This is a genomic window from Saccharicrinis carchari (assembly GCF_900182605.1).
Classification (GTDB): Bacteria; Bacteroidota; Bacteroidia; order Bacteroidales; family Marinilabiliaceae; genus Saccharicrinis; species Saccharicrinis carchari.
Window position 1 is genome coordinate 230686 of the sequence record NZ_FXTB01000003.1, and the last position, 230686, is coordinate 461371.

Consider the following 230686-nt stretch of genomic DNA (forward strand, 5'->3'; position numbering starts at 1 on the left):
TGTATCTGTTTGCAGTGATACCTATACCGGGTATTGTGTTTGGTGTGGCGTATTTGATTTATACCAAAATAATGGCTAAAAAAAATATCGACAACATTGGCCACGATGCCCACTTTTGGGGCGCTGTTTTTGGATTTGTTTTTCCCCTCATCTATAAGCCCTCTTTGTTTATGCATTTTATTAGCGAATTGCTTCCCTTTATTTAAATATACAATTACATGAACAAGGCGGTTTTTATTGATAGGGATGGTGTGGTTAATAGTGATGAAGGCCATTATTATGTGTATAGGGTAGAGGATTTTGTTTTTAATCCGGATATCGAAATGGCTTTGTCGCTATTAAAAAAGGCAGGTTTTAAAACCATACTTGTTACCAATCAGGGCGGGGTGGCCAAGGGCGAGTATGATATGGAGGAGGTGCAGTTGTTGCACAATTATATGCAGGCACAGCTTGAAAAATACGGCGCTCAATTCAATGCCATCTATGTTTGCCCACATCATCATTCGGTATCGGTTTGTGATTGCCGAAAACCAAAACCTGGCATGATATATCAGGGTATACGTGATTTGAACATTGACCCACGGAAATCGTTTTTAATAGGGGACGCGGACAGGGACATACAAGCCGGACAAGCCGCCGGGCTCAGGGCCTGTTTTAAGGTGAAAAAAAACAGCTCGATACTTGCACAGGTAGAACACATTATATCCATAAGCGATAAGGCATGATTGACTTTGTAATATATAACGGACAAACGTTTAACGCCAGGCAGGTGCCCTTAGATTATAACAACCGGGCGTTTAGGTATGGCGATGCTTTTTTTGAAAGCATAAAATGTAACGGCCATTACCCTTTACATTTCCATTTGCATTACAAGCGTATGGTAAAGGCCATGCTAAGCCTTAAAATGGATATCGCTTCATTTCCTGACGAGGAAGAATGGAAGGGGCTCATTGCTAAGTTACTGCAAAAAAACAAATCCTTTGGGGCATCGCGTGTACGCATCCAGGTGTTCAGAAGGGGCGAAGGTTTGTACACGGCACAAACCAACAAAGTAAGTTATCTTATTGAGTCCTTACCCTTAAATTCTGTTGCCTATCAGTTAAACAGCAAAGGTTTGTTGGTGGATGTGTATGACGACATGAAAAAGCAATACAGCCCCTTGTCGTTTTTTAAAAATTCAAATGCGCTTCATTACGTGCTTGCCGCAGGTTATAAAAACGAAAAAGCTATTGACGATTGCTTGCTTGTTAACGACCAAAACAAAATTATAGAAGCTGGCAGTTCTAATTTATTTTGGCTTAAAGACGGCGTTATTTTTACTCCATCTGTTTTTACAAGCTGTATCGATGGTGTTATGCGCGCCGTGATATTGGGTATATTAGAGAAGCACAATGTGTTTCAATTGATAGAAACCCGGGGAGCCACTTCGCAGGAGCTACTACAAGCCGATGAGGTTTTTATTACCAATGCCATCCAGGGTATCCAATGGGTAGTAGGCTTTAAAGAAAAACGTTATTATTGTCAGATGTCTAAGAAACTGGTGGAGCTGTTGAATACGGAAACATTTGGAGCATAAAAAAAAGGCAAGCCACAGGCTGCCTTTTTTATATTCACAAATCTTTTTCCTTTTATCGAATGCTAAACCAGTGATTTAAGCAAATTCTTCATACTTACCTTCTCCTCCAAAATATTATTCAGGTCGGCTATGTTTACACGTTCCTGTTCCATGGTATCGCGGTAACGGATAGTAACGGTATTGTCCTCCAGGGTTTGATGATCAACCGTTATGCAGAAGGGCGTTCCAATGGCGTCCTGACGACGGTAGCGCTTGCCTATGGAATCTTTTTCGTCGTACTGAAGGTTGAAATCGAATTTCAGGCTGTCTACAATTTCCCGTGCTTTTTCGGGCAAGCCGGCTTTCTTTAGCAAGGGCAATACGGCCATCTTTATAGGTGCCAGGATGGCAGGCAACTTCAACAACACACGCGTCTCCTTTTTACCTTTGGTATCTACCACCTCGTCTTCGGTATAAGCACCGGCCAAAATACTCAGGAACATGCGGTCTACACCAATGGAGGTTTCTACCACATAAGGCACGTAACTTTTGTTAAGTTCCGGATCGAAATATTGTAGCTTTTTACCCGAATATTCCTGATGCTGCGCCAGGTCGTAATCGGTGCGTGAGTGAATCCCCTCTACCTCTTTAAAGCCAAAAGGCATGCGATATTCAATATCAGTGGCGGCATTGGCATAGTGTGCCAGCTTTTCGTGGTCGTGAAAACGGTAGTTCTCGTCGCCCATCCCCAGCGATTTATGCCATTTCATGCGAAAGTCCTTCCAATACTCAAACCACTGCATCTCATCGCCGGGACGCACAAAAAACTGCAGCTCCATTTGCTCAAACTCTCGCATGCGAAAAATAAACTGACGGGCTACTATCTCGTTCCTGAAAGCCTTACCTATCTGTGCAATGCCAAAAGGAATCTTCATGCGTCCGGTTTTCTGAACGTTCAGGTAATTAACAAATATGCCCTGCGCTGTTTCGGGGCGCAGATAAATTTTACTGGCACCCTCGGCGGTAGAACCAATCTCGGTAGAGAACATCAGGTTAAACTGACGCACATCAGTCCAGTTTTTAGTGCCCGAAATAGGACAGGCAATTTCATAATCGATAATAATCTGTTTTAAATCCTCCAGATCGTTATTGTTTAATGCTGCCGAAAAACGAGTGTGTATCTCGTTTATCTTCTCCTGGTTGGCCAGCACACGCGGGTTGGTGCTTTTAAACTGGTCCTCGTCGAAGGACTCCCCAAAACGCTTTTGGGCTTTACTCACCTCTTTTTCTATTTTTACCTCAAACTTCTGTATTAAATCCTCGATAAGCACATCGGCACGATAGCGTTTTTTACTTTCTTTGTTGTCAATCAGCGGGTCGTTAAAGGCATCTACATGCCCCGAGGCTTTCCAGGTGGTAGGGTGCATAAATATGGCAGAATCGAGTCCCACCACGTTTTCGTTGAGTTTAACCATGGAATCGTACCAATACTTTTTTATGTTGTTTTTTAATTCAACACCCATTTGCCCATAGTCGTACACGGCACTTAATCCGTCGTAAATCTCGCTACTCTGAAACACGAAGCCATACTCTTTACAGTGGGCTACCAATTTTTTAAATACATCCTCCTGCGCCATAATATTTTATATAAGATATGAATAGATTAAATTTAATTAGCTCATCCTTTCCGGGAGCCGTCATTGAATATAAGTTGTTTGCGGATGCAAAAATAGTCCAAATTTCGTTTTTTCCGAATTATTCCCGATTCGGAATAGCTAAATAGCTATATTTGTTGCATATAATGCGATAAAATAAGGGGAAATACAATTTTGGTATGAGAAAAAAAGTTGATTTTCTGGTCATTGGTTCCGGAATAGCCGGTTTGAGCTTCGCACTTAAAGTGGCACCATACGGAAAGGTGTTGGTGATCAGTAAAACCAAGCTGGCCGAGACCAATACAGCCTATGCACAAGGAGGTATTGCCGCTGTAACCTATAAACCGGATGATTTTAAGAAGCATATGGAGGACACGATGGTTGCAGGTGATCATCTCTCGAATCCGGATGCCGTAAAAATGGTAATCGAAAACGCACCACAACAAATAAAACAGCTGGTGGAGTGGGGCACCGGTTTCGATAAAACCGAAGATGGAAAATACGATTTGCATAAAGAGGGCGGACATTCCGAATACCGTATCCTGCATCATCTCGATAATACCGGTCATGAAATACAACGTGCTTTGCTTGAAAAAGCCAGGCAACATCACAATATTGAGTTTGCCGAAAATTTTTATGCCGTAGATATTATCACACAGCACCATTTGGGCGAGATTACCTTTCGCTGGCGCACCGATGTAAAGTGTTTTGGTGCTTATGTGTTGAATGAAAAAACAGGTAAGGTAGATACCATACTGTCTAAAATAACGATGATGGCCACCGGGGGTATTGGGAATATTTACCAAACCACCACCAACCCTACCATTGCTACGGGCGATGGCATTGCAATGGTATATCGTGCCAAGGGGATAATTGAAAATATGGAGTTTGTGCAGTTCCATCCTACCTCCTTGTATAATCCCAAAGAACGTCCTTCGTTTTTAATTACTGAGGCCATGCGCGGTTATGGTGCCATATTAAAAAAAGGTAATGGCCAGGCCTTTATGGAAAAATATGATCCGCGCGGAAGTCTGGCTCCCCGCGATATTGTGGCTCGGGCTATCGACAGCGAAATGAAAAATACGGGCGAAGATTTCGTTTATTTGGATGTAACACATAAAAATGCCGAAGAAACAAAGATGCATTTTCCTACCATCTACCATAAATGCCTGGAGCTGGGTATCGATATTACTAAGGATATGATTCCGGTGGTACCCGCGGCGCATTACCTGTGTGGGGGTATCAAAGTGGATTTAAAGGGACGTACCTCGATACTTAATATGTATGCTGCAGGCGAGTGTTCTTCAACGGGTTTGCACGGTGCCAACCGCCTGGCCAGCAATTCGTTGCTTGAAGCCATTGTGTATGCCGATGTGGCAGCTGAAGATGCCGCGCGGCAGGTACGTACCATTAGGCATAAAACACAGATACCCAGTTGGAACGATGAGGGAACTACGCACAACGAGGAAATGGTGCTGATAACGCAAACCAACAAGGAAGTAGAGCAGATTATGAGCAACTATGTGGGTATAGTGCGATCCAACCTTCGCTTAAAAAGAGCCTTAGACAGATTGGAGCTGATTTATCGTGAAACGGAAACGCTTTTCGACGATTCCATCGTAACCAGGGAGCTGTGCCAGTTGCGTAACAAGATAAATGTGGGCTACCTTGTTATCCGTATGGCCATGATGCGCAAGGAGAGTCGCGGCTTACATTATACTGTAGACCAGAACAAGCTGCGTACTAAACGATAAACGCTATACATCATTTGCCATGAAAGTACTGATTATTAATAAATCCTTACACAAAGGAGGCGCTGCCATTGCTGCCAAAAGGCTGTTCGATGCCCTAAAAGGCAATGGAGTTGATGTGAAGATGCTGGTAGAGGAGGGAGCAGTAGATATTTCTGGCGAAGCGGAATATATAAAATGTATCGCCAACAGCAAGTCCAGGAGATGGAAAGCATTTTTTCGCTTTGCATTGGAGCGATTGTATTTTTTGCCCCACGAAAAAAACAAGTCCGTCCGTTATCAGTTTTCGCCGGCCAAGGTTGGGGTGGATATCAGCCGGCATCCCTGGGTGCAGGAAGCTGACATCATCCATCTGCATTGGATCAATCATGGTTTTTTGTCGTTGAGCGGATTGCAAAAGCTTTTTGCACTGAACAAACCCATTGTGTGGACCATGCACGATATGTGGCCTTTTACGGGTGGTTGCCACTACGCCGGTAATTGTAACAGGTTTACCAAGGCCTGTGGTAATTGTCCGCTGCTCGGCTCACCCCAACAGGACGATCTATCGGCAGGTAATTATCAGGATAAAAAAAATATATGGAACCAAGCGCACATACATGCAGTTGGTTGCAGTCAGTGGATGGCCAAGCTGGCACAAAAAAGCGGATTGATGCAGCAACAGCAGGTGAGCGCTATTCCCAATCCCATCGACACGGATGTTTTTAAACCCCTGAATAAAAAGGAGTGCCGCGAGGCATACGGCTTTCCGGCGGATAAAAAATTGCTGTTGTTTGGTGCAGCCAATATTAACGATCCCCGTAAAGGAGTGAAGCATCTGATACAGGCGTTGTCTGTTTTAAACCATAATCATCCGCATTTACGCAAAGAAATGGAGTTGGTGGTTTTTGGAAAGTGTAACGAACAGCTATTGAACAACTTGCCCTACAAGTGGCACAATATTGCATTTTTGAATGATGTGCATAAAATTGTGCGGCTTTATAATTGTGCCGATGCTTTTGTGCTTCCTTCGTTAGAAGATAACCTGCCCAATACCGTGATGGAATCGCTGGCGTGTGGAGTTCCGGTAGTCGCTTTTAACATTGGCGGGGTGCCCCAAATGGTACAATCCGGCACCACCGGATACCTGGCCAAGTCAAAAAACAATGATGATCTGGCACAGGGTATCTATCATATTTTGTATGAAAATGAATCCGAAAAACTACTGCGTTCGGCGCGGGAGTTTGTTATCCAAAATTACTCGAACAAAGTTATTGCACAACGCTACAACGCTTTATACACCTCGCTTTTTAATAAATAAAATGCCCACTCCTCCTAAAATATCCATCATCACCGTAGTGTATAACGGAGCCGCCACATTGGAAGCCACCATAAAAAGCATCGCTTGTCAAACGTACAAAAACGTGGAGTATATTGTGGTGGATGGAAATTCTACCGATACCACCCTCGACATAATTAAAACCTACGCTGAGGTTATTGATAAATGGATAAGCGAAGACGACAAAGGTATTTACGATGCCATGAACAAAGGTATGGACCTGGCTACCGGCGATTACTTGTGGTTTATGAATTCGGGCGACCGGATAGCTCAACCCACCACCCTGAAGCAAGCCATAGATAGTATGCCCGATGCGGATATTTATTATGGCGAAACCGTGATGATAGGCAGTGACGGAAAAGAAATAGGCGATAGACGATTAAAAATACCGGATTCATTGACTTTTGAGAGTTTTAAGCGCGGTATGCTGGTCAGCCATCAATCGTTTATCGTAAAAAGCAGTCTGGTACAACACTACGATGTAAAATACAATTACTCGGCCGATTTTCAGTGGTGCCTGCAAGCCATAAAAAAAGCTCAAACCATTTGTAACACCCGGTTGGTGCTCTCTGAATTTTTAGATGGCGGTTTTACCAAACAAAACATTGTACCCGGTTTAAAAGAACGTTTCCGCATCATGGTTCAACATTACGGACTGGCCTCAACTCTCTACCATCATGTTTTTATCGCCCTTAAATTTTTTGGTTTCGTAATACGCCATAAACGGTTTTAAAGCCTATTATTTATTCATTGTAGCTTTTATTACAACCTTTGTAATTTAATTAAGTACCAGTGCTGTATTTTTGTGCTTATTTAACGGAGTTGTCGAACGTAATTCCGTTATTATACACCCTAATTTACCTCTTCTTATTTAATTTGAACACTAAATTACTAATTATTTTTACGGTAATATGTTATTATTAATTGCTATACAATGCAGGTAATGAGTGCTTTGAAGTTTGTCACGCTTTTGTCACGTAAAAAAATTGCTTTTTAGTATTTATTTTTAGAGTTTTGCCTATGTATATATATGATAAATGCATAAAAATACGTTAAACGCTGTGATCATTAACATATATATGATGACCTTAAACGACAAAAGCGAACAAATTGACTTTCTGGCTACTTTGATCGTGAGAAAAAGAAACGGAAAGGCCTGCCAATTGGCCAAAAGAATTAACGTTTTGAGGAGCAAACTGTATGATATGTTTAATGACCTAAAACTATTGGGCGTTGATATTAAATACGACAGGAGGTTGAACACTTTTTATTATGGCAACAACCTACGGGTAAAGGTAAATATACCTATTGAGATTATTAGCGAAAAAGAAATAGGGACGATAAATGGCGGTAAGTTTTACCGATCTCCCTCTAAGGATTTACTTTTTTTAAACTGAGCTTAATTCTATTTACAGCATAAAACCTCTACGATGTACAAGCAAATTTTCCCTGCCGAAATAGTTCAGCATACCGCAGAGTATCAGTATGCAAAGAACGATAAGCCATTTATTTACATCTATCTTTCATTGATGCTTTTGTTACTGGGGTTTATTATTGTACTTCCTCTAATCCATATCGACATCACTACACAAGGTAGAGGAATTATTAAAACTCGCCTTGAAAGTAGTTCGATACAAACCGGTACATACGGATTGGTTGAGCACTGTTGGCTACGTGAAGGACAAAAAGTTTTTAAAGGCGATACGCTTTTAATATTGAACACGGATAATATTAAAGAGCAGATTAATCATATTACAAAATCAATTGCGGACAATAAAATTTTTATAAACGATCTAAGCAAGCTCATTCTCAATAAGCAAAAGTTACAATCGCCCAAGTATCGCCAGGAATTCATTCAATTTCAGGCAAAAGTGCAAGAGTACGACATAAAGCTAAAGTTATTAAAAAAGGATTTTGCTATGTCGGAACACCTCTTTAACGAAGAGGTAATTGCAGAAATGGAGTTTTTGCAAAAAAAGAGTGCTTATGAGACCTTGCTGGCCGAGAAAAAATTGTTTGAACGGCAAAAAATAAACCAATGGCAAGCAGAAAAAACAAACCTTGAATTTGAAAATAAAGAGTTGGCATCGAATTTAACGAAACAGGTTAAAAATGAAAAACAATATGTGGTAACAGCCCCCACCACCGGCACAATTTTTCAAACCAAGGGTATTCAATCAGGTAGTTTCTTATCACCGGGACAAGTTATAGCACAAATTTCGCCCGATGAAGAAATAATTGCAGAATGTTACATTTCCCCCTCCGATATAGGTTTTATTAATATGGACCAAGGGGTCAGTTTTCAAATTGACGCCTTCAATTATAATCAATGGGGACTTATTGAGGGTAAGGTGATCGGTATTTCTGAAGATATAATAAGTATCGATAATTCGCCGGTTTTTAAAATTCAATGCCAACTCGCTGCTAAAAATCTCCAATTAAAATCAGGGCATAAAGGATACCTTAAAAAAGGAATGACTTTAACGGGTCGTTTCTTTTTGAACGAAAGAACTTTATACCAATTACTGTACGACAAAATGGATGATTGGCTGAACCCCAACTTGGCCAAGCTAAAACCAATAAAGGGTTTAGCTTGACCAAGTTGCTCGGCAAAATTTAAAAACGCATATTATAAAATTATGAGGTTTAATATTAATGTTTTTTTCACGTCAACAACGATGCGTTTTAAATTTTGCTTACGTGCCTTTTCTCTAATATTCTGCCATTTTTTGGCAGAATATTAGAGAAAAGGAAACAACCCAATTAACCGAACTTAAAAAAAACAGCCATGTCGATAAAAATAAAACAAAGAGATATAACCGATTGTGGAGCAGCCTGCTTGGCTTCCATTTCCGAACATTACAAATTAAAATTACCGGTTTCTAAAATCAGACAAATGGCCGGGACGGATAAAAAGGGGACGAATGTTTTGGGCTTAATCAAAGCCGCTGAAAAATTAGGTTTTACTGCCAAAGGAGTTAAAGGAGGAAATGATGCGCTACCCAAGATTCCCTTACCTGCCATAGCGCATGTTATTGTAAAAGAAGTGCTGCATCATTATATTGTTATTTACAAAGTAAGTAAAGATGTTGTTGAATATATGGATCCCGCCGATGGACAGATTCATAAATTGTCTGTTGAAGAGTTTGCGAAAATATGGACGGGGGTGTTGGTACTGATGGTACCCAACGAAGATTTTACAACGGGGAATAATAAAGTTTCAAATATAAAACGATTTGTCTTTTTGCTGAAACCTCATAAAGGTATTTTATCGCAAGCGCTGGTCGGTGCTATCCTTTACACCGTTCTTGGACTTTCCACATCCATATACATCCAAAAGATAACAGATTTTGTATTGATTGATAAAAATAGCAATCTGCTAAATCTCCTAAGTGTTGCGATGATAATAATTTTGCTCTTCCAAATTTTTATTGGCGCTGCAAAATCTATTTTAATGCTGCGAACCGGACAAAAAATTGATGCCCAGCTTATTTTGGGCTACTACAAACACTTGCTAAAACTCCCTCAGCGCTTTTTTGATACCATGCGTGTGGGCGAAATAATTTCGCGGGTAAACGATGCGGTAAAAATAAGGGCATTTATAAACGACACGGCCATTTCGTTAATCGTAAACATTTTTATTATTGTATTCTCGTACAGCCTGATGTTTGCTTACAGTTGGAAACTGGCATTGATTATGACCCTTATCCTCCCGCTATACGCCATCACCTATGCCATCACCAACAAGCTGAACAAAAAACGGGAGCGTAAGCTAATGGAAAACGCCGCCGAACTCGAAAGCCAATTGGTTGAATCGCTGAACTCCGTTAAAACCATTAAGCAATTTGGTTTAGAAGGTTTTGCCAATATTAAAACCGAAACACGATTTATCACTTTACTGCAGTCCATCTATAAATCGGGCATCAATTCCATCTTTTCCGGCAATTCGTCCGAGTTTATCAGCCGCTTGTTTACCATCATACTGCTATGGAGCGGTTCCTATTTTGTTATACGACAAGACATAACGCCGGGAGAGCTTTTATCCTTTTATGCCTTGATAGGATACCTTACCGGGCCCGCAAGTTCTTTGGTAACGATGAACAAAACCATACAAAATGCTTTGATAGCTGCCGACCGCTTGTTCGAAATAATGGATTTGGAAAGAGAGGATGACGAGAATAAAATTGATCTGCGCGAAGATTTGATTGGCGACATTCAATTCGAAGACCTTGATTTTACCTACGGAACACGAACCGAGGTGTTTAAGGGTTTTAATTTGACCATACCCAAAGGCCGGCTAACCGCCATTATTGGAGAGAGCGGTTCCGGTAAAACCACTCTGGCTTCGTTACTGCAGAATTTATATCCAATTAACAAAGGTAAAATAAGCATTGGGGATTGCAGCATCAATTACTACACCAACAGTAGTCTGCGTAAGCTTATTGCTTGTGTGCCCCAAAAATTGGATTTGTTTGCCGGTAATGTAATCGAAAATATTGCCGTGGGGGAGTTCAACCCCGATATGGAAAAGGTGCTCGATATATGTAAATGCATCGGTATCCTACCATTTATCGAAAGCCTGCCCCAAGGTTTTGGTACCTACCTGGGCGAAAACGGCGCCAGCCTGTCCGGCGGACAAAAGCAGCGCCTGGCCATTGCACGTGCCTTGTACAAAGACCCGAAAATTTTAATTATAGATGAGGCCACTTCTTCGTTAGACTCTGAATCGGAGGCCTTTGTACAAAATGCCATTGATAAGCTAAAAGCAGATGGAAAAACCATTATTCTTATTGCGCACAGACTAAGCACGGTAATGAACGCCGATAAGATAGTGGTGCTTCAAAACGGAAAATTAATAGAAGAAGGCACACACCATAAACTGTTCGATAGCAAAGGAAACTATTACCAGATGTGGCAAAAACAATTTCCAAAAGCAAAAGAATTGGTCATGCGGTAAGGTCTATAAAGATGGGGAATTTATAAGTTAGGTTTAAACTATCCCAATAAACAAAACTCGCGTACTTTTCCTAAAACAATTTAAAATAACAGAACACTTAAAAAACATAACCATGGCAAAACTAACCAAAACCATTGAATTAATGGAACGTATTGATAAGATGATAGCAAGAAAGGCAACCGGCTCACCACAAGAACTGGCCGAACGCTTGAATATATCACGAGCCTCGCTTCATAGGGTAATCGATGTAATGAAGTTTTTTGGAGCACCTATTGAATACCGCATTTCAAGTCAAAGTTATGTTTATACATGTGACGTTGCTTTTTATTGTGGCTTTTATGCAAAAAAGCTATCCGGAGAGGAGTTGCAAGCGGTTAATGGCGGCTTTGCGAAATTCAAAACCTTAACAAATATTAACACAATGCAGGGGCTCAGTCTCAAAAAATGAGACTGGTATGTTTTAATATTGTATCTGTAACGTTACGGTACCGGAGTATTGTTTTTCAAATGCCGGTATAAATACCCCGATGGACGTCCTTGCAAAACAGTTCCACCGGGGCGCAGGATTATCTCCTGCACAAAATTAACTTTTTTATTAACAATTTTAAATTTTGTGATTATGAAGAATTTAAATGATTTGGGCGTTCAGGAAATGGACGTTAGAGAAATGAAAGAAGAAAATGGAGGAACTTTTACGTTTCTTAACTGGATTAAAATCAGTAGAAGTTGGAGAACCGACTATGATTACTATAATGCCTAACATAGTCCATTGAAAGTTAGTATGGCAATTGTTCATTAAGTTGAACAATTGCCATCTATCATGGATAAGTATTAGTTTATTAGTGCAATAGTTAAATGGTTTAATATGAAAGAAAAAGCTCGCTTGGTTTATACAACAGAATTGGAAAAAACAAAGAAAGAGATTACTTGTAGGGAGATAAAAGATAAAAACAATGGGTATTTTAGACTCGTATTGTTTTTATTAATAATAAGTTGTAGTTTTTTTCTTTCAAAATATTTTTACATATGTGTTACAATTCTATGTGTAATATTCACCTGTATTGTTGTTTCCAATCTTATAAACAAAAATAAGCTGAATTACCATAAAGCCCTATACAAATTATACAATTTTGAGCTGAATCATAATTCAACAAAAATAAATTTGTTCGACAATGGCTTAACTTATATTGACCCTAAGCATCTTTATTCTAACGATCTGGATTTATTTGGCAAGAACTCCATTTTTGAATTTATAAACCGATGCCATAGTGAAATTGGTTCCAAGACTTTGGCCAATTGGCTTCTATATCCGGGAACATCGAAAGTTATCAAAGACAGGCAGTTGGCAGTAGAAGAGCTTTCCCAAAAATTAGAATTCAGAAAAAAAGTTGGTGTATCAGGAATTCTAAACACAGAAAATAAGCATATCCAAAAATGGAGAGGGGATCCTGAGTCGGTTAGAAAATTGCGTATAATAAAATTTAAAGGATTAGCACTTTCAATTATTAATGTTAGCCTTCTGTTTATTTCAGTAATTTATGGTGTTGTACTTCCCTTTTTTGTGATAAGCATTACCTTTTCATATTTCTATATGTATAGTTTTCAATGGAAAAAAATTGAAACTTTATATAAAGAGATTTCTAAGTTAGATGGTGACTTAAAATATTTTAGAAAATATATCGCTGCTATAGAAAATGAAAGTTTCTCAAGTGTATTGTTAAATAACCTAAAAAATGAGATAAGCCTAAACAATATATCAGGAATTAAAACAACTAAAAAATTACAAAAATACATACAGATTACTGATTTAAGACTCAATTATGTATTCTTATTGTTCGTGAACACATTTTTTTATGTCGACATATTGATGCTTTATAAAATTGAAAAATGGAAATTAGAAAATGGGAAACAGCTTACAATGTGGCAAAAAATCATTGGTAAGTATGAAGCATTAATGAGCTTATCCATTCTTCATTTTAATAACAACTGGTGCTTTCCTACAATTGCTGACGAATTTAATATTGAAATTGTAAATGCAGGTCACCCTTTAATTCCTGTTGAAAAATGCGTAACAAATAGTTATAAAATGGACGCATTAGGACGTGTTGACATATTAACGGGGTCAAACATGTCCGGTAAAAGTACCTTTTTGCGCAGCGTTGGGGTTAATATTGTACTTGCACTTGCAGGGGCTCCAGTATTTGCGGTAGAAATGACAATATCTCCATTGCAGTTAATGACGTATATGCGCATTGAAGACAATTTACAGGAGAATACATCAACATTCTATGCTGAGATCATAAGATTAAGGACTATTTTAGAAAATATTAGAAATAATAGCTATTCATTCTTATTACTTGATGAACTATTAAGAGGAACAAACAGCAGCGATAAAAAGCAAGGAAGTATTGCTATTATTGAACATATATTAAAAAACAATTCATCTTCAATAATTGCCACCCACGATTTATCAATAGCTAAACTGTATGAGGGCACAAGTAATGCAATCAGAAATTACCATTTTGACATCAAGGTTAACAATAAAACAATGAGTTTCGATTATAAGTTATGCACAGGAATTTGTAATTCAAGCAATGCAACTCTCTTGTTAAAAGAAATAGGGCTTAATGTGCCTAAAAAACCTGCTATATAATTTTATTTTCTTTGCTTGAGCTTCGCTTCATAGGGTAATCGATGTAATGAAGTTTTTTGGGGCACCTATTGAATACCGCATTTCAAGTCAAAGTTATATTTATACCTCCGTAGTCGCTTTTTACTGTGGTTTTTATGCAAAAAAGCTATCCGGAGAGGAGTTGCAAGCGCTTAATGGCGGCTTTGCGAAATTCAATACTTTAACAAATATTAACACGGCGCAGGGGTTCAGTCTCAAAAAATGAGACTGGTATGTTTTAATATTGTATCTGTAGCGTTACGGTACCGGAGTATTATTTTTCAAATGCCGATATAAATACCCCGATGGACGTCCTTGCAAAACAGTTCCACCGGGGCGCAGGTTAAGAACCTGCACAAAATTAACTTTTTTATTAAATTTTAGATTTTGTGATTATGAAGAATTTGAATGATTTGGGCGTTCAGGAAATGGACGCTATGGAAATGAAGAAAACAGATGGTGGATTCAATTATTTGGTATTGCAAGTTGCAATCTGGGCCGTTGGGGAATACCATGATATGAAACGAGGATGTGAAGATGCGTTAAGGGAATGGGCAGAACAATAACTTTAAAAAAAACATTAAAATGAAAGATTTAAACGAAAAGGAACTTAAAACAATTAATGGAGGTAGTCAATTCGGTTATTACCTTGGTTATTATTGGACTAAAGGAATGACTAAAATTATGGATGGTATCGACTGGGTTAATGAACAGGTAGGTCTGTAGTTAAAATAAAATAATAGGGTAATTTTTTTTACCCTATTATTTTATAGCGTAACAAGTTAGGTTATGTTAAATTTTTGAGCGTAGTAGGTGTATAATTAATACATTATAAATGGTAAAAGAAAAACAAAACGTATTGTCGATTGCTGGATTGGTGGCTTCGATTACTTTAGTGACATTGTTTTTTAAAAACAACATTAGTGACGTGCTCTATGGGAAGAATGAAAGTTACAGCACTATATTTTTATATGCGGCCTTGTTACTTTATGCTGCCATTACGTATTATTATAGAAGAAAATCAGCCAGTTTAGAGTTTACAGAAAATAATGAGCGTAAGTCAAAAAAGCAGGTACAGTATAACTTGCAAAAAACAGTTTTGCTTATAGTGGTTTATTGGATCTTGCTTATCCGCTATGCTATTACAGCGGAGTACATTGATTTGGCGGCGGTATTTATAGCGCTTGCTGCAATTGCATACGGTATGTGGCAACACGTCTCATCAAGAAGTTAGCGCTATTAAAAAAAATCGATTGTTTTAAAAACTACGATTTGTTTCGCCATCATAATAAGATGAAAAGTTGCAATGCTAAAGAAAATACTGTTAGGAATTGGCGTGTTGTTACTATTGGTTGTTATTCTAATTGCCGGGGTAATTTACAATACGATATCTCAATTCAAAAAACTCGATCAGGGCGAATTGGTTACACAATTTGTTACTGATACCATACCCTTTACCTATTCCGCATCCGGTCATATTATAATACCTGTTAAAATTAATGGCAGTAAAAAAGCGTATTCTTTCATTTTAGATAGTGGTGCTTCAAATTTTGTTTTCAGTAACACCCAGGCCGGATGTAAATTGGAAAGCAGTGGGTTTGCCATATCAATGGGCTCAAAAGAAAATGGGTTCCTAACCAAAATTAGGAAGATTAACGCGCTGCAAATTGGAGGTTTGGAGTTTGTGAATCTAAACGCAAAAGAAACTGAGATGAATTTCGATTGCATGGAGGAGGTTTATGGTTTGATGGGGACAGGCCTCATGCGCCATTTGGTATGGCAATTAGATTTTGATAAACAGGTTATTATTGTTGCAAAACGTTTGGATGAACTCAAGTTTCAAGATGATAAAATTGAAATTCCGCTTTACGAAAACAAATATGGGCATCATTTAAGCACACACGTAAAATTTGGTAAACAGGAAAAAGCAAAAGAGCTTATGATAGACTTAGGAAGTAATAGTACTTTATCTCTTAAAGAAAGTTCTTTACTTATGGACTCTTTAAATCTCAAAAGCAAGAGAATCAATGGGATGGCAAGTCGGGGTTTAGGAGAGCATGTTAAGGAAATAACATCTGTTTACAGGTACTATTTACTGGATAGCCTACTATTTAACAATTCACCGTACTTGGCCAAAAATATACCCATTGGCACAAGTACGAATAGCCTAAACCTACTTGGCCTTGGCTTTTTTGAAAAATTTAAAACTACCATTAGCTGGAAAGATAAGATATTGATATTGGAACCATACGGCAGTATTCCAGATTTTATATGGAAGACCTCGGGGTTTTCAACCAAGTACGATAAGGAAATGAATAAAGTTCTGATTGGAACTGTTACTGAAAATACGCCTGCTTCACGAATGAAAATTCCGTTACATGCAGAAGTGGTTTCTATTGATAAGTTCTCATTTTCCGATGCCGCATCATACTGTAATTATAGAAATAGTACATTGGTAAATGATACTACCCATTTAAAAATTAGAGTGGATGGTTTGATAAAGGAATATCAATTAATTAAAGAGTCCATTTTTAACTAACTACTTAGGATGAAAATCAGCAAGACATGAATATATTAAAAAAAAAGACTTTTATCGAAGGCTTAATTATTGGTTTAGCACATGGTATTATTGTCGGAATAATACATTTCTTTATTAACTAAGGAGTATTCGTTATAAGAAGTAAAAAATTATAATCATAACTAAGATGGACAGAAGCTAAGATGGACAAAAACAAAAAACTCAAATTAAGAATTGTACTTATTGTAGCAACTGTGTTTATCAGTTACTATTTCTTTTCCAATTGGGATTATTTCAAGTCATTGATTTTCTCATTTTAATGTGATTAGAATTATAAAGAAAATAATTTTACCTTCCGATAGGATTGAGGTGTTTTTAGAAAGAGATATTAAAGAACTTCCAGAGATAAAAGTATCTGGAAGTTATGGTTTTAAAATGTTTTCATAATACTCCCAAAATACCTACAACAAGCTAAGGGAAAAATATTTATCAAGGTCGTATTGGAGTGGTTTCGATATTGTCAACAATGACACAATTTGCCAAGTTGACATAGATTTTGATGTTAAACAAAAAAGCCTAAATAAATTAGGCAAAGAGGCGTATATGCAGCTTAGAAAAATTCAGGAGCGCATAGTATATAAGGTTGATAAGTACACAGAGGATTGGGGATTAAACTATCGGGTTAGAGTTCAGCCTCCTGAAAATAACTTTTTAATATATAAAGATTTCGTGAATGAATATGTATGTTTGATACAAGAGGATTCTATACGAATCAAGTCGTATTTTTACCCTAAGAGTTCTGTAGAGAAAGGTTATAACAATATTGAGGTAGCTATTTGGAAAAACAATTTATGTATTGATTATATTGCTTCGTGCACAGCCGGGTCGAAACAACAATATACAGGCAAGGGAACTGTTTCGGGCAATGATATTTTCATTACTTGGATTTATCATTGTTCTTCCTCTAATTCATATCGACATCACTACACAAGGTAGAGGAATTATTAAAACTCGCCTTGAAAGTAGTTCGATACAAACCGATACATACGGATTGGTTGAGCACTATTGGCTATGCTATAGGTTTATTTAGGTAAAATGTAAGTCCTTTGATAACAAGGAGCGAATAAGATTTAATTTTCGCTCCCCTTTAAATAATTAAAATGCTAAAATATCTATCATTTATGTTGAGTTTTGTAGGATTACTGGTTATCCTGCTTTCAATCTTTGTTTTTGAAATAGTACCGCTTATGTTTGCCGGGGTCGTGTTGATATCAGTTTCACTTTTCATGGGACTTAGGTATTCAAAAAAATAGCCTTTAGTAATCCACCCCCGATGCAAAGATTAAGTCTGGTTTTGCTGTTGGTTGTGCCATTGCTGCTTTTGCTTATAGAATAGGTCAAGCTTTGGCCATTATGTACGATTTGGGTTTGGACGGAACTGCATATTTAGATACCACTGGAGGTATTAATGCGGTATGCGATTGGTTTTATTGATTTAAAAATTGTGGCTATCTTATCTCGGGATTACATGTACTTTTAACCTATAAAAACGTATTGAGATAGCCACTTTAAATTTTATTTATGAATACAAAATTAAAAGACAAAAAGGCAGTTGTAATTATTGGCATCAGTTTTATTTTGTTCTACTATTTGTTCTCAAATTGGAATGACCTCGAACAATTTTTAAAAGAACTGCTAAAATAGGGCGGGATTATGCTTTACAGCTTATGCAGCAGGTTATATGACAGACAAAGCACTTTTTTAAACGAACAACCATTGGGGGTAATTACCTCCAATGGTCTTTATTTTTTATAAGATATGAGATATATTAAAAGAATATTATTAGCTATTTTAATTATTTTAAATGTAATAATGATAGCAGCAACATTTATAGTATATAAGCAGGATAGAGAAATGATTTATATTGTTTTCTGTATAACCATTTGTATTACCTCAATAGTTTCAATGCTTCCTCTTTTCCTAAAAAAGGATTCTTAATTAGGGCAATTACTTTATACCTTCCAAAACCGAGGACATTATCATTTTGCAGGAACGCTCCGGATTTTTCATCGGTCGGAAAAAAGCAAACGAAAAAATATCAAATGCAGATATCCAGTACAGCATCAATGGCCAGCCAAGTTTAAAAAGTGGACTGAAAAATAAAAAATGGAGCGTGATGGTGGGGATTACGATGAAAATGTAAAGTTTTTTGATGTAAGTTGATGGTTTTTCTTATTGTGACTATATTGAGTTGTTGATTTTATTAAAATTTTCACCAAAAACTAAATCAGACGGTATTGATAGACCTGGAAGTGGTTTAACAAAAAATAAAAATGGGAAGCAAATTATCCTATTATATGAAAATATTGTTGGGCATAATAATGAGTATACTGCTTTATGGCGTAGTAGTTTATGCACAAAGTGACGCTTTAGGACACGAGAAGTGGGAATATGTATTGGAAGACTCAGGTGATATTTTACAAATTGCCATTCCTGTTTCTGCGGGGCTGATAACACTTTTAAAAGAGGATTATAAAGGAACAAAAAGTCTGGCCTTGTCGTATGGAACAACTTTAGCGCTATCCTATACTTTTAAACATATCACTAAATTAAAAAGACCCGAAGGAAGAAATAGGTTCGATTCTTTTCCATCGGCACACACCTCTTCTGCATTTTCCGGTGCTTCTTTCCTGCAACGAAGATATGGATGGAACTATGGATGGCCTGCCTACTTATTAGCCACCATTGTAGCGGTTAGCAGAACCGAAGGGCCGGATGGGTACCACACAGTATGGGATGTTTTGGGAGGGGCTGCAATGGGAATCGGGAGTACCTATTTATTTACCAAGCCGTATGAAAACCCAAAACTGGAATTTGGATTATCTGTAAATAGAAGTTCCCGGATTCTTACTATAAGGTATATCCTATAAAAGCTTAATGCTTTCGAAAAACAGAAGATGGATGAATCGAACATGTAAATCTAATTACAAGCATCATCTCACAATAAAAAATAATCCAGTGTTTTAATGAAGAAATCGGGACGAGCGGCATGGAGTCAGTGGTCGGCATCGGGTATATTGGCCAATTGAGCCGAGGGGAAATACTTGCGTACCCCTTGCATGTCCTCGTCCTGTACGTAAGGTGAATTGGCACCTCTTATCACCACTACTGTTTTTGTGGTGGAAATTTCTCCAGGGCGTCCAACTCGGGCACCCCATTCATTATTTTATCGAAATTATCCTATATGACTTTATATTTTTTTAATTCAAACTAAAGGATTGCCATAAACTAAGGTTTGCCACAATGATACGCTACGGGTGTGTTAGCATAATTGCAAATACCCTGCTAATTAATAAGCATATCAAAAGCACTTTGCCTTATTTCCTACTCCTGCCCCACAACCTGTACCCACCGACCTGCCTTACGGGCAGCTATCTGGTTGTTGTACATGGCCTGGCACGATACCGAGGGCAGGTAATATCGTCCTTGGTAAGTGGCGTTGAGCAATACCACAAAAGTAAGGCTTTGATTACGGCCCAGATCGAAATAGGTATAAACACGGTCGTCGCGAATATCACGGTAATCGGGCGTGCTGACCTCAAAAACGGATGGCGTATCTTCCATGCGGGTGTTTCTTATCTCCCAGCCCGAGGGGAAAATCTGTGTCAGAGCCATATCGGTATACCGCGACAGTTGGCCGGGGTGCGTAAGGGTGACCGCCGCCATAAAATCGGTTCCCTGGGGCAGGTTACTTACATCGATGGGCTCGCCGGCCAGCGTGGTGTATTTTACACTCATTTTAAGGTTGGCACTTTCGCTTACGGAATCGCTCTTAAAAGGGGTACCCTCTAATATCAGGCGGGCAAACATCACGCCGTCTGCGTGGTTCTCGAATGTTACTTCACCTTTGGTCGGGATGGTAGCCGCTAACTCAATTTGGTTTACGGGTTTGTCCGATGATATTTTTTCCTTGCTGATGCCCGTTCCATGATAGGAGTAAGCAACCCGGGAGCTACCGGCATTGCCTGCCAGCTTACTAATGGCCATGAGTGAGTAGGCGGTGGTCTGCGTACTCATCCAACGTTGTGAGCTCAGCTGTTCGGCTATCTCCTTCATCAGCGGAGCGGCCGTATTCATTCGGTTCAACAGGACGAGCGTTTCTAATATCATGGCCTGGTCGCGTGTTGCAGAGCCGTAGGAGTAATAAAAGTAATCAGATCGGTCCGCCACCTCTACGCTTTGATTTTCTATCAATTCGGCAGCCACCTCCTTTTGTCCAATAAGAGCGTAGGCCGCTGCCAATCGCCATCGGGCATTGGAGGTAAGTGAGGCAATGTTTCGCATCCGGTTCATGGCGCTCTTGTTGGGCTTTTCGGCCAGGGCCAGGGTATATAAACGATAAGCCTGGTTCAGTTGCTTGTATTTTTCTTTGTCCGAATAAGTCCACTTGTTGGCTTGCCTTGTTTGGTAATTAACCCATTTGTTTTTAAAGTTGATGGGCAGGCTAAATCCTTTTTTTTCAGCCTCCAACAAAAAATGGCCGGCATAGGATGTTCCCCAATCGTTGGCCTTGGTATGGCCCGGCCAATAGGCAAAGCCACCATCGGTATTTATAAATGTGGCTAGACGGCTAATGGCTGCTTTAATGTTCTTTTCGGTATACGCCCGGGTGTTGTCGTCGAGCTCCATCACGTTTTCGAGGAACAGCTGCGGAAAGGCGATGCTGCTTATTTGCTCGGAGCAACCGTGTGGGTAGCGTAGCAGGTATTTTAGCCTCCGCCCAAAATCCACCGGAGGGATAGATGACACCTCGATGGTAGCCTTGTTAGTACCTTCCATGCCAATCAGCGCGTAGGGGATGCTGCCGCTCTCGTTTCTTTTAAGCATTTTACTGATGGACGTAACACGCGGCGGATTGGGGTTACGCACCTGTATCTCTATCTCGTCTGTTGCCGTTTCCGAACCCGACCGGGCTATTATTTTAACCCTGCCCACACCCAGCATTTCTGGTATTTGCAAGGTAAAAGGTACAACCTTATCTCCTTCCTTATTAAAAGTAACGGTTCGTTTATTACTTTCTATTACGCTGAGCAAATTATTGGTTTCAACGCTCAGTTCTACTTTTTTAATATCCTTACGCATAGCAAATACTGTGATGGGCAGCTTAACTGTTTCGCCCGGACCCAATACCCGAGGCAGGGTGGCCAGTACCATCAAAGGCTTTTTGACGGGTGTGGTTTTTGCTGCGTTGCCGTACGTCCGCTCGTTGCGGGCTACCACCATGGTGCGCACAGAGCCGATGTATTGGGGCATCATAAATTCATGGGTCTTGCTTCCGCCTTTTTTCAGTTCAAAGGGGCCAAACACTTTTACCACGGGCTTAAAACGGTTGGCATTGGGGTCGTTTTGCTGTTGTAGTATATCCTCGTCGCCACCTATGCTGAACACTTTTTCTACCTGACCGCCATAGGCGCCTATCACCTGGTTGTATATATCCCAGGTGCGCACGCCCAATGCCTCGCGTGCATAAAAATGATTCCAGGGCGCAGGAGTTTTAAAGCGTGTCAAATCCAACAGGCCATCTTCCACCATGGCAATGGTATAGGTCATGGGCATACCATTTAGTTCGCTCACTTTAATTTTCACCTTCTGCTCGGGCTCAAGCGTTTCGGGCATATCAATGATGGGTTTCAGATGGGTTTGGGCATCCTCAACCAGCAATGGCGTTACGCCATACATGCGTATGGGCAGGTTATTGGCCGTTTGGGCGTGGGGCTGCAACAGTGTAACATGCACATAAATATTGGGTGTCATTTCCTTGGTCACCTCAAAATTAAAAGCCGTAAACTCCTTCTGCGTGCTTACCCAATATTCTCGGATGATGCTTGTGCCATTCTCAATGCTCACCAAAGCCCTTCCGCCTTCGGCTGAGGCAAAATTAACTTCTGCTTTTTGGCCTACACTGTATTTTTCTTCGGAAGCAGAGAGCGTGAGCATGGATGCCGCTTCGGGGTTGTCGCCCAAGGGTTTCGTGGCATATCCCGGCCAATCTATATAAACGGTTTTGCCGCATACGTGTCCGCTGGCCCTATCGAATACCCGGATGAGGTAACGCCCCCAGGCGGGATGCTCTATTTTAAAGTCGAAACTGCCCTTGCCATCCCGGGTGCTCAGGGTGCCTGTGTGCACCACATCCTGGGAAGAAGAAGAAACATAACGCGCCAGATTGTCGGAGCCCGACTCCCACCACCAGCGCCAGTTGACTTTATAGACAACATACTTTAATCCGCTTTTGGATATGGGGTTCCCCTCACTATCCACGGTGGCCACTTCCACCGTATGCCTTTTATCTGTGAGCAGCATGCCGCGCTTATCGCCCTCGGGTGTTTTAATACCCACGTACGATGTGTAAGGGCTGTACGGGATGGAGAACCTGTCAATACTAAAATCGCCGCTCTGCTCAAAAACACGAGTTCGGAACGAAGCCCTTAACATGCCCGGTGCCTGGTCGCTCGCCTCCAGGTTGCCCAGTATGTTGGCCCGTCCCTCGGCATCTGTTTTCCCTTCAAAAAAGGTAATTTCTTCACTGCTGAATGAACGGCTTGGATCGTCGAAGGAGAAGTTTTTATATCCTTTGAAATGTGTTGGCATGGATGTTAAAGTGGCGGTAACGATGGTTTTTAAATTTTTCGCCACGGCGCCGTGCAGCCATTTCACTTCCATATCGGCTTGGATAGTGGGTTTGGCCACTGAAATCATGTCCGTACCAAAGTCCATATCAATTTTTAGACGATTAGGCTTCACCGTTTCCACCTTCAACGTTTTATTAAAGGCCGTTCCGCCCACCAGAAAGCGGGCTTGCCAATTCCCGGTGGGGGCATCATCCTGCGTATCTACCTTAAACAGGTACATATTGTTTACGCCATCGCTGCTTACCAGGCGTTTAACCAACTGGCCGTTGGGATTGGAGAGCTCAAAGACTACGGGGTGGTTCCCGGGCAGTTTGTTGTCCCTGTCTTCTAAAATTAAAGAAACGAACAAGGTATCACCGGGTCGCCATACGCCACGTTCGCCGTAGATGTAGCCCTTCAACCCTTTATCGATGGTCTGCCCGGATACATCGAAACGGCTTAGCGAGAGGGAAGAGCCTTCATCTAAACGTAGGTATCCCCTTTGGTTTTGGTATTTGGCTATTAGCAAGAAAGGTTGCCTGGTTACATCTAATCTGATAAACCCCTCATTGTTGCTTTTTGCCGATGTTATCAACTGATTCTGGTAATTGTAAATTTCCACCTCCGCATTGGCCAATGGCTCTGTAGTTCTTAGATCGGTAAGAGCCACTACCATCGCCTTGTCAGTACCTTTTTTGGCAATGATGCCGATGTTGGAGGCCAGGATGTTTCGCGAGGCAAAGCGCCTGTTATGGTAATAGGCTTTTTTGCAGGGGTCGTCCCTTTCGTTCCAACTGCCATAATAATAGTAATCCTGGTCGTAGTAGCTATATCCATAAGGGCCATCGTAATAGGCCATTTCCAAATCGGTAATTTCGTCGGGATTGGTCAGGGGTGCTGTATCATCTTCCGTATCTTCATCGGCACAGGGGTAGATGGCATTGCGGCGGGCAAAGTGAAGTTCCACTCTATAAATAGCACCTCTATCCACCATTATCAATCTATCCAGATCGATGGAAAAAGTGTTCCATTTATTCAGATCCAGGGTTCGGTCGGTATTGAGAGGAATGGTTTTTTTAAGCACCAACCGGCCGGCTCGTTTTAACTGGCTATTTCCGTCGAGGGAATTTTGTTGCAGAAAGGAAGCAATATTGTTCTCATATATCTTTATAATCTGAACCTGCACTTCTTTTAAACTAACCGCTTTAAAAGGGATTGTTAAACCCGATGATTCCGGAAGAATGGTGCCTTTGCCCAAAAATTCTACCTGGGGTTTGTTGCTTGTAAAAGTGAGCAGAGCCGTTTCTTTTGCCTTGTTTTTGATACCCAATATGTTTTCGATACCGGGATGTATAGTCACCTTCACATCGCCGGTCATAGAGGTATTGGGATACAGATTAAGGATGTTGTTATCTATTTCGGAAGTAAAAAAAGTGTTGTTGTCCAACTCTACCAATCCGGATAGGTCCTGCGTAGGGTTCAAGGGGTCAGTAAAAGAAATTTCGATGGCTTGCCGGGGCTCGAAAACCGTTTTGCAGGCAAGCAACTCAAAGTCATTGATAGAGGGGATTCTAATTTTTTTAGATTCATTTAAATCTACACTAATGGGTTCACCGCTCACCCTTATTTGCACAGTGCTGGGTGAGCTGCTGCGCTTAATGTGATGCAGTAAAAAGGGATAATTATTAGCTGTGGCCGGTGCCAGCCATTCCACCTCTAATTCTTCGCCTTTTTGCCTGGCCGTAATCACTTTATGTACTTGATTGATATCGGCATCATCGGCTAAAACAAGTGTGCCACCCAGCTTATTGTCGGATAGGTCTGTGTTTTGGTACGGCGATACCTGCCCCATATCTAACCTAATGTTTTGGCTTAGGGTTTGGAAAGTAAACTCAAAATCCTCGGCGCTGTCCTTAAATACCTGCTTCAATTTTACTTGTACCTTATAAACGGTACCCCCTTTCATTCTCTCCTTTGCTTTAAATGCAAGTGTTTGATTATCATTCCAATAAAAATCTCCTTTTACCGATGGTGTTAGCTTCATTATGCTCGTTGAGGCGGGTTTACCCGCTTGGGCCTCCGCTATATGCTCCGAAAAGCGAACTATAATCTCGGCCCGGTTGGATACCATACCTGAGGTAAAAGCAGCAACTTTAGGGTTGTACTTTACTTTGTGAAGCTGCTGCACTTCTTTGGTTTTTTGTCCGCATCCGAATAGTAACAGGCAAGCAAATAAAAAGAGGGGACGCATAATGTTTTTGAGTAGCATAAGGTGGTATTTGAGTGAAGATAAAAGTTGGATTTTTGAATATCGAAAATTAGCAAAAGATATTTGAAACAAGAATAGGTTTACCGCTATATTTTAGCGGAGAAGCAAAAGACTTATTAAAAGCATAGTTCATGAACGAAAAAGTTTTTCAGCATAATTTAAATCGTTTAAATGAAGGTTAATTTGTAACCGACTTTTTACCTGTCTTATTCAGAATGTTTTTAAATTAAGGGGTAAAATGAAGGGTGAATAGATTTTATAGTAAGGAAATATTTATATTCGGCAACTTGTTACTTAAATAGTGATTTCTAAGCTATAATAAAGGTAACTTGTAAATAGTATTCGCGTACACGGATGAAGTAAATTAAGACATTAAAGTTTTTGAAATACTACAAAAGGATAATATAAAATAAGAGCATGGGTTTGGACAGTATGAAAAAGAATGAGCCGGATAATTCAAAGGGGAAGAATTCCCGGCGGGATTTTATGCGAAAGCTTGGATTGATAGGGGCAGCGGCCTCAACGGGAGCAGTTGTAACAGGTTTTTCACCTGCACCCGGTGACGATGAGGAATATGTGAAAGTACTTACAGCCGATAATAAGCTGGTAGAGATTCCCAAATCACAGGTGAAGCAGGTAAAGTTAGATACCGAGGTTTTACAGTCGCGCGGACGCGTGGGTATTGCTGGCAAGCGTTGGGTCATGGTTATTGATTTGGCCAAATGCCGGAATGCACGCGAATGCATTAAAGGCTGCCAGGAACACCATCATTTGCACCCTTACCAATATCATATTAATACCCTTGTGATGCAGGATAACCCGCAATCGGCACCGTACAACATGCCCAAGCCCTGCATGCATTGCGATAATCCACCCTGTGTATCCGTATGTCCGGTAGATGCTACCTTTAAACGGCAGGACGGTCTGGTGCTTATTGACAACGAGCGTTGTATTGGATGTAGGTTCTGTATGGCGGCCTGTCCGTATTCTGTGCGTGTGTTCAATTGGGAAAAACCTTTTCACGATCAGTTGTACAAAGAGGAGCCCATGGAATATGACGTGGAAGCCAATGTTCCGCAGCGCAAAGGTACCATTACCAAATGCTTGTTCAGTGCGGATTGTTTACGCGGTGGTGAGCTGCCTACCTGTGTTAGAGCCTGCCCCAACGGTGTTTTTTACTTTGGCGACGAAAATGAAGATGCCGTAACCAACGGAACGACCCGGGAAACGGTGATATTGAGTGAATTGTTAGAGAAAAATGCAGGGTACAGACTAATGGAGGAGTTGGGAACCAAGCCACGTGTGTATTATCTGCCGCCTAAAGACAGGGTATTCGAAACACCTGAGAAACCGGATAATCATCATAGCTAAGCTATATAATTTTTTGTTAATAGGTGTATAAACTAGCGATTGTAAATGCGTCTAATGTCTATTATCTAAAATCTAACAATCTGTTTTTATTATAAAATGCACCTCTATAAATTTTATACGAATGTCGGATCATAATACTAAAATTAATAAGGAAAAGCTCGACAAAATAGCCACGGATGTGCTTAAACCGGTAGGGTTTAACAATGCCTTTGTAAATTGGATGCTGTTTTTAACCATGGCACTGCTGGCCTGTATTTATGCCTATATTATCCAGTATAACAAAGGATTGGTAGTTACCGGAATGCGCGATATGGTGAGCTGGGGCATGTACATTGCGAATTTTGTGTTTTTTGTTGCCACCGCACTGGTGGGTATGCTCATAAGTGGCGTTATTGGCTTGTTGGGTTATCAATGGATAAAACCCATTACCCGAATTGCAGAGATTATTGCCGTGGCCTTTGCTGCTGTTGCAGGATTAGTCATTGTTTCGGACATGGGACGACCCGAACGTTTGCATCATGTATTTTTATATGGTCGGGTGCAGTCGCCTATATTATGGGATGTAACGGTGGTGAGTACCTACCTGGTTATCAGCTTCCTGCTGTACTTACTGCCCTTGATACCTGATTTGGCTATAGCACGGGGCAGGATGTCGAAAGCGCCTAAATGGCAAATGAAGCTCTACGAAATCCTGTCTTTTAACTGGACGCACCATCCCAAGCAATATAAAATGCTGTTTAATGCCACGCGCGTGCTAATCATTTTAATTATCCCAACAGCCTTTGCCATTCATACGGTTACTTCATGGTTGCTGGCGGTAAACTCGCGCAGCGGCTGGGACAGCACCATTTTTGGTCCCTACTTTTTAACGGGAGCTTTTGTTACCGGTATGGCTGCAGTTATTATTGCCGTATTCTTTTTCCGAAACAACTATAAATTGCGCGAATATCTTCACGAGCCTTTGTTTGATAAGATGGGCAAATTGTTGGAGTTTGTTTGTGTAATATATTTTTATTTTAACCTGAACGAGTTTGTGGTACCTGCCTATAAAATGAAGGAGTTTGATGCCATACACATACATGAGCTCTTTGCGGGCAGACATGCCGTTATGTTCTGGTTTTCGCAAATATTTGGTTTGGTGATACCTATGATTGTATTGTTATGGAAGCCTTTCCGTAAACCATTACCCTTATTTATCATCGCCTTGTTTGTAATGGTAGGTGCCTGGTTAAAACGCTATATCATCGTTATCCCCACCATGGAACATCCCTTTTTGCCTGTACAGTTCTTACCTAACGAGTGGGTGGTGTATCAACCTACTGTTATTGAGGGGGCAGTTACCGCCGGCTCCATTATATTGGGTATAATGATTATATCGGTGCTGGCCAAGCTGTTCCCGGTAATACCCATCTGGGAAATGGCAGAAGAAGAGGAAGAAACTAAAACCAAAATTATTTAACACAGCAGCAATGAACAAGTTTTTTTTAACCTTAATTATTTGTACTTGTGCTGTACTTAAATTATCAGCGCAAGCAGACTGGGTAGTGCCCGCCGAGCATCAGGGCAAGTTGAGCCCGGTGCAGTTTACTGAATCCATGCAACAGTCGGGAGCTGATATTTTTGCGGCACAATGCCAGGTTTGTCATGGCATGCCGGGACAGGGCAATTTTAACGCCATGCTCGTTCCATCACCCGGCGACCCTGCTTCGCAACAGTTTCAGCGCAATACCGATGGTGCCATGTTTTATAAAATCAGCGAGGGACGGGCCACGATGCCATCTTTTAAAAGTGCTTTAAGCAAAGCGGATATATGGAGTGTTATATCGTATGTGCGTAGTTTTAACCCCACCTACGTTCAGGAAACAGCCGAGAAAATAGAAACCAATATACCTGAAGGAACACTTTTATCCTTGGGGCTGAGATACGATGAAAATAAAAAGGCAGTGGAAGTTAAGTTGACCGGAACTTTAAACCAAAGCACGAATCCCGTGGGTGGGGTGGCTATTCAATTAGAAGCCAAAAGGTATTTCGGTAATTTGACCTTGGGGGATGCAAAAAATACCAACAAAGAGGGCTTGGCTTATTTTCCCTGGGATGGCACTTTGCCCGGCGATAGCTTGGGTAATGTGCACCTGATTGCACAAATAGAACAATCCGAAGCTTATGGCGAAGTAAAAGCAGAAAAAACGCTGGCCATAGGTAAGGTGAACGACAAGCCCGCCTTAAACAAGGAAAGAGCCATGTGGAATACCGTGGACAAAGCGCCGCTTTGGATTATAATCGGCTTTAGCGGTGCGGTTGTAACAGCTTGGTTCTTTATATTCTATGTGCTTTTTATGGTGCGAAAAGTATATGTGTTGGGTAAAGAACCGATAGCTGACGACCAAAAGGTAATATAAAAAACACTTGCCATGAATATACTTTATTTATTGGTAGGGGTAAGTTTATTGGCGGCACTGGTTTTTTTGGGCGTGTTTATCTGGGCCGTAAAATCAGGCCAGTACGAAGATACTTATTCATCATCGGTGCGCATATTATTTGATGATGAAGATTTATCGGATGATGACAACGAAACGCAAGCCGAAGAAGATAAAAACGAAGTTGACAAGTAAAAAAATAAATACGATCGTCAATCCCGGCAGGGATTTAAACGATAGAGATTCAAACATTAGAGATTGAGCAATGGAGATTCAAAAATTTAAATACGACAATACAATTGTACGTAACTTTACCGTGGCAACCTTAGTGTGGGGAGCAGTAGCTTTGGTAGTTGGTTTGTTAGCTGCCTTACAGCTCGCCTATCCGGTTTTTAACCTTGGACTCGAGTATACCTCCTTTGGCAGGGTTCGTCCGGTGCATACCAATGCCGTTATTTTTGCATTTATTGGCAATGCCATGTTTGCCGGTATTTATTACTCCCTGCAACGCTTGCTCAAGGCCAGGCTTTTTAACGACTTAATCAGTAAAATCCATTTTTGGAGCTGGCAGCTGGTCATTGTCCTGGCAGCTGTTACCTTGCTGCTGGGTTTTACCACCGCCAAAGAGTACGCCGAGCTCGAATGGCCCATCGACATATTGATAGCCATATCGTGGGTACTCTTCGGTTGGAATATGATAGGTACCATCATTAAACGGCGGGTAAAGCATATATATGCCGCTGCATGGTGGTATCTCGCCACTTTTTTGGCGGTGGCCATATTGCATATCGTCAATTCCATTGAAATACCTGTATCTCTTTTTAAAAGCTACCCTGTTTATGCCGGAGCACAAGATGCACTGGTGCAATGGTGGTACGGACACAATGCCGTAGCCTTTTTTCTGACAACTCCCTGGTTGGGTATAATGTATTATTATCTGCCTAAGGCATCCAACAGGCCCATTTATTCCTATCAACTGTCTATTATCCATTTCTGGACCCTCATATTTTTATATATGTGGACAGGGCCGCACCACTTGTTGTATAATGCCCTGCCCGATTGGCTACAAGCGCTTGGTGTAACTTTTTCAATTATGCTGATAGCACCCTCGTGGGGCGGTATGATTAATGGATTGCTCACCCTGCGTGGCGCATGGGACGAAGTAAGTGAAAGAGCCGACCTCAAATTTATTGTGGTGGCTTTGATTGCCTATGGTATGGCCACCTTCGAGGGGCCCATGATGTCATTGAAAACAGTAAATGCCATCAGCCACTTTACCGACTGGACCATCGCCCATACACATATAGCCGGCATGGGCTGGAACGGCGGACTTATTTTTGGTATGTTTTATTGGCTGGTGCCGCGTATGTTTAAAACAAAACTGTACTCGAGCAAACTGGCCAATGCCCATTTTTGGATTGCTACACTTGGTATCCTGTTGTTTGCCATTCCCCTTTATTGGGCTGCTATTACGCAATGGCTCATGCTAAAAGAGTATACCCCAACAGGTTCGTTGGCTTATCCTAACTTCCTGGAAACAACTATACAAATACTTCCACTTTATACCTTTAGGATTGTAGGTGGCGTATTGTTCCTTACCGGTTTTATCATGTTTTTATATAATATGATGAAGACCATGAAAATGGGACATATGGTGCCGGACGAGCCGGCGGAAGCCCCGGCACTGGTCAATCCTGCCAAAAGAAATCCCGACCGTGAAACAACCCACAGGTGGTTAGAACGCAGAGGGGTACGATTTAGTGTTTTTGTTTTTATTGCGGTAGCCATCGGTGGGGCAGTGGAAATTATACCACTGTTAAGCGTGGAATCAAACATACCTAAAATTGAAGCTGTAAAACCCTATACGCCGCTCGAACTAACCGGTCGCGACCTTTATATATCTAACGGATGCTACAATTGCCATTCGCAACAGATACGCCCCTTGCGATGGGAGACCGACCGATACGGGGAATATTCCAAGATTGGGGAGTTTGTGTACGATTATCCGTTCCAATGGGGATCGCGGCGCACAGGTCCCGATTTGGCGCGGGCCGGATACCTCGGCGATATGTCCATAGGTGGTTCAACCACCTACAAAACGGCAGTGTGGCATTACAATCACTTTATGGAGCCCCTGGAGATGAACCCACAAACCATCATGCCTGCCTATCCTTGGCTGGCCGAAAATGAAGTGGATCTTGATATAGTACCCAAGAAAATTAAGGTGATGCAAACGCTGGGTGTTCCGTATCGTGCAGGTTATGCAGAGGAAGCCATCGAGGATTATATGAAGCAGGCTAATAAAATTGTGGAGGATTTAAAAGCATCCGGTATCGAGATTGAGCCTGACAAGGAGATGATTGCCCTGATTGCCTATTTACATAAATTGGGCAGGGATATTTCTGGAGTAGAAGACGAAACCGGTATTGATGTCCTGCCTGCCGATATGTCGGGAGTAAATAATTAAATACTATTGTAAAAGGCTGCAATTCGCTATAAAAAACCTCTGATTTCCCTATAACGGATAGAGGTAATTACTAAAGAGAATTAATAGAATAGAGAGTTGACTTAAAAGTACAAATTAGGTAAAAAAGGAGCATCTTTCAAATCTGGGTATATGGGATATGTAAGCGAAGTATTAAAAGGAGTAAACGGTATCCAATGGTATTACATTATTGGTATAGCTATATTTATTATCCTGTTTGTTATCATAGTTTATAAAACCATACGTACGCCAAAATCGGAGTTAAACAAATACAAGAACTCCATTTTGGATGAGGATACCGAAGATGCGGACAATCAGATAAATGAAAAAAATAAGTAAGTATGAGCCACGATAAAGAAATTGAAGATAAGCACGACGACATTGAGTCGCACGAGTACGACGGAATCCGGGAGAGGAACAATCCGGCTCCCTTGTGGATTACCCTGTTATTTTTAGTTACTATCGGTTTTTCACTGTTTTACCTGGTGCACTACTTTGGCTACCCGGGTAATGAGCGCGATCAGGCCAGTGAGTATGCCAAATCGGTAGCCGAGTGGGACGCCAAAATGGCGGAGATAAAAGCGGCCAACCAAGCCGATATGCCCGAGCTAAGCATGGCCCAGATGATTGAAAAAGGGAAAGGCCTGTACGAAAAAAATGCCTGTATGGCCTGCCATGGCACAGGTGGCGAGGGTAACTCCATAGGCCCCAACCTTACCGACAACTACTGGATAAACGGATGCAGTCTCGAAGAGGTGATAGACGTAATAGCCAACGGAAGGCCCACAAAAGGTATGACGCCCTACAAAAATATGATGCAGGAGGAAGAAATAAAATACCTGGCCAACTATATCTTAAATGCTATGGTAGGTTCATCGCCGGCCAATCCAAAAGAACCGCAGGGAGAGGAATGTGAATAGGGGGATTGAGATTTTACATCGTTTTTAAATTAATTCAACATTGCGGATTAATAAGATTCTGTAATATCATCTACTAGTTGTACATTGGCATCAAAAGAACCCGGGATGCATACCATACGAACTGTACTCGGATCATTTTTTTTATAGCAAGGCAACCAAACCGTCAGATCAATAATACTTTCTCTACACATGCATTCCCCCATAGAAAAAACATTTCGCGAACGACCCGATAACATTGACGAAAAAGGTAAGCGTAAATGGATAAAAGCACGGCAGCCCAAAGGCAAGTGGTACACCCGGCGAACCGTGGTGGCTATTTTTCTGTTGGTGTTTTTCATCGTAGCACCCATTATTAAAATTGGCGGTAAGCCTTTTATGCTTATTGATGTGATAAACCGTAAGTTCCATCTGTTTGGCGCCACCGTGTATTCGCAGGACAGTGAGATAATGGCCTTACTAATGGCAACGGTGGTTATCTTTATCGTACTCTTTACTTCGGTGTTTGGCAGGTTTTGGTGTGGATGGGCTTGTCCGCATACGGTTTTTATGGAGATGGTATATCGCCGGATAGAGTATATGTTCCACGGGAATTATCAACGTGGGAAACGTAAAAAAACGCCTACAAAATTAAGCATCGCATTAAAGTATGTCTTGTTTTTCCTGGTCACGCTGTTTTTCACCAATGTATTTATCATGTGGTTTACCGGTCCCGCACAATTATGGGTGATATGGCAAAGTCCGCTAGGCGAATATTGGGAGGTGTATGCTGCCATGGCAGCGGTAAGCGGTTTTTACTTTTGGATATATTCCTACCTGCGCGAAGGCGTTTGCACCATGTTTTGCCCCTATGGCCGTATGCAGGGCGTTTTGCTGGATAGCAAATCTATAACGGTGGCTTACGATTACAAACGGGGCGAACCGCGTAAGGTTAAGGGCGATTGCATCGATTGTGGTGCTTGCATTGCGGTGTGCCCCACGGGTATCGACATAAAAAACGGCACCCAGTTAGAGTGCGTTAACTGCACCGCCTGTATCGACGAGTGCAATATCGTGATGAAAAGAATTGGCCGTCCGAAAAACCTGATTCGCTTTACCTCTAAATACAGTATCGAAACCGGTAAAAGCAGTATCAAAAGCGTGCGTACCTTTGCCTATGCTGGGGTTTTGCTGGTGTTGCTTACTGCCTTGGTGGCCGCTGTATCCATACGTACCGAAATAGATGCTTCGCTATTGCGAATGCCGGGTACGATGTTTCAGGAAGCGGCCAATGATACCATATCGAACATTTATAGGCTAAAGATTGTGAACAAAACCGATGGATTTAAAAAGTTAAAGCTAAAGGTGTTAAAACCTATCAACAGTACATTTTATTTGTCCGAACATCCTATTCATCTAAATGAAAATGGTAGTTTTGACGGCGTAATTATCCTAAAGCGGGGCAAAGCCGATATCAGCGCCAAAAATGCAGCGGTTGAGCTGGGCTTATATTACAATAACAGGTTGTTGGAAACAACTACGGCTACCTTTAAGGCGCCATTGGGAGAAAAGTAAAATAATAAACTAAAAATATTGATTGTATTATCTTAATATTGGATACGCATATTTTAATACGAATTACAACATGAAATTAAATTGGGGACATGGCATATTAGTTTTCTTCGTTATATTTTTTACCTGGATTATTTCCTTTGTGGTTTTTTCGCTGGGCGAGAACAACGACCTGGTAACCAAGGATTATTACCGGCAGGGAGCTGAATATTCATTGAAGATGGAGACGGATAAGAGGTCGGCGGTGTATAAGGATAGCATATCTATACAAAACGAAAATACGGGAGTAAAAGTCCTTTTTGCCGCTTCTTTGGCTACAGATGGGGTTGAAAAACAAATTTATTTTTACAGGGCTTCGGATAAAAAACACGATGTCACCTTACTTGTACCGTCAGGCCAGGATGGAATTTTTATTGATGGTGATAGACTGGTAAAAGGAAGGTACAATGTATCTGTTTCGTGGGGAAAAGATGAGGGTAAATATATGGTTTCAAAAGATTTTGTTGTGCGATAAGATGTGTTTAGCACAACAACGTTTGTTGGACGACGATAAGATAATATTCTGCATTGGATGATATTTTTATGGCAATGCAATTACCCTGATAAAGCAAATTATAGGGGGAACCCTTTCAGGGTTCTTTTCATTTTGTTATTATATCACGGGTTTCACCCGGGGCTATGCGTAAATTGTAATAGGAACCCTAACGGGGTTCAACTCTTGTTTGGCATTAATACTTTGTATTTATATTCCGCTTTGGCGGGACAGGTTTTGATACTTTTAATAACAATGGAAATAATTCTAACGGGTTTCGTATTGGGCATTATGGGCAGCTTGCACTGTGCCGGCATGTGTGGCCCCATTGCCTTGAGCTTACCGCTGCACGGTAAGGCTATCGGTGCAAAAGTGGTCAGTGGGGTAATGTATAATTTGGGGCGCACGGTCACTTATGGCATTATGGGGGCTATCTTCGGATTAATAGGTCAGGGCCTTTCATTGGTGGGTTTTCAGCAATGGGTATCGGTGGCCATGGGTGCATTAATGATTCTGTCGGTATTGCTGCCGTCTATATTTAAAAGTGCACAACCCCAAAAAATGCCCATTGTAGGTTTGGTGCGCAAAGGAATCCAGCGTCTGTTTGTGAAAAGATCCTTCGGAGGATTGTTTTTAATAGGTCTGCTCAATGGTTTGCTACCCTGTGGTTTGGTGTATCTGGCCATTGCCGGTGCCATAGGAACAGGTGATGTAACAAGCGGTACGCTGTTTATGATTTTATTTGGCCTGGGAACTATTCCCATGATGCTGGGCATATCGCTGGTGGGTAATATGGCTAACGTGGCTATCCGCGAAAAAGTGAACAAAGTGATACCGGTTCTGGTAGTTGTTATTGGTATTATATTTATTCTTCGTGGCCTTAGTTTGGGCATCCCCTTTTTAAGTCCCCCCGAAAAAAAATTACACCCGCAAATGCATGTGGAGCAAACTGTGGGGGAGACCAAAGGCAATACAAAGGAAGCCATAAGTAGTTCATGTTGCCAGCGCGGTGAAGATTAAGCTGCAAATTTTCTTGAACCAATCTCTAACTTCTATTCTCTAACATCTAATTTAAAGGTCTCTTATCTAAAACAATGTCAAACAAATGCGTCCATTGTGGAGCCGATTGCGGCAAGTATCCCGTAATACAAAACGAGCAAAAGTTTTGTTGTAACGGTTGCGCTACCGTTTATCTATTGCTCAACGACAGCAATATGCAGCGGTACTATGAGTTTCAGAAGCAACCCGGAATAAGGCTCGAGGAGGCACCGCATTTGAGTAAATATGCATATCTGGACAAGGAGGAGGTGAGAGATAAGCTGTACGAGTTTTTTGAAGATGGCATAGCCAAAGTTACCTTTTATATCCCCAGCATACATTGTGCATCCTGCATTTGGTTGTTGGAACACCTGAGTAAACTGAACAAAGGTGTAAAACATGCAGCGGTGAACTTTGTGCAGAAAAAATATACCGTATCTTTCGATACCCGGATTATTTCCTTGCGCCAGTTGGTGGAGCTGTTGGTCTCTATCCATTATGTGCCCGACATATCGCTGCAAAACCTGGATGGCAGGCAAGATAAAAAAGGGCAGAATAAAGGCTTGCTCTACAAAATTGGTGTGGCTGGTTTTGTGTTTGGCAATGTAATGTTGTACAGCCTGCCCGAGTATTTTAACGGTGAAACCATCGAAGGCTCCTTTGGTACTTTTTTGTATTATCTAATGTACGTGCTCACCATACCCCTGGTGTTTTACAGTGGCAGCGATTACTTGCTTTCGGCGGGCAAAAACATCGTTAAGGGCATTGTTAATATCGATCTGCCCATCGCCATTGGTATATTGGCACTATTTTTTGTGACCAGCTACGAGGTGCTTATGGGCATCGGGCCGGGCTATTCCGACAGTCTTTCGGGCTTCTTGTTTTTTTTACTGCTGGGCCGTTGGTACCAGAGCAAAACCTATCAGGCCCTGGCTTTCGACAGGGATTATAAATCCTATTTTCCGGTAGCTGTGACCCGTTTGAACGGACAGGAGGAAAGTGTATTGCTGGAAGAGGTAAAAGAGGGTGATTATCTGTTGATACGCAACAAAGAACTTATACCTGCCGACTCAAGCCTGGTGGACGGTACTGCCCTGGTGGATTACAGTTTTGTTACCGGCGAATCGGCTCCGGTGCGAAAAAGCAAGGACGACTTTTTGTATGCTGGCGGGGTGCAAACAGGTGGGGCGATAACGGTAAAGGTAGTTAAAGAGGTAGCACAAAGTCATCTAACCCAATTGTGGAACCAAAGCGAAAAAAATACGCTGAATGCCAAATCACTTACCTCGGCGGTGGATAAAATTAGTGGCAAATTTACCCTTGCCGTTATCATCATTGCCCTGGCAGCTTTTGGTACCTGGCTTTATTTCGACACATTTAAAACGGCGCTGCTTGTGCTCACTTCGGTACTTATTGTGGCCTGCCCCTGTGCCTTGGCGCTATCTATCCCCTTTACCTTAGGCAGTGCCATGCGTATTTTTGGCCATAAGGGCTTGTACGTTAAAAATACCAATGTAATTGAGCGCATGACTAAGATAGATACTCTTGTTTTTGATAAAACGGGTACCCTTACCAAGCCCGAAGAAAGCAGTGTGTCCTTTGTGGGCTTACCCTTGCAGGCGGCAGATTTAGCTAAGGCAGTTTCGTTGGCTCAGCAATCTACCCACCCTTTGAGTGCCGCTATCACTAAGTTTTATAAAGATATTAAAACATACAAAACCGTTGGTTTCACCGAAGTGCCTGGTCGGGGTGTGTTTGCCATGGTGGACAATGTGCCGGTTAAGTTGGGCGCATTGGAGTACCTTAACGATGAAGGAACCAAGCCATTTAAACCAGTAGCCTCAGCGGTTTATCTTTCTATTGATAATAAGATTTTGGGCTATTTTAAAATTAGTAACCAATACAGGCAGGGGGTTGAAGATGTGTTAGCTAAGCTCAAAGATAAGTACGCACTTTATCTTTTATCGGGCGACAACGATGCAGAGCGGGAAAACCTGATTAAGCTGTTCGGTAGCGAGCAAATGCTTTTTAACCAAAAGCCACAGGACAAGATGAATTTTATTGCAGACCTGCAAGGCCAGGGTAAATCGGTACTTATGACCGGCGACGGACTCAACGACTCCGGAGCCTTTATGAGTAGTGATGTGGCGCTTTCGCTGGCCGATGATATCTATCATTTTTCACCCGCCGGCGATGCCATACTGGAGGCCTCTAAATTCAAGCGATTTCATCAATACATACACTTTGCCAAAAAAAGTATGACCATAGTAAAGCAAAGTTTTATCATTTCGTTTTTTTACAATACCATAGGCCTGGGATTCGCCATAACCGGCAACCTGTCGCCTGTTGTGGCCGCCATATTAATGCCGGTAAGCTCCATAACGGTGGTTGCTTTTACTACCTTTGCAACAAGGCTGGCAGGCAGTAGGATATTGAAGTAGGAATAGAGGCTTAAGCGTAATGTTGTATGAATATTTTAAACGTGCTTGTATTAGGAGGCGATTCTAACATTTATCCTAAATACCACATTAAATATGAAATAGATATGCCGAATCGTTTGGTTGGTATCGCTCAATGACACCCGTCACCGTAAAAATAAATTATCTTTATGCCGGAATAAGTAAAAACAACACCATGGAATTAACAATTAATCTGTTGGCACGGAAAAAGTCCAACCTAAGGATCGGGTTCGGAATGTTGGCCATTCTTTTCTCCATTTTGTGGATTTGGATTGCCCTTGCCGAGAAAGAATCCCTTAAAATATTTGATATGTTGTATTTCCTTGTTTTTTTAACACTTGGAATTGGGCATTTAATTGAAGGTACAGGCGTTTCCTTAGTTGGGTTCTTTGGCGGAAAAGCCCTTATACATATCAATGATAAGGAAATACGCATTAAACAGGAACCCTTTACAAAAGGGGAAACTATACAATGGGATGAATTAAAATCGATTAAATACAAATCGGCCCAATACAGAATAACAAAAACGGACGATAGCACCTTAATGCTGAAAATACCAACGGACGATTACAATCGAGTTCAAAGCATAAAAGAAACCATCAAAACGTTCGCAGGGGAAAAAGGAATTCAAATCGAATAAATCCCCAAAAGGACAAACTCTCACCCGCAACGTTGAACTTTTAAACCTAAACTTTTAAACATAAAACCCATGAAACAACATATCCCCAACTTCATCACGAGTCTCAACCTATTGAGCGGAACATTGAGTGTTTTCGCCGCCTTTCACGGTCTGTTGGCCGAAGCCGCCATATTACTTTTTTTAAGTTCGCTGTTCGATTTTGGAGATGGCTTTGCCGCACGGATGCTAAAAGCCTATTCGCCCATGGGCAAAGAGCTGGACTCCCTGGCCGATATGGTAAGCTTTGGACTGGCGCCCATGGTGATGCTGCATATGATGATAAAACAGGTGATACTGGGTAGTTTCGATGCCGATATTTTTCAGCAATCCTTTGGGGTGCAAGCTTTAATGCTTTCGCCATTTGTAGCCACCGTTTTTTCGGGTTTGCGGCTGGCCAAATTTAATGTAGATACCCGGCAATCGGATAGTTTTATAGGGCTTACCACTACGGCAACCGGCATGTTTTTGGCCTCCCTGGCTTTTGTGTTTAATCAAGGCAGCGGATGGCTATTCGATATGTTACAAAACCAATGGATATTGTTGTCTTTTGTGCCCGTCTTCTCTTTTTTATTGATGTCGGAGATACCCATGTTCTCGCTCAAGTTTAAGAGCTTTGGTTTAAAGGGTAATGCCGACAAGTATGTTTTGCTGTTGGCCAGTTTGTTTTTCCTGATATGGATGGGCATGGGCGGCATAGCTATTACTATTGCTTTGTATGTCTTGTTTTCACTGGCAAAGTATTTAAAAAAGTAACAGCACAGTAAACAACGGCGTATAAAGACGATGCCGATGGAGTTGCGGTACCTTGCAAGTTATTGCGGCGTTGCTCCATATGACCATTGGATACAGCACCGTACTACTTGTTTTTACCGGGCAAGATAAAATTTAACACTACATCTGCGGAAGGGATGTGTACTCGCACTACATATTTCTCATCATTATAGTCGCACAATACAATGCTTTTTTCAGAAGCGTTACTTACATAATATCAGTGACATCCTTCATTGTTTTTAATACTAATTTATCTTATATTGTTTTTTGACAATAAAAACAATAATCCTTAAAAACAAAACAATGAAAAAGTTAATTTTTGTGGCGGTTCTTGCCCTGGTTTCAATGACAACATTTTCGCAAGCTCAATTTGGCCTTAAAGCGGGTTTAAACGTGGCTAATTTAACAGGTGACGATATGGACGGAGCCGATCCCAGGTCTGGCGGTGTTTTTGGTGTATTTGCCAAAATAAACCTAACGGAGACCATTGCTTTTCAACCCGAAGCACTCTATTCAATGCAAGGCGCCACAGGTTCCGAAACAGAGCAAGGATATGATATTGATGTTACAATGAAGTTGGACTACATCAACATTCCACTAATGATGAAGTTTTACCCTGCGGATGGATTCAGCATCAATGCAGGTCCGCAAGTTGGTTTTTTAGCCTCGGCAAAGGCCAAAGCCGAAACACAGGGTATAAGCGCAGAGGAGGATATTAAGGAGGCCTTTAAAAGTATAGACTTCGGCCTGAATGTTGGGTTGGGTTACGATCTGCCAATGGGTCTGGGTTTGGATTTTAGATATAACATTGGTTTAAGCAACGTTTTGGATACCGACGAAGGTGAAGGAAAAAACGGTGTGTTACAATTTACCGCCAGCTATGCATTTTAGTTAGCCTTTATAATAGATTGAAAAAAACCGGCCATTGTGCCGGTTTTATGGTATTACAAAATGGCTAATGGCATTTTGCCACTTTCCGTCCGCCAACAGTTTTCCATTAATGCATCTATTATCTCCATAAGTTAATTCTTTAAATTGATTATCATCCAATTAATGAGGAGTACGGCATACTATTTATTGCTCCATGTTTTTATAATTTCATATCTTAAGGTGTTTTAATATTATTATTAACCTTAACATTACTAAAAATGAAAAAATTATTTTTAACGGTAGCTGTATTGTTTGCAATATCAACTACAACGTTTGCACAAGGTTGGAAAGTGGGTGGTGGTTTAACATTGGGTACTGCCGTTGGCGTGGATGATGACGGTAGCGATAAATTAGGCTTTGGCCTTAATGCCCGAGGCGATTATGCCTTTAGTGAGAAGTTCTCGGTAGCACCTGGATTTACCTTATTTTTCCCGGGTTCTCCTGATGGGGCAGATGTTAGTAAGTGGCAATTAAACGCAGATGCCCATTATTCGTTCTTAGAAGAAGAAGCTTTCGGATTGTACGGAATTGGTGGTCTCAACTATAGCCACATAAAAATAGAAGCTGATGCCGGACCTTGGGGTAAATATTCTGCAAGTGATGGTGAAATAGGCATCAATCTGGGGGCGGGCATCACTTTTGGCAGCATGTTTTATGGCGAGCTAAAATATGATACGGCTTTTGAACAATTGGGAATTTCCGTAGGCGTATTGTTTAGTTTGTAAAGTTAATCGATTTTTTACCATATTGTACAACCGGCCTTGTGCCGGTTTTTTTATACCTTATATTTTCTTGTATTTTTACAAAAAAAACGATGCGTGTTTTATTAATCCTGTCTTTCTTTTGTATTTCAATAGGCGTGCACGCGCAAAAGAGTGCGCTTATATTTCTTAATCAAGCAGAACGCAAGGCGGTACAGATACCCAAAGGTGGTATGATGGTTGTTCAATACCGCGGTTATTTGAAACAAATGGAGCTAAAATCAAATAGCCTTATTCAGGTCAACGACAGTATGATAGTGATGGGCAAGCCGCGCTTGTTTGCCGACGCAGTAGACCTGACGCATATACGCATCAGCGATATCACGGGCTTTAGAAAAGTATCCGTAGGCTCACAATTGCTTAAAACTGTGCTTACCGTGGGTGCTACGCTGGGAAGCTATTACGCCTTGCGCAATAATGGCGATAAGCTTTCGAGCACCCAACAATTGTTGCTCTCTTCCGGAGCTGGCCTGTTGACGAATATTTCACTCAAATTTATCTTTCCGCAAAATAGAATAAAGCACAAAACAAAAGATGGCTGGGTGCTTTTGGTGAGATAGTAGTATTGGTAAAAAAGACCTATTTAATAATTAGTGCATCTAAGAAAACTCGGATGTTTTTGTGAGGCTCTAATTAGGGGAGTGAATTGCCAACAAGCATACCCGGAGGGTAAAATAGGAATAGCCATGGTTGCAATCCCGGAAGCGCTTCATGGCTATTTATGGCTAGTAGTAATTTCAATATTACATAATCTTCCGTTTATCACCAGTGCGTCAAGCTGCATGTTTTTTGCAGAACAGATGGCATCCTGAGGGGTATGCACAATAGGTTCGCCACGTTTGTTGAAGGAAGTATTGATAAGTGCTTTTATTTGGTACCTGGTATCCAACACGGTGAGTAGTTGGTGCATAAAAGGATTTTGCTCTTTGTTTCGAATAGCTTGTATGCGTGCACTACCGTCCACATGCACGCAACCTTCCATCTCACTCTGTTTATCAGGCAGGATATCAAAATCGAGTAGCATAAAATTAGCCAGATGATGAATAGGGGATAAACCGGTATAATATTGAACGTTTTTTTGTAACAGGATGGGGGCTACCGGACGATACCACTCACGTCCTTTATGTTGCATGCTTACTTTTTGTGCCAGCTCACGGTTATTGGCTGCGGCAATAATGCTTCTATTGCCCAACGCCCTGGGCCCTATCTCGGCCGGGCCATTACAAATCCCTATCACTTTATTTTGCGAAATAAGCTTTGCGATACGGTCAATTTCAGACGCATCTATCGCGGTACTGTCCGTAATTCCCCAATTGTTAAGATATGGTGGGTGGATAGCTATATTGCCGTGTTTTTGCCATTCAACAAAGGCCGCCGCTCCCAGCGTTAATCCGCTATCATCGGGGCAGGGAGGTATAAACACATCGCGGAATAAGCCCGATTGCAATAGGGCTTTATTGGCCACGATGTTAAGAGCCGAGCCTCCGGAATAATACAGATATTGTGCTTGTGTTTTGTGTTGTAGCTTGGTTATTTCCTTTAACAGGTCGCGTATAAAAATATGCTGAAGCGTAGCAACTATGTTTTGCAAAAACGGATCATCCGTGTTAAATTGCCTGTGGCTCCAATTGAACTGTTCTTTCGCTTTTTTATAGAAATCCGTTTTTTTGCCCCAGCAAGCGGAAAAATAATCATTTTCCACCAGCCATTTTTCCATTTCTACCGAATATGAACCATAGGAGGCCAGTCCCATCATTTTACCGGGCACGGAGTTCTGTTGCTCGTAATTAGCGCCTATAATGGCAAACACCAAAGCATTGGCATTAAAAAACGACGAAAGATATTTCAGCCTCCAATGAAAATCAATATTTCGTAGGGTAGTCCCATCATAATACCAGGCCGAAAAATTAGAGTGGCTGGCACCACCATCAAAATGTATGAGCAAACTATTTTTTTTGAATGTGCCATAAAAGGGTAGGCAACTTCCCAAATGTGCCAGCTCATGGTTTAAGGCATAAGCTTTACGCTCCTTATCTAACCACCAGCACCTGCCCGCTTCGGGGTGCGGCAATAGGGTGCTGTTAAGGGGAGCTTCAAACCGTATTTTACCGCATGCGGAAATCATGGCGCGCCCTACCACGTTATCCACAAAAACCACATCCACGTCAGCGCTCAATAACTGCGCGTCCTTTAGTACCTGAAAAAGTGATCGATGTAACTTATTGCAGTGCTTTGACCGGCTATGCCGTTCATAAGTAAGGTGTTTTATCACCTTGCCCCTGTGCATTAATGTGATGCCATGATCGTGCACAAAATAAGGGGTATCAGAATCAAGCCTGTCCTGAATAGCATAAATGGCCAGGGTTGGTTTGGATGGGTTCATTACATCATTATTTGTCCGGCAATAGCCAATAGAAAAAGGTAGGCCACCAATATATTTTGCCACCAAATGGAGCGTATTTTATTAATTAGATGCGCGATAACAATGGATGATGGAACCGCCAGCAGGATGAATATCTCCAGATGAATGCCGGTAAAAAGAAGAACACCGGAAAGGTACAAGGTTGAATATATAAAAACCAGGTATTGCTTGCGCGTAAATATTTTTTTTGTGCCGTAGGCACTTATCACCGAAAGAATAGAAATGATAAATATAAATGCGATGGCTACAAGATATATCAAATTAAAGGTAGTGTGTTGGTATGTTTCGGTTATTTTACCCCATGAGAAGCTAATATGGCTAAAAAAATCCGGCAGTCCACCCCAAATCAATTCTGTACCCAACAAAAACAACCAGGGTAGCACTAAGCCAATTAGCATGGCCAAAAATGATTTAAAATTAAGCAGTCTCATTATGATAATCCATATAAGCAACAAGGGAAACAATAACACTACTTTGTAACTGAACAGGCTCGCAACTGAAACCCAAAGTGCAGCCAAAAAGCAGGTTCTCATCACCTTACGATGATTGTGGGCTGTAAACAGGTAATCCAAGGATACTACAAAAAATACCGTGATGAGCCAAAAAGGGTTAAATTGCAGCGTAAATGAGATGCCGCCAATAAGCAAAACAAATACAATACCGGGTAAAGCCGACTGTTTGCCGAGAAGACCATATTTTGAATTGAAGCGAGTGATGCTTAAAGTAACCACTATAGCCGATAAAAAACTAAACAAAAAACCCAACCAGGGTGCAGTTAACACAAATGAGAATAGCTTCCACAACGGCATGGCATCGTCAAATGAAGCAATATTGAGGTCATATCCTAGCAGCAAAGGCTTTAGCCAAAATAACAGCATAAGAAGGAGCATAAAAGCATATGCCCCTATCTTATTGTTATGTATTATTTTTAGTAACATGTTATCTGATAGTTATAAAAACGGATCTCCAAGCGGTTGATTATCAACTGTCAAGGGGAGCTGTTTAGCTTTGTCACGCGCTACAAATCGAAGCCGATATCTTTGCGGTAATATATGCCCTCGTAGTTGATGGCTGCCGCGTTTTTATAGGATTGTGCCAGTGCCTCTTTTCTGTTTTTACCATAAGCACTTAGGGCCATCACCCTACCACCGTTAGTGAGTACCTTGCCGTTTTGCAGTTTAGTACCTGCATGAAAGGCCATCCCGTCGGTTAATTTATCCAGTCCTGTTATTTCCTTACCCTTCTCATATTTGTCCGGATAACCACCCGATACTGTCACCACCGTTGTAACCGTGTCTGGTTCGAATTCGATGGAACATTTGCGTAATTCTTTTGCGGCGGTAGCTTCAAGCAATTCCAATAAATCACCTTTCACACGCGGCAGTATTACCTCGGTTTCCGGATCACCTAATCGCACGTTATATTCAATCACATAGGGTTTGTTGTCTACTTTTATTATCCCTATAAATATAAATCCTTTGTAAGGTATTTCGTCGGCGTAAAGGCCGGTTATCGTAGGCCGAATAATTTTACGGTGCACTTTTTTCATAAATGCTTCGTCGGCAAAAGATACAGGGCTCACAGCGCCCATGCCACCGGTGTTAAGTCCTTTATCGCCTTCGCCAATGCGCTTATAGTCCTTAGCTTCAGGAAATACCACATAGGCGGAGCCATCGGTGAGCACAAAAACAGAAAGTTCAATACCGTCTAAAAACTCCTCGATAACCACTTTCTGGCTGGCCTGTCCAAATTTTCCTTCCAGCATGGTTTTCAGCTCCGTTTTGGCTTGTTCCAGGTCATCGATAATGAGTACCCCTTTGCCGGCCGCCAATCCATCGGCTTTGAGTACATAAGGCGATTTCATTTTTTCAAGAAAGGCAATACCCTTATCCATGGTTTGGAGCGTTACCGAGGTGTATTTGGCGGTAGGTATGCCGTAGCGGAGCATAAAGTCTTTCGAAAACTCCTTGCTGCCTTCTAATCTGGCACCCCGCTTCCCCGGGCCAATTACCGAAATGTGAGCCAATTTTGGGTCGTTCAGGAAAAAATCCTTTACACCCCTCACCAACGGCTCTTCGGGTCCTACCACCAACATATCAATATTATGGCTTAGTGCTATTTCTTTAACCGCATCAAAGTTGTTGGGATCCACATCGATATTGGTTCCCAGTTGAGCTGTTCCTGCATTGCCGGGTGCAATAATCAGTTCTTTAAGTTTTGGGCTTTGCTTGAGTTTCCAGGCCAAGGCATGCTCTCTGCCTCCCGAACCTAATAAAAGTACGTTCATTTTTAAACTATATTTATATAATATTAGTAGTGCCAAATGCAGGGATACTTTAAGCTCATACCAATATGTTTTATTGTAAAAAACACTAGTTACCCCACAAGCAGGCCGGTTTATCCTTACCTCTTGATACTTATATGTTGATCCCTACACCTCATTATTCAACACTTAATTATGATGCCACAAAAAAGGTAGAATGCACGGTATCTTTCTTTGCGTTTGTTGTGTACCCTTTTGTGCTACGTCGTTTATTTTTCAAGGGCTTATCGTAGCGGTCTATTTAATCACTCTTGTTGTCCACTTTTTCTGTGCAATCATTTCCAGAGTTTTCGGAAATGCATACTTCATGTTTTTTTCGGCCTTTAGGGAGTCGTGAAAAACAACTATGGAACCCGGCCGTATGTAATTTTTTACATTATCAAAAACCCGGCTTCCCGTTAATCTACTGTCATAGTCCTTGCTTAGTACATCCCACATCACAATTTTATCGAAGCTTTGTTTTAATTTAGCCACATACCAGGGATACAACTGGCCATGTGGCGGACGAAAAAGCGTAGATTCGATCAAACTTGAAGCCTTTCTTACGTTATCAAAATATTTTACCCTATCTGTGCGCCATGCCGATAGATGGTTGTATGTGTGGTTGCCCACCTTATGTCCGCGTTTTATTATCTCATCAAAAATATCGGGGTATCGATGCACATTTTCGCCTACACAAAAAAATGTGAGTTTAGCTCCCCATCTGTCGGCCTCGTTCAGTACCCAAGGTGTTATTTCGGGTATGGGGCCATCGTCAAAGCTTACAAACACCTCGTTACCTGTATGTTGGTAGCGCCAGGTAAGTTGTGACAATAAGTATTTGGCAAACAGGGGAGGCCTTACCATTTTTATTCGATGCTTAGTTCCTTTATGTCGTTTAACTGATTTAACTCTTCGCCCCTGAGCTTTTTCATCAATTCGTTCCTGTTATATTTGGCCATGAGCTTATCTATTTCGTGATTGAATAGCATGCTTTGACGATACTGATACTCAAAACGATTTTTTTCCTCTAATGGCAGCGTCATGTAGTAATTAATGGTTTGGCTGCTTATCAGGGCAAGATTTTCTAATAGCTGGTCGGCTACAAGAGGTTTGCCCTCCAGGTAAAATCCTTCGGCTGCAAAAACCGAAAGCAGATTATCGGGCAAAACGTCCGGAGCAAGCTTACTTAAGTCCTTACTCAAATCCTCGCGTAACTTGTGGCGATTATACCTTACCGTCATGTTGGCAATTTCGGTATATATAGCCAGGCTGCGCTGAAAATCGTCGCCTACATTGTTTTGTTTACTGGTGGGCAGCGAGGAGAAAAAGTTTATTTCCTGGTAGGATTGATGACCAAATAATCGCAAAATGTCGTCTCCTTTTTCATGTTCATCGGCCTTGTAATATCCCTCGGCCAGAAAGATGGAGAAGTAATTGTGCGGTACTTTTTCTACCGGCATCTTTGTTAAAGCCATATCTAATATCTCAATGGCTTTATCTTTTTTACCTTCATCCAGCAAGGTATTGGCCAAGCGCGACATGTTATTGCGTATGTTCATGGCCATGCGCTGATGGTTTTCGTCGAGGTACACACGTGGATCATCGAAGCCCCCCCAGCGAAAGGTGTTTTTAAATTTATCGTACATTTTATCCGAGGCTACACGTCCAAACTGGCCATCGGCCGAATTGGTTTTGATGGGCACCACTTTGTAGGCAAAGCCTTCTAGCTGGAAATAATCTTCCAGATTGGCATAGTTGTCCTGGCCTACTGTAACGGCAAAATAAATTGGACGATTCCAATCGTTGTTGGATAGCATGTCCAATATCATGAGTTCATTTTTTAAGATGTACTCTTTGTTAAAGTCGATGTTCACTTGAGGTACAATCAGGTGTGCAGCATCTTCACTAACCACCCCGGTTTGCACCGCTTTTAAACTATCAACAGGAATGCTGAACGATCTGGATGGCATGTGGTCGATCCGTCCCGGGTAACCCGGAATTTCTTTGGTTTTAGGATTGTTGCTGGCCACAAACCTGATTGCTTCTTTTAAATCTACTCTACCTTGTATTCGCGGTAACAGGTGCACCACATCCCTTGTTCCGGTAACGTACTGATCGTGTGTGAGCGAAAATGGCAACGGATCCGATTCGTAGGCTTTACGACCCATCTGATCGATGTACCAATCGGTTTGCAGATAACTAAGGTTACACACTCTAACATCGGTACGATATCCTTCTACCTCCTGGGCATACCAAAGCGGAAAGGTATCGTTGTCGCCATTGGTAAAAATAATGGCGTTTTCGTCGCAGGTATCCAGATAGTTAAATGCCAGATCACGCGCTACAAAACGGTGAGAACGGTTGTGGTCGTCCCAGTTTTCCGATAGCATGATTCCGGGTACCAGAACCAGTGTTATTGCAGTAGCTCCTATGGCTGCTGCCTTAGCGGGCATTATCTTTCTTAATCCTTCGGCCACAGCCAATACACCCAGGCCAATCCATATGGCAAAGGCATAAAACGATCCGGCGTAGGCATAGTCGCGCTCACGCGGTTGCAAGGGCGTTTGGTTTAAGTAGAGTACAATGGCCAGCCCGGTGAGCAGGAATAGTAACATTACAATCCAGAAGCCTTGTTTGCCCCGCTTGCCTTGCTGGTATTGAAACAATAGACCTGCCAGACCCAATAGTAATGGCAACAGGTAGTATTTGTTATGGGCGCGGTTCTCGTTATATAAATCCGGTAGTTTAGATTGATCGCCCAATCGCATGTTGTCGAGAAAAGAAATGCCGGATAGCCAATTTCCTTTATGTATTTCGCCGTTGCCCTGCATATCGTTTTGGCGTCCGGCAAAGTTCCACATAAAGTACCTAAAGTACATGTGTTTTATCTGATAATTGAAAAAGAAGCTCAGGTTTTGGCCGAAGCTCGGCAGAGTGATGGTTCTCATCTCACCGGTTTCCTGATCTTCTATTTGTACTCTGCGTCCCTTGGGTTCGCCTCCTCCCCAATATTTATATTGCGAAATATGGCGCCCTTCGCGACTGTACATCCTGGGGAAAATTGTAGTTGTATTACTATCGAACACGTAATGTGGTTTGTAATCCACCGTTTTATATTCACCATCTTTTTTAATGCGTATGGGAGCGCCTTTTTTAGAACTGGACTTTTTGCGGTCGATAGGCGAATTATAATATTGACCCGTGAAGAGTGGCCTGTCGCCGTATTGCTCCCGGTTCAGATATCCCATCATAGAAAAAACGTCTTCAGGCGAGTTTTGGTCCATGGTGGGGTTGGCGTACGAACGGATAACAATCATGGCAAATGAGGAGTAGCCAATTAATATTACGGTACTGCCCAGTAAAAGAGTATTCAGGATTATTTTTTGATGTTTGTGGGTGTACCATATTCCAAATACCAGTGCGCTCACCAATAAAATCAGATAAATGGCGATGCCGGTGTTGAAAGGTGCGCCAAATGAATTGACAAAAAGCAACTCGAACCAACTGGCTATTTTAACGGTGTAAGGGATGATACCGTAAAGTATGCCCGCCAATAAAGCAGCCGATATTCCCAGAGCGCTGGCAATTCCTTTTTGGGTAACATCGAATTTTTTGTAATAATACACCATTACGATAGCCGGTATGGCCAATAGATTTAACAGGTGCACACCAATAGAAAGCCCCATAAGGTAGGCAATCAATATTAACCAGCGGTTGGCGTATTTATCGTCGGCCACATCCTCCCATTTTAAGATAGCCCAAAACACTACTGCCGTAAACAACGACGACATAGCATAAACTTCGCCCTCCACAGCCGAAAACCAAAATGTATCGGAGAAAGTGTAGGCCAGTGCACCAACTAATCCTGCACCTAGTACTGCCCAGGATCGCCAGGTTTTGTTCTCCTGGTTCATAAAAAACCTACGCCCCAGGTGGGTGATGGTCCAAAATAAAAACAGAATGGTAAAAGCACTTGCAAGACCACTCATCAGGTTAACCATGTAGGCCACCGAATCGGTATCGGGGGCAAAAAGGGTGAAAAATCGACCTATAATCATAAATACCGGTGCCCCAGGAGGATGCCCCACCAATAGCTTGTAGGAGGTAGATATAAATTCGCCACAGTCCCAAAAACTGGCTGTGGGTTCTATTGTCATGGTGTAAGTAACTGCTGCAATGGTAAAAGTAAGCCATCCAAGCAGATTATTGAGTAGTTTGTGGTTCTTCATTTTAACTTAGTTATTCTCTGAATATCAACTTGATACGTAAAACATTGCCACTTAAGCGTGCAAAGTTGAGGTCAAAAATAACTAATTTTTATCAATCCTATTTTTAAAGGGCAACTTTGTTGCCAAATAAATCCATATTATTCAGCATGTAGGTGTAAAAAATAGGCTTAAGTATAAAGCCAATTTGAAAAAGAATGTATTATTAGCGATGGTAAGTTTTTTAAGGCGGGTTATTATTAATAAAAAAAGCACCCAATGATTAGATGCTATTTTTTTCGGTTCGCTTGGTGGGAATAGCTCAAATGGTCATTAAAACAATAATGGCGAGGAGTACCATAATTTGAAGTAGCAAAAACCGGACAGGGATGTCGATTTTTTTAAAACTAAAGTACTTGTGGTCGAATAGATTTTTCATATCGGTTTGATTTATGATTGTTTCTGATGCTTTGACTGAATTTTTCTTAAAAGGTTGCGTCAATGGCAAAAAAATGTTAATCCATAATCAATCTAAATCACATTTGCTCAAAATCCTATAATATTGGGATGAAAATACTTGCATAATAAAAGACAAAAGAGGCTAAACTCTTTTATTTATCTTTTTTATTGTCTTTATTTGTACTAAACGTAATTTTATCGTGTTTATTATTCAATCTATATCTTCTTCTCATAACGCAGGGGTTTCCTCAAGCGCTCCCTTTGAAAATCATTTTTACATGGTAATGGATATGATGTGTCGAATGATGATGACCATTTAGTGTCGCGACGCATTGTATGTGAATAAAACGAAAAAGTAACTTCTCATTATAATGCGTCAGTCATACGCGGCAGAGAAGAGTTACAACTGTTATTTTTATTTACTAAATATTTATATATCATGGCTGAATTAAAATTTGAAACACTTCAGGTGCATGCCGGACAGCAAGTAGATGCTGAAACCAACTCACGTGCCGTACCGCTTTATCAAACAACATCGTTTGTATTTAACGACTCTAAGCATGCCGCTAACCTTTTTGGATTAAAGGAGTTTGGGAATATTTATACACGTATTATGAACCCCACAACGGATGTGTTTGAAAAACGAATTGCCGCTTTAGAGGGTGGGGCTGCGGCGTTGGCCGTAGGCTCGGGACTGGCCGCACAATTTATTGCGCTCAATAATATATTGCAGGCGGGCGATAACTTTGTGTCAACGTCCAATCTATATGGGGGTACGTATAATCAGTTTAAAGTGCAATTTAAACGATTGGGGATAGAGGTGCATCTTGTTGAAAGTGACAAGCCCGAAGATTACGAAGCGCGCATTGACGAAAATACAAAAGCACTGTATGTAGAAACTATCGGAAACCCCCGTTTTAATATCCCCGAATTTGAAAAATTAGGCGAGGTTGCCAAGCGAAATGGGATACCCTTAATTGTGGATAACACCTTTGGTGCGGGCGGCTATCTTTTCCGTCCCTTAGAACATGGTGCCAACATCGTGGTAGAATCTGCTACAAAGTGGATTGGTGGTCATGGTACTTCTATAGGTGGTGTTATCATTGATGGAGGTAACTTTGACTGGGGAAATGGAAAATTCCCTTCGATGACGGAACCCAGCGAAGGATACCACGGACTCAAGTTTTGGGAGGTGTTTGGCGAAGGTAGTCCTTTTGGGAACATCGCTTTTGCCATCCGTTGTCGTGTTGAAGGACTGCGCGATTTTGGCCCGGCCTTAAGCCCGTTTAATTCCTTTTTATTATTGCAGGGCCTGGAAACTTTATCCTTAAGGCTCGACCGCACAGTTGATAATGCACTAAAAGTGGCTACCTGGCTCGAGGAACACGACGAAGTGGAGTATGTCAACTATCCCGGTTTAAAAAGTTCGCCTTATCACCAATTGGCAAAAAAATATTTAAAGCGTGGTTTTGGCGGCGTATTGTCTTTTAAAGTAAAGGGAGGCAACGAAAGGGCCGACAAGTTCATAGAATCCCTGGAGCTAATCAGTCATCTGGCCAACGTAGGCGATGCCAAAACATTGATTATTAATCCTTCTACTACTACTCATGAGCAATTATCGGCCGAGGCTCAAAAGGCAGCGGGTGTAGAACCCGGTTTGCTAAGGCTTTCGTTGGGTATTGAGCATGTCGATGATATTATCGGTGATTTAAGTGCAGGATTTAAAAACTCTTAGATAATTGTTGGAGCAAGATTCAGCGCAGCATTTTTTTTGACTTATATTTGCCCATTGGAGTGATATTCGCTCCAATGGTTTATTTTTTTATATTAGCTACATGACAAAGAAATTGAAAATTGGTCTGGCTGGTTTTGGCGTAGTAGGCCAAGGATTGATGGATGTGCTTAAAAAGAGTCCAGCATTGGATGCCGAAGTGCTAAAAATATGCGTAAAAACCCGTAAGGAACGTACTTTACCAGAGAATATGTTTTGTTACTCGGCCGACGAATTAATTAATGACGACAACATTAACCTGATTGTTGAATTGATTTCGGATTTCGAAGAAGCCTACCATATTGTTACTTCTGCTTTAAAAAAAGGGAAGCATGTGGTATCGGCCAACAAAAAAATGATCGCCGAGAATATCGCAGAGCTTATCGAACTGCAAGATAAACATGGTGTTTCCTTACTCTACGAGGCATCTGCCTGTGGTAGCATACCTGTAATACGTAATTTGGAGGAGTATTACGATAACGATCTGCTGTTGTCGGTAACGGGTATCCTCAACGGTTCGTCAAATTATATCCTTTCCAAAATATTCGATCACAACCAAGGGTATGCAGAATCGCTTAAAGAGGCGCAGGATCTGGGTTTTGCCGAGGCTGATCCGAGTTTTGATGTGGATGGCTTCGACTCCCTGTTTAAATTAATTATTTTAACGGTACATAGTTTCGGTACTGTGGTTGATCCCAAAGAGGTATTGAATTATGGGATTTCGAACATCTCGGATTTCGATATCCAATTTGCTAAAGAAAAAGGATACAAGATAAAGCTGGTGGCTCAGGTGGAGAAACTGGCCGAAAATAAAATATCACTTTTTGTGCTGCCCCGACTGGTTCGCAAAGACAAATACATATATAGTGTTGAGGACGAGTTTAATGGTGTAGTAATTAAAGGCCTGGCTTACGATAAGCAGTTTATGTTTGGCAAAGGGGCGGGTGGACATCCTACCGGATCGGCCGTTCTTTCCGATATTACCGCCATTGGCCACGATTATAAATACGAGTACAAAAAGAAAAATTATTATCCCGATTTTTACTACGAACAAACCGGCGAAATTGAAATTTATCTTCGGTATAACAAAAAGGAAGATCTGGATAAATTTAATTTCATAAATGTATCGGAGGAGTATGCCGGGCCTCAGTTCAACTACAAAATTGGTATGATAAAATTAAAAGACTTAATTAATATAAAAGATGAGTTGAGGGGGATGGATATCTTTATTGCCGTAACCCGAAAAACATTGAACTATTAATCATCGTTTTGTTTCGTAAAGGGCTTCGGATACATTCATGGCATAGCTGCTTATCTTCACGCATTCGCCAAAAATATCGGCAAAAGCCGCCCCTTGTTCCTGAGGGTATTCGTTGTTTTTTAAGCTCTCGATTTGTTCCTGTTTTAGGCGTTCGCTATAGTCGTTTATCTCTTGCGTAATTGTACGGGCTTGCGAAATGTCCACTTTTTTTTGGTTCGCGTTCAAATTATCGCTCATTACGGATAGGGCTTTTTCTACAAGGTTGAACATCAAATTGAGTTTAGTCATAATCTTAGGCGAAAACTTAATCCTGTTTTTCTGCACACGATTGATTATGCGGGCCTGATTAAAGCTGGCATCGGCGATATGTTCAAGATCACTTACCAATTTAAGCATGGCTCGGATGCTTTTACGACTTTGGTCGCTCAGTTTACCCTGCGAAACTTTGGCAAGGTAACTGGCTACCTCTTCCTCTACATCGTCACTAACCGAAGTGTACTTTTCAATGGCCGTGTACATTTTGTTAAAACGCTTATCGTTGGTTTCTGCCAGCAACCTTCTGTTAAAACCCAATAATTTACCGGTATGTCGTGCAAAGGATTGTAATTCTTTTTTGGCCTGTAAAATGCAAAGCTCCGAGGTGGAGAGCATACCGGTGGTAATGTATCTCAGCTTAAACTCTTCTCCTTCCTCTCCGCTATGCGGAACAAGACGTATGACAGCACGATGTATCAACGGCACAAAAGCAATAAATAAAAGCAGGTTGATAAGATTGAATGCGGTATGAAACAAGGCCAGCGAAAATGGGATGAGTGCCTGAGGGTTTTTTACCGATACTACGTTGAAACTGGTAATGATGCTATGGATAAATGAAGTAAAAGGGCCAAATAGGCTGAGCACCCAAATAACACCTGCTAAATTAAAAAGCAGATGCAAGCGGGCTGTCCTTTTAGCAGAGATGTTGCCAATGGTAGCGGCAATATTGGGTGTAATGGTCGTACCCAGGTTTTCACCCAATATCATGGCTGCGCCCAACTCATAAGGTATCCAGCCCTGGTTGCACATTACAAATGTGATGGCCAGGGTGGCGCCCGATGATTGAATAAGCGCGGTGAGCAGCGTGCCTATCAGTACAAATAATAATACCGAAAGGAAACCAAGATTGGTGTAGTTGGATAAAAAACTTAGGATACTTGGGTTGCTGTCTACATCGGGTACCGTGGTGCTGATAAAGCCCAGACTCATAAATAAAAGTGAAAATCCGATGATGGCCTCGCCCCACGATTTATGCCTGTTTATTTTTGAAAACACCAAAGGAAAGCCAACGGCCATCAGTGGTAGGGCATACTCCGTTAGGTTAAACCTAAATCCGAACAGCGAAATGAGCCATCCCGTAACGGTGGTGCCCACGTTGGCACCCATCACTATGCCGATGGATTCTATCAACGAAACCAAGCCCGCGTTAACGAAGCTTACCACCATTAAAACTGTGGCACTCGACGATTGTATGGTGGCCGAAACCAGCAGGCCGGTCAGTACCCCTAAAAACCGGTTCGAGGTCATGGCGGCAAAGATATTCCGCATTTTTGAACCCGCCACTTTCTGCAAGGCCTCGCTCATAAGCTTCATCCCATACAAAAAGAGGCCTACAGCACCTATCAGTTTTAATAAATCCAATAATGAATAATCCATCTCACCGAGTTAATCGTAAGTTTTGCTGTTGCAAAAATAACAACATTTTCGCATTCAATGGGTTTTGCGCCTTAAATGATGGCGATTTGATAGAATTTTTTCTTTTAATCTAGTTTAACCTTTATATTCCCAAGGCATTGCGTATTTTTGTACCTCACTTTTCTACTATGCTATGCAACAATCCGGGCCAGACAAAAAGCCTCTCTTCTTCTACGGTTTTATTATTGTCCTTGTAGGTACGTTGGGCGTTTGGGCCAGTGTGCCCGGACAAACATTGGGCGTAAGTACTTTTACCGATCCGGTTAAGGATGCCCTGGGACTTAGCCGTGACAAGTTTAGTGTGGCGTATGCCCTCGGAACAATCGGCAGCTCCTTTTTATTGGGCCTAGCCGGCAAGTGGTTCGACAGATATGGTGCCCGTAAGGTGGCCTTTTTTGCAGCCCTGGGTTTGGCCCTGGCTCTGGCCCTTAGTTCGCAATCGCAGGCAATATCGATGTCTATACAGCGCTTTACCGGTTCCTCAACATGGGTAATTCCGTTTGTGGTCATTATGTTATGCTTTTTCTTAATCCGTTTTTCGGGGCAGGGTGTACTTACTATGGCATCGCGAAATATGATTATGCTATGGTTCGATAAATTCAGGGGATCCGTTAATGCCTTTAGCTCTATTGCAGTATCGCTCGGTTTTTCCATTTCGCCACTTTTTATCGATCATTTGATCGAAGGCAACGGCTGGCAGAAAGCCTGGCAATTGATGGCTTGGGGACTGTTGGTAGTGGCTGGCCTAATCTATATTTTTTATAGGGATACTCCGGAAAAAATGGGCCTAAAGCCAGATGGCAGCTTGATTAAAAAAAATAACAGGGGGAAAACCGACGCGGAACGTATCCAGTTTAGCAAAAAAGAAGCGCTGAAGACACGTGCATTCTGGATGTACGGCCTCATGATGGCATTCAATGGTTATTTTATTACCGGCCTGACTTTTCATATCGTTTCAGTTTTTGAGAACGTGGGTTTAACCAAAACCGATGCTATATCAATTTTTGTTCCTATGTCGATTATTTCCGTTAGCACTTCATTTATATTTAACACCTTAAGTGATTTTATCAAATTAAAAAAGCTGTTGTTTTTGATGATTTTAGGCGGCGTAATCGCCTCGGTGGGATTGGCGTTTCTGTCGGCCCCCATCGGATATTATCTGTTGGTATTTGGTGCCGGCCTTTCCGGAGGCCTGTTTGCTGTGCTGGTGTCGGTAACCTGGCCCCGGTTTTATGGTCGAAAAAATCTGGGGGCCATTTCGGGGGTGAGCATGCAGATGATTGTTTTTGCCAGCGCATTGGGGCCGTGGCTCTTCAGTGCTTCCTTTACACTTTTTGGCAGCTACTCCGTTATTGCCCTGCTGGGGATTGTAGGGTTGGTATTGATGGCTGTATTCTCATTAAAAGCCAACAATCCGCAATAGTGCTTGATAAAAAAATGTGTGCTGCTTGTTTTTAGTAGAAAAGGTTTCGTTGGAGGGCGGCACTAAACGCGAAAGCTTGTTCCCGCATAGCCATATTCAACCCGGCCTTTTAGTGCAGTTTTTAGTAAATCGATAGCACGTTTCCCGGAGCAATGGTTAAAGGCGGCCCGCTTTATACAAAATTGACTAAGTTGGTTCGCTGTATCCACTATTTGTTGTTCCGATGCACGGTTAAGATGAGTGCCTCCTATCATAAATTCTATCTCATTTATTTGGGTATAGTCGATAGCGGTTTTAATCATGTTTTCTACGCCATTGTGGGCGCATCCGGTAAACACCACTAATTTATTGTCGTTTACGGCGGCCATAAATAACTCGTCGTTAAAGGTGTCCGGAACCAAGCTGCCTTTTTCCTGAACAAACAAATAGGAATCGGTGAAGCTATGGTTAGTGGGTTTTTTTATTTCCGGAAAAACGAAAAGACCGGGCACTATTTCTTCTGTCGCTTTAATAAAATGATAGCGTTCGTTGAATTGTTCAAAACGTTTGCGCAATGGGAAACCTATCCTGCGATTATAGCCATGCGAAACACTCCATCTCTCGCGCAGCACATCTTCTTTTAATACTACTTTAGCCGTTTTATTTAATATCAAAAAGTCCTCTAATCCTCCTGTGTGGTCGTAATGTGCATGACTCAACACTACATAATCTACCTTGCCGAGGTCTTTACCCAATATTTTGGCGTTTTGTATAAAAGCATCACTCTTGCCCGTGTCAAACAAAACCGTAGCACCATTGAACTCGATCAATATGGACAGGCCATGCTCGCTGCGATAGGCCAACGTATTTTTTTTGTTATCGATAAGTACCGTTATTTCCATGATTTTTTGTTCTTATCTTTATTACTTTTAAAGGGTAAAATATAATAATCTTATTTAAAATCAAATGGTATGAACAAGCGAAAAATAAATAGGCTTACGGTATTTGCGGTTTTAATCGTTTTGCTGATGACTTCCTGTTTGCCGGGTGGTGGGCATTATGATGGAAATACACCGGCTGGTTTCTTTTCAGGGGTGTGGCATGGATGGGTAGCCCCAATAAGTTTGGTGTTGAGTATTTTTAATGATTCACGAAGTATATATGAGACCTACAATACCGGTTGGTGGTACGATTTTGGATTTTATATATCTATTATTTCCGGTTTTGGGAGTATACAGTTATTCCGTAAAAAAAAGGGTAATTAATTTTAGGTATGGTTAATGACCGTGTGCACGCTGTCAAAAATGCATATCGTCTGACAAGTTTTCTGCTCTCTTCAATCAATGTATGTCATTATTACAGAGCGCTTTAAATGCTGTTTTTATCTTATTGATACAGGAAGTCGTGTAATGTTCAGATAATCAATCAAGTGTGTGTATTTGCTGATAAAATGAGAAGTTGTATGGCATTGATTTTGAGCTCGCTTAAGCGAAATTTATTATTAACTTAAATTATGGAGGAAACGCTATGACACTAGCAAGATTATCAAACAATTTATTTCCATCTTTTCCTTCAGTATTTGATCGATTTTTTGAAGGAGATATGATGGATTGGAACAGCGCCAACTTTGCGAGCACCAACTCTACATTACCCGCAGTCAACGTAAAAGAAGATGATAACGAGTTTCAGATAGAGGTGGCAGCTCCCGGAATGAAAAAAGAGGATTTTAAGGTGGACTACGACAATGGTCGCCTGTGTATTTCGTCGGAAAAAAAGAGCGAGAACGAAGTGAAAGAGGGAGAGAAAATGACCCGAAGGGAATTTAGTTATCAGTCCTTCCAGCGTTCGTTTACCGTTCCGGAAACCATGGTGGAGGGCGATAAAATTAAAGCTAACTATGCCGATGGAATACTTCGCATTACTTTACCCAAGCGGGATGAGGTAAAGCCAAAACCACCAAAACAAATTAAAATCCAATAAAAAAAACAAAAAACGGGGAGTAGTTTTTACTACTCCCCGTTTTTTGTTTTATAAATTAATGGGGATGTTATTTTTGAAATAACTGGTGTAATAATATACTAATTTAATCAATGATCAAATTAAGTACTCAACACATCATAAATATATGCGCTTTAGTGTAATAATTGAAACTATTTGTAAAACGCAACAGCGAATTTGGGGTAAATAATATAGCTTTAACACAAATTTCTCCTGGTTTACAAGATAATTCGTTATTATGCAGTTTTATAGATATAGCCTTTCTATTTTAGCCCTGTACCTATTGGGCATCGCCCCTATGTTTGCTCAAATCGATTTTAGTAATCTCACCGATGAGCAGGTGTACCGTAAGGAAAATAAATACAACACCTGGTCTGTTACAGTAGGTTATGGGTTGCTGTTTTACTACACGGATGTTATTGATTATACCGTTTTCCCCAAAAGTAATCTTAAACTTGCCCCATCAGTTATTGTGTCTAAGCAGATGGGTAGAGCCTGGGGTTTAGATGCTGAGTTTATTACAGGAGAAATGTATGGCGAAAAAAACAATCGCTATTTTAAAGGGGATTTCATGGATTATAGCATGAACCTTCGCTTTAGCATAAATCAACTGGTAGCCTTTGGTCCATTGCTCGACAAATGGGATATATACGGAAAAATTGGACTTGGCGTAAGTGCTTTCCGGAGTCGTTTGCGTAGGCTCGACGACAACAGCTTTATGCAGGTAAACGATGTCCATAAAAATTTGGGCGGATACCCTAAACCTCCGGGTTGGGATGATAACGATTTCCTTGTGGTAGGTTACAACAAGCAAAACCCTAACGATAAACAAAGCAGACAAACCGAATTAGTGGTACCCGTAGGCGTTGGTGTGCGTTATCGCGTAAATAAAAGTATTGACCTGGGGCTTGAATCTACTATGCGAAATCTCACTGCCGACAATCTGGATGCTAACTTTAGCGGGGCCGATAACGATACTTATCTCTATACTTCCTTTAATCTTACTTATAAAATTGGCAAGAAAAATAAACGCCATGCACGATGGACCTACAAAGATTTTAATCTGGCGTATGAATCGCAACGGGCGGCAGATCCATTGGCAATACGTTTAGATTCGCTGAAAAGCGAATTAGACAAGTTGGCAGGTCTGGATTCTATCATTACTACTAAATCTTACCAAAAATTTGAGAAAGTGGTGTATGAGGAGGGTGTGTCGGCCTCTGTATTCTTCGATTTCGACAAGTATAACCTTAAAAAGAGCGAGCACAGACAACTGGCAAGAGTGGCTCGAACACTAAAGCGTAACGAATCGATAAATATGGTTATTTCGGGATATTGCGACGACAGGGGCAGTTTCTCCTATAACTTAAAATTAAGTGAGCGACGATGCAATGCCGTGTTGGATGCTATGGTAAACGATTTTGGAATAGATGCAAGGCGCTTCCGTATCGATCCCAAAGGAAAATCGGAACTGTTGTCCGATACACAAAATAAAAATATCAAAGGTCTGCACATGGCTAATCGTAGAGTGGATCTTTTGATGATTGTTAACGATGAACAAACCCGTGAAAATGAGGATAAGTAAAAGCTTTGTTGTAATAGTTTGGCTTTTGATTTGGGTAACTTCGTCGTTTGCACAGTTTACAACCGACAAGCGACTCATTGAAGAACATATGCGGTTTTCCGGCGAAAAAAAGTTTAACCGCTGGGATATTATGCTGGGATATGGACCCAATATCTATTTCACCGATTTCACCGATTATTTAATTATCCCGGATGGAAAATGGCATTTCAGTCCTTCCGTGGCCCTTAGTTATCAATTGGTGCCTGCACTCGCTATCGATTTCAGGTATATGCAAGGCGATATGCAGCAAAATGGAATACACCATCATTATGATGGTAATTTTTTGGAGTTTACGGGGGCTGCTCGTTTTTATATCAACCAGATGATTAACACACCGGGTCCCGTAAACGACAAATGGAACTTTTATGTAAATGTAGGGTTCGGCCTGCAAGCACTTCGAAACAGGGTGTACAAAAATACCGATAATCAGGTTTTACACGCCAGTGATGTGGAAGGTAAAAGTGCCGATGGTGGTTATTTTGTTTTTGGCTATGATAAAAATGATCCGTACAAAAAAATAAGCCGCGAAAGAGAGTTGGTGCTGCCTGTTGGTGTCGGTGTTTTGTATCGGATTAACCGTAGCTTTGATTTGGGTATCGAAAGCAATATCCATTATGGACTGGAAGATAATCTGGATGGTATTTTGTCTGGCGCCACCAACGACAGCTACTGGCATACCACCATTAATATAAGTTATAAAATAGGCAAGAAAAATAAACGGCATAGCAAATGGACCTATCGTACCTATGGTTTTAATATTTTCGGAAACAAGCGAAAAGATCCCCTCGAGGATGAGGTAAACCAGTTTGAGCGAATGGTGCAACAGCAAGCCGGTATTCTTCGCTTGCAGATTGATTCAGTAATAACGGAAGAAAAAAGCACCCGGATATACAGGGCCGACAATACCTTCCCGATATATTTTATGCCGGGAGGTGCTACATTTAAAGATTACGAAAACCAGGTTACTATGGCACAGGTGGCCGTACTTTTGCGAAAACATGCCGACTGGTCGCTGCAAATAGTGGGTTTTGCCGATAAGGCCGAAAGTAACCCGGACTATATAAGTAAAAAACGTGCCGATACGGTGATGCAATACCTGATAGATCATTATGGTGTGGACAAAAAAAGAATGCAAACAAGCGCTATGGGTGCCAGAGAGCAATTGACGGTGGAAGGAAGTAACAAAATACAAGGCCGTATTCATGTTGATCGCAGGGCAGATATTATTTTGATTAAGCCAAAGGTAGAAGCCGGGCAATAAACGGAGAGATAACCACTTTGCATACAAGGAAGTTATTATGTCTATCATAATTTTGTGCCCTTTGTGCTTACATTGTGCTTTCCTTTTTTAACCATTACGCACGCTAAGTGGGCCTTTTGTACACTATAAAAGTTAATCTTTGGTGCTTTGACTAATACAGAAATATTAGGCAGAGCACAAGATAGCTCTGATTATTAATGCTAAAAACCATTACTCCCTGTTTAATAATCGGCAGGAGCACGGGATAAGCTTTACGCTATGTATATCCATCTTTTTAATTTTTAACGGAAGTAATAAAAAGAAAATCAATACAATTTTTGCCATACGCAAGGGGGTATTGAGCTGGCCAATATTAGTGAATGACCGATGGCTAAGCGTTATAAATGCCTTTTTATTTCCCTATTTCACTTCTACACTGTAACTTTACTTGTGCTGATGCGTCCTACTCCAATAAACATTGGCTTATTAGTGCTATTTACTAAAAAAAAGCGGCCATATAAATATAATTTTACGAAAGGAGTTGGTGTTTTATATAGGATTACCTTGCGGATGTAAAGCGCTTTTATACTTCTGTATAGATGCTTTATACTCCAGGCTGTGATAGATCAATTAAAGATTACATTATTAATCCGGATGACAGTAAAGGAATATAATAAGAGCGTTGCGCTTTATTCCGACAATATATATCGCTTTGTACTAAAAAACATTAAAGACAGCGAAAAGGCGAAGGACATTGTACAGGATACGTTTGAAAAAGTATGGAGAAACCATACCGATATATCGTATGCTAAAGTCAGGAGTTATTTATTCTCCGCTGCCTATCACACACTTATTGATTCTGTGAGGCGCGATAAGTTTAAGGCTGTTTGGAGCGATGCCGAGCAAAATAAGCATTTTACCACCCGGAGTTATTCGGATGTAAACGAAGTGCTTCACCAGGCTTTAGACAGGCTTCCGCCCGTGCAAAAAAATGTAATACTGCTGCGCGATTATGAGGGTTATTCGTATAACGAAATTGCCGAAATTACCCAATTGAGCGAAGCGCAGGTAAAGGTGTATATTTATAGAGGAAGGCAGTTTTTAAAGAATTATTTGGTTAAAATTGAGTTGTTAGTTTGAGTTATGCTTACAATTGAAAATTACGAAATATGGATGATGGACTATTTGGACGGGAACCTTTCCGTATCGGATCAGGCCTTGCTATTTCAGTTTTTTGAGGAAAACCCTCATCTCAAAGAAGAGCTTAAAGATATGGAGAGTGTGGTTTTGTGTCCGCATAAGGAAGTGTTTGAAAAAAAGCACAATATTTTAAAAGCACCGATAGAATTTTCTGATTTATCCTATCCCGATTATGTGGCTATAAAGGAAATGGAAGATGGATTAGATGCCGAAGAACAAGATTGGCTTTCGTCTTATATAAATGAAGATAAAAAGCGCGCGATACTTATTAGTTTCTATTCAAAAACATTTTTAAAAGCAAGCCAAAGTATTCGTTTTCCTTTAAAAAGTAGGTTGAAAAGAGTGGCAATGATTCCGATTGTAAGGGTTTCATCATTTCAAAAAATTGGAGCTGCTGCGGCCATTGCCATTTTACTTTTATTAGGATCTGTACCGTTCTTCCAAAAAACCGTAATAACAGAAAATTTGGTGGCCACAAACGATACGCCCATGCCAATTGCTCAGCCAAACGCGCAGGACGCCACCATGACTGACCATCTCTTTACACCTGAAGCTGTTCAGCTAAAAGCTGTAAATAAACCTGCTACATACGAATCAAATCCGATATCGATAGTTAAAAAAAATCCATCGATGATACCGGTTAAATTAGAGGCTTTGGCAGCTACTAAAGCAATACACTTAAAAACGGAAAATATTAATGCCTACGAGTTGGGCTTAAATACGATGATGCCGCTTGTAATAGCCAATAGTTTAGCAGAAAAAAAACAAGAGCATTTAGCTATGCAGTCGCACTTAAACCAGCAAAGTGAGCAGCTTTCGCGTAGTGCCCGGGTGGTGGCCGGAGGCGTTAGGGTAATTAATTTTTTGGCCGGTAACAAAACAGAAGTCAACAGAGTGTTAACAGCGGATGGGCAGTTGGTTGCCTATCAGGTGGAGTCAGATAATATTTCCATTCGACAACGAATTAAGAATAAACCTGTAACAAATTAGCACCTCGTTCGTCCTACCCTCAAAACCTCCGGAAGTTTTATAAAAAAAATCAATTTTATAAACCGATTAAAATTAAAAATCATGTACAAAGTATATACGTTCATCTTTCTTTGTGCCTTTTTATTACCCATAGGTATGCAGGCACAAGAAAATAAAAAACCCGCAAGTAAAACGTCAGAAGTTATCGTTATCGACGAAAATAATGAGCGGGTAATAGTTGGTTTTAAGAATGCCAGAGTAGAAGTGAACGAACGCAACGATACCGTGGCTAAAATAACCATTGGCAGGCGTAAATGGGAGTTTATTGAGGATTATGGAAGTACAAAAGTAAGAACGGTAAGGGTTAACCACGAAGATTTTAAAGGGCATTGGGCCGGTGTGCAGTTGGGTTTTTGTAATTATCAGGAAACCGACCATGCAGGGTTTATGGATCTTAATTCGGGCAAATCTATGACCGTGGGGATTAATTTTTTGCAGTACAGCATCGGTTTGCAAAAACATAAAACAAACTTGGGTCTTGTTACAGGTATGGGATGGGCAGTGTACAACTACCGCTTTGATAGTAACTACCTTATCCAAAAAAATGAAGAGGGGATAACAGTGGGAGTACCCATCGCTGACCGCAATGTAAAGAAGAATAAAATAGTGGCCTCATTTATCAATGTGCCTTTGCTCCTTGAGCTCCAATCGTGTGAGGCAGGCAGGCAGGATGCGTTTATATCGGCTGGCATTTACGGTGGATTGAAGTTGGGCTCGCATACAAAAACGGTGTACGAAGGCAACGATAAGCATAAATCGAGGCACGATATCAATTTAAATCCTTTTCAGTACGGGCTCATGTTTCAGATGGGGATTAACTGGATTAAACTATACGGAACGTACAATTTAAGTACCTTATACGAGGCCGATAAGGGACCCGAAGTTACCCCGTTTACAGTAGGCCTAACGCTGGTTAATTTTTAAAATAAACAGCGATCACCGCAGCCTAACGCGTCATGTTGCGCTACCAGTCTGTTTATTGTCTAATAGTCTATCGTCAAAAAAAATGAAGTACTTATCTATTTTATTATTTGCTATTCTATTACCGCTTTTCATCAATGCGCAGGATAAACAGTTTTTAAAGGCCTACGATAAGGTTTGGGAGATAGAAGAAGGGTATTACCGCGTGATGGATAATGGAAAAATAGGATTGATAAACCAGTGGGGCGATGTGATAATTCCGTGCGAAAACGATCAGGTCTGGAACCTGCGAGATAACGGAAACGTCAGGGTGTTAAAAAAAGGGAAGTTAGGTGTTTACAATACCAACGGCGATGTGGTAATACCACTGCTATATGATATGATTTGGGATTTTGAAGAGGGAAGAGCCCGTGTGCTTCGGAATGGAAAGGTGGGCTATGTAAATGCTTATGGCAATGAATTTATACCCTGCAAGTACGATCAAATATGGGGTTTTGAAGACGGAAAGGCCAGGGTGTTGCTAAATGGAAAAACAGGTTATGTCAACCTTTCGGGTTATGAGTTTATACCTGCACAATATCAAAAAATATGGCCTTTTGAAGATGGCAGAGCCAAGGTGCTTAAAAATGGTAAAATGGGCTATATCAATCTTCAGGGTGTCGAAATAATAGATTGTTTGTATCAGCACATCGGTGACTTTGAAGATGGAGTGGCACGCGTAATTAAAAACGGAGAAATATCGTATATAGATATACGCGGAAATCCCGTCAATAGTATAAAGGCTGCAGACTTAAAAACTACACCGGATAGTCTCGCAATCGAAAGTGATGATTCCGATGTTGATAACAGCATGCGGTTATCCAACCACAATCAGGTGGATGGGGATACTACGGTAATAAGAGTTTTTGGTTCCAGAATAGAGGTGGTGGACAAGGATGAGGCCCGGGAGTTTTCCGTTGGCAAATCAAGCCATATCTATAGCGAGGCAAAAAATATAAAAAATAACAGATTGTTTAAGGGCCATTATTGGGGTGTTGACATAGGGCTAAACAACTATATAAATAGCAATGGCGATTTTTCGCTCGCAAACGATTACCGTTACCTCTCCTTAAACAGTGGTAAATCTGTTGAGTTTTCGCTCAATGCCTTGCAGCAAAATATATCCTTAAGCCGTAAGGGAAATGTAGGCCTGGTTAGCGGATTGGGATTGAACTACAACAATTATCGCTTCGATAACCCTAACATCCCTATTGTGGACGAAAGCGGAAATTTGGCTCCACAACCTATAACTGTAGGGTTGGAAAAGAATAAACTTACTACGCTGTATCTTACAGTACCGCTGTTGTTTGAAGTGCAGTTTAGCCAACGCAACAGAAATGCGTTTTATGTTTCAGCAGGGGTGATAGGCGCTTATAAACTAAGATCGCACACCAAAATAGTGACCAAACAGGAGGGGGATCGCAATAAGGAGAAAAACCGTAGTAGCTTTGGATTGAACGAATTCCGCTATGGGGCGCAAGTGCGTTTTGGCTATAAAGCACTTAATTTTTATGGTAGCTACTATTTTACGCCATTGTTTCAAAAAGGCAGAGGTCCTGAGCTGTACCCGGTTTCATTGGGTGTGGCCTTGTATCCCGGGAGGTGGTAATGCTAAACCACTTATTTGTTAATAATTTCCATTAAATTTGCTGCTTAATTAATATTTAAAAGCACAATTGAAATGGCACTAATAAAAGAAGTGAGAGGATTTACGCCTAAGATGGGAAATAATGTTTTTTTGGCCGATAATGCAACCATTATTGGTGATGTGGTGATGGGCGATGATTGCAGTATATGGTTTAGCGCGGTGCTCAGGGGCGATGTAAATTCAATACGTATTGGCAACAAGGTCAATATTCAGGATGGCTCTGTTTTGCATACCCTTTATCAAAAGTCTACCATCGAAATTGGCGATAACGTTTCAGTAGGGCATAATGTAACTATTCATGGAGCCAAAATCCATAATAATGTATTGGTGGGTATAGGTGCCACCATATTGGATCAGGCTGTGATTGGCGAAAACTCCATTATTGCCGCTAACTCGTTGATATTGACAGGTACCGTTGTTGAACCCAACAGTATTTATGCCGGGGTGCCGGCTAAAAAAGTAAAGGACATAGAGCCCGAACAAACCAAAGAGATGATTAATAAAATAGCCAACAATTATGTAATGTATTCGAGCTGGTATAAGTAGTAGTATCTGCACGGAGGGGCAGCCATCAAATAGTATTTAACGATGCTTTAATTTTAAAAGTATTTTATGTAAATTGAGGGATATTTCTAATCCCAACAATCTACTATGCTTGTAAAAACTTACGGTGCGGCCGTAACCGGAATAGATGCCGTAACCATAACCATCGAAGTTAATTTTTCGAAAGGAATAAAATTCTTTTTGGTGGGGCTGCCCGATAGTGCCGTGAAAGAAAGCCAGCAAAGGATGCAATCGGCCATGAACGAGAGTACCGGCTTTAAATGGCCCGGAAAAAAAATCGTTATCAACATGGCTCCTGCCGACATCCGTAAGGAAGGCTCGTCGTACGATCTGCCACTGGTAATGGCTATACTTGCTGCGTCTAACCAAATATCAACAGATAACTTAGCCGATTATATTATGATGGGTGAGTTGTCGTTAGACGGCAGTTTGCAACCGGTAAAGGGTGCGCTGCCTATTGCGGTGCGTGCCAAGGCCGAAGGTTTTAAAGGATTGATACTACCACTGCAGAATGCCCGGGAAGCAGCCGTGGTGGAGGGTTTAAACGTATATGGCGCCAATAACATTGTTGAAGTAGGTGCTTTTTTGAACGGGGAAGATAATCTTAAGCCCACGGTTGTAGATGCCAATAAGGAGTTTTATGAGCAATTATTGCATTACGAGATTGATTTTGTAGACGTAAAAGGACAGGAATCGGTAAAGCGGGCCCTGGAGATAGCTGCCGCCGGTGGTCACAATCTATTAATGATAGGCCCACCGGGTGCCGGTAAGTCTATGATTGCGAAGCGACTACCCTCTATCCTGCCTCCGCTCACGTTGGACGAGGCATTGGAAACCACTAAGATACATTCTGTGGCCGGTAAAATACAAAACAACACAGCATTGATAACCCAACGGCCATTTCGTAGTCCGCATCACACCATATCCAATGTTGCTCTGGTCGGGGGTGGGAGTTTTCCGCAGCCGGGAGAAATTTCACTGGCCCATCACGGAGTTCTTTTTTTAGATGAGCTGCCCGAATTTCAGCGCACCGTACTCGAAGTAATGCGGCAACCCCTTGAGGATAGGGTAATCACCATATCACGAGCCCGCTTTAGTGTGGACTATCCGGCGAGCTTTATGCTGGTTACCAGTATGAATCCCTGTCCATGCGGCTATTTTAACCATCCCGATAAAAAATGTGTGTGCGCTGCCGGTGCTGTCCAGCGTTATATGAGTCGTATCTCCGGCCCTTTGCTCGATCGCATTGATTTGCAAATAGAAGTGGTGCCCGTACCTTTTAAAGAACTGAGCACCGCCTCATCGTCCGAAAAGAGTGCGGTTATCCGTGATAGGGTTATTATGGCACGAAAAATACAAAGCGAACGCTATAAGGACTACAGCAATATTTTTTGCAATGCGCAAATAAATTCTAAAATGCAGCGCCAGTACGCTACCCCAACGGATGCTGCTATGGAGGTGTTGAAAAATGCTATGGAAAAGCGTAATTTGTCGGCAAGGGCTTACGATAGGATAATAAAGGTGGCACGAACAATAGCCGACCTGGAAGGACAGGAGCAAGTGCAGGCGCACCACATCGCAGAAGCAGTTCAGTACCGAAACCTGGACAAAGCCGGTTGGGCAGGTTAAACAAAAGTAACCTTAATGAGTTATGGTAGGTGTTCGGCTATAATATTTCACTAAATTGCGAGCCAAATGAAGGTGTGGTTAAAAAACGCAGCACAACACCAATTATTAACAATCAAATTTTAAAATACAGATGGCAGATGATTTTTCAACCAATATTTTAATGGATCCCATAGGTCGTTTGATGGGATTTCGATATAAATCGCACCCGTGGCACGGCATTCACATTGGCAAGGACGCTCCTGAAATAGTAACAACCTTTATTGAGGTGGTACCAACAGATACCATTAAATACGAGATAGACAAGGAAACGGGTTATTTAAAAATTGATCGTCCTCAGAAATACTCTAACGTAGTGCCCGCGTTGTATGGTTTTATACCACAAACATTTTGCGGATCCCGCATAGGCCAGTTCTGTACTGAAAAATCAGGACGCGATGCAGTTGAAGGCGATGGCGATCCGCTGGATATTTGCGTGCTGACAGAAAAAGAAGTGCCCCATGGCGACATCATTGCCCACGCCCGGCCCATTGGTGGGTTTAGGATGATAGACGGCAATCAGGCCGACGACAAAATAATAGCCGTCCTCAAAGGCGACATTGTGTATGGCAATATGAAAGATATTTCTGAGCTGCCCCAATTGGTTATAAACAGACTAAAGCACTACTTTTTAACCTATAAAGACATGCCCGGTTTTGATGCCGATTGCGAAATAACGCATATCTACGACGCCGAAGAAGCCAAAGAGATAATTAAACTATCGGCATTGGATTATGATTCACGTTTCGACTCCTTACGGAATGCACTATCTAATTATTAGAAGTGCTTCCTAAATGTTCGTGCTCGATTTAATGCGAATAATAGCATTAGCAATAAGGTGGTTCAAGTGCCGGCGTATAGCAAAGTGTAAAGTAACTTAGCAAACGATGTTGTATCAAACCAAATTTTGTATTGGCTACTTATGCATGTACACGTCTTTTGCGGTGCAATGGTAGCTGTAGCTTGGGCGCGGGGGAGGTAAAATATTACCCCCGTACATAAGGCTTAACAAAGTAGGTGAATACCACGCAGCCCACACAAAAGTTAGCCACACATTCCAAAGCGGCAAAAACTACTAGCACTATGGCCAGGCTGTTGGATACAAGAGTAAAGCCAAATAAGTGAAGTGCTAAAATCAAAAAAGTAAAAACAAAACCCAGTCGGGCAGCAAAAATTTTGGGTGCTTTGTCTATAAGTTCACCTTTAAGCCGGAGTTGATTGTTGGCGGTAAGTGCCAATTTTAATAGCAGACTGTATTTGCTCTTGCCAAATCCCCGCATGTAAAAATCGAGTAACAAAAATGCAGGAATGAACCACATATGGGTAATTACATAGCTAATGAGTAGGACAACAACAAACAAGCCAATTAGTCGAGGTATGTTATCACTAAATCGTTCTGGAGATACTGGGCAAAGGATATCTTTCATCATCTATTATTTTATATTTGAAGCAAAACTTCGGTAGGGCAAAAAAATTTTAGTTAATATTCATATATCACATATTACAATTATGGGTTTAATTTTATTTAATGCAACCATGTTGCAATTAGTAAATTAGTATTATATTTGCCCGATAATTACTGAGCTAAATATTTGTTCAATTATTTGGTTTTAGTGCAATGGGTTGAACATTGTTACGAAAAACGGTTTAAGATGAAAGCAGTTGACAGCGTACCGCCAAAAGTCTTTTGCGAGCCCCATAGCTACTCTGCAGAGGTGCAAAGGGTATCTAAAATGCTAAGGGAAAAAGGAATTCGGATTACCCAAAACAGGCTTCAGTTATTGGATGTTTTTATTGGTGCAAGGCACCCCATAAACCAAAAAGAAATTGAAGACAGGTTGAGGGAGATACCCGACAGGGTCACTTTATATCGAAACCTCAGGTTCTTCGTTAAGCATAACATTATTCATAAAATTGAGGTAAATGACTCGCTTACAACCTATAGTTTAAACAGGATACATGTGGATGCAAACCACACATCGGAGCACCTTCATTTCTATTGTAATATTTGCAATAAGGTGGTTTGTATGCCTCAGTATAGTATAAAAAAATATGATTTACCTGAGGGCTTCAGGCAACAAAGCAGTAAACTTATTGTTAACGGAACTTGCGATGTGTGCAATGGAATTGAACGGAAATAAAATAAAAACTATGAAGAAAAAAATTGCCGCTGTTTTATTCGGTATAGCAGCAATTGCCATAGGCAGTTGCAAACCTCAGCCATCAGGCTCAACATCTATTTCAGTAAGTATTCAGCCTCAAAAATACCTGGTGCAACAACTATTGGGTGAGGATGTAGCTGTTAATGTGCTGATTCCCAAAGGGAGTAGTCCGGCCACTTATGCGCCAAGTCCTGTACAAATGAAAGAGCTTGGCGAGTCGGAAGTATATTTGCGCATTGGACATATTGGTTTTGAGCAAGCATGGACAGAGCGTATCGCAGAAATAAATCCCGATTTAAAAATTGTAGATACGTCAATAGGTATTTCCTACATCAATGGCGAAGACTATGTGCATGGCGACCATGTTCATAAGGGAGGCATTGATCCGCATGTTTGGACTTCGCCTAAAAGCATGCTCACGGTACTAGCAAATACCCGGCAGGCATTGCTCAGCATTTTTCCCGAAAAAAGAGAGGAAATATTAAAACGTAGTACGGCAATAGAGCAAAAAGTAAAGACATTGGATAATGAATTTAAAACTAAATGTGAATCATTAACCAATAAGAGTTTTTACATATTTCACCCTGCCTATACCTACCTGGCTCGGGATTATGGTTTGGAACAGATATCTATTGAACATAAAGGTAACGAACCCAGCGCTCAATGGCTGCGTAAACTGATTGACAAAGCAAGGGAGCAAAACATCAAAGCCATTTTTATACAAGAAGAGTTTGATAAAAGAAATGCTGAAATATTGGCAGCAGAATTAAATATACCTACGGTGCAGGTCAACCCGCTGAGCGTAGACTGGGAAAACGAGATGAGGCAAACATTGCTAAAATTAGAGAAAGCACTACGCTAAGCCATGGAACCCATTATTAAATTATCCGATGTTTATGCCGGCTACACGCCTAATAAAGCGGTGTTGAAACAGGTGAGCCTGGATGTTTATCCGAACGATTTTATTGGTATTATAGGCCCTAACGGTGGTGGCAAGTCAACGCTGTTGAAAGTTATACTGGGCTTGCTGCAACCTTTTTCGGGCACTATCGAATACTATAACCAACAGGATTATACAAAGGTTAATTTGGGCTATCTGCCCCAATTAAACAACAACGATAAGTCCTTCCCCATAAAAGTTATCGATGTAGTTTTATCCGGTCTGATGGGTAAAAAGGGAATGATAAAATCTTACACAAGCAGTGAAAAGGAACAGGCACGGCAGCTATTAAGTTTTGTTAAGTTAGATAACTATGCCAACAGTGCCATCGGAGCCTTGTCCGGCGGACAAATGCAACGTGTGTATCTTTGCAGAGCCATCATTAACAGCCCGAAGGTATTGATATTGGATGAGCCCAATAACTTTGTGGACAAGCAGTTTGAGACAGAACTGTACGACTTGCTTAAAGAGCTGAATAAAAAAATGGCCATACTATTGGTGTCGCACGATGTGGGGATTATATCGGCATTTATTAAAACCATCGCCTGCGTTAACGAGACTTTGCACTATCACAAAACAAATAAAATCTCGGAGGAAATGCTAAAGACTTATCATTGTCCCATCGAGTTGATTGCGCATGGCCATGTGCCTCACAGGGTTTTACACAATCATTAATACAGATGCCATGCACGACTTACTGAGCATATTTCAATATTCCTTTTTTATCAATGCCATTGCGGCAGGTTTCCTTACCAGTATTTTGGCGGGAATAGCCGGTACTTACATTGTATCGCGTAAAATAGTTTTTATCAGCGGCGGTATCACCCACGCATCCTTCGGCGGTATTGGTATGGCCTTTTTTTTGGGTTTGAATCCATTTTTGGGTGCGGCCGTTTTTGCCGTATTATCTGCCCTGGGCATAGAGTGGGCCACCAGTAAAGCCAATGTGCGCGAAGATAGTGCCATAGCCATCCTTTGGTCGCTGGGCATGGCTATAGGTATCATTTTTGTGTTTTTAACGCCGGGTTACGCACCCAACCTGATGAGTTTTTTATTTGGTAATATTCTTACCGTTACCCACGCCGATCTTAGTTATATGTTGGTATTAGCCATCATTGTAAGTATTTGTATTACTTTGTTTTACCGCCCGGTGCTTTATACGGCATTTGATCCGGAATTTGCCCAAACCACAGGACTAAAAACCCAGCTGATCAAATACGCTGTAACCGTTGTGGTGGCGCTCACCATAGTTTTTAGTATCCGCATTGCCGGTATTATATTGGTGTTGTCGCTATTCACCATCCCTCAATCGATAGCCGGTATTTTTACCCACGATTTTAAAGCCATGATATTTTATTCTATCGGATTTGGTTTTGTGGGTATCATGGTAGGTTTAGTAGGTTCTTATTACTATAACTTGCCATCAGGTGCCATCATTATATTTACTTTGGTGTTGATTTGGGCTTTGATAAAGGGTTTTTCAAAAATTATAAGCCCCCTTCTATTTTCCGAAAAGGGGGAGGCTTTGTAGGGTCTTTTTTTATTCCCTTCGCGAAGGTAAGGAGGGGTGTTTAAGTGCTTCACCCACCAATAAATCCATTGGGGTGGTTATTTTTATATTTTCGCGGTTTCCCTTCGCAAGGCTTACGGTATTTCCGGCGGCTTCGTACACGCTGGCATCATCGGTAAAAAAATCGCGATAGGTCTGGTGGTAGGCCTCTTTTAACTTTGATGAAAAAAACACTTGCGGCGTCTGCACCATTTTGTAGTTGGCCCGCGCCACTGCCCTGCTGCCAAAATCGCCTAGCTCACGGATCGATTCAATGGCATCGATAACCGGAATGGCGCTGCCGTACTTTGCCGCCGTATCAAAACAGTTTTTCAGTGTCTGCGCCGAAACCAGAGGACGCACCCCGTCGTGAACACCCACCAGGCAGTCCTCTGAAACTTTCTCCAAGCCATTTTTCACGCTCTCAAAACGGGTAGCCCCACCATAAGTCAATGTGTGTTCCACGGTAAAATTATATGCTTCGCACAGCTCATCCCACAGCTCCACCTGGTTTTTGGGTAATACCAGGATGATTTCCATGTGCCTGTCGAATTCCACCAACTGTTGAATGGTGTGCATCAGGATGGGTTTTCCGCACCATTTAATAAATTGCTTGGGCAAATCGCTTTGCATGCGCGAGCCGCTGCCACCGGCTACTACGATAACTGATTTTTTCATGTGCCTAAATTAAGTAAATTATTAAAATTTGTAGCCTTAACATTGTCCTTGTGTTTCAGAGTTTGTGTTGTGCTGGTATTTGCCAGCATAAAAATCCAAACAAATAACTAATAAAATTTTAAGTGAGATAAAGAACATGATTAAATTGGCATTGGGCTTAGTTATGATGAGTATCCTGCTCGTAAGTTGTAGCGATGATGACAACAAAGTAACAAGCAAAAATTATTTTAAAGTTGGCGATAAGGAGTATGATTTATCAGCCGGAATAATCGATAATTATGGAACTGATGATGGCTACGGTGGGTATGATGGTTACAACACTGATTTGGCTCTTTATTCCAATGGATTCTCATTGCAAAAAGATGAATATAATGAGTGGGATTTGGTTGGTAAAGGACATTTCATTTTTTTTGAATTATTTTCATCAACCGGGGAAAAATTTGATGATGGCGATTATAATTTCTCCGAGGCTGAACCTAACCCAATAGGAACGTTTAATTATGCAGATTATTCCATAAGCTTGGACAGCGAAAAAGAATATTCCGAGGCTGAAGAGGGTGAAATTTGGATCGACATTGTAGGTGGTAAAGTCAACATTGCTAAAAATGGCGACGTATATACTATCACGATAGATTGTATAAATGACAAAGGTGAAAAAGTTAGCGGATTTTATAGGGGCAAGCTTCGCTATTTTGACTGGGCTGCCGGATATGAAAATGCGCAATCTGCCGGTTTAAAATCGGGCAAAGAAAAAAGAAAGCTCATGAAATAATTTAAGGCTCAATCAGTAGCAATTATTTGCTTCGCCGGGCATTGTTTAAATTGTTTTCGCCGGAGCTTTTTTTGGGGCATTGTTGTAATTCCAACCATTTCGTTTTAAATTAGGGTAGTTACTTTTAAAACATTTTATATGATACCCAAGGAGATATTTGATTTTTTGGTTGAGCTCAGCGTAAACAACAACCGGGATTGGTTTAACAACAATAAGCCAAAATACCAATCGGCAAAAGAGGCCTTTGAGCAGTATATCGATCAACTGATTGCCACCTTGCACGGCATCGACCGGAGTATAGGACACCCGGATGCCAAGGATTGTACTTTTCGTATTTTTAGGGATGTGAGGTTTGCTAAGAACAAACAGCCGTATAAAAATAATTTTGGGGCCTACATTGCCCATGGCGGTCGAAAAAGTCCGTATGCAGGATATTACTTTCATATGGAACCGGATAATAGTTTTGTTGGCGGTGGTCTTTATAATCCTGAGCCGCAAATATTAAGGTCGGTTCGCGAACATATCATCAAAAATGCCGATGAGTACAGGCAGATTATCGATAATAAGAAGTTTAAATCGATTTTTAACGAGATACATGGTGAGAAACTAAAAACGGCACCTAAAGGCTTCGATAAAAACGATGCCAATATCGAACTCATCAGATACAAATCCTACGCCGCCATCACCCCACTTAGCGATGAACAAATAAGGGCAAAAAACATCGACAAAAAGATCATAGATATATTCACAGTCCTGAAGCCGCTCAACGATTTTATCAATAGAGGCGTTAAAAAGGCATTGGTGTAAGTTAAAGTGTATTGTGTTGGACGGTGTATCGTTTGGCAGATTGAATAATTTTACTTAAGTTCAGGCTTCACCAATTAACATAAGGAGTTTTAACCACGTTTTTTAACTAATTTAATGTATATGGCTAAATTTTTTTTCAAACCATTTTTTGAAGCAGTAAAACTTTGGTATGTCCCTCTTTTGGTTGGGCTTTTTTTTGTAGGGTTGGGCATTGTGGCCTTTACATGGCCCTTGGGTTCGTACGCCGTACTTGCTATGGTATTCAGCTTTAGCTTTTTGCTTTCTGGTATCTCGGAAATCATATTTTCTGTTGCAAATAAAAACAATATGGAGAACTGGGGGTGGTACCTGGCCTTTGGTATAATAACTTTTATTTTGGGTTTTTTACTTTTAGCCGATCCCGGCGCCTCCATGACCGTGTTGGCGTTTTATATAGGTTTTACCATATTGTTCCGCTCTATTTCGTCCATCAGCTTTGCTATGGATGTTAAAAGGCATGGCAGTCGCCAGTGGGGATGGTTATTGGTTCTGGGTATCCTGGGAGCACTATTTTCCATTATCCTATTGGTGAATCCTTTATTGGCAGGAATGACGGTTACATTTTGGATAGGATTTATGCTTTTATTTAGTGGCCTGTTCAGTATCTACTTTTCATTTCAACTTAAAAAACTGCACCGTCACACCAAAAATATAAGCGCAGAGTTAAAGGATCGGTGGATTGTACTTCAAAAGGAAATTCACGATAGCTGCCGCTAATAAGTCTGGTTTTTTTAAAGGTATTCATGCTCCTTATTCCCAAAGCACGCAAAGCCTGCTGCAGGGGGGATTCACCATTAATAAGAGTGAGGAAGGACTGCTCCTGTTATTTCGAATGGACTGCGATGCAAAACTTTTAGAACGGGAAATCCTCTTCCAGCGCGCGGTGCTCACTTTGCACTTCTGGCGGCTTTTGTGCCATTAGGTGTACCGGGTTACTTTCAATATAAATGGCTTTGTGCGGATAATCCACGGGGCAAGGGTATTCACAGGCACCGCAACCGATACACAAATCCTGATTTACCTCGGGTATAACCAGTCCGTTGCGATAAGGAACCATAACTACCGCTTTGGTGGGGCAGTGTTCTGAGCACGCACCACAATCGGTTCCATCCCGATGCACCACACAGTTTCTTTTTACAAATACCGCTTTGCCCAGTTGGGTAAGCTTTTTTTCTTCTATAGGTAGTGGCATGATGGCTCCGGTGGGACATATATCGCTACATCGTGTACAATCAAAATTACAAAATCCTGCATGGGCATAGTCCATATGGGGCTGCATAAAACCAATCAATCCATACTCCGTTAGTGCGGGCTGCAACACATGGGTAGGGCAGGCCGAAACACAAAGGCCACAAGCAGTACACAGGTTGTTAAAGCGTTCCAGACTTTTGGACCCCGGCGGTGTTACCGGATGTTCTCGCAGTGCAAGTTTAAAGGGTGGACGATTTCCAAAGCCGCCACGCCTTCTGCCATAGCCCTGACCGTGACCTTGTCCATGCTGAGCCAAAATAGTTGAACTCGCTGTTATGGTTAGCATAGTAGCGATGGCTCCTCTCCTGTTCAGTTTTTTTTCGCTCGTAGGAGGTTCCGTTTTGTTGTTGTTAGATTGGGCTAAGGCATAGCGAATAGCATCGTCGTTACAAACGGGCAGGCAATCGTAACAGGCCACACAACGCGAATAATCAATTTGATGGGTTTTTAAATCGATGCACTCGCTCTTGCACACACTAACGCAATTGCAGCACTTGGTGCATTTATCGCTTGATATCTGAACTTTAAACATCGCCTTTTTAGAGATGATTCCCAATAAAGTGCCTACCGGGCAAATCAAGTTGCAAAAAAGGCGGCCGCGTTTGTACGAAAGATAGGCTATCCCCACAAAAAATAACACCGTGTAAAGCGTTATTGCCCAAGGCGTGCTTGCCAATTCTATTAAATGAAGCGTATAAATTTTTTGCCCCTGAAGCAGACCTGCAATGCCATTATTAATCCACACAACACCTGGTTTTATGTTATAGGTGAATATACGGCCTGCATTACTGTACGGATCTAAAAGATTAACAAGGAGCGAAGTGCCGGCCAAAAAGCTTATTAGAGCAAGAGCAAGCAGGCTGTATCGTACATGAGGATAGGGCTTTTTGAATTTTAAGAATAGCCTCTTCTTGCTTCTTTTACGGGCTATATGAGTAAACATATCTTGCAGTATTCCGAGAGGGCATATGGCCGAGCAATAAATACGACCCAGCAAAACCGTTAACAGGATAACTATAATAAAACCAATTGTGGCGAAGGAAACCACTTGTGTAAACTTTATGAGTGACGGAACAAACTGCAGAAATAGTATGTTAGATGTTACCGGTTCGGGCAACAATTCATAAATATCGATAAACGAAAATAGCGTAAGCGAAAAAAACAAGAGCGCTGCAAGCACCCTTGTTTTTTTTAGTTTAGAATAAGGCATTCTAATTATATTTTAATACGGTGTATATTTAGTTCGCTCAAATTTTTATTACCGATGCCCATGGCATGGGCCATATTTATGTGACCTACCTCTTCGGGTTCAATACCAAACATTTTTGCGGCGGCAGCATCGGTGGCTACAATATCGGTTGAGGCAATCAGTGCTTTTAAGTTGACCACATCGGCTGTAGATACTCCGCGAGGACCGTTTTTTGTCATCATGTTATAGCCATCAATAATGGTAAGGTCGGGCTTGCGATGTAATACGATGTCGGCAATACATTGGTGCAAGTTGTTGCTATGAAAAAACTTGCGATCCCAAACTATACCCATCAGGTTTTTCATGCCCAACGACAGTTTGGTGGATGCGTGATGTTTGAGCACGGGTACATTGATAAACACATCAGAACTTTGTATTAAATGGTGCACTTTTGTGCTCTTAAGGCTTTTGCCATTGGCAATATTCACCTCTTTATAATAGCTCTCGGTATTACCGGGAACCATTTTGCCACCTGCATTTTTAACGTGTTTTTCTATTTGGCTGTTACTGTAGCAGCGATCCCACTTGTTGCAAGTATTGTCGAACACGTTTACAACCGAAGCTCCGGCTTCTAAACAGCGTTTTACAATATGGCCTACCAATAGCGGATTGGTATTGGCCGCTCTATCCGGAGCAGCATCCCAACCAATATTGGGTTTTACCAGTACCGACTGGCCTTTAGCCACAAATTTTCCCATACCGCCTAAAGCCTCCATGGCTTTATCAAACATTAGCTCAGGCTCACCACCTCTAACAGCCACCAAATCCGTTTTTGATTTGGTGTTTTCGGCCATTAGGGAATCCAAGCCCCCAAACCAGCTTCCGGCTCCGGTTAACAAACCTAACCCAATCCCTGTCCTTAAAAAATCTCTGCGTTCCATCATCTTTCAAATACATTAAAGCATTTTACACTCAGTAGTTTAATCAATCCTTAAAGTTATATCTTTTATTAAATTATTTTACACTATATAACCTATTTAAAAACATTATAAATAGTTAGTTACTGCAGAATCTATTGTACAAATATATTTTTTTAGTTACCTTATTTATTTAAATGTTTGTCTGTCTGTTATGAACAGTTACTACCACGATTTTTTCAAGCTGTTTTTCCCTCGTACCTGCATTGTATGCAATTTTGCATTATATCGGCACGAACAGCATGTATGTATGCGCTGCACAAAAAACCTACCGCGTTCCTATTTTCATTTGGCGGATGATAACCCTTTGAACAAGCTTTTTTGGGGAAGGGTGGATATTGAGAAAGTAGTTTCGTTTTTACTTTACACCAGTGGAAGTCACGTAAAAGAGATATTGCACGCTCTAAAATATGGCAACCGGAAGGAACTGGGGTACGAGTTGGGAAAGTTGTATGCAAAAGAGCTGAGCGACATAAATTATTTCGGTCAGATTGATTTTTTGGTGCCGGTGCCTTTGCATCCTAAAAAAAAGAGCAAGCGCGGATACAACCAAAGCGAATGGATTGCAAAAGGCTTGGCTGAGCACCTGCCCGGGAAGGTGATGGTGGATAATTTGTATAAAAAATTGCATACCACCAGCCAAACCAATAAAGGGCGCTATAGCCGTTGGGAAAATATAGCCCAAAGCTTTGATATTCGGGATACCGGTATATTTAAAAATAAAAAAGTGCTATTGGTGGATGACGTACTTACCACGGGAGCCACCATCGAAGCTTGTGCCGGTAATTTGGCGGCCATCGAAGGAATTACCATTTATGTGGCTACACTGGCTTATGCCTGCGATTAATGCGTTGTTTTTAAAAAAGGGCAATAGGTTTTTATCACATGTACTAATTTCCCATAAAACCTTCAAATTCATAATAAAGCGATAGGCTGAAACAGTGATTGTATTGACCGAATTTCCCACCTAACCATTTCACTGGTTTTTGATGGTCAAAGGCACCACCATAGGCTTTTCGGGCACGGGTTAAAGCAGCACTCCATCGCAAATTAACCAGCATGCGCGGGCGAAATTTATAACTAACTCCCACAATACCGGATAGTTCATGGTCTTCAAAAGGGTAGATGGAAGTTATTGTTCCGTTTTCATCTTCCTCTGATGAATGGATAAGCGTCCCGAAAGCCGCTCCTGCCTCAAAGCTAATTTCGTTGACTTTTAGTTTTACTAAAAGCGGAACTTCAATATAATTGAGGTTTAATTTGTACAGCGAATAATCGCCTTTGGATTCGTTGGGGGTGTGACGGCTTCCTTTTTGTTTGTATACAATTTCGAGCTGACCCTCCCATAGTTCGGAGAAGGAGCGACTTACATACAAACCACCTGCCAATCCAATCCTGTTAAACCCGGTATATGTATCGCCTTCAACCTGGCTAAAAGCCGCACCGGCAATGGCTCCCGCCTTAAACTCCTGAGCATAGGAATCAAAAAGAAACAAGCCAAGCGTTAGTATAAGTAATAATTTTTTCATTGTGGGTGAGGATATGTGCATACAATATAGCACATCATACATTAGATTTCAATAGGACCGGATAATATTAATAAAATACAGCATTGTTGTTTGTGGAGCTGTTTTGTTTATTGTCATTGTAAAATTACTGTATTATCTTCGTCCGGAAATTTAAACAACAGTTATTTCATAATACTAGAACAGGGCGTATGGCAAAATCGGATAAAGAGGAAATGACTTTTTTGCAGCATCTCGAAGAGTTAAGGTGGCATCTGGTAAGGTCGTTCGCATCGGTTTTTGTGGTGGCGATTGTTGCCTTTATGTTTAAAAATATAGTTTTCGACACCATTATTTTTGGCCCAAGCAGCCCGGAGTTTTTTACTAACAGAATGCTTACCTTATTAGCCGATCGGCTAAGCCTGCCCGCACTGGCTATTAATCAGGAGGTAATTAAATTTCAGAATATATTAATGGCAGGTCAGTTTACCATGCACCTTAAAGTTTCTTTTATCGCGGGTTTGGTAGTTGCTTTTCCGTATATTTTCTGGGAGTTCTGGCGTTTTATAAAACCGGCCTTGTATCAGGAGGAGGTTAACCATTCAAGAGGCGCCATATTTTTTGCTTCTATCCTTTTTTCGGTGGGTATATTGTTTGCCTACTATATTATCTGTCCGCTATCGGTACATTTTTTGGCTACCTATCATGTGAGCGATAAAGTGGAAAACATATTAAACTTAGGTTCATACATAAGCACCGTTACTTCCATTGTTATGGCGGGTGGTATTCTTTTTGAATTGCCCATACTCATATATTTTTTAGCTAAGGTGGGGTTGGTTACTTCAGATACCTTAAAAAAGTACAGGCGTCATTCAATCGTGGTAAGCTTGCTGCTGGCGGCCATAATTACGCCTCCCGATATGATTAGTCAGGTATTGGTGTGTGTTCCATTAATTTTTCTATACGAGATAGGCATTGTTATTGCTAAGAGAATTGAACGCAAAAAAATAAAAGCAGATGTGGCGGTATATTAGAGAGAAGGTTCGTAAACTGTAAATTATTATGTCAGAACAAAATTTGGTGTTGCACACCGATAACCTAATAAAAAAATATAAAAACCGTACCGTTGTAAAAGGGGTATCGGTAAAAGTGGAACAAGGCGAAATTGTTGGACTCCTTGGACCCAATGGAGCGGGCAAAACTACTACTTTTTATATGGTGGTGGGATTGGTTACGCCAAATGCGGGCGAAATATATTTGAACGATAAAAAAATAACCCGCGAACCGGTTTACAAAAGAGCACAGCGCGGAATCGGTTATCTGGCGCAGGAGGCTTCCGTTTTTCGTAAGCTCAGCATTGAGGATAATATTAAAGCCGTGTTAGAGATGACCAACTTTAGCAAGGAATATCAGAAAGAAAGGCTCGAAGAGTTGCTTAGCGAATTTGGCTTAACGCATATCCGTAAAAGTTTGGGCATACAATTATCTGGTGGCGAGCGCCGCCGTTGCGAAATTGCGCGTGCCCTGGCCATCAACCCCAAGTTTATACTTCTGGACGAACCTTTTGCCGGTGTTGATCCTATTGCCGTGCAGGATATTCAGGAGATAGTATCCAAACTCAAATATAAAAACATAGGTATTCTGATTACCGACCATAACGTACACGAAACTTTGTCAATTACCGATAGAGCTTACTTGTTATTCGAAGGAAATATATTAAAAGCCGGCACGGCGGAAGATTTAGCCGAGGATCCGGAAGTGCGCCGTCTCTATTTGGGTAATGATTTTGAATTGAAACGCAGGGTGTTTAACGTGGACAAATAAAGAGGGTTCTGTTTTTTGCAAAGGACTAATATTTCTACGCCTATCGAAACTTTAAAAAATGAGCTGTTATCTTATGGCTATTAAGCTGTTACTGCTGTGCATAGCATTACTAAGGCCAGGTTTAAACCGGGAATGGCATAGCTCAAACGATTAAACCTTAAATTAACAAGAATTGGGCATAAACCAAAAGGGGGTGCTATTCTTTTTCTGGGTGCTGATATTGTATGGGCTCCGAATTACTGGCTTAAATCAGTATAATCAGACCTAAAAGTTGCTGTAGGAAGAGTTGCGTATTGCGAGTCAGCCGAATTGCACCGCTCACAATGCCAAACGGGGATTTTTATCCTTAATCGATATAATTATTATCCTTTTTGTTCGACCCGGTGATATTTTTTTTCAAATAAAGTTTGCAAAATTCAATTAAAAGAACTTATCTTTGCAGCGCTTTTAAAAATAACGCGGATGTGGCGTAATTGGTAGCCGCGCTAGACTTAGGATCTAGTGCCGAGAGGCGTGGGGGTTCGAGTCCCTTCATCCGCACCGATTCAAGAAAAACAAAATAAACCGTCTCACTTACGATGTATATCGGTAGTAGGCGGTTTTTTTTAAATTACAGGAGTTAGTAAAGGCCGCTTTTGGCCGGAGAGCAAATAAAAAAAAGTTCACTATTAATATCTAGCTGATGAACATCTCAAAAGAAAACATTGATGATTTAAATGCAGTAATTAAGCTTACTGTAGAGAAAAAAGATTACGAGAGCCGTGTTGATGAGGTACTAAAAGATTACCGCAAAAAAGCCAATATGCCTGGCTTCCGTCCCGGCAAAGTTCCTGCCGGCATGATAAAAAAAATGTACGGTAATCAGGTGATGGCCGATCAGGTAAATAAAATTGTTTCTGAAGAGGTTTCGAAATACTTGCACGAGAGTGAACTGGATATCTTGGGCGAACCACTACCCAGCGAATCACAGGAAAGCATTGATTTTGAAACACAAGATAACTTTCAGTTTAACTTTGATATTGCTTTGGCACCCGAGTTTGAGGTGAAGCTTAGTAAACGGGATAAACTACCTTACTATAGTATAGAGGTTACCGACGAAATGTTGGAACAGCAAATTAAACAGGCCACCAGCCGCTTTGCTACTTCCGAAAAAGCCGAAGAAGCCACCGAGGAATCCTTGATAAAAGGCGATTTTGTTCAGTTAGATCAAGAGGGTAATTCGCTTGAGGAAGGAATTCAGGCGGAGGACGTAGTGGTTTCAGCCGTATCTATTAATAGCGAAGAGGCCAAAGCAAAACTGGTAGGCGCCAAAGTGGGAGATGAGATAGTATTAAATCCTAAGGGCACTTTTAACGATGCCCAGCAAGTATCGTACATGCTAAAAGTATCGGCCGAGGAGGCGGAGCAAATTGATGGTGACTTTAAATTTACCATAAAAGAAATAAACGATTATGTGCCTGCCGAAATGAATCAGGAATTGTTTGATCAGGTACTTGGAGAAGGCATAGTTACAAGCGAAGGGGAGTTTAAGGCCAAGATTAAGGAAGACTTAGAAAAAACCCTGGCTTATGAAAGCGAGTATAAATTTTTGATGGATGCCAAAGAGAAACTAATGGGCAAAACGGAAATTGCTTTACCCGAGGCCTTCCTGAAGCGTTGGATATTGACGGTTAATCACGACAAAGAAGACATCAATGCCGAAACCATCGATAACGACATGCCAAAATATATGGAAGACTTAAAATGGCAGTTGATCAAAAACAACATTATCAAGGCAAACGAAATAAAAATAGAAGAAAATGATGTGCTGGAGGTAGCCAAAAAATCGGCAAAAATGCAATTTATGCAATATGGCCTGTCTAACATACCCGAGGAGCATCTGGAAAGTTATGCCAAGGATATGATGAAACAGGAAGATCAACGTCGCAACATGGCCGAAACAGCGGTGCAGGAAAAAGTAATGGCATTTGTTAAAGAAGCGGTTAAGCTGGATGAAAAAACGGTAAACCGCGAGGAATTTAATAAATTGTTCGAAAAAAACTAAGCGGGTAGTGCCATCCAGGTTTTTTTGTTAATTTTAGCTTTCCAATAATATTTACAAAAAGAAAGATTAAAAGTTATGATAGATCCAAAAGACTTTCAAAAATATGCCACGAAACATGTGGGCATCAATAGCCTGGCATATGATAAATATACGGCTATCACAAGCGGTTATATTTCGCCTACCATTATTGAGGAGCGACAAATGAACGTGGCCTCTATGGATGTTTTTTCGCGCTTAATGATGGATCGTATTATATTTTTAGGATTGCCTATTGATGATACCGTGGCCAATATTATCCAGGCGCAATTGTTGTATCTCGAATCGGCAGATCCGCATAAAGATATTTCTATCTATTTTAATTCACCTGGAGGCTCAGTACATGCAGGGCTGGGAATTTACGATACCATGCAATATATTGGTTCGGATGTTGCTACTATTTGTACCGGTATGGCCGCCTCTATGGGCGCTGTGCTATTAACGGCCGGGGCAAAAGGTAAACGTTCGGCACTGAAGCATTCAAGGGTAATGATTCATCAACCGATGGGCGGAGCTCAAGGTCAGGCGTCGGATATTGAAATTACAGCACGCGAAATTTTAAAACTCAAAAAAGAGTTATATACCATCATTGCCGAACATTCCGGAAACAGCTTTAAGAAGGTAGAGAAGGATTCGGATCGCGATTACTGGATGACTGCCACCGAAGCGAAGGAATACGGTATGATAGACGAAGTACTGATAAGAGAGAAAAAGTGATTTTACATACATAAACTACCTATGCAGAATGCCGGATTGAGCGGTGTTCTGCATTGTTGTTTTTATATTTTCAAGGAGGCGTTATGGATAAGTGTTCATTTTGTGGAAGAGTAAGGAAAGATACCAACCTATTAATAGCTGGTGTTTCAGGTCATATCTGCGACAGTTGTATTGAACAGGCGCATGGTATACTGGAAGAAGAGTTTAAGAAAAAAGGAGGGTTCAATGTTGAAGACATCACACTACTTAAACCAGTGGAAATTAAAAAGTTTCTGGATCAATATATCATTGGTCAGGACGAAGCGAAAAAATTTTTAGCGGTAGCTGTATATAACCATTACAAACGGCTGCAACAGCGCACTACTAAAGATGATGTGGAGATAGAAAAATCAAACATTATCCTGGTTGGCGAAACCGGAACAGGCAAAACGCTGCTGGCTCGTACTATTGCCCGAATGCTGCATGTACCGTTTACCATTGTTGACGCCACCGTGCTTACTGAAGCCGGTTATGTGGGTGAGGATATCGAAAGTATCCTGACACGCCTGCTACAAGCGGCCGACTATAACGTGGAAGCTGCCGAAAAAGGTATTGTGTTTATAGACGAAATAGATAAAATTGCCCGCAAAGGCGATAACCCAAGCATAACGCGCGATGTATCGGGCGAAGGGGTGCAGCAGGGACTGCTAAAGTTACTGGAAGGTGCCGTTGTTAACGTACCACCACAGGGCGGACGTAAACACCCTGACCAAAAGATGATACCCGTAGATACCAAAAATATACTTTTTGTTTGTGGTGGTGCTTTTGATGGGATTGAAAGAAAAATAGGTCAACGCCTGAATACCCAGGTTGTGGGCTATGCGGCCAGTAAAGCCAAGGATAAGGTCGATCAAAAAAACTTATTGCAGTATGTGGCTCCACAGGATTTAAAGTCGTTTGGTCTGATACCTGAGATTATTGGTCGTTTGCCCGTGCTTACCTATCTAAACCCATTGGATAAGGCCGTGTTGCGTAGGATTTTACGCGAACCCAAAAATTCGATTATCAAGCAATACGAGAAGCTGTTTAGCATTGATAATATCACACTTACATTTACGGATGATGTATTGGATTACATCGTTGACAAAGCGGTGGAATTTAAATTGGGTGCCAGAGGATTGCGTTCTATCTGCGAAACTATTATGATGGATCTGATGTTCGACGCACCCTCAAAAGATGAGAAAGAGTTGGTAATAACGGTAGAATATGCCCGTGCCAGAATAGACAAGGAAAGCCTTACACGATTAAAGGCGAGTTAAGATGAGGAGTGGTTTTGTAGACTAAAAGCCTACAAAAACGAGATAGCCAATAATCCCTATCTGCTGCCAGCAGGGTATGGAGTACTTGCTTAGCTATCCTGCCCCTGAATGGTAAAACTGAAATAAGTTGTTTCGCAAGTTGCGAAAAGCATCGGGTGGCAAGCCTAGGATAATATGCCATGCCAATCCAACGCTTCACAGTACTCGTTAAATAGAGTTGCAACAACGGTTGACCGGGACATGCGCACTAAACTTTTGAACTATATTGCAAACCATTCGGCGTAGCGCGGTAGATCCGCGCAGGCATCTTCCTCCCATAAAATATTATTCTAACAAGCAAAAAAACAGGGATGGCTATTCAATTAGCTATCCCTGTTTTTTTGCTTTTATTTGTAATAGAGTTAAAATATCAATCCGGCCAAACGCACTAGTTAATTATTAAATTACCTTCAGCTCCTTACCAATTTTTGTAAAGGCAGCAATGGCTCTGTCGAGGTGCTCTTTTTTGTGGGCGGCTGAAATCTGAATGCGGATACGTGCTTGCCCTTTGGGAACCACGGGATAATAAAATCCAATCACGTAAATACCTTCTTGTAAAAGTTGATTGGCAAACTCCTGCGAAAGTTTAGCATCGTACAGCATTAAAGCAACAATGGCAGAGTCGGTTGGCTTAATATCAAAGCCGGCAGCCTGTATTTTCTCTTTAAAATAAGCCGCATTTTCAATAACAGTATCTCTGTATTCGGTCGATTCGCTAAGCATATCAATCACCTCGCACGAGGCACCCACTATGGCCGGAGCCAATGAGTTGGAGAACAAGTAGGGACGCGAACGTTGACGGAGCATGTCAATGATCTCCTTTTTTCCGGTAGTAAAACCACCTAAGGCACCCCCCAGCGCCTTACCCAGGGTGCTGGTGATAATATCCACCCTATCCATTACGTTATGATACTCGTGGCTGCCTCGTCCTGTTTTGCCGATAAAGCCGGAGGCATGGCTGTCGTCCACCATCACCAGACTTTGGTATTTTTCGGCCAAATCACAAATGTCGTTTAATTTGGCAATATCTCCATCCATCGAAAATACACCATCGGTAACAATAATGCGGTAACGTTGTGCCTGTGCTTTTTTTAATTGTTCCTCCAGATCGGCCATGTCGGCATGCTTGTATCTGTACCTTGCCGCTTTGCACAATCGTACGCCATCAATGATGGATGCATGGTTCAGCTCGTCGGAAATAATGGCATCCTGGTTGGTAAAAAGCGGTTCAAAAACACCCCCGTTGGCATCAAAGCAGGCTGCATATAAAATGGTATCCTCTGTACCCATAAAACGGGCTATTTTATGCTCCAGCGTTTTGTGTATGTCCTGTGTTCCGCATATAAAGCGTACCGACGACATTCCGTAACCGTGACTGTCCATAGCCGTCTGTGCTGCTTTAATTATTCTGGGGTGGGCCGAAAGCCCCAGATAGTTGTTGGCACAAAAATTTAACACCTCTTGTCCGGAGCTTACTTTAATGTGTGCACCTTGTGGGGTAGTAATAACCCTCTCCGTCTTGTATAGTCCTGATTCCTTTATTTGTTCCAGTTCGGTTTTCAAATGGTTTTTAAAGTCTCCGTACATAATCTTAAAATTAAAGTTTATACAAATTTAAGAAGTAGGCAGCATTAAAAAAATGATTTACGTCTGTATTGTGTGTTTACGGCTCTTGCTTACGTGTTTTAAGTTTATCTGTATAACTAAGTAGGCAATAAAAAGCTAAAAATGATGTTATAAGTTTTACGTTGTTCGTTACATTTGTAGCTGTAATGCCAATGTCAAGAAACAAATTTTAGTTTGCGAAAGAATGGTTTTTGTTACGATATATAAAGTTAAACTTAGGTTAAAAGTCCTCTGCCTGTTTGTGGGTCTGTTTGTTACACTTAGTTTTGGCGTGGCTCAGGATAAGTTAGAATTGGGTGGTTTTTTGGGTGCTTCTTATTATTTGGGCGATTTAAACCCGCACAAACAGTTCTATCAGCCCTCGCTTGCTTTCGGTGGTTTAGCGCGTTACGTTATAAGCGATAGGTATGCCATTAAGGGCACCGTAGGTATGGCGCGTTTAAAAGGAAGCTATCCGGATAATGGGGTGAAATTTCCGCAAGGTGAGGTGCCTTACAGCTTTAACCGGTCGGTAGGTGATGCAACTTTACAAATGGAATTTAATTTTGTATCGTACGATCACGCCTTTTTAAGCAGTACTAATTTTACACCGTACGTGGCCTTGGGTGTGGGTTCTACGGTTTATAAAAGATTTTCGACAGAAATAGGAAAAAACTCTGAACAAACGGTTTTTATATTATCTTTGCCGTTCAGTATCGGTGTCAAATATAAAATTAACAAGTGGATAAGAGTTGGAGCGGAGTGGAGTTTCAGGAAAACTTTTGTTGACGATTTGGATGTGGTGGGACTAAATTTGCCCATCAACGCAGAAGACCCTTATGGGTTTAATAACGAAGGCAACATCCATAACAATGACTTATATTCGTTGGCCAGTGTGCATGTTACGTTTAGTCTGTTTAGGCGAAAAACAGATTGTAACTCGGGATTTTAAAAAAAAAGGCAAATAAAAAATATGTCAGTAAAGGATAAACTGATAAAAGACAAGCTGCCCAAACACGTAGCTATAATTATGGACGGTAACGGTAGGTGGGCAAAAATAAGAGGTAACTCGCGGGTTTTTGGACACAGGAACGGTGTAAAAGCCGTACGAGCCGTAACCGAAGCCGCTGCCGAGCTGGAAATTTCGTATGTTACTTTATATGCCTTTTCAACCGAAAACTGGAACCGACCCAAGATGGAAGTGGACGCGCTGATGGCTTTATTGGTAAGCACTATCAGTTCCGAAACTAAAACACTGATGAAAAACAATGTGCGGCTTGGGGTAATAGGATGTGTAAATACTTTACCAAAGGATGTACACCGGAAGTTAATGGAGTGCATCGAAAAAACATCGAAAAATACGGGACTCACCTTATACCTTGCCTTAAGCTATAGCTCGCGTTGGGAAATAACCGATGCTGTGCGTAAAATTGCGCGTAAAGTGCAAAATAACGAATTGAAACCCGAAGATATCGATGCCGGGGTAATATCCAATAACCTCACAACCGCAAATGTACCCGATCCCGAATTGATGATCAGGACCAGTGGAGAATTGCGTATAAGTAATTTCTTGCTGTGGCAGTTGGCTTACGCCGAACTGTATTTTTGCGATACATTATGGCCCGATTTCGAAAAAGAAGATTTTTACCAAGCACTGTTGGATTTTCAGGGTAGGGAAAGAAGGTTTGGCAAAACAAGCGACCAGTTAACAAATTAAAAAAATTAGATTTATTTATAATGCTGAAACATTTTACTCTTTTCCTCATCATCCTTATCATATCCCCCGTATTTACCTTTGCGCAAAGTCAGGAATCGGAACCTGTAATTAGCTATTCGGGCTCCCCGCGTAAATATGAAATTGCCGAAATAGAGGTAACAGGAATTCAAAACTACGACCCGAAGATATTGGTTAACCTGTCGGGTTTAGCGGTAGGTCAAAAATTAAATGTTCCGGGCGAAGAGATATCGGAGGCTATACGTAAATATTGGGAGCATGGCTTGTTTTCAAGCGTTAAAATTAAGGCCTCAAAAATAGAGTCCGGCAAGGTATGGCTCGAGATTGAATTGCTTGAACGTCCGCGCCTTTCGGACATTAATTATTACGGCCTTAAAAAATCGGAGATAGAAACCATATCCGAAAAAGTGGCTATGATGAAAGGTAGCCAGGTAACTCCTCACCTGATTACCCGTAGCGAAAAGTATATTACGGATTACTTTGTGGGTAAAGGGTTTTATAATACGGAGGTTCGTGTGGTGCAAAAGGACGATACCACAAAGGCCAATAATGTTTATTTAGACATTACGGTGGATAAAAAGGAAAAGGTAAAGGTAAAGAATCTGGAATTTACCGGTAATACGGTATTTAATGACAGCAAGCTGAACCGTACCATGAAAAAAACCAATGAGAAAGGAAAAATCAAGAACTTCTTCCGCACCAAAAAGTTTATCGACGAAACCTACAAGGAGGATCTGATTGCGGTTATAGATAAATACAACGAACATGGGTATCGCGATATGGTTATCGATTATGATTCCATTACCCGTAACGATGACAACACCGTTGACATAAAAATTAACATTGAAGAAGGGCGTAAATATTATTTGGGACATATTGCATGGATTGGCAACAGTATTTATCCTGGTGAGTATCTCGGGGCGGTATTGCGTTTGAAAAAAGGAGATGTGTTTAACCAAAAGCTGCTCGACGAACGCTTATTTGTCGACGACGATGCCGTGCATAACCTATATATGAACAATGGATATCTGTTCTCAAATATACAACCTGTAGAGGTGCAGGTATATGGCGACACGATAGACTTAGAAATGCGGGTGTACGAAGGCAAACAGGCCACCATCAACAATATTGTTATAAATGGCAATACCAAAACGCACGAGCATGTTGTGCGTCGTGAGGTGCGTACTAAACCCGGCCAGCTTTTCAGCAAGCAAGAGCTTATACGTACTATTCGTGAGCTCTCGCAGTTAGGCCATTTTAACCCGGAAAATATACAGCCCGATGTGCAACCTAATCCCGAGGATGGCACCGTAGACTTGGTTTATAACCTAGAAGAAAAAGCCAATGACCAAATTGAGCTCTCAGGAGGATGGGGTGCCGGGATGTTTGTTGGATCGCTGGGACTAAAGTTCTCCAACTTCTCTGTGCGTAACATCTTTAACAAAGAAGCCTGGCGACCTTTGCCCACGGGCGACGGACAAACCTTATCATTAAGGGCGCAAACCAACGGTAAATTTTATCAATCGTATAGTTTTTCCTTTACGGAGCCTTGGCTCGGTGGCAAACGCCCCAACTCCTTAACTGTTTCGGCCTATCGATCCATACAGAGTGGGGTATCTGATAGTTACAGTAATAATTTTTATAGTGGCTATGGAGGATACGGCTATGGAGGCTATGGAGGTTACGGTGGTTATCAAAACATTCAATTCGATGAATCTCAGATAGATCAGCATATGAAAATATCCGGCTTATCAATAGGTTTTGGTAAGCGCTTGACCTGGCCCGATGACTGGTTTAGTATTTATGCCGAGATGAGTTATCAGCATTACGATTTAAAAGATTGGCGTTATTTTATTATGCAAAATGGTGTTTCGCAAAATCTTCATTTTAAATTAATGTTGTCGCGTAACTCCATTGATAACCCGCTATATACTCGTAGAGGCTCTAATTTTACCATTGGCGTGGAATTTACACCGCCTTATTCGGCATGGATAGATAAAGATTATAAAGGGCTCTACAACTATACCATTACCGGCGACGAAGAAACAAGCAAAAAAGCACAGGAGCAATTGTATGATTTAATTGAGTACCATAAATGGACTACACAAGGTTCAGTATTTACCCCACTGGATAAGGCAGAGAAATTGGTATTGATGGGTAAATTTGAAATGGGCTTTTTAGGTTATTACAACGAATATGTACGTTCGCCTTATGAAAAATTTATGTTGGGTGGCGATGGCATGTCTGGGTATAGCATGTACGGAAGCCAAACCGTGGGATTACGTGGATACGAAAACTCTTCCTTAACGCCGCGTAATCAATACGGAAGTTACGATGGTAACATGTATAACAAATTAACATTAGAGATGCGCTATCCATTAACCTTACAACCTTCGGCTCAGGTATATGCCTTGGCTTTTTTGGAGGCGGGTAATGCGTGGAGCGATTTTCAGGACTACAGTCCTTTTGATTTAAAACGTTCGGCAGGAGTTGGCGTCCGTATCTTCCTGCCAATTTTTGGATTAATGGGCATCGATTGGGGATACGGATTCGATAGTGATCTGACTAATCCAAACCAGGTAAGCGGAAGCCAGTTCCATTTTGTAATAGGTCAACAGTTTTAATTTTGCATGCTAAGAGGCTTTAAATTAAGCGGATAATAAAGTGGTTTGATTTTTGATATATCTGGCTGAATTGATTGTTTAACCAAAAATGTAATGAGATGAAGAAGATACTTTTTATTGCAATTATAATGACCTTGGGTCTGAGTATGCAGGCACAAAAATATGCTTTTGTTGATACCGAGTACATCTTAAAAAATATACCGGCGTTTGAAGCAGCCAACGAACAGTTAAACCAATCCTCGCAAAAATGGCAAAAAGAAATTGAAGCCGTTTACGCCGAAGTGGAGACCTTATACCAAAACTATCAAACGGAGAATGTATTTTTGTCGAACGAGATGAAAGTGAAAAAGGAAGAGGAAATAGTGGCCAAAGAAAAAGCGGCACGTCAGTTGCAAGCGAAGTATTTTGGAGCAGAAGGGGAGCTGAGTAAAAAGCGAGAGGCATTGATAAAGCCTATTCAGGACGATGTGTATAATGCCATACGCGAAATGGCCAACGACCAAAGCTATGCGGCTATTTTTGATAAAGCAGCTGGTGGCGTACTTTTATTTTCCGATCCTAAATACGATATTAGCGACGATATTTTAGAAAAACTTGGATACAAAAAATAGATTAATACTTAGTTTATGAGACCTACAAAACTATTATTTGTTGGATTAGCGTTGATGGCCAGTACATGGATGTCGGCACAATCTAACCTTAAATTCGGACATGTAAATACGCAGGCTATATTAGCGGCCATGCCCGAGTTAAAAACTATTGACGAGCAATTGCAAAGCGAGTACGAAACGCTGGAGGGACAACTTACCGATATGCAGGAAGATTTGCAAGGACAGCAAAAGGAATACTTAACCAAGCTACAAGCCGGCACCATGAGTGCCATGGAAAGAGAAGGGTTAGAAACACAACTGCAAGAAGGACAAGCCAAAGTGCAAAACTTTTTCGACCAATCGCAACAGTCGCTGCAGCAAAAGGAACAAACACTAAAAAGACCATTGTTCGACAAGGTGAGTAATGCGATTAAGGAAGTAGGTGCCGAAAAAGGATTCTTGTATATATTTGAAGAAGCCAGCGGACTAACCGTTTACAAATCTGAAAAAAGTGTAGATGTATCGGACCTTGTAAAAGCAAAGCTTGGCATAGAATAAGCGATTATTAAAATAAAGTGATATAAAATAACGATAAAAAAACGGGAAACACATTTGGCTTAAAGTGCTTACTTAAAATTAAAAGTAAAATAGCTAACCAGGCAAGTGTGACAAAACAAAAAAGAGACTTATGAAATCGATAAAATTACTATTCGTTGTTGTAGCGGTTGTTTTTAGTTCAAGCGCTTTTGGCCAGGAGTTAAAGTTTGGCCATGTAAATATTCAAAAGTTGGTTACGGAACTACCGGATAAGGTGGCAGCCGATAAAAAACTGCAGAACGAAGCGCAAAAATTAGAGCAGAACCTGAAGGTGATGAATGAAGAGCTGGATGCCAAGTACACGGACTATATGCAAAAGCGCGATACCCTGCCTGAGTTGATTCGTGCAACCAAAGAAAAGGAAATTCAGGAAATTAGTGAGCGCTTGAAGAATTTTCAGATGCTGGCACAGCAAAACCTACAACAACAAGAACAACAATTGCTACAGCCCATTATCGAAAAAATACAAAAAGCGATTGATGAGGTAGGTGCAGAAAATGGTTTTATTTATATTTTCGACATCAGCTCCAGAGTTGTTATTTATCATTCGGAGCAAAGCACGGATGTGGAAGACCTGGTGAAGGCTAAGTTGGCCGCTACTGCTAATTAAGCACTGCATGCTTTGGCTAAAAAGCTGTTAAGCGTATTTACAGCGGTTTTTTAATTAAAGTAGCCAAAAGCTAATCAAGTTATATAAAAAGGATGGTTGTAATAACCATCCTTTTTTGTTATCATCGTATTATGAATTCGAGCAAAGGGCCAATAGCAGTTTTTGATTCGGGATATGGGGGATTAACCGTACTGCAACAGCTTACGCAGCAGTTACCCCAATACGACTTTTTATATCTTGGCGACAATGCCAGAACACCCTACGGCACACGCTCCTTTGAAGTGGTAAATAAATATACGCTCGAAGCAGTTACAAAACTCTTTTCGATGGGTGTGCACCTTATTATTTTGGCCTGCAACACCGCTTCGGCCAAGGCCCTGCGGAATATTCAACAAAACCACTTGCCATTAATAGCGCCCACCCGACGCGTATTGGGCGTAATACGGCCCAGTGCCGAAGTAGTGGGTTCATACACCAAAACCAATAAAATAGGTGTGCTCGGAACGCTGGGAACCGTGCAGTCGCTTTCCTATCCACTGGAGATAAAAAAAGTAGCCAAGCATTTACAAGTTTTTCAAGAAGCCTGTCCTATGTGGGTACCCTTGGTTGAGAACGGCGAAGCAGAATCGCCGGGATCTGATTTCTTTATTAAAAAAAATATCGATGCTCTTTTAAGCCAGGATAAAGCTATAGACACCATTATATTGGGCTGTACACATTATCCTTTGCTATTAGATAAAATAAAGCAATATCTTCCGTATGAGTGTACCATCCTATCGCAGGGCGAAATTGTTGCTAAAAGCCTGGTGAACTACTTAAAACGACATCCCGAAATGGATGCCAAATGCACCAAAAACGGTAAGGTAATATTTTATACCACCGAAAATGTGAATAAATTTAAGCAAACCGCAGGCTTCTTTCTGAAGCAAGATATAGAGGTGAATTACTTAGAGCTTTAACGCTTCAGGTTCTTTTGTATATGAATACCCTTGGGAGTAAAGGCTTCAAGGCTATCAACAAATACGAAAAATGGATGGCTAATACTTCTATATCCGCAGTGCATATGAAAAAATCACAATGTATGCTGTTGCTTTTCCTTCTTTATTTTCAAATCCACCAATTCTCGCTCTACCGTTATGCTTTTAAAACAAACTCAGAAGCCGTATCCTACATGTAATCCAACACTAATATGATAATGTTCGGGATCAAAAGCAAATTCAAGCATTGGACCAAGATGGAGATGACCCAAATTAAAGCCATAAGCAGCCTCTGCATGAAAGGCAAACCTTAATGCTGACATTTCATTATCCTCGAAGGTAATTCCTGGAGATAAACTAATATGCATAGATTCAAAAAGATTATAACTTCCAACCAAACCAATTGTATTGTGTCTGTGCTCATCAAAAATCCTTTCATAGGCAAGTCCGAATCCAAGTTTTGAATGTTTAATATTCCTGATTAAATGAAGGTGCAAGCCGTAAGCCGTTTCTTTTTCTTTTGGAAAATAAACAGCTGAATTTGCTAACCCTAATTCATATTGGTGATGGTGATGATTGTGATCTGCCTCTTGGGCATATATTGGCGAAGTGAATGTTAAACAGATGACTACTACGAGCAATTTTAGCCCAATTTTACTATTCATAGTTGTGTTAAATTGTTTTTTAAAATTTACCTTAAATTCTATATAAGCTGTTATAGTAATCCGTATGTATTGTTATACCCCCGGGTTTCCCTACTACACAAAATTCTCATAAGGGAAGTTTTTTCATCCCACATTATTATTTACAGGCGCTCCCACTGTTGCGATTGAGCCGATTTAAACACCGCATCTATTACCTTCATGTTGTTAAGGACATCCGTTGGTTCAATAGGTAGGGGCATTTTTTTTATAAGACATTCCGAAAACGCATCGAACATCAAACCATATTGGTCGCATACCGCAAAGCTAACGCTACGTTCGCCCTGGGCTGTATTAATAATTATTTCAGAAGGGGTATCTACATAGGTGTTAAAGGGGACAGGTATCCTAATGCGACCCGAACTGCCTACAATATCAACACCTTGGTTGGCCTGGCTCAGGGTAGATACCGTATAGCTGGCATGTCTTCCATCGTAATCCATTATGGCCGATCCTAAGGTATCCGTTTTAAACTCGGGGTGCTGTTGATGGATGGCCATTACTCTTTGGGGTTCGGCATCCAACAAAAAACGTGAAGAGGATATAGCGTAACAACCAATGTCCATAAGGGCGCCACCACCAAATTCTTTAATATTCCGAATATTATCGGGTGCCGGGTTGTGGTAGGCGAATGAGGTATGAATGTACATTATGCGGCCAATTTGGTTGGTGGTAATCACCTCTTTGGCATAAATCCATAGGGGGTGAAATTTATACATAAATGCCTCCATCAATTGAACCTTGTTTTTTTGCGCCGCTTCTATGCATTGCATGGCCTCTTGTGCATTTAATGCGATGGGTTTTTCGCATAAAATGTGTTTACCCGCCTCTGCAGCCTTTACCACCCACTCCAGGTGCAGGTGGTTGGGTAAGGGTATGTACACAAAATCAATAATCGGATCCTCGATGAGTTCTTGATAGTCAGCATACACTTTTTCAATGTCGAATTTCTGTGCAAATGCTTCGGCTTTTTTGGGGTTGCGCGAGGCAATTCCATAAATTTTGCAGTATTTGGTATTTTTTAAAGGTAAAACAATCCTTTTTAAAAGATGGTTGGATACACTTAGTACCCCTATTTTTAATCTGTTCATAACAATAGTTTTAAGTATGTGTTGTCACTTTACCTCGTAGTTGTAAAGATAATTGTTTTCGCCACCTACGATAAGGTTAAATTTAGTGCTCTTTTTATTCAAAAACCCAATGCTGAATCTGGACTTTCCTCTTAGTGGAAAGTTTTTGTACAGGTTGCCATCGCTGTTGATGAGGTATATTTTATTGTTTTGGGCATCGAACACACCAATTTTTTTATTATTGCTCGAGAAAAAATAAGTATCTGCTGCCGGAAGAAGCTTCCCGTCTATCTTAAGCTCAAATATTTTTTTGCCACTTGCGGCAAATGCCATTACTTTATCTCCGGATACTAAAATAGACTCCGTACCATTTTTACTACTCATATCATAAGCCAGGTAAAAGTGCTCCTGCGATGAGTTAAGCAGTGTTTGCTGCTTCACATCGCCATTGCTTAAATTAATAAGTTGTAGGTTGCCCTTGGTGTCGGTTGTACTTAAATAGGTGTGGTTGTTTTTGGTTACTAAATAAAAACTGCTATTGGTATTTCTCACAAAATCGGATTTTAGCTTCACACGTTCTTTGCCCCTGCGGTTTAAAATATAGTTGCGTTTGTTATCTGCAAAAGCGATGTAATCGTTGCCATTAGTCCTAAAGTGTTGTAAAGGCAGACTAACAGTACCCTCAGTGGGTTTGGCGTTCCATCCGGTAACCAGTTTGCCGGTTTTATCGTAGGCATAGGTTTGTTTATTGGCGCAGGCCACAAATATGCGGTAGTTGCGGTTGTTATCGTAATCGAATATGGCAATGGGATTGGTGGCCTTATGGGTTAATTCAATCGGGTATTTATCCACGTTGTTGCCATTGCGATCGAGTAAATATATTCTATTGGCCGTATTAAACAGGTATTGTAATTTATTGTTTCGGTAATAATCTATTTGGCTTATCTCGCCCAAGATGGGTGAACCAAGTTTCTTTTTCCATAATATCCTGCCCGAATTGGAGATAAGATAAAGCATATTCGACTTGTCCTGTACCATTATTTCACGTTCGCGCGTGTAATGGTTTATCATTAAACTGGGTTTCCCGATAATAGTACTGTCGAGTCCGCTCTGCCATACCGTTTCCGGTTCGCTTTGGCGCTGCGGCATATATTCGATACAAGCATTTACATACAACAGATCGTTGGCCGCAGTAAGCTGAATGCCTGCACCGTAAAATTTATTCAGCGCTTCTTGCTGGGGTTTACTGGGGTTAAATAAGGCATGCTTGCCGGTTGTGGGCAGCAAGTTTTTCGCTTTAGAAAAATCGATGTAAACAAAGGCGTTTTCCTTGTATGCGAACCTATTAGAAAATTCGTTGTGATATTTGCTGTTTTGTAAGGTCTTATTTAGAATATTAGCATAAACAATGTTGGATAATTGTTTCTGAGAGTCTGCAAATACCAGGTAGTTATCAATAAATGTAAAAAATTTCTGTGGCGAATCCGGACAATATGTACGCAGCATGAGCGGGAATACGGCCGAGGATTGGCTGCTGTAGATGGGTTGTTTTGTTTGGGCATCCAGTTGATAAAAGGATACCGGGACGAGTGTTTCGTCTGTAAGTTCTCCGAGTAATTTAAGTGTTTTCGATTTGCTCTGGGTTTTCACAATTAGGTATTTGTCGTCTTCGCCCTGCACATCGTTTGAGTGGCATATAAGGTAAGCAAATTCCTTGTCGATGAGTTCAAATATTCTTTTTTCTACTTCGTTTTGTTTGCCGCGCAGTTTTAGTTTATTATACGCTATTGTATACGATTCAAATTGATTGTTTTGCTTCAAATAAGTCATCAGCCGGTCTTTCAGTTTTCGGCTATGGTCAAAACTATACGATAACATAAAACTGGTGTTGTCGGGTATTACATTATTTATTTTGCTTGAGTTGGCACTCATTCCCTCAAATAAAGTGTTTATTTTTGATTGGTATTGAGCCGAGTATAAAAAGCCGTTGATGAGTAGGTGGTTGTCGTTCAGGTTTACATCCAGCTCACCCCAGCTGGCAATGTTTTTTACAAAACCAAGCTTTTTGCTTTGCAGGTGCTTAAAAGCCGGTGATAGTGCTTCGGGAAGGCGTTCAAAGTTGATAAATATATTGGCATCGGTATTGTTGCCCGAAGTTTTAAAAAGTTTATTAAAAGTGGTATCCTCCAAAAGAGAAAATTCAGTTCGCAACTGCCTCAATGCGTTTTCTACTAATATGGAGGAACTGCTCGCCATTAAAATACCACGGTAAAAACTGGCAAAAACTTGTCCTTGACGGCCTTTTAGTTTTATAGCGTAGATAGGGGAGGTATTGTATTTTCGTTTGTCGATAATCCACCCCCCAGTGTTTTCGTCCAGAAAGGAAAGTATTTTATTTTCTTCGGCCTGATTGTTAAGTGCATAGGTGTATAAAGGGCACACGTTATTTTTTCCGAGGGGGTGAAACGAAATGGTAAGGGCTTTACTTTTTAGTGATCGGATAAGTCCGGTGTTAAAAACAGAATCGTTTTGCAAACTGTTAAGGTGCGCGTTAAAAACCTTGAAGCCGGCAAATGCTTGCAGGGCTTCCATGTATTTCACATCGTTTAATAAGATGCCGATAAGGTTTTTAGGGTTTTGAATTTGAAGGATGAGCGAAGCATCGGTGGGGACTGCTTTTATGGTTTGATTATTTTTAAAATTTTTTAAGGTGGAAAAATGAAAATAAGCAAATACAAGTAGCCCCGTCAGTACCAGAAGCCATAAAGCAGTAACAATTTTTCGCGACATGTGATGAGTTTATAAATGTAGGTTCGTATTTAAAACTCAAAAGTATAAAAACTTATTGATTTCATTAAATGATTGGGATAGGATAGCAATAATGCCATACTTATACGTCATGCAATGTTTGTTAAGTAAAAAAGTTGGCTGCATCGAACCTTGTTTCACGACCTCTTTTTATCTTCGATAGCGACTAAGCATAACATTCAGCAATAATAATAAGGGGCTGTGGGTTGGTTTTTAATTCAGGAATAACTTTTTAAAAATTAAAGTTCGGCTATATTGGGGCAAGCTGAATTTAATTGGTGTTTTCGATAACTTATAAATAGTTCGGTGTCATTAATTTATCGTACTATCATTATTTTTGTCACCATGGATTCCGACCCTTCTGTATCGGTGGCCAAAACCAAATAAACTCCGCTCGAAACCTTTTGGTTATATACATTCCTTCCGTTCCATACAAGCTGTCCTCCTGTAGAAATAGCTTGATATACTATTTTTCCGCTGATATCGGTTATGCTAACGGTTGAGTTTTCCATTAAACCGGTAATAGTTATGGGGCCCTGATGTTGTGGACGTACAGGATTAGGAAATGCTTTAACGTTTGAATAATTGGTTGCTCCTTCAGTAGATGTTCCGCGATAGGATACGATTCCTTTGTCGGTTCCAAAAAATACTTCTCCACTTCTGGGATTGATGGAAATGGATTTGATGTTGTTGGATAAAAGGGGGCTGTTGTTGCTATTAAAATGGCTGATTGTTTTTGTGCCGTCGCTTGAAACCAGATATACACCATTATTGGCGGTTCCTATCCACTTTCGGTTTGCGCCGTCTACCTCAATAACACTGATATGCTCATTTTCTAATAAATAATCGGCAAAGCCACTCCCGTCGTTGCGCGGTATTTTTATTCTTGAGGCCACGGGTTTTTCAATATTAAAAACCTCTCTTGGGCGGTAATAAACCAGAATACCGGCACTGGTGCCAACCCAAACATAACCCGACTTATCTTCTGCAACGCAGTATATGGTAGATAATACTTCTTTGCCATCATCGTCCCAGATTAGCATTTTTGAAGCCCGGGAATCATTGGTATCGCCGGCATATCTGTACCTGTCGTCGCTCGAATTATCAATGGTGCCGGCATGGTCGAATATAAATAAGCCTGGGGGGTTATGGAAGGATACAGCCCAAAAATGTCCCCACGAAGTTTGAATAGTCTGGTGGAGCCAGGGCTTTGATTTCTCGCTTTCAAGAATATAATCATAGCCGTACCATCCAAAGTTATTTTCGCTGTTATTTTCGTTAATAATCTTTGGTTTTACAATTATGGGATATAGTATATTTTGGTTATTGGCAAACAGATTTCCCTGCTTATCAAACATAACCCCATTTATCAATCGCCATCCCGAGTTGAGTACAATGGCACTATTGGTTTCGGTGTAATGTTCAATGATGGCATCGTCCATTATCTCAAAAATGCCTGCAAAGGCACTGCTTACAAAAGCATGATTTTCATTATGTGGGTCAATCGCTATGTCGTTTAAATTATAGGCGTTTTTTAAAAACGGATTGTTGTTATCTAAGCGTGTCCATGTCCCGTTACGATAGATGGAACATTCCGCCGGAACTCGGATTGGGCTAAATTGGTGGGGCAGACCCCGTACGGTCCAAAGTGCATTTGCCGTTGCCTTTAATTTAAAGCAATTGTTAGATGCGGGGCCATCTGGTACTATTTGCATATCGCCGGTACTGGATAATTGAATAAGACCCTGAGCGGCATCGCCTACCCATTTTGTGTTATTTTCATCTATGCAAATAGCTGAAAAATTAGGGTTGATGCTTTTTCCTTCCAGCGTAAAACTGTTGATGCTAGCTGTTTTATTAAGTGTTTCATCGTAAAGGTCGATGGTTTTGGCCGAAATGACGGCAATTCCATTATTAAGCGCCTGTAGCCCAACAAAACTATTTTTTGTAAACTTATATTCCCATTGCCCGTGGCGGTATTCAAGAATATCGACCGAAGTACCGTTTGTTCTGGATGCAACAATGGTGTTATCAATGGAAGCCACGGAAAGATACGCCTTGCTGTCCTCACTAACCCTTTTCCAGGTTTGGTAAAAGGATAGTAAGTTACTGTTGATGGGAGCCCCCAAAATGCCTTGTTCTGTAGCTACATAAAAGGAATCGGCAGAGGCAGTCATTTGCATAACTTTTATATTGCTTGCGTTTTCGCCAATTATATAGCTGTCGGCTATTTCTTTTTTAACGATATCCAGCACCACAACACCAAAATCGGTTGAGCAAAATGCTTTGTTGCCCTCAAAATAAATATGATTGATTTTTTTGCTGACATTCATCTCTTTCAAAAATAAATCAGGGATGGTGTAGATTTTTGCATTACTTACAATATCAATTTTTCCATTGGTATAGCCTACCACCAGCATATCTGAGGCGGGGGAGGATTTTATTGCGCTTATGCCTACATCGGATAGTCCATTTAGTTTACTTAGTTTTTCGAGAGCATATTCCTGCGTATCGTACGAAAAAAGTCCCACATCAGTGGCTGCATATATTTTATTACCTGCCTTTTGCACACTATGTACTTGGTAAAACGACAAATAATCCTGCCATTGACCAACAGGCACCTGTGCTTTTATGGATGTAAAAATTAATGAGGTAAACAGAAAAAGTGTACTCGGCTTCATATGGTGTAATTTGTAAGCAGCGCTATAATTTATTTAAAAACTCAACCATTTTATTTATGGCTCGGGCTCTGTGGCTTATTTTATTTTTTGCCGACGGTTCCATTTCAGCCATGGTTATATCGTATCCGTAGGGTATAAAAATGGGGTCGTACCCAAAACCTTTACTTCCCGATTGCCGGCGTGTGATGTGTCCGTTTACAATGCCCTCAAACTGATATTCTTTCCCATTTAATATCAATGAGATAACGGTTCGGAATCGCGCTTTTCTATTGGCTTCATCCCTTAACTTATCCAGCAATTTGTTCATGTTCCGGATAGCATCCTTTTCATCGCCGGCATATCGGGCACTATACACCCCGGGCTCCCCCTTAAGAGCTTCTACTTCCAAGCCCGTATCGTCGGCAAAGCAATTTATATGATATTTGTTGTAAATATATGCCGATTTTTGTGTGGCATTAGCTTCCAGGGTGAGGCCTGTTTCCGGAATATCTTCGGAGCAGTTAATATCTTTCAAACTTTTCAGCACAATTCCACAAGCAAGTATGTTTTTAATCTCGCTAAGCTTGTGCTGGTTATTGGTTGCAAAAACAAGTTCCATATGGGTATAAACGCTTTTAATGGCTGCGATAGTATTATGCTGCCTAAAAAAAACAACGCCTTGCGGGTGGCGTTGTTTAATCATTTCGGTTTAAGATGCGCTGTTATGACTAAAACGCCCCGTATCCGTATTTCATTAAATCGGTTCGTGGATTAATAACCATAACGGGTACTTTAAAGCTATTGGCTATAATATGTTGTTCGTTGGCTCCAAGTATATAATCATGGAAAGCAATGTCACGGGTAGTCATAATAATAATGGCATCGGCATTAATAGTATTGGCAAAGTTTATCGTTTCCTGAGCAAAGGATCCTTTACCATCAGATAAGGAAAGCTCATAATTGATCTCTTTTTCTTCCAGATAATTTTTGCAAAATACCAGGTTGGCTTTGGTTCTGGGTTCAATTACACCATCCTTGGTAGAGCTGCTAAATAAAAATACCTTCGTTTCCATAAAACTGGACAGGTATTGCGCCCAATAGAGTTTTTCTTTATTCTCGGTTTTAAAATCTACCGGGAAAACAATTTTTTTAACCTCTGAATCCGTAGGTTTATCCTGTACTACAAAAAACGGAATTTTGGAACCTACAATTACTTTTAACGCCCAACTGCCGGTTAACTTTTGTCGCCCTTTAATACCATGGGTACCCATAACCACCAAATTGGCGTTTATTTCAGAGGCAACTTCTTTTATGGTTTTAAAAATAGTTCCTTCTTTAACAACAAGATTCACATTTATACCGTAACTATCTTTAATTTTTTGTTTTTCCTGTGTGAGTTTTTTTAGCGCCTCATCCGCATCCGTATCTTTTTTAACAATATGTAACAGGTAAATTTGTGCACCATTTCGTTGAGAAAGCGATTTGACATGAGCTACCGCGTGCATGGCAACCTGGGTAAAGTCATATGGTATCAGTATTATGTTTTCTGTTTTCTCCATGATGTTTATTTAAATGTTAAGCGTTTATTTTTGCGAAATAAATATACTACTTTTGGTAAATAATCAAAGAATAAAGATTAAAACAATCTACTGTGACTTTAAAAGTCTTAATCCCGGGGATACGAAAAATAACTTTATTAGCTATTTGTCTGTTCCTAACGCAAATAGGTATTTATGCGGAGCTAAGTTACTCTTTATTACAAAAAGAGGCAAAAAGGATGATTAATTCAATTGTTTTATCCGGTGATACCCTCAATAGGCCATCTGTTTTGGATACGGTGTGCGCGGTTGAAAGTAAACTTGACTTTGTGGAGTTTAACTTTGTGCCTGCACATCCCGACTCGGCAGAATTACGACGTTTTTATTTAAAGGGGCATGATGCAACCTTTGGTAAGTGGACCTATAAAAATAGTGTTACCTATAGTAACTTAGAAAAAGGCAACTACCAATTTATTTTGGAATCGGAAAAGGGTGTACAAACCATTTATTTGTATATAGCTCCTTCGCTCAATGGATATTTAGTTTCTACAGTAATATTACTGCTGGTAGCTGTAACGGGTTTATTATTGCTCAAAATTGGTTTTAAAAAGGGCGCAAAACGAAAGCTATTTCCTTTTCATCGGGACTCCATTGCCCCTTTGTTACAAAAATATTTAAATCAACCTACAACCGAAACGGCAGAATACAGGAAGCTTGCGCAGCGACGATCCATTAAATACGAAAAAGCAACCGTGTTATTTGCCGATATTCAGGGCTTTACAAAAATAGTTGAGCACATGAATCCCGAAACATTAATAGATGAGCTGGATAGGTTTTTTGTGCATTTTGATGAGGTGGCTGAGAAATATAAAATTGAAAAAATAAAGACCATAGGCGATGCATACATGTGTGCCGGCGGTTTGCCCGAAAAAAACAGAACCAACCCTATTGAAGTGGTGATGGCGGCTATTGAAATGCAACAGTTTATGCAAAAAACGGGTGAAGAAGCCCAAAAAGATGGAAAAGACTTTTGGGAATTAAGGATAGGGATTCATACCGGTAGTGTTATATCCGGGGTGATAGGGCGTAAAAAGCTATCTTTTGATATTTGGGGCGATACGGTAAATATTGCAAGCCGGATGGAATCCTCGGGAGTGGCAGGTAAAATTAATGTTTCCGGGGTAAGTTATCAGCTTATTAAAGATTTTTTTGTTTGTGAGTACCGTGGTAAAATGCCCATAAAATATAAAGGCGAAACAGATATGTACTTCGTAAAAGGAATAATGCCCCATTTGTCGGACGGCGAACTAGGAAAGCGACCAAACGAAGAGTTTTTTACCAAATTGCAATGGATAAGGTATGACGATATTGAGGAGGTGGTATTGACCAAGATGAAGACAGAACTGCCGGCTTCGGTAACATACCATAACATACAGCACACCATTGACGTTTGTACTCAGGTTGAAGTACTGGGCCGAGCCGAAGGCTTAAGTAGTAAAAATCTATTACTGGTAAAAACGGCTGCTCTTTTTCATGATACCGGCTTTATGGTTAATCCGCAGCACCACGAGGTACAGAGCGTTAGGATAGTAAGGGAAATGCTGCCTCATTATGGATTCAGAAAAAATGAGATAGAAACCATAAGCCAATTAATTATGGCAACTGAGAGCAATGCCGAACCCAATAATTTAATGGAAATGGTACTCAAAGATGCCGATTTGGATTACCTGGGTCGCGCCGATTTTGTGCCTCTGTCGTTGAAACTTTGGGAGGAATTGTGCGAACACAATGGTAAGATGTCGCAAAAAGAATGGAACAAAAAACAATTTGCTTTTTTAAGTAAGCATGTATATTATACTGCTACCGCAAAAAAAATGCGTCAGGTGAATAAAAAGATGCAGTTGAAAAAAATAGAAAGATTATTAAAATAGAAACAGTATATTTAGCGTTTTATTTGCTTTAGGACAATGAAATTATTCAACACAAAAAAATATAAAACAATGGCAAAGTCGTACGAACCGGAAACAAAATCGCATAATCTGATAGGTGTAGGTACAAAAATAACGGGTAACATCGAAACTACCGAGAGCATACGGATAGATGGAGAAGTTGAAGGGAATATATCGTCAAAAGGTAAGGTTGTAGTAGGAGGTAAAGGAAAAATAAAAGGAGAGATAGATTGCCTTAATGCCGAAATTGAGGGTGTATTAGAAGGCAAGGTGCAGATTAAAGAACTTCTCTCGTTAAAATCTACTTCAAAATTATATGGCGACATACGAACCAATAAACTAACCATTGAGCCCGGCGCTGTTTTTACCGGTAAATGTGCTATGGGATTGGATGCGAAGCCGGGTGTGCCTCCCGTTCAAGATACTAAAAAGTGACATGGCCACCAATGAGCTGCGGAACCGAATACTGCTATACCTGGCTCTCTTTCTCGTATTGCTGATATTCAACCTTGCATTGGCACATTTTCATTACAGCGAATTGCTGAACAAAGTGGGTGAAATAAAGTTGTTTCTATTGGTTCTGTTTAGTGCTTGCGCTTTTACCATTAAATGGACAAAAAAAAATTTTAACCATTTTTATCTAAGTGTGTTTTTGGTCAGCATAGGGGTAAAAATGCTGGCCTCATTGGTTTATCTGTGGCCGGTAATGGAAAGAGATTGGGTAGAGAAGGATATCATTGCCTTAGTTTTTATGGCAAATTACCTTATTTACCTAAACTTTTTTGTTATGTATATCGTAAAGGAGTAAGTGAAAGTTTTAATATCCGATAATATTTTAAAAATGTAATGAATAAGTTTCTCTTGGTACTGGTATTATCAACCGGCATACTCTTCTCAACAACCTATGCTTCCAACAAGGATTCAAATACCAATGGAGAGGAAGAAGCATTCGATCCTACCGAAATGATTATGCACCACATTGCCGATGCGCATGTATGGCATATTGTTTCGTGGGGGAAGGGCGATAAGCAAATCCACATCCAAATTCCACTGCCCATTATTTTATACGATAAAGGTAAAGTCCATTGCTTTTTGTATTCGCGCTTCAATAATGACACCCATATAGCAGAAAGTCAGGGAAGTTATTTTTTGTATCATCACGGTAAAATTTATAACAGCGATGCCAACGGGACAATACAGTACGACCAAGAAGGGCATATCATTAACACTGCACCATTGGATTTTTCCTTAAAACGTAACGTTTGGTCCATGTGGCTCTCAATTGCCTTGCTTATCTGGATTTTTGTGACCGTGGCCAAAAGTTATAAAAACGGGCCTGCCAAGCCCAAAGGTATTCAGGCCCTTATGGAACCCCTAATACAGTTTGTTAACGACGACATAGTGCGCATGCAGATTGGCGAAGAGAAAGCACGCAGGTTTGCCCCTTACTTGCTTACGGTCTTCTTTTTTATTTGGATCAATAATATGCTGGGACTGGTTCCTTTTTTCCCGGGCGCGAGTAACTTTACGGGTAATATTTCGGTGACAATGGTATTGGCCGTGTTCACATTTCTTATAACCAACATTAATGGTACCACCAACTACTGGAAACATACTTTGATAGCGCCAGGGGTGCCGTTTTTCGTAAAGCTGATTTTGGTGCCGGTAGAAATCATTGGACTGTTTACAAAACCATTTGCTTTAATGATTCGTTTATTGGCCAATATAACCGCTGGTCATATTATCATTCTGAGTTTGGCATCGCTTATTTTTGTTTTAAAATCGATTTACATCGCACCGGTATCTATACTGCTTAGCCTTATTATGTTTATGCTGGAGTTATTGGTAGCTTTGCTGCAAGCTTATATATTTACCTTGTTGTCGGCCCTGTTTATTGGCATGGCTGTACAGGATACAGAACATTAATTTTTATTTAAACATAACATCTATAAAATTTAACTATTATGACAAGTTCTCTTACCGTTGTTGGATTAGGAATAATTGTATTGGGCGCCGCGCTGGGAATCGGAAAATTAGCCAATGGGGCAATGGAAGCCATGGCTCGCCAGCCCGAAATAAGCACAAAAATTCAAACAGCCATGATTATTGCCGCAGCCCTTATTGAGGGTGCCGCTCTTTTTGCTATTGTGGTGGCATGGCTTAAAGGATAAAATGTAAATCATATGGATTTTTTATTGACACCCGATCCGGGCCTGGTTTTTTGGACAACCGTTTCTTTTGTTATTTTGATGGTTATTCTTAAAAAATATGCCTGGACACCTATACTGGATGCCCTCAACATGAGGAGCGAAACCATTGAGGAGTCCCTCAAAGCCGCTGAACGAGCCAAAGCCGAAGTGGAAAATCTGGTAAAGGTAAGGCAGGAAATGATGGACGACGCACGGAATGAACGCGATGAATTGTTAAAGGAAACACGCGAACTAAAAGATAAAATACTGAGCGAAGCCAAGCTGGGTGCTAGCAACGAATCGGAAAAAATAATCAGTTTGGCACGTAAGCAAATAGAGGCTGAAAAAAATGCTGCTATCAAAGAAATGAAAAAACAGGTAGCCGAATTGTCTATTGATATCGCGGGTATGCTCATCCAAACCGAATTGAAGGATGACCAAAAACAAAGGGCTATAATCGATAAGTACCTCGAAAACATAAACTTTAATTAATGAATGCCAGTTTAATTTCAGTACGGTACGCCAAAGCATTATTTCTTTTAAGCAAGGAAAAAGGAGCGGTGGAACAGGTGTATGGCGATATGACCGTTTTATTGGATTATTGCAATAACGTGCCGGAGTTTGATGAGCTTTTAAATAGCCCGGTTATTAAACCAGGTAAAAAGAAAAAGGCTTTAAAAGGTGTTTTTGAGAAGCGTGTAAATCAGCTCACCCTAAATTTCCTTACCATTATGGTCAATAATAAACGCGAGCCCTTGCTGGCCTCAATTGCCCGTAATGTGATTGACTTTTATAAGGAAGAAAAAAATATCAAGTCGGTAGCCTTATACACAGCTGTTCCTTTAGAGGAGGATCACCTTTCACGGATAAGTGAGATGTTGCAGCAGGAGTTAAATGCAAAAATACAACTTACTGTTAGGGTCAGGGACAAGCTTATTGGAGGTTTTGTTTTAATGGTAGATGGTAAAATGATTGATGCAACCATAGCCAATAAACTAAAGGAATTAAAAAAGAAATTGTTGAGTTAAATTGTACCAATGGAAAATATAAGACCCGCCGAGGTTTCGGAACTATTAAAAAAACAAATACAAGGTTTTACCGCAGAAAGCAACCTGCAAGAAGTAGGTACCGTTCTTCAGGTAGGCGACGGTATTGCACGTATATACGGTCTTAACAACGTAAGGGCCAATGAACTGGTGGAATTTGAGTCCTGTAAGGGAATTGTACTTAATCTGGAACAGGATAACGTGGGAGTGGTTTTGTTGGGACAAACCGACGATATTAAAGAAGGCGACATAGTAAAGCGTACCGGCACCATCGCCTCCGTAAAAGTAGGTGAGGGCATGTTGGGTCGTGTTATCGATACGAACGGCCATCCCATCGACGGTAAAGGAAGTATCGACGGAGAGCTATTCGAATTTCCGCTCGAACGTAAAGCTCCGGGTGTAATATTCCGCCAGCCCGTGCAGGAACCCCTGCAAACCGGTATCAAATCAATCGACTCCATGATTCCTATTGGCAGAGGACAACGAGAGTTAATCATAGGCGACCGCCAAACCGGAAAAACGGCCATTGCTATTGATACGATTATCAACCAGCGTCAGAATTTTGAAAAAGGAAAGCCGGTTTATTGTATTTATGTTGCTGTAGGACAAAAGAGCTCTACCGTGGCTCAAATTGTAAACACGCTCCAAAAACATGGTGCAATGGAATACACCACCGTGGTGGCAGCAAGTGCCGCCTATCCGGCAGCTATGCAATTCTATGCGCCGTTTACGGGTACTGCCCTGGGTGAGTATTTCAGAGATACCGGGCGGGCTGCACTAATTATATACGACGACCTCTCAAAGCAAGCGGTGTCGTATCGCGAAGTGTCGCTGTTATTACGTCGTCCACCGGGTCGTGAAGCTTATCCGGGTGATGTTTTTTATCTGCATTCGCGTTTGTTGGAGCGATCGGCAAAAATTATCGAGTCGGATGAAATCGCAGCACAAATGAACGATCTGCCGGACTGCATCCGCGGGAAAGTAAAAGGAGGAGGATCCCTTACCGCTCTGCCTATTATCGAAACGCAAGCCGGCGATGTTTCGGCTTATATACCTACCAACGTTATTTCTATCACCGATGGACAAATATTTTTGGAAGGGAATCTGTTTAATGCGGGTGTGCGACCGGCTATTAATGTGGGTATATCGGTATCGCGTGTAGGGGGTAATGCCCAAATAAAACCCATGAAAAAGGTGGCAGGAACTTTAAAACTGGATCAGGCGCAATACCGCGAGTTGGAAGCATTCGCGAAGTTCGGCTCTGATTTGGATGCGGCTACCAAAGCTGTTTTAGACAAGGGACGAAAAAACGTGGAGCTGCTCAAGCAAGCCCAGTACTCACCCGTTGAAGTAGCACATCAGGTAGCACTCATTTATTGCGGCACACAGGGCTTATTGGCGGATGTGGCTTTGGATAAAATTAAAGAATTTGAGCAAAGCTATCTCGACGACCTGGAAATGAGACATAAGGACGTAATTAACGCACTGGGTGAGGGCATTTTTACAGATAAGGAAACCGATGTGCTGCAAAAAGTAGCTGCCGATGTAGCCCGCAGGTTTAAACCCCAAAACGAATAGTAAACAGCAAGAGTGCATGGCCAACTTAAAAGATATACGATCACGCATAGAGTCGGTTAAAACTACCCGTCAGGTAACCAGCGCAATGAAAATGGTGTCGGCAGCCAAATTAAAAAAAGCGCAGAACCATATCGTTAGCTTCAGACCTTACGCCGATAAGTTGAACAGTATTGTTTACGATTTACTGAAAACCATGGATGAGGATATCCTTATCCCACTGGCTCAAAACCAGGAGGCCGACCGTGTACTGATAGTGGTAATTACCAGTAACAGAGGCTTGTGTGGTGCTTTTAATTCGCATGTGGTAAAGGAAGTAAACCTACTGGTAAAAGAAAAATTTCCGTCGCATTATAAAAATAATTTCATCGACTTTTGGGCTATTGGTAAACAGGGCGAAAAGCTGTTGAAAAGCGCGGGTATTAGCTGTGCCCAACAATTTAACGATATATACGTCCAGCCGGATTTTAACAAAGTAGCGGATATATCGCATAAGATAATAGGGGGTTTTTTAAATAAAAAATACGATAAGGTTTTATTGGTTTATAATGAGTTTCTAACCCCGGGACAACAAAAAGTAAATATAGAACAATTCTTGCCTTTAGAATTGCCTGAGCCCGATTCTTTGCATCTTTCAGAATACATTTACGAACCGGGACAGGAAACTATCATCCAGGAACTGATACCCAAATCGTTAACCACCATGTTTTACCGAACCTTATTAGATTCGATAGCTGCCGAACATGGCGCCAGAATGACCTCAATGCATAAAGCTACCGATAATGCAAGCGAACTAATAGGCGATTTAAAGTTAAGCTATAACAAGGCTCGCCAAAGCGCCATTACTAACGAGATATTGGAAATTGTGGGAGGTGCCGAGGCATTATCCAAATAGAGATTTATTTTTAGGGTTATAACTATAAAATAGGAGCTATCTGGTGTTTTCAATAAAAGATAGAAAGCGTTTAATAAAATATAAAATAGACTGTTTTTAATGGTTGATGGTTTTTCATCAACCTTTTTTGTGTAATTTTTTTAAAGATATGAGAATAGAAAATGATATTAAATTAGGTTTTAAGGACGTTATGTTTCGTCCTAAACGTTCCACCTTAAAAAGTAGATCGCAGGTGAGCCTGGAACGTACGTTTAAGTTTTTGCACAGCACCGCCACATGGAGTGGTATACCCATTATGGCTGCCAATATGGATACAGTAGGTACTTTTGAAATGGCTCTGGCACTGAGCGAAAAGGGTTTGTTTACCACCATTCATAAGCATTATTCGGTAGCGCAGTGGAATACTTTTTTAAAAGAAGCTCCTCAAGGTATCGAGGATTATATTGCGGTCAGCACGGGTACCGGAAGTGACGACTTGCAAAGCGTTATTTCTATTATGGAAGCCCATAAGCAATTGAAGTTTATTTGTATTGACGTGGCCAACGGATATTCACAACATTTTGTGAGTTTTGTAAAAAATACACGGAAGCAATTCCCCGATAAAATTATTATCGCGGGCAATGTTGTTACAGGCGAAATGGTGGAGGAACTGTTGTTGGGTGGTGCCGACATTGTGAAGGTAGGCATTGGTCCCGGCTCTGTATGCACAACACGGGTAAAAACCGGTGTGGGATATCCTCAGTTGTCGGCTATTATCGAGTGTGCCGATGCCGCTCACGGTTTGGGCGGACTGATAATAAGCGATGGTGGGTGCTCGGTCCCCGGCGATGTGGCCAAGGCTTTTGGAGCAGGTGCCGATTTTGTTATGCTGGGCGGTATGCTGGCCGGACACGACCAAAGTGGTGGCGAAACCATTATGAAACATGGAAAGCAATACAAACAGTTTTATGGCATGAGCTCGATAACTGCTATGGAGAAGCACGTGGGAGGAGTGGCCGAATATAGATCCAGTGAGGGTAAATCAGTTGATGTGCCCTATCGCGGCTCGGTGCATAACACCATAAACGATATACTGGGCGGTGTGAGGAGTACCTGTACTTATGTTGGTGCGCAGAAATTAAAGGAACTCTCAAAACGAACAACTTTTATCAGGGTTGCCGAACAGGAGAACAGAGTTTACAACGAATAAAGTGTTGATATTCATTTTATAAGCCATCTAAACAACTTTGCAGGTACAACTATCGCCAGGGTAGGCCTGCGAAGATGTGCAGACGCATGCAGGAGATGTAACATCAGTAGATAGCGGCTGGTACGGAAATTTGCTTGTCAATATATGGATAGGTAGTAGCTTACGTACTGGTCTCTATCAGCTGCTTGATAGCCACTACGAGAGCTTATGGAAATCGCGATGAGCCTTTAGTAGGTTGATGGTGAATAAGATAAGGTTTTTCGATTCGGCATAGCATTCCAGTAATAAAATACTCGATCGGGTTTTTCCTTGTCCCTGAATAAGTCGTTCTATCTGTTTCATCCGCAGCGCTTCAATCATCTCAACAATATATTTTTGTCTTTCAATCATTTCAGGTACGGCATCAAATTTTTGTTCCTTTTCAATGTGTACCAGGTAATTGAAAAACCCGGTTACCTCTTCCATGAGCAGCAGAATATCTTCTTTTTGCGATTCGGTTAAACCTTTGTGTTGTTTAAGTATATGGCTGTAAACAGGCTGGGCTATTTGTTTTAAAGGACTGGTAAGCTCGCCCAGGTAGTCCATCGCTTGTATAAAATAATGAGCCGTGTCATATTTTCCGGCCGATAAAAGGGTAAAACTGTTAAAAAGATCCTCTTTGATGCGCCTCATCGATTTTTCCAGGTAGCTTACTTTTTTACAGGTTGCCTTCAGTTGTTTTTCATTTCCATCGGCAAAGCCCTGGATAATCATGATATAGATTTTTGAAGTTTCCAGAATATGCCTGCGTATCCTTTCGCTTCCCGGCTCCATCATATCTTTCACGTCGAAGGCTGGGGCTGGCTTTTTTTCTTTTGTGGCATCGCTGCTGCTCGAGTTGTTGTTTCGGATATATTTATAGGAAACAAAAGCAACTAGGATTAACGCAAGCAATATCACAACAAAACCATAAACATCAGCCTTCAATAAAATTGTTTCAATCGTACGAATAAAAAGAGATGGATAATACATAAAACACTAAATTTACCTCAAAGATAAATCATTTGTGATTATATCGCTTGCTTTAATATTATCCTAATGAAAAATATTACATTCCGTAGACTGACCATTTTATCCACTTTATATTATTTTTTGTGGACTTTATTGTTTTTTATAGCCAACTACTTTTCGCCTAATATTTATATTTCCTTGTTGGTAAGTGTTCCGGTTTTAATTGCTGCCTACAGTTTTTATACCGGGTATTTTATCAATAGATTTATTAAATACAAGGTTAAACCTATTTATAAAACGATACATAACGTGAAGCCCTCCCGGTTGGCGATTACGCTTAAAAGCGATAAAGATCCTTTTAAAGAGGTTAACCAGGAAATTACCGATTGGGTGCAGGGCAAAACGCAGGAAATTCATCAGCTTAGAGAGATGGAAAAATATCGGAAAGATTTTTTGGGCAACGTGTCGCACGAACTTAAAACACCTATTTTTAATATCCAGGGATACATACTCACGCTTTTAGACGGGGGTATCAACGATAGCAACATTAATATCTTGTATCTTAAGCGTACCGAAAAAAGCATTGATCGTATGATTAGTATCATCGAAGACTTGGAGAGTATATCGAAGTTGGAAGCTGGCGAACTGGATATTAATATGGAGGATTTTAACCTTTTTCAACTTATCGAGGATGTTTTTGATTCGCACGAAATAAGAGCAGACAGCAAAGAAATTGATTTACAACTAAATAAATTGGGCCGCAAACAGTTGATGGTAAGGGGCGATAAGCATCGTTTGTATCAGGTTTTCAGTAATTTGGTGGGTAATTCCATAAGTCATGGAAAACAGGGGGGTAAAACTGGTGTTAACTTTTACGATATGGACAACAGGTATTTAATAGAGATTAAAGACAATGGCATAGGAATAAGGCCGGAGGATATACCCCGTATCTTTGAGCGTTTTTATCGGGTGGATAAAAGCCGCTCGCGCGAGCAGGGGGGGACTGGCCTGGGTTTGGCCATCGTAAAACATTTAATAGAGGCGCATAATCAATCCATTAATGTAACCAGTACCTATGGCAAAGGTACCAGCTTTACTATTACCCTTGACAAGGCAAAAAAATAAGGAGGGTTTTCTGTTTAACTTTTAAATTGGACATGACAAGCATACCTATGCTGTTGCAGTGCGGGTTCAACCTTTACCCTTGTAGTACCGGGGGCCCCGCTGCGGTGGGACAAGCTATATTAATGATATTGCTGTTTTTGAATGAGCTTTAAAGTGAGATGTTTTTTATTGAACAGTCAGAGCTCTTTTACCTTTGCTTTTTTGTATAGGTTATTTAGTAAATGGCTCTCGGTCTGTAGGATGGTGAAGAAGTTCAAGTTATAGCGTGGCAATTGCCTGCGTCGCATTCTTTCCGGAGAGGCTTTTATCGCCGCACAAAACTAAGGTGTTTGCCCTATGCATATTCCTTAAATCATTTGAGTACCTTTAACTGCAAAATACAAGCTAATAAAATAATGAAGCAGATAGATAAAAACAAAATTTTATTGGTAGATGATGAGCCCGATATTTTAGAGTTTGTGGGCTATAATCTTAAAAAGGAAGGTTTTGAGGTGTTAATTTCGCACAGCGGACACGAAGCACTTGAAATAGCCAAAAGGGAATTGCCGCAGCTCATTATTCTGGACGTAATGATGCCGGGGATAGACGGAATTGAAACCTGCCAGGAAATAAAAAAAATACCGGAACTAGACAATACCATTATTGCTTTTTTAACAGCAAGAGGCGAAGATTATTCTCAAATAGCCGGGTTTGAAGCGGGTGCCGACGATTATATCTCAAAACCAATTAAGCCCAAGGTGCTTGTATCACGAATTAAAGCGCTGCTAAAAAGATACAAGCAGGAAATGCCGGTATCCGGCGAAGAAATACCGCAGGTAATTACCATTGGAGATTTGGTAATTGACCGCGAGCGATACATCATTGTAAACCGAGGTGAAGAATTGATGTTACCAAAAAAAGAATTCGAGCTGCTGATATTATTAACATCAAAGCCGGATAAAGTTTTTACACGCGACGAAATATACGCAGGTGTATGGGGCGATGATATTGTGGTGGGCGACAGAACCATTGATGTGCATATCCGAAAAGTAAGAGAAAAAATAGGACAGCATCATATAACTACAATAAAAGGGGTGGGATATAAATTTGTTAAATGATCGTAAAGTCTTATTCCTTGGGATAAAAAAGAAGTAACTTGTGGTTAATTAAGTTAAAATTTCTACTTTAGAAACCTTAAAACTATTTGTTATGAAAGTCAAGGTGTTAGTTATGCTTGTTGTTTGTGCCCTGCTGGTGGGTGCCTGTGGCAATAAAAAAGAGGAAATAAAAAAAACGGCTAAACGTGAGGTGGTTAAGCCGGTGGTTGTAGCTAAGGATACAATGCCACCAGTTCCTGAACCCAAGCCGGAACCGGTTGTGGTTCAGAAACCGGATAATAAATACTTTTTGATTAGAGCCAGTTTTGAAAAGGAATCCAATGCAATGGCCTATAAGGATGAACTAACAAAGGAAGGTTTTGATTCGGAAGTTATTGTAAGAAAGTGGGGCGAAAATGCCGATTTCTACAAAGTTTCGTATAAAGGTTTTGCCGACAGAGAAACCGCATTTAAGGAGCTGGCTCATGAAAAAAAACAGCCCGGATACGAGAATGTGTGGCTTCTAATTAAAAGATAAGCAACCGGCAACTCAAGTTGCCGGGGTATTGCAGTTTATACTAATCAACGGTATAATTACTCGCTTTTTGGCATGTAGGTAAGCCGCAAGCAGCGCCCTATTAAAACTTAAATCCCTACCATCCCATAAGGGCATTAATTTTTGGTACCCATTGATCGGGATATTCTATCAACCAGGATTCAATGCCCATTTGCTCTGCTGTGGTTACATTGGCAGCAGAGTCATCCAAAAATAAGGTTTCATCCGCTTTAATATCTGCATCCTTGAGCAGTGCTGCAAATATATTCGGGTTGGGCTTGCTCATTTTCATAATGTGGCTGTAATAAACCTTATCGAATAATTTATCCAGTGAACCCACCAAGGGCACTTTATCGCCACATTTTTGTATGTGCAGTTCGTTCGTGTTGCTCAGCAAAATTACTTTGTGCGTTTTTTTTAGTTTTAAAATAGTTTCTATTCTATCCGTTCTGTAATCCAACAGCAAGGCATTCCAGGCGTCCACTATTTGATTGTCGCTTACATTTTTGGGCATCTTTAATTTTACTGACTTCACAAATTCGCTTGAAGTAATCCGTCCTTCTTCAAATTCTTTAAAGAACGGTGATTTTTGAAATATACCCGAAGAATCTCCATCAAACTCATATCCTAACTCTTTAAAGCGTTGAAGGGTGATATTCAGGTCTATATCTATTACTACATTTCCTAAATCGAATAGGATGTTTTTTTTGTTGTGCAAATTGCTCATAAAAAAGTACTAATGTGTTTGAATATTTCAGATAACTTACTATTTTTGCATCCGCAATATACAAAATGATATTTGCATAACAATGCCGGGCCTATAGCTCAGTTGGTTAGTAGCACCTGACTCATAATCAGGGGGTCCCTGGTTCAAGTCCAGGTGGGCCCACCGGTTTTACAGAAAGCACTCTCATAGTTAATGGGGGTGCTTTTTTTGTAGTATACCCGGATGTACGTGTTGATTTAACAATCGGCATCTTACTCCGGAAAGCATATTTATTCCTTTTTGCACCGATTTTTTTTGTTTTGGTATCAATTTATTGCGTAATTTTGTTTGTCACCACGCAATAATACCTACCAATGCAGGACAACTCCGGAAAAATTATAAAAAGCATACGGCCCTCAAGGATTATATTACCTATAATTATTGGGATTGGTTTCTCGGGTTATATGCTTTACCGCGAATACCAACCGGATAGTTTTGACCTGCTGCAGTTATCGTTAAAAACCCTATTTTGGATTATAGTTTCCTTTCTGCTGATTGCAATTCGGGATTTAGGTTACATATATCGCATTCGTTTGTTATCCAACAAGCAGCTTTCCTGGCGAAGGGCTTTTTCCGTAATCATGTTATGGGAATTTACCTCCGCTATTACGCCATCGGCAGTTGGCGGAACCAGTGTGGCTATTTTTTTCCTTAACAAAGAGGGTATCCGCGTTGGACGCAGTTCGGCTATCGTAATGGTAACCTCCTTTCTCGACGAGCTGTTTTTTATAATAGCCTTTCCTATAGTGCTTATTTTTATTGGGCGCAGCGATATTTTTGCTTTTGGCACCAAGGTGATGGAGCACATTCCCTGGTATAAAAATCAGTTTATACTATTTGCCCTTACCGGCTACGGACTAAAGCTTATATACACCCTAATATTAACATACGGTTTATTTATCAATCCACGCGGCCTCAAGTTTTTATTACTATGGATATTCAAGCTCCCGATCATTCGCAGATGGCGTCCGGGTGCAAACGAGTCTGGTTCCGACCTCATCAATAGTTCAAATGAATTTAAAAGTTGGTCTGCAAAAAAGTGGATCAAAGCCTTTTGTGCTACTTCAATAAGTTGGATAAGCCGTTACTGGATAGTAAATACTATTATTATCGCTTTTTTCGGCTTTTCCTTCCTCAGTTTTGAGGATCATATGCTGGTGTTCGGAAAACAATTGGTTATGTGGATTATGATGATAGTGAGCCCTACACCCGGAGGTAGTGGCTTTGCCGAATATGTGTTCAAAGAGTTTCTGGCCGGAATTGTACCCATAGGAACAGGTGTAGCCCTGGCTTTTGTTTGGCGGTCTATCAGTTATTACCCTTATTTATTTATCGGTGGGATTCTTGTTCCGCGCTGGATAAGGAAGCACTTTGTAAAGCGTTAACTATATTTGATAAACACGGAATATAATTAGACTAAATTATCTTTGCTATCTATTCATTCTCCTTAACTTGTTAAAGCAATTTGCGTAAAAAAGTGCGCAAAAACTATATTCGTAAATTATACTTTGGTGAATTATATTTTAATAGCAATTGTTTTGTTGGTGCCGACCTGCAGCGATGTCCGGAATGCAAAGGAAATATCGGAAAATGTATTAAAACGGGAGTTGATTATTTATTGTGAGAATGCTATGGTTGCACCTCTGATAAAGCTCAAAGACAATTTTGAGTTAAACAACAACTGTATTGTTACTTTAAATAACGATTGTGCACAAAACCTAAGCAGTTTAATCCGCTACAGACAAAAGGGTGATTTGTATTTACCGGCTTCCAGCTCGGGTTTCCAAAAATTGTCGGATCAATATTTAAACTATATAGTGGATTCTGTATTTATAGGCTATAATAATTTGGTGATAATGGCGTTAAAAGGTAACCCAACCGGTTTTAACGGAACCCTGGAAGATTTAGCAGATAAGAAACATGCTCTTAAAATAGCCAATCCGGAGACATGCTCATTGGGCTATGATACCCGAAGAATGTTGGAGGGTGAAAATTTATATAACAAAGTGCTCCTAAATGTCGTATCCTTATCAACCGACAGCAGGGGATTAGTAAAAAGCTTAATAAACAACGAAGCGCAACTTGTTGTCAATTGGCAAAGCGACCTGTATAACAATGAATATGGTAAGGAGGTAGAAGTTTTTCGTGTTTACGGCGACAATCATGCACCGTCGGAAATTTATGCCGGGATACTTTCAACAAGTGATTACCCGGAGCTGGCCAAGGAGTTTTTAGAATATGCAACAAGTGCAGAGGGAATCAGTGTATTTAAAAGTTATGGTTTCAACAGACGTAAATCATTGATTTTTTAATTTTATCCCCTCTATTTATTAAGTAGAAAAAAAATTGTGGTAAAAAAGTCAGATTCACAAAATAAACCTTTTTATATAGGGGAGCCCATCATTGTAAAGCTCTATTTATTGCTCGCTATTTTTTTATTGACGATAGCGGCAATATTGGTTATCGAAAATTATTTCGACCGGACCTATATCGTGAGGTACCAAAAAATAATACACAATCAGGAACAAAAACAAAAGATTGAAAAGGTATTGCAAAAAAATATCTTAAAACTAAATCTTTTGTTCAAAGACTTTGCGAGCATTGAACACCCACAGGTGCTTACAAACACCCAAAACAACATTTCCAACATAGTAAATGAATGTCTTAGTATCGTTGAGATATTAGATCGGGGGGGCATTCTTAACGAGGTAAAGCCTGTAAATTTACAAGAGCAGGAGCTGGTTACTGAGGTGATTGTATATGAAGTGGATAAATTTACCGGCTCCATACCCGAAATCAAAGAACTCGCACCCAAGGTAAATGATTTAAACACTTTAGCGGCAAAAATAACTGCCATTATTGAGGCCAAATTAGAAGATGACACGACCAAATACGACAACGCGGAACAAAACATTGCGTTTTATTTAAAACAATCCGAGAGCCTTTTTTCGCGTATCAACGAAATAGAGAATAAAATATCTTACGATATTAATAAAAACAGCGTAAAGCTGAGCAATGCCAGCATTAACATTATAAATAAATACAATAACTTTAAGTATCTGAGTCTTTTTGTTTTTATTTTATTTGCTGGAATTATGACCTATTATCTGATTATTCAGATAAAAAATGTAATTGTAAATCGCAAACGAGCAGAAGACAATAATGAAAAGCTGCTTCAGGCCGTTGAACAAAGTCCTATTTCGATAATGATTACTGACACCAAGGGCAATGTTGAATATGTAAACAAAGGTTTTGAAAAAATTACAGGTTTCAGTAAAGAGGAGGTAATTAAAAATAATATTGATGTTTTTCATCGTGGACAAGATTATCCACCGGACTTTTGGCCTACCATACAGGAAGGCAATATTTGGACTGGCGAAGTGAATAACTTGAAAAAAAATGGGGAGCTTTATTGGGAAAAAGTACTTATTTCGCCTGTGCTAAGCAAGGCAAATACCATATCAAGTTTTATTGCCATTAAAGAAGATATCACTGAAAAACGTATCCTTACACAGTCACTGGAAGAATCCATAGACTCGATGAAAACCATCATTGATAACCTGCCCGTAGGTATTTTGATAGTAAACAGCAATAAAGAAATTATACGGGCCAACGATACGGCGGCCAAGATTATGGGATACCAAAATCAGAACGAAGTATTGGTGGCCATGCAGGGAACTGAATATGACGAGGTGTTCATTACCCAAAAAGAGGAGCACGTGATGGATCCCACCACCAAGGCCATGGTTTCGATGCTCGAAGAAAGGTTAGAGGTGAAGCAGAACAACCGTTCCCGATCGATCCTAAAAAACATTATCCCCATTCATCTTAATAACCAAAAGGTTTACCTGGAAGCATTTATGGACATCAGCGTTCAGAAAGAAGTGCAGCAAAAAGAGGCGGAGGCCAATAAAGCCAAATCGGAGTTTTTGGCCAACATGAGTCACGAAATACGTACTCCGATGAACGGTATCATTGGAGCAACCGAGTTGCTGAGTAACAGTAAAATGAATAAGGAGCAACAAAATGTGGTATCTATTATTGCTCGTTCCTGCGAAAATCTTTTGAATATCATTAACGATATACTCGACTTCTCCAAGATTGAGGCCGGAAAGATGAAAATAGAACCCTACCCCTTCAATGTGCGTTCAACTATCGATTATCTAATGGATCAGATGTCGTTTAAAACCAACGAAAAAGAAATAGAACTCATAAGCACAGTGGAGCAAACCATACCCACTATTTTAATGGGCGATGAGAGCCGCTTAATTCAGGTATTAGTGAATATCCTGGGTAATGCGGTAAAGTTTACGGCAGAGGGTGAAGTAGTACTAAAAGTTGAAGTGAGCAAGCAGATAGGTAATCAAATATCCTTACATTTTATGGTGGAGGATTCAGGAATAGGAATACCTAAAGATAAGCTCGAAAAAATATTTGAGTCGTTTACACAGGCCGATGGCTCTACTACACGTAAGTTTGGAGGAACCGGTTTGGGTACAAGCATATCCAAAATGCTAATTGAACTCATGGGAGGTAAAATTTGGGTAGAAAGCCCCAATCCGAATTTCGCTTGGAGCCAGGACAATCCAGGCACTGTTTTCCACTTTATACTGCCCTTTACTATAGATAAAAATCTATCGCCGGAAGAGCTGCAAGGCGAGAAATTCAAGAATATTAAAACCCTTTTGGTTGACAATCACAGAACCAATGTACTCCTGCTGAAAAAAACACTCAATAATTGGGGGATACGGTCACAAAGCTGTTCGGATGGAAAAACAGCATTGGAGCTGATGAAAAAACAAAGAGATTTGGATCTCGTCATTGTCGATTCACATGTTTTTGGTAAAATGGACGAGGGTTTTATTGACTTGATAAAGGATACCCTTCCTAAAGGAAAAGTTATCTTATTTACCTCTGATCCTAATTGGAGTGAGAACTATAACTCCAATAAGGTGGATCAAGTACTTCATAAGCCGGTGAATAATACCCAATTGTTTAATGCCATACATAACATATTTAAGGCCCATGAAAACTTGGATGAAACCAACAATAAAAAAGAGGTGCCGTTTGAGGAACGAATAAAAGATAAAACGGTGTTGCTGGTAGAAGATAATGTGATAAACCAAAAGATAGCGGAAAAAATGCTGAAAAAAATAGGCTTAAAAACAGCTATCGCCAAAAATGGTAAAGAGGCCGTAGAAATGATAACAATTGGAAGCGGGCATTATGATGTAGTGTTAATGGATGTACAAATGCCTATTATGAATGGCTTGGATGCTACAAAAGCATTGCGCAATAAAGAAATTAACATCCCCATTATTGCCATGACTGCTAACGCAATGAAAGGTGACCGAGAAGTTTGTATTGATGCCGGCATGAATGACTATATAGGCAAACCGGTTAAATTGAATGACCTGGCGGCATTAATGGAGAAGTGGATATAATTGTTGCTTTCTGTCATATAATTATTCATTTAATTATTTTAGCTTTATACCGCTAATAATTCAGTTTACCTTTAAATCATTTTTCCATGAGCAATATAGATTGGGGAAGCTTATCGTTTAGTTATATCAAAACCGATTATAACGTTCGAAGCTATTTTAAAAATGGACAATGGAGCGAGTTAGAAGAAACTACTTCCGATCAGCTAAACATTCATATGGCTGCAACCTGCTTACATTACGGACAAGAGGCTTTTGAAGGGCTAAAGGCTTTTAAAGGGGTAGACGGTAAGGTGAGGATTTTTCGTATGGACGAAAATGCCAAACGATTACAGCGATCTGCCGAGGGTATTTTAATGCAGCCTGTGCCTGTTGAATTGTTTACTAAAGCGGTGTCACGTGCAGTAGCACTCAACATGGATTACGTTCCGCCATACGAATCGGGAGCCGCCTTGTACATACGTCCGTTGCTAATAGGGTCGGGTGCCAAGGTGGGGGTTTCCCCTTCCGACGAATATACTTTTGTGGTATTTGTAACCCCGGTTGGCCCTTACTTTAAAGAAGGCTTTAAACCCACCAAACAAATGATAAGTCGTAAGTACGATAGAGCTGCCCCCTTAGGAACAGGACATCTTAAAGTGGGAGGTAACTATGCGGCAAGTATGTATGCCGGCCAATTAGCGCACCAAACAGGCTATTCGTCGGTATTGTATTTGGACAGCAAAGAAAAAAAATATATTGATGAAGCCGGTCCTGCCAACTTTTTCGCCATCAAAGGTAACAAATACATTACTCCTTTATCGCCTTCTATTTTACCCAGTATTACTAACATGAGCCTGATTCAGTTGGCACAAGACATGGGTTTTGAAGTGGAACGCCGACGCGTGCCTTTAGAAGAACTGGAAGAATTTGACGAGGTAGGTGCCTGTGGAACAGCTGCCGTAATAAGTCCGGTTGGTCAAATTGACGACATAGACCTGGGTGTTTCGTATACATTTGGAAGCCCCGACACTGCAGGGCCCGTAAGTACAAAGCTGTACAACAAACTTAGAGGGATCCAGTACGGAAAGGAACCCGACAAATACGGTTGGGTAAGTATTGTGGAGTAGCCGAGGAAGCCGATAAAAAAATAGCCTATCGATAGCTCGGTAGGCTATTTTTTTATCGGCTTAATTTTAATGTTGGCCTTTCTGCTGCCTAAGCGGTTCTCTCTAACCGTTTATATTGTCATGCTTTTAAATACGTCAACGATTTATACTTCCTGTCCGCTTTTGTCCGCCAAAGCTTGCGGCCGGTGTTACCGCCAGGCAGGTAGCCAGGGTGAAAATTAAAACTATTGCTTCAATAATAAAACAGCAAGACATGACTTTTGACGAACTATATAACAAGATACAGGCAGGTGAAATTAATAAGCAGAATGCACAAAAGTATTTTTCGTTAGATTGGTTAGAAACGGCAAGCCGACATATCCTGGACGTGAACCGAGGCATGCGCACCAATATTCCTGAAATTATATATGGTGAGTACAAATCGCTAGAGCAAACACTCGAGATAACAACAAATATTTTAAAGAAACATCCGCGTGTGCTCATCTCGCGCAGCAAGTTCAATGATGAGTTGGCTGAGCTATTCGGGCAAAATTATCCTGTTATAAAAGGGGAGAATATTTTGGTGGTGGGCCCTATGCCCGAACCCAAAGGCTATATTTTATTAATTAGTGCCGGCGCTGCAGACCACCCGGTATGCCATGAGTGTGAACTCATACTAAAAGCCGTGGGTGTAAACCCCATTGTTTTTGAAGATAGGGGGATTGCTCATCCCACGCGGGTGATAGAAGCCGTTAAACAAGGGATAGAAAAAGAAGTAAAAGCTGTTATTGTGGTGGCCGGCATGGAAGGTGCCTTGGCTCCTTTTGTGGCTTCATTGGTGGCCCTTCCGGTAATTGGGGTGCCCACATCAGTGGGGTATGGTTTTAGAGCCAAGGAGGCCGCGCTCACTTCAATGCTGGCTTCCTGCGCACCAAACCTTACCGTGGTAAATATCGACGGAGGATTGCGTGCAGCCGTAGTAGCCGCGCTTATTGCCAAAAATAGCAACGCGTAATTTCAATCTTATTAAACATTATGCCATTTATTGGCAAAATAATAGAGTTAAAAGCCCAATAGACACTGATAAAAATCAGTGCTTCCCTCATGTGATTATCTTTATATTTATTCCTTAGAAATATTAAAAAAAGCCTAAACTATTACAATAAAAAAGTAAAGGGAAGCCCGGAAATTCAAAAACTTTCTGAAGCCATAGCGTTGTAATATTAAAACATTTTTAGGTTTTTAAACCTTGTTAGCGGTGCATCCCGTCGCCAAACTTGTAAGTTTTGGCTATTCCTCATTCTCGGAGATCCCGAGGGACAAATTCATCCCTCAACGCCTCCATCCCGATTGTTTTTTCTGTGTCCCGAAAGTTATCGGGCTTGCGAAAAACACATCGGGATTTCGGCACTTCTCGTTACTCATATCGCAGCGCCTCCACCGGGTTCCTCGTTGCTGCGCGCCAACTGTGCCACAAAACTGTAAGCATGGCAACGCTAAGCGTTGCTGCACCTCCGGCCAAATAAACCCACAGGCTTATGTTGGTGGAGAAAGCGTAGTTCTGCAACCAGTTTTTCATGACCATAAACGAAATCGGGGTTGCAATTAGCAATGCGATAAGAATCAGTCGAATAATTTCTTTGGAAAAGAGATAAATGATGTTACCCGATTGGGCACCAAGAACCTTGCGGATACCAACTTCCTTCGTTTTTTTGGATGCAGTAAAAGCAGCTAAGGCCCATAAACCCAGGCCGGAGATGAAAAAAGCCAAGGCAGTAAAAACACCGACGATTCGACCAAATCGATTGTCATTTTTGTACTGCGCATCAAAAAAGCTATCAAGGAAAAAATAATCAAAACTAGCTTCAGGAAAATAGGAATCCCAGCTACGCTTAATTTGTTGTAAAATCGCATCATAATCAGTGCTCGCTACTTTTATGGCGATATATCTGGGGCCGACCCATCCAAGCCGATCATTTTGTATAAACATAACAGGCGTGTACGGATTACTAAGCCCCCGTTGGTGCCAGTTTTTTACAACTCCAATAATCGTTACCGGATCAGACTCTCCCTCCAGCATTACTTTTTTACCAATAGCCGTGGCGGCATCCGGGATTCCCAGGGTGCTTAATGCAGCTTCGTTTACCAGCATTTTTTCGCGTTCGTTGCCAAAACCTTTCTGAAAAGTACGACCGGCCAATATTTTGATGTCGAAGGTTTCAATAAAACGATCGTCAACCGGCAACATCTCGAACAAACTTCTTTGATCGGCACCTTTGCCCTGAATCTGGTTGGATGCAAACGTTGCGATTTCCATTCCGGGTACAGCTCCAGCTATCGTTACTGAACTAATTCGTTTTTCCATTTGCAGCTTTTCGGCTAACATGTCCACCTTATTTTTTAAATCGGAGCGACTCACAGGGTATTTTAAAATGATGGTTTGATTAATGTCCACACCTAAATCCTGCTCCTGCATAAATTTTACTTGTTGATAGATGATAAATGTACCGCAAATCAGGAATAAGGAAGCAGCAAACTGAAAAACAACCAGCACCCGCCGGGTAATTCCTGCTGAACCTGAATTTACATAATTACGCTTTAGAATAATGGATGGTTTTACCCGGGTCATTATAAATGCAGGATAAAATCCGGAAAGCAGTATCCCAAACACCATAATTACAATGGCCGATATCCAGAACTTGGGTTCATCGAGAATATAAAGACCAATGTTTTCGCCCAGCATATGATCGAATACCGGCTTTAGTGTGAAAACAAGAATGATCGCTGCTGCGATGGCTATTAAATTTACAAGTAAGGACTCAATAAGATACTGAATAATCAACTGGTAACGGTAAGCCCCTACAACTTTCCTTACTCCAACATCCTTGGCACGTTCCATTGCTCGTGCAGTGGTAAGGTTGATGTAGTTGATCCAAGCGGTGAGAAGAATTACGATAGCAATTATTATTAGTGTGATCAACGATTTTCTGTTGCCTTTTATTTCCTTTTCGTATTGCTTTTGCGGGTTAAGATATATTTTGCCAAGGGGGGTCAGGGTAATTGCCCATTTTTTACTTTTAAGCGCATCCGCAGTTTTGTACTTTTCGGCCAATGCAGGAAACTGCGCTTCAACCTCTTTGGGATTTTTACCCGGGGCTAAGAGCAGATAAGTATAGGCTTCGTGCATATACCAAAATTCCCGTAGCCATTGAGGCAGGGTTTCATACGAAATTAGGTAGTTAAACCGTATGTGTGAATTGGGCGGAAAATCTTCGAGAATACCGGTCACTTCAAAATCAGAAAAACTTGTTCCCGTGGCAAAGGTCAATAGTTTTCCAATGGGATTTTCGTTTGTAAAAAATTGCTTGGCTACTGCTTCAGTAATTACTACAGTATTTGGTCGTTTCAGTTGATCGTTATAGGCACCTTCTTTTAGTTTATAATCGAAGATTGTAAAAAATGAAGGATCGGCATATCCAATCCCTGTTTCGCGACTCCGTTTTTCTTGATATGAAACAACCTGCTCCGTATTATGAACCCCAATGCGAACAAAATCCTCTACTCCAGTTATTTCTTTACTGATGGCACTGCCATACCCAAATGAGCTTGTTCCCCAGTTGTCGGTTAATTGATTACCATTATAAAACTGACTTTCGACCCGATAAATGCGGTCCTTTTTTTGGTGCATTTTATCAAAGCTAAACTCGAAGCTCACATAGTTGATAATTACCACAGAAACTGCGAGTCCTACCGATAAACCGATTATGTTGATTAGTGAGAAAAGTTTGTTCTTTGCCTGATCTCGCAGCGCTATTTTGATGTAATACTTTAGCATTTTATATCTATTTTTATAGTCAACACTTTCTGTGTCAGTAGTAATGTTTACTTAATAATTGATTTCAATTTTTCAACTATAATCTTGGCCATATCTTTAAAAATTCGGTTAATTAGTTCATCCTTCCTATCGGGATTCTGACATTTTAGATCAGCACTTCCCCATCCGTAATTCTGCCACACCCTGGCTCCTCCCCATTTGGGGAGGCCGGGAGGGGCTTATTCATACCGCAGCGCCTCCACCGGATTTCTCGTTGCGGCCCGCCAACTTTGCCAACTCACCGTTATCAACGCCACCCCCAGAGCCAGCAAACCTGCCAGCACAAAAATCCACCAGCTCAATTCCGTTTTGTAGGCAAAGTTCTGTAGCCAGCGGTGCATGGCGTACCAAGCGATGGGCGTGGCGATAACAAAGGCGATGGCCACCCATTTTACAAAGTCGCGGTTGAGCAAAAGCAGTATTTCGCTTATGGTGGCGCCGTTTACTTTGCGGATGCCTATTTCTTTGGTGCGCTTGCGGGTATCGTAAAGTGCGATAGCGAATAATCCGCTTGCAGATATCAGAAAGGTAATGACCGTAAACAAGATGTAAATCTCACTCAAACGTTTTTCTTTCTGATACAGGGCTTCAATCTCGTCGGATAAAAGAGAATAATGGACGGGTTCGCCCGGATTAAATTTCTCGAACAAATCCCGAATAAATGCGATTCCCCTTTCTTCCGACCCCGATTCTATCTCAATTAAATAGTCTGCATCCCTATCTTCAAAATAAAACATAACCAAGGGCTGAGGGGATACAGAAAGGTGCTCGGAATTAAAATCTTTTACCACGCCAATGATTTCAAAGCCAGCATCGCTTCCTTTATCGTGCGATGACCAGTATTTGTTGAGCATCCTCGTTTTTGTAATATCCTCGATACCCCAGAATTTTTTAGCGGCTTGATTAATTATTACCTGCTTCCCTCTTGATTTGTCACGGCCTTTTTCAAAGAACCGTCCTTCAGCAATTGATAATCCAAACAAGCTGAGATAATGTGGCGTAACGGACAGTCCATTTTGTGTTGAATAGTCCTTTTGGTTATGGTTAGTTTTCCAAGGCATCTCAAACGGATTTATTGGCGACTGGCCTTGGGAGAAATTTTTAATGAAGCTTTGATTGGCAAGCGCATCGTTCACGTACTGATAATTGCTTTTCGCCTTTTTCACTAATATTTCCCATTCCTCTTCCGATTCTGTGCGGTGCAAATCCCTTAAAAGTTTAATGCGCACAATGTTGCTTGATGTAAACCCCAAATCCTTGTTTAGCATTAAATCGAGTTGTTTAACAACCACAATGGATGCGATAAGTAAAATAAAGGAAAGGGCAAATTGAAGTGTCGCCGAAACTTTTCGGCCAGCCAGCTTTGTATCTGAAAACACTTGATTTTTTAGGTTGTTGCTGATGGGTATCCTCAAAAAAACATAAGTGGGATAAATAAGCGCAACAGACACCAATACAAAGAGAATGGAAAGGTTGACAATGAATATTTCCCATATCCGGGGTGAGAGCTTTACCCCTGTAAAGTTGTTGAACATGGGTAAAACCCATAAGAATGCGGCAGTTATCAGTAGTGCCGAAAATAATATGAGTATAATAAATTCGGTAATTTTTTGATAAAAAACATGCTTCGTTTCTGCTCCCGAAATCCGGTTTATGCCTATGTTTTTTATGGACGAGTTGATGTTTATGATTTGTAGGTTGGAGAAATTGAGCAGAGATATAAAAAAAACCATACCCATGATTACAAATAAGATATAGACACTTTTTTTATCGCCCGTTCTTGAAAAAATAAACTTTCTGCTTACCTCATCTCCATCAAAATAAATATCATTGAACGGAATAAGCCCGGTGATGCTATTTTTAAACTGGGGATGGCTGTGACCAATGTCCTTAATTTTCTCTGAGAACTGGACTGGATTAAAACCTTTTTTCGCCAAAATAAAATCGGCACCCGAACGAAAAAAACCATCGTTCTGGGTAGGCAAAATAAAATCGAAGGTAATAGAGCTATTGGCTGGAGGTGTTTTCACAATCCCTTTAATGGTAAAGGTTTTCTCTATATAATAATCAATGGTAATGAATTTCCCCATCGGATTTTCGCTCCCAAAAATCTTTTGCGCCAATTTGTCCGTTATGATCATTGCCGCCGGATCACTCAATATCCCATCTTTACGGCCTGCCATTAATTCGAAATCAAACACAGTAAAAAATGAACTATCGGCAATCAATCCTTCGGGCAAATATATTTTTTCGTCAACGATAAATTTTATTTCCCCCTCTTCATATTTCTGAATATGAACTAAGTTTTCTAACTCTGGATGCTTTTTATAATTGAAATCAAAAAATAGGCTGGCACTATTTAACACCGCTTGGCTTTCAGGCGATGCTTGAGTGGTGATTAAATAGATATCTTTCTCCCGTTTATGGAAATTGTCCATGGTAAGCTCGTTGTGCACATAAGCAAAGAGCAAGGAAATACACAAGGCACATAGGGAAGCGGTAAAAATACTGCCGCCAAATATCAATTTATTTGATTTAAAATTTCTGAAAGATTGTCTTAAATAGTGCTTTAGCATATTGTATGGTGTTTGGTCCCCCTCTAATCCCCCCGAATGGGGGGAGGCGATGAGCAGCATTTAAAAAATAGTTAGTTAAATATTATAACGTTCTTTTGTTTTTTACATTTACCATCCAAAACCTTCTATATTTTACCAAGCTGCAAATCCTCCACATCCTGGCACCTCCCCATTGGGGGAGGCCGGGAGGGGCTTACTTTTCACATCATCGCCAAGTCCCCTATCTCTTTCTTCATTTGCTCGGTAAGCACCATGCCGTCGAATAGGTTGATGATACGGTGCGCATAATCGGAATCGTGCAGCGAGTGCGTTACCATTACAATGGTGGTCCCTTCGCGGTTGAGTTCGGTGAGCAGGTTCATCACTTCCTTGCCATTTTTACTGTCCAGATTACCCGTGGGCTCATCGGCCAGTATGAGCTTGGGGTTGGCCACCACGGCACGGGCAATGGCCACCCTCTGCTGCTGTCCGCCCGATAGCTGTTGCGGAAAGTGCTTGCGCCGATGGCTTATCTTCATGCGCTCCAGCACTTTTTCTACCATGGCTTTTCGTTCACGGGCTTTTATCTTTAGGTAGATAAGCGGCAGCTCCACGTTCTCGAACACGTTAAGCTCATCGATAAGGTTAAAGCTCTGGAACACAAAACCGATATTGCCTTTGCGAATCTGGGTGCGGTTTTTCTCCTTCATGTTACCGACCTCGGCACCGTCAAAGAAATACCTGCCCGCGGTCGGATTGTCCAACAGACCGATGACATTGAGTAAAGTTGATTTGCCACAACCCGAAGGCCCCATGATGGCCATAAACTCACCCCGTTCAACGTGGATGTTTACCTTGTTCAACGCACTCGTTTCAATCTCTTCGGTGCGGAATACTTTTGTTAGATTTTCTGTTTTTATCATATAGCCCCCTCTAACTCCCCCAAAGGGGGAGGATTGCCCCCCTCACTCCCCCCGATTGGGGGGTAGTGATGAGCAGCATTTAAATTAGTTAAATATAAAATTAATCATTCTCATTTCTTTTTTTAATTCACCCATGCAAAACCTCTCAAATATAACCAAGCTGCAAATTCCCCACGTCTTGGCACCTCCCCATTTTGGGGAGGATGGGAGGGGCTTTTACCTCAAAACTATCTTATCATTATCCCCAAATAAATCGTAGCTCGAAGTAATCACTTTTTCGCCGGGATTCAGGCCTTCGAGTATTTCGTAATACCTGGGGTTTTGCTTTCCTATTTTAATGTTTCGTTTGATGGCTTCCGTTTCGTTTTCGTTGAGCACATACACCCATTGTCCGCCGGTGCTCTGGAAAAAACCGCCCCGGGGCAGTAGGATGCTTTGTTCGGGCTGTCCCAATTGCAATTTTATATGATAGGTTTGCCCGGTGCGGATGTTGGAGGGGCGTTCCCCGGTAAAAACCAGATCTACCTTAAACTGACCGCTGCGGACTTCGGGGTACACTTTTTTAATGCTCAAGCCAAAGTCCGTATCGTTCCTTTGAAAGGATGCCAGCAATTTCCGTCGCACGCGGTCGATATAATGCTCGTCTATCTGGGCCGTAATTTTAAAGTCGGTAAGCACATGCACCAGTCCCAGCCGCTGGCCGCGCGATATGGATTGACCTATTTCGGCATCCAGCAAGCCCAGCTGACCATCAACGGGTGCCTTTACATACAAGTTGTCCAGGCGTTTACGGGCCATCTGCAAACTTAGGCGCGTATTGCTCAGGCTCTCGTCCATGCTTCTTTTTTGGTTGTTCCGGAAAATAGAATCTTGAATCAATTTTTGTATGGTCAGCTCCTGTTCTTTTAAAGCCAAATCATATTCTTCTTTGGCCTGTATGTAATTTTCTTTGGCAATCAGCTCTTCGTTGAACAATCGTTGGTACTGACTGTATTTTCGTTTGGCCCTGGTCACCTGAAGGTCCATTTGCAGCTTCTGCCGTTTGTTTTGTATCTGTTGTTGTTCCATCTGTATTTGGGTATTCCGCATCTCATTGGCATGGTAGGCCAGTTGCGATTCGCTGTTCATGATGGACGTGTTCAAATCATTGTTGCGCAGCTTCAGGATGACATCCCCCTTTTTAAGCATCTCGCCCTCCTCAATATAAATATCCTCCACTTTGCCCCCTTCTTCAACATCGAGATAAATGGTGGAAATGGGCTCAACCTGCCCGGGCACGGTGATGTAATCGTTGAACTGTGCAAGCGCAACACTACTAACGGTAAGTTTGTCGCGCTCCGTGCGATATACAGATTGATGCGTGCCCATGCTTACCTTGAGCACCAGCCCTATAAGAAGAAATGCGCCCGCAGCCCATAAAATGTGCTTTTTCTGTATCCCTTTTTTCTTTTCTATTGGTTTGTCCATATATAAAGAAGCCCCCCTCTAATCCCCCCGAATGGGGGGAGGCTAAGAGCCGCATTTAATTAGTTAGTTAATAATTCATATATATTCATTTCTTTGAAAAATATTATAACCCTCAAAAAACCCTCATATTTCAATTCTTCTGCGTCATGGCACCTCCCCTTTGGGGAGGATGGGAGGGGCTTTTTTCTCCTCCCCATTGGGGGAGGTTAGGAGGGGCTTATTTCCAAAACCTTTCCCCTTTATAAAAATCTATCATCCTGCTTTTTATCTCGTACTGAATACCTGCCAACAGCAATTCGCTTTTTGAGTCGGCCAGTTGTTCTTTTACCGTCAGCAGCTCAATGATGTTGATGAGGCCTTCGGCATATTTTTTCAGGGCCACTTCGTAGGCCATCTCGTTGGCTGTCAACTTCTTTTGTATTTGATTACATTTTGCCCGTAATGCCCTTAATTCACGGGTGTTGTTGGCCACCTCGTAATACAATTGTTGCTTTTGCCGGTCGTAATTATTTTGGGCCTGCTCCTTATTGATGATGGCTTGCTTTACCTTTGTGCGTTGTTGGTTCCGACCAAAAATAGGTATAGAAAGCGATGCCCCGATATATTTGCTCATATTCTTGTCTATCTGATCTTTGAGCGGCACTATATTGCCAGTATTACCTATGTCGGTTTCGTAATATCCCGATCCCATCGAAGCGTTTAAGCTAAGCGATGGCAGGTTCTGCCCCTTTGTAATGGCCACATTTTTTTCGGCTGCCAGCCTATCGGCTTCACTTTTTTTAAGCAGGGGCGATACCACTGCAAACTCAAAAAATAAGGAATCGCTTACCGGGTCTATATTTTCGTTAACGTTGGGCGTATGATGATTTATCTCAAAACCATTGCCTTGTTCAATTTTATAATTCATCTTTTCCCAAAGGTTATACTTTAGCTCTTCCACCCTGTTTTGGGCCAGCAAAAATTCCAGTCTTTCTTTTTCGAGCGAAGCCTGCATTTGCAGCAGGTCCGATTTAGCCTGTAAGCCTATCTCTACTTGTGCCTGTGTTTTCTTTAGATTGTAATTCGATATCTCAATCTGATCCTTTGCTATTTGCACCATGCCCGTATAAAACACGATATCGTAATAGGATTCCAGGATCGCAAAGGCCAAATCATCCTCGTGGTTGATTCGATCCAACTCGGCCGCCCGTAAACGGAACCTGGCATAAGCCATGCGGTTTAATCGGCTAAAACCCTCAAACAGAACCAAATTGGCACCTATCCTCCCGCTGGCACTAAAATGCTCGGTATTAGTATAATCGTTATTTTGGTCCACGCTTTTGCCATAGCTCATGCCCCCGCCGCTTGAGGCCGAAACGGAAGGCAGCAAATCAAATTTAGACTGGGCCGCCGTTAATTTTTCCCTTTTTACATTGAGTTGATAATTACGATGCGCGGTATTGTTTTCCAGCGCATAGCGGATACACCTGTTCACGGTCCAGGTTTCCTGCGCCTTTGCGGGAAGCACAAAAAACAGTATGTAAAACATATGGATAATCAGTTTATTCACGGGTTTATTTATTGTATTCGATAAGTACACTACTAAGGCAGTGCCAAAGATGTAAACCTCTTATTATGTGGGCTTAGTGATGTTGGAGTAAATAAGCAGTGTCAATAATTTTTACGGTGATGTGTAAATATATTTTACACATTATTGCAGATGAGGTAATGTTGATTTACATTTGATATGATAAAACCAATCCCCATCCCTTCGCCTTAGGCGAAGTACTTCCCCTTTTTTTTGAGAAAAAGGGGAAGAGCCGACTTCGTGAGGGATATCGTATGAATTTAACTTATACACCATGCGGGCTCTTCCCCCTCCCATTTTCTTGAAGGGGGGGGAAGTACCGCACCAGAGGTGTGGGGATGGGGGTCAATGTGAAAGCTTTTTATTTTCTTACATGGAAAAACTCAAAACGCACGAATCATGAAAGCAAACATATTAATAGTTGACGACAATAAAAGCGTATTGAGTGCGCTGGATATTCTGTTGGCACCGCAATTCGATCACGTCAAATGTTTCTCCTCGCCCAATCAAATTGTTACGGAGCTTAGACAAAGGGATTATCAGTTGGTATTGCTGGACATGAATTTTAAAACGGGCGCCAATACCGGTAACGAGGGAATATTCTGGCTCAACGAGATAAAGGAAAGATCGCCCAGCACCTCCGTTGTGCTGATAACCGCCTATGGCGATGTAGAGTTGGCCGTGAAAGCTCTGAAGCTGGGCGCTACGGATTTTATTTTAAAGCCATGGGACAATGCCAAGCTCCTGGCCACCATTCAATCGGCCATACAGTTAAGCTTTTCGCGCAACGAGGTGAGCGATTTAAAGCAAAAGGAGAAAGCACTGAAACAGGCATTCAATCCAAAAGATAAATATATGATAGGCTCGTCGCCGGAGTTGATGGCCGTTTTAAAAATGGTGCAAAAAGTAGCCAAAACGGATACCAACGTACTGATTACGGGGGAGAACGGGACGGGCAAGGAATTGGTGGCGCGGGAGATACACCGTTTGTCGAAACGAAATAAGGAGATGTTGGTGTCGGTGGATATGGGCGCCGTTACCGAAACGCTTTTCGAGAGCGAGCTGTTTGGCCATGTGAAGGGGGCTTTTACCGATGCCAGGGAGTCGCGCCCCGGCAAGTTTGAGATAGCGCATAAAGGCACACTTTTTTTGGATGAGATAGGCAACCTTTCTTTTCATCTGCAAGCCAAGCTCTTGGCGGCACTTCAAAACAGGCAGGTGACCCGCATCGGCGCCAACCAACCAATGCCCATCGATATACGGCTGATAACGGCCACCAACAAGGATTTGGAGAGAATGGTGGGGGAGGAGCTTTTTAGGGAAGATTTGCTGTACCGTATCAATACCATACATATTGAAGTGCCGCCGCTGCGCGTAAGGGGCAACGACATATTGGTATTGGCAGAATTTTTTCTGAAAAAGTATGCTCATAAATACGATAAGCCCGTTCCAAAGTTAAATCAGCAGGCCCAGGAGATGCTGCTCAAATACCAATGGCCCGGTAATATCCGCGAACTGGAACATGCCATCGAAAAGGCCATCATCCTGAGCGATACCAAAGTATTAAAACCGGATGACTTTTATTTGAGGCCTGCCAAGGTGGGCAAAGGGGGTGCGGCATCCTTAAAAATTGAGGACATGGAGCAAAAACTCATTGGCAAAGCCCTGGAAGCCCATCCCGGAAATATTACCGCAGCGGCGGCAGAACTGGGCATTACACGGCAGACCTTGTACAACAAAATGAAAAAATACGAGTTTTTATGAAAATACCTTACCTTGCTAACCATCTGACTAAGAAAACACTTAACAAGCTATCCGATTTTTCTAAAAATACTGTTTATCAGTTTTTTGAAAAATCTAACCTCTAATCTCTATCTTCTAACCTCTAGTCTCTATCCTCTAACACGCTAGTTCATGATCAAGTCCTTTTATCTTCAGCTGATAAGTCGTATTATGCTCATCGTAACACTTTCGGTGGTAAGCACGGTTTGCTTTTTAAGCGATTTTCATTTTGTCTATGGTGCGGCCTGCTCCATCGTTATGCTAATCGTTATCTTTCGTTTCATTAAATTTTTGAATACGGTAAACGAGCAAATCAGTTTCTTTTTCGAGAGCATCCTAAACGAAGATTTCAATTCGGTATATGCGCTAAAACGGAAAAGTAAAATCCTGGATAAGCTAAACGAAAATCTGGACAAGGTAAACCGTAAAATGCAGGACGCCCTGATGGCCAACGCCCGTCAGGAACAATATTTTAAGGCTTTGATAGAGCACGTGGGGACGGGCATTATTACCTGCAACAAGGACGGCTTTGTGATTGATGCCAATGCGGGCTTTAAACAGTTGGTGGGGCTGGAGCAACTCACGCACACCAAGCAATTGCAAAAGGTGGACAGCAAATTGATGGAAGCCGTTAACTCCATACGCCACAAGGAACAAAAGATAGTGGGTGTAAATAATGAAAGACAGGGCGACACTGTCCGGCTTTTGCTCAAGGCAGCAGCTTTTAATACGGGCGCTCAAAACCTGATGCTTATATCGGCTCAGAATATCGACAAAGAACTGGACGAAAATGAGCTGGACTCATGGATGAAACTTATCCGGGTGCTCACCCACGAAATAATGAATTCCATTGCGCCCATCACCTCCTTGTCCGAAACCATAGCCTCGCTTTACAGTAAGGAGGGCAAGGCAGTTTTGGCCAAAGATATCGATGATCGTACCATTGAAACCACCATTCGCGGGCTCAATGTTATCCGGGAGCAGGGCAAGGGGCTGATAAACTTTGTGGAATCGTACCGCTCGCTGATGCGTTTGCCAAAGCCTAAAAAGGAGCGCGTTAAGCTGTATTCTTTCCTCGAAAAACAATGTGCCATCAATCAGGCTAAAGAAATAAACATGCAATTGCTTTGTGCAGATGAGGACAGAAATCTATCTGTTTGTGCCGATAAGGAGCAGCTTGGGCAGGTGCTGGCCAACCTGATAAAAAATGCCATTTATGCTTTGAAGGGAAGCCAAAATCCGGAAATTACAATCGGCTTTGGTACAAACCAGAAAAACCGGGTGGAGATATCGGTTAAAGATAACGGGCCGGGTATCGACCCCGACTTATTGGAAGAGATATTCATCCCCTTTTTTACCACCAAGGAAACCGGGAGCGGCATCGGCCTAAGCCTGTCGCGCCAGATAATGCGTCTGCACGGTGGTTGGCTAAAAGCACAATCGGTTATGGGCAAGGAAAGTGTTTTTACAATGGTATTGCCAAAGGAGGGTACCGCGGTGTAGCGCGCTATCGGCAACATATATTTGCCCTGTGAATAAATCCTATGGTTAAGCTGTTTTACCAAAACCACTTTACTCCTTATTTTTCGTTTCCTCGGCTTTTTGTTCCTCATGGTATTTGGCTGCTAAAAGTGCCAGGTACGAGCTAAATGCTTTGATGGCCTCTTCGGTGCCTTTTGATATTTCCTTTTGTTGAAGGGTGAGTAAGAATTTACTGTAGATACCGGTGAGGCAAAGCTCAATTTCGTTGCTGAGCTTTTTACCTGTTTTTTGATCAAACTCATTAATAAAAGGGAGGGTGGCACCGTAAACGTGATGATAGGCGATTTCTTTTTTATTGGCAATTAATTCCAGATGTAGGCGATGCAAATCGTTAACCAGGTTAGTGATTACCTGCAAGTGGCCTTTTTCTTTAATCTGCTCCAGGGTCATCATTTCTATCAAATTATCGTACCATGCTATGGTTTCGTGCAGCACCTCGCCGCTCATGTTATACTGCGGAATAACATTTTTTTTAATGGCTTCCATATCGAACTGGTATGCCCTTATCAAATCTTCTACCTGCCACATGTAAAGTATGTATTCAACTATATTGCTGTGGCGTTTCTCTTTGGCTACAATCATTTTAATCGCTTATAGGTGCTGTTAACAGTTGGTTATTTATCCGGATATTGAAAAGTTAAAACTAAAAATCCCAGTCGTCCGATTCTTGTATTTTATCCAAGTCGCGGCGGTCTTTTTTTGTAGGGCGTCCCAATCCTTTTCGGCGTCCCATGGCGTTGGCCAGGCGTGTCAACTCCAATGTTTCGAGCTGTTCTTCGCTTGTTACCTCCTGCATAAAGTCGGGTACCAGTTTGGCTCCCATCCTTTTGCCTGAAACAGCCAACACTTTAAATGAGCGTGTTATAGGCGGAATTTTTACATCAATAGTAATACCCTCCTTTACCATTCGTGAGGTTTTTACGGGAAGACCGTCAATAAGTACCCGTCCTTTCTTTATGGCTTCGGCAGCCAGGCTCCTTGTTTTAAACACCCTGATAGCCCATAAATATTTATCAATACGTACGCTTTCGTCCATAACACTATTTTTTGTTGTATTGACTCATGGTAGCAGCGGGTCCAATAGTAACAAATCCTTTTATCATTGCAATGGCCGAATCAATGGCCTGAGGTAAGGCCGCCAGCTCGCTTTCGTCCCACTTTCCTAACACGTAGTCAATCTGTTTTCCGCGACTAAAATTGTTGCCTATGCCAAAACGTATTCTACTATAATTGTTATGGCCAAAAACTTCTTGTATATTTTTAAGCCCATTATGTCCTGCATCACTACCTTTTTGGCGCATTCGGAGGGAGGCAAGCGGTAAGGCCAGGTCATCCACCACCACTAAAAGGTTTTCAGGATTTATTTTCTCTTGCTGCATCCAATACCTGATGGCCTTTCCGCTAAGGTTCATATAGGTACTTGGCTTGAGCAGAATGAGCGTGCGGCCTTTAAACTTATACTGAGTTACTGCGCCATATCGCAGGTTATCAAATTCCAGTTTCTCTTGTTTGGCCAATTCGTCTAATACATCAAAACCTATGTTGTGGCGGGTGTTCCGATATTCGGAACCAATATTGCCTAAGCCCACTATCAAATACTTCATCGGATCAATTTTGGAAGCTTTTCTCCGCTTGAATAATTTTTTAAAAATCATATTGTAACAAATGTTTATAAGGCAAATGTAACAATAAAAAAACCTCCATACTTCAACAATATGGAGGTTAAAAATATGTTTATATGCCTTACTTGGCTTCTTCTTCTCCTTCGCCTGTTTGCGCGGCACGGGCAGCTCTTGTAAGCTTAACAGTGGCCACAACTGAATTTTTAGCGTTTAGCAACTCCAGTTTGTCGAACGACAAAGCACCTACCTGAACGGAATCGCCCAGCTTAAGATGGCTAATGTTTATATCCAGGGTATCAGGTAAGTTTACGGGTAGAGCTTTTACTCGTAACTTGCGTTGCTCCAGTGATAATCTACCACCAGCTTTCACACCTTCGGCCAGACCTTCGAGCACAACAGGGATTTCGATAACAACAGGTTTGTCGTCGAAAATATGTAACAGGTCAACGTGAAGGATACGATCACTTACAGGATGGTATTGAATATCCTGAAGAATGGCTTCGTGCTTATCGCCATCAATATTTAAGCTAATGATATATACACTGGGCGTATAAATAAGTGGCTTTAATAGTTTTTCATCAATTACAAAGTGTTTAACCTCTTTGCCCCCGTATAATACACCGGGTACTTTTCCTTCTCTGCGAAGTTCTTTGGTTGCTTTTTTGCCAATAACCTGGCGCTTAGAACCGTTTAATTCAATTTTTTTCATCTTTTTAATTTTTTGTGCTACTCAAAATAAATCACTGGTAATGAACAGGTTTACTCCCCATCACACTTTTTTGCCAAAGGCGGCGCAAAGATAGATAAATTATATTAGAAATTGATTGCTAATGGATTTATAATAGTAAACTTTTTCGATAGTATCGGCCAAAAGCTCAGCAATAGATAATACTTTTATTTTTTCCGATTCTTGTTTTAAAGGAATAGAGTCTGTAACAAATACCTCCTCTAACGATGAGTTGGCTATGGTTTGGTAGGCTGCACCTGACAGTACAGGATGTGTTGTAAATGCCCTAACACTAATAGCTCCGGAATCTTTCATCATATCAGCAGCCTTGGTCAGGGTACCGGCCGTATCAATCATATCGTCTAATATAATTACATTTTTATCCTTCACATCACCTATAATGGTCATGTCGTCTACCACATTAGCTTTAATCCTTGATTTATGACAAATAACCATGGGTACCCCTAAAAACTTGGCGTAGGTATTGGCTCTTTTGCTACCTCCCACATCGGGCGACGCCACCACAAGATTATCTAAATTCATATTTTTTATATGAGGCAGAAATATCGATGAGGCATACAGGTGATCTACCGGCAGATTAAAGAATCCTTGAATTTGGTCTGCGTGCAAATCCATCGTTATAAGGCGGTCTATACCGGCAGCTGTAAGCATATCGGCGGCCAGCTTAGCTCCAACGGATACGCGTGGCTGATCTTTGCGATCCTGACGTGCCAAACCAAAATATGGGATTACGGCCACTATTTTATAGGCCGATGCTCTTTTAGCGGCATCAACCATCATCAGCAATTCCAACAGGTTATCGGCAGGTGGAAAAGTAGATTGAATTAAAAAGACATGCGAACCGCGAATCGTTTCCTGAAAAGCTACGGCAAATTCGCCATCGCTAAAATTTAACTTTTTAATTTTTCCAAGATCTCTTCCGGAGTAGTTACTAATTTTTTGGGTGAGGTAACGGGACGAGGATCCCGAGAAAATTTTAATCGGCGCTTTTGGTGGCATCGCAAATAGTTGTTTAGCTGTTTGTTATTTCTAAGACGCTGCAAAGATAAAAATTCGTAACTTATTTTAGGAAGGAAAACAAATTAATTAATTTACCATTGCTGACTAACCTGATCAATAAAGTGTAGTATTTCATCTCGTCCCTCGCCTTTTTTGGCCGATGTAACAAATATCTGCGGTAACTCCTCCCATTCTTCCAACAAAGCTTTTTTATAATTAGCTATGTTAATTTCCTTTTCTGATGCCTTGAGTTTGTCTAACTTGGTAAGGACGATAACGAAAGGAATTCCCCATTCGCCCATTTGCCGCATAAACTCCAGGTCGGCATTTTGTGGTTTGTGTCGGCTGTCTACCAACACAAATAAGCACATCAAGTTAGATCGATGGCGCAGGTAGTTCTCAATGAGTAACTTAAATGATTTTCGCTGTGTTTTGGATACTTTGGCATAACCATAGCCCGGCAAATCGACCAAGTACCAGGTATCGTTAATCGTAAAATGGTTAATTAATTGTGTTTTTCCGGGGGTAGAAGAGGTTTTGGCAAGTGCAGATTTATTGCATATCATGTTAATGAGCGATGACTTGCCCACATTGGAGCGGCCTATAAACGCGTACTCCGGCCTGTCGGGGTCGGGGCACTGCGTGGGTACTGAACTGGATGTGAGGAATTCGGCCTTTTTTATATCCATTTTTTAAAAAAGTATGTCCGTAAGGTTAAAATTAATCATGTTAATTCGTAGCTTTTACGTTTCTTTTGTCGCCGGCGTGGCTAAGTACCGTTCCGTTTAAAATGCCGTTGTATGCTGCAGAATCCTCCACAATGGCTATGGCCTTTTCCACTTCCTGGTCATCCTGAAGGGCAAATTTGATGGCTCCTTTTTGATGGTAATACCTTTTAACTATTTCGCTACCCAACAGTTTACTTACCTCTTTTCGGAAGATATTTAAATCTTTTTGCACGTCAAGGGTCAACATCTTTTCCAACTGCTCGAATTCCGTTTTCGATTTTTTATAGTAATCTTCGCGTTGGGCAACCTCTTTAAGTTTTTTGAGGGCGTCCTGTGTGGCCGACTCGTACTTAAAATCTTTTTGAGTGGCTACATATTGTTTAAATTTTTCGTACACCTCATCTGATATCTCAAAGTTTTCCGGGGCATTGATTTTATCATTTTCCAACACAAACCGGGTGGCATATTCAAACATCGTATTTTGTGCCACCAATGCGTACGAGATGTTCCCGTATTTTTTGTTTTCCATTATAATATCAGGCGAAACACCCCCACCGTCGAACACGGAGCGTCCACCTGCTGTTTTGAACTCTGTAATCAGGGAATCGGGAATAAGGCCTACGCTTCCATCTTCGTTACGGTGTGTATAGTCCAATGCCTGTATGCATCGTCCACTGGGAATATAATACTTGGCCGTAGTAACTTTTAGCTTGGCGTTATACGATAGCGGACGGGTAGTTTGTACCAGCCCTTTGCCGAAGGAGCGCTGCCCAATCAATACAGCTCTGTCCATGTCTTGTAAACTTCCGCCCACAATTTCGGAGGCCGATGCCGAGCCCCTGTTAATTAATACTACCAAAGGACTAATGGTGTCCAAGGGTTCGGAGGTGGCACGATATACCTTGTCCCACTGGCTTACTTTACCACGGGTAGAAACCACTTCGCTACCTTTTTTTACAAAGAGGTTAACAATTTTAACCGCTTCATCCATTAGGCCACCCGGGTTCCCACGCAAGTCCAGCACAAAGCGTTCTGCTCCACTGTTTTCTTTTAGGTCGGTGAGGGCTTTACTCACTTCTTTGGCACAATTTTGCGTAAAGTTGTTGAGCATAATCAAGCCCGTTTTATCTGAAATCATACCATAGTAAGGAACCGGATTAATGGATATTTTTTTGCGGATGAGTTCAATGTTAATGGGTTTATTTGTGCCCGGTCTTTCAATTTTTAGCTTGAGCGGTGTGTTGGGTGGTCCCTTTAAAAGGTCACTCACCTCAGAAGTGGGCATGCCCACAACACGTACCGCATTTATCTCTAGCAGTTTATCTCCGGCTTTTAAGCCGGCTAAATGTGCAGGAAATCCTTCGTACGGTTCGGCGATAACCACATAATCGCCCTGTCGGGATATTAAGGAGCCCATGCCTCCGTACTCGCCGGTGGTCATAAACTTGAAATCCTCCATATCGTCCTCGGGGATATAGGTGGTGTAGGGGTCCAGCGATTCCAGCATTTCGTCGATACTGGTTTTAATTAGCTTTTCGGGATTTGTTTCGTCTACATAATAGCTATTGAGTTCGCGGAAAAGCGTGTAGTAGATATCGAGATTTTTAACAATGGAAAAATTACGCTTGTCGTTATTAGCAAAGCCAACTAAACTACCACCAACCACCAAAACAATGAGCGACCCAACGATCCACTTTATTCGGCTTTGTTTTTTAAATATGTTCATGTGTTTATTAAAATTAGTATCAAAGTTTATTCCGCCTTAGTGGGAATATGATTACAAAGTATAAAGATATAAGGCTAAGCTTTTTCTGTAGGAAACTGCCAGATCCTTACAAAGATGTTACGTTATAAATAATTTATCGGCCTATTTTTTGTGCAGGCCACACTCTTTTGTATCGGGATTTTCCCAATACCAGCGTCCAGCCCTTACATCTTCGCCCGGCAAAATAGCCCGGGTGCAGGGTTGGCAACCAATGCTAGGGTAGCCTTTGTCGTGCAGCGGATTGTACGGAATACCTTTATCTTTGATGTAATCCCAGACTTCTTTCTCGCTCCAATGGGCCAGTGGGTTAATTTTTACTATGTTGTTGTTCTCGTCCCACTCCACCACCTGGATGTTGGTGCGTGTAACAGACTGATCGGCTCGCAGCCCGCATATCCATGCTTCTAATCCTTCAAAGGCTCTTTTTAAAGGCTCTATTTTACGAATGTGGCAGCATTCCTTGCGATTTTCAATGCTGTCGTAAAAAAGATTGATCCCTTTTGCACGAACCATATGTTGCACGGCTTCGGCTTTTGGGAAATATACCTTTAGGTTGGTTTTGTACTTTTTAGAGGTGCGATCTATCAGCTCATAGGTCTCCGGAAACAGTCGCCCCGTATCGAGGGTGAAAATATGAGCATGGTCCGTTACTGAGGTAAACATTTGTGTAAGTACCTGATCTTCGGCACCCAGGCTCGATGCCAGCGCAATTTTATCGCCGTACCTATCTGCAAAATGCTTTATCACTTCCACGGGGTGGGCATCGTTAAAACGCTTATTTAGTTCTGAAATTTCTTCTTTTGTCATTGTATTTTAAAAGCTTAAAAAGGCATTTGTTAATTTTTCAAAAATAACAACAATCGGGTAAAATTAATTTATTATGCTTTAATTAACCTAAGTTTAACACCGGGATGTTGCATTATTAGCATTTGTGTTAACAAAATCGTTTTAAAACAAGGTACAAATTTAATCAATTAAATTCGTTTAAAGGCTATTACAAGATAAACTGTTGGGTAGCCAAAAGGTTATATGTAGATAGCTGTTATTCATCTTTATCTAAATAATAATTGATAATCCTCTCGGTTTCCTGTCCTTCGGCAAGTTCTAACAAAGCACGGTTTACATCGTACACCAGAGCCGTGTTTAATGGGAATGCGAAGCCGTAGCCCTGCTTATAATATTCGGCTTTAGCGATGTATAAATCCTCGTCGGGGTTATTTTTCAGATAATATAACAATTGAGGGCGGTCGTAAACAACCGCATCCACCTTTTTGCTTTTTAATAGCGATACCGCTTCATCTAAACTGTTTACCTCATGTAATTGGGCTTTGTGTTCATTTAAAAACCGTGCGGATGGCGAAGCAGAAATAGTTGCCGCCGCACGTTGCGACAACTGTTCCACGTTTGTAACCGTTGAAGTGCTTAGGGAGGAGAGTGTTAAGGTACTTGCGATACCTGCTACCATAGAAGTGGCGAAAATAATGGATATAATCATCCAACTGCCCGCTATAATACGCCCCGATACGGTTATGGGTGCCTTATCTCCATAGCCGGTGGTACTCATTGTTACAATAGCCAGCCACATGCCGGTGCCGATACCATTAATGGGATCTTTGGGAAACTGTTCAGGTGATTTTTTGCGTTCGGCCAACCATAGCAAACAACCTACAATAGCCAGAATAATTAAAAAAACAGCAACGGCCATCAGCAACTTAATGCTAAACAGGGGTTTTACCTTTTCCCATAGGTTGGGCTTGTCGGAACGCGACAATATGGACAAGCTTGAGTTGTAGAAAGGTTGTGAAAAGCTCATGTTTTGTAGCCTTTTCGAAGTAATGCTTATAGGGCCCACTACCAAATCAATGCTGCCAGCGCTTAGCGCATTCATTGCCTCCTCCACATTATCATAGTACTGGTATTTGTAACCCCAGTCTTTTTTTACGGCGATGTGTTCCCATATTTCGATGGCAATTCCTTTAGTGGAAGCATTTTTACTGAACACAAAAGGTGCACTGCCGGCAATGCCCACCTGCAAGGTATCGGGGGGCATTATCGAGGCTTTTGTTTGCCCAGGCAGTTGCGTGGTGCCCATTAATAAAACAAATACAATATAAACGAAAAGCTGAGCGCTTATTTTTTTGGATGTATTAATAACTTTCATACTAAACACTGCTGAAAATTCGCCTAAGTTCATGTTGTTTTTCATTATTTAGTTGATGATTTACACTGTTTTAACTGTCAATTTGTTCTGAATAGTTTGAATACTGTTTTCCAATTTCTTGTTGTGGCACCAACTTTTAATTGTTTTTCAATAAAGTTATTGGTCAATTTTGATTCGTGCTATTTGCACCAACCAAATATAAATACGTCTTTACCCACAATTTTGAATTGATCGGGTGCATAGTGGTAAGATAAAGTATTTTCTTCGTTTTATTTGGCCGGCCAATAGGATTTTGCGTTTACCACCAGCATTTATTCCTCTTGAAACTGCAATTTTTCGGTTCATATAAAGTATTCTGTTTTAAATACTGCTATAGCCTGGTGTATTGTATTGATTATTTTAAAACACTATTTAATAGGGTTATGGCAGTGTTTATTATGTGCTGCCTCCATTACTAATTGTTTTTAAGTCTTTATAAATAACTGTCTCCGCACCAGAAGCAGAAGTGCTCTTAAGTCTAAAGAGCAGCAAGCCATCCGGTAGCTTGCAATACCTACTTACGATAAGGTGGCTTTGTTTGAGGAGCAATATGCAAAGTTCCCCTTTACCGGTAACCAGAAAAAAATTTAAATACGGATAAAAGTGTTGGCTTGTACCTGAGGGTTCGGTTATGCGTAGTGTATGTTTACAGGGCATGTCATTTTCAAACCGCACGGTGCGTAGCATAAATTTAATAGTGCTACTTACCAATCCAATAATCTTTTTTCTCCTTCCAATGCTTTAATGTCTGATATTTCCTGAGATACTTCAATTACACCTTTATATTCTCCGCTTTTATCACGAACAGCGAAATACTGAATTAAAATATATTCGCCTCGCATTTTAATCCAAAAATCGGCTTGGTCTTTTTCTTTATTTCTAAACGATTGTACTATTTGCTCTACCACATGCACACTTTCAGGCGGGTGACAGTTGTTTACTTCACGTCCGATAATGGCAGCTGTCCGGGGAAATATACGTTTGGGAGGAGTTGAAAAATAGCAGACCTTATTGTTCTCATCAACAAAAGTTATATCCACGGGAAGGTGATTGAATATTAGTTTTATTTGTTCTATACTAACCTTGCCGGTTCCCAGATTCACCAGATTGCCATCGAATTCTGTTTCTACTGTATTTTCCTCTTTTAAATTGGGTTGAACATAAGGGTAGCCGAGTTTAAATCCCTCCCGATTCATTTTCTCTAATTGACTTTCGCTAATTGTTGAGAGTATATAAGGAAATAGAATGCATTCTTCTCTAAATTTAATAGCATACATATTAAAGAAAATATCGCCTACGCATTTATTGAATGTTTTCAAGTTGATATTCTCTTCCTGTACCTGGTTGATTACGGATTTAATATTTCTGCGAATATCATCATGAAACGACCACATTATCTGCAAGCAACGATAATCGGGCCATGTTTCTTCAATGATGGGGAACAAAACATTTTCCTTAATGGTGTAGTGTTTTGAAAAAACTTCGAGTTGGGTAAAAAGTTCTTTGAGTTGTTCTTTCAAAACAGAATGATCTGTGTTTTTCACAAATTCTTTGAAAACCGGGCGGATTTTTTTCAATACCAATTCCATTTCGTGGTTGTTTTGTTCCAACACAGCTAGAAATGAATCAGGCTTAGGTTTAAGCCTTACAAAATCGCGAATTGGAACGTGGAAAATATTCAGTACTTTATTTGTTAGCACTTTAATATCTTCCATATTGTATCCTTCTTTTATTAGCTCATCGAAAAGTGTAATAAAATCAGTTGGAATAACTGTAGGAATAAAATCCTTGTTTTCAATTATAAAAGAATGAGCATTTCCAGTTTCCAAAATAAGTTTAGAAACCTCAAGTAACTTTTTGAGTCTTGTTTGCTTTGTATGAGTGAATTCCGACATGTTTTATGCTATATTTTAAAAAACACCCAAAATTCTTCCTCTCCCTTTTTATCTAACCAGTGCTTATAATTTAAACTAAGTGATTTATCAATTAAGGGCGCCGGAATAAATGGAGCAATTACTTTGAGTATTTTATTGTTTTCAAGTTTATTTACTGCTGAAAGCACTTCATGTACTGGTTGTTCTCCGGCATTCAGTATTTCCCGAATATCGATTATTTCCGCAACGTTGCTGTTTTTAAACCAATCCGGCTGTTCTGTTACATAATGGCCATGCTCTACCACAATGCTATCCGTTGTTTTCTGCCCCACCTCAGTGCGTAAGGTATTAATCAGGTCTTCAACTTTTACGCCCCCAATAGTCGCTGCTTGGGAAAGACTGGTTATTTTAGCCACCGTTTTTCTTAATACAGGGTTTCTGAGCTTTTTGAATGGTGGTGCAGCGGCTATTAGAACATCTTCGAGCTGCGGATACGCCTCAAGCAAATCGAATATTTTTGTTTTGGGTGTTATAATCAATTTAATCATGTTATTGGTCCTTTGGTTCACCATAAGATAAAATTCGCTGTTCTCCTTCTAATGCCCTGTTTTCTGTTAAGTCTTGAGAGTATTCCAACGTTCCCAGGTATTCTCCATTTTCATCTCGCAGGGCAAAGTATTCTATCTTAATAAATTTGCCTTTCATCTGAATCCAGAATGGTGCATGTGAGGCTTTGCCTGATTTAAAATCGTCTACAATTTTTTCAACAATATGGGTACTGCCCGGAGGATGACACAAGCGTACATCTCGGTTTATGATTGAACGGCTACGGGCAAAAATTCGCTCTTTACCCTGAGTGAAATATTTAACCTTATCATCTTTATCTACAAAGGTCATGTCGGCTGGAATCGTATTAAGGATAGCCATTATCTCTTTTGCGGTAAAACTACCCGAAGGTAACTTAATGTTACCGTCTCCCGATATATTTGTTTCCGTACTTGCTTCGGTCATGCCTTCCGGTTTCCAATCTACCTGAGGGTCGTATAAGGTAAATCCAAATTCAAGTGTTTGTTTATGAATGTTGTACCAATCTTCAACCGTTAACAAATCCATGGCCATCGGGAAAAGAATTTCCTCTTCTTTCTGCACCATATCTATTAATCCTTGAACAGCAGGATAAAATACCAGTTCGAGAGAATCCTCTAAATCATCTGCTGTTAATTCGGGTGCTTTAAGAATCTGGATGCATCCTTTTAATTGTTCTCTTATTTCATCGTGCTTTCCCCACATTACTTTAGGCGGGCCGGTAATCTCGTTTTTTTCAAGATACGGGAATAGCAGATATTCTTTACGTTGATAGTGCTTATCCACATCCATGAGTTCATTAAATAAGCCTTGTAAAGCATAAATGTATTTTTCAAACTCGTCGTTTTCAACCTGACCAAGCGCCTGAAGCAAGCCTTTTGCTTTTTGTGCAACCTTCTTTAATTCAATATTTTCTTTTATAAAAACATCAACAGGATGGCCTTCGGGAATATCTTTAGCGCCACTCAAATCAACATTTCCTTCGAGCACAGCACCGTGAATATCACATAATTTAAGGACCTCTGATTCAGGTAGTCCTTCGTGAATAAGTTCTTGCTCCACTTCTACTACTTCTCCGTAAGGAATATTCTTTAAAGATTCAATAAGCTCCTTTCGAACTTCGTCAGCGGATTGGCCATCGTGCAGTTTTAAAATAAGCTCTTTAAGCTTTTCCTTTCTATATCTTGAGTTATTAATAAGTTCGCTCATACCGGATAGTAATTAATTCCTGCCTATTGGCAAAAAGGTTTATAATAATTTAGCTGTGTTTTGGGATTTTCTGTTTTATAGCTGCTTGAAATCATATCTAGTTCTTTTAAGTTTCTTCATAGTAACAATTAGTAAAATATAATGTTTTACTACAATTACAGGCGCAAACAGCTAAGGTGTAATTTTTTGTAACATACAGTGGTGTTTTGATTTTTGTATTTAAAAAACAGCCTGATAAGCATTAACTATTATCCCATATCCTTGTTTAGTAACCAGCTCTACTAGCATAGCTGTATCTTTTGTAAGTTATGGTTTCCGGTTTTTAAACTTCCTTTCTGCCGGTGCTTGTATTTGGCTTTTCTTATCTATCCACTAATTACGGCGTACTTATTTCTATGGCCAAAAATAATTCGTATCCCCTGGGTTATTATTAGGGTTGGGATAAAATATCCCTCAATTTTATCCAGGTGCCTGCCGTGAGTACGGGTTCGTATTTTGTGGGCTGGTTTTTAATATTGTCGATAATATATCCAGCTCTTTGTTTTGAATCCGGATGGGTGCTTATCCACGACTGGTACTTCATTGCTGCAAATTCGTTATCGGAAAGTTTATACAGGAAATTAGCGAAAGGTTCCGGGTTTATTTTTGCATTAATCAGATAATCAATGGCTTTGATGTCAGCTTCTTTTTCTAAACTTCTGTCAAAAGCGGATGATGAAAGGAGCTTTGCGGTTTCTTTCATAATTTCAGCACCACCTTTCCCCATTGTCATGGATACTAATGCTGAAAGTCCAACTTCCTTCACCAGTTTTTTCATCACATGATTAAGTTGGATGTGCGCTATTTCATGACAGATTACTCCACCTAATTGATCTTGATTGTCCGCAGCCAGAATTAAGCCACTGTAAATTAACAGATGTCCATTGGGTAATGCAAAGGCATTGATTTCATCTGAACGAAGTAAGTGTACTTTAATCGATTCTCTATCTATGTAGTTGTCTCTGCAAATTGTATTTACAATACTATCGATGGCATGGTTTACGAAGGGATTATCTATTTCGGCCCCTGTTTTTTTGAATAACTCCAAATAAAGTTCTCCCAGCTTTTCTTCCGTTTTATCCGTTGTTTTTTGAACTTCCAAAACAGACATCCAATCAACTTGAGCCAACACAAACCAAGTTGAAAAAAACAATAATATTATTGCTAAGCATTGTAGAACTATCTTTCTCATGATTTTGGATTACAGATTAGGTTACTCAGGTTTCCATAAAACCACCATTCTATATGGACACCTTTTCTGGTTTGAATTGCTGTATATATGGTTGCAATAAATTCAGCCAGATTGAAAAGTAAAGCTGCAATAAGGTACGCAATGTAATTGTTGGTTACGGCCTGAGAAGTAAAAATTATTGATACGGTCCACCAAAATGCGTAACTGTTTATAAATAGTACCGATACCTGAGAGAGTAAAGCCTGTGTGCAATGCCAACGGACAAAATAAGTTCCTTTCCTGTTGGCTAAATAAAAGATGAAGGTTGCAATGAGGTTTATAATTGGCAAAGGTAAACCCGCAATTAAAGCAATCAGGGACATTAGGTAGCTGTTTGAAGCTTTTTCAGTTTCATGCTCTCCCGGTTCATATTGGAATTTTCTTACATTTATCATAGTCCTTTAGTAATATTCCATATCCAATTTATTATCACGAGTATTACGAGTGGTATTGCAAATTGGGGTTTTTTTATGATTTGCTCAAATTTTTGATAGCAATCAAATAATGATTTTCTTTTGGTAATAATGTCTAAAGTAATCCATAGGGGAACTATAAGCATTATAAGTGTGATGAATAAACCGAACGGATTTATAAGTAGCGATTTAATGAAATCCCCATTGATCAGAGAAAATACAGACCTTGTTGAACCGCAGGAAGGGCAGGGTATATTTGTTATATGTTTCCAAAGACATACTTCAACAGAATTTATTTCGTTTATGCCTTTCTGTATGCCCAGGTAGAGCCAAATATACCCTGATATGCAGGCGGTAAGTATAATTCCGTATAGCTTATTCCTGCTCAAAACATTAATATAAAGCTTGTCTAAGTTTAGCTATATTTTTTTCTCTGGTAGCACCCATAATTATGAACCAGTCAATTATAGCCCAAATACCAAAGCCGCCACAAGTTAAAAGCTTACCGATTCCAAGTCCTGTGTCTCCAATCATAAAGCGGTCGATGCCCAAACTTCCGCCGAGCAATGAAACAATAAGGCTTGTTGTAGGGTCTTTGAATTGCAATGTTTGAATCAGGCTCCATTTAGAGTCGTCTAACTGAAGAAGTTGCTCTCTAATTTGAATAACCTCATGGCTTTCAAAGTATTTGCCATTTGTCATGATAAACATGTCCACCTTCTGTGCTTCCATATTGAAATGTACTTTAATAAATAATCCCTACTCGTTTGGCTTTTCAGTTTCGCCCCGTTTTTTCAAATGGTGTCGACTCCATTTTATTTTAAAAGATAAACCTAACATATTCTATTAAAAAGTCACTAAAAAATTTGATAAATTTGGGATTAGGGTCTAAAATATCTTTTGGGAAGACATCGGGATGGTTTCCATCTTAAAACAGTCCCTTGGCAAACTCCTTAAAATCGATACCCGAAAAATTGCCCGAGCTCATCAGTAATAAGTTACTGTTTTCCCAATTCAGCGAATGGAGCGTTTGTTGTAATTTATCGGTATCTGAAAAAACAGTCACATTATCGGTACCGAAAGCTACCCGCACCATCTCCTCGTTAATGGGTGGAAGCTTTTTATGGGCCACCACTTTGGGATTGAAATACACGTAGGCCATGTCTGCCTCTTGCATGCTGTTTTTATAATGGGGCAAAAAGTCCTTGTTTAAGCTGCTAAAAGTGTGCAGCTCCATACAGGCCACCAGTTTCCTATGGGGATACTGCTGTTTTACCGCTTTAACCGTAGCTTCGAGTTTGGAGGGCGAATGGGCAAAATCTAAAAACACCGCAGCGCTTTCTTCGCTCCGCAATGTTTGCAGGCGTTTGGCAGCCCCTTTAAAGGAGGATATGCACTTAAAAAAGGTATCGTCGGCAATACCAAGCTCAGCGCAAAGCAAACGGGCTCCGTTTAAATTCTGCAAGTTATGGGGACCAAATACAGATAAAGTATAGTTATTACCATTAAAAGTAACGGTTGATTTTCCGTTGGTGAGCGCACAGGGCAACTCATCGTAGGCCAGGCTTTTAATATCGGGGCGTAGATGATCCGCTATTTTTTGCAGTTCCGGATCCATCAAGTACCATATAAGAGTTGCATCCGAAGCCAGTGTATCGGCAAACAATGTAAATTGCTCCACATAGTTTTCCCAGGTAGGAAAAACATTAATATGATCCCAGGCCACACCGGTGAGTAGGGCCACATGTGGCTTGTACCAATGGAATTTGGGTCGTAGGTCGATAGGAGAAGAGAGGTATTCATCACCTTCAAATATTGCTATGGGCGCATCATGCGAAAGCTGCACCATGGTATCAAAACCCTCTATCTGTGCACCTACCATGTAGTCGAACTTGTGGCCGAGCTCCTTAAGTACGTGCATTACCATAGAGGTAATGGTTGTTTTGCCGTGACTGCCGCCAATGACCACCCGTTTTTTTTCTTTGCATTGCTCGTACAAATACTCAGGATAAGAGTATACTTTTAAGTTCAGTTCCTGCGCTCGTATAAGCTCGGGGTTATCTTTTCGGGCGTGCATCCCTAAAATAATAACATCAATGCTGCTGTTTATCTGTTCCGGAAACCAGCCAAAGGCTTTGGGTAACAAACCATGCGTTTGCAAGCGACTGCGCGAGGGATCGAATATTTCGTCGTCGGAACCGGTAACTCTATATCCTTTTTTATGCAGAGCGATGGCCAAATTGTGCATGGCTGCGCCTCCTATGGCAATAAAATGTATGTTCATGTATTATCGTTATCTTTGCTTAAACCACGAAAATAATAATAATTACCTAATGCGAATAAAGTCATCCGTTTTAAAATCTTCCATACTGTTTATATTTTTTCTACTGACCTTGTTAATGCAGCTCATATTTAAATGCAATGCATTGCTCACCGAAAAGTTTTATTCTACCGGATTATATCCATACATTGCCAAAGTATTGTCCTCGGCATCGGTGCGCGTGCCTTTTTCGTTGGGCGATGCGTTTTATGTATCGCTGATTTTGCTCTTACTTGCAGGCTTGGTTCTCCTGGCACTTCGGAAGATAGGCTTTGGCAGGTTTTTGATTCGGGTTTTACAAACTATTGCACTGGTATATGTTTTGTTCTACTGGCTTTGGGGCTTTAATTATTACCGTCAATCGGCACACCAAAGGTTACATTTGAACAAGAGCCCGACCAACGATTCCATTTTTATCCGCAATTTTATTTATGTAATTGAGCAAACCAACTATTATTATTCGCCCCAAACTCAATTTAAACCCGCTATCACCGATGCGTTGATTGAGGCTTCGTATAAAAGTAAATCGGCATATTTGGGTTATGAATATCCTATGGGCAGGAACAGGACAAAACGTATTACCTTTAGCGATTTTTTTGCCAAGGCTACTATTCTGGGTTATTATGGCCCCTTTTTTAACGAAACGCATGTGAATAAACACCTTACTGCATGGGACATACCGGTGGTTACGGCTCACGAAAAATCGCACCGACTTGGGATAACAAGCGAAGCAGAAGCAGGCTTTTACGGATGGCTCATTTGTGTTAATAGCAAGGATGATTTTATTAGCTATGCAGGCTGGTTGTATGTGTTGGACTATTTCATCTATCAATCGCGTGGCATAAAAAACAGAAAAGAGTTAATAGCGAAAATAAGACCGGAAGTGTTGGGCGATATGAGCGTGCGAAATGCACATTGGCGCTCGTGGCGCAACGAAAAAATTGATGACGTTACCACCAAAGTCAATGATGCTTATCTGAAATCGAACAATATTCAAAAAGGAATTGACGACTATAACGACGTGGTACAATTGATAATAGATTTCTTAGAAGGAGAGCAATCAGCCGAGAGTGGCTAAATATGTGCATAATGCGGCGAACGTAAAACTGAGAGAGAGCCGCTGTGCATAATGATAAGAGCCAAAAGCAGAGGGCGAATAGCATAAAGACGATAAGGTAGGGTTTGAAACCTTGGAGTACGACCCGGTGCACCGTTTAAATTGGGCTTCGGGTGAAAAAGGTGGTACGGTTAAGGGATAACAGCGCCGAACTGCTAGTATTTATAGACCTGACCATTTCGGTTGGCGGAATGGATTAAACGAAAAATGGAGTTAGTAAACGTAATGATTGGATTAAGTGATAATTGAATTAAAGGATTAAGGATAACTAAAAATAAATAACATGATAAAATTAATTGTAACAGATATGGATGGCACCTTGTTAAATTCTAATAAGGAATTGTCGCCAAAATTTGAAAGCATATATAAACAACTGCGTGACAAGGGTATTCGTTTTGCCGTAGCCAGCGGACGACCGCATTACAGCCTGCGTCCACAATTTGAACATTTTACGCACGACATTATTTTTATTGGCGACAACGGTGCCTATATCGGCACCCAACCAGAGCCACTTATATCCGGCAGCTTTACTAATAGCGAAATGGATGAAATAATAAACACCTACCGTAAAATAGCTGGTGTTGACGCTGTTATTTGTACGCCCCATAAGCCCTACACCGAATCGGATGATGCTGATTTTATAAAAAAGGCCAAAAAATATTATCCGAATATCGAGATGGTAGATGAAGCCAAAAAAATTAATGAGCAAGTGCTAAAAGTGGCCATTTGTGATTCACTCACCTGGCAAGAAAATAGTGGCAAAATATGGAATCGTTTCGAGGAAAAGCATGTAGTGGCGCCATCGAGCAATGTATGGATAGATTTGATGCCTTTAGGGGTTAATAAGGGTGCTGCGGTTGCGCACATACAGCAATTATTGGGCGTAAAAAAAGAGGAGACCATGGTGTTTGGCGATTTTCATAATGATATTGAGATGTTACAAATGGCCAGCCACAGTTATGCCATGGAAAATGCACACGAAGATGTTAAAAATGTGGCCCAATTTATTGCGCCAAGTAACGATTCCAACGGAGTGATACAAGTAATAGAGGAAGTGGTATTAAAGCATTAATTTTTAATGGAAAGCATAGTTTCTTTTTAAAAATAATATTTATCTTTGCACCCGCAAAACAGAGCTTTTGCAACATTTGTAAATCAAATAAAATTTAAAACATGCCAGTAAAAATTAGACTAGCAAGACACGGTCGTAAAAGAAACGCTTTCTACCACATTGTGGTTGCAGACAGCAGAGCGCCACGTGATGGCAAGTACATTGAGCGTATCGGATCGTACAATCCCAACACCAACCCTGCAACTATCGATTTAAACTTCGATAAGGCTTTAACCTGGTTAGGTAACGGAGCGCAACCTACTGATACCGCAAGGGCTATTTTGTCGTACAAGGGGGTAATGATGAAAAAGCACCTTTTAGAAGGTGTTAAAAAAGGTGCCTTTGACGAGGCCGAGGCGGATAAGAGATTTCAAGCCTGGTTGACGGAAAAGGAAGCCAAAATTCAAGCAAAAATTGACGGCTTGGCCGGTAAAGATGCCGAGCAAAGCAAAGAGCAGCTTGAACGTGAAGCGAAAGTTAATGCCGAAAGAGCAGAGGCTATCGCCAAAAGAAAGTCAGATTTGGCCGCAGAAGCCGAAGCAGCCCAAAAGGCGAAGGAAGCACCTGCAGCCGAGGCACAGGATGAGCAAGGTGAAGCACCTGCCGAAGAGCCTTCTGCCGAATAAGACAGCTTGCAGAAGCATCTTAAACAATATAAGAAAACCCTCATTACACAATGGGGGTTTTTTTATGCGTAGTAACTTGCTGTAATGCGCCGGTTTTTTACGCAGCATATTGCAGCTGAGATACTATTTCTCTATTTTTACCCTACCAATATAAATGGCATGATACAAAAAGAAGACACAACACAAATTGGTTTTATCCAAAAAACCCATGGCGTAAAAGGTGAGCTTACCTTGCTATTAATAGAAGGGATAAACAGTGAGGAGCTGGATATGGATTTTCTGTTTTTGGATATAGACAAGGGGCTGGTTCCGTTTTATGTAGAAAGTTATCGGGTAAAGGGCACAAAAAGTATATTGGTTAAACTGGAAGGCGTGGACAGTGAGAGCAGAGCAGGTGATTTGTGTGGCACTGCTGTGTATGTAGGTAAACAGCAGCTTGAAGCGCTGGATGAAATGCCGGATGTGGGCTATGTGGGGTACAGGGTGTACGATAAAAAAAAGGGATGTATTGGCTCGATAAGGGCAGTAGTTGAAATTGTTAATAACCCTTTGTTTGCGCTTGATTTTGAAAACAAAGAAATTCTATTCCCCATTCACCCCGATTTTATTATTGCTTCCGATGATACGGAAAAAACCCTGCATGTGGATTTGCCGGAGGGTTTAATAGATATTTATTTGGAAGAGCCTGATGATGAGGAATTAGGATGATCTTTTGTGCGAAGGAAGAATTATCAACTCTCGCTTACCACCTGCAAGCCTACTACAGATATTACCAAAGTAGAGAGAAAGAAAATACGCCAAAAGGTCACCGGCTCTTTAAATAAAAATATACCCGCCACAACGGTTCCAATGGCACCAATGGCGCCCCATACCGCATAGGCCGTTCCTACGGGAATGGCCTTTTCGCCTCCCATAGCCTTGTAAAGTAAAAACATGCTTATACTAACAGAAACAGCAAAAGCAGCGAGCCACATCCACGACTCCTTGCCTGATGTGTGCTGTGCTTTACCCATGCTGATGGCGAATCCCGTTTCGAAGAGACCGCCTACGATTAGTAATATCCAGTTAATACTCATGGTGATTGCTGTGATTGAACCAAAAACACTTTGCTACACTTAAGGCTATAGCTCCAGGTTAAACTTAATTTTGCTGGCAATAGCCTCAAACTGTTCGGGCGTAAACTTAAGTTTTGGATTTGAAAAGTTAACGTCGCCCTCATCTTTTAAGGGCACCAGATGAATATGGGCATGGGGTACTTCCAAACCTAGTACTACCACTCCCACACGTTTGCATTGGATGGATTTGTCGAGGGCTAATGCTATTTTTTTGGCAAAAAGATGCAGGTCGCACAAGGTTTTATCATCCAAATCAAAAATGTAATCTACTTCCTTTTTGGGAATAACCAGGGTGTGTCCCTCCTGCAGCGGGTTGATATCTAAAAATGCAAAGAAGCGGTCGTCCTCAGCAATTTTATAACAAGGAATATCTCCTTTTACTATTTTCGAAAATAGGGTTGCCATACGCTTTCCTTTAGATAGATATTTCTACTATTTCAAAGGTCATAACACCTGAGGGCACGGTTATATCCACTGTGTCGCCTACTTTTTTCCCTAATAAACCTTTGGCTATGGGTGTTGAGATGGAGAGTTTACCTTCCTTTAGGTTGGCTTCGCTCTCGGGAACCAGGGTATAGGTCATCTCGGCATTGTTTTTCAGGTTTTTTATTTTAACCTTATTTAACAATTGTACTTTTGAGGTGTCAATCCTCGATTCGTCGATAATCCGGGAATTAGCCAATATGTTTTTTATTTTGGAAATTTTCATCTCCAATAATCCTTGCGCTTCTTTAGCTGCATCATACTCTGCATTCTCCGACAAATCGCCTTTGTCTCTGGCCTCTGCTATTTGAGCCGAGATGCTGGGTCTTTCTACTGACTCCAGTTGATGGAGCTCTGCTTTTAATTTTTTCAGCCCTTCTTCGGTAAGATAACTTACGTTTGACATTTGCCTTCCTCCTTTATGTATTGCTTTATGAATTACTATATAAAAAAATAAAGAATCCCGGAATCCGAAACTCTTTGCTGCAAAGATATAAAATAAGTACTGAATTAGAAATAGGGACTAAAATTCCGGTCGTTTTAATAGTTCAGAATAAATTACCGCTGCGCGCAAATCAAAATCCTTTATATATCCGCCGGTGCTTTCCTCCTCTTCCAGCTCAATTGTCTTTTTTATATCGCTTGTGCGTTTAATACGTGAAAAACTCTGCTCCATTTGCTTTTTCTTTTCTTCCATCGAATTATCCAACACCCTTTCTTTGAGTGGCTGGTCCGGGTACATGGCAGCAGGCTGAACCACTGTGGCACGTGTGCCGGGGGCTCCCTCTATAGTTCTGTCGTCCGGTTCAAAGCCTTCACCGTCTTCATCTTCTTCAAAAATAGGCGGGGTAGCTTCCTTGGCTTTTTGTGCGTTCTTTTTAATAAAACTATAGAAAACCGCAATTATGGCAAATACAATATAGAGTAAATCTCCTAAATTTTCCATTTTTATTTTTTATTTAAACAATAAAGTTATAAAAATTTCTGTTGGTTTAGCATGGGCATGGTCTTTTTTTATTCAGACCCTTCACAGCAGTAGTTTTTTAATAAATTTGTAAAGTTATTTAAGCTGATATGCATGAAACTTGCGCCCGAACGGTTGGGGCAGGCTAGGGGGAGTTTTACTCATTTAACCTGAGCCGTCCTACAGTAGGGAAATAACCATGGTGGCGAGTTTCATTTGGCATGTTTACAAACTATATTTTATACATATGAAAAATAAATTGTTGATTATTTCTATCCTTTCTTTATTCCTATTAGTGTCGTGCACAGATACCGAAGAAATTATACCTACGCGACGCTTTAATGCGCAAATTGAGGGTATAGACACAGATCCACGGTATAATCAGGAAAATCCGTTTATAATACGAAGAGATTCGTACGGCAATCTTATCGGGAACGCCGGCGTGGTTATTTATAAACTACCCCCTGATTTTTATTTTGTTTTTGATTTAATGTGCCCCTACGAAAAAAATTTTGGTAGCCTTATCGAAATTGAAGATGATATTTTTGGTGTTTGTCCTACGTGTGGCTCAAAGTATTTCCTTGCCACCGAAGCTGGTGAAAAACAAGAAGGCCCTTCGGATTGGCCGCTCTACAAGTATAAATCACAAATACTAAACGGCACGCTGCATATATGGAATTAGCGCTACAATTGTTTATGCAGTCAGCAATAATTTTTCATAAAACCAAAAAGCTCCGAACAAAAAATTCGGAGCTTTTTGGTTTTTGATCGCCACAGGCTTGTTAGTACCGCTACACAACTTAACTATTCTACCTGTGCAGGGTTCATCACCACTTCAATCGAATCGTAGTTTTTGAATAGCTTCCGGGCAAATTTTTTCACTTCTTTAGCGCTTATGTCGTTTATCATTTTGTTGTAGTCTTCGGTGCTTACAACAGGTTCGTCGTTAATTAGTGAACCCCTAATTACGCTTAGCCAAAAACTATTCTGATCTTCCGCTTCTTCACGATTTTTCAAATAGTTTTTCTTTATCTCGTTCAAGTCGTTAAGGATAGGCCCGTTTTTGGCCAGCTTAACTATTTCCTGTTTCATTATCTCGCTCAAACGCTCCCTTTTTTCGGGGTCGGTATCAAAACTCATGGCGATGGAAGCACGCTCATATGGACGTTTTGAAATGGATGGACGTACGCTAACCCCGTAACTGCCACCTTCTTCTTCGCGGATGGTTTCCAGGTATCTTTTGCTCAACAGGTCGGCTATTACCCTTACATAGGTTCTGGTTTTCAGGTTGTACTCCACATCGTTATACAAGGAATAATAAACCGTTGATTTTGGAACTTCCATTTCGCGCTCAATAACCCTTGCACTGGCTCCTGGAGCCGGTTTAATTTTATGGTTTACCCATGTTTCTGTTCGTTCCGAAGCGCTTAAGTTGCCAATGTATTTTTTTATCAGTGGCATATCTCTTTCCAACTCGATATTACCCACAAATATAAAGGTGAAATCACTGGCATCCTGAAAACGATCTTTGTAAATAGCTACTGCCTTATCGTAATCCAACTGGTTTACAAAGTCTTCGTTAAAAAGCAGATTTCGCGGGTTGTAATTAGTGCGCAGCACACTAATGGTATCACTAAAAGCTCTGTTGTTATCCGTTTTTATATATACCAGGCGGTTTTTCAAAGAGCCTACGAGTGTTTCGTACGAATCTTTCTCAAAACGGGGTTCTTGAAATTTAAGATAGAGCAACTGTAGCATCGTTTCAAAATCTTTTGGCGATGCCGACCCTCTAAAACCCTCGCTCACATCACCCAAAGTGGCGGACACATTGGCAATTTTTCCACTAAGTTTTTTCTTAAGCTGCGTAGCATCAAAGGTGCCAGCACCCGACATAGCGGCAATGTTGGTTACCAAATTACCCGTTGCCAGTTCATCTTCCTCTAACAAGGACATTCCGCCAAAGCTGTGTGCACTGAACAGTATTTCATCCTTGCTTAATTCTGTTGGTAAAATAACCACCTGAGCCCCATTCTCCAGTTTATACATCATAGCATCTGTTCCATCTACCGGCTTTTCTTCGATCACTGCTTTTTCTGTCAGCTCTTGTGCAACCAAAGGACTGTCGTCAGCATCATCGTGATAAGGTTCCAATTTTGTCATCAGCACGGTTTCTACCGCTGCCATCAACTCGTCTTTGGTAGGATAGGTAATTTCATCTTTATCGGGACCCGAAATGGTGATCACACTATTTGGCACGTTTCCAAAATCGCCAAAGAGCGCGTGCACCTCGTTGAGGGTGATGGCAGGGATTGTTTTTTTGGCAAATTCCAGCTCCCATTCAATAGATGGCAACGGACTTGCTTTAAGAAAATGATCGCCCAATTGCTTGGCCCAGGTGTCATTTTTAATTTTCTCGCGATCTTCGTAATAGGTTTCGTAACTGCGTAGTAACTCCGTTTTGGTACGTTCCAATTCCGACTCATTAAAACCGAATCTGCGTGCCCTTTCAAGCTCTGTTACCATCAGTGCAAAAGCTTCTTTTTCTTTATTCTCCTTGGGGTTGATACTTAAATAAGCCGCATCTTTGGTACGGGCAAGTGTAAAATGACCTACGCCCATGCTCAAGGCGGGGCAATCGGGTTTACGGGTGAGCTCACTCAAACGATTGCTCATCATCATACGGAACATACGTTGCGCCATGCCTGTGCGCATGTAAGCTTCGTTATGCTCGGCAACCGGATTGTTGCGAAAAATCCAGTTTATACCAACTCCCTGCGCTTCTTTGTCTTTAGCTACCACAAACCCCATTTCTTCGGAATCTTCAATGGGGTAGTAAACCCTTTCGGCAGGATTTTCTTTCGCCGGTATTTTTGAGAATAGTGTTTTTACTTTTTGCTCTACCTTTTCCGTATCTACATCCCCAACTACCACTACGGCTTGCAAATCAGGACGATACCATTTGTCGTAGTAATCTCTTAATTCCTGATGATCAAAGTTATTGATGATATCCAGCGAACCAATTACATCACGCTCGGCATACTTTGAATTATTATAAACATAAGGCATGGTTTGTTTCATCAAGCGGAAACCGGAATTTCTCCGGGTACGCCATTCCTCGCGTATAACACCTCTTTCTGCTTCAATTTCATCACCTTCTAACAATAAACCGCCCGACCAATCGTGCAGCACCAACAAGGCAGAGTCTAACAAACCTTCGCGGATGGTGGGTATATTGCTCAAATTATACACTGTTTCGTCCTGAGAAGTATATGCATTGATATCCCTGCCAAATTTAACGCCATTTGCTTCGAGATATTTAAGCATGCTTTTACCAGGATAATGCTCCAAACCGTTAAAAGCCATGTGCTCCAGAAAGTGTGCCAGTCCATTTTGCGAATCTTCCTCAAGGATGGCACCAACATTTTGCACAAAGTAAATACTTGCTCTTTCTTTGGGCTCCTGATTTTTCATGATATAGTAGGTCATGCCGTTGGATAACTTTCCATGCTTGACCTCGGGATTTAACGGAATACTTGTTGAATTTTGGGCTTTTAGCCATACGCCTGGCAGCAATAGAGCAGCTACCAATAATGCTGTTATGTATTTGTTCATTGTACGCATTTTATATTTATACTAAGAATTCTTTCTGTATGATTATCCGAAAAAACGCCAGCCTTTTGAAAGGCAAGGGGCAGTCTTTGATATGCGATACCTGCTACTTGCATCCTACTATTTTTCTGACTTTTACGGATGAGATTTGTACTTTGTCGTTAATTCAGTTATTCAAATTTTTTTATTTTATCCAGCATGGTTTGCAATATCACATCATCGGTAACCTCCATGCCTTCGGTTGCCAATCGGCCAATGTTGCGAATCGTCGCATCAATATCATCGTCGATTATTCCGTTTAGGCCATTTAAGTGATTGTGGTTCATGGCCAGCAGCGAGGATTGTATGGCCGCCCCAACGCTGGAGGATATTTTATGCGAACAGCCGAATTTGGCACCGTCGCAAATCATACCGGTAACACTGCCGGTCATGTTTTGCAAAGTCATTCCCAGTTGCTCCAGGTTACCACCCATAATATAGGTAATGCCACATGCTGCACCTGTTGTTGACAAAAGAACACCACACAGCGCCGACAGTTGCCCTACAAAGGATTTCATATAAATACTCACCAGCAGCGCCAAGGTCATGGCTCTAAGTAATTTATCCTGGCTTGCTCCCAGCTCCTGGGCCACCACCACCACAGGTATAGTCACACTAATGCCTTGGTTTCCGCTTCCGCAATTGGACATAACAGGCATGGAGCTACCTGCCATACGCGCATCCGAAGCAGCTGCGGCAAGCATGATAGACTTATTCATCAGGTCTTTCGATAATAGCCCTTTTTCCATACTTAACATCATCGACTTTCCTACCTGCAGGCCGTAGTTTCCGGTTAAGCCTTCTCTTGCAATGTTGTTATTTAGTGTTATTCCCTTTTGAAGAAACTCAATATCCTCTATTTTTACTTCTTGAACAAAATTATAGATTTTCTTAAAATTCCATTCTTTAAAATCGTTCCTTACGGTATCGGCTTTGCCGCTATTTTTTTTAAAAATAACATTACCGTTTTTTTCTTTAAGCACTACGTTGGTGTGGCGGTTTTCAATAATTACCCTTCCGGTATGGTTTCCACTGTAGCACGTACACTCGATATACAACTTGGGTACGTCGGATTTAACATCTATCGATACCAAATTTTGGTTGACAAACTCTTTTGATTTCTCAATAATATCGGTGCTTATGCCATCCAGTACTTCGAGTTCGTACTTTGGGTTGCCTCCCAGTGCACCCATGGCCCCGGCAATTGTTAAACCTACCATGCCCGAGCCCGGTATGCCAACGCCTATCCCGTTTTTAAAAATGTTACCACTTACCCTGAGCTTAATTTTTTCGGGTTCTTCGTTTAAAATTTCTCTACTTAAAGCTGCGGCATAGGCTACAGCTATCGGTTCGGTGCAACCCAGTGCCGGAACAAATTCTTCTTTAAGCTTACATAAAAAGTCATTGTACATGGTATGCTCTTTAAAGGTGTAGGACATCAACTTAGTTTAGATTAAACCAAGCAAAGTAAACGATCTTGCTTATGAGGTATTGCAACTTCCTTATTTTTTGTGGAAGTTTTCCTTTGCCTTTTGCAACCATTCGGCATAGGCTTTTTTGTTTGGTTCGTATCCTCTGGGTTCAACCAGATTTTCCTCTGAATGATCTACAATGGCATAATAGGGCTGGCTATTTATGTTGTATCTCGAAATCTGGAAGTCACTCCATTTACCACCAATTGTGGTTATCTTTTTACCCGTTGTTTCGGATGTGTAATGCTCTTCTTTGGGCAGATTTTTTTTGAAGTCAACATATAATGCCACCACAACAAAATCGTTAAGCATCAGTGAATTAACTGCCGGGTCGGACCATACATTAATTTCCATTTGACGGCAATTGACACAAGCTTTGCCGGTAAAGTCGATAAACAAAGGCTTATTCACCAATTTGGCATAAGCCAGGGCATCATCGTACTCATGAAATACCATTAGCCCCTGGGGTCCTACATGTCTTTTTTCTTCGAGTATCCGTTGCTCATCGCTCAGCGCCGTGCTGCTCACACTAATAGCTTTTCTGGCGCGGTTACCCACTCCCTCGGGCGATTCGGCATATTCCATAGGTGGAGGGAAAGCACTAATCAGTTTTAGCGGAGCTCCCCACAAGCCGGGTATCATATAAATAGTAAAAGAAAAAACCAGCAAACCCAGCAGCAATCTGGAAACCGGCAGATGATCCATTGGAGAATCGTGGGGCAATTTCAGTTTGCCAAAGAGGTAAAACCCTAGGGCACCAAAAACTGCAATCCAAATAGCGATGAATACTTCACGTTCCAAAAGACCAAGATCCAATACCAAATCGGCATTAGATAAAAATTTAAAGGCCAGTGCCAGTTCTAAAAAGCCCAGTACCACTTTTACAGAATTTAACCAGCCGCCCGATTTAGGCAACGAGTTTAAATACCCCGGGAAAGCGGCAAATAAGGCAAAGGGTAAAGCCAAGGCCAGTGAAAAACCGAACATCCCAATGAGTGGAGCTATTCCGCCTTCGGATGCAGCGGTAACCAATAAGGCACCCACTATGGGACCTGTACACGAAAAAGAAACCAAAGCCAAGGTAAGCGCCATAAAAAACGAACCTATCAAACCACCTTTATCGGCACCCGAATCGGCTTTATTTACCCATGATGCGGGTAACACAATTTCAAATGCTCCCAGGAAGGATATGGCAAATACCACCAGCAAAAGAAAAAAGAAAAGGTTAAACCAGTGGTTTGTGGATAAGGCATTTAACGCATCGGCACCAAAAAGCAGTACCACTACCCACCCCAGTACCACATAAATTAAAACTATGAAAATACCGTATTGAATAGCGTTTCGGATGCCTTTGGCTTTACTGGTACTTTGCTTGGTAAAAAAACTTACCGTCATGGGTATCATCGGAAAAACACAGGGTGTTAGCAGCGCAGCAAATCCACCCAGAAACGAAAGGAAAAATATCATCCAATAGCTCCTTTCAGATTTCTCTGTGGTGCTTTGTGTTTCTATAGGCTCTGTTTCGTTACCATTTTTAATTTCAACGTCTTTTTTATCGGCACTATCACTTTGCTTTTGGGCAGTTTCATCTTCCCTTTGTTCCGCCTCTACTTTTACCGCGGAAGTATTATCGTTTTGTTTTTTTGTTGTGGCTTTTCCCTTCAGTGATAAGTCAAACTTATCATCGCCCATTACGCACATGCCGGTTTCGTTGGAGCAACTCTGAAAATCAAAAGTACCCGATACTTTCAAGGGCAATTCCTTAATAAGTATAGTCTGACGTAATTCGGCACTCTTTTCGAAGTAACTTACTTCACCTTCCCATACTTCGTCGTACTTTTTCTTAGCATTTATGGGTTTTACATCACCCACGCGCTCGTAAGTATTGTTTTCATCAAAGTTAAACGAAATTAAGATGGGACCCAGTTCAGGGTCAAAATCGTTGGAGTATAGATACCAGGTATCATCAATGTTGGCTTTAAAAACAACATCAATCTCATCACCCACAGCAGCATCGTTAACAGAGAGCTGCACCTTCCACTTGGCCGGCTCTAATATTTGTGCGTTGGACACTCCATTTAATATACTTAGCAATAAAATTGCAAAAAATGTAATTCCCTTACTCATTATAATTGTATTTATAATTTTATATATGAAGATGCAAAACGTTAATAGTACATCTTTGTTTATTTGATGTCATTATTAAAGACAGTAAACTTACACTTTAGGGTGACAAAAAAGTAGGTTCTTTGCTATGTTTTTTTAGCAGATGCACAAGTAAAGTAACGCAACCTATTCTTTTTGTCAGTAGCTCAGGCATATACACATTCAAATATATACATACGTCATTTATATTGAAACAAAGGCCATTGCAACAAAGTAAGGTAATTTTAAGAGAAGAGAGGGTTAACAATTAGTTAATATTGTAATTACAGTAGTTTTTAAATGCCAATAAGGTAGGACACCATCTCGGGTTAAGTCTATGTTTTAAAAATGTGAAAGGGTACTAAAAGCAAAAAGCCCCGCTGTTATAGCGAGGCTTGGACTTTGCGTTGAAAATTGAAATATCAATATAAGTTTATTTCGTTATGCCAATTTAACATTTACCGCATTTAATCCTTTTTTACCTTCAGTCAGTTCAAAGACAACATCGTCGTCTTCTCTGATTTGGTCAATTAGACCGGTTACGTGAACGAAATATTCTTCGTTAGATTCGTTGTCCTTGATGAATCCAAAACCTTTAGATTCGTTGAAAAATTTTACTTTACCTTCTTTCATAATAACTTGTAAATAAAAATAACTATAAGTACAAATGTATCATTAAAAGTTAAATATCAATAATAATATTGCATAAAAAGAAGAATAAATTAAATATATATATGCTATTACGGTGTGTATTTGATATAAACGATTAAACAGCACCTAACAATGGTATGGAAGCACCTGGATTATACGATGTGTTATTACTGCCTGTAGGGATTGTATATATTTTGATCTTACCAATATTAAAACCTTTTATCCGTCAATCCCATCCCATTTATCTTGCGGTATAAATCAAGGGCATAAACATCTGTCATTCCACTAATAAAGTCGAGCACGCTTTGCAATTTCTGATAAGTGGTGGCTGTATTATCTACCCTGTACTGTTCCGGAATAAAGGCCAGTAACATGCTGCTATATTTATCGTTAGGGGTGAGTACGGCCTTTGAAAACTCGTGCAACAGGGAGCCTAATATTTTAAAACCTGAAATTTCTATTTCCACAACTGAAGGGTGGTGGTATATTTCTTTAAACGAAACTCGGGTACAGTTTTGTGCAGCAGCCTTGGTTTTTCCACTTAGATGGTCTGTGAGGCTTCCCTTGAAATTACCTGACATGATGGCATCGTAATTATCCTTAAATATCCGGGTGCACATGCCCACCAGTTTTCCTATAACGGAAGCTCTGATAAGTGTTATTTGCTCGTTGATATCGGTAACCTCACGGCACAGCTCTTCAATTTTACGGCGTGCGCCCCGGTCTTCCTCCTCGGCCAAAAAAGCCATCAAAATTTCCTTGGTTCTGTGGGTGTGCAGTATCCTTAATTTATGTGCATCCTCCACGTCCATTATTTGGTAACAAATATCGTCGGCAGCCTCAACAAGGTAAACCAGTGGGTGGCGGCAGTATTCGCCGGGTGCTTTTTCTATAAGTCCCAATTTATTTACAAGTTGCTCAAACATAGCCTTTTCGGACTGGAAGAAACCGTACTTTTTTTTATCGCTTGATCCCGACGAATAGGGATATTTTAAAATGGATGCAACGGAAGTATAGGTAAGAGAAAAACCGCCTTTCCGGCGTCCTTTAAACTGGTGCGTAAGTATTCTAAAAGCATTGGCATTACCTTCAAAATTTATCAGGTCGTTCCATTGGGCATCGTCAATTTCATACTCTTCTTTTAGTTTTTTGCCTTCGCCATGTATAAAGTAATGCGAAAGTGCCGATTCGCCGGAATGACCAAATGGCGGATTTCCCATATCGTGCGCCAGGCAAGCGGTAGCCACCACGGAACCAATTTCGTGTACCAGGGTATTATCAATTTTTTTCTCTTCTAATAAAAACTCCGCAATATTATGACCCAACGAACGGCCTACGCTGGCCACTTCTAAGCTGTGGGTGAGACGGTTATGCACAAAAACACTTCCGGGCAAAGGAAACACCTGTGTTTTGTCCTGCATCCTCCGAAAAGGCGACGAAAAAATCAAGCGGTCGTAATCGCGCTGAAATTGTGTGCGTTGATGCTTTACTGTTTGTGTGGCATCCTCCTGTCCGGTACGCGTAGTCGATAATAACTTATTCCAGTTCATACCTAGTAAATTACGGTTCGGTAATGCTTTATTTCTTTGTCCCACAGTTTTGCTTTGCCCCCTGTTACTTTGTGCATAAGCTGCCAAAAGCCCGGACCATGATTTTTTTCAACTGTATGGCAAAGCTCATGCAATATAACGCTGTCGATTAGGTGGTCAGGAAGGCGCATCAAATGTAGGTTAAGGTTGATATTGTTTACATTTGAGCAGCTGCCCCATCTGCTTTTTAAATTTTTGATGAACACCCGCTTATAGGTAAAGCCGTGCTGCTGTGCCAAATCATGCAAGCGCCTTGGCAAGTAATTTTTGGCCGATACCCGCATCGCTTCCTCAATGCCGTAACGAATATTTTCCTGCACCGCGGCCGACCTCACTTCCATATGGGCGGGATACTCAATGCAGAGCCGTCCATTTTTTAATTGCATGCGCATTTGCTTAAGAGGAGATTTTTTTATGGCAAGGGTAAAAGAGCGTGTTTTAAATAGAGTGGATTCATCAAATATGGTCAGGTCGTTTTCTTTTTCTTTCACTTTTTGCAAATTATCCCGAATCCATTGCCTATTGGATTCAACAAATGTTAGGGCCTCTTTAGGGTGCACATTTAAAGGAACCACCACTTTTACAGGTTCAAAAGGCTTTAGTTTGATGCTAAGGCGCTTTGCCTTTTTGCTAAGCTGAAAAAGTACCGGCCCCACCCCTTTTATTTGCAGTAACTCCATGCCTGCAAAATAAGATATTTATAACATGATTCGCAATTATTGCTGTTTATAAATTTGGTGATGTGTAAATCCCCTCTACGTCACATTTTACATTCCATGTTATAAGCATACAAATACCTACATATAAAAATATTCATATATTTGTACGCTAAATAAAAATACGAACACATTAGTATACGAAAACAGCACAATCCTGTTTTTATGTTATTAAAAGAATATAACAAGCCGTTAACGTATTCTCTCACAAAGGGGAATGATTATAAGGGCGAGTTCCCCCGATAAAAAATCGGGGCAGGCTATATGGTAAATGAAATCTATTATAAACATATGAAATACATTATTGTTGGAGGAGTTGCCGGTGGTGCAACAACAGCGGCGCGCTTACGTAGAGTCGACGAGCAGGCCGAGATTATCATGTTCGAAAAGGGACCTCATATTTCGTACGCCAATTGCGGATTGCCCTATTATATTGGAGGTGTAATCAAAGAGCGCGACAAGCTTTTGGTTCAAACTCCCGAATCCTTTGGTGCCCGATTTAATATCGACATCCGGATATTGTCTTTAGTTACTTCTATCAATCCTGTAAAGAAGCAGGTATCGGTTCAATCGGTAAAAACAGGTGTAACTTACACCGAATCCTACGATAAGTTGGTTCTTTCGCCCGGTGCCTCACCGGTAAAACCGCCCATTCCTGGCATTAATCTGCCCAATATATTTACCTTGCGCAATGTGGAGGACACGGATAAAATTAAATCGTTTGTGGATGATAACACACCGCGTACCGCTGTAGTTGTAGGTGCAGGTTTCATTGGCTTGGAGATGGCCGAAAACCTGCATCACTGTGGTGTTAAAGTATCGGTGGTAGAAGCTGCCCCCCAGGTAATGAACATGATGGATAGCGAAGTGGCCGCACCCTTGCATCATCATTTTAAAGAAAAAAACGTAGCGCTTTTTTTAAAAGACGCCGTTAAAGAGTTTAAGCAGGTTGACGATACCATCGAAGTGAACCTATCGAGTGGACGGATAATTAAAGCCGATTTCATTATTCTTTCTATTGGCGTAAAACCGGATACCAGCCTGGCCAAAGCAGCAGGTATAAAAATTGGGGAGACCGGAGGTGTTTGGGTAGATGAATACCTGCAAACATCGGTAAAAGACATTTATGCTGTTGGCGACAGCATAGAATTTCCGCATCCGATAACCGGTAAACCGACCATCGCATTTTTAGCCGGCCCGGCCAACCGTCAGGGGCGTATTCTGGCCGACAACATGGTTTACGGTCACACGCGTAAATACAAAGGCTCCATAGGCACAGCTATTGCTAAAGTATTTGATATGACTGCCGGCATAACGGGTATGACGCACCGCGGCCTGAAAGCACAGGGCATAAAGCACGATTGTACTATTGTTCATGCGGGTTCGCACGCCGGTTATTACCCCGGCGCTATGCAGATGATGCTAAAGATTAGCTTCGACCCAAATACTGGTAGGCTTTATGGTGGGCAAGTGATTGGTTATAAGGGTGTTGATAAGCGATTGGATTTGTTAGCCACCGTGATAAAAAATAACGGTACCATCTACGATTTACAGGAAATTGAACATGCCTACGCCCCACCGTTCAGCTCCGCCAAAGACCCGGTAAATCAATTAGGCTACAATGCCGAAAATATTATCCGTGGATTGTTTAAACCCTTGTCGCCCTTTAAATTTGCCAAGCGGATAAAAAAGGATGTCTTTGTGTTGGATGTGCGCACCCCGGAGGAGTTTAGTATCGATGCCATTGAGGATGCTGTTAATATTGAGCTGGATGCAGTTCGCAAAAATCTTCACCGCATACCGAAAGATAAAAAGATAATGATTTTTTGTGGGGTAGGTTTGCGTGGGTATGTAGCCGCCCGAATTCTAAAGCAAAATGGCTTCGATAAGGTGTATAATTTATCCGGTGGTTTAAAAGTATATCGACAGACTATGGATGAACAATCGAATGCAATATTTTTTTCGTCCGAAGAAAAGCAAAACGAGCTTGTATCGGGAAGTAATGGTGCCGGTATGCCAAAAATAGAGGTAAGGCAGATGGTTGTTGATGCCTGTGGGCTGCAGTGTCCGGGACCCGTACTTAAACTCAAAGATAGTATTGATGCCATCGAGTACGGCGAAAGGTTGGAGGTGAAAGCCACCGACCCGGGTTTTTACAACGATGTAGCCTCATGGTGTAATGTAACAGGACACCAATTGATATCGCGTGAAAACAAGTCGGGAGAGATAAGAGCCATTATCCAGAAGAATAAAAAGGAAACCGAAAACCAGGCTACCGCTAAATCCGATAACGATCACAAAACCATGGTGGTATTCAGCGATGATATGGATCGGGCTCTGGCTTCCTTTGTAATAGCGAACGGAGCGGCCAGCATGGGTAAAAAGGTTACCATGTTTTTCACCTTTTGGGGACTGAACGTAATTAAAGATGTAAATCGCCCCAAGTTGAAGAAGGATGTAATGGGCAATATGTTCGATAAAATGATGCCCGGACATGCCGGTAAGCTTAGACTATCTAACATGAACATGGGAGGCATGGGACGCCGTATGATGAAGCTGCGAATGAAAGACAAAAACGTTGATGCATTAGAAACCATGATTGAACAGGCACAACAAAGCGGCATAAACATGATAGCCTGCCAAATGAGTATGGACATTATGGGTGTGCAAAAAGAGGAGCTGATAAATGGCGTAAACATTGGAGGTGTAGCTAATTATCTGGAGGAGGCAGAACAATCGAATCTTAATTTGTTTATTTAAAAAACATGTAATCTTTTTTGCGCATGGGGTAACTAATGGCGTTGTATAATTAGTTTACCCCCGTGCGTAATTTGTAACAGTGCAATAATTTTAAAACACGCTTGTGGACTTTACTATTGATTCCATTTTTTATAAATTGATTGCCTGGTAGCGTGGAACGATCGTTACTTTATTTTATACAGCACTCACGGGGTTGACTAAAAGCATCACGGACATATGACCCTGTGTGTTAGCCTGGCGATTGAAATGAATCTTCTCGCTTATACATTGCCGCTAAATAAAATAATTAAAATAAATTACGGCTATTGTTGCAGGTGTAGTAATTTACTTTATCTTTGTCGCATAAATTTTTTTAATTACAGTAATGAACAAAGGAACAGTAAAATTTTTCAATGAATCTAAAGGATTTGGATTCATCAAAGAGGACGAAACAAACCAGGAGTATTTCGTTCACGTATCAGGTTTAATCGATGAAATTCGTGAAGACGATGCGGTAGAATTCGAGCTTAAAGAAGGTCGCAAAGGAATGAACGCCGTAAACGTTAGAGTATTATAATATATTATACGCTTTAATGAAGAAATTATGAACAGAGCTTAAGTCTTTCACCAGACAGCAGCTGGGTTCAAGAGATTATATTAAGCCGGAGTGTTTTTACACCCCGGCTTTTTTTTATGCGCTATGGTTCGGGCTTAATCAAAAAACTCCTGATGGATAGCTTTTATGGCTGCATCGCGGTCGCTGGCGGCAACCATAAAATAACTGGCCACTACCGAGGCTCCGGAAACAATCATACGTATGTTTATCTTTTTTTTGGCCAGCGCCATAAATAAGCGTCCGGCTACACCGGGATTCTCGAGTAATCCCTCGCCCACTACAGCAATAGTAGAAACCTGTTCGGTAGCTGTAATTTCTGTTATGGCCGACAGCTCTAAGTCCTCCGCCACTTTATAGGCACGTTTAACATCTTTTGCCGAAAGCAGCAAATTAATTACCACCTGAGAAGTGATTACGGATTTAATATTTATACCGGCTCTGTCCAGGGCTACGGTTACTTTTGCCAGTACACCCCGTTTAAGGCCCACACCGGCTCCGCGTAATTTTAACAGGCCAAAGTCATCGCTAAAGGTTACACTTTTAATAATTTGTGCACTCACTGTTTCTACGGCCTGCACTATGGTGCCGGGCTCTATAATGCCCTTAAATGAATCAATGTTTCCGATGTGAATGGGAATTGCTACCTCTTTAAGCGGTTCCACCGTGCGTGGGTGCAATATGCTGGCACCAAAGTATGATAACTCAGCCGCTTCGGCATACGACAGGCTGGTAATACGTTTGGGTGATGCTACTAATTTTGGATCGGCACTCATAAAGCCGTCCACGTCTTTCCATACGTCCAGCGACTCCGCATCCAAACAGCGTGCTATGGCTGCTGCCGAGTAATCGCTACCCCCGCGCCCCAGCAAGGTAATCTTACCACTGTCCGAAACACCATAAAATCCGGGCACTACATAAATTTTATCTTCTTTTAAACGCCCCTTAACATTTGGTGATGCTTTGTCGTAGTCAACAGTTGCATTACCGAACTCGCCATCGGTAAGCAAGGGCATATCTTCGGGCAAAGCCTCTTCGGCATCGATACCGTTGCTTTGTAAAATTGAGGTGATGACCAAAGAGCTCAGGCGTTCGCCATAACTCAGAATAACGTCTTCCACAAATGCCGGTACGTCGCCTATGTAATGTATTCCGGTGAGGTATCGGCTCAGTTCACGTATTCGACTCTCTACTGCTGCCAGTGTCTTATCCTGCCAGTATTTATCGTCAAAATTTTCCAAAATGGCCTCGGCCTTCAGTTCGCGCAGAAAGCGCATTAGTACCTCAATATGCGATTCGTCTTTTTTGACCTCGGCCATCGACTGAATAAGATGATTGGTGATACCATAAAAGGCCGATACCACGATAACCATGGGTCTGTCATAAGCTTTAATTACCCGGAGTAACTTTTGTATATCTTCTTTCTTTTTTAGGTTGGAGCCTCCAAATTTGGCCACTACTTTTTTAATCATCGGTTACCGTATTTATAAACCGTGAGTTTACAACACATTTGTAAAAAATCAAAGTTTTTACGGCTAAAGTGTTATTTTAAATGTAGCACCTGACTTTATTTTAGGCTGAAAAATTTAAAAGGTTTTCAGCTTTCGCTGATTCAGAGGAAAAGCTGCTTTTTTTTAAAAAGCTATTTCGAGGATTAAGCCGTTTCCAGAAGGTATTTATTTACCTTCTCGGCAGCTTCGCGTCCTTTTTGTATAGCTGTAACTACCAGACTGGCTCCATGATGTGCGTCGCCCGCAGCAAACACCTCTTCAGAACTTGTTTGATAGTTGTTGTTTATTTTCAGATTGCCTCTTTGGTCGGTTTCTATGCCCAGTTCTTGCACCAAACCTTCATGCACAGCATGTACAAAACCCATTGAAAGCAAAACCAAATCTACTTCCATCATTTTTTCGGTGCCCTCCAGCTCTGTCATTTTCCAGGCTCCTTTGTCATCTTTTGTCCATTCCACTTCTACCAATTCCACTTTTTTGAGCACACCCTTCTCTCCGATAAACCTTTTGGTTGAGAGGCTCCATTTTCGTTCGCAGCCTTCCTCGTGAGAGCTGGAAGTTTTGAGGGTTGTAGGCCAGTAAGGCCATGGGTTGCCTAATGCTCTGTTTTTGGGTGGCTTGGGCAATATTTCAATTTGTGTTACGCTTTTGGCTTTCTGTCGTATAGAAGTACCCACGCAATCCGATCCTGTATCTCCACCGCCGATGACCAAGACATGCTTGCCTTTGGCATCTATTCTGTTTTTGCTGGCAATTTTAACCCCTCTGTTTACTCTGTTTTGTTGGGTCAAAAAATCCATGGCAAAATAAACGCCATTTAATTCGCGACCTTCCACCGGCAAATCGCGGGGCTGCATGGCACCAATGGCCAATACAACGGCATCAAACTCCTTCAGCAGCCCTTTCCCATCTACATCAAATCCAACATGTTGATTGGTTTTAAACTGAATACCTTCCTGTTTAAAAATCTCCACTCTGCGGTCGATTACTTTTTTGTTGAGTTTAAAATCGGGTATGCCAAAGCGCAAAAGACCGCCTACTGCCTCATCTTTTTCAAATACGCTTACGCTGTGTCCCATTTGATTCAGCATGTCGGCTGCAGAGAGTCCTGCGGGTCCTGAGCCGATGATGGCCACTTTTTTTCCAGTCCGTGTTTCAGGCACACGTGCCTTTATATATCCGCTGGCAAAAGCTTTTTCTACTACCGAGTACTCATTCTCACGTATTGTAACCGACTCATCGTGTATGGCCAGTACGCATGATTTTTCGCAGGGAGCCGGGCATATGCGCCCGGTGAACTCCGGAAAGCTGTTGGTTGAGTGTAATATTTCGCTGGCCAATTTCCACTCTCCCTTGTAAACGGCATCCTGCCATTCCGGTATTTTACTGCCCACCGGACAAGCCCAATGGCAGAAAGGAATACCGCAATCCATACACCTGGATGCTTGTAATTTGCGATCCGTTTCGTTGAGCGTTTGCTCTACTTCACCGTAATCATCGATTCGCTCATTTACGGGACGATAACCGCTTACTTTGCGTTCTACTTCTATAAAACCTTTTGGATTACCCATTGTATTTATATTTTTTCAGAAAATGAAGCCGGGAGCCATCCATCAAACTTAGGTAATGGCATTATTGTATTCATTTTAGTGTTTGTCATTTAATAGATATTTACTCTCTCACGTAAGGTGCATCTTCCGTTTCTTTGAGTTTTTGTTCCAGCACTTTAATCTTTTGTTCTTGCTGTACTTTTTTATACTCAAACGGAATAACCTTAATAAACTTTGGCAGGTATAAGTTCCAGTTTACCAATATGTCCTGTGCTTTGTCGCTGTTGGTATGCAACAGGTGTTTGTTTAATAAATATTGCAATTCTTGCACATCAGCGGCATCCTCAACGGGCGATAAATCTACCAGCCCCTTGTTGCAGTAATAATCAAAATTACCCTCTTCATCGAGCACATAGGCCACGCCACCACTCATGCCGGCTGCAAAATTCCTACCTGTTTTGCCTATAACCGCTACACGCCCACCGGTCATATATTCGCAGCAATGGTCGCCTACGCCTTCCACTACGGCGTAAGCGCCCGAGTTACGCACAGCAAAACGCTCACCGGCCATTCCTCGGATGTAAACATTGCCCGAAGTAGCTCCATACAGAACAGTGTTGCCGATAATAATATTTTCTTCGGGTTTAAAGGAAGAGCCTGCCGGGGGCACCACAATAATTTTACCGCCTGACAGTCCTTTGCCCAGATAATCGTTTGCATCGCCCTCAAGCTTAAAGGCAACACCTTTGGTAAGAAATGCGCCAAAGCTCTGGCCTGCCGAACCGTTGAACTTGCAGTTGATGGTATTTTTAGGCAGTCCCGCTTCGCCATATCGCTTGCTCACCTCACCCGAAAGCATTGCACCAACCGTGCGGTCGGTATTGGCAATATCTTTGGCCACCCATACCCTGTCCTGATTGATCAATGCAGCTTGCGACTCCTCAATCAACTGCCAATCCATAACATCTTCAATGCCATGTTTTTGGTTGCTTGTGTTATGCAGTGGATATATTTTGGCCTCCTCGGGAAAATAAAGCAATCTGCTCATATCTATTCCCTTTGTTTTCCAGTTTCCAACACTCTTGTCCTGCTCCATTAAGTCCGTACGTCCAATTATCTCATCCAACGATTTGTAACCTAACTCGGCCAGGTATTCTCTCACCTCCTGCGCCAGAAAATTCATATAATTGACCACGTATTTATATTTACCTATAAAACGCTTTCTCAACTCGGGGTCTTGTGTTGCCACCCCGGCCGGACAGGTATTCAGATGACATTTGCGCATCATAATGCAGCCCAGGGTAACCAGGGCCGAAGTGGCAAAGCCAAACTCCTCGGCGCCGAGAATAGCCATTTTAATTACGTCCAGGCCTGTTTTAAGCTGACCATCGGTTTGTAGTTTTACCCGACCACGCAGGTTGTTCATCACCAGCGTTTGTTGCGTTTCGGCCAAACCAATTTCAACGGGCATTCCGGCATGCTTCACTGAACTGGCAGGAGAAGCGCCTGTTCCTCCTTCGGTGCCGGCTATAACAATCAAGTCGGCATGCGCCTTGGCCACGCCGGCTGCTACGGTGCCCACACCTGACTCGGATACCAGCTTTACACTAACGATGGCCTTTGGGTTGGTGCATTTAAGGTCGAAGATAAGCTGGGCCAGATCCTCGATTGAATAAATATCATGATGTGGGGGTGGCGATATTAAGGTAATGCCGGGGGTTGAGTTTCTTAGTTTGGCAATTATTTTATCTACCTTAAAGCCGGGCAGCTGTCCCCCTTCGCCCGGCTTGGCACCTTGAGCTATCTTAATCTGCAGCTCATCCGCATTCACCAGGTAGTTATTGGTAACCCCAAATCTACCTGAAGCAACCTGCTTAATGGCGCTGCGGGCATCGCTTTTAAAGCGTTCGGCATCCTCGCCGCCTTCGCCGGTATTGCTCCTGCCCTTCACCTTATTCATAGCTATGGCCAAAGCAGTATGGGCTTCTTTAGATATGGAGCCATAACTCATGGCGCCGGTAACAAATCTACGCGTAATATGCTCAATCGGCTCTACTTCGTTAATGGGGATGGGCTTGCGTTGTTTCAATTTCAACAGTCCGCGCAGGAACAGGGGATTCTTGTTGTCTTTGTGGACCGTAGCGGTGTATTCTTTAAATTTATTGTAGTCGCCCTCTTTGGTAGCCCATTGCAACAAGCCTATTGTTTCCGGATTCCAACCATGTTTCTCGCCATATTTACGGTAAGCATAATTTCCGGTACTATTGAGTGCGGCATTGGGTTTCGGCCTGGCATAGGCTTGTTGGTGGAACATTTGTGCTTCGCGTGCCAACTCATCAAAACCAACGCCCCCAATTTTTGAGGAGACACCTGTAAAATACTTCTCAATGATGTCCTGAGAAATACCGATGGCTTCAAAAATCTGTGCACCATGGTAGCTCCGTAGGGTAGAAATACCCATTTTACTCATTATTTTAAGCAAGCCTTTATCGATGGATTTTATATAATTTTCGCGTGCTTGAGAATAGTCCATATTAATATCGCCTTTTTTCACCAAATGATCGATGGTGGCAAAGCTTAGGTAGGGGTTAATGACGCTGGCACCAAAGCCCAGTAACAAGGCATAGTGCATTACTTCGCGTGCTTCTCCCGTTTCCACCATCAAGCCGGTCTGCATGCGCTTTTGGGCTTTTATCAGATGATGATGAACGGCTGCCACGGCCAGCAGCGATGGAACCGGGGCCATAGTTTCGGATATATTTCTATCGGAAAGTATTAAATAGTTTTTCTTGTCGTCAACGGCTTTTTCTGCCATTAGGCACATCGCTTCAAGGGCCTTTTTCATCCCTTCGCCACCTTCTTTTACAGGGTAAAGCATGGGAATGGTAAGCTGGGTAAACTCCTCGCGTCGGTAATCTTTTATTTTGCCCAGGTCGGTATTGGTTACGATAGGGCTCTTAAACTTGATCAGGCGGCAATGCGAAGGGGTGTACTCTAAAATATTTTTTGAGGCTGAACCAATATAGTTGGTCAATGACATCACCAGGCCTTCGCGGATAGGGTCGATAGGTGGATTGGTTACCTGTGCAAAAAGCTGGCGAAAATAATTGAACAAGCGTTGCGGCTTCTCGGACATGGCCGCTATGGGCGTATCGTTACCCATAGAAGTGATCGGTTCCATGCCTGTTTTTGCCATGGGGGTAATCAACATTTCGAGGTCTTCTTTGGCGTAACCAAATGTTTTTAAATAGGTATCGAAATTATCGATAGATGAGTTTACCCGCGTTTTTACTTCTATATCTTTTAAACTGATACGGTTTTCCTTTAACCAGTTTTCGAACGGATATTTTTGCGACAACTGTGCTTTAATTTCCTGATCGGGTATAATAATGCCCAATTGGGTATCCACCAAAAGCAATTTGCCGGGCTTCAACCTTCCCTTTTCGCTAATTTCCTCGGGTGCAAAGGTCTGTACACCTACCTCGGAGCCCATTACAATCATATCGTTTTTGGTAATTACATAACGAGAGGGGCGGAGGCCGTTCCTATCCAGTGTACCACCGATGTATCTTCCATCGGAAAATACAATGGAGGCAGGGCCGTCCCAGGGCTCCATAATGGTAGAATGGAATTCGTAGTAAGCTTTCAGGCTTTTGGGGATGGGGTTTTTATCATTCCACGATTCCGGTATGAGCATGCTTAGTGCTTGCGGCAGGCTTCTTCCGGTGAGGAACAAAAACTCCAAAGCGTTATCCAGCGAAGCCGAATCACTTTTGCCGGGTTCGATTACCGGGAATATTTTTTGAAGATCTTCACCAAATAAATCAGATTTAAGCAGCGCCTCGCGCGCCTGCATCCACAACCTATTGCCTTTGATGGTGTTGATTTCGCCATTGTGCGCCATTATCCTGAAAGGTTGCGCCAAATCCCAGGTAGGAAATGTGTTGGTGCTAAATCTGGAGTGAACCAACGAAATGGCACTCTTGAGCTTGGGATGCTGCAAATCGAGATAGTAAGTACCCACCTGCTCAGGTGTGAGCATACCTTTGTAAATAAATATCTTACTCGAAAGAGAGGGAATGTAAAAAAATGCCTTTTGCTTTAATTCCGATTCGCGAATCTTTCGTTCGGTCACCTTACGGGCTATAAAGAGTTTGCGTTCGAGCTTGTTTTGTTCGTATTTACCTTTTACAAATATCTGGCGGATTTGCGGTTCTGATTTTTTCGCTATTTCCCCAATAACAGAAGTATCCACCGGTACATCGCGATAGCCTATCAGTTCCAGGCCTTCTTCCATCAGCTGGGCATTCAGCACTTCCTGACATAGCATGGCTTCTTTATTATTGTTGGGCAAAAACAACAAGCCAGTTCCGTATTTGCCGGGTGCAGGTAAATTAAAACCCAAGGAGCTACAGAACTCATGCGGCACTTGGATTAATATGCCGGCACCATCGCCGGATTTATTGTCGGAGCTCTCGGCACCCCTGTGTGTCATGTTTACCAATACTTCTAAACCTCTGTTCACTATGTCGTGCGAGGTTTGTCCTTTGATATTGGCCACAAAGCCTATCCCACAGTTGTCGTGCTCATTTGCGGGGTCGTACAACCCTGCAGCCTTAGGAAATCTTACTTGCATCATATATACTAATTAATAAAGAAGGAATAATACTGAAAAACGCTCGGTCTGATTAAATGACCTCTTCACAAATCTGCCCACCATTTCGGGTGTTTGATAGAATATAAATAAATACCCCGCTTACGAATGATTATTGTAGTTTTTTAAACTATTTACTTATGAAACGTCACAAAAATAGCGTTTTTATTTATTTTTTCCAAAAGTGAAGTCGCCTAATTGAAAAAATATAGGATGGCGAATTTTTTTAGCACAACTATCATAATCTATACAACTTCCTTTATGGTTAACTATATATCCAGGGATTGTAATATTTGATAATATAAAACCATTGACCGCCCTCAGGTTGCTATTTGACTTAAAATATTGCAAATACCTTTCGATATAATACTTTTTATCAATTTTTACTTTCATTTTTTTTGGCAGATACATAAAAATACTTCATTTTTGCAAATAGATACATAAAAAGAGGGGTGTAGGTGTGTAAAACCTACATTTTATTCGTTGACCCCCCTATTTTTTATATCGTAAATGAAAAAATCTCATGTTATTCAAGATGCTACCTTAAATTTTAGTAAAATGAAAAGACCGATATTACTATTGACAATTACATTGGCAGCCGTTACTTTGGAGGCTCAATTTTCTGTTGGAACCGATTTGGTTTCGCGTTACATTTATCGTGGTGTGGATTATGGTAATGCTGCTGCCATTCAGCCAAACATAGCGTATGTGGCCGGAAATTTCTCTATCGGGGCATGGGGCTCCTTTGGTTTATCTGCGGAATCTTTTAGCGAGGCCGATTTATACATGTCCTATTCTTTCCCTTTTGGATTAAGCCTCGGACTGACTGACTATTACTATCCCGGCACGGAATGGGGAGAGTTTGGCGATAAAATTTCGAGCCATGCTTTGGAGCTGATCATGGGCTACGAAACCAAAGGATTGAGTTTGGCCGGACATTATATGCTCAACAACTCAGCAGAGGGAATCGGAACAGAAGACGGCACCCTCTATTTTGAAGCCGGGTATGCCTTTGCTAAAGTAGATGTATTTGTGGGTGCCGGTGACGGGTGGCATTCTAACAATGGCGACTTTGAACTGGTAAACATTGGCATTGCTACCTCAAAAGAAATAAAATTCACCGATTCCTTCTCTCTGCCTCTTTTTGGTCAGCTAATTACTAATCCCAACAGCGAACAGTTGTACATAGTTGTGGGCATATCATTATAACAGATAACAGAATAAAAAAACTAAAAATTACACCATGAAAAAAATTGAAGCCATTATTAGGCTAACGCGATACGAAAATGTAAAAAAGGCACTCGAAGAGCAGGATATTACCTTCTTTTCGTATTGGGATGTGCGTGGAGTAGGTTGTGCTGTGGAAGGTCACCTTTACCGTGGCACGGTGTACGACACCAGTATTATAGAGCGGCGCTTGATTTCTATTATTGTGCGCGATCAAAATTTAGAAAAGACAGTACACGCTATTATGCAGGCCGCACGAACAGGGGAAATAGGCGACGGAAGGATATTTGTTTCCGATGTAGAAGAATCGTACAAGATACGCACGGGGGAGTCGGGGCCGGAAACCCTTTACGTTAAATAATCCACACACAATCATCAGATATCATTGATTTTAAAAACTTTATTATGGATACAAACAGTGCTTTAGATATATTATGGATACTTGTAGCAGGTATTTTGGTGTTTTTTATGCAAGCCGGATTTGCGCTTGTGGAAGCTGGATTTACCAGAGCTAAAAATGTTGGTAACATTGTAATGAAAAACTTTATGGACTTATCCTTTGGTTCTCTACTATTCTGGATTATTGGGTATAGCCTTATGTATGGGGGGAATGGTGCCTTTTTTGGGACATTCGATTTCTTGTACGGCGAGCCCGACAACTACCACAACTTATTTTTTCAAACCGTATTTGCGGCTACTGCGGCCACTATCGTTTCCGGTGCTATGGCCGAACGCACCAAGTTTTCCACCTACCTTATTTATACGGTGATTATCACGGCTTTTATATATCCCATCTCGGGTCATTGGATTTGGGGTGGCGGATGGCTCTCCACATTGGAAACTCCTTTCCACGATTTTGCGGGCTCTACGGTTGTACACTCTGTTGGGGGATGGATGGCGCTGGCCGGTGCCTGGACAATTGGCCCTCGACTGGGCAAATACAACGGTAAGGCCAAAGCCATACCGGGTCATAACATGGTGCTGGGTGCCCTGGGGGTTTTTATACTTTGGATGGGTTGGTTCGGCTTTAACCCGGGTTCGCAATTAGCCATCAGCGGCGACAACGCCCATGCTGTAGCAAGCATCTTTATTACCACTAACCTGGCCGCTGCCGCAGGTGCAGTATTTACCATGTTTGTTACCTGGTTGCGCTACGGTAAACCTGACTTATCCATGACTTTGAACGGCGCCTTGGCCGGTTTGGTTGGCATTACTGCCGGATGTAACATTGTAAGCCCCATTGGAGCTGCTTTAATAGGTTCAATAGCCGGATTGGTGGTGGTGTTTTCGATTGAACTCTTCGATAAAGTACTCAAAGTGGACGACCCGGTAGGAGCTATTTCGGTACATGGGGTTTGTGGGGCAATGGGAACCTTGCTGGTCGGCTTTTTTGCTACCGATGGTGGTTTGCTATATGGCGGCGGTGCTTCGTTACTGTGGAGCCAGGCTATTGGGGTAGTTTCGGTTGGTGCTTGGGCTTTCGGATTGGGTCTTATTTTATTTCAAACGCTAAAAGCCACTATGGGTCTTCGGGTTAGCGAACAGGAAGAGCGTGAAGGCCTGGACATTCATGAGCATGGTCAGACTTCATATAATTAATCATTGCATTAGTGCCACACAGCGCTAAATATCTTTAGCTGAAGGGCCGACAGGATTCGCCTGTTTGTTTGTTTCTCCATTGAAAGAAATAATCTGCCTATATTTATTCTCGTTAAAAAGTGAGCTTATATCATAGCGCGCTTTGCTTTGGTCAGAATCACTTTGTCCGGGTGGTATATGCTCCATTAGCGAAAAAAATCTTTAATTATTGCTAAATGATTCAACAATTTTTTATATTAGTTGTTTCGTGAGGGATAATGCTTGAGGGATGAAAAAAATTATTGACTTTTATATGGAAGGTTTTAACAACTTACCCGATTGGGCTCGTTCCATCTGGTTTATCATCTTGTTGAAACTATTCATTTTCTTTTTTATTTTTAAAATATTCTTTTTCCAAAATAAGCTTAAAAAAGATTTTGATACCGACAGAGAGCGGGCAGATCATGTTATTGAGCAAATCACAACACCATAAAATTTTGTTAAATGTTAGAGTCTTTAGATTTATCACTGGTAAACTGGTCGCGTGGACAATTTGCGCTGACAGCCATGTACCATTGGATTTTTGTGCCATTAACATTGGGGCTGGGTTTTATACTGGCCTTTATGGAAACCAGATATGTTCAAACGGGTGATCCGGAATGGAAAAGGATTACCAAGTTTTGGATGAAGCTTTTTGGAATAAACTTTGCCATTGGCGTTGCCACCGGTATTATTTTAGAATTTGAATTTGGCACCAATTGGAGTAACTATTCCTGGTTTGTGGGTGACATATTTGGTGCCCCACTGGCGATTGAGGGAATCATGGCCTTTTTTCTGGAAAGCACTTTTATTGCCGTTATGTTTTTTGGTTGGAACAAGGTGAGTAAGAAGGCGCACTTAATATCTACCTGGTTAGTTGCGGTGGGAGCAAGCCTATCTGCTGTATGGATACTGGTGGCCAATGCCTGGATGCAAGATCCTCGTGGCATGCGGTTCAACCCCGACACGGCACGCAACGAGATGGTCAGTTTTTGGGATGTGATACTTTCGCCCACTGCCGTCACCAAGTTTTTGCATACCACCACTTCGGGCTTTGTGCTTGCTTCTGTGTTTGTTGTTGGCGTTAGCGCCTGGTTCCTACTCAAGCGCCGAGAGGTGCTTTTTGCCAAACGGAGCATGGTTGTGGCCGCTACTTTTGGTGTTATATCTTCCATTATGCTCATTGCTACAGGCGATAGTTCGGCTCGCGAAATGGCGGAAACGCAACCCATGAAGTTTGCCGCCATGGAAGCACTGTACGAAGGACAGACCAATGCACCATTGATAGCCATCGGATTAATTGGTGACCCGCAGGACGATCCGATGGACAGTACAGCAAGAGAAGATTTTAAAATTAAAATAGAGATACCCAATGCACTCTCCTATATGGCTTTCTTAAAAGCCGATGCCTTTGTGGCGGGTATAAAAGATTTAGTGTTGGGTAACGAAAAACACGGCATAATGTCGTACAAGGAAAAGATAAAAAGAGGATACGAGGCTCAACAAACCCTTGCACAGTATAAAAAAGCAAAAAAGGAGAATAGTGAGGATTTGCCTATGTTACGCGCCAAGTTTGAGGATCAGGAATGGATAGACAATTACTTTAATTACTTTGGTTATGGTAGTTATTACGATCCGGACCCTACGCAACTCGAAAAAAATGCCTTTAAAATAGTTCCTCCAATCTCACTATCGTTTTATTCGTTCCATATTATGGTGATATTAGGTGGGCATTTTTTACTGCTGTTTATGATTGTGTTGTGGCTCCTTTACAAAAACAAGCTGGCCAATAACAAAATTGTCTTGTGGACTGCCGTATGGTCAATACCATTGGCATATGTAGCATCGCAAGCCGGTTGGATTGTAGCCGAGGTGGGGCGCCAGCCATGGGTAGTGCAGGATTTAATGACAACAGCCATGGCTGTTTCACAAATAGATACCGGTTCGGTGATGATTACCTTTTGGCTGTTTGCATTTACTTTTACTGCGCTGCTGGTGGCCGAAATAAAAATAATGACCAAACAAATTAAAATAGGACCAACTAAACAAGGAGGAAAACAATAATGTTCGGAGATTTATCGCACTTAGAATTACAGCAATATTGGTGGTTCCTGATTTCCTTATTAGGTGCACTGCTGGTGTTTTTAATGTTTGTACAGGGAGGACAAACACTATTCTGGACACTGGGGAAAACAAAAGATGAAAAAACCATTTTAGTAAATGCGCTGGGGCGTAAATGGGAGTTCACTTTTACTACCCTGGTAACATTTGGCGGAGCTTTTTTTGCTTCTTTTCCTTTATTCTATAGCACCAGTTTTGGTGGAGCTTACTGGGTTTGGATGATTATACTTTTTGCTTTTGTTATTCAGGCCATCTCGTATGAATTTCGGAGTCGCCCAAAAAATGTATATGGGGCAAAAACTTACGAGGTATTTCTTTTTATCAATGGCTTGATAGGTACTATTTTTATTGGAACGGCCGTGGCCTCGTTTTTTACCGGCTCAAATTTTTCAATAAACGAATACAATCAATCTAAATGGGACAACGTATATCATGGTTTGGAATTGGCCTTAAACCCGCATAATCTGACATTGGGTTTAACCGTGTTTTTTTTAGCCAGAGTATTAGCCATTCAGTATTTTATGAATGCCATCGACCACGATGTCATACTTAAAAGGGCACACAAGCAATTGCTTATCAATGGTCTTTTATTTGTGGTTTTGTTTGTAACATTTATTGCTTGGCTGATGTTGAGGGATGGATTTGCCGTTAACCCAGGCACCAAAGAGGTGTATATGGAACCCTATAAGTATTTTAACAATTTAATGGAGATGCCACCTGTTGGCATCGGGTTTTTAATTGGAGTACTATTGGTGCTTTTTGGAATGGCAAAAAGTTACCTGAAGCCCGGTACCAAAGGAATTTGGTTTAGCGGACCCGGAACAGTGCTGACCGTCGTGATGCTTTTTTTGCTGGCCGGGTATAACAACACATCATTTTACCCATCGGTTACAAGCCTGCAAAGTTCGCTAACGATTGAAAATGCGAGTTCGAGCCATTTTACACTTACGGCCATGAGCTATGTTTCGCTGATGATACCTTTTGTGATGGCTTATATTTGGTACGCCTGGAGAGCTATTAATAACCGGAGAATTGATCAGGAGGAAATGGAATCGGATGATTTACATGTGTATTAAACCGGGCTGATGCGCGTAGGGTAGGGAACAAAGAGCATAAAGAGCCAGAAAAGTAAAGCGATACCTTAGCGGAGGTGGCAAAAGGTCAAGGGTAGTGAGAGGTAGGAACGAATAATTTTTTAAATATGAAATACTTACACGAAATATTATGGTACATGAGTTGGCCATTGCTTATTGTAATAAGCCACTATACAGTGAAATGGGCAATCCGAAAATTTGAAAAAGAAAATAAAGATATAATAGAAACAGAGACAGAATCTACAAATTCGTAGTGTCTCAACGAGCTGCCAGCATTTGCTTTATTACAAAAAAGGTAGCACGGTTTGTTTGCATAACAACAACGGCAGTACTATTAGCTGCCGTTGTTGTTATGGTAAAAAGCAGCTTCACAACTATCCACAGCTCACTTCTCTACACTACTCAAACACAGGGTTAAATAGCTTTAATTACAATCCCTTATGCTTTTTTTTTAAAATCAAAATAAAGTATAAACCGAAATAAACGCTACCTTTGCACCCTCATTTTTTATAAATATATGCACGACATAAGGAATATCGCAATTATTGCGCACGTGGACCATGGCAAAACTACCTTGGTAGATAAGATGTTAATGGCAGGGAAACTGTTTAAGGATCATCAGGATGTCAAGGATCTTTTCATGGATAACAACGATCTGGAAAGAGAAAGAGGAATAACGATTCTATCGAAAAATGTTTCGGTAGTTTATAAAAACACAAAAATTAATATAATTGACACTCCGGGCCACTCCGATTTTGGAGGCGAAGTAGAAAGGGTATTAAATATGGCCGATGGTGTTTTATTGTTGGTAGATGCCTTTGAAGGACCCATGCCGCAAACGCGCTTTGTGTTACAAAAAGCCCTTAGTCTTGGATTAAAGCCCATTGTGGTAATTAATAAGGTGGATAAGCCCAACTGCCGCCCCGAGGAGGTACAAGAAGCTGTTTTCGACCTCATGTTTAATCTGGAGGCGACAGAAGATCAGCTGGATTTCGTAACCATTTACGGCTCAGCTAAAAATAACTGGATGAGTACCGACTGGAGGAAACAAGCCGAGGACATATCGGCGGTTTTTGATGCGGTTTTAGAAAATATCCCAGCCCCAAAAATAGTTGAAGGCACCCCCCAGATGCTCATCACCTCTTTAGATCATTCACCTTATACAGGACGGATTGCCATTGGTCGTATTCAAAGGGGCGAGCTAAAAACTAATCAGCAAGTTGCTTTGGTAAGCCGGGATGGCTCCATCACTAAAACTAAAATTAAAGAAATCAATGTTTTCGATGGCTTAGGTCGTACTAAAGTAAACGAGGTGAAATGCGGTGAGCTTTGTGCACTGGTAGGCTTGGAGAAATTTGATATTGGCGATACAGTGGCCGATGCGGAAAACCCCGAATCGCTGGATCCTATTGCCATAGATGAGCCCACCATGAGCATGCTGTTTACCATTAATAACTCACCATTTTTTGGACAGGATGGTAAGTATGTTACTTCGCGCCATATTAAGGAGAGGTTGGATGCGGAGCTGGAAAAGAACCTGGCATTACGGGTAGAAAACACCAATTCGGCAGATGCCTGGAATGTATACGGACGGGGGGTGTTGCACTTGTCGGTACTAATAGAAACGATGCGACGCGAAGGATATGAACTGCAGGTTGGGCAGCCGCGCGTAATCATAAAAGAAATAGGAGCCATTAAACATGAGCCCATCGAGGAGCTCACCATTGATCTGCCGGATGAGTTTGGGGGCAAAGCCATAGAAATGGTCAGTCAACGTAAAGGCGATATGCTGAGTATGGAACGTAAAGGTGATCGCGTGGTAATTGAGTTTACCATACCCTCGCGAGGGATAATCGGCTTACGTAATGCTATGCTCACTGCCACTGCCGGAGAGGCTATTATGGCCCATCGCTTTATCGAATTCCAGCCCTATAAAGGTGTCATAACCAAAAGAATCAATGGCTCACTTATTTCAATGGAGGATGGTGCTGCAATCCCTTATGCCTTGGACAAGCTTCAGGATAGAGGGGAGTTTTTTGTATCGCCACAGGAAAAAATATACAAAGGCCAGGTGATTGGCGAAAACAATCGCGAAGGGGATTTAACCATCAATATTACAAAAACCAAAAAACTCACTAACATGCGTACTTCCGGGTCGGATGATAAAGTGAAATTGGCACCGCCCATTATTTTTTCGTTGGAGGAAGCGCTCGAATATATCCAGGAAGACGAGTATGTAGAGGTAACGCCAAAGGCTATACGTATCCGGAAAATACTCCTCGAAGAGCACGAACGCAAGCGCTCGGGAAAATAAGCTACATTTTACGAAATTTAAAAGTGGTTCATTAATTATTAAAGAACCGCTTTTTATTTTGGGTTTCGAACTTTACCTGTAAACCCCGCTTCACACTTAATCAATTCAAAAGTATATTGCGGATGCAAGCCTTGTTCGGTACGATGCGATACATAAAGAATTGCTGTATCGCTTTGTTGCGCTATTTGCTGAATCAGGCTAACCATAAGCAAAGCGCTATCATCATCGAGCCCTGTGGATGGCTCGTCAAGTATAAGCAGCGGGGGATGTTTTATCATGGCCCGAGCAATAAGCACCAGGCGTTGCTTTATTTGCGACAGATCTACAAAACGCTGGTGCGCTTCCTCCTCCATGGCTAATACCTTAAGCCAATCCAGTGCCAGTTTATTTTGCCTGTCACTGGGTTTTTGGTACAAGCCAATACTATCCGTTAAGCCCGAAATAATCATTTGTTTGGCACTATGGCTGCCTTTAAAGTTATCGGTGATGGAGGGGGTAAAGTACCCAATCATTTCTTTTAATTGCCATACGCTTTCACCGGTTCCCTTTTTGTGCCCGAATATAAACAAGTCCTGACCGTATGCTTTAGGATTATCGCCGTAAATCATGGATAACAGCGTTGTTTTTCCCGATCCGTTGGGTCCCTTCAAATGCCAAAATTCACCTTGTTTAATTTCCCAACAAATATCCCTCACGATTATTTTATTATCATAGCTCACACATACCCTATTCATCTTTATAAGTACCTGGGGTAGTACATTAAAAGGTTTTATCGATTCAGGGATGTCAAAATTTAAATTGCTTTGTTGGTTTGGTGAGCGATTCAATCCTAAGTCAGCTAGCGGGATACATTTTGTTAATCCACCCTGCCGCATCACTAACGCGTGGGATATAAAGGGTAAGATGTCGTCCTGTCGTTTAAACAGTTGAACAATAGTTGTTTGCCGGGCCACTTGCGATAATTCATTTTTTAATTGCCGAACGGACGCTAGGTCCAAACAATCAAAAGGATTGTCCAGGACTAAAAAATCGGGTTTCTGTGCAATCTGATAGCGCAATAAAGCTTTACGTTGTTCGCCACTGCTATAAGTACGAATACTTCTACTTTTATCTTTCGTTAGCAAAAAGTTATCATGTCTAATTTCTTCGTCAATAATTTTTTCAAGGGTTACGGTTGAAAACAGCAAGCCTTTTTTGCTGCGTAGATATGGTATCTCCCCATTTCCTTTGAGTAGTTGCTGCATCCACTCTCCCTTTGCAGAAAGACCTGTATTTTTGATTGCCAAATGTTTCAATGTATGGTGTTTTTAGGAAGCCCTTCTTTTATACAAGGTGCAAATAAAGTCAACTCTTACCGTTCGCATTATCAAACATGCTCAATATCAGTATGGGCCGATATCTCGCTGTTGCTGGTGCATAAATCTTTGATATTTAATTTGTGCACATCGTCATAAGCAGCCAGACGTGCAAAATCTTTCAGCTCCTCGGTACTTACCTTTAGGTAGTTAGCTATGCGATTGGCCGATTTTTCTATGTCAAGTCGTTTTCGCAGTTCCGGATCCTGGGTAGCAATGCCCACGGGGCAATTCCCCGTATGGCAAATCCGATATTGCTGGCAGCCTCCGGCTATCATAGCTCCGGTTGCTACGGCAATGGCATCGGCACCCAACGCCAGTGCCTTGGCAAAGTCGGACGATACCCTTAACCCGCCAGTAATAATTAAAGAAACTCCGGTAATACCTTTATCATCTAAAAATCTTCGCGCCCTGAACAATGCAAATAAGGTGGGTACTGAAGTGGCATCTTTGATTAAGCGTGGTGCAGAACCGGTACCTCCACCCCGACCGTCGATAGTAATAAAGTCCGGTTTGGCATAAATAATTTCCTTTAGGTCGGTTTCGATGTCGCCCGCTGCAATTTTAACACCTATGGGCTTTCCGCCTGTTTTGTCCCGAAGCCAATCTATTTTAGCTTTTAAATCCTTTTTATTTCTGATATCCTTAAAAGCTGAGGGGCTAATAATTTCTTCGCCCACATTTCTGCCTCTAACGGCAGCAATCTCCTCCGTTACTTTGCTTGCTGGCAAGTGACCGCCCATGCCCGGTTTTACGCTTTGGCCTATCTTAATTTCTACAGCGTCCACGCTTTTCAGGTTTTCATCGGTAACACTATAACGGTTGGGAACATACTCAAAAATATACTTATAGGCCGCTGCATGTTCTTCCGGTAAAATACCGCCTTCACCCGAGCATATCAAGGTTTTTACTATTGCACTTCCTTTGGCAAGAGCTGTTTTTATTTCTTTTGACAAGGCACCAAACGACATATGGCTTATATAAACAGGTGTATCTATTACCAATGGATACTTGGCTCTCGGTCCGATAATAGTTTTAGTATTTACCACATCATTTTTTTCCAGTGGTATTTTGGCCAGCTGCGCTCCTTTAATTAAAATATCATTCCACGAAATAAGGGGTAGCGTGGTTTTCATGGGGTCAGTAATTGACTTCCCGGTATGAGCCATCGTATGGATGTGGTTCAGGTAGGGGGCATGATTGTCCGACGACTTTTTCCACTCAGCCAAATATTCATCTTCCTGGACCGATTCGGCTTGCAGATCCATTTCCGGCTTCCCAGTGAACTTTTCGTCTTCGTCATCGTCCAATTTATAGAATACTGCTTTAACCGCGCCACAAACAGGACATGTCCAGTCGTCAGAAAGTTCGTCCCAGGGTTTTTCCGCATTTTCTTCGTAGTGAAGATACCCACATACGGGGCATTTGTAGGTAGCCATATATTCAGATTTTAGATTGTTTAAGCTAAGATAGGTAAAAATAAGTTTCCTGGTAGTGTGGAGAATTCATTCACTTACTTAAGAACATGGCAAATTGATTATTAAACAATTATCGCATTGATAATGTGTCAGACATCACTGCCTCTACCTGATAAATGTAGCTTTTTAAGATAGTATCATTTACGCAGGGCAAGCAACTCAGTTTTATTTATCAACAAACTTAGCACAGGATAGGGGAAGCCTTGAATTAAATCATTAAATTTGGGAGTTTTAAAAATTAGACAGGTCGGTATTACCGAATACCCAACAAAGCAACATCTATATATGGCATCATCGAGAAGTATTAAGCGCCCCATAAAAACTGAGATGGAGCGATTTGAGCCTTTTTTTAGCGAACAACTCAAATCAAAGATTCCGTTGCTGCGCATTATTACAAACTATATTTTACGCAAAAAGGGCAAACAGATGCGCCCTATGCTGGTGTTTTTGTCGGCCAAACTAAACGGCAATATTACGGAAGCTTCGTACGTGGCGGCTACGCTCATTGAGTTGCTGCACACGGCTACACTGATACACGATGATGTGGTGGATGAGACCTATCAACGGCGTGGTTTTTTTTCAATCAACGCCCTGTGGAAATCAAAGATAGCGGTACTGGTGGGCGATTATTTTCTTTCGCGAGGGCTTATGCTGGCGCTGGATACAGACCAGATAGGAGTTTTAAAAGTTGTATCGGAAGCCGTTAAGGAAATGAGCGAGGGAGAACTGCTGCAAATAGAAAAAAGCCGTAAGTTAGACATTACCGAGGAGGTGTATTTTGAAATTATCACAAAAAAAACGGCTACCCTGATAGCCGCTTGTACCACGGCAGGTGCGTATTCCGTGGATGCCACTGCCCAAAAAAGGGGATGGATGAAAGAATTTGGTACTTACCTCGGTATTGCCTTCCAAATTAGAGATGACCTTTTCGATTACGAAAAAACTGACCTCATCGGTAAGCCCACAGGCAACGACATACGCGAAAAAAAGATGACGCTTCCTTTAATACATGCCTTAAATAGTTGTGATGCCAGGGAACGCAAAAAAGTGCTGTCTACGATTCGGCGTCATCATAAAAACGACAAAAAAGTAGCTGAGGTCATAACGTTTGTTCAACAAAAAGGAGGCATAGAATATACGCATAATAAAATGATAGAATACAAAAATAAGGCATTAGCGGTTCTAAATAAATTTGACGATGGCGATGCTAAACAAGCCTTAATTGAGCTGGTTGACTTTACAACTGAAAGGAAGAAGTAGTAAGAGGATGCAGACAAGAGATTGTTAGATAAGAGGCTGTGAGGCAAGATATATTGTATTTAGAAGTACCTAATAAAAGGCACCTTTTAATAATTTCCGATAATTCATTAATCTCTTATCTATTCGTCTAACATCTAACATCTAAACATTTAATAACATGTCCGATACAAAAAAAATATTCCTACTGGATGCGTACGCCTTGATATACCGTGCGTACTACGCATTTATTAGAGCTCCCCGAATCAACTCAAAAAAGCTAAATACTTCGGCCATTTATGGTTTTACCAACGCGCTGTTGGAGGTGTTACAGAAAGAAAAACCATCGCACTTGGCTGTAGCATTCGACCCGGCCGGACCTACTTTCAGGCATAAAATGTACGAGCCGTACAAAGCGCAACGCGAAGCTACACCAGAAGATATTAAACTGGCCGTGCCTTACATTAAACGGTTGCTGGAAGCCTTAAATATTCCTATTCTCGAGGTGTCAGGTTATGAGGCCGACGACGTGATTGGCACCATTTCGTTAAAAGCCGAAAGAGCGGGTTTTGAGGTGTTTATGATGACCCCCGACAAGGATTATGCACAATTGGTTTCCGACAATATTAAAATGTTTAAACCGCGCAGCCGAAGTGGAGGAGTAGATGTGTTGGGTGTGGCTGAAGTACAAGAAAAGTTTGCCGTTGAAAAACCGGAGCAGGTGATCGATATTTTGGCTCTGATGGGGGATGCTTCGGATAATATTCCTGGTTGCCCGGGTATTGGAGAAAAGGGTGCCAGAGACATCATAAAACAGTACAAGAACATTCCGGGGATTTATGAGCATATCAACGAGTTCAAAGGAAAGAGAAAGGAGAACCTGATTGAATTTAAAGAGCAGGTGGAATTATCCTATACCTTGGCCACTATATGTCGTGAGGTACCCATTGAATTTAACGAGGATGATCTGCAGGTGTCTGAGGCCGACAGCGACAAGTTGATGCCCCTGCTCGAAGAGCTTGAGTTTAAAAGCCTGATGGCCCGCTTTGGTTATGAAAGTACACCAGTGGTAACAGCGGCTCCGGCACAAGGCGATTTATTTACACAGCCCCAAATAGAGCAAGCTCCCGTTTTTGCATCTTCCCTAAAAACCATCAACGATACGGCACACGCTTATTACCTGGTGGATAATGACCAGGCTTATGCCTCATTGGCCGCTGACTTAAGTGTGCAAAAAGCGTATTGTTTTGATACCGAAACCACGGGATTAGATACGGCTACAGCCGAACTGGTGGGTATTTCGTTTTCGTGGAAAAAAGGGGAGGCCTATTATGTGCCTTTCCCCGACGACAGGAAGCAAGCTGAAGCCCTGGTGCAGCGTTTTAAGCGGGTGTTGGAAGAGGAAGAAATAGTAAAAATAGGGCAGAATCTTAAATATGATATCCAGATTCTTAAAAATTATGGAGTACATGTAAAGGGAAAGATATTTGATACCATGGTGGCACACCATCTGGCGTTACCCGGACAAAGAAATAACATGGACTTTATGGCCGAGGTGCATCTGGGCTATTCTCCAATAAAATTAGAATCGCTTATAGGCAAAAAAGGTAAAAATCAACAAACTTTACGTGAGGTGGATATGGCTTTGGCCAAAGAATATGCAGCAGAAGATGCCGATATAACCTTGCAATTAAAAGATTTTTTGATGTCAAAGTTAAAAGAGGCGGGCTTAGAAGAATTGTTTTATAAAACAGAAATGCCGCTACTTCTGGTGCTGGCCGATATGGAGGCCACCGGTGTAAAACTGGATGTGGATGAATTAAAAAATTTTGCCGGTAAACTACACCAAAGAATTGAGGCATTGGAAAAAGAGATATTCAATATGGCCGGCATGGAATTTAACATAGCCAGCCCAAAGCAAGTGGGCGAAGTGCTTTTTGACCATATGAAGATTGATGCCAAAGCTAAAAAAACCAAATCGGGGCAGTACAGTACCGGGGAAGAAGTTTTGACTAAGCTAAAAGGGAAGCACGAAATAATAGATAAGATACTCGATTTCAGGGGGCTTAGAAAACTGCTCAATACCTATGTAGAGGCCTTGCCGTTATTGGTAAATCCTAAAACAGGGAGGATTCATACAACCTACAACCAGGCGATGGTGGTCACTGGCCGGCTAAGCAGCACCAACCCTAATTTGCAAAACATCCCCATCCGCGATGAGGATGGTCGTGAAATACGCAAGGCGTTTATAGCCAGTAACGAGGACCATTTATTCCTGTCGGCGGATTACTCGCAGGTGGAGCTACGCATCATGGCGCACCTGAGTCGCGATAGTCATATGGTAGAGGCATTTGCCAAGGGCGAAGATATCCATGCCGCCACCGCAGCAAAAATATTTAAGGTAGATCTTAGCGACGTAAGCGATGATATGCGACGTAAAGCTAAAACGGCCAACTTTGGTATTATTTACGGCATTTCAGCCTTTGGTTTAGCGGAGCGTTTAAATGTATCACGTACCGAAGCCAAAGAGCTGATAGACGGTTATTTTGAAAACTTTCCGGACGTAAAAGCCTACATGGACAAAAGTATTGAAGTAGCGCGGGATAAAGGATATGTAGAAACTATCTTCGGCCGGCGACGAAACCTTCCCGACATTAATTCGCGCAATGGTGTTGTGCGCGGAATGGCTGAACGTAATGCAATAAACGCACCCATACAAGGCACGGCTGCCGATATCATTAAAATGGCTATGGTAAATATTCAGCATGAATTAAGAAAAGAAGGGCTACAATCAAAAATGATTTTGCAGGTACATGATGAATTAAACTTTGACGTGCTGAAAAGCGAACTGGAACGCGTAAAAGAAATTGTAAAAACGGGAATGGAAAACGCGTGTAAACTTTCCGTACCCTTAGCTGTTGAGATGGGTGTGGGTAGTAATTGGCATCAGGCACATTAATTCAAAGAAAGCCAATAGGATAAGAGTAATAAGCAGTTTACTGCTGCAAAATAAAATGCGATGGGTATACGCACCATTAACACGGTTTAACTAATTTTTATATCACTTCACTAAATAATAGCTTACATTTGTAATGTAGATTTTTTTTCATAGATTTAGATTTGGTTAACAAAGCTGATTTAAGGGTAAAAGGATAGATGTTTCATCTATCCTTTTTTTTATTCCTCCTATTTTCAAGCGAATCTCTATTGTGTAGCACCGCTATTTTTACTTCAAAAACTCCTTGCTGTAATCCCCCAACTTCTCGTGCCGCACTTTTCGATAAGTCTATAATCCGTCCTTCAATAAAAGGTCCACGATCGTTAATTACCACCACCACAGCTTTTTTGTTACGTATATTGGTCACCTTAACCAAGGTGCCGAAGGGCAATGTTCGGTGAGCAGCCGTTTTTAAATGATGCCAATATATTTGTCCGCTGGCTGTTTTACGCCCCTCAAATTTATCGGCATAATAAGATGCCTCTCCTTTTATTTGGGCATGGCTGACCACTGTACATAAAAGGAAAAGGAGGCAAAGGCTTACCAACTTAAAATTGTACTTTCCAGTTTCAATCATGAGTTTATAACTTAATTCTTCTCCAATTTATTGTTTGCCACAGCCAATAGGCAATTTATAAATTTTAATTCAATACGCGTCGTAACCGAACCTTCATCCTGATTATCAACAAACAAAAGTTGAACTTTTACTATGGTTGTTAGAATTTCAATATTAAGCAACATTCCGGAAAACCATAGGCTGTTGTCTCCGTATCAGACCTGAGATAGATAAACAAACTTAATATGAATGATATGATTAAATCTTTACTTTCTGTTTTTGTAGCCTTTTTTATTTTAAATGGGGCAATAGCACAAAGCTGGGTTCAAATTTCAAGCGATGATTTGGATATTCCGTTTTCTGAAACGCTTATTAAGCATAACAACGATTGGTATTTAGGTACTGCCGGAGGTGTATTCAAAACCTCCGATCAGGGCGCTAACTGGACACTTACAAACAACAATTTGTATAGTGCTTTTGGCCGTCTTCGGATTGAAGGATTCTTTGTTTCGGGCGAGAGGCTCATAGGGGTCAACCGTTGGGCAGGCGTTGTGAGCACCACTAATGGATCCAACTGGGTTGCTGCAACTGGCTTACCCCAAAACAAGTTTATGCCCAAGGATATTGCGCTGGTTGGTACTAAATTGGTAACAATAGTCTACGATTACAACGCTGACACGTACCATCTATATGCTTCAGTGGACGATGGGCTGTCCTGGATCAAAGGAAATGTAATTTCTAGTATTAATAGCAACCCACGAATATTCTCTGATGGGCACCTTGCTTACATTACACATACAAATTCAATTGGTTCCGATGAGTTTATCGCAACCACTTCGGATGGCATGAGTGCCGGCCCGGTTAATTTAAGCCCGGCTTTTAGCGAAACATCGATAGAAAAAATTGTGTTTGCCGAGGACTATATGATAGTGAGCGGACAAGGTGTTTTTTTAAGGTACGATATGCTTAACGGAGGTTGGACCAACCTGGGCAGTTCATGGAGTAACGGGATTGGGTTTGTATCGTTGTGTGCGAATGAAACCGGACGATTGTATGCCTCAATTTTCGAAGGCGATTATACTTTAGGGGTGCATTTTTCCGACGACTATGGCGATACATGGAACAAAATGACAGTAAACACTACCAGAGGTGCAGCTTTTGCCATGGGTATTTATGCTACCGGAAGTGAATTTATGGCCTCGTTTATCGACGAAGGTGTTCATTACTCATCTGATGCAGGACAAACCATGGTTAAAAGAAATAATGGATTAGGAGGATCTGATCTGGAAGAGCTATTTGTTGCAAACGGAAACATGATTACCTCATTGTTTATTTCGGGTGTTTATGGCTCGGAGAACGACGGTGGAGCGTGGGGAAAATGGAATGCCGGATTGCCTTCGGATGTTATAAAAAGAGTGTATGGTTATCTTAATATCGGCACTACGATTTTAGCAAATTACTCTACCAGTCCGGGAGATGAAGCTGCTCCCGAAAAAGTGGTTAGGTCTGTGGATAACGGCAAAACATGGAGTGTACTTGCTAATCCTGCAGGGTACGACAACCTGAAATTGATAGGGAAAAACGGAACGAACCTTTTTGCCATTTCTTCCGCTCCGAGCGGTCTGCTTATGTCGGGCGACAATGGAAATTCCTGGACAGATATTTCAGGTAGTTTACCATCGGGTTTTAGCCCGCGATTAATTAAAGGCTCCGGTTCGTTAACCTTTATGGCTGGCACTAACGATAACAACAAGCTTCAGATATATTCGTCCATTAACTTGGGCACATCGTGGACGTCTGCAATGGAGGGTATTGTTTCCGATGAACTTGCTGAATTGCGCAGTAATGATGAAATTTTAATGGTGTCGGGGGATGATAAAATATTTGTACAGCTAAAATATGCAAATAGCAACAATAAATTAGCCATATGGAATGTAGATGGCTGGCAGGAAGTGGTCGCCAGCGGACTCGACTATATCGACTTTAGAGCCATGGCCTATAACAATGGTGCTCTTTTTGTGTCGCACTGGAACGAGGGCATTCATATGAGTACGGATAACGGAAATTCGTTTACCCTAACCTCAGGATTACCCGATGGGATTGCGGCAAACGTATTTGCTTTTGATAATGGTATAGCCTATGCTGGTTCCTCAAGGGGAATTTGGAAATATAGCCTCGCTACCCATGTGGATGAGAAGGCGATTAATGCTACAGCTCTTTTAAACCCTAACCCCGCCAGGGATGTAGTTCGTATTTCAATGGATGCAACATCGGTTAATGTGTATGCTGTTTCCGGACAGCTGGTTAAGCAAGTAAGAGTTGTTGATAGGCAATTTTCAGTTAGTGATTTGAATGAAGGCATGTATGTTGTTGTCATCAAGTCATCACAGGGAACTCTAAAAACTAAGCTAATTGTAAAATAAATTCTTATAGCTACTCATGTTTAACGAGCACAGTAATATATTGCTGTGCTCGTTATATTTTTGACCCAGGTTACGCACCCACTGTGTGCTTTTCAATTGCTAAGGTAAGCGGGCAAGTGCGAAATAAACGATGAAGCCCTTTGGTTTTGTTTTTTATTCGCTATTAAAAGATAGTTATCCCAAGGAGGCCAGCACCTGAACACAAATGATCAGCAGTACCATAGCCACCGGATATACCGTAGCGTAGGCTATTGAAGCAGCATTGGTTTCGGTCATGGGATCCACAGCAGCCAAACCGGGTGTACTGGTCATGGAACCGGTAAGGGCGCCCAGCAAGGACAGTACATTCACCTTAAAAAACCATCGTGCCACCAAGGCTCCTAACAACATAGGTATCAAGGTAACTACACCACCTACTAAAAATAGTTTAAAGCCATATTGGCTAAATGTTTCAACGATGTGTGCGCCGGCCGAGGTGCCCACCCCGGCTAAAAAAAACATGAGTCCCATTGTGCGCAACAGTTGGTTGGCACCCCCTGACATACTCCAGATAATGGGACCGGTTTTGCCAATTCTGCTTAATATCATTGCTACCGCCAGTACCCCTCCGGTAAGTCCCAGTGAAAAAGTGAACGAATGGCCAAAGTTTAACGAGAACTCACCAATAACAAAGCCCAACACAATACCGGCAGCTATTGGCAGAAAATTGGTGTCGGATAATTTTTTACTGTTGCCTCCAAATAATTTAGTTACCAGCTCAACATGCGACTTGCTGCAGGTAATAATAATCTTATCGCCCAAATGCAATTTAAAATTAGGCGTGGGGGTAATGTCGATACCCGAACGTCGTACCCTGGTAATGGTTACATGGTAGGTAGCTGTCCATTGGTAAATTTCATGAACGGTTTTATTTACAACGTTAGGGTTAGATACTAAAATAGTTTGCACTTCGTAGCCTTGTTTCAGCGGTATCTCTTCCTGCGTTTCGTGTCCTATCAGTAGTTCAACTTTTTTAAGCGCTTCCCTGGTTCCTACGGCTCTAACTATATCGCCTAAATTTAATACGGTGTCAGATGTAGGCACCTGTGGCTCACCTTTAATTTTCACACGCGAAATAACCCCTTGCGACATGGTGCGAACGCGTAGTTCGCGGATGGTTTTACCAGCGGCATTTTCATTTTCTACCACAAAGTGCTTTGAGAAAATCTCCGGAAAGGTTTCTTCTGTTTGTTTCTCATAGTCCTCTTCGGCCTTTTTAAGGTCGGTTTTCGTGAATTTAGGATATAAACGTACAAAAAGGATAACACCAATTACACCAAAAGGATAGGCTATACCGTATCCAATAGAAACGCCAGAAGACCCCGTGCTGTCGATGGCCGCAGCTAAACCGGGTGTGCTGGTTAGCGCGCCTGTTAATAGTCCAATGGCTACCGGCACGTCTATATCCATAAAAACAATAGCCAAATAACTTATCAAAGCTGCCGATATAATAATTATCGTGGCCATTGCGGCCAGAGTACGTCCCTGCTTTTTAAAAGAATCGAAAAACCCCGGCCCGGCCTGAATGCCAATGGTATAAATAAATAATATAAGTCCTATTTTTTCGATTATGGGGGGCATAACAATACCGTAATGCCCAAAAATAAGGGCTACGAATATGATGGCAGAAATATCGAGCGATATACCTTTAAATTTTATGTTGCCAATAATATACCCAATACAGATAATTGCGAAGAGGGCAAAATAACTTTGTTGAAAAACTTCCATAAATAAATAGCGATTAGCACATTGCAAATATAGCCATTTACAATGCGGCAAAAATTACTTAGGGCCTAATTTTCTTCTGAAGGCCAAACATTAATTTTCGGAGTATTTGATCCTTGCAAACACGGTATTGATTTTGCCCGGGCTTTCGGAAGAAAGCACTTATCTCGTGTTTACTTATCTTAAAATCGGCCAACGACAACAGCTCTATCATATCATGGTCTTTTAACGCTAACGCAATTTTAAGTTTCCGCAGAATAAGGTTGTTGTTCAGTCTTTTTTCGTTAACGGGGGCTTGCCCATCTTTTGCTCCACGTTTTAAAATGATAAGACCGTTTAAAAACGCCGACATATAGGAGTCGATGAGGGTTTTAAACGATTCGTCCTCCTCTTTTTTAAGCCAATCGCTTACTTGCGCCCGGTTTACCTCAACCTTAGCCAACCCAAAGATCTCAATCATTTTATTATCGCTGAAATCAAAGGTGTATCGTAAACTTTTTAATACATCGTTGTTGTTCATCTGATATAGGTTTGTATCATGCTACAATTATTAGTGGAGTTTTAAAAAAAACCGATTAGCTATATAAGGCTGAATAAAAAATGCTAAAGGCAGCTTGCATCCCGAAATTATCCCGGGCGACAAGCTGCCGCTTTCAATGTTTAATCAGTTAAAATGTAATAAACCAATAATTTACCTGGCTAACAATTCAACTACTTTGTTGAATACGTTTTCGCCGGTAAATCCAAATTTATTATCCAGCACTTCGTAATGTGCTGAAAAACCAAAATGATCCAGTCCAAAAACAGTACCGTTGGCACCCACCAAACCCTCTAAGGTTACGGGTAGTCCTGCAGTCAATCCAAAGCGGGGTACATTAAGAGGTAGAATTTCGGCCTGATAGGCTTTATCCTGGTTACGGAACAAGCCTTCGGATATAACCGAAACGATTTGCACCTTCAAGCCTTTTTCGGCTCTCAATCTTTCAGCACCATCCACCAGGGTACTTACCTCTGATCCGCTGGCCAAAAGAACCACATCGGGAACCCCGGCATCTTTGTGCACGATATAGGCTCCTTTTTTGGCCTGCGAAGCTTTTTTGTAATCGCTGCCGGGCAGGTCTTTAATGTTTTGGCGCGATAAGATAAGTGCTGTTGGTGTGCTGGTATTTTTCAGTGCCATTTCCCAGGCTACTGTGGCCTCTTGTACGTCGGCCGGACGAAGTACCAGCATGGAGTTTTCGCCATCGTGGTTTTTGAGTTTTTCCATCAATCGAATCTGCGCCTCTTGCTCAACGGGTTGATGCGTTGGGCCGTCTTCACCTACGCGGAAAGCATCGTGAGTCCATACATATTTAACCGGTAACTGTTGTAAAGCGGCCAAACGAATGGCAGGTTTCATATAATCCGAAAATACAAAGAATGTTCCCACGGCAGCAATCACACCGCCGTGCAGTGCCATTCCATTGGCAATGGCGGCCATGGTAAGCTCTGAAACACCCGCTTGTAAGAACTGTCCGGAGAAATCACCTTTTTCAAAGGCTTTGGTTTTCTTTAAAAAGCCATCCGTTTTATCTGAGTTGGCCAGGTCGGCCGACGAAACAATCATATTTTCAACCCGATCGGCAAAGACACCCAATACGGTTGCCGAGGCGGCACGTGTGGCAGCTCCTCCTTTTTGTTCAATGGCGCTAAAATCAATTTCGGGCACTTTGCCCGAAAAGAACTTGGCGAATTTTTCCGCCAACTCCGGGTTAGCTTTTTCCCACTCCGCTTGCTCCGCTTTTTTAGCCGTAACATACGCCACTTTTTTGGCTTGCACTTCGGCGTAGTATTGGGCTACATCGTCAAAAATGGAAAAAGGCTTGTCCGGCTTACCGCCCAAAGCCATAATGGTGCTCTTAATACATCCTCCTGCTGCCGACAACGGCTGACCGTGGGTGCTTACCATACGCTCAAAAGATGAGCCGTCGGCTTTTAAGGCTTTTTTGCCCATAACGGTTTTACCAATAATCAAGAAAGGTTTTTCTGTTTCGGCCGTGGCGGCATCCAATGCTTTACGTATCTCATCGGGGTTGTTGCCGTCGATGGTCATTACGGCCCATCCCCAGGCCTCGTATTTTTTGGCGGTATCTTCAACGGTTACAACATCCGTTGTTGTGGAAAGTTGAATGTCGTTGGAATCATAAAACATTACCAGATTGTTTAATCCCAGGAAACCGGCTATACGTCCTGCGCCTTGCGATATTTCTTCCTGGATACCGCCATCGGAAATGAAGGTGTAAATATTGTGGCTCATCCAGTTTCCGAAACGATGGGAAAGAAATTTTTCCGTAATGGCCGCACCTACTGCCATCGTGTGCCCTTGCCCCAGGGGACCCGATGTGTTTTCTACTCCGCGTTCCACATCCACCTCGGGATGTCCGGGTGTTGGGCTGCCCCACTGGCGAAAGTTCGACAGTTCCTCCATCGTATAGGCTCCCGTTAATGCCAGTTGTGCATACAACATGGGCGACATATGACCCGGATCTAAAAAGAAACGGTCGCGATTTACCCATGTGCGGTCGTTGGGATCATAATTAAGATATTCGGAATATAGGATGTTGATAAAATCGGAGCCACCCATTGCTCCGCCGGGGTGTCCTGATTTTGCTTGTTCTACCATGGCAACCGACAATAACCTGATGTTATCCGCTGCTCTGTTTACAGTTTTGTTACTCATTTTTTTAAAAAAATTACGGATGTTAAATTTACCATCTTATCGTTTGGTACCCCTTTGATCCCTTGAATAAAGAATTGTACAAAGATAATTTTTTTTTGGAATTGAGGCTGACATTGGTGAGTTTTGGGATAGCAGAATGTGAATTAGTTGTTTATCCAAATGTTATTAGGCTATTTATTGTAGTGTATTTTAAAGCTCATGAAAAAAGTTGGAATAGCAGCCAAAGAAATTCTTTTACTTATTTCGCAGAGTATATTTAAACCCTAACGAGAAGATGGCGCCCCAATGCCTTACTTTGCTCCCCACCATATAATTTTTATTGGCGAAGTTGGTAACGCTATGTGTATAGGTGATTGACGGGCAAAGTAGAAATTGCTCATTCAGCTTATAGTTACAGCCTATTTCGGCCAGAATCGCAAGATCGATCCTATCCGGCAGGTCCGTATTACGATACGTTACCATCTCCAAATCTTCCACTGAAAAAGTTTTGATTTTTGCAGAAATCAATATGGATGGCACTATCGCGTGGTTTACGTTTAACCTTATCTTTTTTCCAAAAGTATACCCATATTTAAGCGGGATAGACAAGTAACTGTAATTAGAATCTGTTGTTCCTTCTTTTAATGGTTCCCCAATGTTGTTCGTGAAATTAAAATCTTCCTTAAATCCCTTTTGGGCATAAAGCAATTCAACACCTACATAAAAAACATTTTTTAAAGGATAATCATACGAAAGCCCTCCCACAAATCCATACCTGTTATTCGTCTCGCTTAAGAAGTTTTCAGAATTAGGAACTTTAACCTTGTTGTGTGGCAAGGCTTTTATTTTCCAATGCATTATCATCCTCACCTAAGCCAAACCATATCAAGGTTCTATCATTAATTGGCTTCTTCTTTGACAAAACTGCCTGTAAATCCCCCTTAAAAAACTAACTTTGTAAGTTGCTGCTTTAGCCAATATATTGCACATAAATAATTGATATACAATGTTTTTAGTATTTGATACCGAAACTACCGGATTACCCAAGAACTGGAAAGCACCCATAAGCGATACGGACAACTGGCCAAGGATGGTGCAGTTGGCATGGCAATGTCACGATGTGAAGGGCAACTTCCTTTTTGCCAAAAACCATGTTATCCAACCCGAAGGATACAATATCCCCGATGACGTGGTGGCCGTGCACGGTATCACTACTGAAATAGCTCATAAGAAAGGTATTCCCCTGAAGGATGCCCTGCTCGACTTTATGGAGGACGTAAAAAAGAGCAAATTGATCATCGGACACAATATTAGTTTCGATATTAATATTGTGGGCTGCGAGTTGATACGTTGCGGGATGGAAGAAACTCTTTCGCGTGCACCATCGCTTTGTACCATGCTCGAAAGTAAGGAGTACTGCGACCTAAGACGTATGGGTCAGCTTAAAAATCCAAATCTTACCGAACTACATATTAAACTGTTTGCCGTTCCTTTTGAAGAAGCGCATAATGCGGCAGCCGATGTGGAATCTACTACCCGCTGCTTCCTGGAGTTGGTTCGCGTGGGGGCTATTACGCCACAAAGATTGCAGATGACTCCGGCTCAAATTGAGGCATTCCGACTAAATAATCCTGAAATGATTCAATTGGCAGGTGTTGAATATGAATCATTTAAAGTAGATACGCTTGAGCATATCTCGGTTGCCGATGAAGAGGAGAAACTAAGGCAGGCGGCCAAAAGTGCGGGTAACATACCCTTTGTGCATTTGCATGTACATACGCAGTATTCGATACTCGATGGTGCCAATAAAACAGCAGTCATCGCTCAAAAAGCCAAGGACGATGGAATGCCTGCCCTGGCTATTACCGACCATGGTGGTATGTTTGGTGTAAAAGAATTTCATGTGGCATGTTCAAAAGCCGGTATAAAACCCATTATAGGGGTAGAGGCCTATGTTGCTCGCCGCGGACGCTTGCGTAAAGATGATAAAACGGATGCCTCGGGTTATCACCTCATCCTATTGGCCAAAAACGAAACAGGTTATGTAAATCTTTTAAAATTAACTTCAATAGCACATACCGAAGGATTTTACTATAAACCACGTATCGATAAAGAGGTGCTACAAGAACACAGGGAGGGTTTGATAGTAAGCAGTGCCTGTTTGGGTGGAGAGGTTGCGCAGCATATAATGAATGGCAATGTGGATAAAGCAAGGGAAACCATCCAATGGTTCAAAAATATTTTTGGCGACGATTATTATTTAGAGGTGATGCGCCATAAAAATGATGATCCGGTGCTGCGGCGTGATGTGTGGGAAAATCAGGTGAAAGTGAACAAGGTAATACTCGAATTAGGGAAAGAACTGGGCGTAAAAGTAATTGCCACTAACGATTCGCACTTTACCAATGCCGAGGATGCTGAGGCCCATGACCTGCTGGTTTGCCTAAGCACAGGTCGCGATTTTGACGATCCCACCCGGATGAGATATACCAAGCAAGAGTGGTTTAAAACAACGGAAGAGATGAACCTTATGTTTGCGGATATCCCTGAGGTGTTGCAAAACACCATTGAAGTAGCGGATAAGGTTGTAGCTTTTGAGCTGGATCACAAACCGATTATGCCTGATTTTCCTTTACCGGAAGGTTTCGATAGCGAGGCAGATTATCTGCGCCACCTCACCATAGAAGGGGCTAAAAAGAGATATGGTGATCCCATACCGCCTGATTATTTGGAGCGCATAAATTTTGAACTCGAAACTATTATTGGCATGGGTTTTCCGGGATACTTCCTTATTACACAGGACTTTATTAACTGGGCCAAGAGCAACGGCGTACTGGTGGGGCCGGGCAGGGGTTCGGCAGCGGGTGCAGCGGTGGCCTACTGCACCGGCATAACCAATGTGGATCCCATAAAATATGATTTGCTGTTTGAGCGCTTCCTCAACCCCGATCGTATCTCCATGCCGGATGTGGATATTGATTTTGATGACGATGGACGACAGGCGGTACTCGATTATGTGACCGATAAATACGGGCACGATAAAGTGGCTCATATCTGTACGTTTGGTACGATGGCCACAAAAAGTTCTATTAAAGATGTAGCACGGGTATTAAAGCTGGACTTGTCGGAAGCCAACCGCTTGGCAAAGATGGTTCCGGAAGCGCCTAAAATGAATTTTAAAAAGGCTTTTAAGGAGAATCCGGATTTGGAACTCGAAAAAAATTCCCCGGATCCATTAATTGCCAAAACCATGAAGTTCGCCGAAGCATTGGAAGGCGCAGTGCGGCAAACCGGGGTACACGCGTGCGGGGTGCTCATAGGTAAAAACCCGCTCGATCAGCATTTGCCCGTTATGCCCACCAAAGGCGAGGAGCTCTTGACAACACAGTACGATGGTAGGTTTGTGGAGGACATTGGATTGTTGAAGATGGACTTTCTGGGACTCAAAACCTTGTCCATTTTTAAAGAAGTGCTGGGCAATATCAAGTTATCCAAAGGTATAGATGTAGATTTGGAGGCCATACCTATGGACGACGAAAAAACCTTTAAGCTCTTTGGTAACGGCGAAACAACGGCTATATTTCAGTTTGAGTCGCCCGGTATGAAAAAGCACCTCAAAGCCTTACAGCCCAATCGTTTTGAGGATTTGGTGGCGATGAATGCTCTCTATCGTCCCGGCCCTATGGAGTATATCCCCTCTTTTATTGCCCGTAAGCACGGACGCGAGGAGATAGCCTACGACCATCCCATGATGGAGTCTTTTTTAAAGGACACCTACGGAATCACGGTTTATCAGGAGCAGGTGATGCTTCAGAGTCGCGCATTGGGAGGCTTTACCCGTGGCGACTCCGACTCGCTGCGTAAAGCCATGGGTAAAAAGATAATATCCATGATGGATAAGCTCAAAGTAAAGTTTACCGAGGGTTGTTTGGCCAGTGAGGACTTTATGAAAGGCTGCGAGGGGAATGCCAAAAAACCAACGGATTTAATAGATAAGATTTGGCACGACTGGGAGGCTTTTGCCAGTTATGCATTTAATAAATCGCACTCTGTTTGCTATGCCCAAATTGCTTACCAAACGGGTTATTTAAAAGCCCATTACCCAGCTGAGTTTATGTCGGGCGTGTTGAGTCGTAACCTCAACGACATAACCAAAATCACGACCTTTATGGAGGAGTGCACCCGTATGGGGCTGGACGTGCTGGGACCCGACGTGAACGAGAGTTACCGTAAATTTACGGTAAATAAAAGCGGAGCCATCCGCTTTGGCATGGCCGGTGTTAAAGGGGTAGGTGCCGGAGCCGTAGAAGAGATTATACGTGTGCGCGACCAGGGAGGTCCGTTTAAGGATATATATGATTTTGTAGAACGAGTGAACCTGCAAACGGTAAATAAAAAGAACCTCGAGGCGCTGGCGGCAGCGGGTGGCTTCGATGGGTTTACCGATTTACACCGTGCCCAGTATTTTGCCTGTTTACCAGGCGAACAGACCACGTTTGTGGAGAACCTTGCCCGATACGGTAACTTGTACCAAAACGATAAGGCCATGGCCGCCAACTCACTTTTTGGTGCCGTGGGAGCCAGTGCCGCCATCAGTAAGCCTGCCGTACCGGTTTGTGAGGAGTTTTCGATATTGGAGAAGTTGGCCCGCGAAAAAGATTTGATAGGTATCTATCTCTCAGCCCATCCCCTTGATATTTACAAGTTAGAGATAAATCATTTTTGCACTGCTAAACTGAGCGATCTTGAGGATCTCGAAAAAATGAAAGGGCGCGACATAACGGTGGGGGGTATTGTTACGGCTACGCGTTCGGGAATGACCAAAACCGGTAATCCCTTTGGAATCATGACCCTGGAGGATTATACAGGTTCCTTTGAATTTGCTTTTTTTGGTAGAGATTACCCCGATTATGCCCAATTTCTGGTTCGGGGTTATTATATTATGGTGAGGGCAAAAGTACAGGAGAAAACCTGGTCGAAGGATGGTGAGCTGGAGGTGAAGGTGAACAAGATAGAAATGCTGGATGGTGTACGGGAGTCCCGCGTATCGGGCATTAACATTCAAATTCCCTTACAAGCATTGGACGAGGCACTGGTTACCGACCTGGCCGAGCTCTCCAATGAAACCAAGGGAAATGTGACGTTAAAATTTTCCATTTACGATAAAGAGGAAGAAAGCCTGCAAACCCAGTTTTATTCGCGAGGAAGTAAAATTACCTTAACAGACGATATAGTGGATTATCTGGATTCACATCCCGATGTCTCCTTTACCCTGTTTTAAGGCTGTTTTGGCGATAAGCTAAAATGTTTATAAATATTGCTGTGATCTATTCTCCCATGAGGAATCAGTTTCTTTACATAGAACAAATTTATGAAATTGTAAGATTTTAGTACTCAATTATTTTTCTAATTTTGCACAAAATAACAGCATACATTCTCAACATAAATATACATAGAAAATCATGCTTCAATATATTGAATTGTGTCAACGGGTGTTGCACGAAGGAGTAGAAAAAGGAGACCGGACAGGTACGGGAACCATTAGTGTTTTTGGCCATCAAATGCGGTTTAATCTGCAAGAGGGCTTTCCACTGGTGACCACCAAAAAACTGCATCTTAAATCCATTATCCATGAGCTGATATGGTTTTTGAAGGGCAGTACCAACGTTAAATATCTGCAAGATAACGGTGTGCGTATCTGGAACGAGTGGGCACGGGAGGATGGTGAGCTGGGGCCTATCTACGGTTATCAGTGGCGCTCGTGGCCTATGGCCAACGGACAATATGTAGATCAGATAAAGCAGGTTATTGAATCCATAAAAAGTAACCCTGACTCGCGCCGGCATATTGTGAGCGCCTGGAACGTGGGACAGTTGGATGAGATGGAGTTGCCACCTTGTCATATTCTTTTTCAGTTTTACGTGGCCGACGGTAAATTATCGTGCCAGCTGTATCAACGCAGTGCCGACCTGTTTTTGGGCGTGCCATTTAATATTGCATCCTATGCTCTGTTGACTATGATGGTGGCTCAGGTTACCGGATTGCAGTTGGGCGAGTTTGTGCATACGCTGGGCGACGTTCATATTTACAACAACCACATTCCACAAGTGGAGTTGCAGGTTTCGCGCGAAACACGTAGCTGGCCCACCATGACGATTAACCCGAATGTAAAATCAATTGACGATTTCACTTTCGACGACTTTACATTGAGCAATTACAATCCACATCCACATATTAAAGGAGCCATCTCGGTATAGATAGGAGAGATAAACAAAGCAACATGCTTTCGGAGTGGATCATCATATTTTACTCTTTTTCAAAAAAAGTCAATGACAAAAATATCCTTAATAGCGGCTATAGCCGAAATGAATGCCATAGGTCAAAATAATGATTTGTTGGCGTATATTCCCAACGATTTAAAACGATTTAAAGCCCTTACCTCAAACCATACTATTATTATGGGGCGCAAAACTTTTGATACCCTGCCCAATGGTGCCTTGCCCAATCGCCGTAACCTTGTAATTTCCCGAAATACAGACCTGCACCTCCCGGATGCCGAAGTAGTGCATTCGCCCGAAGCGGCGCTGGATCTTTGCGACAATCAATCCGAGGTGTTTGTAATTGGTGGAGCAACTATCTATGCGGCCTTTTTGCCAAAAGCCGATAAGCTGTACCTTACCTTAATTGATAAATTTTTTAATGATGCCGATACTTTTTTCCCTGAATTCGATAAAGCGCAATGGAGGGAAGTGTACAAAGAAAAGATAACAGACGACCACAGGAGCAATTTTAACTATACGTACATCAATTTGGAGAGGATAAAATAAATAGCATTGCACCACAACGCGACACCATTCTGGCAATATAGCAAAAAAACCTGTGCCAAAACTGACACAGGTTTTACAATGCTTTAGTATAAATAACACACACCGATACAATGCTATGGAGAATTAAAATCACCCCTGCCATTCATATCTACTCTTTGCACCTACTCTGCTACCACTACAAAAAAGTTCTTTTTCCCTTTTTGAAACAGTAGGTATTTGTTATTTAAAAGGTAATCTGTTTTAATCAACATTTCGGCATCCGTAATTTTTTCTTTGTTAATGCTAACACCGCCGCCTTTGATGGTTTTTCGGGCTTCGCCTTTGGAGGGAAATATTTCGGTTTTAATCGCCAACAAATCAAGTACGTCGATACCTGCCTTCAGATCGGCGTTGGCGATGTTAAAAATGGGCACCCCTTCAAAAACAGCTAAAAAGGTATCTTCGTCAATCTTTTTTAGTGCATCCATAGTCGATTTGCCAAACAATATTTGGCTGGCTTCAACCGAAGCATCATAGGCATCCCGGCCATGTATCATCACGGTAACATCCTCCGCTAATTTTTTTTGTAAGGCACGTGCATGGGGTGCCTGGGCATGCTCTTTAACCAAACTAGCTATCTCCTCTTGCGAGAGTAGGGTGAATATCTTTATGTATTTTTCGGCATCGGCATCAGAGGTGTTCAACCAAAACTGGTAAAACTTATAAGGGCTGGTTCTTGCCGGATCTAACCAAATGTTTCCCGACTCTGTTTTTCCAAACTTTCCACCATCGGCCTTGGTAATGAGCGGACAGGTAAGGGCAAATGCTTCGCCACCTGTTTTACGCCTAATTAGTTCGGTGCCGGTGGTTATGTTTCCCCATTGATCCGAACCACCCATCTGGAGCTTACACCCGTACTCCTGGTACAGATGATGAAAATCGGTAGCCTGCACCAATTGGTAAGTAAACTCGGTAAATGAGAGTCCCACGTTTCCCTCGCCACTAATTCTTTTTTTTACCGAATCCTTAGCCATCATATAATTAACTGTAAGGTGCTTGCCTATGTCGCGGATAAACCCCAGGAAGGAAAATTCCTTCATCCAGTCGTAATTGTTAACCATGAGCGCCTGGTTTTTGGTTCCGCTGTTAAAATCCAGGAAACGACTTAATTGTGCTTTAAGGCAGTCCTGATTGTGACGTAGCGTTTTTTCATCCAGCAGGTTACGCTCATCGGATTTGCCGGACGGATCGCCAATCATGCCGGTTGCACCACCCACTAACACGATGGGCCTGTGACCTGCCACCTGCAAATGCTTTAGCATCATTACAGACACCAAGTGTCCAATATGGAGCGAATCGGCAGTAGGGTCAATGCCTACGTAGGCCGTAGTTATTTCTTTTTGCAGTTGCTCTTCGGTTCCGGGCATCATATCGTGAATCATGCCACGCCATTTCAGTTCCTCAACAAAATTCATGGTTATATAATTAATGTTTTATTTTTTTTGAAGCCACAAAGATAATAAAGTTATATAGTGAAATGGTGCAAAGGGCAAGTGAATATCAGGCCACATAAGCTGGAGGGTGATTTAGCCGTATTATTGTTTCTGCAATCGCAGCAATACTCCATGATAGTAAATTACGTAAAGATGTCGCCGGTAGTGGCGTAGTATCAGTCTTTTACTTCTTCGTAATCGATATATTCGCCTACATCCGGCGATACTTTTTTCGGGGATTTGTGTTTTTTTTGTATCGTAACCTTTCCCTCCTCGCGTTTTTTTTGTGTTTTAAAACTTTGTTCTCTTTTGTAGTGATTATTCATTTTATTCATCTGCCGACCCAGCAAAAAAGGAACGATCACCCTGGCTATAAATCGAAACAGATAATAAAACACAAGAATAAAAAATATTGTCTTCAGTAATCCCATAATTTTTTCTTTATACAAAGATAATGTTTTCAGCGGATATGAGATTTAACTCGTTTTAAAGCAGCACCACCGGAGCACGCCATCCACCAATTACGCTACCCACCTATTTATGTAAGCTTAAAGCGCTTTTTGTAAGAGGAATAAATCGATTTGGTGCTTGCTTTAAATACAAATTAATATAACGCAATTACTCCTCTTGCAATCTGGCGATGGCTTCTTTCAGCACTTCGTCAATGCCACCCAAAATGGGGAAGAAGCCTTCGTTATCCAACACATTACGAGCAATGTAAGCCTTTAGCTCTACTTCGATCGTGTTTTTGGAAACCTGAAACTGTTCCCTGTTCATTTTAACACCTTCGTTGCCGGCATATTGCACAAACTGATTTAGCAATGCTTGCCGGTCTAGGTATGCGCTGAGTTTATCTACTTCTGTATATTGGTCTAATTCATCCCGATGATTGTCGGCGTACTCCAATGCAAAACGGTAAATTAAACCATTTTCTCTAACCTTATAATAGTACGGTGTTAGTGCTGTAGTATCGCGCGGCACAAAAAAGTCGGGCATAATACCACCCCCTCCATAAACCGTTCGGCCCTCTTTCGTGGTGTATTTTAAGGTGTCGTTTATACTGATGCTATCCTGGTTAAAAAACTCGCCATGTTCAAAGCGCGACATAATGTCCATATAATACTCCTCGTTTCCGTTGTCGTACGGTTTTTGTATGCTTCTTCCGGATGGGGTGTAATATCTGGCGATGGTCAATCGAAGCGCCGAACCGTCGGGCAGTGGTATTTGGTTTTGCACCAAGCCCTTACCAAAGGATCTGCGCCCCACCACAATGCCTCTGTCGTTATCCTGAACAGCTCCTGCAAATATTTCACTGGCCGAGGCCGAAAAATCATCGATTAAAACGGCTACTTCCATATCCTGAAAACTCCCCTTGCCGTTGGCATGAACTTCCTGACGGGGGTTGGCCTTGCCTTCGGTATATACGATCATATCGCCGGCCTGCAAAAACTCGTTGCATAGGTTAATGGCTACTTCCAAATAACCACCGGAGTTACCGCGGAAATCAAGAATTACCTTTTTGCTGCCCTGTGCTTTTAGCTTGGCCATGCCGGTCAGGAATTCGCTAAAAGTGTTGGCGGCGAAGCGATTAATTTTTATGTAACCTATTTCGTCGGTTACCATGTAAGCTACATCTACGCTATACATAGGTATTTTACCTCGTGTTATATCAAATTTCAGCGGTTCTTTTAAATCACGGCGTATTATGCCCACACTCACCTCAGTACCCATATCGCCACGCAATAAATTAAGCACTGTAGAATTTTCTACACCAACACCTGCTATCAGCGAATCGTTAACAGTAACTATCCTGTCGCCGGGTAGTATACCCACCTTTTCGGATGGTCCGCCGGATATTACTGATACTACCATAACCGTATCTTTTTGTATGCTGAATTGTACGCCGATACCACCAAATCCGCTGGAGAGTTCTTCGTTTACATTTTGTAAATCCTTTTGAGGGATATACACCGTATGCGGGTCCAGTTTTTTTAATAGCTCCGGAATAATCTGTTCCTCCAGATTTTTGGTATCTACCGTATCTACATATTCCTCCTCTATCAGGTTTAAAATAGCCTCTACCTTATTGGTTTTAGGATAAATAACCAAAGGGTTACGCGTACCTGATTTTCCGGGTAAAAGTGCATAACCTATAAATATACCGGCAATTAATACCACCGATAAAACAATGGGGCCCAGAATTTGACTTTTTGTGTTGTTATAACTCATATTTTATGTTTTCAATATCAATAGATACCGTAAGGCTTACATTTGGATGTTTACCGTTTGGATATTAGCTCGCTTTAATAAATTAACACCATCTTCAACGCGATAGTTTTGATTATACACCACCCTTACTATACCGGATTGAATAATAAGCTTGGCACACTCGATGCAGGGCATACAGGTAACATATAAAGTTGCCCCTTCCGAACTATTATTGGAACGAGCCACTTTTGTGATGGCATTAGCTTCGGCATGTAGAACGTAGGGTTTGGTGATATTGTTCTCATCTTCGCAGTGATTTTCGAAACCCGATGGGGTTCCGTTGTACCCATCGCTGATAATCATCTTCCCTTTTACCAGTAATGCACCTACCTGTCGTCGTTCACAATAGGAATTTTCGGCCCAGATATGAGCCATTCGCAAATATCTTTTATCCAAAAGAAACTGTTTTTCCTCTGCAGATAATTCTTTTTTGTTCATTCAAAAAAATAATCATTAAATAATTGAAGCACAAAAATAGCAAAATATCTAAGCACCTTTACTTTAAAGGCATTAAATTGAATCCTATCCCTTTGGGCTGCATCTTACGCTCGAAAGGCATGCTGAAATTACCGTTGGGTTCAATGATTAAACGATGGTTGAGCTCGGGGAAATCCATTTTTGTGAGGTCTTTTATTTTATAGATAACAGCTTTGCTGTGGTCGTAGGTCAATGCCACGTTTTTTATCTGTTTAAACGGAATTATTTCACCTTTAACAAACTCGCCCTTTCTGTTGGTGTATATTTTTAGGATGGGAGTTAATCCATTGGGCCCTGACAGGTTAAATCGCGAGTAGGTAGCAAAATTTCCTAAGCTGTAAATGATAAACCTATTTTTGTATATTTCCATGGCTCGGGTAATATGAGGACCATGGCCAAATATTATATCCGCACCGGCATCAATCATAGCGTGGGCAAACTCATATACATTACTTCTGTTTTCGCCGTAGAACACTTCCTTTTCTCGCGTAACATGCTGGTGGTCGGCTCCTTCGGCTCCACCATGAAACGAAATGATAACAATATCGCAATCTTTTTTTAATTTGCGCACAATGTTAATGGCGCCGGGCAGGTCGTTGATGTCAACCGTACCCCTATTAGGCGAAAATGCGGCCATACCCACCTTTATACCTTTAACCCGGATGGTATCGGTGGGTTTATCCAGTAAACCGGCCCAGGCAATATTCATCTTATTCAGATGATAACGCGTGGTTTGCATTCCCAGTTGTCCAAAATCGCGTATATGGTTATTGGCGAGGCTTAAAAAGTCGAACCCCATTTCCTTAATAATGGGCGCATAATGTTCCGGCATTTTAAAAGCATAACATTTTGTAGTGTCCTTGCATTGCTTTACCACCGGTCCCTCATCCAATAAGCAAGCTTCCATATTACCAAATGTTACGTCGGCTTGTTGAAGAAAAGGAATGGCTTCGGAAATATAAGGACGGGGATTGTTGTTGGGAGGCAGGTATTCTTTTTTCGGAAAATCGGTGCCTAACATCATATCGCCCACCCCCACAAACGAAATGAGCGTGTCGTTTTGTGCAGTCATATTCCGGAGCCCTATAGTTATGGCAAAAACTATTACAAGATAGCGTATCATAAATATTGTAATTTTTGCCAAAATTAATAATTTGGAGGGGATATTTTGCGCTAAGGCAACGAATTGTATTAAAGGCTATCTGTTTATGCTGAAAATATTGATCAGTTTATAGTTTTACGCTATTTAATAAACGCGGGTGCACACAAAAAGGGTGTCATGTACACCATGCTTACTGTATGTTCTTTGTGTGCGCTTCGTGTTCATTGTGGTTATGATTTTATAAAAATTGGCGTATTTTTGTGTGAGTGAGTAGCAAAAGCTTTAGCTTTGTATCCACCAAAACCATCCTTTATAAACAAAGCATGGCGACAGTTTCCGGATTTTTTGAGCCGTTGTCATTTAAGTGTAACAGCGAATAAACGTAACAACATGCCTTACAAAGAACCAAAAATAGAAAAAATGTATTATACTATTGGCGAGGTGGCCAGGATGTTCGACGTTAAAACATCGCTTATACGTTTTTGGGAAAAGGAATTCGATATTATCAAACCCTTTAAAAATAAAAAGGGAAACCGAATGTTCACACCGGCTGATGTGGATAATTTTCACCTGATATTTTATTTGGTAAAAGAAAAGGGCATGACGCTAAAGGGTGCTCAAAAAAAGTTGAAAGACAATAAAGAAGATACAGTAAATAACTTTGAGGTGATAAAAAAATTAAAGGATATAAGGGTTGTATTAATGGAGTTAAAGGAGAATTTGGAAGGGGATGAAAATTAATTAAAAAACCAGGATACAACGCTACCTTAACCCCATCATTTAATCGATACTTATGAATGTAAAAAAAGTAACCCAAATACTCGAGGATTTTGCTCCGCTCTCCTTTCAGGAAAGCTACGACAATGCAGGGCTTATTATCGGCAATAGAAACGCGGAGGTGAGTGGTATTCTGATAACCCTGGACGTTACGGAAGACGTACTTGATGAAGCTATTGAATTAGGTTATAACTTTATTCTGGCTCATCATCCGGTGGCCATGGGTGGCCTTAAGCGATTTAACGGCAACAACTACAACGAGCGCATCGTTATCAAAGCCATTAAAAACGATTTGGCTGTATATGCCGGCCACACTAACGTGGACAGTGTGATGAGCGGGGTAAACGGAAAAATATGCGAAAAAATTGGCTTGGCAGATTGTAAAATTTTGGAACCCAAAAAAGGAGAGCTGCTTAAGCTCGTAACTTTTGTGCCACAGGCGCAAGCCAATAGCGTTCGTGCTGCGCTATTTACTGCGGGAGCAGGCCATATTGGTAATTACGACAGTTGTAGTTTTAATTTAAACGGGCAAGGCACTTTTAGGGGCAATGAAAGCGCTACGCCTTATGCGGGTAAAAAAGGTGAATTACACAACGAAAATGAAGTAAGGATAGAAACGGTGTTGCCCCAATATTTAAAAAATGGCGTAATACAGGCTTTAAAGCAGGCACATCCCTACGAGGAAGTGGCTTACGATATTTATACTTTGCAAAATAGTTACGAGCAGGTGGGATCGGGCATGTACGGCACCTTACCAACAGCCGAAGAAGAACTGGTGTTTTTAAAACGTATAAAAAAAATATTTGGTGCAGGAGCCATCCGCTATACGCGCCTGTTAAATAAGCCTATAAAAAAAGTAGCCGTTTGCGGAGGAGCAGGTAGCTTTTTATTAAACCGTGCAAAAAGTGTGGGTGCCGATATTTTTATTAGCGGCGACTTTAAATATCATCAGTTTTCGGATGCCGAAAACCAAATTATTATTGCCGATATTGGACATTTTGAGAGCGAACAATTTACTAAAGAAGTTTTTTATGAGTTACTTACAAAAAAAATACCTAATTTTGCGGTTCGTTTATCTAATGTAAATACAAATCCTATTAAATATTTGTAGCAGAATGGCAACAAAAAGTAAAAAAGCTGAAATGTCGGTGGAAGAAAAGCTAAAGGCATTGTACGATTTGCAAAAAGCGGCAACAGAAGTAGATCAGATAAGAAAATTGAGAGGAGAGCTGCCACTGGAAGTGCAGGATTTGGAAGACGAGATCGAAGGTTTGGAGACCCGTATTTCCAATTACGACAACGAAGTGAAGGCCCTTAATAATTCTATTGCAGAAAAAAAGAACGACATTAAGGAATCGGGTGTGCTGATAGCAAAATATGAGGCACAGCAATCCAACGTACGCAATAACCGCGAATTTGATTCTTTGTCGAAAGAAACCGAATTTCAGAAGCTCGAAATTGAGCTGAGCGAAAAAAGGATAAAAGAGTTTACCGCTGATCTTGCGGCCAAGCAAAGTGTAATTGAATCTTCCAGACAATTACTGGAGGATAGAAAAGCTGATCTGGCCGCCAAAAAGAAAGAATTGGACGATATTGTATCCGAAACAAAGCAAGACGAGGAGAAAAGACTAAAAAAAATTACACAAATAGAAGATCGCGTTGAGGACAGGTTGCTTACTGCCTTCAAACGAATCCGCGCTAACGCGGTTAACGGTCTTGCCGTTGTTCCAGTGGAACGGGATGCTTGTGGGGGTTGTTTTAATAAAATTCCGCCACAGCGCCAGCTCGATATCAAATCGCGAAAAAAAGTTATTGTTTGCGAATATTGCGGACGCATCCTGGTGGATAATGAAATAGATCAGGATAAGGTGGATGATTAATCACCGTATATTTAAAGATAATTAAAGGCCACTCACGAGTGGCCTTTTTTATTGCTTATCTTAGCTCAATATTAATAAGCTATCTATGGTACGCGCGCTACATTTAAAATTACTGCTTGCTTCATGCCTTTTGTGTGCCGTGTCGCACTATGTGTATGCTCAAAAAGTAAATACGGCGTATCAGCAAAACTTATACGCTGTATTAAATGGAGATAGCGTTCCGAACGATACGCTTGCCATAGCATGTGGCCCGGCTACAAGAGCCTATTTAAAAAATTATCGCCTGTTTTTAAACGCAATGATACAAGGCGATTCATCCACCGAGTACAGGAATGCGTTTAAGAGCATTAGTGATACCCTGAACAAATATGCGGAAGAGGAGGAAGGCGGATGGGCATTTTTGTCGGAGATTTATTTGCAAAAAGGCCTGGTAGAATATAATGCAAACAAACAAAGGGATGCCCTATTTTCGTTTTTTAAAGCCCACCGATATTGGCAAAAAAGCGAACGTGAGCAGCCTGATTTAGTGTGTAACCTAAAGCTAAGGGGAGTTTTTAATTTGCTGATGAGCAATATGCCACAGCCCTATAAAAGGATGGCCGGTTGGATAGGTTTTAGTGGCAACAGCCAGGCCGGCTTTAAAGCATTAAACACTTATTTAAAAGCCAGCAGCTATAAAATAGGGAGCGAACAAGATGCCTTGATATATACCGCCTTTAGTTATCTTAAATTTGATATTAACGATACACAAACAGAAAATTTAATACGTAACTGGCAGGATAAAAATTTGGTTCCACTGGCACAGTTTGTGCTGACACGTTGCGCATTTAAAATTCGGAAGCCCCAACTCGCACATACTTGGTTTACAGATAGCATTAGCGAAGTTTTTTTACCCATGCTGTACCTACAGGGTAAGTATCAAACCCTACGCTTTGATGACCGGGCTGAAAACACGCTTTTAGACTATATTCGTAAAAACACCTCCGGCCACTTTGTGGCGGATGCACATCGTTATCTCTCGTGGTATTATTTTTTAAAAAACGATACAGCAAATTATAATCAACAGTTAAAACTTATATCCAAGCTGAGCGTTTATCCAACCTGGGAAGATAAACAGGCTCGTTACGAAAGTAAACTAAGCGAAAGCTACCACAAAGTATTACTTCAATCGCGCATGCTGTTCGATGCCGGAGAGTATAAGTCGGCTATTGACACACTTTCCACGCATCAGGAAAGTATAAGTGGCGCAGCACAAAATGTAGAGTTTCAGTATAGGTTGGGTCGATGTTATCAAATGATAAAAGACCATAAAAGGGCAATATTTCACTATTCTGAAGCCATTAAAACGGGAGGCAACGATAAAAGGTATTTTGCACCCTACGCCGCCATGCTAGCCGCCGAATTGTTTTTAGATAAAAATCCGATTACGGCCAAATTTTACCTTAACGAAGCTAAAAGGCTAAATAATGGCGAACACAAGGCCGAAATAGAAAGAAGGATTGAGCTTTTGCAGGGACAGTTGAAGTAATATTGACAAAAGAAAGGAACCCTAATTATACCTGAATTAACTGTTTTAAGCAGATTGTATTGTATATAAAAAAAAGAGAGGATGCAAGTTGACTATATCATAGCAGGTTCGGGATGCGCAGGCTTAAGTCTTTTGTACCGTATTTTACATGAACCGACCCTTAGACATAAAAAAATTTTAGTGCTCGATAAAGGGCCAAAAGTACACAACGACCGTACCTGGTGCTACTGGGAAAAAGGGGAGGGCGCATTTGAATCTATTGTGTATCATAAGTGGAAGACCTTGCAATTTTTTAGTACCGCTTTTAAAAAACAATTTCCTCTGAAGCATCATCAATATAAAATGATAAGGGGCATTGATTTTTACAATTACGTTTTAAACTATGCCGGTGAATTTAAAAATGTGGTATTTAAGTATGAGGACATCCAAAAAATAGACAGTAAAAGCGGATTGCCCTTTGTGCAAACGGAACAATCGATATACAATGCAAGTTATGTTTTTAATTCCACTGCCTTGTTTCATCCAAAAATAAACACCCGAAACACACTATTGCAACATTTTGAGGGTTGGGTAATAAAAACCGCGGACAATGTATTTGATCCCGATGTAGGCACCTTGATGGATTTTAGGCTTAAACAGCATGACGGCGCTACATTTATGTATGTGTTACCAAGTAAACCCAACGAAGCGCTGGTTGAATATACGCTGTTTAGTCCCGAACGCTTACCCCGGCAGGATTACAAAAAGGCTTTAAAGGAGTATATAAAAGAAGAATTAAGGATTGACGATTATGAGCTTATACATACCGAGTTTGGCGTTATCCCCATGACACTGGCAAAGTTTAGCCGTCATGCAAAGTCAACACGAAACATTGTTAACATAGGCACAGCCGGGGGGTTTACAAAAGCCAGTAGCGGATATACTTTTCAGTTTATACAAGAAAACACTAAATCGATTGTTGATGCACTTAAAAAGGGCCATCAGCCCAACCTAAAATTGAGCTTACGCGATAAAATTTATCAGTGGTACGACCGTACCCTGCTAGAGGTGCTACTATCGAAAAAAATGAGTGGCAAAGCAATTTTTTCTATGCTGTTTAAAAAAGTACAGCCCGAACGTATTTTGGTGTTTTTAGGGAATAAGAGCAGCTTTTTAGATGACCTGATTATTATGAAAAGCCTGCCTTTTATGCTATTTTTAAAGGCGGGTGTTAGGCAACTCTGGTTTAACAAGTAACAATTAGAAGGTAAATAGCTTTTAAAAAAGGCATTAAAGAAATAGGTTTTTAAGCCCAAGCTTTGTGCATGAATCCTATAAGCGTAAGATTATAATCCTTTGCTTATAAAAATAAATCGAATAAGCATAAAATTAATTCCTATGCTTATTCGATTTTTTAATGTGCTTACAGCTTAACAATGGCTCGGTGAAAAAACTTTATGCCTTGACATGAATAAGATTATTGAGCATCTCTTTTATTTTTTTACCGGGGGTAAAAATTACTTTCGACGACTTAACGCTCGAAGCCTTTACTTCTGCGGCTGTAGCTTCGCCCACGCTGCTGATGCCAACCCTAAGACTACCCAAATCGCCCAGACGTACATTTTTGCCGTCTCCCAAAGAGTCAACCATCACATCAACCATGGCGTATAAAACAGCGCGTATATCGGCGCCGCTCACCGTACTTATTTTTTCAATCCTATTAGTTAAACCCTCTAAGGTAAGATCGCCTTCCATTTTTGCTGAGGCATAAAATTTCTTTTCTCCTCCGCCGACAACGCCCGGTTGCCCTCTTTCGATAACATTAAATTTAATAGGCATACTTGTTTGTTTTATAGGTTAATAATAATTTACTGTAAGCCTTTGTTAATCTGTTTAATAAAATCGAACATAAGATAATAAATGGATATTAAGCCTAAGTTTGTCATTTTTCATTTTTTTATAAAAAGGTCTTACTAATATGTATAGTAAAAATTTATTTTCATCATCTAAAAACATACTTATGTTTCCTTTTGATAAACCTTTTTCTTCCCTTAGAAGATTATACATCCAATAAGCTCTTATCGCAGCCAACACTCCTGCTAATATTATTAAATTATCCATTTTTAATATTTATTATAAGGCCAAACATATGTATTATCAACTCTCATTTCATAAGTATCAGGAGCTATGGGAAAGTATCCTGATGGAGAATCAATATTTATAAAAATTTTTAAACTTCCACCTAAACCAAAATAGAAATTCAAATCTAAAATATTAATTCTTTCCGTAGTTGCATTAAGGCCTGCTTTCATATCATACAAGAATATATTACCTCCAATTGCGGCATTTTCTGAAACTAAACTTTTTTCAGCATTTATTGAAAGTGGTCCTGCCCCTAAAGCACCAGATAGTTTCCAATCTCTTCCATATTGAATTGCCTTGCCGTATTTTCTTCTATTTCCTTGAGACCCTTTTATTAATTCTTTACTTATCCCAGCCTTACCTTCATAACCCACTCCAAATAATTTAGCCTTTGTTCCAACAACAGCCCCTGCTTCAACGCTTGCTTCAATATCAAACCAACCCCCTCCAGATTGGGCAAGTCATCGTAAGTGCTTAAAAAGCCCGATTAATCGGGCTTTTATGTTATTCTATTTTGCCTATTCTTCTATTCTTTTCCCTAGAATAAAATAATAGCACTGATCATCTCTATGAATGAAAATTGAATCTGAGGAAGAATTCTTAACAACATAATCACCTCTTCGGATAAAAACTCCAAGAAACTCATCATTATAAGCATAATTATATGAGGATGGTAATTTGAGTTCCCGTCCATTATTTAACTTAACAAATGTCACTCCATTATTCCGTATTTTTACAATTTCTCCTTTAAACTCAGTTTGTCGTGAAACCATATTATACCTTTTCCATTCTTTTTTTTGAAAATAAATACCTCCAATGGACATAATGATAAAACCTAATAAGATGGCTATGAGAAATTTTCCTATGTTTTTATTTTTAAATGGTATCATTTTACAATATAATCTATGTTATAGAATTCATTAAAAACTAAAAAAATTTCCCCAATCAGTAAAATAATTTGTTTGGCCAACTCCAATGTGTCCAGAAACACCAGGTGGAGAAACTCCCAAGTGAACTGTTTTCCCTATTATATAACCCTTGTTTTCTACTGGTGCAATTAAATAGCCACCTCCAACCTCAATCCACCATGATGCCCCTACGCTAAAAGAATAGCTTCTTCCTAAAAAGTCGTTTATTCCCATTTTACTAACATCCCCAACAAAATAATAAGATGTCAATTGCCAAGATAACCCATAGTCAAGGCCTACCGCATTAATGTAAGGAGGACCAGTTCCTATAGAGGTATACCCCTTAGATACACCTGTATCTTTGCCTCTAAGCATTGTCAATTGACCTCCAGCCTGATCATATCCTGCACCATAAACTCCATCAACTGTTAATTCATGAGACCATGCATCTGGTGGCATATTTTCTTTCATCCGATAAATTGCAGATGCCCAATGCATTAAATTAACACCCCCACTTGAAGAGGCAACTTCCGTCCCCGACATATTTCCATTTGAATACCGAACGGCATATACATGTTGAGATGTTGCATAATTTCTCGATGGTGAGCCTGAAGGAGTGGGTAGTGGTAAATATCCAATCCCTCTGTCTTGCATCGAATAATAATAGTTTATCATTACACTTCGTTGCCTAAAATATAGATGGTTATCCCATTGATGGTTGCCATACGTCAAATCACTGGGGCTCAAATACCCACCAACACCTATATAACTATTGGAAACGGCATTACCAAGCGATTGCCCATGATTAATGGTATTGTCCAATATACCCGCAACGTAATTTACCAAACTTGGAAGTATGAAAAACAACGGATTTTCGCCGCTCGGGTCGGAGTACATCAACGGATTGTTTAAACCATAGGCATATCTGTTATAGTTAAGTGCATTGCCGGGATATGTAATATGCGGGTCGGGGCTTAAAAACTGGGCTAGCAGCGGGTCGTAAACCCTACCGTTCATATTAATCAACCCAAAGGCATCCAAATGCTCGTGCATGGTATATCCTCTGTCGGTTAACAATGATGTTCGATTGTCTTTTAATGTCCAGTTTTGTGGGTCGCGTCTGTTGCCCCAAGGGTCGTACGCAAACTTTTGTTCGGAGCCATTATAGGTGGCCATATTACCGGATTTATCTGTCAAAGCTATCAACGATCCTTGGTAATCGGTAATTGCATGATACAATTTACCAATACCGTTGGTTTCGATGTATAATGCCGTCAATCCATTACCTCCGCTAATATAGTGTACTTTTTTAACTTCTCCGGCTTTATGCTCCTCTTCGTAATTATTAAAATAGTATCTGGTTAAACCATCCTGTATGCCCCCTGAGTATGAGGCTTTCCTTCTTTGTTCGTCAATACCATATTTAATTACAAGCGATAAACTACCTTCAGTTATTTCTTTAACTTTTTTAAAACTGGTATATTCGATGAACTGCTCATCTTCTGAAAAACTCACAGGCTTACCTTCGACAGATGTTATAGCGTTTGGGCCAAAATTAACGGATTGCGTATTTAGGCCTAAAGCTTTACCTCCTCCTATTTGGATATAAATGTTGGCGTGTATATCCGGAATAAATGCCATCTACCATATTATCCTCACAATTTAACGGGTATCTTAAATCTGTATCTACTTCCGGTTTTCTTATTTTTGCTTTGGCTTTCCAAAATCTCCTTATGGGGCTTCTGTAAAAGTTTATATGTGTCCATCCATCCTTACAACTCAAACCCACTCCCAGACCCAATAATAAGGTTTTTTTGAGGTATTTTTACTTCTGTTTTTTTAAAGGTACGGCCAATCCAGCTTATGTCTTTAAAAGTGAGTTACACACTAAATTTGGGTTCTGAAAAATTAGGATAAATTTCATTTATTTTCGATATACTTTAATGGTTATTTCAAAAGTTACCTTCTACCGGAAGCTTATTTTATTTCAAGCTCATTTCAATGGCTTTTAAGGTTTGGTAATCGCTTAGCGAGGCGGAGAATTTATTTGTAATACCAAACCTTTTTAACACTTCTTTTATAACCCTTGTAGTGGTGAGTTGATAATTTATTTTAGATTTTAGGCCTATGTTTCCCAAGTAGTCATTAATCTCCTGTTTGCGTTTGTCAGATAGGTAGGGCATGGAAAAATCATTGGAAAGAGGCTCGAAATTATAATTATTGTGGAGGTGCAGGTTCAAGCGGTTTTTGGTATCATTGAAAAACAAGCTTTGGCCGGGCAGCAGGTCTTTGCTAGCAAAAAACTCGCTGACCCATGCCCGGTTCTTCCTGCGCTCGGGTGGCAGGTTAAGCATAAGCATAGCGCTTTCATAGTTTAAAAATGGTGTCCAGGCGGGTAGTCCCATCATAGACGGAACCGTAAGTACATAGCTTATTAGTACCGCTTTTATCCGCATGGTAATTAGCGGATACAACCTAATATCCTCCATCAGGTAGCTGTATCTATCAATAAACTCCTGCTCGGATCTGAATTCATCCTTACATCCGTCTGCTTTGTAATTTATACCATGTGTATAAGCCAAATAATTAAGGTATTGAGGATTGCGGGACAGTGTGTATGTATTTATGCCGGACAGCACATCGCCTCCCATGCCACTTATCATGCTTGCCGGCTTATTTTGTAGAATATCGTTTATTTTATGGTAGAATTCAATGTGATACATTCCGTGCAGGTGTGTGCTAAAGGCATACAAATCGTGCCAATGCCCGGAGTAATGGAAAGCATCTTTTAAATGTATCCGCTCCCAGTGATGCCCTAGTTTTTTCGCTATTTTTTTTGCTTGCTGTACTTCAAAGCTTTTTTCCTGATTGGCCGAGATACCGTAGGTGTAGTTTTTTACCCTGGATCTATCGTGCATAAAATAGTTGGCAATGCGGGAATCGTACCCGCCGGAAGTGGGAATTACGATGTCGCCCACGGTACGCTCTTCACGCTTGCGGCAGTAGTTGTCAAATTTATTCCAAATATCTTGTTCTGATGCCCCTTTAAATTCATCGATGCGTTTTGCCGGATCTTCCTTTTGAGTAATGCTTAGATCACCCAACTTATAACGTAAGCTCGAATAAAAAGATAGAAAACGGACTTCTTTAAATATGGTCCGTTCAAAAACACTAAAGCCATATTTTAAATAATCGAACAAGCCTTGCTTGTCTATCGCCTTGTTCTCTCCCAAACACACCTTAGGAAAAGTAGATACCACGCCTTCTTTACTATTATAATACAGAGGGATACTTTGCAGCCAATCGTTTTCTACAAGCACCTCATCCTGGCAGATATGGATGAGTAAATTGTGATCCAGCAAGTTATCCGAAGCAGGAAAACCCATAGAATAAACCCCATTTTTAACCATGCAAGTGTTTAAATCGCCATAATAATACAGCGAAAGCCAGCCCATGGACAGGTCAAAATCCTTTATTTGAATATTGGGGTTTATTTTGGGGAGATAATTTATTTTGCTCTTTGACAAGATAAACCCCACTATTTTAGCGTTCATAACAAATGTGTTTTTGCAAAAGTACATTTATAACTCAGTTATATCAAAACATTGATTTTATCTGTTTTATACTCCTTATAAAACGAGTGAGAAACAAAAAAAACACAAATGCCAAAGATACCGTGCCCGACCGAAGAGCCAGATTAAAAATTAAATTCAGGTACTCGTGCATATCATATTCAATAGTGGGTAAGTAAGATATCAGATACCAGGCAAAAAAACTGCTGACCACAATCTTTAACGAATCAAAAAACAGCACCTTTATTTTTAGTTTGTAGGCAATAAAGGCCAAGGTAAGCACAACATAAACAAATTTAGCAATAGCTGTAGAAATAGCTGCGCCGTTAATTCCCCATTGCGGTATAAGCAGCAGGTTAAGTGCCAGTACCATAATGCCCAGAGCGATGGCTAAGTAAGTGCCCACTTTATAATATTGGGATACACTCAGCGTTACGGCGCCCAAGCCCATAAAACAGTAAAACAAATGCGATATGGATATAAAGAACACCACCCATTTCCCTTCGGCGTAGGAAGGGGGTAAAAACCCCAATATTAAATCAATATTTATCCAAATATTAACAAAAATGAATGCCCCCATCAATATTTGCGAAAGGCTGCTTTTTTTTAGTAGTACACTTAGCTCCTTATAGTTTTGTTGGTTTAAGAGGCCGGCAATAACCGGAGTGCCTATTTTGCCCATTGAGCTTCGGGGGATGCGGGTAAGGGCACCAAAATAGTTGGTGATAGAATAGACTCCTGTAGCCTTTAGTCCCAAATAATAGCTAATCATATATTTGTCGATGTAGCTGGCCAATATTTCACTTAAGCCGGACAGGATATAGAACAAACCCACGCTGGTTATCTTTTTTAGGTGAGTGGCATAAACCGATAACTTGGGCCATTGAAAATTAATATCCCCTTTTTTTACCATAAAAAATAACAAAGCCACAACGGGTATGGCCAAATTTAGGGTGTAAAGTAACATAAACGTATTAAACGAAATGTAATGGTATAGATATAAAATGCTTAGCACGAGTATCCCAACGCGTACCACAACATCTTTGTATAAATTACCTATAGCCGAGTTAAACGTGGAAGCACTGAACATATCCACAACAATGAAGGCAAGGGTAAAAAAGGTTAGCGGAAATAAAAGAGGATAATATTGTTGTTGTAAGTGGGTATCTACTTCTTTGGTAATAAGAAACAAATCGCCCCAAAAATAAAATAATACGGTAAACAATAGGAAACCGATACTGGCAAAAAGAGAAACAAAAATAAAGAACGAATTGTGGGCGTTTTTCCTGTTCCGGAATTGCGGGAAAAAGTAAACGATTATACCCGCCGATCCAAGTGACGCGAATTGTGCCGCAATGGCCGAAACGGTAATAAGTATGTTGATAAGTCCAATCTCTTCTTCCGAAAAAATAATTGGAAAAAGGATAGCAACATTAATGCCGCCCAGGATTACCCCCAAATACGAATAGATAGCTCCCTTGAATGTTTGCTTGATGATAACGCCCAATCTGATAAAGATTTAACTGTTATGCAATAATTTTTAGCAAAGAAAGTAATTTTAATGCTTATTTGTCCTTCAACAATTATATTTTTACCAGATGAAGCCGGCATGGCCGGAGCAAATAGACAGGCCGTACAAAACGATGATTATAAACTGTGTTGGTTGTCAGGGCTTTGCTTATTTTTAATCACATGAAAACTGTCCCCATACTACTTTTTACCTACAACAGGCCGCAGCATACCCGCCTAACGGTTGAAGCGCTGTTAAAAAACCCCTTGGCGAATCAAAGTCATTTGTATGTTTTTTCGGATGAGGCTAAGAGTCCGGCGGATCGGGAGGCGGTAGATACAGTGCGGGCCTATTTAAATCAAATCAAAGGATTTGCAAGTGTTAGCAAAGTATTTCATAAGCAAAATAAAGGTCTGGCTAAAAGCATCATCGAAGGCGTAAGTGAAGTGTTTCAAATACACGACAAGGCCATTGTGCTGGAGGACGACCTGGAAACTTCGCCTCACTTTTTACAATTTATGAACGCGGCATTAAATTACTATTCTCCGCAAAAAGTATGGAGCATTGCCGGCTATACGCCCAATATAAAAATACCGGATAACTATGTTTACGACAGCTATTTGGTGCATCGTAACTGCAGTTGGGGCTGGGCTACATGGAAGCAAAATTGGATGAAGGTAGATTGGGAAGTGAAAGACTTTAAAACCTTTTTTACCGACAAAAACCAAAGGTATCAATTTGAACGAGGTGGCAACGATTTGTCTGTGATGCTGCTTAAGCAACAAAAACAAATTATTGATTCCTGGTCGGTTCGTTTTAATTATGCGGCCTATAAAAACAACAAACCCAGCGTGTACCCTACACAGTCTTTCATTAACAACAGGGGGGTAGATGGTAGCGGAACCAACATGAAAAGAAGCGGAAAATATGATTCTGCATTATTTAAAGGTATAAGTGCCGATTTCAAATTTTGCTCTGATGATGTAGTGCATCCTGCCATTGCCCATCACTTTAAGCAATTTTATAATGTATCCCTGTATCGAAGATTAATCAATGGTTGCAAAACACAAATGGCGGTGTGGGATTATAAAAAGGGAAATAACTACTAAAGCACATAAGCTCTGTTTTTTTCCACAGACCCAAAATATTGCGCATGATTCCCTATTAGCCCCCTAATGGAGTCTGTGAAAAGCAAAACCCCTTGATTATTAACTAATCAAGGGGTTTAAATGTACCCAGAGCCGGAATCGAACCGGCACGGGTTGCCCCACTGGTGTTTGAGACCAGCGCGTCTACCTATTCCGCCATCTGGGCAAATGTTATCGCTAACATTTTTGCGGTTGCAAATATAGGTAAAAGGAGCACTTTTGCAAACAAAATAAGCAAATAATCGCACGGGTAGTTTTTAATTGGTTCATAATAAACACTTATCTTGCGAAAAATAAATATTTCATGCACCAATTATTAAAAGTCACTACCTATTTATGCTTGTTTGGGATGTTTTTTCAGCCGCTTTGCAAAGCACAAAATAAAGTTTTGTGGGGAGGTGGCGTTTCTGCACATATACCAACCAATAGTTTAAGTACAAATAATTTTGGTTTTAGGGATGCAGCCGGTACCGGGGGAGGGGCAAATATGGGAACGTTATGGTTTTTTAATCCACAGTTGTCGTTGGGTTCCGAGTTGGCCTATTCCTATTTTCCCAGGAACCAAAAAACCTGGAACCAGCAGCGCAGGGGCGATATCAAGGTGAATTATCAAATGCTTAACCTGACGGCACAGGGTAACTTTTATCTTAACGAAGGCGGTGCCAGACCGTATTTAGGTGTTGCCTTCGGGTTATATTATTTGCGCAACATGGTCAATTTTATTTCCAATTATGTGGGTACTACCAATGATGCCTCGGTAACTTACGTGAGCAATACCTTCCATGCCGGTTTTGGACCCGAGGCAGGCGTATTGTTTAAGCGGCAAAAGAACCGATTTGCACACTTAAGCCTGCGTTATACGATAATACCCAACATTGAGGCCGAATATTATCCCGAAAAGCAGGTAACAATAAACCCTCACGGTAAGCAAAACCATTGGAGTTTATCGGTAAAAATGTTTTTTGGAAAAAGATAGAATATCTTATTGAACAAGCTATTATCAATCAATATTAAAACAAGCCATTTACATGTACGTCAACCTTGTCGATAATAGTGCTTAGGTCGGTTTTGTTTTTTATAAAATTACACTCATCTACATTAACAATTAACATTTTACCTTGCGTATAGTTTTCTACCCATGCTTCGTAGCGTTCGTTCAAGCGTTTGAGGTAATCCAGGCGAATATTGCTTTCATATTCCCTTCCCCGGCATTGTATCTGTTCCACCAGCTTGGGCACTGAAGCTCTAAGGTAAATGAGCAAATCGGGAGCCTGCACCAAGCTGCTCATCAGCTCAAACAGCGAGGTGTAATTTTCAAAATCGCGTCTACTCATTAAACCCATATCGTAAAGGTTGGGGGCAAAAATATGAGCATCCTCATAAATTGTTCTATCCTGAATGACCGTTTTACCCGTTTTACGGATATTGTTAATTTGCGAAAAACGACTGTTTAAAAAATAGATCTGCAAATTAAAGGCCCATCGTTGCATATCTTCGTAAAAATCGGCCAAATACGGATTGGTATCCACCTCTTCGTAATGGGCCTGCCATCCGTAATGTTTGGCAAGCAAAGTGCTTAGTGTTGTTTTTCCTGAGCCTATGTTACCGGCTATGGCTATGTGCATGATTCGTTTATTTTGGGTTTTGTTGGGTTTAAAGCAATTTTAAAAAACACCGGTATTATAACCGTAAAGAGTAATTAATTTATGGCCCCGTTTTGGTTGAGCTGTAGGAGTTCGTCCATTAGGTCTCTGTTGTTCGACAGTCGCGGCACCTTATTTTGTCCGCCCAGTTTACCATGTTTTTTAAGCCAATCAAAAAACAGGTTATTTCGTGCCATCTCTATCTTTGGAGCTTCAAGCGTAATGTTCTTATAGCGTTTGGCTTCGTAGTCGGAGTTTACTTCTTGCAATCTTTTGTCTAACTCTTCGGCAAAAAGATTTAAATCGTCCGGCTTTTTTTCAAACTCTATTATCCACTGGTGTCGTCCTTTTTCGTCGGTGCTCATGTACATGGGTGCCGCCGTGTATTCTTTAATAACCGCATTTGTACGGTTGCAAGCATGTTTGACAGCTCTGTCG

The 230686-nt window shown here is 41.2% G+C and carries 196 protein-coding genes and 3 tRNA genes (2 of these 199 running past the window's edge); 118 read left to right on the plus strand and 81 right to left on the minus strand.

Annotation, left to right across the window (positions count from 1 at the left end):
• The 3 genes in view from FN809_RS07690 to FN809_RS07700 are tightly spaced (at most 12 nt apart) and all read left to right on the plus strand, a layout consistent with a single transcriptional unit that may run on beyond the window.
• A protein-coding gene (locus FN809_RS07690; RefSeq protein ID WP_142532920.1) for a rhomboid family intramembrane serine protease crosses the window boundary here: on the plus strand, window positions 1–206 show its 3' portion. Its footprint begins 409 nt before the window's first position; only the last 206 of its 615 coding nucleotides appear in the window; its start codon lies beyond the left edge, outside the window; the stop codon is at window positions 204–206.
• Between the two features lie 12 nt (window positions 207–218).
• Entirely contained in the window at window positions 219–725 is a 507-nt protein-coding gene (locus FN809_RS07695; RefSeq protein WP_142532921.1) for a D-glycero-alpha-D-manno-heptose-1,7-bisphosphate 7-phosphatase, read from the plus strand.
• Window positions 722–1576 (plus strand): aminotransferase class IV, encoded by an 855-nt coding sequence (locus FN809_RS07700; protein ID WP_142532922.1) that lies wholly within the window; start codon window positions 722–724, stop codon window positions 1574–1576. Before FN809_RS07695 ends, FN809_RS07700 begins: the two co-directional genes overlap by 4 nt.
• A gap of 62 nt (window positions 1577–1638) precedes the next feature.
• On the opposite strand, the gene FN809_RS07705 is transcribed toward FN809_RS07700, so the two are convergent.
• Complete coding sequence (locus FN809_RS07705; protein ID WP_142532923.1) at window positions 1639–3192, minus strand: glycine--tRNA ligase; 1554 nt, start codon at window positions 3190–3192, stop codon at window positions 1639–1641.
• A 197-nt stretch (window positions 3193–3389) separates the two neighbouring features.
• On the opposite strand from FN809_RS07705, the gene nadB reads away from it, so the two are divergent.
• The 16 genes from nadB (at window position 3390) to FN809_RS07765 (ending at window position 19355) form a co-directional block, all read left to right on the plus strand.
• The gene (gene nadB / locus FN809_RS07710; protein ID WP_142532924.1) at window positions 3390–4964 is read left to right on the plus strand and encodes an L-aspartate oxidase; all 1575 of its coding nucleotides are present in this window, start codon (window positions 3390–3392) and stop codon (window positions 4962–4964) included.
• 19 nt (window positions 4965–4983) lie between these two features.
• Window positions 4984–6261 (plus strand): glycosyltransferase family 4 protein, encoded by a 1278-nt coding sequence (locus tag FN809_RS07715; RefSeq protein ID WP_142532925.1) that lies wholly within the window; start codon window positions 4984–4986, stop codon window positions 6259–6261.
• A gap of 1 nt (window position 6262) precedes the next feature.
• Entirely contained in the window at window positions 6263–7012 is a 750-nt protein-coding gene (locus FN809_RS07720) for a glycosyltransferase family 2 protein (protein WP_142532926.1), read from the plus strand.
• Window positions 7013–7316: 304 nt separating this feature from the next.
• Window positions 7317–7676 carry a hypothetical protein gene (locus FN809_RS07725; protein ID WP_185957492.1) on the plus strand — a complete coding sequence of 120 codons (360 nt, stop codon included), beginning with the start codon at window positions 7317–7319 and terminating at the stop codon, window positions 7674–7676.
• Window positions 7677–7709: 33 nt separating this feature from the next.
• A complete protein-coding gene (locus FN809_RS07730; protein ID WP_142532928.1) occupies window positions 7710–8876 on the plus strand; it encodes an HlyD family secretion protein in 1167 nt (388 codons plus the stop codon).
• Between the two features lie 191 nt (window positions 8877–9067).
• Window positions 9068–11236 (plus strand): peptidase domain-containing ABC transporter, encoded by a 2169-nt coding sequence (locus FN809_RS07735; RefSeq protein ID WP_142532929.1) that lies wholly within the window; start codon window positions 9068–9070, stop codon window positions 11234–11236.
• 112 nt (window positions 11237–11348) lie between these two features.
• Window positions 11349–11684 (plus strand): helix-turn-helix domain-containing protein, encoded by a 336-nt coding sequence (locus FN809_RS07740; RefSeq protein ID WP_142532930.1) that lies wholly within the window; start codon window positions 11349–11351, stop codon window positions 11682–11684.
• Window positions 11685–11855: 171 nt separating this feature from the next.
• Window positions 11856–11996: a hypothetical protein gene (locus FN809_RS17730; RefSeq protein WP_185957493.1), complete on the plus strand. Its 141-nt coding sequence runs from the start codon at window positions 11856–11858 to the stop codon at window positions 11994–11996.
• A 105-nt stretch (window positions 11997–12101) separates the two neighbouring features.
• Window positions 12102–13889 carry a MutS-related protein gene (locus FN809_RS07745; protein ID WP_142532931.1) on the plus strand — a complete coding sequence of 596 codons (1788 nt, stop codon included), beginning with the start codon at window positions 12102–12104 and terminating at the stop codon, window positions 13887–13889.
• 413 nt (window positions 13890–14302) lie between these two features.
• Window positions 14303–14473 (plus strand): hypothetical protein, encoded by a 171-nt coding sequence (locus FN809_RS17735; RefSeq protein ID WP_185957494.1) that lies wholly within the window; start codon window positions 14303–14305, stop codon window positions 14471–14473.
• 19 nt (window positions 14474–14492) lie between these two features.
• Window positions 14493–14633: a bacteriocin gene (locus FN809_RS07750; protein WP_142532932.1), complete on the plus strand. Its 141-nt coding sequence runs from the start codon at window positions 14493–14495 to the stop codon at window positions 14631–14633.
• A gap of 109 nt (window positions 14634–14742) precedes the next feature.
• Window positions 14743–15141: a hypothetical protein gene (locus FN809_RS07755; RefSeq protein WP_142532933.1), complete on the plus strand. Its 399-nt coding sequence runs from the start codon at window positions 14743–14745 to the stop codon at window positions 15139–15141.
• A gap of 72 nt (window positions 15142–15213) precedes the next feature.
• Window positions 15214–16446, plus strand: coding sequence for a retropepsin-like aspartic protease (locus FN809_RS07760; RefSeq protein WP_142532934.1), 1233 nt, complete (start codon window positions 15214–15216; stop codon window positions 16444–16446).
• Window positions 16447–18006: 1560 nt separating this feature from the next.
• Window positions 18007–18129: a hypothetical protein gene (locus FN809_RS18065; RefSeq protein WP_262709418.1), complete on the plus strand. Its 123-nt coding sequence runs from the start codon at window positions 18007–18009 to the stop codon at window positions 18127–18129.
• A gap of 114 nt (window positions 18130–18243) precedes the next feature.
• Entirely contained in the window at window positions 18244–18423 is a 180-nt protein-coding gene (locus FN809_RS18180; RefSeq protein WP_221929384.1) for a DUF2964 family protein, read from the plus strand.
• A gap of 335 nt (window positions 18424–18758) precedes the next feature.
• Window positions 18759–19355 carry a phosphatase PAP2 family protein gene (locus tag FN809_RS07765; RefSeq protein WP_142532935.1) on the plus strand — a complete coding sequence of 199 codons (597 nt, stop codon included), beginning with the start codon at window positions 18759–18761 and terminating at the stop codon, window positions 19353–19355.
• A gap of 454 nt (window positions 19356–19809) precedes the next feature.
• Here FN809_RS07765 and FN809_RS07770 read toward each other — a convergent pair whose 3' ends face one another.
• Window positions 19810–25365 (minus strand): alpha-2-macroglobulin family protein, encoded by a 5556-nt coding sequence (locus tag FN809_RS07770; protein ID WP_142532936.1) that lies wholly within the window; start codon window positions 25363–25365, stop codon window positions 19810–19812.
• A 417-nt stretch (window positions 25366–25782) separates the two neighbouring features.
• On the opposite strand from FN809_RS07770, the gene FN809_RS07775 reads away from it, so the two are divergent.
• The 16 genes from FN809_RS07775 to FN809_RS07850 all read left to right on the plus strand — a co-directional run bounded on the left by FN809_RS07775 (window position 25783) and on the right by FN809_RS07850 (window position 41836).
• Complete coding sequence (locus FN809_RS07775; protein ID WP_142533155.1) at window positions 25783–26736, plus strand: 4Fe-4S dicluster domain-containing protein; 954 nt, start codon at window positions 25783–25785, stop codon at window positions 26734–26736.
• A 121-nt stretch (window positions 26737–26857) separates the two neighbouring features.
• Window positions 26858–28195: an NrfD/PsrC family molybdoenzyme membrane anchor subunit gene (gene nrfD, locus FN809_RS07780; RefSeq protein ID WP_142532937.1), complete on the plus strand. Its 1338-nt coding sequence runs from the start codon at window positions 26858–26860 to the stop codon at window positions 28193–28195.
• Between the two features lie 10 nt (window positions 28196–28205).
• Window positions 28206–29135: a c-type cytochrome gene (locus tag FN809_RS07785; protein WP_142532938.1), complete on the plus strand. Its 930-nt coding sequence runs from the start codon at window positions 28206–28208 to the stop codon at window positions 29133–29135.
• Window positions 29136–29147: 12 nt separating this feature from the next.
• Window positions 29148–29348 (plus strand): cbb3-type cytochrome oxidase assembly protein CcoS, encoded by a 201-nt coding sequence (ccoS, locus tag FN809_RS07790; protein ID WP_142532939.1) that lies wholly within the window; start codon window positions 29148–29150, stop codon window positions 29346–29348.
• 70 nt (window positions 29349–29418) lie between these two features.
• Window positions 29419–31620 (plus strand): cytochrome-c oxidase, cbb3-type subunit I, encoded by a 2202-nt coding sequence (gene ccoN, locus FN809_RS07795; RefSeq protein ID WP_142532940.1) that lies wholly within the window; start codon window positions 29419–29421, stop codon window positions 31618–31620.
• 150 nt (window positions 31621–31770) lie between these two features.
• Complete coding sequence (locus FN809_RS07800) at window positions 31771–31977, plus strand: hypothetical protein (protein WP_142532941.1); 207 nt, start codon at window positions 31771–31773, stop codon at window positions 31975–31977.
• Window positions 31978–31979: 2 nt separating this feature from the next.
• Complete coding sequence (locus FN809_RS07805; RefSeq protein ID WP_142532942.1) at window positions 31980–32558, plus strand: cbb3-type cytochrome c oxidase N-terminal domain-containing protein; 579 nt, start codon at window positions 31980–31982, stop codon at window positions 32556–32558.
• A gap of 189 nt (window positions 32559–32747) precedes the next feature.
• On the plus strand, window positions 32748–34109 hold the full coding sequence (ccoG, locus tag FN809_RS07810) for a cytochrome c oxidase accessory protein CcoG (RefSeq protein ID WP_142532943.1): 1362 nt from the start codon (window positions 32748–32750) through the stop codon (window positions 34107–34109).
• Window positions 34110–34179: 70 nt separating this feature from the next.
• Entirely contained in the window at window positions 34180–34620 is a 441-nt protein-coding gene (locus tag FN809_RS07815; protein WP_142532944.1) for a FixH family protein, read from the plus strand.
• Window positions 34621–34893: 273 nt separating this feature from the next.
• On the plus strand, window positions 34894–35658 hold the full coding sequence (locus FN809_RS07820; protein WP_142532945.1) for a sulfite exporter TauE/SafE family protein: 765 nt from the start codon (window positions 34894–34896) through the stop codon (window positions 35656–35658).
• A 74-nt stretch (window positions 35659–35732) separates the two neighbouring features.
• Window positions 35733–38117, plus strand: a complete 2385-nt coding sequence (locus tag FN809_RS07825; RefSeq protein WP_142532946.1) for a heavy metal translocating P-type ATPase — start codon at window positions 35733–35735, stop codon at window positions 38115–38117.
• A gap of 193 nt (window positions 38118–38310) precedes the next feature.
• Window positions 38311–38775 carry a hypothetical protein gene (locus tag FN809_RS07830; protein WP_142532947.1) on the plus strand — a complete coding sequence of 155 codons (465 nt, stop codon included), beginning with the start codon at window positions 38311–38313 and terminating at the stop codon, window positions 38773–38775.
• 69 nt (window positions 38776–38844) lie between these two features.
• Window positions 38845–39567, plus strand: a complete 723-nt coding sequence (locus FN809_RS07835; RefSeq protein WP_142532948.1) for a CDP-alcohol phosphatidyltransferase family protein — start codon at window positions 38845–38847, stop codon at window positions 39565–39567.
• A 321-nt stretch (window positions 39568–39888) separates the two neighbouring features.
• A complete protein-coding gene (locus FN809_RS07840; RefSeq protein ID WP_142532949.1) occupies window positions 39889–40476 on the plus strand; it encodes a porin family protein in 588 nt (195 codons plus the stop codon).
• 257 nt (window positions 40477–40733) lie between these two features.
• Entirely contained in the window at window positions 40734–41240 is a 507-nt protein-coding gene (locus FN809_RS07845; RefSeq protein ID WP_142532950.1) for an outer membrane beta-barrel protein, read from the plus strand.
• A gap of 89 nt (window positions 41241–41329) precedes the next feature.
• Window positions 41330–41836 carry a hypothetical protein gene (locus tag FN809_RS07850; protein ID WP_142532951.1) on the plus strand — a complete coding sequence of 169 codons (507 nt, stop codon included), beginning with the start codon at window positions 41330–41332 and terminating at the stop codon, window positions 41834–41836.
• A 155-nt stretch (window positions 41837–41991) separates the two neighbouring features.
• Here FN809_RS07850 and FN809_RS07855 read toward each other — a convergent pair whose 3' ends face one another.
• The 5 genes from FN809_RS07855 to FN809_RS07875 form a co-directional block, all read right to left on the minus strand.
• Window positions 41992–43659 carry a carbamoyltransferase C-terminal domain-containing protein gene (locus FN809_RS07855; protein ID WP_142532952.1) on the minus strand — a complete coding sequence of 556 codons (1668 nt, stop codon included), beginning with the start codon at window positions 43657–43659 and terminating at the stop codon, window positions 41992–41994.
• On the minus strand, window positions 43659–44636 hold the full coding sequence (locus tag FN809_RS07860; protein WP_142532953.1) for a DUF6427 family protein: 978 nt from the start codon (window positions 44634–44636) through the stop codon (window positions 43659–43661). Before FN809_RS07860 ends, FN809_RS07855 begins: the two co-directional genes overlap by 1 nt.
• 80 nt (window positions 44637–44716) lie before the next feature.
• A complete protein-coding gene (gene purD, locus FN809_RS07865) occupies window positions 44717–45985 on the minus strand; it encodes a phosphoribosylamine--glycine ligase (RefSeq protein ID WP_142532954.1) in 1269 nt (422 codons plus the stop codon).
• A 273-nt stretch (window positions 45986–46258) separates the two neighbouring features.
• Window positions 46259–46867, minus strand: a complete 609-nt coding sequence (locus FN809_RS07870; protein ID WP_142532955.1) for a polysaccharide deacetylase family protein — start codon at window positions 46865–46867, stop codon at window positions 46259–46261.
• A 2-nt stretch (window positions 46868–46869) separates the two neighbouring features.
• Window positions 46870–50232: a glycosyltransferase family 117 protein gene (locus FN809_RS07875; RefSeq protein WP_142532956.1), complete on the minus strand. Its 3363-nt coding sequence runs from the start codon at window positions 50230–50232 to the stop codon at window positions 46870–46872.
• Between the two features lie 874 nt (window positions 50233–51106).
• Between FN809_RS07875 and FN809_RS07880 the strand changes: the two genes are divergently transcribed.
• On the plus strand, window positions 51107–52402 hold the full coding sequence (locus tag FN809_RS07880; protein WP_142532957.1) for an O-acetylhomoserine aminocarboxypropyltransferase/cysteine synthase family protein: 1296 nt from the start codon (window positions 51107–51109) through the stop codon (window positions 52400–52402).
• A gap of 100 nt (window positions 52403–52502) precedes the next feature.
• Complete coding sequence (locus FN809_RS07885; protein WP_142532958.1) at window positions 52503–53699, plus strand: homoserine dehydrogenase; 1197 nt, start codon at window positions 52503–52505, stop codon at window positions 53697–53699.
• Here FN809_RS07885 and FN809_RS07890 read toward each other — a convergent pair whose 3' ends face one another.
• Window positions 53700–55391: a Na/Pi cotransporter family protein gene (locus tag FN809_RS07890; protein ID WP_142532959.1), complete on the minus strand. Its 1692-nt coding sequence runs from the start codon at window positions 55389–55391 to the stop codon at window positions 53700–53702. It abuts the gene before it with no gap.
• 172 nt (window positions 55392–55563) lie between these two features.
• Here FN809_RS07890 and FN809_RS07895 point away from each other — a divergent pair, with 172 nt between their 5' ends.
• Window positions 55564–56853, plus strand: a complete 1290-nt coding sequence (locus FN809_RS07895; protein WP_142532960.1) for an MFS transporter — start codon at window positions 55564–55566, stop codon at window positions 56851–56853.
• Window positions 56854–56915: 62 nt separating this feature from the next.
• Here the strand turns inward: FN809_RS07895 and FN809_RS07900 are convergent, their stop codons facing one another.
• On the minus strand, window positions 56916–57734 hold the full coding sequence (locus FN809_RS07900; RefSeq protein ID WP_142532961.1) for an MBL fold metallo-hydrolase: 819 nt from the start codon (window positions 57732–57734) through the stop codon (window positions 56916–56918).
• A 69-nt stretch (window positions 57735–57803) separates the two neighbouring features.
• Between FN809_RS07900 and FN809_RS07905 the strand changes: the two genes are divergently transcribed.
• The 11 genes from FN809_RS07905 (at window position 57804) to FN809_RS07955 (ending at window position 69541) form a co-directional block, all read left to right on the plus strand.
• Window positions 57804–58097, plus strand: coding sequence for a hypothetical protein (locus tag FN809_RS07905; RefSeq protein WP_142532962.1), 294 nt, complete (start codon window positions 57804–57806; stop codon window positions 58095–58097).
• Window positions 58098–58359: 262 nt separating this feature from the next.
• The gene (locus FN809_RS07910; protein ID WP_142532963.1) at window positions 58360–58812 is read left to right on the plus strand and encodes an Hsp20/alpha crystallin family protein; all 453 of its coding nucleotides are present in this window, start codon (window positions 58360–58362) and stop codon (window positions 58810–58812) included.
• Window positions 58813–59068: 256 nt separating this feature from the next.
• Window positions 59069–60415, plus strand: coding sequence for an OmpA family protein (locus FN809_RS07915; protein ID WP_246095528.1), 1347 nt, complete (start codon window positions 59069–59071; stop codon window positions 60413–60415).
• On the plus strand, window positions 60402–61715 hold the full coding sequence (locus tag FN809_RS07920) for an OmpA family protein (RefSeq protein WP_185957495.1): 1314 nt from the start codon (window positions 60402–60404) through the stop codon (window positions 61713–61715). The genes FN809_RS07915 and FN809_RS07920 overlap by 14 nt, the downstream gene beginning before the upstream one ends.
• A gap of 633 nt (window positions 61716–62348) precedes the next feature.
• On the plus strand, window positions 62349–62834 hold the full coding sequence (locus tag FN809_RS07925; protein WP_142532965.1) for an RNA polymerase sigma factor: 486 nt from the start codon (window positions 62349–62351) through the stop codon (window positions 62832–62834).
• Between the two features lie 3 nt (window positions 62835–62837).
• Entirely contained in the window at window positions 62838–63884 is a 1047-nt protein-coding gene (locus FN809_RS07930) for a hypothetical protein (RefSeq protein ID WP_142532966.1), read from the plus strand.
• An 81-nt stretch (window positions 63885–63965) separates the two neighbouring features.
• On the plus strand, window positions 63966–64847 hold the full coding sequence (locus FN809_RS07935) for an outer membrane beta-barrel protein (protein ID WP_142532967.1): 882 nt from the start codon (window positions 63966–63968) through the stop codon (window positions 64845–64847).
• 82 nt (window positions 64848–64929) lie between these two features.
• Window positions 64930–66492 (plus strand): WG repeat-containing protein, encoded by a 1563-nt coding sequence (locus FN809_RS07940; RefSeq protein ID WP_142532968.1) that lies wholly within the window; start codon window positions 64930–64932, stop codon window positions 66490–66492.
• Window positions 66493–66564: 72 nt separating this feature from the next.
• A complete protein-coding gene (locus tag FN809_RS07945; protein ID WP_142532969.1) occupies window positions 66565–67077 on the plus strand; it encodes a gamma carbonic anhydrase family protein in 513 nt (170 codons plus the stop codon).
• 105 nt (window positions 67078–67182) lie between these two features.
• Window positions 67183–68724, plus strand: coding sequence for a YifB family Mg chelatase-like AAA ATPase (locus tag FN809_RS07950; protein ID WP_142532970.1), 1542 nt, complete (start codon window positions 67183–67185; stop codon window positions 68722–68724).
• 130 nt (window positions 68725–68854) lie between these two features.
• Window positions 68855–69541, plus strand: a complete 687-nt coding sequence (locus FN809_RS07955) for an inorganic pyrophosphatase (RefSeq protein WP_221929385.1) — start codon at window positions 68855–68857, stop codon at window positions 69539–69541.
• 205 nt (window positions 69542–69746) lie between these two features.
• On the opposite strand, the gene FN809_RS07960 is transcribed toward FN809_RS07955, so the two are convergent.
• On the minus strand, window positions 69747–70190 hold the full coding sequence (locus FN809_RS07960) for a DUF4395 domain-containing protein (RefSeq protein ID WP_142532971.1): 444 nt from the start codon (window positions 70188–70190) through the stop codon (window positions 69747–69749).
• 222 nt (window positions 70191–70412) lie between these two features.
• Between FN809_RS07960 and FN809_RS07965 the strand changes: the two genes are divergently transcribed.
• From FN809_RS07965 to FN809_RS07980, 4 genes are read left to right on the plus strand one after another with little or no spacing between them, the layout of a single operon-like run.
• Window positions 70413–70901, plus strand: coding sequence for a Fur family transcriptional regulator (locus tag FN809_RS07965; protein ID WP_142532972.1), 489 nt, complete (start codon window positions 70413–70415; stop codon window positions 70899–70901).
• A 10-nt stretch (window positions 70902–70911) separates the two neighbouring features.
• A complete protein-coding gene (locus FN809_RS07970; RefSeq protein WP_185957496.1) occupies window positions 70912–71784 on the plus strand; it encodes a metal ABC transporter solute-binding protein, Zn/Mn family in 873 nt (290 codons plus the stop codon).
• A 3-nt stretch (window positions 71785–71787) separates the two neighbouring features.
• Window positions 71788–72537 (plus strand): metal ABC transporter ATP-binding protein, encoded by a 750-nt coding sequence (locus FN809_RS07975; RefSeq protein WP_142532974.1) that lies wholly within the window; start codon window positions 71788–71790, stop codon window positions 72535–72537.
• A 10-nt stretch (window positions 72538–72547) separates the two neighbouring features.
• A complete protein-coding gene (locus FN809_RS07980) occupies window positions 72548–73393 on the plus strand; it encodes a metal ABC transporter permease (protein WP_142532975.1) in 846 nt (281 codons plus the stop codon).
• 9 nt (window positions 73394–73402) lie between these two features.
• On the opposite strand, the gene FN809_RS07985 is transcribed toward FN809_RS07980, so the two are convergent.
• Complete coding sequence (locus FN809_RS07985) at window positions 73403–74089, minus strand: 2-C-methyl-D-erythritol 4-phosphate cytidylyltransferase (protein ID WP_142532976.1); 687 nt, start codon at window positions 74087–74089, stop codon at window positions 73403–73405.
• 136 nt (window positions 74090–74225) lie between these two features.
• Here FN809_RS07985 and FN809_RS07990 point away from each other — a divergent pair, with 136 nt between their 5' ends.
• From FN809_RS07990 to FN809_RS08000, 3 genes are all read left to right on the plus strand, one after another.
• Window positions 74226–74861 carry a hypothetical protein gene (locus FN809_RS07990; protein ID WP_142532977.1) on the plus strand — a complete coding sequence of 212 codons (636 nt, stop codon included), beginning with the start codon at window positions 74226–74228 and terminating at the stop codon, window positions 74859–74861.
• Between the two features lie 138 nt (window positions 74862–74999).
• Window positions 75000–75668, plus strand: a complete 669-nt coding sequence (locus tag FN809_RS07995) for a DUF2461 domain-containing protein (RefSeq protein WP_142532978.1) — start codon at window positions 75000–75002, stop codon at window positions 75666–75668.
• A 120-nt stretch (window positions 75669–75788) separates the two neighbouring features.
• On the plus strand, window positions 75789–76424 hold the full coding sequence (locus FN809_RS08000) for an HdeD family acid-resistance protein (protein ID WP_142532979.1): 636 nt from the start codon (window positions 75789–75791) through the stop codon (window positions 76422–76424).
• A 136-nt stretch (window positions 76425–76560) separates the two neighbouring features.
• Here the strand turns inward: FN809_RS08000 and FN809_RS08005 are convergent, their stop codons facing one another.
• A complete protein-coding gene (locus FN809_RS08005) occupies window positions 76561–78168 on the minus strand; it encodes a 4Fe-4S binding protein (RefSeq protein ID WP_142532980.1) in 1608 nt (535 codons plus the stop codon).
• A gap of 5 nt (window positions 78169–78173) precedes the next feature.
• Window positions 78174–79091, minus strand: coding sequence for a DUF362 domain-containing protein (locus tag FN809_RS08010; RefSeq protein WP_246095529.1), 918 nt, complete (start codon window positions 79089–79091; stop codon window positions 78174–78176).
• Between the two features lie 283 nt (window positions 79092–79374).
• Between FN809_RS08010 and FN809_RS08015 the strand changes: the two genes are divergently transcribed.
• Window positions 79375–79971 carry a ComF family protein gene (locus FN809_RS08015; RefSeq protein ID WP_185957497.1) on the plus strand — a complete coding sequence of 199 codons (597 nt, stop codon included), beginning with the start codon at window positions 79375–79377 and terminating at the stop codon, window positions 79969–79971.
• A 43-nt stretch (window positions 79972–80014) separates the two neighbouring features.
• Here FN809_RS08015 and FN809_RS08020 read toward each other — a convergent pair whose 3' ends face one another.
• On the minus strand, window positions 80015–80653 hold the full coding sequence (locus tag FN809_RS08020) for a porin family protein (RefSeq protein ID WP_185957498.1): 639 nt from the start codon (window positions 80651–80653) through the stop codon (window positions 80015–80017).
• Window positions 80654–80841: 188 nt separating this feature from the next.
• Between FN809_RS08020 and tatC the strand changes: the two genes are divergently transcribed.
• The 6 genes from tatC (at window position 80842) to clpX (ending at window position 86548) form a co-directional block, all read left to right on the plus strand.
• On the plus strand, window positions 80842–81663 hold the full coding sequence (gene tatC, locus FN809_RS08025; RefSeq protein WP_142532983.1) for a twin-arginine translocase subunit TatC: 822 nt from the start codon (window positions 80842–80844) through the stop codon (window positions 81661–81663).
• Between the two features lie 28 nt (window positions 81664–81691).
• Complete coding sequence (lptB, locus tag FN809_RS08030; protein ID WP_142532984.1) at window positions 81692–82453, plus strand: LPS export ABC transporter ATP-binding protein; 762 nt, start codon at window positions 81692–81694, stop codon at window positions 82451–82453.
• Window positions 82454–82911: 458 nt separating this feature from the next.
• Window positions 82912–82993, plus strand: a tRNA-Leu gene (locus FN809_RS08035).
• A 142-nt stretch (window positions 82994–83135) separates the two neighbouring features.
• On the plus strand, window positions 83136–84497 hold the full coding sequence (tig, locus tag FN809_RS08040; RefSeq protein WP_142532985.1) for a trigger factor: 1362 nt from the start codon (window positions 83136–83138) through the stop codon (window positions 84495–84497).
• 75 nt (window positions 84498–84572) lie between these two features.
• Complete coding sequence (clpP, locus tag FN809_RS08045) at window positions 84573–85250, plus strand: ATP-dependent Clp endopeptidase proteolytic subunit ClpP (protein WP_142532986.1); 678 nt, start codon at window positions 84573–84575, stop codon at window positions 85248–85250.
• 83 nt (window positions 85251–85333) lie between these two features.
• Window positions 85334–86548, plus strand: coding sequence for an ATP-dependent Clp protease ATP-binding subunit ClpX (gene clpX / locus FN809_RS08050; protein WP_142532987.1), 1215 nt, complete (start codon window positions 85334–85336; stop codon window positions 86546–86548).
• A gap of 438 nt (window positions 86549–86986) precedes the next feature.
• Here the strand turns inward: clpX and kbl are convergent, their stop codons facing one another.
• The gene (kbl, locus tag FN809_RS08055) at window positions 86987–88174 is read right to left on the minus strand and encodes a glycine C-acetyltransferase (protein WP_142532988.1); all 1188 of its coding nucleotides are present in this window, start codon (window positions 88172–88174) and stop codon (window positions 86987–86989) included.
• 280 nt (window positions 88175–88454) lie between these two features.
• Here kbl and porG point away from each other — a divergent pair, with 280 nt between their 5' ends.
• The 7 genes from porG to murI all read left to right on the plus strand — a co-directional run bounded on the left by porG (window position 88455) and on the right by murI (window position 95307).
• Window positions 88455–89144 (plus strand): type IX secretion system protein PorG, encoded by a 690-nt coding sequence (gene porG, locus FN809_RS08060; protein WP_246095531.1) that lies wholly within the window; start codon window positions 88455–88457, stop codon window positions 89142–89144.
• A 21-nt stretch (window positions 89145–89165) separates the two neighbouring features.
• Window positions 89166–89909 carry an isoprenyl transferase gene (locus tag FN809_RS08065; RefSeq protein WP_142532989.1) on the plus strand — a complete coding sequence of 248 codons (744 nt, stop codon included), beginning with the start codon at window positions 89166–89168 and terminating at the stop codon, window positions 89907–89909.
• 20 nt (window positions 89910–89929) lie between these two features.
• On the plus strand, window positions 89930–92551 hold the full coding sequence (locus tag FN809_RS08070) for a BamA/OMP85 family outer membrane protein (RefSeq protein WP_142532990.1): 2622 nt from the start codon (window positions 89930–89932) through the stop codon (window positions 92549–92551).
• Between the two features lie 98 nt (window positions 92552–92649).
• Window positions 92650–93162: an OmpH family outer membrane protein gene (locus tag FN809_RS08075; RefSeq protein ID WP_142532991.1), complete on the plus strand. Its 513-nt coding sequence runs from the start codon at window positions 92650–92652 to the stop codon at window positions 93160–93162.
• Between the two features lie 15 nt (window positions 93163–93177).
• A complete protein-coding gene (locus FN809_RS08080) occupies window positions 93178–93699 on the plus strand; it encodes an OmpH family outer membrane protein (protein WP_142532992.1) in 522 nt (173 codons plus the stop codon).
• 130 nt (window positions 93700–93829) lie between these two features.
• Window positions 93830–94348, plus strand: coding sequence for an OmpH family outer membrane protein (locus tag FN809_RS08085; RefSeq protein ID WP_142532993.1), 519 nt, complete (start codon window positions 93830–93832; stop codon window positions 94346–94348).
• A gap of 131 nt (window positions 94349–94479) precedes the next feature.
• Window positions 94480–95307, plus strand: coding sequence for a glutamate racemase (gene murI, locus FN809_RS08090; protein ID WP_221929387.1), 828 nt, complete (start codon window positions 94480–94482; stop codon window positions 95305–95307).
• A gap of 194 nt (window positions 95308–95501) precedes the next feature.
• Here murI and FN809_RS08095 read toward each other — a convergent pair whose 3' ends face one another.
• The 6 genes from FN809_RS08095 to FN809_RS08120 form a co-directional block, all read right to left on the minus strand.
• A complete protein-coding gene (locus FN809_RS08095) occupies window positions 95502–95990 on the minus strand; it encodes a hypothetical protein (RefSeq protein ID WP_142532995.1) in 489 nt (162 codons plus the stop codon).
• A gap of 140 nt (window positions 95991–96130) precedes the next feature.
• Window positions 96131–97117 (minus strand): Gfo/Idh/MocA family protein, encoded by a 987-nt coding sequence (locus FN809_RS08100; protein WP_142532996.1) that lies wholly within the window; start codon window positions 97115–97117, stop codon window positions 96131–96133.
• Between the two features lie 24 nt (window positions 97118–97141).
• Window positions 97142–99886: a hypothetical protein gene (locus FN809_RS08105; RefSeq protein WP_142532997.1), complete on the minus strand. Its 2745-nt coding sequence runs from the start codon at window positions 99884–99886 to the stop codon at window positions 97142–97144.
• Between the two features lie 335 nt (window positions 99887–100221).
• Entirely contained in the window at window positions 100222–102585 is a 2364-nt protein-coding gene (gene porZ, locus FN809_RS08110; protein WP_142532998.1) for a type IX secretion system anionic LPS delivery protein PorZ, read from the minus strand.
• Between the two features lie 22 nt (window positions 102586–102607).
• On the minus strand, window positions 102608–103267 hold the full coding sequence (locus FN809_RS08115; RefSeq protein ID WP_246095533.1) for a non-canonical purine NTP diphosphatase: 660 nt from the start codon (window positions 103265–103267) through the stop codon (window positions 102608–102610).
• Between the two features lie 25 nt (window positions 103268–103292).
• Entirely contained in the window at window positions 103293–104123 is an 831-nt protein-coding gene (locus tag FN809_RS08120; protein WP_142532999.1) for a universal stress protein, read from the minus strand.
• Window positions 104124–104341: 218 nt separating this feature from the next.
• Here FN809_RS08120 and FN809_RS08125 point away from each other — a divergent pair, with 218 nt between their 5' ends.
• From FN809_RS08125 to FN809_RS08170, 10 genes are all read left to right on the plus strand, one after another.
• On the plus strand, window positions 104342–106033 hold the full coding sequence (locus tag FN809_RS08125; protein ID WP_142533000.1) for an adenylate/guanylate cyclase domain-containing protein: 1692 nt from the start codon (window positions 104342–104344) through the stop codon (window positions 106031–106033).
• 69 nt (window positions 106034–106102) lie between these two features.
• The gene (locus FN809_RS08130) at window positions 106103–106486 is read left to right on the plus strand and encodes a bactofilin family protein (protein WP_142533001.1); all 384 of its coding nucleotides are present in this window, start codon (window positions 106103–106105) and stop codon (window positions 106484–106486) included.
• Between the two features lies 1 nt (window position 106487).
• The gene (locus FN809_RS08135; protein WP_142533002.1) at window positions 106488–106859 is read left to right on the plus strand and encodes a hypothetical protein; all 372 of its coding nucleotides are present in this window, start codon (window positions 106488–106490) and stop codon (window positions 106857–106859) included.
• Window positions 106860–106897: 38 nt separating this feature from the next.
• Window positions 106898–107977 carry a F0F1 ATP synthase subunit A gene (atpB, locus tag FN809_RS08140; protein WP_142533003.1) on the plus strand — a complete coding sequence of 360 codons (1080 nt, stop codon included), beginning with the start codon at window positions 106898–106900 and terminating at the stop codon, window positions 107975–107977.
• Window positions 107978–108015: 38 nt separating this feature from the next.
• Complete coding sequence (gene atpE, locus FN809_RS08145) at window positions 108016–108222, plus strand: ATP synthase F0 subunit C (RefSeq protein ID WP_142533004.1); 207 nt, start codon at window positions 108016–108018, stop codon at window positions 108220–108222.
• Window positions 108223–108234: 12 nt separating this feature from the next.
• Window positions 108235–108732: a F0F1 ATP synthase subunit B gene (gene atpF / locus FN809_RS08150; protein ID WP_142533005.1), complete on the plus strand. Its 498-nt coding sequence runs from the start codon at window positions 108235–108237 to the stop codon at window positions 108730–108732.
• A complete protein-coding gene (atpH, locus tag FN809_RS08155) occupies window positions 108732–109268 on the plus strand; it encodes an ATP synthase F1 subunit delta (RefSeq protein WP_142533006.1) in 537 nt (178 codons plus the stop codon). The genes atpF and atpH overlap by 1 nt, the downstream gene beginning before the upstream one ends.
• A 9-nt stretch (window positions 109269–109277) precedes the next feature.
• The gene (gene atpA / locus FN809_RS08160; RefSeq protein WP_142533007.1) at window positions 109278–110864 is read left to right on the plus strand and encodes a F0F1 ATP synthase subunit alpha; all 1587 of its coding nucleotides are present in this window, start codon (window positions 109278–109280) and stop codon (window positions 110862–110864) included.
• 16 nt (window positions 110865–110880) lie between these two features.
• On the plus strand, window positions 110881–111756 hold the full coding sequence (gene atpG / locus FN809_RS08165; protein ID WP_142533008.1) for an ATP synthase F1 subunit gamma: 876 nt from the start codon (window positions 110881–110883) through the stop codon (window positions 111754–111756).
• 148 nt (window positions 111757–111904) lie between these two features.
• On the plus strand, window positions 111905–112945 hold the full coding sequence (locus tag FN809_RS08170; protein WP_142533009.1) for a GMP reductase: 1041 nt from the start codon (window positions 111905–111907) through the stop codon (window positions 112943–112945).
• Window positions 112946–113140: 195 nt separating this feature from the next.
• On the opposite strand, the gene FN809_RS08175 is transcribed toward FN809_RS08170, so the two are convergent.
• Entirely contained in the window at window positions 113141–113956 is an 816-nt protein-coding gene (locus FN809_RS08175) for a hypothetical protein (protein ID WP_142533010.1), read from the minus strand.
• A gap of 66 nt (window positions 113957–114022) precedes the next feature.
• On the opposite strand from FN809_RS08175, the gene FN809_RS08180 reads away from it, so the two are divergent.
• From FN809_RS08180 to FN809_RS08190, 3 genes are all read left to right on the plus strand, one after another.
• Window positions 114023–115060: a sensor histidine kinase gene (locus FN809_RS08180; protein ID WP_142533011.1), complete on the plus strand. Its 1038-nt coding sequence runs from the start codon at window positions 114023–114025 to the stop codon at window positions 115058–115060.
• Window positions 115061–115455: 395 nt separating this feature from the next.
• Window positions 115456–116157 (plus strand): response regulator transcription factor, encoded by a 702-nt coding sequence (locus FN809_RS08185; protein ID WP_142533012.1) that lies wholly within the window; start codon window positions 115456–115458, stop codon window positions 116155–116157.
• A 91-nt stretch (window positions 116158–116248) separates the two neighbouring features.
• Window positions 116249–116674 (plus strand): SPOR domain-containing protein, encoded by a 426-nt coding sequence (locus FN809_RS08190; protein ID WP_246095535.1) that lies wholly within the window; start codon window positions 116249–116251, stop codon window positions 116672–116674.
• A 115-nt stretch (window positions 116675–116789) separates the two neighbouring features.
• Here the strand turns inward: FN809_RS08190 and FN809_RS08195 are convergent, their stop codons facing one another.
• Window positions 116790–117419, minus strand: coding sequence for an HAD family hydrolase (locus FN809_RS08195; protein WP_142533013.1), 630 nt, complete (start codon window positions 117417–117419; stop codon window positions 116790–116792).
• Window positions 117420–117506: 87 nt separating this feature from the next.
• Between FN809_RS08195 and FN809_RS08200 the strand changes: the two genes are divergently transcribed.
• From FN809_RS08200 to larB, 6 genes are all read left to right on the plus strand, one after another.
• Window positions 117507–117581: transfer RNA gene (locus tag FN809_RS08200), tRNA-Ile, on the plus strand.
• A 191-nt stretch (window positions 117582–117772) separates the two neighbouring features.
• On the plus strand, window positions 117773–118843 hold the full coding sequence (locus FN809_RS08205; protein WP_142533014.1) for a lysylphosphatidylglycerol synthase transmembrane domain-containing protein: 1071 nt from the start codon (window positions 117773–117775) through the stop codon (window positions 118841–118843).
• 126 nt (window positions 118844–118969) lie between these two features.
• Window positions 118970–119770, plus strand: coding sequence for a molybdate ABC transporter substrate-binding protein (gene modA, locus FN809_RS08210; RefSeq protein WP_142533015.1), 801 nt, complete (start codon window positions 118970–118972; stop codon window positions 119768–119770).
• Window positions 119771–119806: 36 nt separating this feature from the next.
• Window positions 119807–122902 carry a PAS domain-containing hybrid sensor histidine kinase/response regulator gene (locus FN809_RS08215; protein ID WP_246095537.1) on the plus strand — a complete coding sequence of 1032 codons (3096 nt, stop codon included), beginning with the start codon at window positions 119807–119809 and terminating at the stop codon, window positions 122900–122902.
• Between the two features lie 86 nt (window positions 122903–122988).
• The gene (locus FN809_RS08220; RefSeq protein ID WP_142533017.1) at window positions 122989–124008 is read left to right on the plus strand and encodes a branched-chain amino acid aminotransferase; all 1020 of its coding nucleotides are present in this window, start codon (window positions 122989–122991) and stop codon (window positions 124006–124008) included.
• A gap of 253 nt (window positions 124009–124261) precedes the next feature.
• On the plus strand, window positions 124262–125002 hold the full coding sequence (gene larB / locus FN809_RS08225; RefSeq protein WP_142533018.1) for a nickel pincer cofactor biosynthesis protein LarB: 741 nt from the start codon (window positions 124262–124264) through the stop codon (window positions 125000–125002).
• A gap of 402 nt (window positions 125003–125404) precedes the next feature.
• Here the strand turns inward: larB and FN809_RS08230 are convergent, their stop codons facing one another.
• From FN809_RS08230 to FN809_RS08250, 5 genes are all read right to left on the minus strand, one after another.
• Entirely contained in the window at window positions 125405–127822 is a 2418-nt protein-coding gene (locus FN809_RS08230) for an ABC transporter permease (protein ID WP_142533019.1), read from the minus strand.
• Between the two features lie 218 nt (window positions 127823–128040).
• The gene (locus FN809_RS08235) at window positions 128041–130437 is read right to left on the minus strand and encodes an ABC transporter permease (RefSeq protein WP_185957499.1); all 2397 of its coding nucleotides are present in this window, start codon (window positions 130435–130437) and stop codon (window positions 128041–128043) included.
• Between the two features lie 200 nt (window positions 130438–130637).
• Window positions 130638–131339, minus strand: coding sequence for an ABC transporter ATP-binding protein (locus FN809_RS08240; protein WP_142533021.1), 702 nt, complete (start codon window positions 131337–131339; stop codon window positions 130638–130640).
• Between the two features lie 216 nt (window positions 131340–131555).
• Entirely contained in the window at window positions 131556–132806 is a 1251-nt protein-coding gene (locus FN809_RS08245) for an efflux RND transporter periplasmic adaptor subunit (RefSeq protein ID WP_142533022.1), read from the minus strand.
• Window positions 132807–133023: 217 nt separating this feature from the next.
• Window positions 133024–134355, minus strand: coding sequence for a TolC family protein (locus FN809_RS08250; protein ID WP_142533023.1), 1332 nt, complete (start codon window positions 134353–134355; stop codon window positions 133024–133026).
• 417 nt (window positions 134356–134772) lie between these two features.
• On the opposite strand from FN809_RS08250, the gene FN809_RS08255 reads away from it, so the two are divergent.
• Both FN809_RS08255 and FN809_RS08260 read left to right on the plus strand, forming a co-directional pair.
• Window positions 134773–136137 (plus strand): sigma-54-dependent transcriptional regulator, encoded by a 1365-nt coding sequence (locus FN809_RS08255; RefSeq protein WP_221929388.1) that lies wholly within the window; start codon window positions 134773–134775, stop codon window positions 136135–136137.
• Between the two features lie 150 nt (window positions 136138–136287).
• Window positions 136288–137658 carry a sensor histidine kinase gene (locus FN809_RS08260; RefSeq protein WP_142533025.1) on the plus strand — a complete coding sequence of 457 codons (1371 nt, stop codon included), beginning with the start codon at window positions 136288–136290 and terminating at the stop codon, window positions 137656–137658.
• A gap of 69 nt (window positions 137659–137727) precedes the next feature.
• On the opposite strand, the gene FN809_RS08265 is transcribed toward FN809_RS08260, so the two are convergent.
• From FN809_RS08265 to FN809_RS08345, 17 genes are all read right to left on the minus strand, one after another.
• Complete coding sequence (locus FN809_RS08265; protein WP_142533026.1) at window positions 137728–138279, minus strand: DUF4924 family protein; 552 nt, start codon at window positions 138277–138279, stop codon at window positions 137728–137730.
• 61 nt (window positions 138280–138340) lie between these two features.
• The gene (locus FN809_RS08270; protein ID WP_142533027.1) at window positions 138341–138733 is read right to left on the minus strand and encodes an RNA-binding S4 domain-containing protein; all 393 of its coding nucleotides are present in this window, start codon (window positions 138731–138733) and stop codon (window positions 138341–138343) included.
• 4 nt (window positions 138734–138737) lie between these two features.
• Window positions 138738–139301: an aminoacyl-tRNA hydrolase gene (gene pth / locus FN809_RS08275; protein ID WP_142533028.1), complete on the minus strand. Its 564-nt coding sequence runs from the start codon at window positions 139299–139301 to the stop codon at window positions 138738–138740.
• 139 nt (window positions 139302–139440) lie between these two features.
• Window positions 139441–140028: a 50S ribosomal protein L25/general stress protein Ctc gene (locus tag FN809_RS08280; protein ID WP_142533029.1), complete on the minus strand. Its 588-nt coding sequence runs from the start codon at window positions 140026–140028 to the stop codon at window positions 139441–139443.
• A gap of 99 nt (window positions 140029–140127) precedes the next feature.
• Complete coding sequence (locus tag FN809_RS08285) at window positions 140128–141066, minus strand: ribose-phosphate pyrophosphokinase (protein WP_142533030.1); 939 nt, start codon at window positions 141064–141066, stop codon at window positions 140128–140130.
• 92 nt (window positions 141067–141158) lie between these two features.
• Entirely contained in the window at window positions 141159–141755 is a 597-nt protein-coding gene (gene yihA / locus FN809_RS08290) for a ribosome biogenesis GTP-binding protein YihA/YsxC (RefSeq protein WP_142533031.1), read from the minus strand.
• Window positions 141756–141795: 40 nt separating this feature from the next.
• Window positions 141796–143520 (minus strand): S41 family peptidase, encoded by a 1725-nt coding sequence (locus FN809_RS08295; RefSeq protein WP_142533032.1) that lies wholly within the window; start codon window positions 143518–143520, stop codon window positions 141796–141798.
• 141 nt (window positions 143521–143661) lie between these two features.
• Complete coding sequence (locus FN809_RS08300; protein WP_142533033.1) at window positions 143662–144366, minus strand: phosphoadenylyl-sulfate reductase; 705 nt, start codon at window positions 144364–144366, stop codon at window positions 143662–143664.
• 235 nt (window positions 144367–144601) lie between these two features.
• Entirely contained in the window at window positions 144602–145765 is a 1164-nt protein-coding gene (locus tag FN809_RS08305; RefSeq protein WP_221929389.1) for a transporter substrate-binding domain-containing protein, read from the minus strand.
• A gap of 698 nt (window positions 145766–146463) precedes the next feature.
• Window positions 146464–147654, minus strand: a complete 1191-nt coding sequence (locus FN809_RS08310; protein ID WP_142533034.1) for a DUF438 domain-containing protein — start codon at window positions 147652–147654, stop codon at window positions 146464–146466.
• An 8-nt stretch (window positions 147655–147662) separates the two neighbouring features.
• Window positions 147663–148181 carry a DUF1858 domain-containing protein gene (locus tag FN809_RS08315; RefSeq protein WP_185957500.1) on the minus strand — a complete coding sequence of 173 codons (519 nt, stop codon included), beginning with the start codon at window positions 148179–148181 and terminating at the stop codon, window positions 147663–147665.
• Between the two features lies 1 nt (window position 148182).
• Entirely contained in the window at window positions 148183–149427 is a 1245-nt protein-coding gene (locus tag FN809_RS08320) for a DUF438 domain-containing protein (RefSeq protein WP_142533036.1), read from the minus strand.
• A 430-nt stretch (window positions 149428–149857) separates the two neighbouring features.
• Window positions 149858–150658, minus strand: a complete 801-nt coding sequence (locus FN809_RS08325; RefSeq protein ID WP_142533037.1) for a M48 family metallopeptidase — start codon at window positions 150656–150658, stop codon at window positions 149858–149860.
• Window positions 150655–151092 carry a DUF4870 domain-containing protein gene (locus FN809_RS08330; protein WP_142533038.1) on the minus strand — a complete coding sequence of 146 codons (438 nt, stop codon included), beginning with the start codon at window positions 151090–151092 and terminating at the stop codon, window positions 150655–150657. Before FN809_RS08330 ends, FN809_RS08325 begins: the two co-directional genes overlap by 4 nt.
• Entirely contained in the window at window positions 151089–151499 is a 411-nt protein-coding gene (locus FN809_RS18185; RefSeq protein ID WP_142533039.1) for a DUF2752 domain-containing protein, read from the minus strand. Before FN809_RS18185 ends, FN809_RS08330 begins: the two co-directional genes overlap by 4 nt.
• Before the next feature lie 4 nt (window positions 151500–151503).
• Complete coding sequence (locus FN809_RS08340; protein WP_142533040.1) at window positions 151504–151842, minus strand: TM2 domain-containing protein; 339 nt, start codon at window positions 151840–151842, stop codon at window positions 151504–151506.
• Between the two features lie 196 nt (window positions 151843–152038).
• A complete protein-coding gene (locus FN809_RS08345; protein ID WP_142533041.1) occupies window positions 152039–153394 on the minus strand; it encodes a UDP-N-acetylmuramate--L-alanine ligase in 1356 nt (451 codons plus the stop codon).
• Between the two features lie 49 nt (window positions 153395–153443).
• On the opposite strand from FN809_RS08345, the gene FN809_RS08350 reads away from it, so the two are divergent.
• The 4 genes from FN809_RS08350 (at window position 153444) to FN809_RS08365 (ending at window position 156992) form a co-directional block, all read left to right on the plus strand.
• On the plus strand, window positions 153444–154508 hold the full coding sequence (locus FN809_RS08350; RefSeq protein WP_185957501.1) for a DUF3810 domain-containing protein: 1065 nt from the start codon (window positions 153444–153446) through the stop codon (window positions 154506–154508).
• Between the two features lie 322 nt (window positions 154509–154830).
• Window positions 154831–155619 carry an HAD family hydrolase gene (locus FN809_RS08355; RefSeq protein WP_142533043.1) on the plus strand — a complete coding sequence of 263 codons (789 nt, stop codon included), beginning with the start codon at window positions 154831–154833 and terminating at the stop codon, window positions 155617–155619.
• 101 nt (window positions 155620–155720) lie between these two features.
• Window positions 155721–156284 carry a 30S ribosomal protein S16 gene (locus FN809_RS08360; protein ID WP_142533044.1) on the plus strand — a complete coding sequence of 188 codons (564 nt, stop codon included), beginning with the start codon at window positions 155721–155723 and terminating at the stop codon, window positions 156282–156284.
• Window positions 156285–156443: 159 nt separating this feature from the next.
• Window positions 156444–156992, plus strand: coding sequence for a ribosome maturation factor RimM (locus FN809_RS08365; protein ID WP_185957502.1), 549 nt, complete (start codon window positions 156444–156446; stop codon window positions 156990–156992).
• 23 nt (window positions 156993–157015) lie between these two features.
• Here the strand turns inward: FN809_RS08365 and FN809_RS08370 are convergent, their stop codons facing one another.
• The 4 genes from FN809_RS08370 to FN809_RS08385 all read right to left on the minus strand — a co-directional run bounded on the left by FN809_RS08370 (window position 157016) and on the right by FN809_RS08385 (window position 158828).
• Complete coding sequence (locus tag FN809_RS08370) at window positions 157016–157360, minus strand: DMT family transporter (protein ID WP_246095539.1); 345 nt, start codon at window positions 157358–157360, stop codon at window positions 157016–157018.
• A 45-nt stretch (window positions 157361–157405) separates the two neighbouring features.
• A complete protein-coding gene (locus FN809_RS08375; RefSeq protein WP_142533046.1) occupies window positions 157406–157804 on the minus strand; it encodes an HIT family protein in 399 nt (132 codons plus the stop codon).
• A gap of 10 nt (window positions 157805–157814) precedes the next feature.
• The gene (gene greA / locus FN809_RS08380; protein ID WP_142533047.1) at window positions 157815–158288 is read right to left on the minus strand and encodes a transcription elongation factor GreA; all 474 of its coding nucleotides are present in this window, start codon (window positions 158286–158288) and stop codon (window positions 157815–157817) included.
• 117 nt (window positions 158289–158405) lie between these two features.
• Entirely contained in the window at window positions 158406–158828 is a 423-nt protein-coding gene (locus FN809_RS08385; RefSeq protein WP_142533048.1) for a hypothetical protein, read from the minus strand.
• Window positions 158829–159093: 265 nt separating this feature from the next.
• Here FN809_RS08385 and FN809_RS08390 point away from each other — a divergent pair, with 265 nt between their 5' ends.
• Window positions 159094–159528 carry a Rieske (2Fe-2S) protein gene (locus FN809_RS08390; protein WP_142533049.1) on the plus strand — a complete coding sequence of 145 codons (435 nt, stop codon included), beginning with the start codon at window positions 159094–159096 and terminating at the stop codon, window positions 159526–159528.
• Window positions 159529–159650: 122 nt separating this feature from the next.
• On the opposite strand, the gene FN809_RS08395 is transcribed toward FN809_RS08390, so the two are convergent.
• The 6 genes from FN809_RS08395 to FN809_RS08420 all read right to left on the minus strand — a co-directional run bounded on the left by FN809_RS08395 (window position 159651) and on the right by FN809_RS08420 (window position 169031).
• Window positions 159651–162458: a M16 family metallopeptidase gene (locus FN809_RS08395; RefSeq protein WP_185957503.1), complete on the minus strand. Its 2808-nt coding sequence runs from the start codon at window positions 162456–162458 to the stop codon at window positions 159651–159653.
• 167 nt (window positions 162459–162625) lie between these two features.
• On the minus strand, window positions 162626–163933 hold the full coding sequence (locus FN809_RS08400) for an L-cysteine desulfidase family protein (protein WP_142533051.1): 1308 nt from the start codon (window positions 163931–163933) through the stop codon (window positions 162626–162628).
• Between the two features lie 63 nt (window positions 163934–163996).
• The gene (locus tag FN809_RS08405; protein ID WP_142533052.1) at window positions 163997–166093 is read right to left on the minus strand and encodes a protein-disulfide reductase DsbD family protein; all 2097 of its coding nucleotides are present in this window, start codon (window positions 166091–166093) and stop codon (window positions 163997–163999) included.
• A gap of 459 nt (window positions 166094–166552) precedes the next feature.
• Window positions 166553–166744 carry a cold-shock protein gene (locus FN809_RS08410; RefSeq protein WP_142533053.1) on the minus strand — a complete coding sequence of 64 codons (192 nt, stop codon included), beginning with the start codon at window positions 166742–166744 and terminating at the stop codon, window positions 166553–166555.
• A gap of 227 nt (window positions 166745–166971) precedes the next feature.
• A complete protein-coding gene (locus FN809_RS08415; RefSeq protein WP_142533054.1) occupies window positions 166972–168312 on the minus strand; it encodes a deoxyguanosinetriphosphate triphosphohydrolase in 1341 nt (446 codons plus the stop codon).
• A 2-nt stretch (window positions 168313–168314) separates the two neighbouring features.
• On the minus strand, window positions 168315–169031 hold the full coding sequence (locus FN809_RS08420; RefSeq protein WP_142533055.1) for a M48 family metallopeptidase: 717 nt from the start codon (window positions 169029–169031) through the stop codon (window positions 168315–168317).
• Between the two features lie 327 nt (window positions 169032–169358).
• Here FN809_RS08420 and FN809_RS08425 point away from each other — a divergent pair, with 327 nt between their 5' ends.
• Both FN809_RS08425 and FN809_RS08430 read left to right on the plus strand, forming a co-directional pair.
• Window positions 169359–171827 (plus strand): FAD-dependent oxidoreductase, encoded by a 2469-nt coding sequence (locus FN809_RS08425; RefSeq protein WP_142533056.1) that lies wholly within the window; start codon window positions 169359–169361, stop codon window positions 171825–171827.
• 364 nt (window positions 171828–172191) lie between these two features.
• Window positions 172192–172383, plus strand: a complete 192-nt coding sequence (locus FN809_RS08430; protein ID WP_027472784.1) for a cold-shock protein — start codon at window positions 172192–172194, stop codon at window positions 172381–172383.
• A gap of 134 nt (window positions 172384–172517) precedes the next feature.
• On the opposite strand, the gene FN809_RS08435 is transcribed toward FN809_RS08430, so the two are convergent.
• The 4 genes from FN809_RS08435 to FN809_RS08450 form a co-directional block, all read right to left on the minus strand.
• Entirely contained in the window at window positions 172518–173891 is a 1374-nt protein-coding gene (locus FN809_RS08435; RefSeq protein WP_142533057.1) for an aspartate kinase, read from the minus strand.
• Window positions 173892–174073: 182 nt separating this feature from the next.
• Window positions 174074–175501 carry a glutamate synthase subunit beta gene (locus tag FN809_RS08440; protein WP_142533058.1) on the minus strand — a complete coding sequence of 476 codons (1428 nt, stop codon included), beginning with the start codon at window positions 175499–175501 and terminating at the stop codon, window positions 174074–174076.
• 100 nt (window positions 175502–175601) lie between these two features.
• Window positions 175602–180119, minus strand: coding sequence for a glutamate synthase large subunit (gene gltB / locus FN809_RS08445; protein ID WP_246095541.1), 4518 nt, complete (start codon window positions 180117–180119; stop codon window positions 175602–175604).
• A gap of 180 nt (window positions 180120–180299) precedes the next feature.
• On the minus strand, window positions 180300–180527 hold the full coding sequence (locus tag FN809_RS08450) for a hypothetical protein (RefSeq protein ID WP_142533059.1): 228 nt from the start codon (window positions 180525–180527) through the stop codon (window positions 180300–180302).
• A gap of 165 nt (window positions 180528–180692) precedes the next feature.
• On the opposite strand from FN809_RS08450, the gene FN809_RS08455 reads away from it, so the two are divergent.
• From FN809_RS08455 to typA, 7 genes are all read left to right on the plus strand, one after another.
• Complete coding sequence (locus tag FN809_RS08455; RefSeq protein ID WP_185957504.1) at window positions 180693–181343, plus strand: TorF family putative porin; 651 nt, start codon at window positions 180693–180695, stop codon at window positions 181341–181343.
• A 34-nt stretch (window positions 181344–181377) separates the two neighbouring features.
• Complete coding sequence (locus FN809_RS08460; protein WP_142533061.1) at window positions 181378–181722, plus strand: P-II family nitrogen regulator; 345 nt, start codon at window positions 181378–181380, stop codon at window positions 181720–181722.
• A 44-nt stretch (window positions 181723–181766) separates the two neighbouring features.
• A complete protein-coding gene (locus FN809_RS08465) occupies window positions 181767–182960 on the plus strand; it encodes an ammonium transporter (protein ID WP_142533062.1) in 1194 nt (397 codons plus the stop codon).
• A gap of 268 nt (window positions 182961–183228) precedes the next feature.
• On the plus strand, window positions 183229–183432 hold the full coding sequence (locus FN809_RS08470; RefSeq protein ID WP_142533063.1) for a DUF4492 domain-containing protein: 204 nt from the start codon (window positions 183229–183231) through the stop codon (window positions 183430–183432).
• 11 nt (window positions 183433–183443) lie between these two features.
• A complete protein-coding gene (locus tag FN809_RS08475; protein WP_142533064.1) occupies window positions 183444–185042 on the plus strand; it encodes a cytochrome ubiquinol oxidase subunit I in 1599 nt (532 codons plus the stop codon).
• Window positions 185042–186175, plus strand: coding sequence for a cytochrome d ubiquinol oxidase subunit II (gene cydB, locus FN809_RS08480; RefSeq protein ID WP_142533065.1), 1134 nt, complete (start codon window positions 185042–185044; stop codon window positions 186173–186175). Before FN809_RS08475 ends, cydB begins: the two co-directional genes overlap by 1 nt.
• A 535-nt stretch (window positions 186176–186710) precedes the next feature.
• Complete coding sequence (gene typA / locus FN809_RS08485; RefSeq protein ID WP_142533066.1) at window positions 186711–188507, plus strand: translational GTPase TypA; 1797 nt, start codon at window positions 186711–186713, stop codon at window positions 188505–188507.
• 53 nt (window positions 188508–188560) lie between these two features.
• On the opposite strand, the gene FN809_RS08490 is transcribed toward typA, so the two are convergent.
• Both FN809_RS08490 and FN809_RS08495 read right to left on the minus strand, forming a co-directional pair.
• Window positions 188561–189802, minus strand: coding sequence for an ATP-binding cassette domain-containing protein (locus tag FN809_RS08490; RefSeq protein ID WP_142533067.1), 1242 nt, complete (start codon window positions 189800–189802; stop codon window positions 188561–188563).
• A 71-nt stretch (window positions 189803–189873) separates the two neighbouring features.
• Entirely contained in the window at window positions 189874–191301 is a 1428-nt protein-coding gene (locus tag FN809_RS08495; RefSeq protein ID WP_142533068.1) for a glutamate synthase-related protein, read from the minus strand.
• Between the two features lie 324 nt (window positions 191302–191625).
• Here FN809_RS08495 and FN809_RS08500 point away from each other — a divergent pair, with 324 nt between their 5' ends.
• Entirely contained in the window at window positions 191626–192600 is a 975-nt protein-coding gene (locus FN809_RS08500) for a polyprenyl synthetase family protein (RefSeq protein WP_142533069.1), read from the plus strand.
• A 157-nt stretch (window positions 192601–192757) separates the two neighbouring features.
• Window positions 192758–195535, plus strand: a complete 2778-nt coding sequence (polA, locus tag FN809_RS08505) for a DNA polymerase I (RefSeq protein ID WP_142533070.1) — start codon at window positions 192758–192760, stop codon at window positions 195533–195535.
• Window positions 195536–195737: 202 nt separating this feature from the next.
• On the opposite strand, the gene FN809_RS08510 is transcribed toward polA, so the two are convergent.
• Complete coding sequence (locus FN809_RS08510) at window positions 195738–196151, minus strand: septal ring lytic transglycosylase RlpA family protein (protein WP_142533071.1); 414 nt, start codon at window positions 196149–196151, stop codon at window positions 195738–195740.
• 233 nt (window positions 196152–196384) lie between these two features.
• Here FN809_RS08510 and FN809_RS08515 point away from each other — a divergent pair, with 233 nt between their 5' ends.
• Window positions 196385–198553, plus strand: coding sequence for a T9SS type A sorting domain-containing protein (locus FN809_RS08515; protein ID WP_185957505.1), 2169 nt, complete (start codon window positions 196385–196387; stop codon window positions 198551–198553).
• A gap of 174 nt (window positions 198554–198727) precedes the next feature.
• Here FN809_RS08515 and FN809_RS08520 read toward each other — a convergent pair whose 3' ends face one another.
• The 4 genes from FN809_RS08520 to FN809_RS08535 all read right to left on the minus strand — a co-directional run bounded on the left by FN809_RS08520 (window position 198728) and on the right by FN809_RS08535 (window position 203873).
• Complete coding sequence (locus tag FN809_RS08520) at window positions 198728–200320, minus strand: aspartate:alanine exchanger family transporter (protein WP_142533073.1); 1593 nt, start codon at window positions 200318–200320, stop codon at window positions 198728–198730.
• Window positions 200321–200378: 58 nt separating this feature from the next.
• Complete coding sequence (locus FN809_RS18000; protein ID WP_142533074.1) at window positions 200379–200837, minus strand: YehS family protein; 459 nt, start codon at window positions 200835–200837, stop codon at window positions 200379–200381.
• Window positions 200838–201008: 171 nt separating this feature from the next.
• Window positions 201009–203036: a transketolase family protein gene (locus FN809_RS08530; RefSeq protein ID WP_142533075.1), complete on the minus strand. Its 2028-nt coding sequence runs from the start codon at window positions 203034–203036 to the stop codon at window positions 201009–201011.
• Between the two features lie 234 nt (window positions 203037–203270).
• On the minus strand, window positions 203271–203873 hold the full coding sequence (locus tag FN809_RS08535) for an outer membrane beta-barrel protein (protein ID WP_185957506.1): 603 nt from the start codon (window positions 203871–203873) through the stop codon (window positions 203271–203273).
• Window positions 203874–204021: 148 nt separating this feature from the next.
• On the opposite strand from FN809_RS08535, the gene dnaE reads away from it, so the two are divergent.
• The 3 genes from dnaE (at window position 204022) to FN809_RS08550 (ending at window position 209842) form a co-directional block, all read left to right on the plus strand.
• Window positions 204022–208296 (plus strand): DNA polymerase III subunit alpha, encoded by a 4275-nt coding sequence (gene dnaE, locus FN809_RS08540; RefSeq protein ID WP_142533077.1) that lies wholly within the window; start codon window positions 204022–204024, stop codon window positions 208294–208296.
• Between the two features lie 181 nt (window positions 208297–208477).
• Entirely contained in the window at window positions 208478–209272 is a 795-nt protein-coding gene (locus FN809_RS08545; protein ID WP_142533078.1) for a thymidylate synthase, read from the plus strand.
• A 72-nt stretch (window positions 209273–209344) separates the two neighbouring features.
• The gene (locus FN809_RS08550) at window positions 209345–209842 is read left to right on the plus strand and encodes a dihydrofolate reductase (RefSeq protein WP_142533079.1); all 498 of its coding nucleotides are present in this window, start codon (window positions 209345–209347) and stop codon (window positions 209840–209842) included.
• 161 nt (window positions 209843–210003) lie between these two features.
• Here FN809_RS08550 and tyrS read toward each other — a convergent pair whose 3' ends face one another.
• From tyrS to FN809_RS08575, 5 genes are all read right to left on the minus strand, one after another.
• Window positions 210004–211296, minus strand: a complete 1293-nt coding sequence (tyrS, locus tag FN809_RS08555; protein ID WP_142533080.1) for a tyrosine--tRNA ligase — start codon at window positions 211294–211296, stop codon at window positions 210004–210006.
• Window positions 211297–211490: 194 nt separating this feature from the next.
• On the minus strand, window positions 211491–211745 hold the full coding sequence (locus FN809_RS08560; protein WP_142533081.1) for a DUF4834 family protein: 255 nt from the start codon (window positions 211743–211745) through the stop codon (window positions 211491–211493).
• Between the two features lie 187 nt (window positions 211746–211932).
• Window positions 211933–213543, minus strand: coding sequence for a S41 family peptidase (locus FN809_RS08565; RefSeq protein ID WP_142533082.1), 1611 nt, complete (start codon window positions 213541–213543; stop codon window positions 211933–211935).
• Window positions 213544–213579: 36 nt separating this feature from the next.
• On the minus strand, window positions 213580–214020 hold the full coding sequence (locus FN809_RS08570; RefSeq protein WP_142533083.1) for a deoxycytidylate deaminase: 441 nt from the start codon (window positions 214018–214020) through the stop codon (window positions 213580–213582).
• Between the two features lie 58 nt (window positions 214021–214078).
• On the minus strand, window positions 214079–215182 hold the full coding sequence (locus FN809_RS08575; protein ID WP_142533084.1) for a CapA family protein: 1104 nt from the start codon (window positions 215180–215182) through the stop codon (window positions 214079–214081).
• A 369-nt stretch (window positions 215183–215551) separates the two neighbouring features.
• Between FN809_RS08575 and FN809_RS08580 the strand changes: the two genes are divergently transcribed.
• From FN809_RS08580 to FN809_RS08600, 5 genes are all read left to right on the plus strand, one after another.
• A complete protein-coding gene (locus FN809_RS08580) occupies window positions 215552–215902 on the plus strand; it encodes a MerR family transcriptional regulator (RefSeq protein WP_142533085.1) in 351 nt (116 codons plus the stop codon).
• A gap of 52 nt (window positions 215903–215954) precedes the next feature.
• Window positions 215955–217049, plus strand: coding sequence for a Nif3-like dinuclear metal center hexameric protein (locus tag FN809_RS08585; protein ID WP_142533086.1), 1095 nt, complete (start codon window positions 215955–215957; stop codon window positions 217047–217049).
• A 4-nt stretch (window positions 217050–217053) separates the two neighbouring features.
• Window positions 217054–217818, plus strand: a complete 765-nt coding sequence (locus tag FN809_RS08590) for a zinc ribbon domain-containing protein (RefSeq protein ID WP_142533087.1) — start codon at window positions 217054–217056, stop codon at window positions 217816–217818.
• Between the two features lie 85 nt (window positions 217819–217903).
• The gene (locus tag FN809_RS08595) at window positions 217904–219346 is read left to right on the plus strand and encodes a tetratricopeptide repeat protein (protein ID WP_142533088.1); all 1443 of its coding nucleotides are present in this window, start codon (window positions 217904–217906) and stop codon (window positions 219344–219346) included.
• Window positions 219347–219427: 81 nt separating this feature from the next.
• On the plus strand, window positions 219428–220582 hold the full coding sequence (locus FN809_RS08600) for a lycopene cyclase family protein (RefSeq protein WP_142533089.1): 1155 nt from the start codon (window positions 219428–219430) through the stop codon (window positions 220580–220582).
• 198 nt (window positions 220583–220780) lie between these two features.
• Here FN809_RS08600 and FN809_RS08605 read toward each other — a convergent pair whose 3' ends face one another.
• The 7 genes from FN809_RS08605 to FN809_RS08635 all read right to left on the minus strand — a co-directional run bounded on the left by FN809_RS08605 (window position 220781) and on the right by FN809_RS08635 (window position 227454).
• A complete protein-coding gene (locus FN809_RS08605) occupies window positions 220781–221164 on the minus strand; it encodes an HU family DNA-binding protein (protein ID WP_142533090.1) in 384 nt (127 codons plus the stop codon).
• 54 nt (window positions 221165–221218) lie between these two features.
• A complete protein-coding gene (locus FN809_RS08610; protein WP_142533091.1) occupies window positions 221219–221446 on the minus strand; it encodes a hypothetical protein in 228 nt (75 codons plus the stop codon).
• A gap of 2 nt (window positions 221447–221448) precedes the next feature.
• Window positions 221449–221841, minus strand: coding sequence for a hypothetical protein (locus FN809_RS08615; protein ID WP_142533092.1), 393 nt, complete (start codon window positions 221839–221841; stop codon window positions 221449–221451).
• Window positions 221842–221985: 144 nt separating this feature from the next.
• A complete protein-coding gene (locus tag FN809_RS08620; protein ID WP_142533093.1) occupies window positions 221986–222357 on the minus strand; it encodes a hypothetical protein in 372 nt (123 codons plus the stop codon).
• Window positions 222358–222387: 30 nt separating this feature from the next.
• The gene (locus FN809_RS08625) at window positions 222388–224016 is read right to left on the minus strand and encodes an RHS repeat-associated core domain-containing protein (RefSeq protein ID WP_142533094.1); all 1629 of its coding nucleotides are present in this window, start codon (window positions 224014–224016) and stop codon (window positions 222388–222390) included.
• A gap of 341 nt (window positions 224017–224357) precedes the next feature.
• Complete coding sequence (locus FN809_RS08630) at window positions 224358–225929, minus strand: asparagine synthetase B family protein (RefSeq protein WP_142533095.1); 1572 nt, start codon at window positions 225927–225929, stop codon at window positions 224358–224360.
• A gap of 43 nt (window positions 225930–225972) precedes the next feature.
• Complete coding sequence (locus FN809_RS08635) at window positions 225973–227454, minus strand: lipopolysaccharide biosynthesis protein (RefSeq protein ID WP_185957507.1); 1482 nt, start codon at window positions 227452–227454, stop codon at window positions 225973–225975.
• A gap of 185 nt (window positions 227455–227639) precedes the next feature.
• Here FN809_RS08635 and FN809_RS08640 point away from each other — a divergent pair, with 185 nt between their 5' ends.
• Entirely contained in the window at window positions 227640–228566 is a 927-nt protein-coding gene (locus FN809_RS08640) for a glycosyltransferase family protein (RefSeq protein WP_142533097.1), read from the plus strand.
• A 123-nt stretch (window positions 228567–228689) separates the two neighbouring features.
• On the opposite strand, the gene FN809_RS08645 is transcribed toward FN809_RS08640, so the two are convergent.
• Window positions 228690–228771: transfer RNA gene (locus FN809_RS08645), tRNA-Leu, on the minus strand.
• Window positions 228772–228909: 138 nt separating this feature from the next.
• On the opposite strand from FN809_RS08645, the gene FN809_RS08650 reads away from it, so the two are divergent.
• Entirely contained in the window at window positions 228910–229581 is a 672-nt protein-coding gene (locus tag FN809_RS08650) for an outer membrane beta-barrel protein (protein WP_142533098.1), read from the plus strand.
• Between the two features lie 34 nt (window positions 229582–229615).
• On the opposite strand, the gene FN809_RS08655 is transcribed toward FN809_RS08650, so the two are convergent.
• Complete coding sequence (locus tag FN809_RS08655; RefSeq protein ID WP_142533099.1) at window positions 229616–230230, minus strand: deoxynucleoside kinase; 615 nt, start codon at window positions 230228–230230, stop codon at window positions 229616–229618.
• 74 nt (window positions 230231–230304) lie between these two features.
• Window positions 230305–230686: the final stretch of a GH3 auxin-responsive promoter family protein gene (locus tag FN809_RS08660; protein WP_142533100.1), read on the minus strand. 1145 nt of this gene lie beyond the right edge of the window; the window shows 382 of its 1527 coding nt (coding positions 1146–1527); the start codon falls outside the window, past its right edge — the gene reads right to left on this strand; its stop codon occupies window positions 230305–230307.

Excerpts from the sequence above, each read along its gene's own strand:
- FN809_RS08175 (WP_142533010.1), bottom strand. The coding sequence starts at position 113,956 with ATGTATTATCCATCTCTTTTTATTCGTACGATTGAAACAATTTTATTG.
- FN809_RS08600 (WP_142533089.1), top strand. The coding sequence starts at position 219,428 with ATGCAAGTTGACTATATCATAGCAGGTTCGGGATGCGCAGGCTTAAGT.
- FN809_RS07965 (WP_142532972.1), top strand. The coding sequence starts at position 70,413 with ATGAAAGCAGTTGACAGCGTACCGCCAAAAGTCTTTTGCGAGCCCCAT.
- FN809_RS08125 (WP_142533000.1), top strand. The coding sequence starts at position 104,342 with ATGATTAATTCAATTGTTTTATCCGGTGATACCCTCAATAGGCCATCT.
- FN809_RS07855 (WP_142532952.1), bottom strand. The coding sequence starts at position 43,659 with ATGAACCCATCCAAACCAACCCTGGCCATTTATGCTATTCAGGACAGG.
- FN809_RS08550 (WP_142533079.1), top strand. The coding sequence starts at position 209,345 with ATGACAAAAATATCCTTAATAGCGGCTATAGCCGAAATGAATGCCATA.
- atpH (WP_142533006.1), top strand. The coding sequence starts at position 108,732 with ATGAATGCCAGTTTAATTTCAGTACGGTACGCCAAAGCATTATTTCTT.
- FN809_RS08425 (WP_142533056.1), top strand. The coding sequence starts at position 169,359 with ATGAAATACATTATTGTTGGAGGAGTTGCCGGTGGTGCAACAACAGCG.
- FN809_RS08330 (WP_142533038.1), bottom strand. The coding sequence starts at position 151,092 with ATGATAAATGTAAGAAAATTCCAATATGAACCGGGAGAGCATGAAACT.
- FN809_RS07695 (WP_142532921.1), top strand. The coding sequence starts at position 219 with ATGAACAAGGCGGTTTTTATTGATAGGGATGGTGTGGTTAATAGTGAT.
- FN809_RS08355 (WP_142533043.1), top strand. The coding sequence starts at position 154,831 with ATGATAAAATTAATTGTAACAGATATGGATGGCACCTTGTTAAATTCT.
- tatC (WP_142532983.1), top strand. The coding sequence starts at position 80,842 with ATGGCAAAATCGGATAAAGAGGAAATGACTTTTTTGCAGCATCTCGAA.
- FN809_RS08010 (WP_246095529.1), bottom strand. The coding sequence starts at position 79,091 with ATGATGGAACGCAGAGATTTTTTAAGGACAGGGATTGGGTTAGGTTTG.
- FN809_RS08520 (WP_142533073.1), bottom strand. The coding sequence starts at position 200,320 with ATGGAAGTTTTTCAACAAAGTTATTTTGCCCTCTTCGCAATTATCTGT.
- FN809_RS08315 (WP_185957500.1), bottom strand. The coding sequence starts at position 148,181 with ATGATTAAATTGATTATAACACCCAAAACAAAAATATTCGATTTGCTT.
- FN809_RS07895 (WP_142532960.1), top strand. The coding sequence starts at position 55,564 with ATGCAACAATCCGGGCCAGACAAAAAGCCTCTCTTCTTCTACGGTTTT.
- FN809_RS08190 (WP_246095535.1), top strand. The coding sequence starts at position 116,249 with ATGAAAGTCAAGGTGTTAGTTATGCTTGTTGTTTGTGCCCTGCTGGTG.
- FN809_RS07890 (WP_142532959.1), bottom strand. The coding sequence starts at position 55,391 with ATGGATTATTCATTATTGGATTTATTAAAACTGATAGGTGCTGTAGGC.
- FN809_RS08260 (WP_142533025.1), top strand. The coding sequence starts at position 136,288 with ATGATCAAGTCCTTTTATCTTCAGCTGATAAGTCGTATTATGCTCATC.
- FN809_RS08500 (WP_142533069.1), top strand. The coding sequence starts at position 191,626 with ATGGCATCATCGAGAAGTATTAAGCGCCCCATAAAAACTGAGATGGAG.
- FN809_RS08230 (WP_142533019.1), bottom strand. The coding sequence starts at position 127,822 with ATGCTAAAGTATTACATCAAAATAGCGCTGCGAGATCAGGCAAAGAAC.
- FN809_RS08180 (WP_142533011.1), top strand. The coding sequence starts at position 114,023 with ATGAAAAATATTACATTCCGTAGACTGACCATTTTATCCACTTTATAT.
- FN809_RS08115 (WP_246095533.1), bottom strand. The coding sequence starts at position 103,267 with ATGATTAAACAACGCCACCCGCAAGGCGTTGTTTTTTTTAGGCAGCAT.
- FN809_RS07805 (WP_142532942.1), top strand. The coding sequence starts at position 31,980 with ATGAGCCACGATAAAGAAATTGAAGATAAGCACGACGACATTGAGTCG.
- FN809_RS08385 (WP_142533048.1), bottom strand. The coding sequence starts at position 158,828 with ATGGAAAATTTAGGAGATTTACTCTATATTGTATTTGCCATAATTGCG.
- FN809_RS07840 (WP_142532949.1), top strand. The coding sequence starts at position 39,889 with ATGAAAAAGTTAATTTTTGTGGCGGTTCTTGCCCTGGTTTCAATGACA.
- FN809_RS08170 (WP_142533009.1), top strand. The coding sequence starts at position 111,905 with ATGAGAATAGAAAATGATATTAAATTAGGTTTTAAGGACGTTATGTTT.
- FN809_RS08005 (WP_142532980.1), bottom strand. The coding sequence starts at position 78,168 with ATGCCTTATTCTAAACTAAAAAAAACAAGGGTGCTTGCAGCGCTCTTG.
- FN809_RS07875 (WP_142532956.1), bottom strand. The coding sequence starts at position 50,232 with ATGAAGAACCACAAACTACTCAATAATCTGCTTGGATGGCTTACTTTT.
- atpG (WP_142533008.1), top strand. The coding sequence starts at position 110,881 with ATGGCCAACTTAAAAGATATACGATCACGCATAGAGTCGGTTAAAACT.
- FN809_RS08065 (WP_142532989.1), top strand. The coding sequence starts at position 89,166 with ATGTCAGTAAAGGATAAACTGATAAAAGACAAGCTGCCCAAACACGTA.
- FN809_RS18180 (WP_221929384.1), top strand. The coding sequence starts at position 18,244 with ATGAGATATATTAAAAGAATATTATTAGCTATTTTAATTATTTTAAAT.
- FN809_RS07775 (WP_142533155.1), top strand. The coding sequence starts at position 25,783 with ATGGGTTTGGACAGTATGAAAAAGAATGAGCCGGATAATTCAAAGGGG.
- FN809_RS07915 (WP_246095528.1), top strand. The coding sequence starts at position 59,069 with ATGCAGTTTTATAGATATAGCCTTTCTATTTTAGCCCTGTACCTATTG.
- FN809_RS08590 (WP_142533087.1), top strand. The coding sequence starts at position 217,054 with ATGGCAACAAAAAGTAAAAAAGCTGAAATGTCGGTGGAAGAAAAGCTA.
- FN809_RS07815 (WP_142532944.1), top strand. The coding sequence starts at position 34,180 with ATGAAATTAAATTGGGGACATGGCATATTAGTTTTCTTCGTTATATTT.
- FN809_RS08070 (WP_142532990.1), top strand. The coding sequence starts at position 89,930 with ATGCTGAAACATTTTACTCTTTTCCTCATCATCCTTATCATATCCCCC.
- FN809_RS08220 (WP_142533017.1), top strand. The coding sequence starts at position 122,989 with ATGAGCAATATAGATTGGGGAAGCTTATCGTTTAGTTATATCAAAACC.
- FN809_RS08120 (WP_142532999.1), bottom strand. The coding sequence starts at position 104,123 with ATGGAGAAAACAGAAAACATAATACTGATACCATATGACTTTACCCAG.
- lptB (WP_142532984.1), top strand. The coding sequence starts at position 81,692 with ATGTCAGAACAAAATTTGGTGTTGCACACCGATAACCTAATAAAAAAA.
- FN809_RS07980 (WP_142532975.1), top strand. The coding sequence starts at position 72,548 with ATGCACGACTTACTGAGCATATTTCAATATTCCTTTTTTATCAATGCC.
- FN809_RS08295 (WP_142533032.1), bottom strand. The coding sequence starts at position 143,520 with ATGAACATATTTAAAAAACAAAGCCGAATAAAGTGGATCGTTGGGTCG.
- FN809_RS08085 (WP_142532993.1), top strand. The coding sequence starts at position 93,830 with ATGAAATCGATAAAATTACTATTCGTTGTTGTAGCGGTTGTTTTTAGT.
- FN809_RS08460 (WP_142533061.1), top strand. The coding sequence starts at position 181,378 with ATGAAAAAAATTGAAGCCATTATTAGGCTAACGCGATACGAAAATGTA.
- FN809_RS08310 (WP_142533034.1), bottom strand. The coding sequence starts at position 147,654 with ATGTCGGAATTCACTCATACAAAGCAAACAAGACTCAAAAAGTTACTT.
- FN809_RS08570 (WP_142533083.1), bottom strand. The coding sequence starts at position 214,020 with ATGAACAAAAAAGAATTATCTGCAGAGGAAAAACAGTTTCTTTTGGAT.
- FN809_RS08370 (WP_246095539.1), bottom strand. The coding sequence starts at position 157,360 with ATGAGTATTAACTGGATATTACTAATCGTAGGCGGTCTCTTCGAAACG.
- FN809_RS07960 (WP_142532971.1), bottom strand. The coding sequence starts at position 70,190 with ATGATGAAAGATATCCTTTGCCCAGTATCTCCAGAACGATTTAGTGAT.
- FN809_RS08515 (WP_185957505.1), top strand. The coding sequence starts at position 196,385 with ATGATTAAATCTTTACTTTCTGTTTTTGTAGCCTTTTTTATTTTAAAT.
- FN809_RS08100 (WP_142532996.1), bottom strand. The coding sequence starts at position 97,117 with ATGAACAGATTAAAAATAGGGGTACTAAGTGTATCCAACCATCTTTTA.
- FN809_RS08450 (WP_142533059.1), bottom strand. The coding sequence starts at position 180,527 with ATGAAAGTAAAAATTGATAAAAAGTATTATATCGAAAGGTATTTGCAA.
- FN809_RS08470 (WP_142533063.1), top strand. The coding sequence starts at position 183,229 with ATGAAAAAAATTATTGACTTTTATATGGAAGGTTTTAACAACTTACCC.
- FN809_RS07770 (WP_142532936.1), bottom strand. The coding sequence starts at position 25,365 with ATGCTACTCAAAAACATTATGCGTCCCCTCTTTTTATTTGCTTGCCTG.
- FN809_RS07825 (WP_142532946.1), top strand. The coding sequence starts at position 35,733 with ATGTCAAACAAATGCGTCCATTGTGGAGCCGATTGCGGCAAGTATCCC.
- FN809_RS07905 (WP_142532962.1), top strand. The coding sequence starts at position 57,804 with ATGAACAAGCGAAAAATAAATAGGCTTACGGTATTTGCGGTTTTAATC.
- FN809_RS07860 (WP_142532953.1), bottom strand. The coding sequence starts at position 44,636 with ATGTTACTAAAAATAATACATAACAATAAGATAGGGGCATATGCTTTT.
- FN809_RS07850 (WP_142532951.1), top strand. The coding sequence starts at position 41,330 with ATGCGTGTTTTATTAATCCTGTCTTTCTTTTGTATTTCAATAGGCGTG.
- dnaE (WP_142533077.1), top strand. The coding sequence starts at position 204,022 with ATGTTTTTAGTATTTGATACCGAAACTACCGGATTACCCAAGAACTGG.
- FN809_RS08320 (WP_142533036.1), bottom strand. The coding sequence starts at position 149,427 with ATGAGCGAACTTATTAATAACTCAAGATATAGAAAGGAAAAGCTTAAA.
- kbl (WP_142532988.1), bottom strand. The coding sequence starts at position 88,174 with ATGTACGGAGACTTTAAAAACCATTTGAAAACCGAACTGGAACAAATA.
- FN809_RS08625 (WP_142533094.1), bottom strand. The coding sequence starts at position 224,016 with ATGGCATTTATTCCGGATATACACGCCAACATTTATATCCAAATAGGA.
- FN809_RS07970 (WP_185957496.1), top strand. The coding sequence starts at position 70,912 with ATGAAGAAAAAAATTGCCGCTGTTTTATTCGGTATAGCAGCAATTGCC.
- tyrS (WP_142533080.1), bottom strand. The coding sequence starts at position 211,296 with ATGAATTTTGTTGAGGAACTGAAATGGCGTGGCATGATTCACGATATG.
- porZ (WP_142532998.1), bottom strand. The coding sequence starts at position 102,585 with ATGAAGCCGAGTACACTTTTTCTGTTTACCTCATTAATTTTTACATCC.
- FN809_RS17730 (WP_185957493.1), top strand. The coding sequence starts at position 11,856 with ATGAAGAATTTAAATGATTTGGGCGTTCAGGAAATGGACGTTAGAGAA.
- FN809_RS08640 (WP_142533097.1), top strand. The coding sequence starts at position 227,640 with ATGAAAACTGTCCCCATACTACTTTTTACCTACAACAGGCCGCAGCAT.
- FN809_RS08435 (WP_142533057.1), bottom strand. The coding sequence starts at position 173,891 with ATGATTAAAAAAGTAGTGGCCAAATTTGGAGGCTCCAACCTAAAAAAG.
- FN809_RS08340 (WP_142533040.1), bottom strand. The coding sequence starts at position 151,842 with ATGGAAGCACAGAAGGTGGACATGTTTATCATGACAAATGGCAAATAC.
- greA (WP_142533047.1), bottom strand. The coding sequence starts at position 158,288 with ATGTCAAACGTAAGTTATCTTACCGAAGAAGGGCTGAAAAAATTAAAA.
- FN809_RS17735 (WP_185957494.1), top strand. The coding sequence starts at position 14,303 with ATGAAGAATTTGAATGATTTGGGCGTTCAGGAAATGGACGCTATGGAA.
- FN809_RS07830 (WP_142532947.1), top strand. The coding sequence starts at position 38,311 with ATGGAATTAACAATTAATCTGTTGGCACGGAAAAAGTCCAACCTAAGG.
- FN809_RS07995 (WP_142532978.1), top strand. The coding sequence starts at position 75,000 with ATGATACCCAAGGAGATATTTGATTTTTTGGTTGAGCTCAGCGTAAAC.
- FN809_RS07990 (WP_142532977.1), top strand. The coding sequence starts at position 74,226 with ATGATTAAATTGGCATTGGGCTTAGTTATGATGAGTATCCTGCTCGTA.
- FN809_RS07765 (WP_142532935.1), top strand. The coding sequence starts at position 18,759 with ATGGGAAGCAAATTATCCTATTATATGAAAATATTGTTGGGCATAATA.
- FN809_RS07950 (WP_142532970.1), top strand. The coding sequence starts at position 67,183 with ATGCTTGTAAAAACTTACGGTGCGGCCGTAACCGGAATAGATGCCGTA.
- FN809_RS08475 (WP_142533064.1), top strand. The coding sequence starts at position 183,444 with ATGTTAGAGTCTTTAGATTTATCACTGGTAAACTGGTCGCGTGGACAA.
- atpA (WP_142533007.1), top strand. The coding sequence starts at position 109,278 with ATGGAAAATATAAGACCCGCCGAGGTTTCGGAACTATTAAAAAAACAA.
- FN809_RS07835 (WP_142532948.1), top strand. The coding sequence starts at position 38,845 with ATGAAACAACATATCCCCAACTTCATCACGAGTCTCAACCTATTGAGC.
- FN809_RS08015 (WP_185957497.1), top strand. The coding sequence starts at position 79,375 with ATGCGCTGCACAAAAAACCTACCGCGTTCCTATTTTCATTTGGCGGAT.
- FN809_RS07740 (WP_142532930.1), top strand. The coding sequence starts at position 11,349 with ATGGCAAAACTAACCAAAACCATTGAATTAATGGAACGTATTGATAAG.
- atpB (WP_142533003.1), top strand. The coding sequence starts at position 106,898 with ATGAATAAGTTTCTCTTGGTACTGGTATTATCAACCGGCATACTCTTC.
- FN809_RS07745 (WP_142532931.1), top strand. The coding sequence starts at position 12,102 with ATGAAAGAAAAAGCTCGCTTGGTTTATACAACAGAATTGGAAAAAACA.
- FN809_RS08510 (WP_142533071.1), bottom strand. The coding sequence starts at position 196,151 with ATGATTGAAACTGGAAAGTACAATTTTAAGTTGGTAAGCCTTTGCCTC.
- FN809_RS07940 (WP_142532968.1), top strand. The coding sequence starts at position 64,930 with ATGAAGTACTTATCTATTTTATTATTTGCTATTCTATTACCGCTTTTC.
- FN809_RS08300 (WP_142533033.1), bottom strand. The coding sequence starts at position 144,366 with ATGACAAAAGAAGAAATTTCAGAACTAAATAAGCGTTTTAACGATGCC.
- FN809_RS08270 (WP_142533027.1), bottom strand. The coding sequence starts at position 138,733 with ATGGACGAAAGCGTACGTATTGATAAATATTTATGGGCTATCAGGGTG.
- FN809_RS08285 (WP_142533030.1), bottom strand. The coding sequence starts at position 141,066 with ATGCCACCAAAAGCGCCGATTAAAATTTTCTCGGGATCCTCGTCCCGT.
- FN809_RS07700 (WP_142532922.1), top strand. The coding sequence starts at position 722 with ATGATTGACTTTGTAATATATAACGGACAAACGTTTAACGCCAGGCAG.
- FN809_RS07725 (WP_185957492.1), top strand. The coding sequence starts at position 7,317 with ATGCATAAAAATACGTTAAACGCTGTGATCATTAACATATATATGATG.
- FN809_RS08535 (WP_185957506.1), bottom strand. The coding sequence starts at position 203,873 with ATGCATTGGAAAATAAAAGCCTTGCCACACAACAAGGTTAAAGTTCCT.
- larB (WP_142533018.1), top strand. The coding sequence starts at position 124,262 with ATGACTTTTGACGAACTATATAACAAGATACAGGCAGGTGAAATTAAT.
- FN809_RS08195 (WP_142533013.1), bottom strand. The coding sequence starts at position 117,419 with ATGAGCAATTTGCACAACAAAAAAAACATCCTATTCGATTTAGGAAAT.
- clpX (WP_142532987.1), top strand. The coding sequence starts at position 85,334 with ATGGATAAGTGTTCATTTTGTGGAAGAGTAAGGAAAGATACCAACCTA.
- FN809_RS08560 (WP_142533081.1), bottom strand. The coding sequence starts at position 211,745 with ATGGGATTACTGAAGACAATATTTTTTATTCTTGTGTTTTATTATCTG.
- FN809_RS08375 (WP_142533046.1), bottom strand. The coding sequence starts at position 157,804 with ATGGCAACCCTATTTTCGAAAATAGTAAAAGGAGATATTCCTTGTTAT.
- atpE (WP_142533004.1), top strand. The coding sequence starts at position 108,016 with ATGACAAGTTCTCTTACCGTTGTTGGATTAGGAATAATTGTATTGGGC.
- FN809_RS08605 (WP_142533090.1), bottom strand. The coding sequence starts at position 221,164 with ATGCCTATTAAATTTAATGTTATCGAAAGAGGGCAACCGGGCGTTGTC.
- FN809_RS08545 (WP_142533078.1), top strand. The coding sequence starts at position 208,478 with ATGCTTCAATATATTGAATTGTGTCAACGGGTGTTGCACGAAGGAGTA.
- FN809_RS07885 (WP_142532958.1), top strand. The coding sequence starts at position 52,503 with ATGACAAAGAAATTGAAAATTGGTCTGGCTGGTTTTGGCGTAGTAGGC.
- ccoG (WP_142532943.1), top strand. The coding sequence starts at position 32,748 with ATGCATTCCCCCATAGAAAAAACATTTCGCGAACGACCCGATAACATT.
- FN809_RS08020 (WP_185957498.1), bottom strand. The coding sequence starts at position 80,653 with ATGAAAAAATTATTACTTATACTAACGCTTGGCTTGTTTCTTTTTGAT.
- FN809_RS08650 (WP_142533098.1), top strand. The coding sequence starts at position 228,910 with ATGCACCAATTATTAAAAGTCACTACCTATTTATGCTTGTTTGGGATG.
- yihA (WP_142533031.1), bottom strand. The coding sequence starts at position 141,755 with ATGGATATAAAAAAGGCCGAATTCCTCACATCCAGTTCAGTACCCACG.
- FN809_RS08410 (WP_142533053.1), bottom strand. The coding sequence starts at position 166,744 with ATGAAAGAAGGTAAAGTAAAATTTTTCAACGAATCTAAAGGTTTTGGA.
- FN809_RS08455 (WP_185957504.1), top strand. The coding sequence starts at position 180,693 with ATGAAAAGACCGATATTACTATTGACAATTACATTGGCAGCCGTTACT.
- FN809_RS08280 (WP_142533029.1), bottom strand. The coding sequence starts at position 140,028 with ATGAAAAAAATTGAATTAAACGGTTCTAAGCGCCAGGTTATTGGCAAA.
- FN809_RS08325 (WP_142533037.1), bottom strand. The coding sequence starts at position 150,658 with ATGAGAAAGATAGTTCTACAATGCTTAGCAATAATATTATTGTTTTTT.
- FN809_RS08235 (WP_185957499.1), bottom strand. The coding sequence starts at position 130,437 with ATGCTAAAGCACTATTTAAGACAATCTTTCAGAAATTTTAAATCAAAT.
- FN809_RS08350 (WP_185957501.1), top strand. The coding sequence starts at position 153,444 with ATGCGAATAAAGTCATCCGTTTTAAAATCTTCCATACTGTTTATATTT.
- atpF (WP_142533005.1), top strand. The coding sequence starts at position 108,235 with ATGGATTTTTTATTGACACCCGATCCGGGCCTGGTTTTTTGGACAACC.
- FN809_RS08075 (WP_142532991.1), top strand. The coding sequence starts at position 92,650 with ATGAAGAAGATACTTTTTATTGCAATTATAATGACCTTGGGTCTGAGT.
- ccoS (WP_142532939.1), top strand. The coding sequence starts at position 29,148 with ATGAATATACTTTATTTATTGGTAGGGGTAAGTTTATTGGCGGCACTG.
- FN809_RS07730 (WP_142532928.1), top strand. The coding sequence starts at position 7,710 with ATGTACAAGCAAATTTTCCCTGCCGAAATAGTTCAGCATACCGCAGAG.
- FN809_RS07705 (WP_142532923.1), bottom strand. The coding sequence starts at position 3,192 with ATGGCGCAGGAGGATGTATTTAAAAAATTGGTAGCCCACTGTAAAGAG.
- FN809_RS08390 (WP_142533049.1), top strand. The coding sequence starts at position 159,094 with ATGAAAAATAAATTGTTGATTATTTCTATCCTTTCTTTATTCCTATTA.
- FN809_RS07785 (WP_142532938.1), top strand. The coding sequence starts at position 28,206 with ATGAACAAGTTTTTTTTAACCTTAATTATTTGTACTTGTGCTGTACTT.
- murI (WP_221929387.1), top strand. The coding sequence starts at position 94,480 with ATGAATTCGAGCAAAGGGCCAATAGCAGTTTTTGATTCGGGATATGGG.
- FN809_RS07975 (WP_142532974.1), top strand. The coding sequence starts at position 71,788 with ATGGAACCCATTATTAAATTATCCGATGTTTATGCCGGCTACACGCCT.
- FN809_RS07930 (WP_142532966.1), top strand. The coding sequence starts at position 62,838 with ATGCTTACAATTGAAAATTACGAAATATGGATGATGGACTATTTGGAC.
- FN809_RS08080 (WP_142532992.1), top strand. The coding sequence starts at position 93,178 with ATGAGACCTACAAAACTATTATTTGTTGGATTAGCGTTGATGGCCAGT.
- gltB (WP_246095541.1), bottom strand. The coding sequence starts at position 180,119 with ATGATGCAAGTAAGATTTCCTAAGGCTGCAGGGTTGTACGACCCCGCA.
- FN809_RS08415 (WP_142533054.1), bottom strand. The coding sequence starts at position 168,312 with ATGAACTGGAATAAGTTATTATCGACTACGCGTACCGGACAGGAGGAT.
- FN809_RS08265 (WP_142533026.1), bottom strand. The coding sequence starts at position 138,279 with ATGATTGTAGCCAAAGAGAAACGCCACAGCAATATAGTTGAATACATA.
- FN809_RS08580 (WP_142533085.1), top strand. The coding sequence starts at position 215,552 with ATGCCTTACAAAGAACCAAAAATAGAAAAAATGTATTATACTATTGGC.
- FN809_RS08405 (WP_142533052.1), bottom strand. The coding sequence starts at position 166,093 with ATGAGTAAGGGAATTACATTTTTTGCAATTTTATTGCTAAGTATATTA.
- FN809_RS08360 (WP_142533044.1), top strand. The coding sequence starts at position 155,721 with ATGCCAGTAAAAATTAGACTAGCAAGACACGGTCGTAAAAGAAACGCT.
- FN809_RS08655 (WP_142533099.1), bottom strand. The coding sequence starts at position 230,230 with ATGCACATAGCCATAGCCGGTAACATAGGCTCAGGAAAAACAACACTA.
- nadB (WP_142532924.1), top strand. The coding sequence starts at position 3,390 with ATGAGAAAAAAAGTTGATTTTCTGGTCATTGGTTCCGGAATAGCCGGT.
- FN809_RS07880 (WP_142532957.1), top strand. The coding sequence starts at position 51,107 with ATGGCTGAATTAAAATTTGAAACACTTCAGGTGCATGCCGGACAGCAA.
- FN809_RS07800 (WP_142532941.1), top strand. The coding sequence starts at position 31,771 with ATGGGATATGTAAGCGAAGTATTAAAAGGAGTAAACGGTATCCAATGG.
- FN809_RS08345 (WP_142533041.1), bottom strand. The coding sequence starts at position 153,394 with ATGAACATACATTTTATTGCCATAGGAGGCGCAGCCATGCACAATTTG.
- FN809_RS08185 (WP_142533012.1), top strand. The coding sequence starts at position 115,456 with ATGAAGCAGATAGATAAAAACAAAATTTTATTGGTAGATGATGAGCCC.
- FN809_RS08130 (WP_142533001.1), top strand. The coding sequence starts at position 106,103 with ATGGCAAAGTCGTACGAACCGGAAACAAAATCGCATAATCTGATAGGT.
- FN809_RS07755 (WP_142532933.1), top strand. The coding sequence starts at position 14,743 with ATGGTAAAAGAAAAACAAAACGTATTGTCGATTGCTGGATTGGTGGCT.
- FN809_RS08255 (WP_221929388.1), top strand. The coding sequence starts at position 134,773 with ATGAAAGCAAACATATTAATAGTTGACGACAATAAAAGCGTATTGAGT.
- pth (WP_142533028.1), bottom strand. The coding sequence starts at position 139,301 with ATGAAGTATTTGATAGTGGGCTTAGGCAATATTGGTTCCGAATATCGG.
- FN809_RS08095 (WP_142532995.1), bottom strand. The coding sequence starts at position 95,990 with ATGAATAGTAAAATTGGGCTAAAATTGCTCGTAGTAGTCATCTGTTTA.
- FN809_RS08205 (WP_142533014.1), top strand. The coding sequence starts at position 117,773 with ATGCAGGACAACTCCGGAAAAATTATAAAAAGCATACGGCCCTCAAGG.
- FN809_RS18000 (WP_142533074.1), bottom strand. The coding sequence starts at position 200,837 with ATGAACAACAACGATGTATTAAAAAGTTTACGATACACCTTTGATTTC.
- FN809_RS08400 (WP_142533051.1), bottom strand. The coding sequence starts at position 163,933 with ATGTCCTACACCTTTAAAGAGCATACCATGTACAATGACTTTTTATGT.
- FN809_RS08495 (WP_142533068.1), bottom strand. The coding sequence starts at position 191,301 with ATGGCTACCTACAAATGCCCCGTATGTGGGTATCTTCACTACGAAGAA.
- FN809_RS07900 (WP_142532961.1), bottom strand. The coding sequence starts at position 57,734 with ATGGAAATAACGGTACTTATCGATAACAAAAAAAATACGTTGGCCTAT.
- FN809_RS08395 (WP_185957503.1), bottom strand. The coding sequence starts at position 162,458 with ATGAACAAATACATAACAGCATTATTGGTAGCTGCTCTATTGCTGCCA.
- FN809_RS07715 (WP_142532925.1), top strand. The coding sequence starts at position 4,984 with ATGAAAGTACTGATTATTAATAAATCCTTACACAAAGGAGGCGCTGCC.
- FN809_RS07720 (WP_142532926.1), top strand. The coding sequence starts at position 6,263 with ATGCCCACTCCTCCTAAAATATCCATCATCACCGTAGTGTATAACGGA.
- typA (WP_142533066.1), top strand. The coding sequence starts at position 186,711 with ATGCACGACATAAGGAATATCGCAATTATTGCGCACGTGGACCATGGC.
- cydB (WP_142533065.1), top strand. The coding sequence starts at position 185,042 with ATGTTCGGAGATTTATCGCACTTAGAATTACAGCAATATTGGTGGTTC.
- FN809_RS07945 (WP_142532969.1), top strand. The coding sequence starts at position 66,565 with ATGGCACTAATAAAAGAAGTGAGAGGATTTACGCCTAAGATGGGAAAT.
- FN809_RS07735 (WP_142532929.1), top strand. The coding sequence starts at position 9,068 with ATGTCGATAAAAATAAAACAAAGAGATATAACCGATTGTGGAGCAGCC.
- polA (WP_142533070.1), top strand. The coding sequence starts at position 192,758 with ATGTCCGATACAAAAAAAATATTCCTACTGGATGCGTACGCCTTGATA.
- FN809_RS08610 (WP_142533091.1), bottom strand. The coding sequence starts at position 221,446 with ATGGATAATTTAATAATATTAGCAGGAGTGTTGGCTGCGATAAGAGCT.
- FN809_RS08630 (WP_142533095.1), bottom strand. The coding sequence starts at position 225,929 with ATGAACGCTAAAATAGTGGGGTTTATCTTGTCAAAGAGCAAAATAAAT.
- ccoN (WP_142532940.1), top strand. The coding sequence starts at position 29,419 with ATGGAGATTCAAAAATTTAAATACGACAATACAATTGTACGTAACTTT.
- FN809_RS08420 (WP_142533055.1), bottom strand. The coding sequence starts at position 169,031 with ATGGAGTTACTGCAAATAAAAGGGGTGGGGCCGGTACTTTTTCAGCTT.
- purD (WP_142532954.1), bottom strand. The coding sequence starts at position 45,985 with ATGAACGTACTTTTATTAGGTTCGGGAGGCAGAGAGCATGCCTTGGCC.
- FN809_RS07910 (WP_142532963.1), top strand. The coding sequence starts at position 58,360 with ATGACACTAGCAAGATTATCAAACAATTTATTTCCATCTTTTCCTTCA.
- FN809_RS18065 (WP_262709418.1), top strand. The coding sequence starts at position 18,007 with ATGAATACAAAATTAAAAGACAAAAAGGCAGTTGTAATTATTGGCATC.
- FN809_RS08440 (WP_142533058.1), bottom strand. The coding sequence starts at position 175,501 with ATGGGTAATCCAAAAGGTTTTATAGAAGTAGAACGCAAAGTAAGCGGT.
- FN809_RS08105 (WP_142532997.1), bottom strand. The coding sequence starts at position 99,886 with ATGTCGCGAAAAATTGTTACTGCTTTATGGCTTCTGGTACTGACGGGG.
- FN809_RS08565 (WP_142533082.1), bottom strand. The coding sequence starts at position 213,543 with ATGAGTTATAACAACACAAAAAGTCAAATTCTGGGCCCCATTGTTTTA.
- FN809_RS07955 (WP_221929385.1), top strand. The coding sequence starts at position 68,855 with ATGGCAGATGATTTTTCAACCAATATTTTAATGGATCCCATAGGTCGT.
- FN809_RS07920 (WP_185957495.1), top strand. The coding sequence starts at position 60,402 with ATGAGGATAAGTAAAAGCTTTGTTGTAATAGTTTGGCTTTTGATTTGG.
- FN809_RS07870 (WP_142532955.1), bottom strand. The coding sequence starts at position 46,867 with ATGGTAAGGCCTCCCCTGTTTGCCAAATACTTATTGTCACAACTTACC.
- FN809_RS08575 (WP_142533084.1), bottom strand. The coding sequence starts at position 215,182 with ATGATACGCTATCTTGTAATAGTTTTTGCCATAACTATAGGGCTCCGG.
- FN809_RS08245 (WP_142533022.1), bottom strand. The coding sequence starts at position 132,806 with ATGGACAAACCAATAGAAAAGAAAAAAGGGATACAGAAAAAGCACATT.
- FN809_RS08365 (WP_185957502.1), top strand. The coding sequence starts at position 156,444 with ATGATACAAAAAGAAGACACAACACAAATTGGTTTTATCCAAAAAACC.
- FN809_RS07845 (WP_142532950.1), top strand. The coding sequence starts at position 40,734 with ATGAAAAAATTATTTTTAACGGTAGCTGTATTGTTTGCAATATCAACT.
- FN809_RS08530 (WP_142533075.1), bottom strand. The coding sequence starts at position 203,036 with ATGAGTAACAAAACTGTAAACAGAGCAGCGGATAACATCAGGTTATTG.
- FN809_RS07935 (WP_142532967.1), top strand. The coding sequence starts at position 63,966 with ATGTACAAAGTATATACGTTCATCTTTCTTTGTGCCTTTTTATTACCC.
- FN809_RS08430 (WP_027472784.1), top strand. The coding sequence starts at position 172,192 with ATGAACAAAGGAACAGTAAAATTTTTCAATGAATCTAAAGGATTTGGA.
- FN809_RS08305 (WP_221929389.1), bottom strand. The coding sequence starts at position 145,765 with ATGAAAAACAACATGAACTTAGGCGAATTTTCAGCAGTGTTTAGTATG.
- FN809_RS07760 (WP_142532934.1), top strand. The coding sequence starts at position 15,214 with ATGCTAAAGAAAATACTGTTAGGAATTGGCGTGTTGTTACTATTGGTT.
- FN809_RS07820 (WP_142532945.1), top strand. The coding sequence starts at position 34,894 with ATGGAAATAATTCTAACGGGTTTCGTATTGGGCATTATGGGCAGCTTG.
- FN809_RS08135 (WP_142533002.1), top strand. The coding sequence starts at position 106,488 with ATGGCCACCAATGAGCTGCGGAACCGAATACTGCTATACCTGGCTCTC.
- FN809_RS08585 (WP_142533086.1), top strand. The coding sequence starts at position 215,955 with ATGAATGTAAAAAAAGTAACCCAAATACTCGAGGATTTTGCTCCGCTC.
- FN809_RS08465 (WP_142533062.1), top strand. The coding sequence starts at position 181,767 with ATGGATACAAACAGTGCTTTAGATATATTATGGATACTTGTAGCAGGT.
- FN809_RS07925 (WP_142532965.1), top strand. The coding sequence starts at position 62,349 with ATGACAGTAAAGGAATATAATAAGAGCGTTGCGCTTTATTCCGACAAT.
- clpP (WP_142532986.1), top strand. The coding sequence starts at position 84,573 with ATGATAGATCCAAAAGACTTTCAAAAATATGCCACGAAACATGTGGGC.
- nrfD (WP_142532937.1), top strand. The coding sequence starts at position 26,858 with ATGTCGGATCATAATACTAAAATTAATAAGGAAAAGCTCGACAAAATA.
- FN809_RS08620 (WP_142533093.1), bottom strand. The coding sequence starts at position 222,357 with ATGATACCATTTAAAAATAAAAACATAGGAAAATTTCTCATAGCCATC.
- FN809_RS07985 (WP_142532976.1), bottom strand. The coding sequence starts at position 74,089 with ATGAAAAAATCAGTTATCGTAGTAGCCGGTGGCAGCGGCTCGCGCATG.
- FN809_RS07750 (WP_142532932.1), top strand. The coding sequence starts at position 14,493 with ATGAAAGATTTAAACGAAAAGGAACTTAAAACAATTAATGGAGGTAGT.
- FN809_RS08000 (WP_142532979.1), top strand. The coding sequence starts at position 75,789 with ATGGCTAAATTTTTTTTCAAACCATTTTTTGAAGCAGTAAAACTTTGG.
- tig (WP_142532985.1), top strand. The coding sequence starts at position 83,136 with ATGAACATCTCAAAAGAAAACATTGATGATTTAAATGCAGTAATTAAG.
- FN809_RS08240 (WP_142533021.1), bottom strand. The coding sequence starts at position 131,339 with ATGATAAAAACAGAAAATCTAACAAAAGTATTCCGCACCGAAGAGATT.
- FN809_RS08595 (WP_142533088.1), top strand. The coding sequence starts at position 217,904 with ATGGTACGCGCGCTACATTTAAAATTACTGCTTGCTTCATGCCTTTTG.